The sequence below is a fragment of the Alistipes sp. genome (genome assembly GCF_048465575.1).
Taxonomy (GTDB): domain Bacteria; phylum Bacteroidota; class Bacteroidia; order Bacteroidales; family Rikenellaceae; genus Alistipes.
Genome location: NZ_DBFWLG010000007.1, coordinates 55,904 through 229,804 on the forward strand (window position 1 = coordinate 55,904; position 173,901 = coordinate 229,804).

Here is a 173,901-nt window from a genome sequence, read left to right on the forward strand (position 1 = left end):
TGCACGAGGTGATCCGCCTGTCGGGCATGAACCTGATCATCGACGACAACGACCACCAGCTCATCATCAAGGTGGCTTCGATCCCCGCGGCCCGCGTACAGATTTATTTCATCGACAACGACGACTATTTCTCGCGCAAGGCCACGCTCACGGACGACAAGGGCACCTATTTCGAGGACAACGACGAGCGGGCCATCTTCTTCGCGCGCGGGGTGCTCGAAACGGTCAAGAAACTGCGCTGGACCCCCACCATCGTCCACTGCCACGGCTGGTTCGCTGGCGTGGTGCCGGTCTACCTCAAGCGCGTCTTCGCCGACGATCCCATCTTCCGCGACGTGAAAGTGGTCGTCTCGCTCTACGGCGATTCGTTCCCCGGGGAGCTGGACAAGGGTTTCTCTTCGAAGATCGCCAACGAGGGGGTCAAGGACAAAAATCTGGAGATTCTCAGCGCGCCGTCATACGAAAATCTCTGCCGTTTCGTTATGGAGTATGCCGACGGTGTGGTCGTGGCGTCCGAGGACGTTGCGCCCGAAATCCTGGAGATCGCGCGCAACAGCTCCAAGCCGCTGCTCCCGTACCAGGCACCCGACGCAGCGGACTTTTTCGACAATTACAACCGATTCTATGACAAAATTCAATAAACTCTGCCGTTGGGGCCGCGCGCTGGCCGTACTGGCGCTGGCGGGCGCAGCGGTGCTGGCGGGCTGCACCGAGGTGGACGACACGCTGGGATCGAACCTGGTGCCGGACAACCAGCAGATGAAAGCGGGCTACATCACGCTGCCCCGCAGCAAAGAGGACCGATTGACGAAATACATCGAGACGCGCCTGTTCCAGACCGACTCGATCATCGGTTCGAACATCTCCTACGGCTACATGGGTTCGACGCTCAACGACACGACGGGGCTGCGGCAGGCGGGATTCCTCTCGCAGTACCTCTGCTACTACAAGGTGGACGAGGGCTATTTCGGCTACCGTCCGATCTTCGACTCGGCGCAGCTGCTGCTCTCGATCGACACCTACGGCGGCGACACGACCACCGTGCAGCAGTTCAGCATCTTCGAGGTCATCGACAACAAGTACCTGACCGAAAAAGAGAAGCAGGATACGACGTTCTACCTCTCGTTCGACCCCGAAAAGGAGGGCATACTCGGCGAGGAGCTCTTCACGTTCACTTTGGGCGGCGAGAAGGGTCCCGCCACCACGGCCGTAACCCTGGATCCCAAGGAGGCGGGGCGCAATTTCATCAAGCGGCTGATGCTTCAGAAAGGGTCGGGAACGGCCTACGAGGAGGACTACTCGATTTACAGCGCCGACAACCTCGACAAGTGGGTCGAGGAGTTCAAGGGGCTCTACATCCGACCCTCCGAGCCCCAGCCCGCCGGCAAGGGCGCCGTCTACGCCACCGCGCTCGATGCGTCGGGGCTGGCCGTGTACGGCCGCAACCGCGTGGAGTCGGACCCCACGCTCATCCAGGACACCATCGGCATGGTCTACTATTTCTACGACTCCTATGCCGACCACGGGAACGTGTCGCTCAACCACATCGCCCACGACTACTCCAAGGCCACCGACGCCAGCGTGCGGATCGACATCGATGCGGCCCGCGAACCCGAAAAGGATCAGCCGGACACGCGGCCGGAGAACCCGCTGGTCTACGTCGAGGGCATGGGCGGCGTGGTGACCGAACTGAGGTTCACGCAGGAGTTCTTCGACGAGCTGGAACGGGAGATCGAGCGGGAGAACGACGCCTCGAAAAAGCAGTTCACGACCTTGGCATTCAGTCAGGCCCGCATGCTGGTCTATTTCCCCGAAAGCCAGTACGACTGGACGCAGATCGCAGAGGGCAACACCGCGCGGCTCATCGAGCAGATGGACGCGGCGCAGAGCCGGCTGGGTCTCTATACCGATTACAAGAAGCTGACCCCCATCGCCGACTACGCCTACGTCTACGAGAAGAATTACAGCACGACGCTCTCCTACGGCGGCTACATCAACCGCAGCCGCGGCTGCTACATCCTCGACATCACGGGCTACATGCAGGCCCTGTGGAACAGCTACGACAAGGAGCGGAAAGCCGCCGATGCCGAGCACCGCGCAGTCGATCTGAACCGTGTAGAAAACCGGACGGTCTACCTCGGACCCGAAGCATACGGTCTCTACACCCCCGATTTCAGCCTGCTGCAAGGCGCGGCGACCGAGGCGTCGGACCCCGTGCAGAACAACGCTCCGATCCGTTTCGAGCTGGCTTACAACATGATCAAATAAACCAATGACAGGACTTTCTGCGGAACCTAAGTGCTACACTTAGGTTTTCGCATTTCTAACAAGTGACATACACGCATGCAGGAAAATTTAGTAATCGTCGAGTCCCCGGCCAAGGCCAAAACCATCGAAAAGTTCCTCGGCAAGGATTTCATCGTCAAATCGAGCTTCGGCCACATCCGCGACCTCTCGAAGAAAGACCTCGGAATCCACATCGACAGCGGATTCACCCCCGTCTACGAAATCCCGGCCGACAAGAAGAAAGTGGTGGACGAGTTGACGAAGCTGGCCAAAAAGAAAACCGTGTGGCTCGCCTCGGATGAAGACCGCGAAGGAGAGGCCATCGCATGGCACCTCACGGAAGTGTTGGGGCTCCCCGTCGAACAGACCAAGCGCATCGTCTTCCACGAAATCACCAAACGGGCGATTCTGGAGGCCATCGAGAAGCCGCGCACGGTCAACATGGACCTGGTCAACGCCCAGCAGGCGCGCCGTATTCTGGACCGGCTGGTGGGTTTCGAACTCTCGCCCGTGCTGTGGAAAAAGGTGCGCCCGTCGCTCTCGGCCGGCCGCGTGCAATCGGTGGCTGTGCGGCTGATCGTCGAGCGCGAACGCGAGATTATCGCTTTCCGCTCCACGGCCTTTTTCCGCGTCGTGGCCCAGTTTTACGCCGCCGACGACCCGGACAAGACGCTCTTCAAGGCCGAACTGCCGACCCGCTTCGAGACCGCGGCCCAGGCCGGGGAGTTCCTCCGCAGCGCGATCGGCGCCACGTTCACGGTCTCAAAATCCGAGGAAAAACCCGCCCAGCGCTACCCCGCGCCGCCGTTCACGACCTCCACCCTGCAACAGGAGGCGGGCCGCAAGCTGGGCATGTCGGTCGCGCAGACCATGTCCGTCGCACAGCACCTTTATGAGCAGGGTCTTATCACCTACATGCGTACCGACTCGGTGAATCTCTCGCAGCAGGCCCTGGCGCAGTGCAAGGAGGAGATCACCCGCCTTTTCGGCGACAACTACTCCCGCTGGTTCAACTACAAGACCAAGACCAAGGGGGCGCAGGAGGCTCACGAGGCCATCCGCCCGTCGTACATCGAGCGGCACGAGATCGAGGGCACGCCCAACGAAAAACGGTTGTACGAGCTGATCTGGAAGCGCACCGTCGCTTCGCAGATGGTCCCGGCCGAACTGGACCGCACCACCATCACCATCGACATGTCCCGATCGACGCACCAGTTCGTGGCTCAGGGCGAGGTGGTCCGCTTCGACGGATTCCTCAGGCTCTACTCCGAATCCACGGACGACGACCAGGCCGCCGAGAGCGGCGAGGGACTGCTTCCGAAACTGGCGGCGGGCGACCCGGTGCTCCCGGCCGGCATCACGGCCACCGAGCGCTTCACCTCCTCGCCGGCGCGCTACAACGAGGCGTCGCTCGTGAAGCGGCTCGAAGAGCTGGGCATCGGACGTCCCTCGACCTACGCCCCGACGATCACCACGATCATCAACCGCGGCTACGTCGTCAAGCAGAACAAGGAGGGACAAAAACGCGACTATACGCAACTGACGCTCACGGGCGACAAGCTCACGGCCAAAACCCTCACCGAAAATTACGGCAAGGAGAAGAACCGCCTCTCGCCCACCGACATCGGCATGGTCGTCAACGACTACCTCGAGGCGCAGTTCGCTTCGATCATCGACTACAATTTCACGGCCAGCGTCGAAAAGGAGTTCGACCGCATCGCCGAGGGCGACATTACCTGGGACCGGATGATCGCCGAGTTCTACGGCCCGTTCCATCGGATGGTCGACAAGGCCATCGAGACCCAGACCGACAAGCGCGGCCAGGCCCGCATCCTGGGCAACGACCCCGCGACGGGCCACGTCGTCAAAGCCCGCATCGGCCGCTACGGTCCGATGGTCGAGATCGAGGGCGCGGAGGGCGAAAAGAGCCGCTTCGCTTCGCTCAAAAAGGGGCAGTTGATCGAGTCGATCACCCTCGACGAGGCGCTCGAACTCTTCGCCCTGCCCCGCAACCTGGGGGTTCTCGACGGCGACGAGCTGGTTGTCGGCATCGGCAAATACGGCGCCTACGTGCGCTACGGCAAGTCGTTCGCGTCGCTCGCCAAGAACGACGACCCCTACACGATCACCTACGAGCGCGCCGTGGAGCTGGTCCAGGCCCACCGCAGCGCCGCAGCCGCGGCCAACACGCCGCTGCGCACGTTCCCCGAGGACGCGGATATGCTCGTCAAAAACGGCCGCTACGGTCCCTACATCGCCTACAAGGGCAAGAATTACCGCCTGCCCAAGGGCGCGAAGCCCGAAACGCTGACCCTCGAAGAGTGTCTGAAGATCGTCGCCAACTCCAAAAAATAAACCTGCGAACCCATGAAACACACATTGCTGACCCTGGCCGCCCTGCTCGTTCTCGCTACGGCAGCGGCACAAACCGCCGACACGACCGGCTACCGCTTCACTGACCTGAAAATCCTCCCCACGACCCCCGTCAAGGACCAGAGCCGCAGCGGCACCTGCTGGTGCTTTTCGACCCTTTCGATGCTCGAGAGCGAGATTCTGCGTGCAGGCGGCCCCGCAATGCACCTTTCGGAGATGTGGATCGTGCGCCATTCGTTCCGGGACAAGGCCGAGCGCTACGTCCGCATGCACGGCCAGTTGAATTTCGCCGAGGGCGGCGCCGCACACGACGTGATCGAGGGAATCAAGGCCCACGGCATCGTACCGTTCGTGGTCTACAAGGGGCTCGAGTACGGCACCGAAAAACCCGATTTCCACGAACTTTCGGTCGTGCTGAAAGCCTATCTCGACGCCGTGATCCAAACGGGCGACAAGAGCGGAAAACCCCTCTCGACGGCCTGGAAGCCCGGGTTCGACGCCCTTTTGGACACTTATTTCGGCCCCATGCCCGAGACCTTCACCTACGAGGGCCGGGAATATACGCCTCAGTCGTTCGCCGCCTCGCTGCCGATCGACATGGAGGACTACATCGACCTCTCGTCGTTCACCCACCATCCGTTCTACACGCAGTTCATTCTCGAGGTGCCGGACAACTGGATGTGGGGCGCGGTCTACAACCTGCCGCTCGACGAACTGATGGAAACCATCGACCATGCGCTCGAAAGCGGTTACACCGTCGCCTGGGGCACGGACGTAAGCGAAAAGGGCTTCAGCCGCACCAAGGCCATCGGCATCGTCCCCGAAGCCGACACCGAGGGGATGAGCGGCACCGAGGCCGAACGCTGGGGCAAACTCACCCAGCAGGAGCGGGAGGCCGCCCTCTACAAGTTCGACAAGCCGGGCCGCGAGCGCACCGTCACGCAGCAGCTGCGCCAGGAGGCATTCGACAACTACCAGACGACCGACGACCACGGCATGGTCATCATGGGTACGGCCACCGACCAGGCGGGCAATAGCTACTACAAGGTGCAGAACTCGTGGGACGTGCGTCCGCCGTATGACGGATTCTGGTATTTCTCGCGTCCGTTCGTGGCGTACAAAACCACCTCGGTCACCCTCAACAAAAACGCGGTTCCCAAGCCCATCGCCCGCAAACTCGGCCTGAAATAGGCGCCCGGGTCGCAAAACGTACGGGACTGTCCTTTATCGGACAGTCCCGTTTCTCATGCGCCGGAGGGCCGGTCTACTCCTCGATCTCGATACCCAGCATCCGGGCCAGTTCCGAGGCCTGGTAGCGGGTGACTTTCAATCCTTTCAACTCGCGCGAGGAGACCTCGCCGACCCGGATCCCGTCGATGAGGCTGTCCGCAAGGGAGATGCCCCCGAGCGGCGTGCGGTTCAACTCGGCCAGCGTCAGGTCGCAGCGCGAAAAACCGACCCGTTCGAGCGAGCAGTGGTCGAGCGAGGCGCTGCGCAGCAGGCTTCCGGTGAAGCGGACGAAGCGCATCTTCCCCTCCGAGAGATTGACCAGTTCGGCCTTGCACCGCTCGAAGAGCACATGAAAGAGGGTCCCCTCCGAGAGGTCGGCGCCCACGAGTTTGCAATCGATAAACTCCACACGGTGGAAGCCGCATCCCGAAAAACGAACGTTCGAGAGGTCGCAACCGCGGAACACAACGTCCGCAAACTGCGAAGCGCGCAGCGTGCAGCCCGGAAAGCGGCAGCGCGTGAAACACGTACCCTGCACCGAGAAATGTTCGCGCTCGAAAGCAGGAAAGACAACACCCGTGAAAGCGCAATCGGCAATCAACTCCGTATCGGAAAAAAACGCCTCCGAAGCGCATTCGCACGGAGTCGGCTCTTGCGGCAGCCGGGGCCTGAGGGGTGAGGACATGACCAATTCGGTTGCGGAACAAACCGGTCAGCAAAGGCGATTCCGGTTGTTCGATTTCTCACAAAAATACCCTTTTTTTACCGATCCGACAACCGCCCGAAGCGCAATTTTGCCCGAAGAGAAAATAATTTCTATCTTTGTCCACGCCTTTTACCCCGAATTGGATGAAAAGAAGAGTCCGGAACCTGATCGTCTGTGCGCTCGTGCTCTTGACGGCTCTGCCCGCAGCCGCCCGGCAGCCCGAGACCGGCCGGATAGTGTCCGCTCCGGCTCCGGAAGCCGCAGCGCCGCCGGCCGATTCGCACCGCACGGCGGACACGGCCCGCCTGGCCGTCGCCGCCAAACGCCCCGGTCTCATCCGCCGCATCATCGACTATTACGGCCGCTCGAACGTAGACCGCACGTTCGAGAAGAAGATCGACTGGAGCATCGCCCCGGGCCCCAACTACTCGTCGGATGTCGGCTTCGGAATCGGCTTTCTGCTGGCCGGACTCTACCGCCTCGACCGCACGGACTCGATCACCGCACCGTCGAACGTCTCGGTGTACGGCAATTTCACGACCGAGAAATTCGTGCTCGTGCGCTTCTCGGGCGACAACATTTTCAACCATAACCGCCAGCGCCTGAGCTATTCTGGGGCATTCGTCTATTTCCCGGGCGCCTTTTACGGCGTGGGTTACCGGGCCGGCGAGGAGGGCTATGCGCAGGACCTCACGACCACGATGGGCGCTTTCCGCATCTCCTACTGCACCTCGCTCGTAGGCCGTTTCTACATAGGCATGAGTGCCGGAATCGACTACTCCGGAGCCCGGTACAAGCCGAGCGGCATGGTCGAATTCATGGAGCGGGTGGAGCAGGAGGTGGCCGCCGGAAACCCCGTCCCCGGCGGCAAGATGGGCGAACTCTACCGCCTGAAGCAACAAGGACGCTACGACCCCGCATTCCAGGACCCTTTCTCGAACCACATAGCCGAAACGGGCGACAAGCCCAACGCTCTGAACACCAACATCGGTCTCTTCGCCCAGTACGACACGCGCGACGTGACGTTCAACGCCACGCGCGGCATCTTCCTGAAAGCCGAAGCCAAGTGGTATCCCCGCTGGCTGGGCAATACGGGCCGCCATTTCGCGCGCTTCACCCTCACGTTCGACTGCTACCGGCGGCTCTGGAAAGGCGCCATCCTGGCCTGCGACCTCTTCGCCGACGCCACGGCGGGCACCCCCTCGTGGCACATGTACGCCAAACTGGGCGGCATGGAGCGCATGCGCGGCTACTACGAGGGGCGCTACCGCGACAAGCGCCTCGTCGAGGCGCAGATCGAACTGAGGCAGCGCATCTACCGCCGCCACGGCATCGTGGGATGGATCGGCGGCGGCCAGGTGTGGGGCACCGAGCAGTTCCGCTGGCGCAACACGCTGTACAGCTTCGGCTGCGGCTATCGTTTCGAATTCAAGAAAGGGATGAATATCCGCCTCGATTACGGATGGGGCGTCTACGGCAACCCCAATCTGCCGTGGGACCGCAAACGCTCCTCGGCATTCCTCTTCACGGCCTCGGAGGCGTTCTGACCCGGCCTCAGCCGATAAAGACGACCAGAAATCCCGCCTCGCGGCGCATCCCGAGGCGGAGGGGTTCGCCGTTTTCGATCCGCGCACGGATCGTGCCCGCGACCAAATCCACCTCGTCGACATGCAGATCGCGCAGCAGGTCCAACCCTTTGCGGCCGGCGTATTTATAAAGGGTCTCTTTGGCGCACCACACCGCGCAGGGCAGCAGCGGATCGTCGGACAGCGCCCGCTCCGCGGGTGTCATGAAGCGGTCGGCGGCCGCGGTGAAATCGCGCGCTTCGGGTTCGATGTCCACGGCGCAGCGCTGCGGCGAGAGGCAGACGACTACGCGGCCCGGGCAGTGCGCCACCGAGATGTGAATCGCACAACCCGATACGATGGGCGCACCCGCCGCGTCGTAAGCGATCCCGAACCGGGCGGCCGCAGCGGCGGGAGTGAGGTTGCAGCCGGCGCGTCCGGCCAGCGTGCAGCGCACCAGCGCCCGCCACGTCAGCCACTCCCGCCGCCGGCGCTCAGAGCCCATTCGACGTGCCTCGTCCCGCTCTTCGGCGGTCGCCCAGGCGGCGGCTTCGGCCTCCTCCATCAGCGGCGCGACCACCAGCCGGGGTGCGTCCGGATCGGTCGGGAGTTTGGTCATGGAATATCGACGCGGATTTTATCGATGCGGTGCCCCTCCATCTCCTGCACCGTGAACCGCAGTTCGTGGGCCGTGAAAACGTCGCCCTTGCGCGGAAAATCGCGTTTCAGCTCGAGCATCATGCCCGCGAGGGTCTCGGCCTTGCCGCGGATGTCGGAGAACGTATCCTCGTCGAGCGCGAGCACCCGCTCGAAATCGCCGATGTGGGTCTTGCCGTCGAAGAGGTAGCTCTTGGCGTCGAGCCGCGTGTAGAAGCTCTCGTCGTTGTCGCTCTCGTCCGAAATTTCACCCACGATCTCCTCGATGATGTCCTCGAGCGAGACCAGCCCCAGGGTCGAGCCGTACTCGTCGACGACGATGGCCATGTGGACCTTGTTGGACTGGAAATCGCCCAACAGGTCGCTGATCTTCTTGTGCTCGGGCACGAAATAGGGCTTGCGCACGAGCTTCTGCCAGCCGAACGCATCGTCGTTGTTGATGTAGGGCAACAGGTCCTTGACGTAGAGCGTGCCGCGGATGTTGTCCACGTCCTCTTCGTAGACGGGGATGCGCGAGAAGCCCGACTCGATGATGGTCTGCTTGACCGTCCCGTACGTGTCGGTGATGTCGAGCGCCGTGATGTCCACGCGGGGTTTCATGATCTCCTGCACCTCGGTATTGACGAAATTGACGATTCCCGAGAGCATCACGTGCTCCTCGGGGCTGGTCGTCTGGGTCATGTCCACGGCATCGGCCAGTTCGTCGAGCGAGATTTCGCTCCGGTGCGCCGCCTTTTCGCTGATGCGGCTGCTCGTGCGCACGAGGATGTAGGAGAGCGGGTAGAAGAGCCGCCGGAGCACCAGGAGCGGCCGCGCCACCAGCGAGGCGAAGCGCACGAGGGCGGTTTGCGCCACGACCTTGGGCAGAATCTCGCCGAAGAGCAGCAGCAGGAACGTGACCAATACGGTCTTGACCAGGAACTCGAACCTCAGGAACGTGAAAAGCCCGTCGATGATCCGGGCCGTAAGGATGACGATGCAGATGTTGACCAGGTTGTTGACCACCAGGATCGTGGCCAGCAGCAGATCGACGTCGGCAAGGAGTTTGAGCACTGCGGCGGCGGAGGCCGTCGTGCGCTGCCGAAGCCTCGACACGTCGTTGTGCGAGAGCGAAAAGAAAGCCGTTTCGGCGCCCGAGACGAGTGCCGAAAGACACAGCAGCACGACCGTAACCGCGCACAGCACGAGCAGGTGGGCCGAAAAGCCGTTGAAAGTGATCCAGGGAAGGGAATTCTCCAAATTTCAGCGCATTGGTTAGTCGAAAAGCGAACCGCCCTGCGGCTCCTCGCGCGGCCCCTCTGCGTTCTCGTCGCGCAGGACCTCCTTGCGGCCGCCGGGCATCTGCACGACGAATTTCGAGTTGCGCGACTGGTAGGCCGGCTTCGAGAGCAGCAGCTCGATGTTGCTGTAACGGCCCGACTTGGCGCCCAGCATCACCTGCTCGGCAACGCGGGGAGAGGGCTTGGGCGGCACGGGCTTGATGGGTTCGAGCACCGGAGCGCTCGGCGTTTCGCGGACCGGTTCGACGGTCCGTGCGGGCGGAATGATCTGCTTCATCACCCCTGCCGAGGTCTCGGGAGCGAATCCCGTCGCCACGACAACCAGTTCGACGGCATTGCCCAGCTGGGGTTTCTCGCTCGTACCCCAGATGATGTTGGCGTTGTGGACCACGCCGTTGTCGTCCTGGACGCTGGCATGGGCCTGGATGTACTCCAGGATACGCACGACCTCCTCGTACATGAGCGCATCGGCATCCGCCACGGAGATGTTCAGCAGGATGTTCTTGGCGCCCGAGATGAGGTTGTGGTCCAAGAGAGGCGAGCGCAGCGACGCCTCGGCGGCCGCTTCGGCGCGGTTGTCGCCCTCGGCCGTGGCGACGGCCATGTGGGCGCGGCCGCTGTCGCTCATGACTTTCTTCACATCGGCGAAATCGACGTTCACCAGGTCGCTCTCCACGGTGATGATCTCGGCAATGCCCTTGGTCGCGGCGGCCAGGATGTCGTCGGCCTTGCCGAAAGCCTGGCGGAGCGACAAGCGGCCGTATATCTCCAGTATATTCTCGTTGTTGATGATCAACAGCGAATCGACATTCTGCCGCAGCTCCTCGATGCCGCGGAACGCCTGCTCGTAGCGAATCTTGCCCTCGACGGCCAGCGGCGAGGTGACGATCGCAACGGTCAGCAGCCCCATCTCCTTGGCCAGTTTGGCGATCACGGGCGAAGCGCCCGTGCCGGTGCCGCCGCCCATGCCGGCGGTGATGAAGACCATGCGCGTGCCGGCCTCCTCGAAGAGCTGCCGGATCTCGGGCAGCGTCTCGACCGCGGCGCGGCGGCCGTTTTCGGGGTCGTTGCCCGCCCCGAGGCCCTCGGCTCCCAGCCGGATCTTCCGCTCCACGGGGCTCTTGTCCAGCGCCTGCTGGTCGGTGTTGCACACCATGAACGTCACGCCCTGGATGCCCTGGTTCCACATGTGGTTCACGGCGTTGCCGCCGGCACCGCCGACACCCACCACCGTGATGATCGAACCGTCGGTCCGCGGGGCTTTGATCTCGGATATCAAATCGTCTGTCATAGGTTTTTCTCTTTTTGCTCTTGCTCCTCTTTACTCACTCTCTCTGCGCAGCCGAAAGCCGTTGTCGGGTCGTATTCAATGCGTCCACTCCTCTGCTCGGAGGGGTCCAAAGCAGCAACGCTGCAAGCGCGCAAGCGGGAGAGGATAACTAAATCTCCTCGTCCTCGGCGGCGGTAAAGCTCTTGTTGATCTTGTCGAACGTCTTTTGGAAGATCGAACCCCAGTCGCGCTTGCGTTTGGGCTCGATCTGCGGCGCCCCGTCATGGGGCTCCTCCTCCGGCTCCCCGCCGGACGGCAGGGCGTTTTCCGTCCCCTCCGCCGGAGCCTGCGCTTCCGGTTGCGGGAAGCGCGGCGGGACGTGCTTGAACCGGGTCGGAGGCTCGGTCTCGGGCGGCGTGAAACTCCGGCGCGGTTCGGCCGGACGTTCCGCGACCACGCAGCCGCCCTGCCCGATGCCCTTGATGAGGATGCCCACCACGGTCGAGAGGGCCGGATCGGCCACACGCTCTTTCGACTCCTCCGCGATGCCCGCTTCGGGCTGCGCCACGCGTACGTCCATGCCCGTCACGCGGCGGAACAGCTCGTCGAGGTCTTTCAGGCGGGCCGAGCCGCCCGTCAGCACGATGCCGTAGGCCAGTTTGGAGGCGTAACCCGAATCCCGTATCTCCTGCTGGACGAATTCGGCGATGTCCGTGGCGCGGGCCTCGATCACCGTGGCCAGGTTGCGCAGCAGGATGTCCTTCGCCTCGCGGGCCGTGCGGCCGTTGACGCGGATCAGCTTGTCCTCGGGAGCCAGCTCGGCGACGGCCGAGCCGTAGCGCTGCTTGAGGCTCTCGACGTGCTTCTCGGGAACGCTCATCGTACGGATGTCGCGGTTGATGGCCGAGGCGCCCATCGGAATCGAAGCCACGTAACGAACCACGTTGCGGTAGTAGACCGCCACGTCCGTCACGCCGGCACCTACGTCGACCACCGCCACGCCCTCCTCCTTTTCATCCGGGAGCAGTACGGCCTCGGGAGTGGCCAGCGCATCGGGCACAACACCCAGCATCTTGATTCCAAGCCGCTTGAGCGCCATGTCGAGCCGTTGCATTGGGGTTTTCAGGCAGAGGATGAAATTGAACGTCGAGGAGAGTTTCTTGCCGAACGAACCGACGGGATTCTTGACCTCCTGGTTGTCGTCCACGAGGTAGTTCTGCGGAACGCGCTCCATGATGGTCTCATCGTCTGGGGCCTGGACGTTGCGCATGCGATCGAACAACGCCTCGACATCTTTCTGGTTGACGCCGTTCTGGGGATCGTAGACGAAAACGTGGTCGGTGTGACGGGCGCAGCGCACGAATTCGCCCGAGATGCCGGCATAGGCCTCCGTGATGCGGATACCTAACTGCTGCTCGGTCTCCGAGACGGCCTCCCGGATGGCGCGGCTCACCAGTTCGATGTTGTCGATGCGGCCCGCATTGACCCCCTCGACGGGTTTCGAGACCACCGAAGCCACCTCGATCAGCCCCTCGGCGTTCTTTCCTCCGACGGCCACCACCACGCTCGAAGAGCCCAAATCGACGGCAACGGTATAGTTTTTTCTTTCCACGCTCATATCTGTCTATTTCTTGCAAACCACCTGGTTGCGGTATCTCAGGTCGATCGTCCGGTATTCGCTCCAGCCGATCCGGCTCAGCCCGCTGCGGTAGAAACCAAGGAGTTTTTCGAATTTCTCCTCCTCGCGTTCCAGCCGGCCGAAGCGGATCGTATGGCGCCCGCTGCGCGGCACCAGATCGACCTCCAAAGCTCCGCTGGGGGCCGTATGGGCCGCGATTTGCACGACCTCCGACCTCCAGAAATCATCGTCTTCGACGAACTTTACAAAGGTAAGGAGTTTCATGAAATCTTCGTACGTTTTCTCCAACTTTTTTTGCCGCTGCCGCTCGGTCTCCTGCCGCCCGTCGATGCGTTCGATACCCTCGCGGATCAGGCGGGCTTCGTAGCGGTAGGCCCGGCGCAGGTCGGCCTTGTGTTTGCGCAGTTTCTCGACCCGACCCGCGAACGCCTCGGCGCTCTCCAGCCGCCACCACTGCCGCTTGATGCGCATGCGTCTGAGGGCTGCGATGTTGCGGTCGTTCTGCAACTCCCGCTTGTAGAACGGGAATTTCTCACGCTCCAGCTCCTCGATACGCCGGTCGATCTTCTCCAGCTCGCGGTCGGTGTGTGCGCGCACACTGCCCGTGTAGGCGAGCGGAAACGGCGGACGGTAGCTGCCCGTGACGACCGGAACGTAGAGCGACGAAGCGCGCGGGGCGGCAAAGACAAACCCCTCTTCGGTCACGTAGGTGTCCATGCCGTCGAGCAGCAGCCGGAGGAGCGGCTTGCGCTGGCGGATGGCGATGCGCAGCGAGCCCGCATGGGAGACAGAGGCAACCACCTCGTCCACGAACCCGTTGCGGGCCACCAACCGTTCGATACCCGTGAGGTCGACGTTATCAACTGCCGTGCCGATCGTTCGGATTCCGCTCTGCAAAATCCACTCCCGCACCTGCCGTCCCGTTACCAGATGTCCCTGCGATGAACTGTCCACCACCTCGATCTCGACGCGGCGGACCGTCGCGCCGCTGCGCACACGGTGCACCGTGGCAGCGGCATAGACGATGTAGGCCGCCACGGCACCCCAGAGGAGGGTCAGTAAAGCGTATCGGAGATAGCGGGGCACGAAGAGGAATTAAGAATTAAAAATTTAGAATTAAAAATCAATATCAGGCTTTCGCCTGCAACCTCTCGGCGAGGGGTTCGCAGCAGGCGTCGATATTGCCCGCACCGAACGAAACCACCACATCCGTCTCCATGGCGGCCACCGCGTCGGCCAGTTCGTCGCGCGGCACGATGCGCCAGGGCACACGGAGCAGCCGGCCGATGATCTCCGAGGTGACGCCCTCGATCGGCTCCTCGCGCGCCGGATAGATCGGCAGCAGCACGACCTCATCGGCGAGCGACAGCGCCTCGGCGAATTCGCGGTAGAGGTCGCGCGTGCGGGTGTAGAGGTGGGGCTGGAAGAGCGCCGTGATGCGCCGCCCGGGGAACATGCCCCGTACAGACGCGAGCGCCGCCATCAGTTCGCACGGGTGGTGGGCGTAGTCGTCCATGTATACCTGCTGCGGGGTGTTCAGCCAGAATTCGAAGCGCCTTTTGACCCCCTCGAACGAGGCCAGTCCGGCACGGAGTTTTTCCGCATCGAGCGGCGTGCCGGCGGCACGGGCCGCACACCACACCGAAGCCGCGGCAGCCACGGCATTCTCGACATTGACCCGTCCCGGGATGCCGAGCGTGCAGTCGGCGATCACCCCGTCGGGTGTTGCGAGGTCGAAGCGGTAACGCCCTCCGTCCGTGAACTGCAAACTACGGGCATAAAAATCGCACGGCTCGTCGCAAGCGTAACGATAGACCGTGATTGCGGGGTTGTCCAGCGCGATCTCCACCCCCTTTTTGAGGATGAGAAACCCGCCCGGGCGGATCTGCCGCACGAACTGCGAGAACGCCTCCCGGACCGCTTCGTGCGTACCGTAGATGTCGAGGTGGTCGGGATCGGCCGAGGTAACCACCGCCACGTCGGGAAACAGACGGAGGAACGAGCGGTCGAACTCATCGGCTTCGACCGCCAGATACGGCCCGTCGCCCAGCACCAGATTGCTCCCGAAATTGCGGGAAATACCGCCCAGGAAAGCGCTGCCGCCGCCCGTCAGGGCACGGTTGAGCCACGCCACGAGCGTCGAGGTAGTGGTCTTGCCGTGGGTGCCCGCCACGGCCATGACGTATTTGCCCTCCGCGAGATGGCCGAGCATCTGCGACCGTTTTTCGATGCGGAAGCCGTGTGCTTCGAAATAGCGCAGTTCGCTGTGGTCGGCGGGCACGGCGGGCGTATAGACCACCACCGTATCGGTCGCCGAACGGAACTCCGAGGGAATCAGGTGCACGTCGTCCTCGAAATGGATCGCGGCGCCCTCCCGCTTCAACTCATCGGTCAGGTGGGAGCGGGTGCGGTCGTAACCGGCTACCCGCCGGCCCTCGTGCAGGAAATAGCGCGCCAGGGCGCTCATGCCGATCCCCCCGATCCCCAGGAAATAGATGTTTTTGAACTCCATCGTCGGATTACGCATTTTGAATTATCTTTTCGATCTCGTCGACGATCCGCTCCGCCGCATCGGGACGCGCCAGCATCTCCAGGTTGGCGCACATCCCGGCCAACGACTCCCGGTCGGCGAGCAGCTCCAGCGCCCGGGTCATCGCCTCCGAGCGGCACGCGGCATCGGGCACCACGACCGCGGCGCCGCGCGATTCCAAAGCCCGGGCGTTCTTGGTCTGATGGTCCTCGGCCACATTGGGCGAGGGGACGAACAGCACGGGTTTGGCCACCAGACACAGTTCCGAGACGGTGCCTGCGCCGCTGCGCGAAATGACCAGATCGGCGGCGGCATACGCCAGGTCCATGCGCTCGATGAACGCCCCCTGCCAAATCCCTTTCACCGGATGGGCGGCCAGAAAGGCCTGCATCTCGCGTTCGTAATACTTACCCGTCTGCCAGATCACCTGCACAGGGGCCTCGGAGCCCGCCAGGGAGACAATCCACGCTTTCATCATCTCGTTCAGCGAGCGGGTGCCCAGCGAGCCGCCGACGACCAGCAGGACGGGTTTGTCGGCGGTGAAGCCGTAGTGGTCGAGCGCCTCGCTCCGGTCGGCGCCCCCTTTCGAGAAGCGGCCCCGCAGGGGATTCCCCGTGAGGGCGATCTTCGCGGCCGGGAAGAAGCGCTCCATGCCCTCGTAGGCCGTGCAGATACGCTTCGCACCCCGGGCGAGGAGCTTGTTCGTGACGCCGGCATAGGAGTTCTGCTCCTGGATAAGGGTCGGAACGCCCATACGCTGCGCGGCCCACAGCACCGGCCCGCTGGCATAGCCGCCGAAGCCCACGACGGCATCGGCGCGAAAATCACGGATGATCCGACGCGCCTTTTGCAGCGAGCGCACGATTTTCAGCGGGACCAGCAGGTTGCGCCAGTCGAGCCGCCTTTGGAGCCCTGCGATCGGAAGCCCCGCGATGCGGTAGCCCAGGGCCGGGACTTTCTCCATCTCCATCTTGCCCTCGGCGCCGACGAAGAGCAACTCGACCTGGTCGCCGAACCGGCGCCGAAGCGCCTCGGCAACCGCCACGGCCGGGTAAATGTGGCCGCCGGTTCCGCCACCCGAGAGGATAATGCGTTTTGTCTTATTCATTTACATTCAATTTCTTTTCACTTTTCGATTTGCAACCCCTCGACCGGGCTCGGGGATCGGAATTTGTTTTTCGCCGCCTTGGGCGGCGGTAGTCCGCAGCCACCCCGGGCGGAGTACTGCATCGGTTCCCGACTTGCCCTCCGCTGGCTGCAGACCGCAAGCGGATCGGTAAAGTCTCAAGGCTTTGCCAACCGTACCTTTCACTTTTCACCTTTAACCCGCCTTTGGCGGCTTGACTTTGCTCACGCTCGGCAAAGCACGCACGCGGTCCTTGCCCCCGCTTCCTCGCAAAGTCCACTTTTCACCTTTCACCTTGTTACCTGCCCCAGGTTTCGCGGTCGAGCGAGCGGTAGTTGATCGCCTCGGAGAGGTCCTGCAAGGCGATCCCATCGCGTCCGGCCAGGTCGGCGATCGTGCGCGACACTTTGAGGATGCGGTCGTAGGCCCGCGCCGAGAGCGAGAGCCGCTGCATCGCCCGCTCCAGGAGGGCTGCACCGTCGGCATCCAGCCGGCAGTAGGCACGCAGCATCGCGGCGTTCATCATGGCGTTGGTGTGGACGCCCTCCGCCTCGCCGAACCTTTGCCGCTGCACCTCGCGCGCCCGCACGACCCGTTCGCGGATCGACTCGCTCCGTTCGCCCTGTTCGGACGAGGACAACTCGGCCGCAGGCACGGGCGTCACCTCGACGTGGAGGTCGATGCGGTCCATCAGCGGACCCGAAATGCGGCTCATGTAGCGGTGCACCGTTCCCGGCGAGCACACGCACTCTTTCGCGGGGTGGTTGTAATACCCGCACGGACAGGGGTTCATCGCCGCCACAAGCATGAAATTCGCCGGGTAGACCACACTGTACCGCGCCCGCGAAACGGTTATCCGCTTCTCTTCGAGCGGCTGCCGCAGCACCTCCAGGGCGCTGCGCCCGAATTCGGGCAGTTCGTCCAGAAACAGCACGCCGTTGTGCGAAAGCGACACCTCGCCCGGACGCGGCGACTGGCCGCCTCCGATGAGCGCCACCTGCGACGAGGTGTGGTGCGGTGCGCGGAAAGGGCGCCGGGTCATCAGTCCCGAGACGGCCGCACGGCCCGCCACGGAGTGTATCTTGGTTGTCTCCAGCGCCTCCGCGGGAGTCAGGGGCGGCAGGATGGACGGCAGGCGGCGCGCCAGCATCGTCTTGCCCGAGCCGGGCGAACCGATCATCAGGACGTTGTGGCCCCCGGCCGCCGCGATCTCCAGGGCCCGCTTGACATAGCCCTGGCCCCGCACGTCGGCGAAATCCTCGTCGTAAAGACCTGTGGCCCGTTCGAACGGCTCCGGCTCGGCGGCAGCGGCGGGTGCGATCCGTTCATCACCGTTCAGATACGCGATGACCTGTCTCAGACTCTCCACGCCGATCACCTCCAATCCCTCGACCACGGCCGCCTCGGCCGCACAGGCTGCGGGCAGCACCAGCCGCCGCAGCCCCTCGCGCTGCGCGCAGACGGCGATCGGCAGCACGCCCCGCACCGCCTTGACCGTGCCGTCGAGCGACAACTCGCCCGCGAAGAGCGTCCCCGCAACGGCCCGGGCGTCGATGCGCTCCATGGCTGCCAGGATTCCCACGGCGATCGGCAGGTCGAACGCCGCGCCCTCTTTCCGCAGGTCGGCCGGAGCCAGACTCACGACCACCTTGCGGCCCGACATGCGCTCGCCCGAGTTCTCGAAAGCCGCGCGGATGCGCTGTTCGCTCTCCTTGACGGCGTTGTCGGGCAGTCCGACCAGGTACATGCCCAGCCCGCCCCCGGCGATGTTGACCTCGACGGTCGTCACGACCGCATCGATTCCGGCAAGAGCCGCAGCATAGGTCCTAACGAACATGCTTCATGCGTTTTTAGAAAGGCGCCTCGTCGGCCAGCGACGGCGGCGTGAGGTCGAATTCGGTTCCACCGGGCACGGTTCCCAGCCCCGGCGCAGCACTGGCCGCCGCACCGTTCGAGCCGCTGGCGTAGTCGTCGTAGGCCTGCTGGGCGTCGGACGCCTGGGCGGGCGGCAGCAGCGAGTCGTCCATATCGGCGAAGCGGGCCTGCTCTTTCAAAAAGCGCAGGTTCACGTCGCATACGGCGCCGTTGCGGTGCTTGGCGATGATGATTTCGGCCATGCCGGCAGTGGGCATGCCGTTTTCGTCCTGGTTGATGCCGTAGTACTCGGGACGGTGGATGAACGCCACGATGTCGGCGTCCTGCTCGATGGCGCCCGACTCGCGCAGGTCCGAGAGCTGCGGCCGCTTCGAACCGCCGCGCATCTCCGTAGCGCGGCTCAACTGCGAAAGGGCGATTACCGGGACGTTCAGCTCCTTGGCAATGGCTTTCAGCGTGCGCGAGATGAAAGCCACCTCCTGCTCGCGGTTGCCTTTCGAGTCCTGGTTGCCGGTCATCAGCTGCAAGTAGTCGATGACGATGATCTTGATGTCGTTGTGTATCTTCAGGCGGCGGGCCTTGGAGCGGAATTCGAAGACAGAAAGGGCCGGCGTGTCGTCGATGAACAGGGGCGCCGTGCCCAGCGGCTTGGTGGCCGATTCGAGGTGGCGCCACTGCTCGGGCGTGAGGCGGCCGGACTTGACGTCGTTGCCAGCGAGCCCGGTTTCGGCGATGATCAGACGCATCATCAGCTGCACGGAGGACATTTCGAGCGAAAAGAACGCCACGCCCTGCTCGTACTCCACGGCCATGTTGCGGGCCATCGAGAGCACGAAAGCGGTCTTGCCCATCGAGGGGCGGGCGGCAATGATGATCAGGTCCGAGAGCTGCCAGCCCAGCGTCACGCGGTCGATCGACAGAAAGCCCGACGGCACCCCGCTGAAAGCGCTCGTATTTTTCGACGCCTCCTCGATCTGCATCAGCGCACGGGAGAGGATGTCCTTGGACGACTGCACCGAGCGCTTGACGTGTCCCTCGGAAACCTTGAATATTTCGCCCTCGGCGTAGCCGATCAGCTCCGTGACGTCGGTCGATTCGTCGTAGGAGCGTCGCTGAATCTCGGTGGCCGAACGGATCAGTTCGCGCTGGACGTATTTCTGGGCGATGATCTTGGCATGGAACTCGACGTTGGCGGCCGAGCCGACTTTCTGGGTGAGCTGCGCCAGATACGACGCACCGCCCACTTTCTTCAGCTCCTTTTTGACCTTGAGGCGTTCGGTGACGGTATAGAGGTCGATGGGTTTGAGCTCCATCGACAACTCGTTGATCGCTTGGAAGATCAGGCGGTGCTCCTCGGTGTAGAACGCCTCGGGCGTGACGTACTCCTGCACGGCGATGATGCTGTCCTTTTCGAGCATCAGGGCACCCAGCACGGCCTCCTCGAGCTCGACGGCCTGGGGCGGCACGTTGCCCGCACCCTCCGCAAGGGCGTCGAATGCCTCCCGGTTGCGGTAGGAGGGGTTGAACTCTTTAGCCATTTGTTTCTCTCTTTTCAAGGTTCAAAAGTACGCATTCGGAGGGACAAATCAAAGTGAAAGGTGAACTTTGCGATCGAGCGAGGGCAAAGACCGCTTGCGTGCTTTGCCGAGCGGGAGCAAAGTCAAGCAGTCGGAGGCGATTAAGGAGGGGAATGGATAGGCTGAAGATTCCTCGCAGGCGTTCGGAACGACAATATCATGACGTTCGCGGTCCGCAGCCAGCGGAGAGCGCCTGAGCCGCAGGCGAAAGGTGCAGCCCTCCGCATCCGGGGGCTGCGGGCTGCCGCCGCCAAAGGCGGCGAGTACAAAACATAAAGCGGAAGAGACATCGCTGACGCTCGGAATGACAACGATTGACTTGCGCCCCTCGACGTTGCTCGGGGTCGAGGATGAAACAGGCGATCCCTCGACGATGCCGGGGATCGAGAATCCGGAATGACAGAAAATAATTGTGAATTTTGAATTCTGAATCGTGAATTCTGAATCGCTACGCCTTGACACCCAGTTCGCGGCGGGAGACGGCCAGCGCGGCCACGCTGACGCGGCAGCCGGGTGCGGCCTGCAAAATGGCTGAAGCGCAGGCCGCGAGCGTGCTTCCGGTGGTCATCACGTCGTCCACCAGCAACACGTGCCGCCCTTCGAGCCGGTCGGGATGCCGCACGGCGAATGCATCCTCGACGTTGCGGGCCCGCTCGCGGCGCGGCTTGAGGGCTTGTGAAGCCGTATTCCGCTTGCGGCGCACGCTGCGGCGGTCGACTTCGACGCCCAACTGCGCGGCGATCCCTTCGGCGATGTACTCCGACTGGTTGTACCCGCGGCGGCACCGTTTCAACGGGTGGAGGGGAAGCGGCACGACCACGTCCACATCGTCGTACAGACCGCTCTCGGCCAGACACCGCCCGTACCACTCGCCCATCGCGCGGGCCGTGCGCCACGCGCCGCGGTACTTGAAGCCGTGGATCAGCTGCCGCCAGCCGCTGCCGTGCAGGTAGTAGAGAAAACCCGAAGCGCGGTAGACGGGCACCAGGCCCCAGAACTTGCTCGCCACGGGGTTGTCGGCCTCGCGCCAGAAGCCCGTCAGCGGCGCCGTGGCGCGGCAAAAGCTGCAGACCGCACGTTCGCCCATCAGCAGCGGCTCGCCGCAGACCGGACAGCGCGGCGGGACGAACAGCGCCGCCACGTCGGCCATAAGTTCATTGAGGATCGACATTGACAACGACTGTAACGCGTTTGAAATCGGACTGCTCCGAAAAGGCTTTCAACTCGGCCACCAGAATTTCGCGGGCCCGGGCCGAGGAGGCGCCGCTCTCGATCTTGAGCAGCAGCCCCACGAGGTATTCGCCGCGGATGCGGTCTACCGGAGGGGTCATGGGACCCAAGAGACGGCGGCCGAAGCGGGCGCGCAGCCCGACGGCCAGCTCCTGCGCGGCGCGGCGCAGCAGCGTGGGGTCGCGGTGGCGCAGCGTGAGGGCCGTGAGCCGGGCATAGGGCGGATAAAAAAAGGCCTCGCGGTCGGCCAGCTGCTGCCGGGCCATGCCCTCGAAATCGCCCGCCACGACCTGCCGGATGACGGGATGGGCGGGTTCGGAGGTCTGGATCACCACCTCGCCGCCGTCCGAGCGCCGCCCGGCGCGCCCCGCGACCTGCATCATCAGTTGGAAAGCCCGCTCGGCAGCCCGGAAATCGGGGCTGTTCAAGAGGTTGTCGGCATTGAGAATGCCCACCAATGCCACGCCCTCGAAATCGAAGCCCTTGGTAATCATCTGCGTCCCTACCAGAATATCGGTGCGGCGCTGTGCGAAATCGGAGACGATGGCGCTGAATGCCCGCTCGGAGGTCACGCTGTCGCGGTCGAGCCGGGCCACGCGCGCCGCGGGAAAGATGCGGGCCACCTCCTCTTCGATCTTCTCGGTACCGAACCCCATCGGCGCAATGTCTGCCACCTTGCACGCAGGGCACCGGGCAGGCACCGGCTCGGTATGGCCGCAGTAGTGGCAGACGAGTTTCCCGCCGCCCTTGTGGTAGGTCAGGGTCACGTTGCACTGGGGGCAGCGGGCCGTCCAGCCGCACGAGGGGCACTCGACGTAAGGGGCGAAGCCGCGGCGGTTCTGAAAGAGCAGGACCTGCTCGCCGCGGTCGAGCGTCGCGGCGATCTTGTCGAGCAGCAGCTTGTTGAAATGGGCGTGCCGCTCGCCGCGGCGTGCCGCCCGGATGGTGTCCGAGACGAAGATTTCAGGCAGCCGGGCGTCACCGTAACGTTCGGCCAAAGTGGCGTGTCCGTACTTGCCGCTTCCGGCATTGAGCCACGTTTCGAGCGAGGGGGTGGCACTGCCTAACAGCGTGCTGCCCCCTAAGAGCCGGGCCATGACCACGGCGCAGTCGCGGGCGTGGTAGCGCGGTGCGGGATCGGCCTGCTTGTAGCTGGCGTCGTGCTCCTCGTCGACGATGACAAGCTGCAACTTTTTCAGCGGGAGAAAGATCGACGAACGGACACCTACGACGAACTCGCCGCCCTCGGAGCGGTTCAGGCGCAGGTAGGTCTCCGAGCGGCGGCGGTCCGTGAGGCGCGAGTGGTAGGGGGTCACGCGGCTGCCGAAGATGCGCTCCATGCGCTCGATCAGCTGGGCCGTCAGCGCGATTTCGGGCACCAGTAAAAGCACATCGCCGCCCCGCGCCAGGACCTCGGCGATCAGATGGATGTAGATTTCGGTCTTGCCCGAGCCCGTCACGCCGTGCAAGAGGGCGGTCGTTTTGCCCGCTTCGAACTGCGTGCGCAGGGCCTCCAGAGCGGTCTGCTGCTGCGGCGTCAATTCGGGCAGCCGGAAAGCCGGACCGCCCCGCTCGTCGGTGCGCTCGTGCTCGGCCGAGAGGATGTAGCCCTTGCGTTCGAGCGTATGCAGCACCGCGCGGTCGGCGGCAAGCAGGCGGCGGGCCACCTCGCCCACCGCAGCGCCTGCGGCGTCGCCGGCCGAGATGAGTTCGAGCATCGCCGCGTACTGGCGCGGGGCGCGCCGTTCAAGTTTTTCCAGAATTTCGTCGAGGCGCTTTTCATCGCGGTATTCCGGCGCCAGCGAGAGGTAGCACTCGGTGCGGGGGCGGAACTCCTCCTCGTCGAAGCGCTCGGCGCTGTCGGCCGAGGGTTTCATCAGCGAGGGCAGCGCCACGCGCATTACCTCTCCAAGGGAGCACATGTAATATCCCGCGATCCACTCCCAGAGCCGCATTTGCGGCTGCGTGAGCAAGGGCCGGTCGTACAACTCCCGCCCCACGGGCTTGATCCGACGGAAATCGGGCCGTCGGTCGTGGACCTTCCAGACGATCCCCATGTAGAACTTGCGCGCCCCGAACTGCACCGACACGGCCTGGCCTGCGACGAGCTCCATGCCATCGGGCACGGCGAACGTGTAGGCGGGCTGCGCCAGCGGCAGCACGATGTCGGCGAAAAGTTGCATGGCAGCGTGAAGTTGGACGAAAAGAAGCCTTGCGAATCCTTATTTGGTAAATGCCTGAAAACCTTTACCATAAACCCCCATCACCGACCCTACGGTCATGAAAGCGTCGGGATCGATGGTCTTGACGAACTTGAGGATCATCGCCGTCTCGCGCTTGCGGCAGACGACCATGACGATTTTGGAGGCCTTTTTCGAGTACCACCCCTCGGAGTCGATGAGCGTCACGCCGCGGTGGACGTTCTGCGCGATGGCGTCGGCCATCTTCTCGTAGTCGTGCGTGACGATCATCACCTGGCTCGACTGCTGGTTGCCGGACATGATCATGTCGACCGTATAGCCGAAAACGGCGGTCATGACGTAGCCGTAGATCACCGTGTCGATGTGGAACCCGACGAGCATCGAGGAGCCGATGATCACGAAATCGGAGTAGATGACGATCTTGCCGTAGCTCACGGTGCGGTACTTGTTGATGATCATGGCGGCGATGTCGGTGCCGCCTGTCGAGCCGCCCTGCATGAAGCACATGGCCACGCCGATACCGGCCAGGATACCGCCCAGGATGATCGAAAGGATGCGTTCGAGGTGGAGAAAATCGCCCGCAGGGAGGACCGACTGCCAGAAATTCATGCCCAGCGAGATGACGATGACGCAGAAAACGGTCTTCACGCCGAAATTCCAGCCCACGATGAAGCCCGCGAAGAGGAGCAGGATCCCGTTGATGATGAAGACCATCGTGCCGATCTGGATCGAGACGCCCAGCCACTCCTGAATGGCGTGGCAGAGGACCAGCGACAGACCCGCCGCGCCGCCGCCGACGCCCCGCGCCGGCAGGATGCAGCCGATCCACGCGAACGAGTAGAGCAGCATGCCGACGCTCATCAGAAAATACTCCTTGACGCTCTTCAGGGCGCTCTCCGTGGTAAGGGCTTTCATAGGCTGACGGAATTTGGCTTTTCATCCGAATCGGCGCTTTCGGGTCGCGGAGCCGCTGGAGGGGTCCCGGCCGGCGAGGCGTCCGTTCGCTGCAAAGGTATAAAAATTTCGCCTTGGTAGGTGTTTCGCGCGGCCAATCTTTTTTCGAGCAGCGCCCACAGTTGTTCGTTGCGCACCAGCCCCCAGTTGGGGCCATAGTGGTAGCGCGGCGGAGCCTCCGAGGCGAAGCGCTCGACGACCAGGTCCGAACGCAGACGGCGCAGGATTTCGACCACCAGGTCGAGATATTCGTCGAGCGTGCGGAAGCGGAACCGCGCGGGGTCGGCGTCGAACTCGCGGGCCATCGGCGTGTCGCGGAAGATTTGCAGCTGGTGGAACTTGACCGTCGTCAGCGGCAGGGCGTTGATCCGGTCGACCTGCTCCAGCAACATCTGGTCCGTCTCGCCCGGAAGCCCCAGGATAAAGTGCGCCCCGACCGCCAACCCCCGTTCGGCGCTCAGCTCCACCGCGCGGCGGGCCGCGGCGAAATCGTGGCCGCGGTTGACGGCCCGGAGCGTTGCGTCGAAAGTGGACTCGATGCCGTATTCGACGGCCACGTAGCGGTCGCGCGCCAGCGAGGCCAGCAGGTCCAGTTTGGCGGGGTCCACGCAGTCGGGCCGCGTGCCGACGACCAGCCCGGCTACCTGCGGGTGCGCGAGTGCCTCGGCATAGAGGTCACGCAACCGCGCAAGCGGTGCATAGGTGTTCGAAAAGGACTGGAAATAGACCAGGTAGCGCTGGGCTGTGCGGTAGCGGTTGCGATGGAAAGCGATGCCCTCCTCGATCTGCTCGCCGATGCTACGCCCCGTCATACAGTAGGAGGGGGTGAACGCTCCGTTGTTGCAGAACGTACACCCTCCCCGTGCTATCGTGCCGTCGCGGTTGGGGCACGTGAAGCCCGCGTCGACCGAGATTTTCTGAATCCGTCCTCCCATCAGCCTCCGGAAATACCCCGCATAAGAGTTGAACCGGCGCGTGTCGCCCCAGGGATAGTTCATCGTGTGCCCGTTAGAAATTCCAATCGCTCGGCTTGTATGTATCCTTGGGCGCATTGGGCACATTGGCGAAGAACGTATGCCCGGTCAGGCGTTCGATCTCGGCGACGCTCTTGAAAACACCCTTAGATTCAAAGTCAGAGGCTTTCACCACCTCGCCCTTGCTGTAAGCCTTGTGACGCACCATGATTCCGATAGTTTGCAACTCCTCGCGTGTGCAATCGACCACCCATTTGCGGCCCGCGCTCTTTTTGGCTTTGAGCAGCACGAGGTAGTAGTGGGTGGGGATGGTCGTTCCCTCGACCACCTTGGAGGTGTTTTCCCAATAGGTGCCCACGACCTGGTAGCAGGTATCGGCCAGACCGCGCCACTGCTTGTCTACCCAGTCCTCGGCCGTGTTCCACTGTCCGCCTCCCGTGTTGAAATAGGTCTGTATCTGCGGACCGATGTTCGAATAGTAGAAGACGTCGCGGTTGACGGCCGTCGTCACGCGCCGCTCGTTTGAACCGAGCATGTGGCCGCGGGTGTAGCCGTTCCAGTGGCCGGCCTGGGTACACCGGATGTCCGGATCGGTGCGGTAATTTTTCGAACGATTCACCGAACCCGTATAGCAGTCGTGCAGCGGGGCCGCCACCCAGACCGGGCATTTGTAGCTCTTCGAGTAGCAGGTAGTGAAATTGCGCGCCTTGGTGCCGCTCCGCGGATAGTCCGGACAGAGGTGGTAGGCATAGAAATAATCGTTGTTGAGTTTCATGGCATCCTCCATAGGCAGCTCCGCCCAACCGGTATAGCGCACGCCCTCGACCGGCTTGCCCGACTCGTCGAGGGTCATGAAAGACGCGGTGCCGCTCGTGTAGGTCCGGCCGTCGATCTCGACGCACAGCCGGTAGGAGTAGCGAGTAGCGGGCGCAAGGCCCGTCAGCGAGAACGTCTTGGTGCCGGGCTCGATGCTCTGAAGCGCCGCTCGCTGCTCGGCGGCATCCGAAGCGTTATAAAGGAAATAGGCGCCGGTGACGCGCTTGTCTCCCGCATAGGTATAGGAACAGGTGATCGTCGCGCTGTTTTTGGTCAGGGCGCTGACCGAGGGCGAACCGAACTGCGGCTCAACGACCGGATCGGGATCGGGGGTCGCGCCGCCCTGGCCGCCGCAGGTGATCTCGATGGACTCGATGTAGCTGGCCCCGTCGCCGCTGCGCAGCATGAAATAGCGGTACGAGTAGCCCGTGCAGTCGAAAACATAGGTTTCGCCCGTCTTGACGGCTTGCAGTTCCGTCTGGGCCGGAACGGGCGTGTCGCCCAGCGCAAGCGTCATATCCGTATTGCCCGAGGCCCGGTATACCACCTCGACGCGACGCACGACGCCCATGTCGTCGGCATTGGCCAGATAACCGGAGGTTCTCTTGAATTGGATTCCGCTGCCGAAATCGGCCGCATTCTTGATCCGGTATCGGTGCCCGCCCAGCGAGACGGTCGTCTCCTCGGAGGGGTATTGGTCGGGCCACTGGTCATTGGCCGTGAGCGTCTGGACCACCTCGGGCTGGTCCGGCCCGGGCTGCTGCCCGGCCTGCCGGATACGCACCGTGACGGGACTCGCCCCCGTGTAGGTCAACGTGAGCGTAGCGTTGCGCTCCGAGGCTTCGGGATTGGAATCGACGTGGAACGCGATCTCGCCCGGCTCGGTGTTGTCGATCGAATTGACCCACGCGCTGTTGCTCGAAGCCTCGGCCCACTCGCCCTCGATCGGATTGTGGACCAGGTAGGTAATCGTGCAGTCATCCGCGGCAGCCGGCAGGTTCATGGGCTGCAAACTGGTGATCTCCAGCACCGGTGTCGAACCGATCCGATCGGTGCGGAACGTGACCGCTTCGCTTCGAATCTGCGTCGTACCCCACCGGACGAACGCATAAGCCCGATACTCCGCACCCGACCTCAGATCGGTCAGGCGGCAGCGCAGCGTGCCGCCGTCCACGTCGGGGTTGTCGATTACCGTGTAATCGCTCTCTTGAGCATCCAGTTCGCCGTAGGCGATGCCGTGCGGCAGGGACGAAAGCATGGCATTGTCGATCAGCGACGGAAAAGCGACGGTCGCCGTGGTGACCGATACATCGGACGCTTGGGGAGGGGTTGTAAATCGCAGGTTCGGTTCCGCCGTATCGTCGCTGTTGCAGCCGACAAGGGCCACGGCGAGGGCCCATGCAAAAAGGGTGAAAAAGTGCTTCATTGTAGATGGATTGTTAATCTTTGTGTTTCGAGTCGATCCAGATGGTAACGGGACCGTCGTTGGTGAGCGCGACCTGCATGTCGGCGCCGAACCGGCCGGTAGGGACATCGCGCCCCAGCAGCTCCGCCACGCGCGCAGCGAAGCGTTCGTAGAGCGGGCGCGAGACGGCTTCGGGCGCCGCATGGATGTAGGAGGGCCGGTTGCCCTTGCGCGTCGAAGCCATCAGGGTGAACTGGCTCACGACCAGCACCTCGCCCCCGGCCTGCGCCACGTCGCGGTTCATCACCCCTTGCGCGTCGTCGAAGATGCGCAGGCGCACCAGTTTCGAGGCCAGGTATTCCATATCCTCCGCCGTATCGTCCGTCCCGACTCCCACGAGGACGAGCAAACCCGGGCCGATCCGGGAGAGGAGTTCACCGCCGACAGAGACGGACGCGTGGCTAACGCGTTGAATCAGCATGCGCATACGGTCGTCTTACAGTTTTTCGAAATGGGCCCACAGTTTGTCCTCGCGGGGCACGGGAGCCGTGACCGAGACGGTCAGGCGACTTACGGGGTGCTCGAACTCCACCTGCCGCGAATGGAGCGAAATGCCCCCTGAGGGGAGCGAACGCCGCGCGCCGTATTTGAGATCGCCGCGGATCGGGCACCCGATCTTCGAGAGCTGGGCGCGTATCTGGTGGTGGCGGCCCGTCAGCAGTTCGACCTCGAGGAGCGCATAGCGGTCGCCGAAGCCGATCGTGCGGTAGCGCAGCCGGGCCTCTTTGGCATCGCCTTTCGGGGCGTCGAGGGCCCGCGAACGGTTGGTCCGCCCGTCGCGCAGAATATAGTGGCGCAGTTCGCCGCTTTCGGGCTCGGGCGTCTGCTCCGTAAGGGCCCAATAGGTCTTGCGGATGCGGCCCTCGCGGATCATCTCGTTCAGGCGCGCGAGAGCTTTCGAGGTCTTGGCGAAGAGCACGGCGCCGCTCACGGGGCGGTCGATGCGGTGCACCACGCCCAGAAACACGGCACCGGGCTTGGCGTCACGCTCTTTGATAAAGGCTTTGATCCGATCCTCCAGGGCGCTCGCGCCCGACGGATCGGGCTGCACCAGGTCGCCGCAGTGTTTGTCGACGATCAAAAGGTGGTTGTCTTCGTACAGGATGTCGTCCGGGTCGAACATGTCGCGTTCAGAGAATGAATGTAAAGGGCAGCAGCAGGGAGGCGGAATCGACCACCGAGGCCGTGCCGTTGCCGCTCATGATGACGCGCATGGGGCTGCCCTGACGGCGTTCGACGTCGACCATCACCTGGCGGCACTGGCCGCAGGGATAGCACTCGCGCTCCGACGGGTCGGAGGCGATGGCCAGCGTCTCGATCGGGTCGTCGGCATAGTTGGCTTCGGCGTAGAAGAGCAGCGTCCGCTCGGCACACAGCCCGGCCGGATAGACCTCGCTCTCGAAATTGCTGCCGTAGAGAATTTTTCCGCTGCGCAGCCGCGCGGCGGCGCCCACCTGGAATTTCGAATAGGGCGCATGGGCATTGGCCGTGACGCGCTGGGCTTCGGCCACCAGTTTGCGGTCCGCCTCCGGAAGCGCGGCAAGCGCCTCATAATGCGCATAGTTGAAACTGAACTGTTTTTCCATACTCCTTAGTTTTTTATGGGCAAAGTAAACAAAGATAATACAAATTGCGATGAATTCAAAATTCATAATGCATAATTCACAATTATTCGATAGACCGCAGCCGCCTTTTCAAGCCGCATTCCGACTTTCACTGCTGGCAGCAGTCGAGCGCAGGTAGTTTCAATCGGTGTGATGCAGATACCTACATCGTGAAGAACGGAGCAGTTTTTGATTTTAGAGGAGCCGGATGCCCCGGATGAGTAGTACAAAAGTACGTCCCAATTCGCGCGCGGGAGGTCAAGTGGAAAGAAGCCTAATGAATCCGAAAAAAGTTTTTGATTTTAGGCGAGATAGTTTCGTGCATCGTGAAGAACGGGGCGGATGGGTAGTATTGAGGTACGTCCCATTCGCCCCGTTCGAGGGATGTGCGGAAATATCCGCATAAAATCGAAAACTACTCCAAGATGAATTTGGCCTGGATGCTGTATTCGAGCTTGATGGTCTTGAAATCGAGCGGCTCGCTGCCGGCGGCCTCCTCGGCGAAATCGGCCTTGGCCATGGCGCGCACGGCCAGGGTGTTGTTATAGTAGTAGGGCATGACGTCGTTGTTGGAGTCGTAGATGTAGAAGCATTTGCCGATGGACTGTCCGATGGCCTGAGCCAATGTGGCGGCATTCTGCCTGGCATTCTGCATGGCGGCTATGCGCACCTCCTCCTTGTACCGGTCGATCTCGGTGTGGGAGACTTTCTGGATCGCCACGTTGGAGATGCCCAGCCCGTCGAGGGCCTGCCACACCTGGGCCACCTTGGCGGCCGAGTTGAGCAGCAGCTGGTACTTGGCCGAAGCCACCGAGGTTTTCTTCTTGAAGAATTCGCTCGAGAGGTTGGCCACCTTGAGCTGCTTCTCGACATTCACGCCCAGCCTTTTGAGCGCCGCGATCATGTCGCGCTGCTGGCTCTCGACCGAAATTTTGCCTTTCGAGTCGCGTTCGTTGATGAGGATCGAGAGGTAGAACTCGTCGGGGGTAATCTCTTTCTCGGCGCGTCCGTTGACCTGCACATAGCTCGGAAACGCCTCCTGGGTGTTCTGTGCCGCAGCCGGGAATGCCACCAGCGCCACGACGAGGATCGAAATCAGTTTTTTCATGGTTTTACGGTTTTTGGTTCGCACTGCAAAGATGATGCAAGCCCGGTGCCGGGTCGGCACTCGGAGCACCCTTTGCTTGCAATAGAAACGTCCGAAACGCGAAAATACTGCACCGAACGCGGACGAAATTACTTGCCGCGCCCGAGCCGCAGCCGCTTGATCTCCTTTTTGGTCATCTCGCGCGTGAGCAGATCCTCGTTCATCGCGGGGGTGTAGCTCCTGCCGTGATCCAGGCGCACGGCACTCTCCTCGACCGTCAGGAACGGCGGGAAGAAATGCACTTTTTCGACCTCGGGAATATCCCCCTCGCCCGGCACGCCGCGGAGGTAGTAGAACTGCACGCTGACATCGTACCGCTCCCCGTCGTAAGTGCCCGCCAGGGCCAGCGGCGTCCCGGGCAGCACCTCGTCACCCTCGGACACGAAAAGATTCTCCCCGTCGAGGCAGACATACCAGGCGAAACTGCCGTCTCTCTGTTCGATCCGCACGCTCGTACTGCGGGAGGTGAAACTCACGCGCGGAGCATCCTGGGCTCGTTTCTCGGCCACTTTGACGTCGGTGACCACGCCCCGCCGGGCGGCGTAGACCGTATCGCCCCGTTGCAGGCTGAAATGGGTGCCCAGGCGCCGCTGCTCGGAGCGGGGCTTGCGGTACTTGTCGAGCACGTAGACGCCGCCGGTCACCCGGATGGGTTTGCGGGTCGAGCAAGGCATGCGGCAGACCAGCGTAGTGTCGACGGGCGGGTCCAGACGCCCCTCGATCGTGCGCATGGAGTAGCCGTACCCGATACTGCGTGCGGCGTCGGAGGGACGCAGCGTGAAAAGCCGCTGCCCGGTGGAACGGACCTCGTAACGCGAGGTCCCCTCGGAGGCGCCGCAGTTGGTGAGCTCCCTGAGCGTCACGAAAGCAGTCAGCGTGCCGGGGTACTGTTTGTTGTCGAGGTAAAATTCGACATGCTTGTTCTCCAGGCGCTCGACCCGCATGCGGGGCTGCGCGGATGCAGGGGCCGCATAAAGCACGACCAACGCTGCGAAAAGGATTCGTTTCATATGGGGCAGGGTTATTTTCGGCGGACCAGTTTCACGACGTTTTCCACGTGGTGCGTGTGGGGGAACATGTCCACGGGCTGCACCCGTTCGACGCGGTAAGCGGCGTCCAGCAGCGCCAGGTCGCGGGCTTGGGTCGCGGGGTTGCAGCTCACGTAGACGATCCGCGCGGGCGCGGCGCGCAGAATCACCTCCAGCACCGGTTCATCGACCCCGGCCCGCGGGGGATCGAGGATAATGACGTCGGGGCGGCCGTTGCGCGAGACGAACTCGTCGTCCAGCACCGCTTTCATGTCGCCGGCGTAGAACACCGTATTTTCGATCCCGTTCAGGGTCGAATTCACGCGAGCGTCCTCGATGGCTTCGGCCACGTATTCCACGCCGACGACCCGGCGGCAGCGGGCGGCGCAGAAATTGGCGATCGTGCCCGTGCCGGTGTAGAGGTCGTAGAGCACGTCGTCGGGGCCGAGGTCGGCGAACTCCCGCGCCACCTTGTAGAGTTCGTAGGCCTGGGCCGAGTTGGTCTGGTAGAACGACTTGGGCCCCACCTTGAATTGCAGCCCCTCCATCCGCTCGACGATGTGGTCCTTGCCGCGGTATAAGACCGGTGCGAGGTCCCCCACCGAATCGTTGAATTTTTCGTTGACGATATAAAAGAGCGACGTGACGGCCGGGAACGTCTCCGCCAAATGATCCAAAAGCGCCGCGATGCGGGGCCGGTCGTCGGCGCCGAAGACGACGATCACCATCACCTCGCCCGTCGAGGAGGTTCTGACGACGAGGTTGCGCATCAGCCCGCGGTGCTCGCGTGCATTGTGGAACGTGTAGCCGTGCTCGATGCAGAAGCGCCGGGCTTCGAGACGGATGGCGTTCGAGGGGTCGGGCTGGAGCCAGCACTTGCGGATGTCGAGCACCTTGTCGAACATGCCCGGGATATGGAACCCGAGGGCCGGAGTGTCAGCGATCTCACCGCCCGCAGCCACCTCCTCGCGCGTGAGCCAGCGGCGGTCGGCAAAGGTGAATTCGAGCTTGTTGCGGTAGAAACGGGTCTCGGCCGAACCGAGGCACGGGGCGATCCCGGGCAGGGCGATCTTGCCGATGCGCGTGAGCTGGTCGCGGACCTGTTCGGTCTTGAAGCGCAGCTGCTCGTCGTAAGGCAGGTTCTGCCACTTGCAGCCGCCGCACGTGCCGAAATGTTCGCAGAACGGCTCCGCGCGCAAGGGGGATCGCTTCACGTAGCGGACCACGAAGCCCTCCATGTAGCGGCGGCGTTTGGAACGGATCTGCACGTCGACCACGTCGCCCGGCACGGTCATCGGCACGAAGACCACCACATCCCCCCAGTGTCCCATCGCCTTGCCCTCGGCTGCGAGCGTCGTAATTTCGAGCCCCTCCAGGAGGGGGTAATTCGCTTTCTTTCTTGCCATGCGGTTTTTAACTTTGAGTGCAAAGTTAAAACAATTAAAAATTAAGAGTTAAAAATTAAAAATTATTTCTTGCAGGCCCAACCCTCCAATTTTTTATTTCTTAATTTTTAATTCTCAATTTGGCTCTCTGCCTTACGCCGCCCAGCCAGAACCCGAGGGCGAACGGTCCGCCGATGAGCACGACGAGCGCAAGGACCAGATAGAACAACACCTTGCCCACCAGCCCCGGCACGGCATCGAGCGTCTCCCGGACCAGTTCGTCCGCCGAACGGCGCAGGGTGTCGACCAGCGCCTCGCGCTCGGCCGTCACGAAGCGCTGCAACTCGCTCCGCTGGCGGTCGAAATCGGCGAAAGCGCTGCCGACCGCATCGTTCACCGTCCGGATCAGCTGCCCCGCCTGCTCGTTTAGCCCCTCCAGCACGCTGTCCGAAATCTCCGGGAGGTGCTCGGCCACCACGACGAGGCGGTTGAAATTGCGTTCGAGCGAATCGAGCTGCGCCCCGACCTGCGTGCGGATGCTGTCCTGCTGCAACTGCATCTGGATCATGTCTTTCGACCAGCCGATGCTGCTGGCAAGCTGCTGGGTCTGGCCGCTGAGGCGGTCGTTCACGTCGGAGAGCACCTCGGCGATCGATCCCGTCGCGTAGGCGTACTCGACGCCGTTGTCACGCAGAAATTCGATCCACCGGAGGGTTGTGTTGGACGCTCCGGCATCGGGTTCCGCCAGGGGATGCTCGCGGACGTATTGCCCGACGAAGCGCGCCATCAGTTCGTAGCGCTCCGTCGGGAGCTCCTGCCGGGCCAGCTTCGCAATCTGCTCGTCGAGCCGGGCAGCCGCGGTGCGCGCCAGGTCGCTCCGGGCCCCGAACAGAAGCGAATCGGGAGCCGCAGCGAACCCCTCGTCCATGCGGCGGCAGAGAATCCACAAATCGGCCAGCGCCACCTCGGGAATGCCCTGCATGGCGGCCGTAACGCCTGCGCGCGTGGCGCGGATTTTCCACCTCACGGCCGCCACGCGGGTCGCCAAGTCCGGCGCCGCCGAGGCGATCGAATCGGCCGTGCGGGCGACCTCCGAGGCCAGGTCGTAATAGAACCCGCGCGTCAGTGTTCTGATCCGCACGTCCTCCTTGGGAAGCGGATCGCCCGTCGAGACGGAGACTTTGAGCAGCGAACAGCCCGTCAACGTTGCGGCCAGGAGCATCGCAAGGGCCAGCGGAGCAACGGTACGTTTATCCATAGCAATCGATTTGAGAGCGAAAGGTAGGCAAAATCCGGCAAAAAGCACTATCTTTGCTCCAACGACTCCCGAAAAAACCGTACCGATATGAAAATAGCCTCCCTTACGTTCAACCCCATCGAGGAGAACACCTACGTTGTCTGGGACGACACCCGCGAAGCCGTGGTGATCGACGCCGGAAACAGCTCGCCGCGCGAGGATGCGGCGCTGGACAATTTCATCGCCGAGCACGACCTGAAGCCCGTCCTGGCGGTCAACACCCACGGCCATTTCGACCACACGCTGGGGGTCGAACACGTCAAGCAGCGCTACGGCATTCCGTTCGCGCTCTCGTCGAAAGACCAATTCCTGCTTGATAACGCCTCGACGAGCGGCTCGGTGTTCGGCGTGAAGATCGGTGCCATGCCCCGGGCGGAGATCGACCTGGACGCGACCCCCGAAATTCGTTTCGGAACGACGACCCTCAAAGTCATTCCCACCCCGGGCCACACCCCGGGCCACGTCGCGCTCTACGATCCCGCGTCGAAAGCGCTCTTCACGGGCGACACGCTCTTCCGCGAGTCGATCGGCCGCACGGACCTGCCCGGAGGCGACTACTCGTGGATCATGCGCTCGATCCTCGACCGGCTCCTCCCGCTGGGCGAGGAGGTGCGCATCTACCCCGGCCACGGCCCCGAGTCGACCATCGGGCACGAGTTGCTCTACAATCCCTTTGTGGTCGAGGTGCTCAACCGGGAGGTCGATCCGAATTAAGAATTAAAAATTAAGAATTAAAAATTGATAAGCACGCTGATTCACAAACTGCTCTACCGGACGCTGCCGCTCGAGGGGTATTTGCGCGCCGTCAGCCGGATGTTTTTCCTCTGGCAACGGCTCGGTATCGGCCGCTGCGCTCCCGCCACGGAGTATGTCTACCACCTGCCCGCTCTGGTCAGGGCCGGCGATACGGTCGTCGACATCGGCGCCAACCTGGGCTACTACGCCCGCACGCTCTCGCGGCTCGCAGGACCCGCGGGAAAGGTCTATGCCGTGGAGCCGGTGCCGCCGATCCTCCATGTCCTGCGCCGCAACCTGCGCCGCTGCCGCAACGTCGAAATCCTCCCCTATGCCCTGGGCACGGAGAATCGGGAGATCCGCATGGCCAACAACTCGGCCCGTCAGACGGGCTATTTCGGCACGGGGCAGAATTTCGTAAACGAGGCAGGAGAGGCCGCGGGGATGGAGTTCATGGCGCAGATGCGGCGGGGCAGCGAACTGTTCGCCGGGCTGGAACGGCTCGATTTCATCAAGTGCGACATCGAGGGCTACGAGGTCGTGGTGCTCGGCGAAATGAAATCCCTCCTGGAAAAGTTCCGCCCCACGGTGCTCGTCGAGACGGGCGGCGCGAACCGGCCGCAGATCGTCGAGCTCTTCACCCGGATGGGCTACCGGGGCTACACGCTCGACCGCGGACGCGAGGTGCCGCTGACCGACCATTCGTCCAAGGACATCATCTTCCGCTTCGGTAAATCCTGAATTGTGAATTCTATTAAGCGTATGCGCATTGACATCCTAACGGTCGTTCCCGAACTGGTCGCCTCGCCCCTGAACGAGTCCATTCTTAAACGGGCGCAGGAGAAAGGGCTGGTCGAAATCGTCGTCCACAACCTCCACGACTACGCCCACGATCGGCGCAAGACCACCGACGACTATCCGTTCGGAGGCGAAGCGGGCATGGTCCTCAAGTGCGAACCGGTATTCGAACTGGTCGAGAAGCTCCAGCGGGAGCGTACCTACGACGAGGTGATCTACACTTCGCCCGACGGCATTCGCTACGACCAGCACGAGGCCAACCGCCTCTCCACGCTCGAAAATATCATCATCCTCTGCGGCCATTACAAGGGCATCGACCACCGCATCCGCGAACACCTCATAACGCGCGAAATCTCAATCGGCGACTACGTGCTGACGGGGGGTGAACTGGCGGCCTGCATCATCGCCGACTCGGTGGTGAGGATCATCCCCGGCGCCATCGGGGACGAGGCCTCGGCCCTCACCGATTCGTTCCAGGACAACCTCTTGGCGCCTCCGGCCTACACACGGCCCGCGGAGTTCCGCGGCTGGCGGGTCCCCGAGGTGCTGCTCTCGGGCAATTTCGCCCGCATCGAAGCGTGGCAGGACGAACAGGCGCTGGAGCGCACCCGCCGCCTGCGGCCAGACCTGCTGGAGAGGTGAAAGCAATAGTATTTTGGTCGCGTGCGACAAGCCCCTCCCGAGGGAGGGGTTTGGGGTGGGGTCAGCATTGTAAACGCGGCCATAGGCCGCGAGTACGGCGGCAAGTGGTGCAAAACGAAGAAATAACATAGAAATGTTCCAGTTATGAAATACTACCTCATCGCCGGCGAACCCTCGGGCGACCTGCACGGCGCCAACCTGATCCGGGGGCTGAAGAGAGCCGATCCACAGGCGGAATTCCGTTTCTGGGGCGGCGACCGCATGGCGGCCGCGGGCGGAGCGGCCAACCTTTCGAAGCACTACCGCGAAACCTCGTTTTTCGGCATCGTGCAGGTGGTGAAAAACCTCCGCACCATCCGCCGCCAGATGCGCGAGTGCCGCTCCGACGTCGAGGCGTTCGCCCCCGATGCGCTGATCCTTGTCGACTACCCGGGATTCAACATGAAGATGGCCCGGTGGGCCAGGGAACGGGGCATTCGCACCCTCTACTACATTGCGCCCAAAGTCTGGGCCTGGCGCGAATGGCGCATAAAAGCCATCCGCCGCTATGTGGACCGCCTCTACATCATCTTCCCGTTCGAGCGCGAATATTTCGCTTCGAAAGGCATCGCGCCCGTTTTCGAGGGCAACCCTTTGGTGGACGCCATCGAGGCGCGCCGGACGACACTTCCCACGGCGGAGGAGTTCCGCCGCAGGCACTCGCTGGACGACCGCCCGATCATCGCCCTTTTGGCCGGCAGCCGCCGCGGGGAGATCCGCGACAACCTGCCGCTGATGGTCCTCCTCTCGCAGCGCTTCCCCGACCGCCAGTTCGTCGTGACGGGGGTTCCGTGGCTCGACCGCGCCCTCTACGACCGGTACCTCGCGGGGAGCGACATCCGGTACGTCTCCAACGAGACCTACGAAACGCTGGCCGCAGCCGAAGCCGCCGTGGTGACCTCCGGTACGGCGACGCTCGAAACGGCCCTGCTGGGCATTCCCGAGGTGGTGGTCTACCGCACGCTGTGGTTCCAGGTCAAGTTGCAGCCCTACGTACTGAAAGTACCCTGGGTGTCGCTTGTGAACCTCAACCTCGGACGCGAAGCCGTTGCGGAGATCATCCAGTCGGACCTCTCGGTCGAGCGGGCAGAGCGGGAGCTGCGGGCCATCGTCCGGGGCGGAGAGAAGCGCGAACGGATGCTGCGCGATTTCGACCAGCTGCGCACGACGATCGGCGGTCCGGGCGCCAGCGAACGCTTCGCAGCGGAAATGTATCGTTTCCTCTGCAATGAAAAATTAAAAATGAAGAAATAAAAATTACCCTCCTTATCGATGGCAGCCTTTGCCGATACCAAACCCCACTACGAACTGCTCGACGGCCTGCGCGGCGTGGCGGCCCTCATGGTCGTCTGTTTCCACCTCTTCGAAGCTTTCGCCACCAGCCACCTCGACCAGCGCATCAACCACGGCTACCTGGCGGTCGATTTCTTCTTCATCCTCTCGGGATTCGTCATCGGGTACGCCTACGACGACCGTTGGGGCCGCCTCACGGCGTGGCAGTTCCTCAAGCGGCGTCTGATCCGCCTGCATCCGATGGTAGTAATGGGAGCGGTGATCGGAGCCGCGGTCTTCTATTTCCAAGATTGCCCGGTCTGGGACGTGTCGCGGGTGAGTGTCGGGGCGCTGCTCGCCGCCACGCTGCTCGGAGCCCTGCTGATCCCGGCCACGCCCGGCAGCGAAATACGCGGTTTGGGCGAGATGTACCCGCTCAACGGCCCCAGCTGGTCGCTCTTTTTCGAGTATATCGGCAACGTGCTCTATGCCCTTGTGATCCGCCGGCTCGGCACCGGGGCTCTGGCCGCTCTGGTCGTCGGCGCCGGATGCGCCCTGGCGGTTCATGCCGTCGCCGGCCCGCTGGGCGACGTCTGCGTGGGTTATTCGCTCACGGGGATGGAGTTCACCGGCGGATCGCTCCGGCTGCTCTTCTCGTTTTCGACCGGATTGCTGCTCTTCCGCCTCTTCCGGCCGGCTCGTATCCGGGGCGCTTTCTGGCTTTGCTCGCTGGCGGTGGTCGCCCTGCTCGCCGTGCCGCGTATCGGCGGTGCACGGCACCTCTGGATGAACGGCCTCTACGATACGCTCTGCATCGTTCTGCTCTTCCCGGCTATCGTTTACCTCGGGGCTTCGGGGCGCAGCACCGACAAATACACGACCGCCCTCTGCAAGTTCCTGGGCGAAATCTCCTATCCGCTCTACATGGTGCACTACCCGTTCATCTACCTCTATTACGGCTGGGTCAAGACCCACGGCCTCACGTTCCGCGAATCATTGCCAGGGGCCGCAGGCGTGGTCGTCGGCAGCATCGCGCTGGCCTGGATCTGCCTCAAACTCTACGACGTTCCCGTCCGCCGCTACCTTACCGCCCGTTTTCTGAAACCGAACACGGGACGGACAGCGATGCCGCAGGGGGCGAAAGGCGCCCTTTGAAATCGAAAAAGATGAAGATAATCTGCATAGACCGCAACTATACCGACACGGAGTCCGACGAACCGCTTTTCTTTCTGAGGCCCGACACGGCGCTGCTCCGAAACAACGACCCGTTCTACATTCCGGCGTTCACGCACGAGGTGGAGGCCGGATGCGAACTGGTCGTGCGGATCGATCGCGTGGGACGCGCCGTCTCGGAGCGTTTCGCGCACCGCTATTACGGCTCGGTGGGGCTGGGCATCGGTTTCACGGCCCGCGACCTGCTGCGCGAAGCCATCGACAGGGGGCTGCCGTGGGAGCGCGCCAGGGCGTTCGACCACGCGGCGGCCCTCTCGCCCGCGTTCATCCCGCTCGCCGAACTGGGAGGCGACGTGCAGCGGCTGGAGTTCGCGCTGGAGGTGAACGGAGCGCTCCGCCAGCGGGGCGACACCTCGCGGATGCGCTTCGGCATCGATAGGCTGATCGCCTGCGTCTCGCGCTACATGACCCTCCGCACGGGCGACCTCCTCTACACCGGAACCCCCGCAGGGGCCGATGCGGTCCACCCGGGCGACAACCTGCGCGCCACCCTCGGGGGCTGCAAGCTGCTCGATTTCGACATTCGGTAACGACAAACACCCCAAACCCATGATACTCAAAGACAAACTCAAGGATTACCGCCTGCTGCTGGCCTCCCGTTCACCGAGGCGGCAGCAACTCCTCGACCAATGCGGCCTGGCCTACCGGCTGATCGACAAGTACGACGTGGAGGAGCACTATCCCCCGACGCTGGCGGCCGCCAAGGTGCCCCTCTTTCTGGCGCAGCTCAAGAGCGAAGCCTACCCCGCCCCGTTGACTCCCAACGAGATACTGCTCACGGCCGATACGGTGGTGGTGCTCGACGGCGAGGTGCTCGGCAAACCCCGCGACCGGGAAGATGCCGTGCGGATGCTCGGCCGCCTGTCTGGACGCCGTCATACGGTGGTCACGGGCGTTACGCTCCGCTCGGCCGAACGGATGCATACGTTTTCGGCCGAGTCGGGCGTCTGGTTCCGCCCACTCACCGATGAAGAGATCGCCTACTACCTCGACGCATTCCGACCCTACGACAAGGCCGGGGCCTACGGTATCCAGGAGTGGATCGGCTATGCCGCCATCGAGCGCATCGACGGCTCGTTCTACAACGTGATGGGGCTGCCGATCCAGAAAGTCTATGTCGAACTCGAAAAATTCCTTGCCTGAATGAAACGAATCCTCCCGATCCTCGTGATCCTTCTCGCCGCGCTGCCCGCCCGGGCCGACGAGGGCATGTGGCTTCCGAGCCTCATCTCCGAACGCATCGAAGACATGCGCTCGAAAGGTTTTCGCCTGACGGCCGAAGACATTTACTCCATCAACCGGGCCTCGATGAAAGACGCCGTGGTCCTCTTCGACGGCGGCTGCACCGGGGAGCTGATCTCCCCGGAGGGGCTGCTCCTGACCAACCACCACTGCGGCTACGACGCCATCCAAGCGCACTCCTCAGTCGAGCACGACTACCTCACGCACGGCTTCTGGGCTCGCTCGCGGGCCGAGGAGCTACCGAACGAGAAGCTCAACGTCCGCTTTTTGAAGCGCATGGAGGAGGTGACCGACCGCATCGCCGCGGGCGAAACCCCGGCCGCGATCATACAACGGGCCGAAGCCGAAGGCACGGGCTACAAGGCGACCGTCGAGCAAATGTACTACGGCAACCAGCACTTTCTCTTCGTCTACGAGCAGTTCGACGACGTACGCCTGGTAGCCGCGCCGCCCTCGTCGATCGGCAAGTTCGGGGGCGACACCGATAACTGGATCTGGCCCCGCCATACGGGCGATTTCTCGCTCTTCCGCATCTACGCCTCGAAAGAGAACCGCCCGGCGGCCTACTCCCCCGAGAACGTGCCCTACCGACCGAAGAAGCACTTTACGATCTCGACCAAAGGGGTTCGGGAGGGCGATTTCACGATGATCTACGGTTTCCCGGGCAACACCCAGGAGTACATCCTCTCGGACGCCGTCTCCTACATCGCCGAGCGCTCCGACCCGGCCAAGATCATGATACGCACCGGACGGCTGGATATTATCTCCGCGGCGCAGGCCACGGACCCCGCCCTGCGAATCTTCTACGCCGCCCGCCACGCTTCGATTGCCAACGCCTGGAAGAAATGGCAGGGCGAGGTGCTGGGCATCGAGAAGCTGGGGACCGTCGCGGCCAAACGCGCCTACGAGGAGGCGTTCGCGGCGTGGGCCGCGGACAAACCAGCCTACCGCGACGTTGTGGAACAGCTCAAAGCGGAGTATGCCCGCATCGCGGACCCCTATTTCGCCCGCGAGATCACCCGCGAAACGCTCGAGACGCTCCCTGCCAAATACACGGCCGAGGAGCGTGCCGAGCAGGTGTTCGCCCTGCGCGGACCCACCGAACGGGAGCTCTTCCGCTACGCTTTCCGCCAGTACGCCGACCGCTGCCCGGCCCAATTCCAGATACCCTGTTTCCTCGACGGCGTAGCCCGGACCGGCTCGCCCGAAGCCTTTGCCGAGGAACTTTTCGGCTGTGTCTGGGAGGGTGCCGACACGACCGCCATGAGCAGGCTGCGAGGCCAGACCGACCGCATGCAGCAGCACATCGAGTGGCTGCTGGGCACCCGGTCGCTGCGCAACCCGACCAGCCGTCGCCTGAACGAACTCTACACTACCTATATAAAAGGGCTGCGCGAGTGGGACACCGGCCGCGCATTCTTCCCCGACGCCAACCTCACCCTGCGCGTGGCCTACGGCTCCGTGGCCGGGTATGAATACGCCGACGGCGAGTACCACAAGCCGCTCACCACCATCGACGGAATCATCGCCAAGGACAACCCCGCGATCTACGACTACGACATCCCGCAGTCGCTGCGCGACCTCCACGCCAAAAGGGACTACGGCCGATGGGCCACGGAGGTGGACGGCCGCCGGACCGTTCCGGTCTGCTTCCTGGCGACCAACCACACCACGGGCGGCAACTCCGGTTCGCCGATTCTCAACGCCCGGGGCGAACTGGTGGGCATCAATTTCGACCGCACGTGGCGTTCGACGATGAGCGACATCGCTTTCGATCCGGCCATCTGCCGCAACATCGCCGTGGACATCCGCTACGTGCTGCTGGTGATCGACCGCATCGGCGGCGCGGGGTATCTGATCGATGAGATGACGCTGAAATAGCGCCCGAAGCGTGAGAGGCAGTGCATCCGGGCGCCGCCGCTGCCCGACCCGCGTAAGCCCTTTTGCCTGAACGCGCCTTTTCGAGCCGGAAATTTCAGCTTTTTTCGGCCGAAAATTTTGCTAAAAACAAAATAGTGCCTATATTTGCACTCCCGAACTCCGGTCCGGGAGTGCGAGGCCCAGGTGGTGAAATTGGTAGACACGCTACTTTGAGGGGGTAGTGAACAATTACGTTCGTGCAAGTTCGAGTCTTGTCCTGGGCACCGAAGAAAAAAGCCTGGCTTTGAAAGCCAGGCTTTTTCTTTGCACCGGATAAACCGCTTGCCGGACAGGTGTTTTTCAGGGCGTTGCGACCGAATCGAGCAAAGCGACGATCTCTTCGCCGTAGGCTTCCACTTTTTTGAGACCGAATCCTTTGATTTCCAAAAGTTCGTCGGGAACATTGATTTGCGCTTTGACTATTCGCATCAACTCCTTGTTGTTGGCGATATAATAGGGCGGCACCTGAAGCTCCCTGGCTTTTTCATTGCGCCAGGTCCTAAGCGCTTCGTAGACGTCTTGTTCGGATTCCGAAAGCGAATCGACTGTTTCGGTTTCAATTTCCGTACTCTTGTCTGCCTGCTGTCCAGGCTCGTATACCAACAGCACAGACCAGCACCGGTCCTCCGCAAGAAATTGCTGTTCCATCCTGAGGACCTCCACGCGCCCGAAGAAGCGGTTGACCGCTTCCTGATCCTTTTTGCAGAATTCATCGTCGATCCTGACCTTGAACAGTTGAATCTTCATAGGATATTTATTTAAGGTTGATGTGTCGTTCTGCCGCCTCCTTTCAAAGTTATGTATTTTTTGGACAGGTTCCAAATCCGCCCGGTTCCGGCAGGTCACCGCACTTATTCCAGGAAGAAGAATCCAACCCGCCGAGATTATGTTTTAAAATGTAAGCACCAAATTTCAATTACAGTTTATAACTTAAATACATGTTTTAACATCATATCGATAGCAAACGGCGGTTTACAGACCGATTTTGCCGCAAAATACCCCGTTCGGGACACGCAAGTTCACCGTGCGGTCCCGTTCCGGCAAGCGCTGAATTGTAATTTTCGCTGCAAAATTCGCAGATAAGAAGCCTGAAATAAAAACAAAAAGCATCTTTTTTTCCGTTCTTAAATGCGCTTCGAAGAATCGGAAAATATTATAAAAATATTTAATATATCGATTTCCGCTCCGGGTCTGCATCTCTTTTTTCTGTGTAATCCGAAATGAACCGAGCAAACGACAACAGCGGAGTTTTCTCAAAATTGAATAAATGGTTTGTTATTGATTCAAATTTGTATAATCGATTCGAATTTGACTGAAATCGGTTGTAACAAATTGCAACATAGAATTAAAATATTGAAATAAAATAACTTACATACGCTAAAAGGCTCGTTGAAACGAAAATCATGCAGCAAAAGCCAGATTCAGGTTACAGTCTTGTTCATTTGAATATTTGGCAAATTCATTTTTAATCTTTTTCTTTGTTGCGTAAGAAAGTTTATTTCCTTATGCAAAAAACAAAAATTCTACTCAACATTCTCGTACTTTTCCTCTGTTTCCTACCGGGTGCCTCGGCAGCCCAGGGGGGGGGAAATGTTACCGTTAGCGGCGTCATCACTTCTGCCGATGACAAGCAGCCGCTGATCGGGGTCAACGTGATCTCGGGAGCCGCGAGCGGCGTGAGCTCCCTGGCTGACGGAACCTACTCGATCGCCGTCCCCGCAGGGACCCGGCTGACTTACACCTACCTCGGCTACCAAACGGCCGAGTTCACGGTTCCGGCCGGAGCGCCGAAAGTGACATTCAACCTCGAAATGCAGCCCGACGCCCAGGCGCTCGACGACGTGGTGGTCATCGCCTACGGCGTCCGCCGCAAGGGCACCATCGCCGGATCGGTCTCGACCCTCAAGGGCGAAAAGATCGAAAACACCCCCACAGCGGCCTTCGACCAGGCCATGCAGGGTCAGGTGCCGGGTCTGACGGTCCTCAACGATTCGGGCGACCCGAGCAAGGCTTCCGTCATGACCATCCGCGGCAACAACTCGATCAACTCGGGCATCGAACCGCTCTACATCCTCGACGGTATCGCCATCACCAGCAGCGATTTCAACGCCGTCCCGCCCTCCGACATCGAGAGCTATTCGGTGCTGAAAGACGCCTCGGCCACCTCGATCTACGGTGCGCGCGCGGCAAACGGCGTGATCGTCATCACCACCAAGCGCGGCCGCATGGCCGACCGTCCGACGATCAGCTACCGCATGCAGGTCGGCATCTCACAGATCGCCCGCAACAACTGGAACATCATGAACACCCCCGAGCGAATCCAGTACGAGCAGGAGATCGGTCTGACCGAGGGCAAGGACTACGATTTCCTCCGCAAAACCGACGTCAACTGGCTCGAAGAGGTCTTCAACGACGCAGCCTTGCTGCAAAACTACGAGCTCTCGGTTTCGGGCGCCAACGAAAAGACCTCTTATTACGTCTCTGGCGGCTACTACAACCAGGAGGGTACGGCCGTCGCTTCGGGCTTCAAACGCTACTCGCTGCGCGTGAACCTCGAACAGCAGGCCGCACGCTGGCTGCGCCTGGGCACCAACACGATGCTCAACTACCAGGACATCCAGCAGGCCGACGACGGCGTCCCGTCGATCGTCGCTCCGATCTCCGCCGCGCAGTTGATGATGCCCTACTGGAATCCCTACCGTCCGGACGGGACGCTGGCCTCGATCGACGACGGCAGCTGGCCCGCAGGACGTGGACAGAACCCCCTGGAGTGCATCGCCAAGAACCCCATCACCTATAAGAGATACAAGGTCATTTCGACCGTTTTCGCCGAAGCGACCCCCATCGAGGGCCTCTCGATCCGGTCGCAGTTCAACGTCAACTACTCCCACACGACCGGATTCGGCGTCTCCTATCCCGAATACGGCCCCAACCTCTCGGACGGCTCGGCCTCGCGCAACACGAACGACAACATGACCCTCTCGGTCACCAACACCATCAACTACCGTTTCATGGCAGGCGAGCGCCATTCGTTCAATTTCCTGGTCGGCCAGGAGGGTATCGACCGCCACTACGAGGATTTCAGCATCACCACGCGTGGCCAGAGCAGCGACAAGCTGACCTCGCTCTCGACGGGTACGCGCGCCACCAGCTGGAACGACACGACCGACAACGACTACGGATTCGTCTCGTTCTTCGGCCGCGGCGAGTACAACTACGCCGATCGCTACTACGCCGATTTCTCGCTGCGCGCCGACGGTTCGTCGCGTTTCGGCAGCGGCAACCGCTGGGCCGGCTTCTGGTCGGTGGGGTTCATGTGGAACCTGCGCAACGAACGGTTCATGGAGGACTCCCGCCGGTGGCTCACCACCGCCCAGCTGGCTGTTTCGACCGGTACGTCGGGTAACTCCGAGATCCCCAACTACGACCACCTGGCCCTCGTGAGCGGCGGCCCCGACTACATGGGCCAGGCCGGCGTGGCCCCCAGCCAGCAGGGCAACGAGAACCTGCGCTGGGAGAAACCCTGGACCACGAACGTGGCCCTGCACCTGGGTTTCTGGAACCGTCTGAACGTCGACGCGGAGTTCTACAACAAGAAAACCACCGACATGCTGATGCTCGTACCGCAGAACTACGCCGACAACGGCTTCGGTTCGCGCTGGGAGAACGTCGGCACGATGCTCAACCGCGGCGTCGAGCTAAGCCTCTCGGGTACCGTGGTCGCCGGCCGCGACTTTACGTGGCTGCTCAACGCCAACGTCTCCTACAACAAGAACAAGATTATCGAGTTGTTCGACGGCGCTACGGAGTATGAGATGAGCAACACGAACAAGAAACTGGTCGTGGGCCACGACTCGGGCGAGTTCTACCTCAACCGTTTCGCCGGCGTCAACCCCGCCAACGGCGATGCGCTCTGGTACACCAAGGACGGCAAGCTGACCAACGTGCTCAAGGACGAGGACAAGGTCATGACCGGCAAGAGCCAGTTTGCGCCGTGGACCGGCGGTTTCGGGACGACCCTCGACTGGAAAGGGCTTACGCTCTCGGCCCAGTTCAGTTGGATGGCCGGCCGCTACATGATCAATAACGACCGCTATTTCAGCGAGTCGAACGGCCGTTTCGCTTCGTACAACCAGTCCAAGCGCCTGCTCAACCGCTGGAAAGAGCCCGGACAGCAGACCGACATTCCGCGTCACGGCGTCTACACCGAATTCGACAGCCGCCTGTTGGAGGACGCTTCGTTCCTGCGCCTGAAAAACCTCTCGCTGAGTTACTCTTTCCCGCGCGAATGGCTGCGCAAAACGCGCTTCATCAGCGGACTGCGGATCTACGCACAGGCCCAGAATCTCTTGACTTTCACCAATTTCTCGGGTCTCGACCCCGAGAACACGAGCAACATCTACGTGGCTCAATACCCCATGGCGCGTCAATACACTTTCGGCCTCGATTTAACATTCTAATGAGCGAACCATGAAAATCACATTACACAAGATAACGATTTACCTTATGTCGCTGGCGGTGCTTCTCGGCACGGCGTCGTGTCTGGAGAAATACCCCGGACAGTCGATTCCCGAGGGAGAAGCCATGCAGACCTACAAGGATGCGGAACAGCACCTGATCGGCATCTATTCCAGCCTGAAGAACGAGGCGCTGTACAGCGGCGACCTGACGATCCTGCCGGACCTGCAATGCGATCTGGCCTATGGCGTCCAGGGCAGCAACAACGACTACGGCGATTTCTGGCTCTGGAACGTCCGCTCGACCGACGCCTACCTCGAAGCGGTCTACGGCTCGCTCTACGGCGTGATCGGCAATTGCAATTTCTACCTCGACCGGATCGACCGGGTCATCGCCGCAGAGACCGACGACGACCGGCTGGACGACCTGGAGGAGTATACGGGCCAGGTCTACGCCATCCGCGCGCTCTGCTACTCGGAGCTCATCAAGTGCTATTGCAAGGCCTACGATCCGGCTACGGCCGCCACGGACCCCGGTGTGGTGCTCCGCACCAAGTATTTCGAAAAAGAGCGCATGATCCGCGCCTCGCTCGAGGACTCCTACCGGTTCGTGCTCGACGACCTGAAGCGGGCCGAGGAGCGCCTTTCGGACGAGGACGAGGACAACGAAAGCACCTCCGACTACATCACGGCCGCAGCCGCCCAGGCCCTGCGCGCCCGCGTGGCGCTCTACATGCAGGATTGGGACACGGCCATCGAGTACGCCTCGAAACTGATCGACGACAAGAAAAACATCTTCAGCCTGGCCTCGGTCCGCGAAACGGCACCCGACGGTGCGACCTGGTTCGACTACATGTGGGCCTACGACCAGAGCCCCGAGGTGATCTGGCGCATCGGTTTCACCTCGACCTCCGCCGGCGGCGCGCTGGGCGACCAGTTTCTGGGCTTCCGCCGCGATTTCACTTACTACTACCCCAACTACGTGGCGGCCCAGTGGGTGCTGGACCTCTACGACGACAACGACGTGCGCCGGGCGAGCTATTTCGCCGATGAGGACGACGGCATCGTGATCGGCTACGAAAACGGGCTGAAATGGCCGCTGCTGGTCAAATACTGGGGCAACCGCAACCTGATCGCCATCAGCCCCACCACAATGATGCACAGGTCGATGCCCAAGCCGTTCCGCCTGGCCGAGCAGTACCTGATCCGCGCCGAGGCGTACTGCCGCCGCGCGAACCCCGACTACAACGCCGCCAGCAAGGACCTCACGGCCCTGCGCCAGAAGCGGTACGCCTCGGGCGGCACGCTCAACGTGACGGAGAAGAACTGGCTCCGGGAGATTTCCAACGAGCGCGTGCGCGAACTCTACATGGAGGGCTTCCGTCTCCAGGACCTCAAACGCTGGGGCAAGCAGTATGCCGATCTGAACAACGGGTACAGTTTCGAGCGCAAGCAGCAGACCCTGGCGCTCGAGGAGGGCAGCAAACTGAAAATCCGGTACGACAATCCGCTCTTCGTCTGGCCCATTCCCCAGAACGAACTGGAAGCCCCGGGCTCCGAGGTCACACCCAACGAAAGCAACTGACAGTAGAACGAAATAACGATAGATAATGAAACGAATTACAACGCTATTGTTTGCGACGGGCCTCCTGGCGGCATTCACTACGGGCTGCAAGGAGAAATACAAGACCTACTCCGATGCGGAATACGTCCAGTTCACCGACACCGTATCGCTCAACATGGTGCTCGAGAATCAGGACTATTTCTCCGTTCCGGTCGCCGCCACCACGGCGTGCGGCTACGACCGTACGTTCGCCGTGGAGATCGTCGAACGCCCGATGAAACCCTCCAAGGGGCAGGTCCGGGCCATCGAGGGGGTGCACTACCGGCTTCTGTCGAATACGATCACCATCCCGGCCGGCAAGCGCGCCACCGAGGTGCGGGTTCGCGGGATCTTCGAAAACTTGGAGCCGGCCGATACGGCGAACTTTTCGCTCCGGCTGATAATGCCCGAACAGGTCAAGTCGGATCTCTACGAGGACGAAACCCACGTCCGGATGCTCAAGAGCTGCACGTACAACCTCGACGATTTCACGGGCTGGTGCGTGGTGACCTCCCTGTTCCTGAACGACTATCCGGGCGTCGAGAACACCAGCATCCAGCGCCTGATCCGCACCGAGAAACACCCCGCCGAAGAGAACACGATCATCCTCAGGAACTGGCTCTTCACGGGTTACGACATCTCCATCCGCCTGGAGACCTCCGACCCGGCCGAACCCTACATCACGATGGACGAGGGGCAGGTATTGGCCGACGAAACCTCGGTCTTCGGTCAGATTCTGGGCGACGACCGCATCCTCGTCTCGCGCAGCCCCAACTACATCTCCCGTTTCAGTTCGTGCGAGCGGTTCGCCGAACTGTGGATTCACGTCTACGTCGAGAAAGTGGGCGTCACGGTCGGCACCGTCGGCCATTTCTACAACATCATGGAGTGGGTCAGCGACGAAGAGGCCGATCGACTCCAGCGCGAAGAGGGCATGTAACGAATACGCAACAACAAAAACGATACAGATATGAAAAGGCACATTTTATACCTTGCAGCGGCATGGCTCGCAGGAGCCTGTCTCGTGGCATCCTCGTGTTCCGATTCGGACGAGACCACCAAGCTCCCGGAGCCCAATTTTCCCCAGGCCGTCACACCGACGATCCCCGCCGGCGGCACCTATACCATCGAGATCGAACCCAACCAGAACTGGGAGGTACGCATTCCCACCACGGCCGATGTGGCCACGTGGTTCTGGATTCAGGACGGTTCGCAGCAGACCTACCGCTTGCAGGGCAGCGCCGGCAAGGCCCAGATCGTAATCGGCGTCTCGGATATGGAGGAGTTCGACCAGACGCGCTCGTGCGAGGTCACGATGACGATGGGCGGTCAGTCGCGCGTCATCGCCACCATCACGCGCGGCACCGTCGAGCGGACATTCGGCCTCTACACCTGCCTGCTGGATAAGAACGGCGATTTCGCCTACAATCCCAATAGCAGCGAGGAGGAGAACCCGCTGTCGTACAGCTACAACACCGACAACGCAGCTTCGATCGACCTCCTTTGGCCCGAAGGCCGCAGCGGCTTCATGCTTCCGATCCTCCTAACGGGCAATTTCGACTGGCGTCTGGCCGAGAAATCGGAGTGGATCGCCGACATGGCCGTCTCCTCGGGCGGCGCAGGCACGCAGGTCGAGATTCTGCTCAAGGGCGACGTGACCAAATACCCGCTCGACGGCGACAACGAGGGCAAGATCGTCTTCTGCGACCGCAACAATCCCGAAGCAACCTATACCTACAAAGTCACGATCCCCGCCTGCCGCAACCGGCTGGTGATCGACCGCATCTCGAAAGACACGCCGCTCGAATTCAATGGCAAGGGCCAGTTCTACAACGAGGGCAACAGCAGCTGGAACGACGGCGGCGCTTTCGGCAACATCAGCAGCATCCGGGGTTCCAAATTCTTCGTGGTCGTCAACGAGAACGGCAGCTATTACGGCTCTCCTGAAGAGACCGACTGGGTCACGATCGACGAACAGGCGTGGGACACCGCCTCCGGCGAGGTGATTCAGACCCGCAATTTCACCGTCACCGCAGCCGCCAACACGGGCGACGCCCGCTCGGCCGAACTGCTGGCGCTGCCCGCCTCGCTGGCCGCCGGGATCACCGATCCCGACACCCAGCTCTTCACGTCGTCTTACGATGCGATCAAACCCGAGTACCAGCCCTATGTTTTCGCCACGCTCAACCAGGCGGCACCGGCCGGCGTCATCGCGGCCGTCAACCCCAAAGCCATGACCGAGGTGGGTGCCGAGTTGAAGAAGCTGAGCCGGAACGATTGGCCCTGGATGGACAGTTGGGCAAGCATTCCCGCGGCCTACAAACTCACCTACACCAAAGACTGGTCGTGGGAAGAGTCTTTCCTGACATTCGAAACTCCCTACACGGATTACGCCGTCTACGGATTCGACGGTCCCTACGACAGCGAATTGGACAAGACCGACTGCTGGATCACGGTCGAAAATTCCGCACAGGGCGTAGTCATCAAAATGGACCCCGACAAGAACGCCACCCCGGGTCCCGACGGAGAAAACGAAGCTACGATCGTCTTTAAAAACGCGGAGGGAGATTTCGTACTCGTCTACTGCATCTACGACCCCAATGCACAGATCGGAGGCGGAGAAGAGGCGTTCACGGTCGATTTCGCCTATCCCGATATGGTGGAGAATGCCACCCTCGAAGCGGTTACCGCCGAAAATATCGATGTTATGGGCGCTCTCTACCCCGATTTCCAGAATGATTTCATCGAAAACCTGGGTATGGACATAGTCCCGTACGTGCTCAAATACTCCTCCGCAACGCCTACCCAGCCCGTGCTGGAGATCGCCGGCACCTACCAGCAGATCATGATCATGCCGTACAGCGGTGCAGAGTGGCTCGACTACGAACCCCAGGGCGAAACCCAGATTATAGTCACGATGCAGAAACCCGCCGCCGATCAGGCACAGACCGGCATGGTGCAGTTCCTCGGCAGCAATTGGTTACCCAAGTGCATCGTTTACTGCATTCCCAATTTTTAAGCGACACGATTACCGAACGAAAGCCCCCGCCTCGGGGCGGGGGCCCGATTCAGACGAAAACTAACAGAGAATAAAAGTGCAGGTCTTAACCATGAAACCGATAAGATACGCCGTCATCGCGGCTTTCGCCATCGTCTCATCGCTCCTCTTCGGGGGATGCTCCGAGGACGAGGGTGTGGACAACCGCGATCTGGACTACGGATACGTTCAATTCCGATTGTACAAGGAGGCCTCCTACGAGACTCCCGAGCGGACGGTCGCCCAGGCAGATACCCGGGCCCTGAAACCCCAGCTCGACTACCTCGCCGAAGCGAGCAAGGTGCGCATCACGCTCTCCTACCAGGACATGACCATCGCCCAGACCCTTACCCTTTCGGCCGCCGACAAGGAGTGGGCCGAGTTCGGTCTGCGCAGCGAGAAGCTCAAACTGCTCACGGGCGACTACGAGATCATCACGTTCACGCTCTACGACGCCAACGACCAGCCGATCTACAACGGGGCGCCGCTCACGAGCCGCCTGACGGTGGTCGCCGGCGGCCTGACGCCCCACGACCTGACGGTCAACACCACCCCGCGCGGCAAGGTAAAGTTTACGTTGGTCAAGGACGCGAAAGACGTTGACAACCATCCCAAATCACGTGCCGTGGAGCGGCAGTATACGTTCGACGAGATCGCCGCGATCAATATCACCGTCCAGAACAAAACCACCAACGAGCAGACCCGCTTCGAGCGACTGCCGATGACGTTCTCGATCCATTTCGACGACAACGACCAGACCGACGGTTACCAGACCTCGTCGAGCAAGTGCGACTCGCTGCTCTCGCTCCCGGCGGGTGAATACCGCATTCTCAACTACCAGACCTACGACAGCGACAAAACCCTGCTTGAAACCAACACCCGCCCCAAGAACTCCGATTTCGAGGTGCAGGACAACCGCACCACCGAGGTCGAAGCCAAGATCACGCTCTACGAAAGCGACGCCTACATCCAGGACTACTACGCCCTGTACGAGATTTGGAAATCGCTCGACGGCGACAACTGGTACTATTCGGGCGAGAATTTCCCCGAGGGCTCGAACTGGGATTTCAACAAGGACCCCGACCTGTGGGGTTCGCAGCCGGGCGTCGAGCTCCACTCGAACGGCCGTGTGGCGAAGATTTCGATCAGCGATTTCGGATTCCGCGGCCACCTTTCACCCCAGATCGGCAAGCTTACGCAGCTGGTCGAGCTCTACCTCGGTACGCACAACGACGGCAACCTGCTGGAGTACGACCCCTCGCTCTCGCCCGACAAAAGCATCACGGAGCGAACGCGCAACCGCATGGCGTACCACAAGCAGTTCCTGGCGCTGATCCATCCTCCCACGCAGCTATCCGAACCGTGCGCCTTTGCGCTCCGCCAGCACAACATCCACATCCCCGCCACCTCGCTCTACGACCAGGGGTACACCGAGCAGCAGCTCTTCGAAGCCGGTACGGGCCGCCAGAAAGTCGTACGCCCCTACGACACGGTGCACGGCAAGCTCTGCAACGGGCTCAAGTCGCTGCCCCTGGAGATCGGACGGCTTCAGAACCTCGAATTCCTTTCGATCGCCAACAGCGAAATCACGGCGCTGCCCGACTCTTTGGCACTGCTATCGGCCCTGACCGACGTGGAGGTCTACAACTGCCCGAACATGAAAGAGTTTCCGATGGCTCTGACCAAGCTGCCCAAACTTATCTCCCTGAACATCTCCAACAATTCGCAGTGGGACGCCACGCAGATATACAACGGAATGAACGGCCTAGCCACGGGTCCGGCCCGCGAGGAGATTCAGATTCTCTACTGCCGGGACAATAGCTTGGAGGAGCTCCCCGAATCGTTCCGCAACATGAAAAAAGTGGGGCTTCTGGACCTCACGGGCAACCGCATCAGCAAACTGCATCCGCTGGGCGAAGTCTCGCCGGTTCAGTTCTTCCTGGACAAAAACCTGATCGAGAGCTTCCCCACGGAGAACGGCTCGTTCTGCGTCATGGACGACGTGGAGTCATTCTCGGCTACTTACAACAAACTCACCGAGTTCCCCAACATCTTCACGGCCAAGACCAAATACATGATCGGCAGCGTCGATCTGTCGAACAACCGGATCGCGAGCTTCCCCTCCGATTTCAAGGGGATCCGGGTCGAGACCCTGACGCTGGCCTCGAACCCGCTCACCAAATTCCCCAAATGCCTCGGGGATACGGGCTCGCTGGTCGCCTACATCATCCTGCGCGGCTGCCACGTGGACGAGATTCCCAAGGATTCGTTCAAGGGCAAGAACTCCAGTTCGCTGGTCTCGCTCGATTTGACCTACAACCGGCTCTCGAAGCTGCCTGACGATTTCACGGCCGAGGACCTGCCCTATCTCTACGGACTGGACGTCTCGTACAACGCTTTCAGCGCATTCCCCAAACAGCCGCTCAACTGCGCGGGTCTCACGGTGCTGGCGCTTCGGGGTCAGCGCAACGACAAGGGCGAGCGCTGTCTGCGGGAGTGGCCGACGGGTATCGCCCAGCACACGGGTCTGCGCGGCCTCTACCTGGGTTCGAACGACCTGCGGAAGATCGACGACACGATCTCCTACCTGATTTTCCACCTGGAGATCAGCGACAATCCCAACATCACGTTCGACGCCTCCAACATCTGCTACTACTGGAAGAACGGAGTCTACAACCTCATTTACGACAAAACGCAGAACATCGTCAACTGCGATGAAATGCTGGAATAATATTTAGAGACATGACTATGAAAATCAGAAGCTACATAGCGGTCATCCTCTGCGCGCTGGCCTTTGCGGGGTGTTCCAACGAAGACAAGAAAGTGACTTTCTCGCTGGACAGTGAGGACATCCGGATCGGCGCCGAAGGGGGTATCCGCAACGTCAGGGTCGCCTCCGCGGAGAACTGGATCGCCACGACCAACGAACCCTGGATCACCATCTCCCCGGCCAACGGCCGCGGTACGGCCGAATGCCGGATATTGGTCGACTCGGCGCTGACCGACACCCCGCGGCGGGGCGTGGTGCGCATCCAGAATCAGAAAACAATGGACAACAAGGAGATCACCATCGACCAGGAGGGCTTCGACTACGCCATCTCGCTCGACGAAAAGGAGGTCTCCGTGGCCAACTACGCAACCCTGGACGAGCGCTCGTTCGAGGTGAAGATCCGCACCAACGTCGATTTCGATGTGCGGATTCCGGACAACGCCCCGTGGCTCAAACACGACACCTACAAGGTCGAGTTCGACCGCGGCATCCGTCCGCGCGAGGTGACCGTGCGTTTCAAGTGGAACATCAACTCGGTTCCCATGTCGCGTGTGGCCGACGTGGTCTTCGAGCCCAAAAGCGCGGTCGAACTGGCCCGTCAGGACAACCTCCAGGTTACGCAGGAGGCCGCCGAGCCGATCGACGTGGGCACCCGTGCCGGCGACTCGGTGTCTCTGTTGGGCATCGGCCGCTCGCTGGGCATGTGGAACGAGTGGGACAGTTCCGAGCGGATGGACAACTGGGACAACGTCATTCTCTGGGAAGAGGGCATGGAGGGCTACACGCCCGAGAAGAACGGCCGCGTGAAATACGCCCGCTTCTTCCTCTTCTCAACCAAGGAGGGCATTCCGTTCGAGGTGCAGTACCTCACGGCTGCCGATGAGTTGATCTTTTACAGCAATACCAACTCGTTCCAGTACAGCCTCGACACGGGCGATGCGATCACCAAACTCCCGCAACTGCGGCGCCTGACGATCTCGGGCTACGGACTGACCTCGCTGCACGAGGATTTCGTCGACCTAAAGAACCTGGAATATCTGGAGTTGGGAAGCAACAATTTCCAACGCATTCCCGAGGTCATCACCAAGGAGAATTTCCCGAAGCTGCGCGTGCTGCACATGGGCGCCAACCAGCGCAGCAACATCTACGACTTGAGCAATACCGTCAAAACCAATTTCGGCGGTCTGTTCGAAGAGGAGGGCTTCCCGCGCCGGGTGATCGAGTGGGACCTGGATACGCTCGTCCTTTCGGTGAACTACCTCCAGGGCTCGCTGCCCACGATGGAGGACTGGGAGAAATACACCGCCGAGGACATCCAGGCGGCCGACACGCTGCCGGCGGCACTGATCGGCATACCCAAGGTGATGCCCCACACCAAGCGGTTCGCCATCAACCTCAACCGCCTGACGGGCAAACTCCCCGACTGGCTGCTCTACCACCCCGCGCTGGATTGGTGGAACCCATACACGCTGACTTTCAACCAGGAGGGCAAGGACGTGACGGGTAAATCGGCGGGATTCGACAACGAGCCGGTCAACATGAACTACTATTACGAATTCTACAAGGGCTTCAAAAACCCCAACGTCGAAGAGGGTGAGGATGAAACGCCCGACGATACCAAATAAGAGAGAAGATGAAAAGAGAGATATTATCCGGGTTTTTAGCCCTTGCGATGCTCCTCGCAGGCGCCTGTTCGACCGAAACGTTCCCGACCCCCGACCCGGAAACGCCCGGGAACGGGGAACCGGTGAAGCCCGTGGCCGGCGAGCTGATGATCAAATTCGCACCCCATGTCGCCGACCTGCTCGACGAGGCCGGCATCGCCACGCGCTGCGGAGCGGCGACCCGTTCGGGCATCTTCACCGTGGACGAGGTGCTGGAGCTGGTAGGCGGATACGAGATCGAGCGCGTCTTCCCCTTGGACAAACGCACCGAGGAGCGCACGCGCGAAGCGGGGCTGCACCTCTGGTACCGGGTCGGCTTCAGCGAGGAGTACACCGTCGAGGAGGTCGCCGAGCGGCTCGCGGTCCTGGGCGAGGTGCAGTGCGTCAGCCCCAACCGCACGATCCAGCGCGCCTACAATACCCGGCAGCGGGTCAAGCCGCTGACGCGGGCGGCGCTCGACGCGATGCAGCGCAGCACGCGCTCGGCAACGGCCGGTTACCCGTTCAACGACGTTCTGCTGCCGATGCAGTGGCACCTGATCAACCGAGGCGACATGTTCCTCCAGGACGAGCCCAAGTCGATCGTCGGCGCCGACGTGCAGTGCGAGGAGGCGTGGAAGCGCTCGACGGGCGACCCGTCGATCATCGTGGCGGTTCTCGACGAGGGGGTCTTTATCGAACACCCCGACCTGCGGGACAACATGTGGACCAACGAGGGTGAGATTTACCGCTCGCGCGACGACAACGACGGCAACGGGTACGCGGGCGACCGGTACGGCTACAATTTCGTCAAGGACAAGGGCATCATCTCGTGGGACGACGTTAACGACACGGGCCACGGAACGCACGTGGCGGGCGTGATCGCCGCCCTGAACGACAATGGCGAGGGCATCGGCTCCATCGCGGGCGGTACGCCCCGGAAGCCGGGCGTGAAGATCATGTCCTGCCAGATTTTCTCGGGCAATGCGGTCAGCAATTCGCTGGCTTCGATCAAGGCCATCAAGTATGCGGCCGATAACGGCGCCGTCATCCTCCAGTGCAGCTGGGGCTACGTCTCGGGAGCCGCCAACAGCTACGATTGGGGATCCGACGGCTTCCAGACCGAGGAGGCATGGGCCAAGGCGTGCCCGCTCGAAAAGGAGGCGCTCGACTATTTCATCCACAACGCCGGCTCGCCCAACGGTCCGATCGAGGGCGGTCTGGCCATCTTCGCAGGCGGCAACGAGGGTGCCGCCATGGCCGGATACCCGGGAGCCGCCGAGATGTGCGTCTCGGTATCGGCGACGGCGGCGGACTACTCTCCGGCTGTCTACACCAACTACGGTCCCGGCATCACGATCGCGGGTCCCGGAGGCGACCAGGACTACTACTACGAATATTTCGACGACGACCACCGTCGCGGCGAGATCGGCTGCGTGCTCTCGACCGTGCCTTACCACGTCAGCGACACGGGTTACGGATACATGGAGGGCACATCGATGGCCTGCCCCCACGTTTCGGGCGTCGCAGCGCTGGGCCTCTCTTACGCCGCACAGCTCCGCCGCCATTTCACGGCCGCGGAATACAAGGCGCTGCTCTATGAAACCACGACCCCGATCGACGGCTACATGAAAGGCAAGAAACTCTACTACCGCTATGTCGCCGACGTCGGAATGAGCCAGCCCATGCAACTCACGCTTTCGACTTACAGCAAACAGATGGGCGTGGGTCAGGTCAACGCGGCCCGGCTGCTGAGCACGCTGGACGGAAAGGGCATCCCCATGACGTTCCCCAACCTCTACGTCGCGCTCGATACGGAACAGACGGCCATTCCGGCCAACTATTTCGTGGACGGCGAACAGCTGACCTATACGGTCGCCGTCGACGACACCTCCGTGGCTCAGGCCGTGGTGGAGGGGCAGCAGCTCAAGGTCAAGGGGCTGAAAGTCGGTACGACCGCCGCCTCGATCCGGGCCAGCAACGGCCAGACGCATGCGTTCAACATCACGGTCCGCAAAGCGGCCAACGGCAACGGCTGGTTGTAACAAGCGATGGGCCGAGGGTGTAAAATAGCGATTCTCTGGCTGGCTGCCCTGTGTGCGGCCGGGGCGGTGCGGGCCGAGCGTCCGGCCGGCTCGCGGGAGCGGCTGGACAGCCTGCTGCACCCCGCAACGGCCCCGGGCGGCAGCGCGATGCGGTTCGACCGTACGCGGATCGACGCCGGACGCATCGGCGAGGACGACACGCCCCCGAGCTACACCTATCGCTGGCGCAACGCCGGCGACCGGCCGCTGGTCGTGACCCGCATCCGGACCACCTGCGGCTGCGCCGCTCCGACGTGGAGCCGGGAGCCCGTGCGGCCGGGCGGCGAGGGTACGGTGACGGTCACCTACCGCCCCAAGCGGCATCCGGGTTCGTTCCAGCGGAAGATTTTCGTCTTCACGCAACTCTCGGACAAGCTGCCCACGGCCGTGCTGGAACTGACCGGTCACGTCACCCCGTCCGTCCTGCCGACGGCCGACTACCCTTACGGGATGGGGCCGCTGCTGCTCAAGCAGGTAACAATCGGCATCGGGGGCCGGCAGCTTCAGTCCGAGCGGATCGAGTGCCTCAACGCGGGCGACGAACCGCTGCGGATCACGGCCGACCGGCGGCTGCTTCCCGCCTGGCTTCGTTTCGAGACGGACCCCGCGGTGATCGAGCCGGGCAAGACGGGCGACCTGGTCATCCGCTTCGATCCCGGCCAGGCGCCCCGGCAACTGCCCGCGCAGCAGCCCGTGATCCTCGAAGGGCTCGACCTCACACCGGGCCAGCGCACGATCCGCATCCGGATCTCAGAAACAGAGTAAGAAAAACGATAAACAAAAGGATATGAAAAGATTTTTTAAATTCGCCCTGCTTTCGCTCGTTCTGACGGCCTTTGCGGCCTGCGACGACGACAAGTCCTACGTCGATCCGGGGCTGGAGGTCACACCGCACAACCTCTCGGGCACCTGGCAGCTCGCGGAGTGGAACGGCCAGCCACTGGCTCAGGACAGCTATGTCTACCTCGATCTGATCCGCAAGGACCGCAAGTACAAGATGTACCAAAACATCGACAGCTTCTCGTCGCGCCTGCTCACGGGCACCTACAACATCGACACCGACAGCCGCACCGGTTCGGTCATCTACGGCATTTACGACCACGGCATCGGCTACTGGCAGCACCGCTATTACGTCCGCGACCTCACGGCCGAGCGCATGACATGGGTGGCGGTGGACGACCCCGAGGACATCTCGGTCTATGTCCGCTGCGCCTCGATTCCGGAGGACATCACGGCCGGGTACGAGGAGGAAAAGGAGTAGCACCACCCAACCGGGCCGGCCGATCCATTCGCCGGCGGGCCGATCCGCTCATCGGGCCGCAAATCCATTCGCCCGGTCGTCCGATCCGCCACCCGGCGCACGACCGTTCCGACATCGACCCCATCGAAAAGGGAGTACCGAGGTACTCCCTTTTTTCGTGCCGGATGCGGGAGAAAGGCGTTCCGATCAGCAACTATCCAGCGGCGGTGCGAAGCAGCCGGATCGAGCCGAAACAACGCATTTGCAAAAAAATTTCCGTTTTCTTTAGTCTGTTGTACCGATCTGCGCGTCTTAGTTATAGAATTAGGACCGCTATGAACGAAAAAACTCCCGACAAAAACCCGCCTGCCGAACCCCGAACCGCGCCCGAAATCGAACGCATTTGGGAGCGGATGGCCCCTCCTGCCGGAACCCGGCAGCGGATCGAGGCGCGGACGATGGCCAAAATCGCGGCGCACGAACGCCGCCGGCTCGGCATCCGGACGTTCTTACGCTATGCCGCCGTTTTCGTCGCGGCCCTCTTTCTGGGAAGTTTCCTCTATTCGATCCAGCACCGGCTTGCCGACCGGTTTCCCGAAGCGGACCGACCCCAACTCAGTGTCCGGCTGCCGATGGGCGCCCAGTCCGAACTGACGCTTCCCGACGGCACCCGAGTCTGGCTCAATGCGGGCAGCGAATTGCGCTACCCGGCCGACTTTTCGATGAAAAACCGCGCGGTCTCCCTGACCGGCGAGGCGTTTTTCGAGGTGACCCGAAATGAAAAATCCCCGTTTCGGGTAGCAGCGCGCGATTTCGAGGTCGAGGTGCTGGGCACCCGGTTCAATGTCAAATCCTACGACGACGGGACCAATCCCCGCATCGCCTTGCTCGAAGGCTCGGTGCGGCTCCATACCGACGGAGCCTCCGCGCTATTGAAACCCAACGAACGCGCCGAACTGCTCGCCGCGGGCCAATCGCGCCGATTCGCCATCGAGCACGTACCGGACCTCGATGCGGACATCGCCTGGAGGGAGGGGCGGCTGGCGTTCGAGAGCGAACCTTTCCGGGACCTGGCCGTTCGGATGGAGCGCCGCTACGGGGTGGAGATCCGCATCGACGATCCGACGCTGGCCGCCGAGAAGCTGACGGGCGAGTTTTCGAACGAACCCGTCGAACAGGCGCTCGAATACCTTCAGACCATCCTCTCGTTCCAATACGAGATCCGGCAAAACCGGATCGTCATCCACTGAACCCCGAACCCTAAAACCGACCGCCTATGCCCGACACCGAATGCGAATAAAAAAATCGGGAAATGTTTGCCCCATTTCCCGAAAGCAGATTGGCCCAAACATCTCCTTTGCACGAATACATAGCGACTATGTATTCAGGCACTATTCGTAGCACAATCCAATTCACAAAATTATGAAAAAAATCGCAGAAAATGGAATATCTCTGTTTAAAATCCGTTTCTTCCCCCGATTATTAACTCTTTTTCTTTCATTTTGTTGCCTCTGCCACACGCCTGTCTTGCGGGCGGGCGAGCCGACCCTCACGCTGCAATTCCACAATGCCCCGCTCAAGAGCGTGCTCCAGTCGATCGCCCGGCAGAGCGGCTGCAAGTTTCTCTACAAGGACCGTTTCGTCGAGACCCGCGCACCCGTGAGCATCTCGTTCACGGGAACGGTCGAAGACGCGCTTGCCCAACTGGCCGGACAGTGCGATTTCAGGTACGAACTCTCCGACAACAAACTCATCGTCCTCGCCGCCTCGCCGCAACGCCCGCCGACCGAACAAAACCGCGTCGAGGGCCGCGTGACCGACTCCTCGGGCAAACCCGTCGCCGGATGCATGGTCCGGATCGCCGGCACCCTCCTGGGGACCACCACCGACGCCGAGGGCCGTTACGAACTGCCCGGAATCGACCGGAATGCCGTTTTGGAGTTCTCGTTTCTGGGCATGACCTCCCGTTCGGTGGCCGTGGCGGGCAAAAGCCGGATCGACGTGGTGCTCCGGGAGGCCGCCATGGACGTGGACGAGGTGGTCGTAATCGGTTACGGCGTGGTCCGAAAGAGCGATTTCACCGGTTCGGTCGCTTCGGTGCGCCCGGCCGAACTGGAGAACAACACCTCCTACAACATCGAACAGGCCCTCAAAGGGCGGGCCGCCGGCGTGCGGGTGGTGACCAATTCCAGCAGCCCAGGCAGCCGCGTGGAGATCAACATCCGGGGCGGGAACTCGATGATCGCCGGCAATACACCTCTCTACGTGGTCGACGGCTTCGCCCTGACGGGCGGCATCGATTTCCTCAACCCCGCGGACATCGAGACGATGGACATCCTCAAGGATGCTTCCGCCACGGCGATCTACGGCTCGCGCGGCGCCAACGGAGTGGTCGTCATCACCACGCGGCAGGGCGCCAGGGGAGAGGGGATGAACGTCTCGGTCAACACCATGTACGGCGTTCAGACCGATGCGAAGCGTTACCGGATGCTCGACGCCCGGCAATACGCCGTCGTGGCCAACGAGTGGCTCCGCAACGACAAGCAACTGCCCCATTTCGATCTGGACATCATCCGGGACCGCGGCACCGACTGGCAGGAACTGATCTTCCGCAATGCCCCGATTCAGGACCACACCGTCCGGCTGTCCGGATCGGGCCCGAAGACCCGCTACATGATTTCGGGTAACTACTTTGCACAAGACGGCATCCTAAAAGGCACGGGCGTCCGGCGCGGATCGGCCCGCATAAATCTTCAGAGCGACATGAAAAAGTGGCTCTCCGTCTCGTTCAACACCAACCTGTCCCGCCGGCAGAAAGAGATTCAGGACGTGGACAACGGTTCGCTCGGAAACAACGTCTTCTCGGGAGCCCTGGCCGCACCGCCCACCCTGCTCCCCTACGACGAAAAGGGGCAGATCAACCAGATTCAGACCCGCTACTCCTTCACCTCGCCCGACATCAAGAACCCCTTGCTCTTCCTGCAAAACAAGAACTCGACGGTGCGCAACGCGGTCCTGGGAAACCTCTCACTGGATTTCAAGCTGCTGCCGGGTCTGACGCTGAAGACCCTCTTCGGACTGGAGTACGAGACCTACCTCAACGAACGCTACGAACCGATCATCTACGAAAACGATTTCGGCTACGCCTCCGAACAGTCCTATTCGCGCAACTCGTTCCTCAGCGAAAACACGTTGAGCTATGCCCGCACTTTCCGCGAAAAACATGCGCTCAACCTGGTCGCGGGCTTTACCTACCAGAACAACCGGAGCCGCTCGCACACGATCAACGTCAGCAAGTTCACCAGCAACATCACCGAAAACTACAACCTGGGGAGCGCCGAGCTGGTCGATCCGCCCAGCTCGTCCTACAGCGACTGGGTGCTGGCCTCGTTCCTGGGGCGTCTGAACTACGCTTACGACGACCGCTACCTCTTCACGTTCAGTTTCCGGGCCGACGGCTCCTCGCGCTTCGGCATCAACCACAAATGGGGCTTCTTTCCGTCGGGAGCCTTTGCCTGGCGCATCTCCGAGGAGCGCTTCCTGCAAGAGCAGCGAACGGTCAGCGACCTCAAACTGCGCGTCAGCTACGGCATTACCGGCAATACGGCGCTGGCACCCTACCAGACGCTCGACCGCCTCTCCTCGGTGCGCTACATCTTCAGCGACCATAAGGAGGAGATCGGCTACGCCCCCTCGGCCATCGCCAACAAGGACCTCAAGTGGGAGTCCACGGCCCAGTTCGATGCGGGACTCGATGCGGGATTTTTCGACAATCGGCTCACCCTCACGTTCGACTACTACCGCAAGCGCACGCGCGACCTGCTGGCCTCGTCGCCCGTACCCTGGTCCACGGGATTCCGAACCACGCTCAAAAACATGGGCGAGATCGAGAACCGGGGGCTGGAGTTCAGCCTCACGGCCCAGCCGGTCCACACCCGGCAGGTCACGTGGAGCCTTTCGGGCAATATCTCCCGAAACCGGAACGAGGTCATCCGGCTCGAAAAGGGCAGCGACATCATCGGCGGCGGCATCCTCTTCTCGTCGATGAACATCGCGCGCGAGGGCGAACCGCTCGGGGCTTTCTACGGCTATATCGAGGAGGGGCTGGACCCCGCGGGGTTCATCCGCTACCAGGACGTCAACGAGGACGGGGTGCTGAACTCCTCGGACCGCGTCATCCTCGGCAGCCCCTATCCCGATTTCACCTACGGAGTGACGAGCAACCTGAAATACAAGAATTTCACACTGAACCTCTTTTTCGAGGGTTCCCATGGCAACGAGGTCTTCTGGGAGACGGCCGGATCGCACCTCAACTCGTTCCAGAAAGGCACCAACCAGTTCGCCGAACTCTACGGTCGCTACTGGACGGCCGACAACCCGGACCCCGGCGCCGCTTTCCCCAAAATCTCGAAAGATACCAATTTCAACACCTCGGACCGCTTTGTCAAGGACGGCAGCTATCTGAGGCTCAAATCCCTCACGCTGACCTACACCCTGCCGACGAAAAAACTTGGCATCCGGTGGCTCCAAAGCGCGCAGATCTACTTTCAGGCGACCAACCTCTTCACCGTGACCGACTACCCCGGGCTGGACCCAGACGTCAACACGCGGGGCAACGACAGCGACGTAATCTCCAGCCGGCTGATGATCGGCATCGACGCAAGCGCCTATCCGCTGGCCCGGACATTCAGCGGGGGCATCCGGCTGAAATTCTGATTTTGACTTACCACTCTAAACTGCTCAACGATGAAAAAAATACGCGCATACGCACTCTTTCTCGCTATCGCAACCCTCTGGTCGTGCGAAGGCTGGCTGGACGAAACGCCGAGGAACGTAGTAACCAAAGAGAATTTCTACAAGACCCTCTCCGACGCCGAGGCGGCCATCACGGGGGCATACAGCGCCATCGGCACCGACTATTTCGGCATCACCTACTACCTGCTCGAAGAGCTGCACGGCGACTACCTCACAGGACGGGGCACGCAGGCGCCCATCTCGTCGTTCGACATGCTGCTCAACCAGATGTCGATCGACCGGTGCGGCCAGTGCTGGGAGAGCTTTTACAAATGTATCAACCGCTCGAACACGGTACTGGACAACGTGACCCCGATGAATATCGACCCGGAGGCGAAAAAACGCATTCTGGCCGAAGCCTGCTTCCTTAGGGCCATGAGTTATTTCAACCTCGTCCGCGCCTGGGGCGACGTTCCCCTCCGCCTGCACGAGATCGCGGACGAGAGCTCGCTGGCCGCACCCCGCGTGCCAGTCGCACAAATCTACGAACAGATCGAAAAGGACCTCGCCGTCGCGGAGACCGATCTTCCGGACGAGGTGGGCAAAAATACGGGCCGCGCTTCGAAATGGGCGGCCAAGATGCTCTACGGTCAGGTTCTGCTCGCTCAGGAGCGGTGGAAAGAGTGCGCCGAAAAGTGCGACCAGATCATCCGGCGCGGCAAGTACGCCCTGGTCGAGGTCGCCCAGGCCGACGATTTCTACAAACTCTACAACAACGAAACCAGCAGCGAGGACATCTTCTCCATGCACCACTCGACCTCGCGCCGCGCCGAGATCACTTTCTACCTCCACGCCCCCGGCACCCCGCCCTACAATTACAGCGGTTCGGAGGGGGTCTACGCCTGGCTGCCGCTGACCTCGGGCAACTCCATCATCGGCGACCGGTGGGACGACCGCGACCTGCGCAAGTCGTTCAACCTCTACACCCGCTATCAGGACGAGAACGGAGAGTGGGTCGACAATACGGTGAACCCCGTCCTTTTCAAGAAATTCGTGACCACCCCCGAGGGCACCTCGATCAATACGGTTCCTGTATACCGCTATGCCGAAGCGTTTTTAATGTACGCCGAGGCGGCCGCGATGGATGCGGGCGCTCCCGACGCGCTGGCCCTCGAGCGGCTCAACCGGATCAGGCGCCGTGCCTGGGGCTATCCGACCGCCTCGCCCTGTCCGGTCGACTACCCCGCGGGCATGGAGCGCGATGCGTTCCGGGAGGCGGTGCTGCAAGAGCGCGCCTACGAATTTCTGCTCGAGAGACGCCGCTGGTGGGACCTCAAGCGCACCGGAAAGATCAAGGAGGCTTTCGAGGCGATCGGCAAGACCTATATCGACCAACGCTTGCTGTGGCCCATTCCGCTGGCGGAGATTCAGAACAACCCGCTGATCGGCTACGAAGATCAGAATCCCGGTTATTAACCCATGAACTGAAGAAACGATGAGAACTTTGAAAACAATATTCCTTACGATGGCGGCCCTGTCGCTCCTGACCGCCTGCAACGACAACGAGGAGGAGAACGCCCCGGGATACACGCTTCCGCAGGTCGACGACGTGCGCGTGAAAAACGGGTACCTGCGTGCCGAGATCACCGTCCGCGTCGGCGATCCGGCAACCCGGCGGGTGGCCCTCTACTGGTTCCCCTCGAATACGGACACCGTATGGCTCGACGTGCCGGAGGGCGCCCGGCCGCAGGAGCTGACCGCACGCATCGGCACCGGGACCGGGCAGCCCATCGACGAGGGCGACTACCGCCTCAAGGCGGTCGCTTTCGGTCCGGGCGCGGCCCGTTCCGACATCTTCTTCTCGCAGATGACCGTTTACGGCGAAACATACGCCGCCAAGCTCGCCAACCGTCCGGCCGAAATCACCACCGAGGGAACCTCGGCGATGACCGTCGCGTTCGGCGCCCCGGTCGACGAGCGCGAGATCGGCGTCGAGATCGCCTACGTGCAACCCGACGGGAATCCACGTACCCTGGTGCTCGGCAACGACTGCCTCGCCGAGCCGCTCCGGCTGGAAGCGGACCTGCTGCAACTGGCCACCTACCGTTCGCTCTACCTGCCCCAGGCCGGGGCGCTGGACACCCTGCGGGCCGCTCCCACGAAGATCGCCGGCTACGCCAACGTCAACGTGGCCCTGAACAAGAAAGCGACCGGCAGCGACTATTTCATGGCCTTCACGGCCGACAAGGCCGTGGACGGCACCAAACTGGTCGACACCTCGCGCTGGGTGAACAACGTGGCCGCGGGCGAACACTGGCTCGAAATCGACCTCGGAGCGGTCTATCCGATCAACTCCTACCAGGTTTTCATGGGCACCAACAGCCAGTACGTCGGCACGAAGACCCCTCGCTATGAGTTCCAGGCCGAGGTCGACGGCGCCTGGGCGACGCTCGACTCCCGGCCCGACGCCCTCGATCCGCTGCACAAATGCACGTTCGAGCGATCGGTCGCCACCCGCAAGGTGCGCCTCTACATTCCCGACGGCCCCTGGACCGACAAAATCCGCCTCTACGAGATCGAGGTCTATGCGCTTATCTGATTTGACGAACCCGAAAAAAACTGCACCGATGAAACGATACAGAACCACCCTGCTCCCTGCCCTCTTTCTCTCCTGCGCCACCCTCTGCGCCTGCGAGAAGAGCGACTCCGAAGCGATCCGCAAGGGCGATTACCTCTTCGGCACGCTGATGAGCAACCCCGACCGCGCCGAAAGCCACTCCGAGCTGGGCCTCGACTGCGCCTCGCTGACCCTCCGCTGGGAGGAGTTCGAACCCGAGGAGGGGGTCGTGAACGAAACCTATGTCGAGCGGGTCCGCGCCGACATCGAGAAATTCCGGGCGGCACGGATGCGCATCATCCTCGATTTCGGCATCCACTATCCGCCCTACTGGGTCACGCAACTGGATCACTGCCGCTACGTCAACCAGTACGGCGAAGCGTATCAGGTGACGCAGACCAGCGGGCTGAACACCCTCAACGGCGTCTTCAACCAGACCGTGCGCGACAAGATGGCCGCCTACGTCGGTCGGTTTTTCTCGCGCTTCGATCCGTCGGCGTTCTTCGCCATCCGCATCGGCTGGGGATACTATGCCGAGCTGCACTACCCGGGCAAGTCCTACAACGGCCGCGCCAACTGCTACTGGGGTTACGACCCCGTTGCGTTGGGCCGCGTGCCCGGCCTGCTCCCGCCGGGGGTCGGGGTCAACCCTGTTCCCGACTGGAAGCCCGGACAGCCGAGCCCGGACCACGCCGACGCGCGGCGGTTCATCGAATGGTACCTCGAATCGCTGACCGATTTCCAGACGTTCCAGATCCGCACCCTGCGCAAGTACTACGACGGGTACATCAATGCGCTCTATGCCGACTGGGGCGTTCGCCCCGGCCAGATCGAGGAGGCGGTCGAGGGCGATCTGGGCGGTCTGACGTTCGCCGAGAAATACGACCAGTTGCAGAAAGGGTATGACCACGCCCGCTTCATCGCGGCCATCGACGATCCGAAAGTCATCGTCTTCAATACGTGCCTGAACGCCACCTGCCCCTACCCGATGACTTCGAGCATCGTCGACGAGCAGAGCGCCGATGCGCGGTCCTGGAGCCCGATCCACTACGTCGCCTCGTGTGCCGCCAAGCACCCGCTCGGCCTGCGCGTATGGGCCGAGAACGACGGCAACGACAACTACTACGCCATGCGAATCTCGTTCAAACGGATGCAGCGTTACAAGTTGATGGGTATCATGTGGGCTTTCGAGCACAACCTCTACACCGACGACCCGGCGTATGCCCAGCTCTACGAGTATGCCAAATTCATCGAGACCTACTCCTACTGAACGGCGCTATCCGAGCTTCGCCCGCAATTTCTTCAGGGCGTAGGCGACCTCGTTCTTCACCGTCAGTTCCGACACGTTCATGATCCGGGCTATCTCGGCGTATTTCAATCCCTGCACCTTAGCCAGCAGAAAGGCCATCTTGCACTTGGCCGGCAAGGCGGCGACGGCGCGGTTGATTGCCTCCGCCCGCTCCTCGTCCAAGTCCGCATCGGGCTCCGCTTCGACGGGCTCGATGCGGAAATCGGCCAGCTCGTCGAGGCTCGAAATACGGACCCGCCGCGTGCGGCGGAGGTAGCTGATGCTCAGGTTGCGCGCCACGACGAAGAGAAAGGCGCGGATGTTTTCGACCCCGGCGCCGTCCTCTTTTCGGCGCCAGATGCGAAAGAACGTCTCGCTGACGATCTCCTCGGCGATCTCGGCGCGGTGGACGATTCCCCGGACGAAGAGAAACAGGTCGTCGGAGTAGCGGTCCATCAATGCACGCAGGTCGGAAAGCGACCGGAGGTCGATAGCGGAATTTGACATTCGGAATGCTAATGGAAAACAAATTTAACATTTTTCTTTCATAAAACCGCAAAAATGCTCCAAACAGTCCTTTTACACGCCGGCCCGAACCGGCATCCGGGCCGCAAACGCCTCCGCTCGCTGGTAGTTGCGGCCGGCTGCCTGCTGCTCGGGGGATGCGTTGCTGCCGCGCGGCCTCCGGTCCGATTCGTCGACCCGTTCATCGGCACGGCCGAAAACGGCCACACTTTCCCCAATGCCTGCGTCCCGTTCGGAATGATCCAGGCCGGGCCCCAGACAGGCAACTGCGAGTGGCGCTACACGGCCGGTTACCAATACCGCGATACCCTCACCACGGGCTTTTCGCAGACCCGGCTCAGCGGCACGGGGGTTCCCGATCTGGGCGACCTGCTGCTCTTCCCGTTCACGGGCGAAAGCACCCGGGACCGGTACGAGAGCCCGCTGGACAAATCCTCCGAAACGGCACGTCCGGGTTATTACGCCGTCCGGCTGAGTGACACCGACATCCGGTGCGAAATGACGGCCGCCGAACACGTGGCCCTCCACCGCTACCGCTACCCGCCAAACGAAGCGCAGCACCTGCTGCTCGACGTCCAGACCGGTCTGGTGACCGACCGGGAGCGCCTCCCGACCCGCGTTCTGGAGAGCAGCGTGCAGTTTCCCGACAACCGCACCGTCACGGGGTATGTCCGGTGCCGGAGCTGGCTCGAACGCCGCTACTGGTTCCGGATCGACTTCAACCGCGACATTATCCGCCGAACGGAACTCCCGAAGAGCGACCCGCGCGAGCGGGCTCCCCGCTGGGTGCTGAGTTTCGAGCCGGGCCGGGAGCCGCTGCTCGTACGGGTATCGCTCTCCCGCAGGGGTATCGAGGAGGCCGCCGCCAACCTCGAGGCCGAGGCCGCGGACCGCGATTTCGACCGCATCCGCCGCAGCGCCTCCCGTGCGTGGAACGACCTCCTGAGCCAGATCGAGGCGGACGGATCGCCCGAGCAGCTCCGGATCTTCTACACAGCGCTCTACCACCTCTGCCAGCAGCCCAACAACGTAGCCGATGCCGGCGAAACACCTTGCTACTCGACCCTCTCGCTGTGGGACACCTACCGGGCGGCCCACCCGCTCTATACGATTCTCCAGCCCACACTGGCGGCCTGCTTTGTCCGCTCGATGCTCGCGCAGTACGATCACCAGGGCTTTCTGCCCGTCTGGTCGCTCTGGGGCGGCGAGACGAACTGCATGATCGCCAACCACGCCGTGCCGGTCATTGTCGACGCCTGCCTCAAAGGGATCGAGGGGATCGACCCCACCGAAGCCTACGAGGCCGTGCGGCGCACCCTCACGCACGACCATCCCAAATCGGACTGGACCCTCTACGACCGGTACGGCTACTACCCGTGCGACCTGGTGCCGCGGGAGGCGGTCTCGCGGACGCTCGAGACGGCCTACGACGACCACTGCGCCTCTCTGCTGGCCGCGAAGACGGGCCGAAAAGAGGATGCGGCATTCTTCGCCCGCCGCGCCGGATACTACAAAAACCTCCTCTGCCCGCAGACCGGATTCATGCGGGGCCGGGATTCCGGTGGTGGCTGGCGCACGCCGTTCGACCCGATGGCAATCGGTCACCGGACAGGAACCGATGCCGGAGACTACACCGAGGGCAATGCGTGGCAGTACACCTGGCACGTGCAGCACGACATCGAGGGACTCGCGGCCGCAATGGGCGGCGAGGAGCCGTTCACCGCCCGGCTCGACTCGCTCTTCATCCTCGACGACGACCCCGAAAAACGGCACGGCTCGGTGCTCGACGTGACGGGGCACATCGGCCAGTACGCCCACGGCAACGAGCCCAGCCACCACGTCGCCTACCTCTACGCCTGGACGCGCAAACCCTGGCGCACGCAAGAGCTGGTCCGCCGGATCGTGCGCACCCGCTACCTCGACCGACCCTACGGGCTCTGCGGCAACGAGGACTGCGGGCAAATGTCGGCGTGGTACCTCTTCGCCTGCATGGGATTCTACCCCGTCGACCCCTGCGGAGGCACCTACGTCTTCGGCGCCCCGCAGCTGGAGCGCATCCGCATCCGGCTTCCCGACGGCCGGAAACTGACGATCCGCGCCGACGGTCTTTCCGAGGCGAACCGATACGTCCGCAGCATCACGCTCAACGGACGGCCGATAACCGTTCGATACATCACCCACGCACAGATCATGGACGGAGGAGAACTCGTCTTCGAGATGACCGACCGTCCGTGCGACTACCTGAAAAACGAAACCTTATGAAAACCTCGCTATCGATTTTTCTGACGCTGTGGCTTGGCTGCGGCGCCGCATGCAGCCAGGAGGCTCCGCCCGCCCGCTACCGCGCCGACGTGGTCGTCTACGGCGGCACCTCGGCCGCGGTGATCGCCGCCGTCGAGGTGGCCCGCTCGGGCAAGAGCGTCCTGATGGTCAGTCCCGACAAACACCTGGGCGGCATGACCTCCGGCGGCCTCGGATACACCGACTCGGGAAACACGGCCACCATCGGCGGCCTGGCGCGCGAATTCTACCACCGGATCTGGCTCCATTACAACCGCGACACGGCCTGGCGCTGGCAGCCCCGCAGCGCATTCGCCAACCGGGGCCAGAACACGGTGGCCATGGACTCCCTGGACCGCACGATGTGGGTCTTCGAGCCGCATGTCGCCGAGCGCATCTTCGAAGAGTTCATCACCGAGCAAGGCATCCGGGTCTTCCGCGACGAGTGGCTCGATCGCGAAAAAGGCGTGGAGAAAGCCTCCGCACGGATCGCCTCCATCCGCACGCTCTCAGGCCTGATTTTCGAGGGCAAGATCTTCATCGACGCCACCTACGAGGGCGATCTGATGGCCGCCGCAGGCGTCTCGTACCGCGTCGGCCGGGAGAGCCGCGACACCTATGGCGAGCAGTGGAACGGCGTGCAGACGGGGGTTTTCCACCACCGCCACCATTTCGATCTGCTGCCCCGTCCGATCGACCCCTACGTGGTTCCCGGCGACCCCTCGAGCGGCCTGCTCCCGCGCATCAGTCCCGACCCGCCGGGCGAGCGGTATGCGGGCGACCACCGGATTCAGGCCTATTGCTACCGTCTCTGCCTGACGGACCATCCGGACAACCGGGTTTCCTTTCCCAGGCCCGACGGGTACGATCCGACGCAGTACGAACTGCTGCTCCGTATCTTCGATGCGGGGTGGCGCGAATGGTGGCAAAACATCGACCACCTGCCCAACCGCAAGACCGACACCAACAACCACGGCCCGTTCAGCACCGACAACATCGGCATGAACTACCGCTATCCCGAAGCCTCCTACGCCGAGCGCCGCGAAATCCTCCGCGAACACGAAACCTACCAGAAAGGGCTGATCTGGTTCGTCGCGCACGATCCGCGCGTGCCGCCCGAAATCCGCGAGCGCGCGAACCGCTGGGGGCTCGCCCGCGACGAGTTCCGCGACAACAGCCATTGGCCGCACCAGATCTATGTCCGCGAAGCGCGGCGGATGGCGGGCGAATTCGTGATGACCGAGCACGAAATTCTCCGCCGCCGTCCCGCGCCCCGCCCCGTCGGCATGGGCTCCTACCCGATGGATTCGCACAACGTCCAGCGTTACGTCACGGCCGGGGGCGTCGTCCACAACGAGGGGGATGTGGGCATCGAAACCCGAAAGGGTTACGGCGTGGCCTACGGCGCGCTGACGCCCCGCCGGGAGGAGTGCACCAACCTGCTGGTTCCCGTCTGCGCCTCGTGCAGCCACATCGCCTACGGCTCGATCCGCATGGAGCCCGTCTTCATGATCCTCGGGCAGTCGGCCGCCGTGGCCGCCTGCCGGGCGATCGACGAGCGGGTCGCCGTGCAGCAGATCGATTACCAAGAACTGCTCCGGGCGCTCCGCGACAGGGGACAGCGCATCGAAGACGAACTGTTAACCGACCGATAAACACGCCGAACCATGAAAAAAACCTTTTTCCTGCTTGCACAACTCCTGCTCGGACTTTCGTTGCAGGCCCAGACGATTTGCAGCGACGACGAGCGCCTCGACGACGCCTACCGATTGGCCGTCAACACGATGGACATCAACGTCCGGCGGGGCATTCTGGCCGCCGGAGCCGATTACGGCGGGGAGTGGACGCGCGACATTGCGATCAACGCCTGGAACGCCGTCAGCCTCCTCCGCCCCGCGGTGGCCGAACGCTCCCTGTGGAGCGTGACGCTCGGCCGCGATACGGTCGGACACCAATATTGGGACAAGGCGCTGTGGATCATCGCCGCCGCCAACCACTACGCCCTCACGGGCGACCGCCGATTCCTCTGCGACGCCTACCGCTGCGGGGTCAATACGCTGACCGAACTCGAAACGATGGCATTCGACCCCGCCGACGGACTCTTCACGGGTCCCTCGGTCTTCAACGACGGCATCTCGGGCTATCCCCCGCAAGTCTACGATCCCGAGGTAGTTTCGAGTTACGTGCTCGACCACCCGAACGCCCGGCGGATCAAGACGCTGAGCACCAATTGCGTCTACTGCGGCGCCTACCGGGCACTCGGTTTTCTGGCCGAAGAGCTCGGCGAACCGCAGCACCGCATCCGGGAATTCGCGTCGAAAGGCGAAGCGCTGAAGCGCAACATCCTCCGCCGTTTCACCCTCCCCTCGGAGCCCCGGCTCGCCTATCTGATCGACCATACCGGCGCACGCGACGTCTCGCAGGAGGCGCTCGGCCTCTCTTTCGCCGTCCTGCTGGGCGTGGTCGAGGGAGACCTTGCCGCAGAGTTGATCCGCCAGGCCGTCGTCTCGCCCCACGGCATTCCGTCGATCTGGCCCGATTTCGCTAATTTTTCTCCGGCCCGGCCGGGCCGGCACAACAACCTGGTCTGGCCCATGCCGATGGGTTTCTTCGCCCGCGCCGCGATCCGCACGGGCAACTCCTCCGTCTTCCTGCACGAACTCGACGCCCTCACGGGCCTGGCGCTGGACGAGGAGAAAGGAAACTACAATTTCCGGGAGATCTACGACCCCCGAACCGGAAAGCCCGACGGAGGCTACCAGATGCTCGACCCGTCGACACCCGACATGCACTGGCGGTCGTGCTCCGCACAGGTGTGGTCGGCGACCGCCTATCTGAGCATGGTCCACTACGGCGTGCTGGGCATCCGCACCGGGCGGGCCGCGCTGCGTTTCGAACCCCTGCTGCCGCCCGGAACCGAGCGGGTGAAAGTCTCGGGACTGCACTACGGAGCCTCTGCTTTCGAGGTCGAGGTACGCGGCCCGGGCACGCGCGTGAAAACCGTGCTGCTCGACGGCCGACCCGTCGCGGGGAACGAGCTGCCCCGCTCGCTCTTCGACGGGGCGTATCGTCGCATCCGGATCGAACTGGAGCCATGAAGCACGGTTGGTTGCTGCTGGCGGCGCTCGTCGCCGCCGTCGCGGGTTTCTCGCAGGAGCTCCGCTCTCCGGACGGGCGGTTGAAACTTACCTTTGCGCTCCAGGCCGACGGCGTACCCGCTTACAGCCTCGACTACGGCGACATGCCCGTCCTGCTTGCGAGCCGGATGGGGTTCGTCCTAACCCGGCCTCAAAAAGAGTGGGCAGCGGTATCGGACCCGCCTGCGAATGCCCTCCTCCGGCTCACGCACGGCTTCACCGCAACATCCGTCTGCTACGACACGTTCGATGAGACGTGGCACCCCGTCTGGGGCGAGGAGCGCACGATCCGCAACCGGTACAACGAGATGGCCGTCTCGCTTCTGCACGACACGGGTATCGAACTGCGTATCCGGTTCCGTCTCTTCGACGACGGGCTGGGGTTCCGCTACGAATTCCCGGAACAGAAAGGCCTGACCTGTTTCGTCGTACGCGACGAACGGACCGAATTCGCGCTCACGGGCGACCACCGGGCCTACTGGATTCCGGGCGACTACGGCACGCAGGAGTTCGACTATACGGTCTCGACCCTCTCGCGGATCGAAGCGCTTTTCGATGAGGCCGTGGGGCTCAAGCGAATCCAGCAGCTTGCCTCCAAACGCGTCGTGCAGACCGCGCTGCAACTCAAAACCGACCGGGGGCTCTACATCAACCTCCACGAAGCGGCGCTCACGGACTATCCGTGCATGCTCCTCGAACTGGGAAAAACTGGTTTCACCTTCACCTCGCACCTCACGCCCGACGCCCTGGGAAACAAGGCCTACCTCCAGACCCCCTGCCACACGCCGTGGCGGACCGCAATCGTCAGCGACGATGCGCGCCGGATACTGGCCAGCCGGCTGACGCTCAACCTCAACGAGCCCTGCAAGATCGAGGACACGTCGTGGATCCGGCCCCTGAAATACATGGGTGTCTGGTGGGAGATGATTACAGGAAAGAGCAGCTGGTCCTACACCGACGAATTCCCGTCCGTCCGCCTCCGAGAGACCGACTACCGCAAGGCCCATCCCCACGGGCGCCACGGCGCTACGACGGACAAGGTCCTGCATTACCTCGATTTCGCCGCCGCACACGGATTCGACGCGCTGCTCGTAGAGGGGTGGAACGTGGGCTGGGAAGATTGGGAGGGAAACTGGAAAGAGCAGGTCTTCGATTTCGTCACCCCCTATCCCGATTTCGACCTCGAACGGGTCACGGCCTATGCCCGGAGCAAGGGGCTGAAACTAATCATGCACCACGAAACCTCCGGGTCGGTCAGCAACTACGAGCGCTTGCTCGACACGGCTTACCGCTTCCTGGTCGCCCACGGCTACCGGGCCGTCAAGAGCGGCTACGTCGGCCGCATCATCCCCCGGGGCGAATACCATTACGGTCAATGGATGGTCAACCACTACCTCCATGCCGTCGAGCGGGCCGCCTGCTACCGGATCACGGTCAACGCCCACGAAGCGGTCCGGCCGACGGGGCTGTGCCGCACGTGGCCCAACCTGTTGGCCAACGAATCGGCGCGCGGCACCGAATACCATGCACTCGGCGGCATCCGTCCTCACCACGCGGCGATCCTGCCGTTCACGCGGCTCATCGGCGGCCCGATGGATTACACGCCCGGCATCTTCGAGATGGACCTGTCGCGCTACAACCCCCGCAACCGCTCCCGCGCGCAGTGTACGATCGCCAACCAACTGGCGCTCTACGTCACGCTGCCCTCCCCGATGCAGATGGCCTGCGACCTGCCGCAGACCTACGAGCGATTTCCGGATGCGTTTGGCTTCATCGAGGAGGTCGCCCTCGACTGGGAGCGGAGCATCTACCTCGAGGCCGAGCCGGCCGAGTACGTCACGGTGGCCCGCAAGGCCAAAGGGTCGCAGACCTGGTTCGTCGGCAGCATAGCGGGAGCGCACGCGCACGACGCGCGGATCGCTTTCGGCTTTCTGGACCCAGGCGTGTGTTATACGGCCACCGTATACAGCGACGCGGCGGATACGGATTACCAGACTAATCCGCAGGCTTATCAGATTCGACGGATCGCGGTGAACAGCCGCTCCGAGCTGGTGGTCCCCTGCGTCGCGGCCGGGGGATGCGCCCTGAAGATCGAACCGGCGCATTGACCCCGGTCGAAGCTGGTTGCGGTCCCGATTTTGCAGTCGACCGATTTTGTATTATCTTGCGAAAAATCAAAACCGATGACACCGCAACCCGAGTTCATACCTTTCCGCACCCCGGCCGACCGCGGTTGGGAGGAGGCGCAGGAGATCTACCGCAATTCGTTTCCCCGCATGGAGCAGCGCCCGGCGCAGGAGCACCTGCGGGCGCTCGCCGACCCCGCTTTCGAGGCCGACGGCATCTGGCTCGGCCAGCAGCTGGCCGGAATCCTCTACCATTGGAATTACGACGACACCTGGTACGTCGAGCACCTGGCCGTCTCGCCCGCGCTGAGGGGGCAAAACATGGGTTCGAGGGCCCTCGAGGCGTTCTGCCGCGACCGGCGGGTGATTCTCGAGATCGACCCGCCCGTGGACGACATTTCGATCCGCCGGCTTCGTTTCTATCGGCGGATGGGCTTCGTCGAGAATCCACACGACTACATCCACCCCTCGTTCAGTCCTCCGTTCGAGCCGCACCGCCTGGTGCTGATGAGCTACCCCACGCCCCTCACCGACCCCGAGGCGCGCACGTTCGCCGATTTCGTCCGCGAGCGGGTCCTCCGCTATTCGGAGCGCGAAGCGCCGGCCCTGCCCCGGCTCTGACCCGGCCGATCAGAGGAGCGCGACCAGGTATTTGGTCACCCAGTAGCCGCCCGCCAGGAGCCAGACGTAGAGCAGTCCGGCCAGCACGAAAGGCTTGGCCCCGGCCTGGCGGAACTTGTCGAAACTGGTCTCGGTGCCCAGCGCCGTCATGGCCATCGTGAGCAGGAACGTGTCGACGTATTCGATGGCGCCGTTGAGCGGTATCTCCCGCACGGTCGCGGCGCCAGTGAGGTATTGCAACAGGGAGTTCAGACCGATCACGGCGATGAATCCGAACGCGAACCAGGGGATCGTGATCTTGCTCTTCCCGCCCGGGCCGCCCTCCTTTTTGCGGCGGCCCGCCAGCGCGAGGCTCATGATGACCAACACGGGTGCGAGCAGCATGACGCGGATCATCTTGGTGATGGTGGCCGTCCCGGCGATCCCCAGCGCATCGGCGGGGTCCATCGCGTTGCCCGCGCCGGCTACGTGGGCGACCTCATGCAGCGTGCTGCCCGTGTAAATGGCCACGGCCGTGTCCGAAAGGCCGTCCAGCATCCCCGTCCGGTAGAGGAGCGGATAGAGGAACATCGAGACCGTACCGAAGATCACGACCGTCGATACCGCAATGGCGGTCTTGTACCCCTCGCATTTTAAGACCGGCTCGGCGCCCAGCACCGCCGCCGCGCCGCAGATCGCACTGCCCGTCGAGGTCAGCAGCGCCGTGTCACGGTCGATACGAAGAAGCCGTCCCAGCGCCACGCCGCCCAGAATCGTCACGGTGACGATCACCAGATCGACCGCCACGGCCGGAATCCCCACGGCCGCCACCTGGGCCAGCGTGAGGCGGAAGCCGTAGAGGATGATGCCCCAGCGAAGCACCTGCTTGGTGCAGAACTTGATCCCCGGCACCCACGTCTCGGGCAGCCGGTTCCTGAGGCTGTTGGCGTAGAGCATACCGAGGACGATGCCCACGATAAGCGGACTGAACGAGAGTTTCTTCACCACGGGGAACCCCGCGATGTAAAATGCCGCGAACGAAAACAGTGCGATCAGCAGGATACCGTGCAGCGTATTGGCCCGGTTGCCTTTTTCCATCATAGTCAATCGTTTTTAATCACGCCGCAAAGATACGACACCCCTACCGTTATCCGGCCGGTGAAATGGTTATGCGCGATAACAGGAGGTTATGACAAATCAACGGGCATTGGCCCGTGCAAACTCCATGAACTGCCCGGCTAAGGCCTCGGGACGGGCTTCGGCCGTGACGAACGAAAAGTCGCGCCGGAGCGCGAGCCCCTCCAGATCGACGATCCGAAGCACCCCGCTGCGCAGTTCGTCCACCACCGAGACGACCGACACGATGGCCATGGCGTCGCTGTGGCGGACGAACGATTTGATCCCCTCGGTCGAACCCAGCCGCATCTTTACGTCGAGCATCGTCAGGCGGATGCCCGCCCCGGCCAGCGCCCGGTCGATCACCTCGAGCGTGCCGGAACCGCTTTCGCGCAGCACCAGCGGGATCGAACGCAACTCGTCGGGCGTCACCGACTCGACGCCCGCATACCGGCCCCCGGTGCGGGCCACGAGCACCAGTTCGTCCGGCGCAAAGGGGGCATAATGCAGACAGGGCCTGCGGCTCAGGCTCTCGACCGCCCCCAGATCGATCGCGTGCTCCGCGAGCGCCTGCTCCACCTGGCCGCTGTTGCCCGTAAGGAGCGAGACGCGGACCCCGGGAAAGCGGGTCGTGAAGCGGGCCAGGATGCGCGGCAGAAGGTATTGGGCGACGGTCGTGCTGGCTCCCAGACGCAGCTCGCCCTCGATCCGGCTGCCGCAGCGGCTCATCTCGTACTCCAGCCGTCGGTAGTCGTCGTCGATCCGCTCGGCCGAGGCGAGCAGCACGCGCCCCGCATCGGTCAGCTCCAGCCGGCTGCCGAGACGATCGAAAAGACGCACTTTGAAGCGGGATTCCAACTCGCCGACGTGTTTCGAGACGGCGGGCTGGGAGATGAAGAGCCGCTCGGCCGCCCGCGTGAAACTCAGCGTCCGGGCCGCCGCGATAAAGACCTTGAGGCGGAAATCATCCATCGTCTACCCGAGGAATCCCTCCTCGGCGAATTCCCGGACCGATTTGACGTAGTGGGCGATGGTCTCCTGCATCGTCAGAAAGGACTTGCCGCCCGCGGCGTTCTTGTGCCCTCCGCCGTTGAAATAGCGGCGGGCGAAGAGGTTGACATCCACGTCGCCCCGCGAGCGCAGCGAGACGCGGATGAACTTGCGGTGGGCCAGAAACATGGCCGACATCTTCATCTTCTTGATCGTCAGGGCGTAGTTGACGAAGCCCTCGCTGTCGCCCTGCTGGAACTGGAAGCGGCGCATTTCGTTCTCCATCAGCGACATGTAGGCCACCGTCCCGTTCTCGATGATCTCCATCTTGCGGTTGATGGCGTAGCCGAACAGCCGCGCGCGCCCCTCGGTGTAGGCGTTGTAGACGTTGTTGTGGATCGCGGGGATCGAGATGCCCCGCTCGACGAGCACCGCCACGGCGCGGAACAGCTCGGGCGTGAGGTGCGAAAAAGCGAAATTGCCCGTGTCGGTCATCATCCCCACGTAGAGCGCTTCGGCCATCCGGCGCGAGATCGCCTCGACGCCGAAGAGCGCTTCGACGAGCGCATAAACCAGGTAGCAGGTCGAGGAGCTCTCGGGGTGGGAGAACGAGAGGTCGAACCCCTCGTCGGGGGCGAGGTGGTGGTCGATCAAAACGCGCCGGGCCGCGGTGTTGGCGGCAATCGTGTCGCTCAGAATCTCCAGACGCGAAACCGAGTTGAAATCCAGACAGAAGATCACGTCCGCCGCGGCGATCGCCGTGGCGGCACGCCCCTCGGTGTCGTTCTTGAAGATCACCACCTCCCCGATCCCCTCCATCCAGTCGAGAAAATAGGGGTATTTGTTGGGCACGACGCACGTCACCGCGTGTCCCATGCCGCGCAGGGCCTCGGCCCAGGCCAGCGACGAGCCCACGGCGTCGCCGTCGGGATTGGTATGCGTTACGATCACGATCCGCTGCGGTCCTGCGGCGAGCAGTTCCCGCAGGCTTTCGATCCGTTCTTTGGACAAATTCATTTCCGGAATGACTTAATTCGAGAACAAAGATAGTGCAAAGCGCCTTGCAGCGCAAATTTATTTGCCGCCGGGCCTCACAACGCTTTGCGCCCGCCGCCGCAGTACTCGCACATGCCGTCCTCGGCCGATACGTTCGGGGCGCCGCACGCCGGACAGGTCCACGCCGACTTTTCGGGAACGGCGGTCTGCGGCGCGCCTTTCCGCTGCGGGTCGCAGGAGGGAGCCAGGGCCGCCAGGGCGGGATCGACCAGCCAAATTTTGTAGTTCCCGCCCCCGAGGTCGTCGTAGGCGACAATGCCGTTTTCGCGCAGGTCTTCGAGCATCGCCACAGTCTGTTCGGTCTTGTATCTGACACCGCCGAGCGTACAGTCCAGATCCCCGGGACAGAGTTCTCCCTCCCGGGCGATCTTCACGAGCATGGCCTCGACCGCTTTCACGTAAGACGAATAAGCCACACCGTACACCATCAGCCAAAAGCCCGTCAAAAGAGTGGGAACCAGCACCAGCCAGCACAGCCACCAGTCCGCCGCATCTTTGGTCTCTATCGACGCGAACGCCGCCAGAAGCAGACATCCCCAGCCGAATATCAGGCCGCCCCACAGCACCGCACCGCCGAACGGGATTTTTCCGAACAGCCGTACCTTGGCCGTATTGCGCAACTTGGTCTGGCCCCGCGCGAAGAGCCGTACCAGCGCCACGATCGACGGAAAGAGCAGCAGGGCCAGCAACACCACGTCGCCCACCCCTCTCTTTCGCTCCAATTCAACGTGTTCGATCAGCATGGTCACTCCCCTAATTTGGTTCCGCACCCGGCACAGAATGCCTGCTGCCGACTCGCTTCACGCCCGCAGGAGGGGCAGACCCGCTGCATCGGCGCCCCGCATGCGGGACAGAATTTCGCTTCCGCCGCCACCGCAGCCCCGCACCCCGGACAAGGAACCGGCATGGCTTTTCCGCAGGCCGGGCATACCGCCGCATCGGCCGCGACATCGGCGCCGCACGCCGGACAGGGGTTGTAGGAATCGCCGCAGCGGGGACAGAACCGGGCGTCTTCGGGCACCTCGCAGCCGCACTTGTCGCATTTGCGCACGGCGGTCGGCGCTGCGGCGCCGCACTGCTGCGGATGGCCGCATGAGGGGCAGAATTTGGCCCCTGCGGGCGTTGCCGTGCCGCACTGCGCACACGGGACCGCCGGCTGCGTGCCCTGCGCATTCGCCAGCACCCCCTGCATCATGTGGTTCAGCGCACCTCCGACCCCGAACCCCATGCCCAGCCCCATGCCGGCGCCCATGACGCCGCCGGCCGTGCCCTCGTTGCCGGCCGCATGCTGCAACACGTCGTATGAGCGCTCCTGCTGGTAGGTGTAACCCCGTATTTCCATGTCCGCCTTTTTGGCGAGGGCCTTGCGCAGTTCCACCACGGCCGGGTCGTCCTCCGGCACCGAAATCCGGTTGATGAAGAAGTTGACCAGCCGGATGCCGAACTGCGCGAACTGCTCCTCCAGGTCGCTCTTCAACTCCTCCGACAACTCCGTGATCCGGGCCGCAATATCCAGCACGCTGATCTTGCGGTCGGTCACCGTCCGGGCGATCACGGCCGTGGCGCGGCTCATCAGCATCCCCCGAAAGTAATCCATGAGGCGCTGCCGGTCGAAAACGGGCAGTGTCCCGACCAGCTTCACGAGGAACGTTTCGGCCCGGTCGATCGTCACGCCGAACTGCCCGAAACCCCTCACGGGGATAATCACCTTGAACTCGGGATCGCGGACCAGAAAGGGTTGCTGCGTGCCCCATTTCACGTCGAGCACCGTGACCTTGTTGACGAACCACACCTCGGCCGTAAAGGGGTTCTTGCCGCCGAACGGAATGCCGTAAAGATTCTCAAGGAGCGGAATGTTCTCAGTCGAGAGGGTGTGCTTGCCGGGTCCGAACGTGCGGAGCAGCCGGCCCTTGTCGAAGAGCACGGCCTGCTGCGACTCGTTGACGATCAGCTGGGTAAGTGTCGTAAGGTTGGTCTCGGGGAAGCGCCATGCGAATACGTCGGGCGTACCGTTCCACCGGACCACGTCGATCAATGCCATATCGGATTGGGGGTTAGGGTGTCCAAATATAACACTTTTTTACGTTCTGCGCGCTTTTGAGGGTCGAAATTCCTCCGCCGAAGCCCCGTCACCCTTGCGCCGGAGGTCGGCGGCGCGCTTGCGGCACCAGGGCGCGATCCCGCACTCGTCGCATTTGGGAGCGCGGGCCGTGCAGACGTAGCGGCCGTGCAGGATCAGCCAGTGGTGCGCCACGGGCAGCAGGTGCCGCGGGATGTGCTTTTCGAGCGTCAGCTCGGTTTGCAGCGGGGTTTTCGAGTCGGTCGTCAGGCCGATGCGGTTCGAGACGCGGAAGACGTGCGTGTCGACAGGCATCACCTCCCGCTGCCACAGCACGGCCCCCAGCACGTTGGCCGTCTTGCGGCCCACGCCCGGCAGGCGCTGCATCTCGTGGAGGTCGCTCGGCACCTCGCCCCCGAACTCGGTGCAGAGCATCCGGGCCATGCCCGCAAGGTTGCGCGCCTTGTTGTTGGGGTAGGAGATGCTCCGGATGTAGGGATAGATCTCCTCAGCCGTCGCGGCCGCCATCTCGTAGGGCGTCGGAAAACGCTCGAAGAGCGCCGGGGTGGTCATATTGACCCGCTTGTCGGTACACTGGGCCGAGAGGATCACGGCCACCAACAGTTGGTAGGGGTCCTTGTAGTGGAGTTCGCTCTCGGCCGCGGGCATGTGCTCCGAGAACCAGGCGATTACGCCTTGATAACGCGCTTTGAGGGTCATTTTCGTTGGGTTTTCTTGCGTCGAAAGAGGATTTTCTTCACCAGCAGCCCCGCCCCCTCGGGGGTGAGCAGCAGCCGCGGGCAGCCCCACACGTCGCGCCCCCAGCGGGCCAGGTATTCGCCCGCGGAGCCCTCGAACGAGAGCACCCACAGGGCCACCGAACTGCGGCGGCGCAGGATGCGGAAACGGTTGCGGCGTCCGCCGTAGCGGGCGTCGAACCAGAGGCTGATGTCCATCAGCGAGTCGCAGAATGCGATCCGCCGGCGGTAGGCCGTGCTGTGGCTCACGCTCACCGGAAGCCGCCGGTGCACGGCCGTGATCTCCGGCAGGCAGCACACCCGGCTGCGGGCCGCGAACCAGAGCCACATGGGCTGGTCGTCGGTCATCCATTCGGGATGCTCCTCGGGGCGCACCTCGTCGTAGTAGCGGGCGATCAGCTCGCGGCGCGCCAGGGTCGTGCAGTTGCAGATCGTCAGGCGGCACAGGAGGCGGTCGAAATCGGTGAAATGCTCCTCCTCGTCCGGCTCCGTCCTATCCTCCGCCTGCCAGTAGTTCATCGCACGGGTGTAACACATGCCAAGCGCCGGGTCCGCCTCCATCCGCTCGACCTGTTTTTGCAGCTTGAGGGGATCGGTCCACCAATCGTCGCCGTCGCAGTAGGCCACGTAGCGTCCGCGGCAGGCGTCGAACGTGCGGCGGTAGTTGGCCCGCCAGCCGACGTTATGCGGCCCGGTCACCAGCCTTATGCGCTCCGGGTAGCGCGCCTCGTAGTCGCGGCAGATCGCCGCGGTGCCGTCCGTCGAGCAATCGTCGCCCAGCACCAACTCCACGACAAAAGAGGTCTGCTGCGCAAGGACACCCTCGACAGCCTGCGCCAGATAGGGCGCGTGGTTGTAGGTGGTCATCAGGACCGATACGAGCGGCGCGTCCATGCTCTCAGAGTTTGGTCAGTTTGGCGAACTTGGCCAGCAGGGTCTTGACGCCCGCCGCTCCGAAATCGACCACCAGTTTCTGATCCGTGGCCAGCATTTCGATCCGCTGCACGGTACCCGCGCCGAACTTGGGGTGCTCGACAAGCTGCCCCACGGCATAATCGCCCGCCCCGGCGCCCGCGTCGCCCGCCGGCCGCGCTCCCAGCCGCCGCAGCCCCTCGGTCGAGGGACGCGGGGGCTGCACCGCCGGCTGTTGCGACTGGCTACGCGGCTGCGGGGAGCCGAAAGAGCCGCCCGAAGCGCCCTGCGCCGCCCGCGGAAAACGCCGCGCCACGCCCGATTCCCCGTCGGCCGGGCGTCGGCCGAAGCCGCCGCCCGTGCTGCCGCCCTGCCGCTCCTGATTCCCCGTGCGTCCGCCATAGCCGCCGCCCGCAAAACCCGTCCGCCCGGCATTCGCGCCGTAACCGCCCGGCCGCTCTCCGCCCTGCTTCTGCTGGAAACGGTAGTCGAAGCGGCGGCGCAGCTCGTCGATGGCCGTTCCGCCCGCCTCGTCGCGCAGCGGCCCCTCCTCGTCGATCCCTTCGTCGCGCTCGATGTAGCGGGGGTCGATCTCCCGCAGGAAGCAGCTGGGCCGCGAGAACTCCATGTTCCCCCACTTGAAGCGCATCTCGGCATAGGAGATCGTCGCCGCGACCTTGGCCCGCGTGAGGGCCACATAGAACAGCCGCCGCTCCTCCTCCATGCCGTCCGGCGACTCGGCGGCGCGCTGCGAGGGAAAGAGGTTCTCCTCCAGACCCACGATATAGACGTATTTGTATTCGAGCCCCTTGGCCGAGTGGACCGTCATGAGCGTCACCCGGTTGCGGTCCTCGGGGTCGTCCTTGTCCATGTCGGTCATGAGCATGACCTGCTGCAACCACTCGTCGATGGTGGCCTTGTCCTCCTCCGGCCGCTCGCCGCCCCGGATTTCGGCCTCGACCTGCTCGCTGAAGAGCTTCATCGAGTTGAGCAGCTCCTCGATGTTGTCCAGCGCCGAGGTCGCCTCGGGGGTGTTCTCCGTGCGGTAGGCCGCCAGAATCCCCGAGCGCGAGGCGATCTCCAGCCCGAAATCGTAGATCGACTGCTCGCTGCGGCAGAGCGACAGCGCCCGGATCATGGCCACGAAATCGGTCACCTTGCGGGCGATCGCTTTCTGCACGGCGTCCTGCACCGGCTCGGCCACCAGGGCGTCGACCGCCTCCCACATCGACACCCCGCGCCCTGCGGCCAGCTGGGCGATGCGCTCGACGGTCGTGTCGCCGATCCCCCGTGCCGGGTAGTTGACGATGCGCTTGAACGCCTCGTCGTCGCGCGGGTTGACCACCAACCGGATGTAGGCCAACAGGTCCTTGATCTCCTTGTGGTCGTAGAACGAGCTCCCCTTGTAGATGCGGTAGGGCACCCCGCGGCGGCGCAGCTCGTCCTCCAACTGCTTCGACTGGTTGTTGGTGCGGTAGAGGATCGCCGCCTCCGCCCAGGCGTCGTCCGCCGCGCGGACCCGGTCCCGGAGGTCGGTGACGACCAGTTCGGCCTCCTCGCGGTCGGTGTAGGCTTTCAGCACGCGGATTTTCTCGCCCGCGTCGCCCTCAGAGAAGCACTTTTTCTCCAGCCGCTTCGCGTTGCGTGCGATCACCGAGTTGGCCGCCTCGACGATGGTGCGCGTCGAGCGGTAGTTCTGCTCCAGCTTGAAAACCATCGCCTCGGGGAAATCCTGCTGGAACTTGAGGATGTTCTCGATCTTGGCCCCGCGGAACGAGTAGATCGACTGCGCGTCGTCTCCCACCACGCACACTTTCGAATGGTGCTGCGAGAGCCGCCGGATGATGACGTACTGGGCGTAGTTGGTGTCCTGGTACTCGTCGACCAGAATGTAGCGGAACTGCTCCTGGTAGCGTGCCAGCACCTCGGGGCAGTCCCTGAGGAGGATGTTGGTCTGCAACAGCAGGTCGTCGAAATCCATCGCCCCGTTGCGCTTGCAGCGCTGGCAATAGATATTGTATATGTTGCCGAATTCGGGTATCTGCGCCTGCCGGTCCTCGGTGGCATAAGCCGACGAGGCCAGGTAGGCGCCGGGCGTTATAAGGCAGTTTTTGGCATAGGAGATACGCGACGCGAGCATATTGGGCTTGTACTTTTCGTCCGCGAGGTTCAGCTCGCGCACGATGGTCTTCAGCAGGTTTTTCACGTCCGACGGCTCGTAGATCGTGAACGAGTCGGGAAAACCGATCTGCCGGGCGTTTTCGCGCAGGATGCGCGAAAAGACCGAATGGAACGTGCCCATGCGGATATACCGGCAGCGGTTTTCGGGGATCATCTGCGCGATCCGCTCGCGCATCTGCGCCGCAGCCTTGTTGGTGAACGTGAGCGCCAGGATGTTGTACGGCGCCACGCCCTGCTGGATCATGTAGGCGATGCGCGACGTCAAGACGCGGGTCTTGCCCGACCCGGCGCCGGCGATGATGAGCGACGCCGTGTCGTAGTTCACCACAGCCTCGCGCTGCGCGGGGTTGAGCCCTTGCAATATGGTTGATTCGTTGGATTCCATGCGTGCAAAGTTAATAAAGAATTAGGAAAGAATTTTGCCGGGAAAATAATATCTTTGCACAGCGAACGTTAAAAGGTTACGCGCGACGACAATACAAAATTCAACATATCAAAAAGCCATGAGCGAAGTCATCAACATCAAGGAACTCAACGAACGCATCGAGCGCGAATCGGTCTTCGTCGATACGCTGCGCACCGAAATGGGCAAGGTCATCGTGGGGCAGTCGCACCTGGTCGACACCCTTCTGATCGGTCTTTTGTCCAACGGCCACATCCTCCTGGAGGGCGTGCCGGGCTTGGCCAAGACGCTGGCCATCACCACGCTGGCCAAAGCGGTCGACGCCTGCTTCTCGCGCATCCAGTTCACCCCCGACCTGCTGCCCGCCGACCTGATCGGCACGCTGATCTACTCGCAGAAGAACGAGGATTTCATCGTCAAAAAGGGCCCCGTCTTCGCCAATTTCGTGCTGGCCGACGAGATCAACCGTTCGCCCGCCAAGGTGCAGTCGGCCCTCTTGGAAGCCATGCAGGAGCGCCAGGTGACCATCGGCGACGGGACCTATCCGCTGCCCGAACCGTTCCTGGTATTGGCCACGCAGAACCCTTTGGAACAGGAGGGCACCTACCCGCTGCCCGAGGCGCAGGTCGACCGTTTCATGCTCAAGGCCAAAATCTCCTACCCCAAGAAGCAGGAGGAGCGCGACATCGTGCGCATGAACCTCTCGGGCGCCGGCATGCCCTCCGTGAACAAGGTCATCTCTCCCGAGGACATCGTCAAGGCCCGCCGGGTCGTCGAGGACGTCTACATGGACGAGAAGATCGAGAAATACATCATCGACATCATCTTCGCCACGCGCGAACCGGCCGAATACAACCTCGCCAAATTGCAGAATCTGATCTCCTACGGCGGCTCCCCCCGCGCCTCGATCTCGCTCGCTAAGGCGGCCCGCGCCTACGCTTTCATCCGCCGCCGCGGCTACGTCATCCCCGAGGACGTGCGCGCCGTCTGCCACGACGTGCTGCGCCACCGCATCGGCCTGACGTACGAGGCCGAGGCCGAGAACATCTCCACCGAGGAGATCGTCACCGACATCCTCAACAACGTCATCGTACCCTAACGATGCAGCAGACCGAGAACGATATTCTGAAGCGCGTCCGCAAGATCGAGATCAAGACCCGCGGTCTTTCCAGCGAGATTTTCGCCGGCAAGTACCACACGGCTTTCCGCGGACGGGGCATGTCGTTTTCCGAGGTGAGGGAGTACCGCGCGGGCGACGACGTGCGCGACATCGACTGGAACGTCACGGCCCGCTCGTCGAAGCCCCACATCAAGGTCTACGAGGAGGAGCGCGAACTGACGATGATGCTACTGGTGGACGTCTCGGCTTCGCGCCTGTTCGGCTCGACCGGGCTGCTCAAAAAGAACGTCATCACCGAGATCGCCGCCGTCCTGGCTTTCTCCGCGTCGCAGAACAACGACAAGGTCGGGTGCATCTTCTTCTCGGACCGGATCGAGAAGTTCATCCCCCCGAAGAAAGGGCGCAGCCACATCCTGACGATCATCCGCGAGCTGGTCGGCTTCCGCCCGCAGTCGGCGGGCACGAAGCTCTCCGAGCCGGTGCGCTTCCTGACGAACGTGATGAAGAAACGCTGCACCACCTTTATCCTCTCGGATTTCCTCAACCCCGACCCCGACGCCGAAGCGCTCGAAGAGGCCCTGAAGATCGCCTCGAGCAAGCACGACCTGGTGGGCATCCGCGTCTCGGACCCCCGCGAGGCGGAACTTCCCGATGTGGGCATCGTCGAGATGCAGGACGCCGAGACGGGCCGCAAGGTGTGGGTCGACAGTTCCTCGCGCGCCGTCCGGGAGCATTACGCCGCCTCGTGGCTCGCGCGCAGCGAGCGGATCGACCGTACGCTGCGCCACAACCGCATCGACACGGCCACCGTCGCAACCGACGCGGACTATGTGGCCGAACTGATCAAACTCTTCAAACAGCGATGAAACGTCTTACCCTCCTAACGCTTCTGCTGGCCCTCTGCACAACGGTCCGGGCGCAGGACACCCCCGCCGTCCGGGCCCGCGTCGAACCCGACAGCATCGGGATCGGCGACCGGTTCGACTACGTGATCGAGGTCGACAAGGACCTGGTGCAGGTCGTGCAGTTTCCCGAGTTCACCCCCGCGCACCACGGCGAGATCGAGTTGGTCGAGAGCCTGCCGGTCGACACGCTTTCGCGCGAGGGACGCCGGCTGCGGCTCCTCAAACGCTACCGCCTGGCCGCTTTCGAAGAGGGGCGCTACAACCTCGGCGCCGCGCGCGTGCTCTATGCCGACAAGAACATCGTCGACACGCTCCGCAGCCACGATTCGGTCTATCTCGAGGTCACCACGTTCCGGATCGACTCCACCTCGCAGTCGATCTACGACCTCAAGCCGCAGAAGAACCTCCCGTTCCGCTTCCGCGAGATCAGCGGCTTCCTCTACCTCGGCGCCTGGATACTCGTTCTGCTGACCGGGATCTTCTTCGCCCTCCGATACTGGCTCGCCAGCCGCGGCAAGGGGCTGGGCGACCTGTTCAAACCCGCGCCCCCGCAGCCGCCCCACGTGGTCGCCATCCGGGCGCTCGAAGCGCTCCACCACCAGAAGCTGTGGCAGAACAACCGCCACAAACAGTACTATTCGCAACTGACGGACATCCTGCGCACCTACATCGACGGCCGCTGGGGCGTCAGCGCGATGGAGATGACCTCCGACGAGATCATCGCGGCGATGCGCACCGTGGAGCTTCAGGACAAGGCCCGCATGGACCTCACGGCCATCCTCCGCGACGCCGATCTGGTGAAATTCGCCAAGGCCACGCCCGACGGCGAGCAGAACGAGGCGGACTATCTGAAGGCCTACTATTTCGTCGAGGAGACGAAGCTCGTCAACGACGGTCCGGAGACCGTCGAGGACGAGCAAATAAAAATGAAAAATTAAAAATGAAAAATGGGATGTACCGATTACTCTATATACTCCTGCTTTTCATAGCGGCCGGGGCCCGTGCTCAGCAGCAGCCCGAGCGGTCGCAGGTGCGCAAGGGCAACCGGCAGTACCATAAGGGCGACTACGAGACGGCGATCGAACGCTACACGCGGGCGCTTACGGTCTCGCCGCAGTCGTTCGAGGCAGCCTACGACCTGGGCAACGCCCTCTACAAGGCCGAGCGCTTCGACCACGCCGAGCAGACCATGCAACGGGCGGCGGCCGACTCGCTGCGGAGCGACACCGAGCGCGCCGAGGCGTTCTACAACCTGGGCAACGCCCAGTTCAAGCAGCAAAAATACAAGGAGGCGCTCGAAAGCTACAAGCAATCCCTGCGGCTGAACCCCTCGGACATGGAGGCCAAGTACAACTACGCCTACACCAAGCGCCTGCTCGACGAAGACCAGCAGGGCGGAGGCGGCGACAACCAGCAGGACCAACAAGACCAGCAGGATCGACAACAGGACCGGCAGAACCAGCAGCAAGACCGGCAGGGCGACGGGCAGGAGAAGCCCGGCGACCAGGACCGGCAGCAGGGCGACGGACAGGACGAACAATCCGACCCGGAAGACAACCAGCAAGGTGAGCCGCAGCCCGTCGAGGCGGGTCTCTCCGAAGAGGAGCAGCAGCAGATTCTCGACGCCATCCAGGCCCGCGAGGACAAGACCCAGGAAAAACTCAAGGAGAAGCAGGGCGTGGTCGTGCGCGGCAGGAAAAACTGGTAGGCGTTCCGAATTAAAAATGAAAAATTAAGAATTAAGAATTGAAGAGCGAGAATGTCATACGAATAAAGAGTCTCGATTTTGCCGTCCGCATTGTCCAATTACAAGAATCTGATCCACACCCATAAGGAGTATATCCTCTCCAAACAGCTTCTCAAAAGCGGTACGAGTATCGGAGCCAGTGTACATGAAGCGATGGGAGCTCAATCGACGGACGATTTCATTTCGAAAATGCACATCGCCTTGAAAGAGGTGTATGAGACCGAATACTGGCTCGAGTTGCTATACCGGACGGATCTCCTGGACAAAAACGAATTTGACACGATTTTTTCGGATTGCCGGGAGTTGACGAACATCATTGCCAGCATTGTAAAAACAATGAAAGAGAAAAGATAATTTTTAATTTTTCATTTTTAATTCTTAATTAGTCGCGGACATGCAATTCGCATCACCTCACTTACTCTGGCTGCTCCTGCTCCTCGCGCCGCTTGTCGCCCACTACGTCTGGCAGACGCTTCGGGGCGGGGCGGCCATCCGCATCTCCTCGATCGAGGGGGTGGCGCACGCCCCGAAAAGCATGCGCTACTACCTGCGTCACGTGCCTTTCGTGCTGCGTACGACAGCCCTGGCGCTTCTGGTCGTGGCGCTGGCGCGTCCGCAGGATGTCGAACGACTCTCGCACACCAATACCGAGGGCATCGACATCATGCTCTCAATCGACGTCTCGGGCTCGATGCTGGCCCGCGATTTCAAGCCCGACCGCATCACGGCGGCCAAGGAGGTCGCCGGGCAGTTCGTCGCCGACCGCTACGGCGACCGCATCGGCCTGGTCGTATTTGCCGGCGAGGCGTTCACCCAGAGCCCCCTCACGACCGACCAGAGCACGTTGCAGACGCTTCTTGCGCGCATCCGCAGCGGCCTGATCGAGGACGGCACGGCCATCGGCAACGGGCTGGCCACGGCGATCAACCGCCTCAGGGAGAGCGACGCCAAATCCAAGGTCATCATCCTTTTGACCGACGGCGTGAACAACCGGGGCGAGATCGCGCCCCTGACGGCCGCCGAGATCGCCCGCGCGCAAGGCATCCGGGTCTACACGATCGGCGTCGGCACCCGCGGCACGGCTCCCTATCCGACGGTCAACATGTTCGGCGAGCTGACCTTTACGCCCCAGAAAGTCGAGATCGACGAAAAGGTGCTGCGCCAAATCGCCTCCCAGACCGGCGGCGAGTATTTCCGCGCCACGGACAAAACCAAGCTCAAGGAGATTTACGACGAGATCAATCAGCTCGAAAAGAGCAAGGTCGAGGTCTCGGAGCGCGTCGCCTACCACGAGTTGTTCCTCGTGTGGCTTCTGTGGGCGCTGGCGCTGCTCGCCGCGGAGTTCCTCATCCGCACGTTGGTTCTCAAACGTATTCCGTAAACAAGTTCGCCCATGTTCCGATTCGCAAATCCCGAATATCTCTGGCTGCTGTGCGCCCTGCCCCTCTTCGCAGCGATCTACGCTCTGGCGGCGCGGCGCCGCCGCAAACGGCTGGCGCGCTTCGGCGATCCGGCTACGCTCCGGGAACTCACGCCCGACGTCTCTACCGGACGCATCCTCTTGAAATTCATCCTCTTCTTAGCGGCTTTCGCGCTCGTTGCGCTGGCTGCGGCCCGTCCGCAGTTCGGGTCGAAACTCCGCGAGGAGAAAGCACAGGGTGTCGAAATGATGCTCGTGGTGGACGTCTCGAACTCGATGCTGGCCGAAGATTTCGAACCCAACCGGCTCGAACGCACCAAATACGCCATCAACCGCCTCTTCGACGGCCTCAGGCAGGACCGCGTGGGGCTCGTCGTCTTCGCGGGCGAACCCAAGGTCCAGCTTCCGATCACCTCCGATTACCGCATGGCCAAGGCTTTCGCCCGGCGCATCGACCCCTCGCTGGTCTCGGTGCAGGGCACGGCGGTCGGCAAGGCGCTGGAGCAGGCGCTGCTCTCGTTCTCGGGCGACACGGAGGAGGCCCCGAGCCGGGTCATCATCCTCATCACCGACGGTGAGAATCACGAGGACGACGCCCTCGCGACAGCCAAACGGGCCGCCGAACTGGGCATCCGCATCTACACCATCGGCATCGGTACGCCCGAGGGCGCTCCGATCCGCATCGGCGGCGAGTTCATCCTCGACGAGGGGGGCGACATGGTGGTCTCGAAGCTCAATGAGGAGATGCTTTCCCAAATCGCCGACCTGACGGGCGGCGCCTATGTCCGTTCGTCGAAACAGTCCATCGGGCTCGAAGAGATCGTGCAAAGCATCAACGAAATGGAGCAGTCGGAGCTGACGACCATCCGCTTCGAAGAGTTCAACGAGCAGTTCCAGTGGCTCGTGGCCGCAGCCCTCGTGCTGCTCGTGCTCGAACTGCTGCTGCTCGACCGCCGCAACCCGCTGCTGGCCCACCTCAACATCTTCCGCGAAAAGGCGTGATCCGCTGCCGGAAAGACACGAAAAAGCCCGGTGTGTGCGCACACACCGGGCATTTCATCGCTACTCGACCCGAATTTCGTCGGTGAATATCCAGCCGCCCTGCCGTCCGTTTCGGAGCGCTTTCACCCGCACGTAGCGTCCCTCCGCCTCGCCCTGCCAGGCGAATTCGCGGTAGCAGTTGCGCTTGTATTCGAACGGCACCTCGTTCTCGACCGTCGTGAGCGGCCCGAAGCGCTCGCCGTCGTCCGAGACCGCGAACTCCACGGCGCGGGGCATCCAGATATCGGCATAGAATCCCTGCATGAAATCGGCCGCGATGCGGCGCACGGGCTGCCGCTCGCCGAGGTCCACGACTAGTTCGACATCCGTATTGAGCCACCCCTGCCAGCGGCGGTCGCCGTAGTTCCAGCCGCCGCGCAGGCCGTCGGTCAGCGAGCCGTCGCCCGCAGCCGCGTAGCTGGGGCTGTATTTCGGGCGGTAAATCACCGGGCGCCCGGTAGAGAGGCAGGCCACCGTGTCGAGCGACTCGGGACGCGGCCCCACGGCGTTCTTCTGGTCGAACGGGTGGTAGCCCCGCTCCTGCAACCACCCCACGGCGTCGAGCACGCGGCCGTGGAAATCGGCGTAGTCCATCCGTTCAGGCCGGCTCCACCCCACCTCCGCGATGGCCATGAGGCGCGGCCAGATCATCCGCTCGGCGTGCTCGCCGGTGGGGATGTGCTCGCACCAGAGGTTACCCTGCACGCCCAGAATCATCTTCGTCACGTCCGCACCCAGCGAATCGGGCGCCGGATCGTGGCGATAGGCCTGCTCGAGGGTGACGAACGCCGGCGCCGCAGGCGGCTCGCTCGACGGGTCGTCCTGGCAGTAGTCGAGGTAGCAATGGCTGTTGGGGGTCATCACGGCATGGTGCCCGGCCCTCGCCGCAGCGATACCGCCCTCGGCGCCGCGCCACGACATGACCGTGGCGTTGGGCGCCAGCCCCCCTTGCAGTATCTCGTCCCAGCCCAGGAGACTGCGCCCCTTGCCATTGAGGTAGCCCTCGATGCGGTGCACGAGGTAACTTTGCAACTCGTCCACGTCCCGCAGCCCCTCGCGCCGCATCCGTTCGCGGCAGCGGGGGCAGGTTTTCCACCCCGTCTTCGAGGCCTCGTCGCCGCCGATGTGGATGTACTCGGAGGGAAAGAGCTCGATCACCTCCGCCAGCACGTTTTCCAGGAATTCGAACGTCTCCTCCCGGCCCGGGCAGAAGTCGGAATCGACGTAGGGCTTTCCGCTGCACGAGAGCGCGGGGTAGGTGGCCAGCACCTCCTCGCTGTGGCCCGGCATCTCGATCTCGGGAATGACGGTGATGTGCAGCGCCCGGGCGTACTCGATCACCTCGCGGATTTCGTCCTTGGTGTAGTAGCCCCCCTCGGCCGCCGGGTCGTCGCGGTGGCAGTAGCGCTTGCCGCCGAACTGCCACCCCTCCCAATTGGGGTAGGGGCGCCAGGCCGCAAAATCAGTCAGCTCCGGGTAGCGTTCGATCTCGATGCGCCAGCCCGCCCCGTCCGTGAGGTGCCAGTGGAAGCGGTTGAGCTTGTAGCGGGCCATCAGGTCCAACTGCCGCTCGACGAACTCTTTCGGGCGGAAATGGCGCGAGACATCGAGCATGAAACCGCGGTAGGGAAAGCGCGGTGCATCGGCGATCCGCACCGCGGGAATGCGGCGGCCGTGGTGCCCGGCCAACTGGGCGAGCGACTGGAGGCCGTAGAAGAGGCCGGCGGCATCGGGTGCCGTGATCGTGATGCGGCCGCGAGCCACATCGAGCACATAGCTCTCGGGCGTCCCTTGCGCGGCGAGCCGCAGTTCGAGCGCGGCTTCATCGGGGGATGCGGCCGGAGCGAATGCAGCCGGGAAAAAGTCGCCGGCGCGCTCCGTCCAGGCCGCAAGATCGGAGAGCTCCTGCCCCGCGAGGTCAGTCGTCCACGCAAGCGTCTCGGGCATCCGGAACGCCCCCTCGCCCCACGCAACGGAGTCGGGCGCCGGGATAATGCCCGTCGACAGCTCCCCGGACGGCGTGCCGCAGGCGGCGAACAGCGCCGCTGCGGCTGCAAAAATCGAGGTTCGTAGTTTCATCGGTGTATACTTTTGTGTAAAGATAGCCATTTTTTGAAAAAAAGGCGGACGGCATGAAGCCGCCCGCCCTGAAAAAAGGTTCATGCGATTCACCGGAGGGGTTCCGCCGCCCCGGCCGTCGCAGCATCCGCTACCACGTGGCGTCGATGAACGTCGGGTTGGCGGCCTGCCCCTTGGCGTCGAAACCGTGGCCGGTAAGGTCCACCATTTTGTTATTGAGCCTCCAGCGGGAGTTGGATTCGGTCTCGCTGATCGGCTCCGACTCGTTCATTTTCCAGTAGGTCAAGAGCCCCGGGGTCTTGGGATCGACGATCACCAGATCGCGCAGGTTGGCGATCTCCGTACCGGTCAGCGCTTTCGACCAGACGCGGGCCTCGGCGATGTAACCGTCGAGCGGGCGGTTGGAGTTGTAGTTCGAACCGGCTCCGATACCGAATCCGATGCCGCTGCCGTTCCACAACTGCACCTCGGTGATGTCTACGGTCTCACCGCGGTTGGGCGTCTCGGTGATGAAGCGTCCGTCGATGTAGATTCGCAGTGCCGAGCGCGACCAGACGGCGGCCAGGTGGTACCATTTGCCGGTAGCGCAGGGCACGGTGGTCGCTGCGGGCTGGTAGTCGCCCTTGCAGACCTGCACGACATCCTTGCCGATCTTCACGTCGCCGAAGCGCATGCAGACATTGCCCTCGAGGCCCATGATCGAGCTGATGTAGGGGTCGCTGCCCTGGAAATTATTGGCCATGACGCGGCATTCGAGCGTCAACTCGGAGAGCGCCGACAGGTCGGGCGTGCCCTCGGGAGCGCCGGCGGGAACCTTGTAGTCGTAGAATCCCGGCACGATGTACTTGTTGCTTCGACCCAGATAGACCGCCTTGCTGTGTACCGGGGCACGGAACACGAGGTAGAACGTGCTCGACGGCTCCAGCACGGGCATCGTGCCGTCGGTCCCGACGATCTTCACGGGCAGGCAGTAGAACTTGCCCAGCTCGAGGGTCTGGTTGACGACGATCTCGGCGGCGTCGGAAACGCTCTTGCCGGCCTTGATCGTCACCTCTTTCTTCTCGAAATCATACTCTTCGAGCAGTTCGCACTGGCGTCCGTAGTTGCGGTTGTAACTTTCGAGCATCTCGGGAGCGATTTCGAGCCGCACGTGCGTCTCCCGGTCGACGGCCAGCGACGCGGAGACCGAGAATTCGGCCACCTCGCCCGGACCCGAGATGGTGATGGTCTTGGCCGGTTCGATCTGCGCTTCGGTCACATAGATCGACGGGATGTACTCTTCCGCCTCCTGGCAGCCTGCAAAGGCCGCTGCACAGACAAAGGAGGCTGCGATATATTTCAGTTTCATAATCATTGTTTTTGTCGGTCTTGTTAATTGTTCGGAGCAATAGCATTCCACTCGTTGCAACCGATGAATCCGCCGGATGCACTGGCCTCCGAATTATCGTAAGTCATGCGAACATAACGGCAGGTGATAGGTCGGATAAATTTCACATACTGCCATTTGTTGCCATCGGCAGCAGCTACGTCAACAGCTTGATCCACGGGAATGGACTGATCGATCCATACGTCTCCATCCTGGCTGAACATTATGTTATAAAGTTGCTTGGTCGCATAGTTCATATTGCCGAGGACCATGCCCATGCGGAAACCTATGATGGTCTGCTGTTTGGCCATATCGATCCGCACCCAACGCTTTCCGCTAAGGCTCGAATACCACCCCATCTGGTTGTTGTCTCCGTCGAACATCTGGTTGTTATCCAATCCTCCGATAGCACCGGTGCCCTCTCCCTCGACCGAATAGATCCAGCCCGTTCGATCGGCGATCACCGTTCCGTCGATCGACGTGACGCCTGCCTCCACGTTGTTCTTTATCTTGGAGAAAACGACGTACTTGACCAGCGAACCTTCGGCTGCGGCCTTGAAATCGGTATTGTCGCCCAGATCGATCCGGAAAGCCATCATAAAGAGTCCCTCCCCGAAATTATCCGGATCGGCGAAAGCGATCTCGACAGGATCGATGGCTTTGGCTCCCTGCCGGACGATCACCTTGTCGGCTACGGTCAGCGTTTTCATATCTGCCGTCTTGTAAGAGGTACCGTTGGCCGTGTTGTAGGCGGTCACCAGCGAAGCGTCGGCAACGAGTGCGAATTCGGTATCGACCGGAGCGCCGTACGAAAGCGACGCGTTCAGCTCGTAGCTATCGATTACCTGTCCGGTCGGAGTAACCGCGATTTTCATCAACTGCCCCTCATTGTAACGAGCCATCTGCACTGCACTGACCACCAGGTCGGCGTTTACCGAGATTTTGAGGTAGAATATCTCCTGAGCAGTATTGGGCGTGAATCCTTTGACAGCGTCGCAGTTCACACGCACCGGGATCAGATAGGTCTTGCCGGCTTCGAATTTCGATGCGTCGGTAATCCTCAGTTTCACGGGAGCCTCCTCGGAGCTGACCTGTGTTCCGGCAGCGAAATGGAGCGGCCCGGAGAAATTCACCACCGAAGGATCGGCCTGAAGATACTCCGTATAGTAGTACTCGTTGTAGGAGGCCACCAGGCTGTTGTCCACCATCATCGGAATATCGGTATCGGCGCTGACGATTCCCGAAAGTTTTGCGGTCATCTCAATAACGATTGCTTCGCTGGCACCCGACGGGAATTTGGAGATCGAGACCTGCTTTTCACCCGCCTCGTTGAGCGTGACCAGGTTCTTCGTGTAGTCGCCCTGCGGCGCCGGGTTGGCCAGCTGAATGGCCTGGCGCATGTGCTTGTACTGCATCGTTGCGTTGCCGTACTCGTACTCCATGTGGTACGAGCCGAAGCCGGCCGAGGTGGAGGTTTTGGCAAAGTCGGCCATTCCCAGCAGCGAAGGACGGGTTACGCCGTCCGAGCAGGTGTAGTTCGGCCCGCCGCTCTGCCAGTTGGATTCGAAATTCTCGGTAAAGATCATCTGCTCGGGACGCCAGCCCCTGTTGCCGGCGGAGGCAGTGCGATCTTCCAGGTCGGAGGCACCATAGCAGTTGTAAGCTTGACTGACGGCATAGTCGCACAATTCGGCGATATTGGCCGGGAGCCAGCTGCTGTCGACGTTACCGTCGATCAGGAACAGGCGTCCGGTACCCGATTTGGGACCGATATACTTGCTCAACTCCTCGGCGAATTTCTTAAAATTGGCCGGATTGGTATTCATCGGACCCTGATGGTCGATGGCTGTCTCGAAGTCGATGTCCATACCGTCGTACTGGTATTTGTCCATCGAGTCCTTGCCCCATGCCTTGGCATAGGCGATGATTCCGTCCTCGGTGATCTGACCGTCGACCTTGAATACCTCGGGCATGTCCTTGGCCGAGATACAGAAGACGACCTTGGCGCCGAGAACCTGCTGCACGAACGCCTTGTCGGCGATTTGCTCGGGTGTCAGGCTGTGCCACTGGCTCCAGACGGAGATGATGTCCATCGAGTCGGGCACGCTCGACATGTGGTTCTGCTTCGAAGAGCTGATGGCCGTCCAGGAGCCGTACCAGCCGAAAGCGAGTTTGTGCGGGGTTTTCTTGTAAGCACGCAGCCGGGCATAGTAGGCGTTGTCGCGCAGGATGGGCGACTGGTCCTCGGGATACTGCACACGCACCGGCTCGGGCGTGTTCTGCTTCTCGCAGGCGAAAAACAGCCCGGTCAAAGCAAGCAGCAACGTATATACTGTTATTTTTTTCATGGTTCAACTTTCTTTTAGGTTCGTTTTATCGCTTGTCCCACCAGAGTTTCGTTCCGCCGGCATCGGGTCCGTTCAACAGTCGCGTAGCGGCCGACACGGCTCCGGCATTGTTCGAGTACTCCAGTTTGGGGAAGACCATGCGACGGATCTGCACGTTCTTGTTGATCGTGGGGTCCTGGCTGTTCGATACGATCGGGAAGATCTTGGGGAATCCCGTGCGACGGAACTCGGCCCAGGCCTCCATGCCGTTGGGAAACAGAGCGATCCATTTCTGGGTCATGATCCGCTCCAACTCCTTGCCGTCGTCGGCCCACTTGATGTTGATCGAGGTGAGGGGATTCGCATTGCCCACGGGATTCTCCGAAACGTTCCGGTAATAGACCGGTTTCTTGTCCGTATTGTCCGCATAGGTGGCCGCTTCGCTGGCCGAAAGTCCGTTCTCTATGAACGACAGCCGGATGCCCTCGTTGTAGTTCGACGCGGCGCTCGCACTGTTACCCTGCCGGAAATAGTATTCCGCCTTGAGGAACGCCACCTCCGAGGCCAGGAGCCATTTCATCGGCGTCGAGGTCTGGATGTTGGGGGCCGAGGTGCAATCGGTGTAGAACGACTGGGCCGTGGTACCCATGCCGTTGGGCACGCCGTGGTACTTGCTGTCTTTCTTGGCGGGCTGGAACAGAACGGGCATGCGCGGGTCCTCGTAGCCGTTGAGGAACGAATCCATCGAGGCGCTCATGCGGGCGTCGTCGTAGGAGTTCCAAAGCATCTCCAAGGGGTTGTTGATCGTAAAATTGCGGTAGTTCTGGAGAATCGCGTTATCCTGCGTGTCGGTAATCACCCCGTCGTCAATCGCCTCTTTGGCATAGGTGGCCGAGAGCGTAGGTTCGACGTAGCTGATACGCATCGCCAGACGCAGTTTGAGCGAGTTGGCGAACTTGATCCATTTCGAGAAATCGCCGGCATAGATGGCGTCCACTTTCTCCAGCGGACGGCCGTCGGGGGCAATGGCGACGTACTCCTTGAGCACCCCGATCGCAGCGTCGAGCGTCTCGAAGAAATGGTTGTAGAGCACCTCCTGCGAGTCGTACGGATTGCGCGACTTGCCGAAATTGAGCACCGGCAGCGGACCGTACATGTCGCTGGCACGGTGGAGCGTCAGCACCTTGAGGATGTCGGCCACGGCCTTGGTCTCCGGTGTGATGAGTTGGTTCTGGTAGGCCAGGTCGAGTTGCAGCCAGGCGGGCATAACCTGCGTGAAAGCCACCTCGAAAACGGTATTCGACCAGTTGTTGGCCGTCAGGTTGTAGACCATCGGGTTGTTGCCGCCGTCGAAATGGTTGGCGCAGGCCATGTAGCCGGCATAGTGGTCGGCCAGGAGGTTCCAGCCCGTCTGATAGCGGTTCACCGGAACGGTCGTCTCGCCCGTGGTGGGGTACATGGCATCCAGCTCCATTGAGGTGATGAGCGTGGTCTTGTCGATCTTCTGGGCTGCATTGGGGTCGGTGTTGAAGCCCTCGAAATCTCCGGTACACGAACCGGCAGCCAGGAGCAGAACCGACGCCACTGCCAGACCTATTCTTGTGTTTTTAAATATGTTTTTCATGGTCGTTTCGGTTTAGAATTGGAGCCTTACGCTGAAACCCAGGGTGCGTACGCTCGGCTGCATGAAATAGTCGAAATTCTGGTAGTAGGTGCTCGTCGACGCAGTCGATTCGGGATCGAACGGCGCCTTGTTGTAGAACATGAACAGGTTGCGCCCCACGAACGAGACCGTAGCCAGCAGCTTGTTGTTGAACCACTTGGCCGGGAGGTCGTAGCCGACGGTCAATTCACGCAGACGCACGTTCGACATGTTGTAGATATACTGCGACATCATGCCCATGCCGTCGCCGACGTTGTTGTAGAAATCCTGCACGCCCGTGATGGTCTGCGTGGCGTTGAGCTGCACCCCTTTCATGTCGCGGGCGATGGCCGAAGCCTCCGAAACGCCGTAGCGGTCCATCAGGGCCTGCGTAACCGAAACGCCGCGGCCGCCGATGCGGGCATCGATCAGTACGCCCAGCGAAACGCCCTTGTAGGAGAACGTGTTGTTCCAGCTCATGCGGTAGCGTGCTTCGGTATTGCCGCCGTAGATCCAGGTATTGTTGTCGGTCGAGACGGCGCCGCTGTTGGGATCGACGTAGATGTTTCCCTTGTCGTCGGTCTTCAGACCCGTCACGTAGAAATCGCCGATCGAGCCCCCTTTCTCCAGGTGGATCCGGTAGCCTCCGTAGTCGAAATTGACGTAGGGCAGATCGACCGGTTCGCCCGTGTCGGGATCGAGGGTACCTTTGGGAACCAGCTGTTTGATCTCGTTGCGGTTCAGCGAGAAATTGAAATTGGTCGACCAGGAGAAATCGCGCCACGTGTTCTTGTAGCCGATGACGGCCTCGATACCGTAGTTGTTGACCTTGCCAGAGTTGAGGTACTTTTGTTTGTAACCCGAGCTGGGAGGCGCGTCGTAGAGGAAGAGCTGGTTGAACGTGTTGGTGTTGTAGTAGGTCGCGTCGAGCCAGATCTTGTTGCCCAGGAACTTGGCGTTCAGACCCGCTTCGAACGACTTGGTGCGCTCGGGCCGCAGGTGGCGCGCCGGGGCGATCGTCTGGGCGGTGACGCTGCCGTTCAGCAGGCCGTAGTTGTTGCCCGTGATGTAGCGCTGGGGAGCATTGCCCACCTCGGCGTACGATCCGCGGACCTTGAGGAACGAGATGCCCGCTTTCGAGAGGTCGGCCATCGACGAGATCACGGCCGAAACGCCTACCGAGGGGTAGAAGATGTTCATGCGCGGCGTGAATGCCAGCTGCGAAGCCCACTCGTTGCGCAGCGAAGCATCGACGTAGAGCATCCCCTTGTAGCCCAGCTGCAAGGTGGCGTAGATGGCCTGCGTCTGGTCGTGGTAGTTCTCCTGCATGGGCAGGGTGTTGGGGTCGCTGGTGACGATGTTGTTGAACGTAAATTTGTTCTCGATACCGGCCAGGTTACCCTCGTAACCCGTGCGCGAGTTCTTGTCGTCCATCAGGCTGGCGCCGAAATTGAACTGGAGCGAGAACTGATCGTCGAAGAACGTCTTGTCGATCGACAACAGGGCGTCGGCATAGAGGTTGTTGTGGTTCACCTTATGATTGAGGTAGTTACCATATTCCGACGCAAACAGCGTGTTCGACGACGCCCAAATCTTGCGGGTGTAGTTCATGGTCATGTTGTCCGAGCGGACACGGCCCGTCAGGCTCAGCCAGCTGGTAACATCCCATTTCATCGTCGCGTTGAACGTGTAGCGCTGCATCGTATTCTCGAAGAGCTGGCGGTTGGTGACCCAGTAGGGGTTCTCCACGCCGTTCATGTACTCCAGAGGCCAGAACTGCTTGTTGTAGCCCGCAGCGTTGTCGTACCGCTCGTAAACCTGGTACTTGCGGATGTCGTCGCCCACCGGGAAGAGGTAGATGCCGATCAGCGGGTTGTGGTAGAGACCCTGCACCAGGGCGTTGCGCGTGTACTGCTTCATGTAGGAGGCGCCCAGGTCGAGCGTCAGCTTCTCGGGAATGAGCACCGACGAGTTGCGCAGCGAGAAATTGTAGCGGTTGTAGACGTTGTTGGGAATGATGCCGCGCGTGTTGACCGCCGAGGCCGAAGCGTACATCTGGTTGCGGTCCGTGCCGGCCGTCAGACCGATGGAGTTGGTCTCGTTGAAACCGGTCTGGAAGAAATCGGCGGGATCGTACGAACTGGGCTTGGCCAGTTTTTCGCCCCAACTCATCGAGGGAGAGTTGACGTCGGTGCCGTAGGTGTTCTGGAAGCGCGGCATGACGAACGGAGAGGAAAAAGTCGTGCTGTTCGAGTAGTTGACCCTTACGCCGCCGGCGCTGCCTTTCTTGGTGGTGATGAGCACCACGCCGTTGGCGCCCTGCGAACCGTAGAGTGCGGCCGCGGTGGCGCCCGAGAGGATCGACATCGACTCGATGTCCTCGGGGTTGATGTTGGCGATACCCTCGAAATCGCCGCCGTCGGGCGTCTCGTAGATGCCCGCGGTCTGCGCCGAACGCAGGCTGGGCATGGGAATGCCGTCGATCACGTAGAGGGCGTTGTTGTCGCCGTTGATCGATTTCACGCCGCGCAGCACCACGCGGGTCGAACCGCCTGCACCCGAAGCGCTGGCATTGATCTGCATACCGGCGATCTTGCCCGAGAGGGCATTCATGAAGTTGGCGTCCTTGACCGTGGTCACCAGGTCTCCCTCGACTTTCTGCACGTTGTAGGTCAGCGACTTTTCGGCACGCTTGATACCGAGCGCCGTCACGACCACCGCGTCGAGCACCTCGTTGTCCTCGGCCAGCACGACCGTGAGCGGTGCGCCCGTCACGGGCACCAGCTGCTTCTTGTAGCCGATCAGCGAGACCTCCAGCACGTCGCCCTTTTTGGCCTGCGGGAGCGAGAAATTGCCGTCCAGGTCGACCGCGGCACCCGTGGTCGTCCCCTGGATAAGTACCGTAGCGCCGATCAGGGGCATCCCCTTTTCGTCCTTAACGGTACCCTCGACACCGCTCTGAGCGGTCTGGGGGGGGGAATTTTTGGCTTTCTTCGAGAGCACGACGTGTTTGTCGCGCAGCGTGTAGGCGATGTCCGTACCGGCAAACAGCCGGTCGAGCACGGCGGTCAGCGGTTCGTTGCGCGCCACCATCGACACGTTGCGCTGGGTATCGATGTCGGAGGTGTTGTAGACGAACGAGTAACCGGTTTGTTGCTGGATGGTTTGGAAAACCTGAACGATTGCGACGTTCCGGGCATCGACCGTCACGCGCGAAGCGGCCTCATGCGGCTGTGCGGCAGCATGTGCGCCATAACATCCCAATAGCAGCATCGGGACAACGGCAAGACAACGGAAACATGCTGCCACAGCATGCGCCCCCTTGCCTGCCGCAAGGTAAATTTTTTTCATGGATCGGAAATTAGGTTAGATAAAATGTGTCGGTAGTGGAACCGCCGCTTCCGCGGAAGCGGTCGGCGAAGACTTTGCAGATCAGCTTCTCATAGGCATGTGGTAGGTTTTTCAGGTTCGTATTTGAGTTATCTGTTGGTGGTAGCGTAGATTTCGATGTCGTTTCCGACCACGCGGTAGGTGAATTTGTAGGTGAGTTGCAGCACGGACATGATGTGGTAGATGCCGTCGCCGACGCGGAATTCGCCCGAGAAGCGCTCACCGCTGAGCGACGGGTCCATGAAGCGCACCTCGACGTTGTAGTAGCGCTTGAGTTCGGCGACGATCTCCGAGAGGGTGTTGCGGTCGAACGACAGGCGGCCGTCGATCCAGTTGATCGACCGCTCGGCCGAGGGGTCGTCCATGAGCCGCATGGCCTTGGTGTGGGTGTCGAACAAGAGTTGCTGGGAGGGACGCAGACGCACCGACGACGACTGGTCGCCCGTGGCGTAGGCCATCACCGAACCCTCGAGCAGCACGGTCGACACCGTGTGTTCGTTGTCGAGGTTGCGGATGTTGAACCGGGTGCCCAGAACTTTGATGTCCAGCCCCTCGGTCGTTACGACAAAGGGTGCGCGGGGGTCGTGCTCGACCTCGAAATAGGCCTCGCCGTCCATCTTCACGCGCCTCTCGCGCGAAAAGAGCGGGGCGGCATACTCCACGCGGCTCGACGAATTGAGCCACACTTTCGTGCCGTCGGGCAGCACCACCTGCGAGCGTTCGCCCAGCTGGGTGAAGACCACCACGGGCCGCATCAGCCGCTTGGCCACCGACGAGGTCGCCAAACCCGCGGTCAGCAGCACGGCGATGACGGCGGCAGCGGCCGCGATGCGCCACGCCAGGCGGCGCATGCCGCGGCGGCGTCCGGCGTGCATCCGGTTCTTCATGCGGCGCAGCGAAGCCTCGACGTCGATGTGTTCCGAGTCGTGGATCCGGTCGCAAACATATAATAGGTAGTATACCTCGCCGAGCCGCTTGCGGTTCTCCTCCGAGGCGTCGTACCAAGCCTCCACCTCGGCGCTTCCGGCCGCATCCAGCTCGCCCTTGAGGTAGGCGATCATCTTCTCTTCGTTCATCTTTCTGTTTGCGTATCTACATAGCAATACAATCCGCGCGGGCGAAATACTAAATGGAAAAACATTTTTTTTCGGAAATTTTACGAAAAATCGGTCCAGAGGAGCAGCGCAACCAGCGGCCAATACTCTTTGAGCTCGCGGCGCAAGAGGCGCACGGTCTGCCCGATGCGGTAGTTGACCGTCTGTGGCGAGACGCCGAGCGCAGCGGCAATCTCCTTGTGGGTCATGCCCTCGAGGCGGTGCATGCGGAAAGTCTCCCGAAACTCGGGCGGCATCTTCTCCAGCGCCTCGGTCAGCCGCTGGATGAGTTCGTTCTCGAAATAGAAATCCGGATCGTCGAACTCTTTCTCGTAGCGCTCGGCCAGCTGCCGGATCACGCGGCTACGGAACGAGGCGGTCGAGACGCTGTTGAGCGATTTGTTCTTGACGATGGTAAAGAGCAGCGACTTGAGCGACATTTCGGGCAGCAGCGCCGTGCGGTTCTCCCACACCCACATGAGCGTATCCTGCACCACCTCTTCGGCCCGGGCCCGGGTCACCAGGCGTGCAGCATAGGTGCAGAGCGGCTTGTAGTAGCGGCGGAAGAGCGCATCGAAGCACTGCTCATCGCCCGCACGGAGCAGTCCGACCACGATCCGGTTGTCCTGTATGTTGATAGTTTGGGTCCTTTCTGCCATTGCTCTCTTCCGCCCCGTCAGCGCACCGGGACTTAACAAAAGTACAATTTTATCTCATATTTGCAAAAAAGAGATGCATTCTTTCGGGCCCGTTACCCTCCCCACAGTAATTTTTAATTCTTAATTTTCAATTCTTAATTCATAATCGTATCTTTGCCCCGCAGGTCCGCTCTGTCGCTGCCGGCCGCGCGCCGGGAGAGGAAAGTCCGGGCAACACAGAGCGCCGCGCAAGCTAACGACTTGATACCCGTGAGGGTATGGCAGCGTAACAGAAAAGAACCGCCCGCAGGGGACGCTTCGTGCATTCCGGCGGGTAAGGGTGAAAAGGCGGGGTAAGAGCCCACCGCGGAGGCAGCGATGCCGCCCGGCAGTACGCACCCGCGGGTTGCAAGACCGTGTATACCGGCAAACAAGGGTTGCTCGCCCGATGCCGGGGGGTAGGTTGCTTCAGACGGCAGGAGACTGCCGCCGTAGATAAATGACAGAGGCCCGGGCCCCGGCCCGGGTACAGAACCCGGCTTACAGGACCTGCACGTACGGGACGCCGCTCCGAAAGGTGCGGCGTTTCTTTGTTTTTTACGTGTCGGCACGGGAGTTCTTTTCGGCACGCCGCATGGCACTTTTTTTGCCGTCCACTCCTCCGATGGCAACTCTTCGGGAAAACATACGCGGCTCGAACGGCTACAAGTGGTGGATACTGGGCCTCATCATGCTCGGCACGTTCATGGCGGTGCTCGACGTGACGGTGGTCAACGTCGGCCTGCCGGCGATCATGTCGTCGTTCCGGATCGGCATTTCGACCGCCGAGTGGGTCGTCACGGCCTACATGATTACCATGACCATTATGCTCCCCTCGGCGGGCTGGTTCGCCGACCGCTTGGGCAACAAACGCATCTACATCCTCGGTCTGGCGCTCTTCACGCTCGGCTCGTGGTTGTGCGGCCGCGCCACGAGCGACCTGTTCCTGATCGCCTCGCGCGCCGTGCAGGGTTTCGGCAGCGGCATCATCCAGGCCCTCGGCCTGGCCATCGTCACCCGCGAATTCCGCCCCGAACAGCGGGGTCTCGCACTGGGACTCTGGGGCATGGCGGCCGCCGCGTCGATCTCGTTCGGCCCCTTGCTGGGCGGCTATCTGGTCGACGCATACAGCTGGCACAAAATCTTCGACGTCAACGTTCCGGTGGGCCTCGTGGCCATTCTGCTCTCGGTCTTCATCCAGAAAGAGTGGAAGACCGCCGTCAAGCACCCTTTCGACTGGAAAGGCTTTGCGGCCATCGTCCTCTTCATGCCTCTCTTGATCTACGCTCTGGCGCGCGGCAACTCCCCGATGAACCACCTCGGATGGCGCGCGCCCGAGGTGATCGTGTGCTTCGTCGTCGGCATTGCGGCCCTCGCGTTCTTCGTCTTCACGGAGCTGCGCAACCCGGCGCCGCTCTTGCAGCTGCGGCTGTTAGGCGAGCGCAACTTCGGCATTTCGATGGCCATTCTGACCCTCTTTTCGATCGGCATGCTGGGAGGCACCTACCTGCTGCCGCTCTACATGCAGCGCGGGCTGGGCTACACGGCGCTGATGGCCGGCAGCGTCTTCCTGCCCGTGGGCCTGATCCAGGGCGTGCTCTCGGCATTCTCGGGTTTCCTGACCCGCTATGTCAAGCCGCTGATCCCCGTGGCGGCTGGCGTGCTGCTGCTGGCATGGAGTTTCTGGATGGCCAGCCGCTTCACGCTCCACACCACGCACCACCATATTCTCTTCGTGCTCTATGTGCGCGGCTTGGGCATGGGACTGGCATTCGCGCCGCTGAGTTACTTCTCGCTGCGCAACCTCACGCAGGGGGAGATGGCCGCAGCGGCCGGCATCTCGAACAGCATCCGCCAGCTGGCCGGCAGCGTCGGCATCGCCGTCCTTACGGCCGTCCTTTCGGCCCGCACGGCGTTCCACGCGGCGCACGAGACGGCCCTTTCGCCCCAAACCTATGTCGAGGGGATCACCGACGCCTTGGGCGTGGTAGTCTGGATCACCCTGGCGGCCCTGCTGCCGTTCCTCTGGCTGCTGCACCGGGCGCGCCGCACACCGCAAAAATAACGCTTCACCGACACGAAAAACGGCAGTGTGTGCGCACACACTGCCGTTTTTTTACTCCAACCCCATCCGCCGACGGGCGAAAGGCATCACCCACGCGGGCGGCTGCCGGCGCGCGAGCAGGTCGCGCATGTGGTCCATGCAGGGTTCGACGTGGTGGAAATAGTGCTTGAGCCCCTCGCAAAGCGTATTCTTGGGTCCTCCGTCCGACCCGCGGTCGAAGCGGTGCTTGGGGCACTCGCCCCGGCAGGCGAAATAGTACTTGCATCCGAGGCACTCGCGGGGCAGCGTATTACGCTTGTCGAGCCCGAACTGCCGCCGCCGGGCCGAGCGGTAGATCTCCGCGAGCGGGGTTTCGCGGATATTGCCCAGTTTGTACTCCGGATAGACGAAATGGTCGCACGAATAGACGTCGCCGTTGTGCTCGACCACCAGTGCGTCGCCGCACGTCTCGCCCATCGAGCAGACCCCCGGTTCGACGCCGCACCACTGCGCCAGCGTGGCGTCGAAGAGCTGTACGAACGTGCGGCCCACATCGGCGACGACCCACTCGTCGAACACGTCGCACAGGAAGCGCCCGTACCCTGCGGCCGTGACGGACCATTCGGCCCGTTGCGCTCCCGGCGTCTCGGGCGAGACGATCAGCGGACGGCGGAACCCCGGCTTCTCGACCACGTGCTCCACGGCGGGCAGGAACTGCATGTAACGGCTGCGGACCTCGTCGCGGAAAAAGCGGTAGACCGCGGCCCCGCGCCCCTCCGAAAGGCGGCTGACCACGCTCAGAGTGTTGAATTCGACCCCGCACTCCCGGAAAAGCTCCACGCTTCGCATCACGCGGCCGAACGTCCTTTCACCCCCTTTCGACAAGCGAAACGCATCGTGCAGCTCCTCCGGGCCGTCGAGCGAGAGGCCGACCAGAAAGTTGTTCGCGGCGAAAAGCTCGCACCACGCCTCGTCCACCAGCGTGCCGTTGGTCTGGAGCGTATTCTCGATCCGTTTGCCGGCGGCGTATTTCCGTTGGAGGTCCATCGCCCGCCGGTAAAACTCCACCCCGAGCAGCAGCGGCTCGCCGCCGTGCCAGCAGAACTGCACGACCGGGACCTCATTGGCTTCGATGTATTGCTTGATATAGAGTTCCAGCAGCTGGTCGCTCATCACCGCCTGGCGGCCGCCGTACTGCACGGCCTTGTCCAGGTAGTAGCAGTAGCGGCAATCGAGGTTGCACGACGAGCCGGCGGGTTTGAGCATGGTCGAGAAAGCGGCCGGACCCGCCTGTTTCTCCGCATCGCGGAAAGTGAATATATCTTTTTTCTTCATTTCGGTCTGCTATGGTTGCAACCGGGAACGTTCCCGGCGAATATTCGTGCAAATATAACGAAATTTAGCGCCGAAACGTCTATCTTTAGCCATCCGAACCGACGCATGAGAGCCAAACGACCCATCACGACGCTGGCGGCCCTGACCGTCTTCTGGGCGGCCGCTGCACAGACCGGGGTCGCCCGGTTCCGCATCGCCGACCGCACGAGCCGCGAAGGCGTGGTGGGGGCCGTGGTCCGCATCGAACGGGACACCTCGCACCCAACGCAGCCGCTTCTGGCCGCCACCGGCCCCGGCGGAGCGTTCGCAACGCCCCGCCTGCCCTACGGCCGCTACCGGCTTCTGGTCACCTCGCTCGGGTACGACTCCCTGGCGCATGGCTTCCGCATCGCCTCCCCCGCGACGGGCCCCGACACGCTGCTGCTCGCACCCCGCGCCGAGGCCATCGACCGGGTGGTGGTCGCCGCCCGGGCCCTGCGCTCCTCGGTGCAGGGCGACACGCTCAGCTACCGCGCCGCGGCCTACAAGGTGGCGTTCGGGTCGGATGCCGCCTCGCTCCTGGAGAAGATGCCGGGCATGGAGGTCACCGAGGGCGGCGTCGAGGCGCAGGGCCGCACCGTGCAGCGCATCTACGTGGACGGACGCGAGTTCTTCGGCAACGACGTCCTGTCGGCCATCCGCAACATCCCCTCGGATATGATCGAAAGCATCGACATCTACCAGGCGCAGAGCGACGAGTCGGAGTTCACGGGCGTGGACAACGGCGAGGGCCTCACCTCGCTCAACATCCGGACGCTGCCCGACAAGCGGCGCGGCGCTTTCGGACGCCTCTACGCCGCATGGGGCGTCGCGGACAAATACATCGGCGGCGGCAACGTCAATCTTTTCAACGAGGAGCGCCGCATCACGGTCGTGGGCCTGGCGAACAATGTCAGCCGTCAGAATTTCTCGTTCGAGGACATCCTCGGAACCGCCGAAAGCCCCGGCGGAAAACCCAGGAACGACCGCTTTGCGGTCCGCCCCCTGCCCGGCATCTCCTCCGTCGAGGCCGTGGGACTGAATTACAGCGACGACTGGGGCGACAAAGCCAAAGCCACGGCCAGCTATTTCTTCAACCGCACCGACAACCGCAACCTGTCGCTCTCCGACAAGCAGACTTTCACCGCAACCGAGCGGATGGTCCTCACCTCCGACCGGAACCGCACCGCGACCCGCAACCTCAACCACCGCTTCTCGTCGCGCATCGACTACCGGATCGACAACCGCCACTCGCTGCTGCTGCGCACGGCGCTGAGCGTGCAGGACAACACGCTGCGGGGCGAGAATTTCAGCCGCACCGACAACCGCCACGCCGACGACGACGTGCGATTCGTCAACCGCCGTCGCATTTTCACCCGCAACGACAACGCCGGCTACACCCTCTCGGGCAGCCTCATCTACCGCTACCGCCTCGGAAGCAAACGGGCGCAGACCCTTACGTTCGGCTTCGGGGGCGGGGTCCGCCGAAACGACCAGCAGAGCCGTCCCCGGCACTACACTTTCCGCAACGAGCACGAGAACCCGACCGGCGACACGACCTCGTACGACAGCCGCAGCCTCTCGCGCTCCGACCGCGACCAGCCGGGATACGACACCTACGGCAGTATGAATTACAGCCTGTCGCTGAGCAAGCGCTCGCGCCTGAGCATCGAATACCGCTGTTCCTATGCCCATACGCTTCTCGAACGCAGCACCTATCTCTTCGACGACGCGGCCGGAGCTTTCCCCGACCAGCGCGACCAGAGGCAGTCGACCGCATACGACTACGCCTACCTCACCCACCGCGCAGGATCGACCTACCAGTTCCGGCTGCGCAAAACCCGGATCGCGGCATCGCTCTACTACCAGCACGCGACTTTCGGCAGCGACTACGCGTTCCCCTACCGGCAGCACACCGGCGCCGCATTCGACAACCTCACCTACAACGTTGTGGCCAACATCGCCGTCGACCGGAACAACACCCTGAAATTCACGGCCAACGCCCGCACGGCCAACCCCCGCGCCACCGACCTGCAATCCATCGTCAACACCACCAACCGCCAGCACGTCTTCGCGGGCAACCCGTCGCTCGACCCCGTTTACACCCATCGCATCTCGGGACAGTACATCCGCGCAGTCCCCTCGAAAGGGAGGACTTTCACCCTCTGGGCCGAAATTTCCCTCAGCCCCAACACCATCACCGACTCGCTGGTGATCGATTCGCCCGACTTTCCGATCGACGACCGGGGCACCCCGCTCGGTGCGGGCAACCAGTTTACCAAACCGGTCAACCTCGGAGGGCTGCGCATCCTGAAAGCCACCGTCAGCTACGGGCTTCCGGTGCGGTGGCTCGCCTCGAACCTCAACCTGAGGGCCGATTTCTCGTCGGGACGCATTCCGAGCATCATCAACGGAGTGCGGAGCAACCTCCGAAACGACGCTTTCGGCGGCAGCCTGACGCTCGGAAGCAACCTCTCGGAAAACGTCGATTTCCGCCTCGCCTACACGGGCCGCTACAACCGGAGCACGAGCGCCTCGCGGCAGCGGACCCTCGACAACTCCTTTTTCAGCCAGCAGGTCCGCTTCGACGCAACCGTCTCGCTGTGGCGCCGGATCGTCCTGCGCGCCCATGCCGGCTACAACTCCTACCGGGGCATCACCGACCCTTTCCGCGAAGAGCGGTTGATCTGCAACGCACTGGCCGGCGTCAAGCTCTTCCGCAACCGCCTGGCGGAGCTGAGCGTCGGCGTTAACGACATCCTGGACCGGAACCGCACCACATTCCGCCGCACGGTAACGGGTACCACGCTGCGGAACACGACCGACAGCGCCGTCGGCCGCTACGTGCAGGTACAGTTTACCTACAACCTGCGCCACTACCGCCGCCAGCGCAACGCCTCGATCGAGCGGCTCGGGAATACCGAATCGCCGTAAAATCTCCGGTGTGTGCGCACACACTGCCGATTCGGGCCTCCGTAGACACCCGTCCGAAAGCCCCGCGCTCCTGCACAAGGTTACAATCCGTAACCGGCACAGCGGAAAAAAAGTGTAAGTATATAATACTTACACAGGCTGCGGAAAGTGAAAAAAATGTGCAGAAAAGTCGCTCTCGATGCACAAATTAATAAAATAAATAACTACCTTGCCCCCGTTTAACCCGAACTGCCATGTCGCTCACGGAGATCGAAAAGCTTTTCAACGATCATTTCCACTGCGCCGTCTACACGGCTCAGACGGTCGTGTCGTCGAAAGAGGTCGCGGAGGACATCGTGCAGAACGTCTTTATCAAACTGCTCGACATCGATACCGGAGAGGTCAAATTTCCCGTCAGTTTCCTCTACACCTGTGTCCGCAACGCCGCCCTGGACTACTCGCGCACCCACGCCTATTCGCTGCGCGCGATGAGCAATTTCAAGTTCACCCGCGAACTGAGCCGGCGCGAGGACGAGAGTTTCGACTACCTCCCGGCCGAGGAGGCCGAACAGCTGGTGCGCGTCAGGCAGCTCTTCCACGCCGTCGAGCAGCTCCCGCCCCGCACCCGCGAGGTGGTCAAGCAGGTCTATTTCCACGACCGCTCCTACCAGGAGACCGCCGACATGCTGGGAGTCTCGCTCTCGACCGTCAAGTCGCACATGTACCAGTCGTTCCGGCTGCTTCGGGAGCGCCTGGCGGGGCTCTACGCCGGCCGGAAGCGAAAAAAAGCGGCCCGCTTCTGATTTTTTTCCATTTTTCACTAAGGATTTTCCTCAACCCGTCCGTCTATATTCCGTAAACGGAATCGATCGGTGCATCCCGACGGCCCGTCCGTCGGGGCGATCCGTCCGCAAGCACCACTTGTTTTTCAAGAAAAATGTTGGACGACAACGAACTCTACTCTCTGTTATCGGCTTGCAGGCAAGGCACGCTCGATCCGTCGGGCCGGCTCAAGTTGGAGCTCTGGGCGGACCAGGCGCCCGAGAACCGCGTGCTGCTGGACCTCGTCACGGGGGATTCGGAGGCGGCCGGGCAGTTGAAAACACTCTACTCCTACGACGAGCGCCGTGTCTGGCAGAACGTCCGCCGCGAGGCGGCCCGCCGCCGTCGCAGGCGTGTTTTCCGGGCAGTGATCCGCACGGGCGCAGCCGCCGCGCTGCTGCTGGGCATGGTCTGGAGCGCCGACCGCATCTACGAGCGTTACCAGCAGCGCGACGCATTGGTTTCGGTGATCGAACCGGGCCATACGAAAGCCGTGCTGGAGCTCTCTTCGGGCATGAAAGTCGCCCTGACGGATCGCGCCGAGCAGCGCATCACCGAGGCCGACAAGACCCAGATCGTCGTCAACCCCCAATCCGCAACATTCACGCAGACCGCAGAGCCGGAAAAAGCCGCGGAACCGCTCATCAACCGGATCATCGTGCCCAAGGGCGGCGAATACCACCTGGAGCTCTCGGACGGCACGAAAGTGTGGCTCAACTCCGAATCCGAGATCGCATTCCCCACGCAGTTTACCGGCGGCACGCGCACGGTGGAGTTGCAGGGCGAAGCCTATTTCGAGGTCGAAGCCGATGCCGCGCATCCGTTCGTGGTCCGGACCGACCTGCTCTCGGTACACGTCGTCGGGACCTCGTTCAACCTGATGACCTACCGCGACGATCCGGCCGTCGAAACCACCCTGATAACCGGTTCGCTCAAGGTCGTCCGCGACCAGGCCGAGACCCTGCTCGAACCGGGCATGCAGGCGCGGCTGGACAAGGCCACCAATACGCTCACCACGCGGGAGGTCTACGCCGAGAGCTATGCCGCCTGGGCCCGGCAGATGTTCGTATTCTTCAACGAACCCATCTCGTCGATCTGCCGCAAGCTGGCCCGCTGGTACGACGTCGAAATCGACGCCTCGGCGCCCGAACTGGACCGGATGCTCTACTCGGGCATGATCCGGCGCGCCGAAGCGTTCAACAAGATCGCCGAGCTCCTCTCGGCCACCGACGAGCTGATCTTCCGCGAGCGGGACGGACGGATCGTCGTAGAGAAGAAAAAACAGTAAGGTCTGGTAATATACGTTTAATTTAAAGTTAGTTGGTTATGGGTAAATTTCTACAATCGCTGCGTCCGCCATTCGGCAAGGGACTACGGACCGCTGCCGTGGCGCTGACGCTCTCCCTTTTTGCATCCGCGCCGGGGGCCTTTGCATCCCCACACCCCGAAACACAACAGACCCGGGGGGGGGAATCGGAATCTCCGAAAATCTCGATCTCGGTGAAAAACGCCACCCTGGAGGAGGTGCTGATGCTGCTCAAACAGAAATCGGGTTACTACTTTCTGTACAACAGCAACGCCGTCAGAAAGATTTCGGGCATCACGCTCCGCACGTCGAACGCCAGTGTGGAGTCGATCCTGAACACCTGTCTTCAGCCCACCCCGTTCGAATACACCATCAAGGACGGCACCATCGTCATCAAGGCCAAGGCGGGGCAGGAGAAATTCGTCGAACAGGCCGATGAGGAGGCCTCGCGCAAACGGCTCCTCCTGGGGCAGGTCCTCTCCAAGCAGACCAAGCAGCCGCTGGCAGGCGTAACGGTCTACGTCAAGGGCGGCCGCCACGGCAACGTGACCGACTCGGAGGGCAAGTACATTCTGGAGTTCGAGCCGCTGCCCGCACCCCAGAAGACCACCATCGTCTTCAGCTTCGTGGGCATGGAACCCCAGGAAGTCGCCTATACGGGACAGACCCGCATCAACGTTTCGCTCAACGAATCGGCCAACGAGGTGGAAAACGTCGTGGTGACCGGCTACGCCAACATCCGCAAGGAGAGCTTCACCGGAAACACCGTCTCGATCTCCAAGGAGGAGTTGCAGAAGGTCTCGAAGACCAATGTGATGAAGGCCATCCAGACGTTCGACCCCTCGTTCCGCATCAAGGAGAACAACAACTGGGGTTCGGACCCCAACGCCCTGCCCGAGGTCTACATCCGCGGCGAATCGGGTATCGGAACCAAGGAGATGGACCGCGACCAGTTCAGCAAGGCCAACCTCAAGGACAACCCCAACCTGCCGATCTTTATCCTGGACGGGTTCCAGATCACGGCCCAGAAGCTCTACGACATGGACCCCAACCGGATCGAGAACGTCACGATCCTCAAGGATGCCGCCGCCACGGCGCTCTACGGTTCGCGCGCGGCCAACGGCGTGGTGGTCATCACGTCGGTGGCTCCGAAGCCGGGGAGATTCAACATCTCGTACAGCATGGTCGGCGACGTGGTAACGCCCGACTTGAGCGACTACAACCTCACCAACGCAGCCGAGAAACTCGAGGTGGAGCGGCTGGCGGGGTTCTACGACCCTGCGAAGGCCGGACAATATCAGACCTCCGACCGAGACGAAATGGAACTGCTCCAGGAGTACAATGCCAAGCTGGCCAATGTCAAGCGGGGCGTGGACACTTACTGGCTGAGCAAACCGCTGCGCACGGCTTTCAACCACAAACACAGTATCTATATCGACGGCGGCAGCGACGCCCTGCGTTTCGGCGTGGATTTCCAGTATGCCAATCAGGACGGCGTGATGAAAGGTTCGAAGCGCGACCGGATCGGAGCGGGATTTTACCTGCAATACACCTACAAGAATGTCTCGATCAAGAACTACGCGTCGTTCCAGCAGACAGATTCCGAAGAATCTCCCTACGGTTCCTTTTCCGACTACACGAAGGCTCTGCCCTACAACGAATTCCGCGACGGAGAAGGTAAATACCTCGAAACCCTGGAAGGTTGGCGCTTGTCCCGAAATCCGGCAAATCCACTTTACGAAGCCGGACTGAGCAATTTCGACAAATCCCGTTCACAGGAATTTATCGACAACCTGTCGGTTAACTGGAATATCACGCCCTACCTGCTGGTCAAGGCGCAGTTGAGTCTGACGAAGATTTTTGACGACTCGGATGTATTTTACGATCCGCTATCGAAAAAAAATGAGGCAATCCTGAACGCCTCCAATGCATCGTCGGGAACGCTCCGCACCGGTCGCGGAAACAGCCTGAGATACGATATGAATGCCTACATCTCCTACAACCGCAGTTTCGACAAGCACAACCTCAACATCCAGGGAGGCGTGAACATACTCGACAACTCGTCGAAGACGACAAACGCCACCTATTTGGGCTTCCCGTCGGGATCGCTCAGTTCGATCAACTACGCGCAACGGCTCGACGGCAAGCCGACCGTGAGCGAGAGCACCACACGCTCGATCGGCTTCCTGGCTGCAGCCAATTACAGCTACCGGGACATCTACCTCTTCGACGTATCGTGCCGCTTGGACGGCAACTCGGCTTTCGGCAAGGACAAACGGTTCGCTCCTTTCTGGTCTGGTGGCGTGGGTTTGAATATCCACAACTATGAATTCATGAAAGACTCGTTCGTCAACTACCTAAAACTGCGGGCTACGTACGGCCAGACCGGTAAGATCAATTTCCCGGCCTACGCAGCCCGCACGACCTATCAGGTACTTGCCGACGAGTGGTACAAGACCGGTTTCGGCGCATCGCTGATCGCTCTGGGCAACCCGAATCTGAAATGGGAAACCACCAATACCCTGGACGTCGGTTTCGAGCTGGGCTTCTGGGATAACCGCGTCTTTACCAAATTCTCCTATTACAACAAGTTGACCAAAGACCTGATCAACGACGTGACGATCCCCAGTTCGACGGGTTTTACGACCTATCGCGACAATATCGGTGAGATCACCAACCGCGGCGTCGAGGTCGACCTTCGCGTATTGGCCGTCCACAGCAAGGACTGGTTCCTTTCGATCAATGCCAACCTGGCGCACAACAAAAACCAGTTGACCAAAATCGCCCATAGTCTGCAGGAGTACAATCGCCGCGTGCAAAATACCCAACAAGCGTTCAAGCCCAACAGCATCAATGATCTCGAATCCTCCAAACCGTTTACGCAGTATGTCGAGGGACAATCCATCAATACCATCTGGGGTATGAAATCGCTGGGCATCGATCCCGCTACGGGCGAAGAGGTCTATCTTACTCGCGACGGCAGAATCACCAACACCTGGACGGCATCCGAACAACAGGCGCTGGGCGTTAAAGACCCGAAAATCCAAGGCTCGTTCGGATTCAATCTCGTCTGGAAGCAATTCAGTCTTTACACTTCGTTCCTTTATGAAGCCGGCGGACAGCGTTACAACCAGACCCTGGCCGATAAGGTTGAGGGCATCAATATTTACTCTTCGAACGTGGACAAGCGCGTGCTGACAGACCGATGGAGCGAACCCGGACAGCATGCCAAGTTCAAAAAACTGGTTCCCAACTCTCTGGCCGCCACGAAAACCCGTCCGACATCTCGATTCGTACAGGATTACAATATGTTGCAGATGAGTGCTCTGACCCTCGGATATGATTTCAAGAAGAGCACCATCGCCCCCCTGAGATTGAGCATGCTGCGACTGGAGCTCGGAGCCACGGACCTCTTCCACCTTTCGTCCGTCGAGCAGGAGCGCGGTTTGAGCTACCCCTATGCCCGCACGTTCACCTTCTCGATCAAGGCTGCATTCTAATTAAATCCTGACAAACATGAAAAAAATCAATATCTTTCTGATCGCCGTCCTCTCGCTGGGCCTCTCTTCCTGTGAGAACTGGCTCGACATACAACCTGCCGACACGACCGTTGAAGAGGACCTGTTCAAAGTCGGAACCGGCTACCGGATCGCTCTGAACGGTGTCTATCGACAGCTCTCATCTACGGCTCTTTATGGTCAGGAACTCACCTGGGGCATGGCCGACGTGTTGGGACAGGTCTACAATACATCCCGACTTTCCAGCCATGCTTATACTGCACTGGGCAATTTCAACTATTCCGACACGCAGAAAGCCAAGGATCTCATTTCTGCTGTTTGGAGTACGGCCTACAACGTCATCGCCAACTGCAACAACATTATCGGCCGCATCGAATCGGAACCGGCTGTCAAGTTCGTCGGCGGCCAGCTCGAACGCGACATGATTCTGGGCGAAGCATTGGCCGTGCGGGCACTGATGCATTTCGAAATGCTCTGCTATTTCGCACCAGCACCCGCAGCCGAACATGCCGGTTACTGGATTCCCTATTACGAAAATTTCCCCTCGACCTCGGCCGATTACCAATCTGTAGAAAAGATTTTGGAACTGGTCATTCGTGACCTCAAACGGGGACAGGAACTGACGCTGGCTTTCGACACGCATCAATACGGCGACGAGCCGAACGTCAAGGACCATACCCTTTGGCTGACGCATCTGCGAAGATTCCGTTCCGAGGCCGACAACAGTTCATATCCGGAAGACATTTTCTACGCCTTTCGCGGATATCGTATGAACTCCCAAGCGATTACAGCCATCCTTGCACGCGTATACGGTTATGCTGGAGAGCACACGTTGGCTGCCGCAGAAGCACAGAAAGTCATCGATATCTCCTCGGTAGGCTACCCCATATTCGACTTTACTCCCAAGACCGATGTCGTTTCCGATTACAAGATGACGGGAGACCTGATTTTTACGCTAAGCAATCCGACTCTTCTGGACGACTATAAAAGCTTCGTCGCTTCGAAAGATATCGGCGATACGAAATGGACGATGTCGAGTAAATATTACAGTCCCGGTATCTTCGACAGCGAGGGAGACTGCCGTAAAACCACTCTGCTCCGCCAGAGCGGTAGAACATTCTTTCCCAAGCGTTATACGAAGCCCGATCAGCAAGGACAATTCACGGAAATTGGGGCCGATATGCTTCCTGTCATCCGTCTTGCAGAAATGTATTACTTGCAAGCCGAGGATTTTGCCGCCAAAAACGATTTCGTCAATGCCATCGACAAACTGGAGGATGTCCGCATGGTGCGCGGTTGCGATCCGGGCAAATTGACAACCATCATCGACAAGGGGAGCTTCGTCAAGGAACTGCTGCTCGAAGTGCAGCGTGAGTTTGCCGAGGAGGGGCGGACTTTCTTCTACCACAAGAAATACAACAGCAAATTCTCCGCGTCCATGAAAGACGAAGCATTCTATCTCCCGCTGCCCGACAACGAGACCATTCATTAACCCGAAAAAAACGAACAACTGCATGGAAAATAATATTATACAACGTTTCTTCCGGTCATCCGTCGTATTATTTGCAGCGGCCGTTCTGATCGGCGGTTGCAACAAATCGGAAGTCGAAACCTTCGAGTCGCAGAACCGAATTTGGTTTACACAAAAAATTTCGATCAAAAACGAATGGATCTATTTAAACGAACAAGAGCATTCTTTCGCGCTCTATCCTGGTAAGAACTCGATCAAAGTGCCTTTTCAGGTAAACCTGATGGGCGACTTGGCCGACTATGACCGGGAATTCAAAGTGGTAGCGGTAGATTCGCTGACCACGGCCGTCGATAGCGAATACGAAGTCAGTTCGTCCGTCCTGCGTGCCGATCAAACGATCGACACGCTCTGGGTCAGGCTGATCAAAAGCGCCCGTCTGGATAACGAGGAGGTAAAATTAACACTCTACATGGCCGAGAATGAAAATTTCGCGCCCGGCTATTCGAATAGTTTGCAGGTAACTGTTTCATTCAGCAACAAGCCCGTACAGCCGGAATGGTGGACCGATGAAATGTCGCAAATCTTTCTGGGACCTTATTCCGAAAAGAAATTCGTCGCATTATTCACTTTCGCAACCACCGAATACGGAATGGAAGATCTGAACGACATCAGCGAAATGGCGCCTTCGGCGTTGCGCAAACTACTTCTCCGGTTCAAGGACTATATTGCAAAGCACGACCTGACAGAAGCCGACGGATCGCCAATCGAAATTCCCATCATGTAAAACGACAAAGACTCACCATGAAAAGAATTCACAAGATGATTGCCCTGCTAACAGCCGCAACGCTGGTTGCCGGTTGCTATGAGGATAAGGGCAACTACGATTATCAAAATATCGGAGAAGTTATCATTACATTCGATAAAGAAGAAGAAAAGGCCGCTTCAAATCTCTATGTCGGCGACCTCCTCGAAATTCATCCGATCATCACTTTTGCAGACGATGCCGGCAGTTCGGAACATCTGACCTATCAATGGGTCATGGTGGATCTAAATACAGGGGAGATGGAAAAGCCCGCGGATTGGCATACCCGGGATCTGAAATGGACGGCCTCCAAACTTATAGAATCAAGTTATCTCTGGCTGATCGTAACCGATACGCAAAGAAATATCGAATACCGGAACAAGTTGTCCTGTAGTGTCTTGAGTCCCTTTGCAGAAGACGGCGTCCTCGTGCTCGGGGAAAAAGACGGAAAAAGTCAATTTTCGTTTATCAAAGCCACCGATTTCGAATATTCCGATTTCGAAGAATATCAGGGTATCTATGCCCAAGAAAATGGCGAAACGCTACCCGACGGACCTTTGTTTATCCATGAACATTTCTGCAACGATTACTCAACCAACGGACAACTGTTTTTGTTCACCCGCAACGGAGCAGTAGACATCGACGGCATGGATTTCAAACGCGACATAACGGCCGAAGAGATTTTCGACGGCGGCAGTTATCCGGTAGACGTGGAATATATGTCCGACGCCATGTTCATGTCGAAAATCGATCTGATAGCCGACCAGGACGGACATGTGTACAGCCGGATGAAAGCGACTGCCAACCTCTTCCATTCGGGTTATTTTCTGAACGACAAACTCTCGCTTGACGGAGAGTCGCTCGCAGGATGCCGCTTTATCATGGCTCCTTTCAACAGTTTTTGCGCTTGCCTGGTACACGACACCGCAAAAAAACGACTCTTCCTGATTACCGATTCCGGCGCCGGTAACGGCCAATGGGACGATCCGGGACTGGCCAACGCCGGACAGCCCATGGCTCTGACCTACACAGCTACACAACTGGAAGAATTGCCGGAGGGATTCGTGCGTGTCGACGATCTGAGTAGCGTCAATGTGCTATGTATTGGATATAACAGGGATTACAGCGGAAGTTCAGAACGCGCATATACAATTATATTCGAACGGGGAGGTGAACTTTTCTGCCAGGAATTCGCCATCGAAAGAACCCATTATTACGCCTCGTTCGCCCTGAAAAATCCAAAAATTCAGAAGATTCAGGGTCTACCCGCTTCGAATCCTTCCTGCATATACGTTCAACCGTACCGAACGAATAACTCTTTTATCTATTTCGCATTCGGCAATAAACTCTGGATTTATGACGCACAATCCAACCTCTCCTATCCGTGGGTGAAACCCTACCGCGCAAATATCGTCGATATGGATGCGGAGAATTACAGAAGCCGGAAATTGGCGCTGGCACTGGATGACGGCAGCGTAATTATTCAGAACGCCGTAACCTGCCATTATGAGAAGAACCAGACCTACCTCTATGATTCGAAACGCGAATTACTGCCACCTCCTCCCGGCGAAGACGAGGAGCCGGGGAAATGGATCGATCGCGATCCGATCGCTCTGGGAACGATCAAGGATATCTGTTTCAAACGTAATACCGGGAACGGTTGGGATGTTAACACCAGATAAAGCGAATCCCGGGCGGCGGAAGAACGCTCTTTGAACACAAAATTTTCGTAACCTGAACTTATCATATGGACAATGTTGTAGTATCGGTGAGGAACCTGTGGCACAAGTACAACGTGCAGTGGGCGATCAAGGATATCAGTTTCGATATCGCCGGTAAGGGTGTCGTGGGGTTGCTCGGCTCGAACGGAGCCGGCAAATCCACCACCATGAACATCATCTGCGGCGTGCTGAACCAGACGCGCGGCGAGGTGGTGATCGGGGGGATCGACCTCCGGGAAAACCCCGTCGAGGCCAAGCGGTTCATCGGATTTCTGCCGCAGAAGCCGCCCCTGTACACCGACCTCACGGTACGCGAGTACCTCACGCACTGCGCCCACCTCAGACTGATGGACCCCGCGCGCATACCTGCCGCCGTCGACCTGGCGCTGGAGAAGTGCGCCATCACCGAGTATGCGAAGCGGCTGATCAAGAACCTCTCGGGCGGCTACCAGCAGCGCGTGGGAATCGCCCAGGCCATCGTACACAACCCCACGTTCGTGGTGATGGACGAACCGACGAACGGCCTGGATCCCAACCAGATCGTCGAAATCCGCAACCTTATCCGCGAGATCGCCGAGTACCATTCGGTGCTGCTTTCGACCCACATCCTCTCGGAGGTGCAGGCCATCTGCCACCAGATCAAGATGATCGAACACGGCGAGCTGGTCTTCTCGGGGACGATGGACGAGTTCGACAACTACATCGAGCCGACCAGTTTCATCGTGGAGTTCGGCACGGCGCCCGACACGGAGACCCTGCGCGGGATCGCCCCCGTGAAGAGCGTCGAACGGCTCGACGACCACCGCGTGCGCATCCGCTTCGGCAAGGACCTCGGCGTTACGCGCGAATACATCCGCCAGAGCGTGCTCCGCGAGTGGGACCTGCGCGAAATTTCGGTCGAGCGCAGCACGCTGGACGAGGTGTTCGCCCAGCTCTCGGGCAAGCGGACCGGCAGTCAAACTCAAATTTAGCCAAACGACACGACATGAATTCCAACAATTCCCTGCGGTCCACGCTCCGCATCGCCCGCATCGAGCTCAACACGCTGTTCTACTCGCCGGTGGCCTGGCTCGTGCTGGTGATCTTCGCTTTCCAGGTCGGCATGACTTTCTCCAACGTCATGGACCAGTACATCCACAACAAGATCATGGATTACGGCATGTACGGCGTGACGGGCGGCCTTTTCACCGGCATGCGCGGCCTCTTTCCCAAGGTTACGAACTACCTCTACCTCTACATCCCGCTGATCTCGATGGGGCTGATGAGCCGCGAATACGCCAGCGGTTCGATCAAGCTGCTCTTCTCGTCGCCCGTCTCGAACCGCGCGATCATCCTGGGCAAGTACCTGGCGATCCTCGTCTACGGGCTGGCCCTGATGGCCGTGTTGGCCCTCTACGTGTTCTACGCCTGGCTGACGGTCGAGCATTTCGACGCCCCGATGGTCTGGACCGGGATGCTGGGCATCTTCCTCTTGCTGTGTACCTATTCGGCCATCGGTCTGTTCATGTCGACCATCACCTCCTACCAGGTGGTGGCCGGCGTGGGGACGCTGGCCGTGCTGGCGGCGCTCAACTACGTGGGCGAGATCGGCCAGGGAACGGCTTTCGTGCGCGACATCACCTACTGGCTCTCGATCTCGGGCCGCGTCTACGAGTTCATCGCAGGCATGATCCCCTCCGAGGCGCTGATCTATTTCGTGGCGCTGATCGTCTTCTTCCTCACGCTGTCCGTCTTCAAGCTCGACACCGACCGCGCCGAGCGCAACCCCCGGCGCACGTGGCTCCGCTACGGCGGGGCCGTCGCGTGCCTCGTCGCCGTGGCGTTCGTCTCGTCGCGCCCCGCCTGCAAGTTCTACCTCGACACCACTTACACGCAGAGCAACACGCTCGCCGACGAGAGCATCGAGGTGATGGAGCGCCTGACGGGTCCGATGACCATCACCACCTACGTGAACCTGCTCGACAAAAACGCTTTCAACGCCATGCCGCGGAGTCTGAAGCGCGATTTCGAGCGGTTCGAGAAATACACCCGCTTCAAGCCCGAAATCCGGATGAAATACGTCTACTACTGGGCCGACTGCGGCAACAACGAGCTGCGCAGCCGCTACCCGAACCGCACGGACGAGGAGCTGGCCGAGCTTGTGTGCAACGCCAACTACATGGATTTCAAGGGGGTGATGAACAAGGAGCAGATCGACCGGATCATCGACCTACGGCCCGAGGGCTACCGCTTCCTGCGCGTGGTCGAGTACGGAGAGGGGCAGCGGGCCGTGCTGCGCATGTTCGAGGACATGAACCGCCACCCGGACGAAGCCGAGATTTCGGCCGCTTTCAAGCGCTTCATCGAGCCCTCGCCGCGCGTGGCGATCGTCTCGGGACACGGCGACCGCACGATGGACAACCCCGGCAGCCGCGGCTACAACCTCTTCAGCCACAACCTCACGTTCCGCAATTCGCTCATCAACCAGGGCTTCACGCCCGAGGAGTTCGACCTCGGTGAGGGGGAGATCCCCTCCGACATCGACATCCTCGTGCTGGCCGACCTGAAAACCCCGCTCTCGGCGGCCGAGCGCGACAGGCTGGACGCCTACCTCGCCCGCGGCGGCAACATGTACCTCTTGTGCGACGTGACGCGCGCCGGGACCATGAACCCCGTCGTCCGGCAGCTGGGCATCGAATTCGGCGACGAGATCCTGGTGGCTCCGGCCAAGGACCAGGACCCGACGCTGCTGCCGGCCGTCATCACCGAGGAGGCTGCACAAATCTACCCGCGTTTCGACAAGCTGCGCAACTACGGCGTCCGCATGGGCCTCACCGGCGCCGTCGAGATCCGCCTCCGGGGCGCCGACTCCCTCTTCCGGGTACTCCCGCTCCTGAAGAGCGACGAGGAAGGGGTGTGGAACGAACGCGAGACGACCGATTTCATCGAGGACAGCGCGGTCTACAACCCCGCGGCGGGCGAGCGGCAGCGCGAATACCTCCTCGGTGCCGCCCTCTCGCGCCGCGTGGGCGACAAGGAGCAGCGCATCGTCGTCCTGGGCGACGCCGACTGCATCAGCAACGACGGCCTCGCCGCCCAATACTGGTTCGGAGCCAGCAACTACACGCTCATCGACGGCGCTTTCCGCTGGATGTCCTACAACCAGTTCCCCATCGACACCACCCACCCGGACTACGTGGACAACGACATATCGCTCGGCAAGCCGGCCCGCAAGTGGAACAAGTGGGGCGCGACCGCCCTCTTTCCGGGCCTGCTGCTGCTTGCCGGAATTCTTCTGATCGTCAAACGTCAACGCGGTTAAGGAGCCGCCCCGAACTATGGAAAACAAACCCAAAATCATCGAGGTAAAACACCTCTCGCACCGTTACAGCGTCGACTGGGCGATCCGGGACATCGATTTCGAGATCGACAGCAAGGGTGTGGTGGGGCTGCTCGGTTCGAACGGAGCCGGCAAATCGACCACCATGAACATCATTTGCGGCGTGCTGAACCAGACCGAGGGCGAGGTGCTGCTGAGCGGCATCAACACGCGCGAGAACCCTATCGAAGCCAAGAAACTCCTCGGCTTCCTCCCGCAGCGGGCCCCGCTGCACCCCGACCTGACGGTGGACGAATACCTCTACCACTGCGCCGACATCCGCCGCATCCCCAAGTCGGAGATCGCAGCGGCCATGCGGCGCGCCAAGGAAAAATGCGGCATCATGGAGTATTCCAAGCGGCTGATCAAGAACCTCTCGGGCGGCTATCAGCAGCGCGTGGGCATCGCGCAGTCGATCATCCACAATCCGCCGTTCGTGGTGTTGGACGAACCGACCAACGGACTGGACCCCAACCAGATCGTGCAGGTCCGCGGGTTGATCCGCGAAATCGCCGAGGAGCGCGCCGTGCTCATCTCGACCCACATTCTTCCGGAGGTGCAGGCCACGTGCGACCAGATCAAGATGATCGAGCACGGCCGCATGGTCTTTTCGGGTTCGCTCGCCCAGTTCAACAACTACGCGGCCCCCTCGACCCTGGTGGCCATCCTCGATGCGGCGCCCCCGACCGGGGAGCTGCTGGCGATCCCCTCCGTGCGCCGGGTCGAGCGCATCACCGACAAGCGCATGCGCATCCATTTCGAGGGCCCGGACACGATCCTGCGCGAGATCATGCGCCGAAGCGTCGAAAAGGGGTGGCAGCTGAGCGAAATCTTCCTCGAGAAGGAGTCGCTCGACACGGTCTTCGCCAAGCTCTCCGGGAAATAACCGTATCATCCGCAAATTACGCACTTTACGCAAATGAGATCAATCGTTAGAATCATGAAAACGGAACTCCGGGTTCTGTTTTACTCGCCCATCGCGTGGCTGATCCTGATCGTCTTCGCGCTCCAGTCGGGCATCGAGTTCTGCGGCGGCCTGGCCGAGGTGTTCCGCACCGTCGCGCTCGGCTATTCGCCCTATGCGACCACGTCGAGCGTCTTCGCCGGCCACTCGGGCGTGATCGCCAAGATGCTCGACAACCTCTATCTCTACATCCCGCTGCTGACGATGGGGCTGATGAGCCGCGAGCTGAGCTCGGGCTCGATCAAGCTGCTCTACTCTTCGCCCGTGTCGAACATCCAGATCATCGCGGGCAAGTACCTCGCCACGCTGATCTACGGGCTGGGCTTCGTGGCGATCCTGGGGCTTCAGATCGCCCTGGGGTGGATCGTCATCAAGGATTTCGACATCACGATGGTGCTCGTGGCACTGCTGGGCCTCTATCTTACGGTGTGCGCCTACGCCGCCATCGGGCTCTTCATGTCGACCATCACGCAGTATCAGGTCGTGGCGGCCATCGGCACGCTGGCCGTGCTGGCCGTGCTGAATTTCATCGGCAGCGTGGGCCAGGAGATCGATTTCGTGCGCGACATCACCTACTGGCTCTCGATCGCGGGCCGTTCGGAGACTTTCATGGAGGGCATGATCAACAGCGCCGACCTCCTCTATTTCCTGCTGGTCGTGCTGCTCTTTCTGACCCTCTCGGTCATCAAGCTCCACAGCGAGCGGTCGAAGCCCTCGCCGGCGGTCAGCGCCCTGAAATACGGCACGGTGATCGTCGTGGTCCTCGCCCTGGGGTACGTCTCGTCGCTGCCGACCCTGACCCACTACTACGACGGCACGCAGACCAAGCGCAACACCCTGACGCAGGCCAGTCAGGATGTCATGGCCAAACTCGACGGGGGGCTGACGCTGACCACCTACGTCAACATCCTCGAACAGAACTACGACAACGGCATGCCCTCGTGGCGCAACTGGGACATGGACCGCTTCGAGAAATACGTGCGCTTCAAGCCCGAAATGAAGATGCGTTACGTCTACTACTACCACCGGGCCTATTTCCCCTATCTGGACCAGAAATACCCCGACCTGACGGACGAGGAGCGCCTCGAGAAACTCTGCCAGAGCAACGACTGGGACAAGGAGCGGTTCCTGCCCTACTCCGAGATCGCCAAGACGGTCGACCTTTCGGGCGAAAACTACCGCTTCGTGCGCCTCTTCGAGCGCGAGAACGGCCAGCGGATCTTCCTGAGAATTTACGAGGACAACCAGCGCCATCCGGGCGAGACCGAGATTTCGACGGCCCTCAAAACCCTCGTGACCGAGACCCCCCTGGTGGGATTCGTCACCGGCCACGGCGAGCGCAGCATCGACAACATGGGCGTGCGCGGCTACGGCCTTTTCGCCCGCGAGACCACGTTCCGCTACTCGCTGCTCAACGAGGGATTCCGCGTCGAGAACCTCTCGCTCGCAGAGCCGGTCGATCCGGCGATCAGCGTGCTGGTCATCTCCGACATGCGCGAACCTTTCACCCCCACCGAGATGCGACACTACCTCGATTTCGTGGCCCGCGGAGGCAACCTCGTCATCTTGGGCGAGCCGCGCCGCCAGGCCGACATGAACCCCGTCGTGGCTCCGCTGGGCCTGCGCTTCACGGACGATCTGCTGGTACGCCCCACCCGGGAGTTCCTGGCCGACCTGATGATGGGCGAGGTCACGCAACAGATGAGCGAGCTGTCCCGCGAATTCCGAACGATCCGCCGCTACGGCGAGAACCTTGTCACGGTGACCGCCTGCGGCGTGGAGCAGACGGCCGACGCCGGGTTCGAGGTCACGGACGGTATCGTGACCGACTCGACGGGCGTGTGGAACGAGCGGCAGACGCGCAATTTCGTCGACGAGACCCCGACGCTCGATCCCCGCAGCGGCGAGGTCGAACGATCGTACAGCCTGATGAAATACCTGCGGCGCGAGGTCGAGGGCCGCGAGCAGCGCATCTTCGTTCTGGGCGATGCCGACTGCTTCGCGGGCAGCGAGCTGTCCGCCTCGCGCAGCGGCATCCGTGCCGCGAATTTCTCGCTCATACAGGCGATGTTCAAAATGCTCAGCTACGACGAATTTCCGGTCGACACCAGCCGCGTGAGGCCGCCCGACGACGCGATCAGCCTCACGCAGAAAGCGAGCCCCTGGCTCAAACTCCTCTACGAGTGGGGCATCCCGGGGCTGCTCCTGCTGGGCAGCATCCTCGTGTGGACGCGCCGCCGCAACCGGTAAAAACAGCACGCGAGGCAATAACCCGTACTCGCAGGCGTTAGATAATATTAAGCAAACTTTTAAAAACATACCATGAAACGATCGATTACCGTTCTATTCGCCCTGTTCGCAGCGCTGACGGTCACGGCACAACCGAGCCAGCAGGAGCTGCAACGGCTCATGGGCCCGATCCCGGCCGATCAGGAGGTCCGCACCGGCCGCCTGGACAACGGGCTGACCTACTACGTGCGCCACAACGAGAAACCCAAGGGACAGGCCGAATTCTACATCCTGCACAACGTGGGCGCTATTCAGGAGAGCGACGACCAGCAGGGTCTGGCCCACTTTCTCGAGCACATGGCTTTCAACGGCACGAAGAACCTGCCGGGCAAAATGCTCACGGAGTACCTCGAAAAGGTGGGCGTCAAGTTCGGGGCCAACCTCAATGCGGCCACCAGTTGGGACCATACCGTCTACAATATCTCGTCGGTGCCCACCACCCGCGAGGGGATCATCGACTCGGCGCTGCTGATCCTGCACGACTGGTCGCATTTCATCACCCTCGACCCCAAGGAGATCGACTCCGAGCGGGGCGTCATCATGGAGGAATTGCGCACGCGCGACGGCGCCGGGTGGCGTTCGTCGATCGAGATGCTCAAGTCGCTGGGAAAGGGCACGCGCTACGAACACCGCAACCTGATCGGCTACCTCGATTTCCTGAAGAGCTTCGAGCACCGGGCCCTGGCGGATTTCTACCACCAGTGGTACCGCCCCGACTACCAGGCCATCGTCGTGGTGGGCGACCTGGATGCCGAGGCCGTCGAGGCCAAGATCAAGCGCCTGATGAGCGACATTCCCGCCCCGGCCCCCGATGCCTCGCAGAAAGAGACCATCGTAGTCCCCGACAACGAGGAGCCCATCGTCAGCATCTTCACCGACAAGGAGATGCAGAGTTCGGTGGCCAAACTCTTCATCAAGCACCGCGCCCTGCCCGATGAGATGAACGACACGGGCACGGCCCAGATGCTCAACGTGCTCAAAACGTTCCTGACCGTGATGGAGAACAACCGCCTGGGCGAGATCGCCATGAAGAGCGACGCCCCGTTCCTCGGCGCCAGCATGGGTATCGGAGGCATCGGCCTGATTCCCACGCTCGAATGCGTCACATTCGCCGTGCAGACCCAGGACGGCAAGTTGTTGGAGGGCTTCGAGGCGCTGTTGACCGAAATGGAGAAAATACGCCGTCACGGGTTCACCCAGAGCGAGTTCGACCGCGTGAAGCAGGATCTCATGCGCGGCACCGAGCGCGCCTACACCACGCGCAAGGACCGCCGCAACGGCAGCTTCGTCCAGACCTACCTCTCCAACTACCGCAACAACACGGCCATGCCCGATGCCGAGACCAGCTGGAAAGTGGACAGCACGCTTATCAACATGGCCCGGGTCGAGCTGGTCAACCAGCTCGCCGCCACGATCATCACCCCCGAAAACCGCGTGCTGACCGTCACTGCACCCGAAAAGGAGGGGCTTACGACCCCCACTGCCGAAGAGTTCATCGCCGTGATGGACAAGGTGGCTGCGGCCGAGGTCGAGCAGCACGAGGACACGCTGGTGATCGAGCCGCTGATCGCGGAGGGCACCGTTCTGAAAGGATCGCCCGTGAAGAAGACCTCCCGCAACGAGCGCTACGGCTATACGGAGTGGACGCTGAAAAACGGCGCCCGCATCCTCGTCAAGCCGACCACGTTCAAGACCGACGAAATCCGCATGAGCGCCCTGATGGACGGCGGCACTTCGGTCTTGACCGACGACGAGTACTACACGGGCAAGGTGCTCGAATCGGTCATCTCGTTCTCGGGAATCGGTCGCTTCCCGGCCGTGGAGTTGCAGAAGCAGCTCACGGGCAAGGTCGCCTCGGCGTCGCTCTCGATCAACGAATTTTCGAACGGCATCGGCGCCGCCTGCTCGCCCCAGGACCTCGAAACGATGATGCAGCTGGTCTACCTCAACCTGACCGAGCCCCGCTTCGACCGCGACGACTACGACCGCATGATGACCCTCCTGCGCGCGCAGATCGAGAACGCCAGGGCCAATCCCGACTACGAGATGCAGGAGCGCTTCCTCAAACTCGTTTACAGCGACCATTTCCGCCGCCAGATGATCACTCCCGAGATTCTCGACCGGATGGATTACGACCAGCTGCCGGCTATCTACCGCAAGCTCTATCCGGGCGTGCGGGGCATGACGTTCATCTTCGTGGGCAATATCGACCCCGACACGCTGCGTCCGCTGGTCGAGAAATACATCGGCTCGGTGGCGGACCAGAAAAAGCCGCTGAACTACGTGGATGACAAGGTGCGCCCGATCGAGGGGATGCACACCGAGGATTTCCGCACCCCGATGCAGCAGCCCAAAGTCTCGGTGAGCTACCATTTCTCGGGCGATATGGAGTACTCGCTCCGCAACCGCCTCGTGATGACGCTGCTCACGCAGGCCCTCGACTCGCGCTACCAGGAGTCGATCCGCGAGGAGAAGGGCGGCACGTACGGCGTCAGCGTCTCGGGTTCGACCTCGCGCATTCCGTTCCAGGGCTACACCATGCAGATCGGCTTCGACACCAACGAGGAGATGGCCGACGAACTGCGCGAAATCGTGATGAAAGAGCTCGAGGAGATGGCCCAGAACGGCCCCCGCACCGAGGACATCGAAAAGACGCGCGAATACCTCCAGAAGAACTGGAAGACGGGGCTGGAACAGAACGGCAGCTGGATGGCCTACATCCAGAACTACGTCCGCTACAACACCGACTACCTGGCCGACTACGAGCGGCTGCTACGCGAACTGACCAACGACGACGTGCGGCAGCTGATGCGCAAGATTCTCGACGACGGCAACCGCATCGAGGTGATCATGCGCCCCGAGGCCCGCGAGGCCGAACCCGACGCGCAGCCGGCCCCGGCCAAGCCGGCCGAGTAGGCGCAGGCACCCGGCTTACGAGAGCCCACGCCACGCAACCCGCCGGGGCCCCGACCCCGGCCACACCCGCCGCTTAGATGCAGGCACCTTACTTTACGAAGCCCCGGCAGTCTGTTCTGCCGGGGCTTTTTTCAGGGATGGCTCGCGGCATCGTATGCACTCCGCGGGCTCCCGGCAAGGGTAGAACGCCCGGGGCCTGCTTCGACGCGTCCTGCATCCGGAATTCGTGGAATGTCCTGAAAAGGAATATTCCGAAAAGGCTTGAATTGTGGTATTTAGGACTTTTAGCGGCCCGAAATTTGTGGGGGGGGGAATTTCGCTATCTTTGCGGCACGAATACGAACAGGACGATTTTTCGCCCTCGATGGCGCAACATTCGCACGGAGAAACCCCGACCCGCAAAGGTCGGGGTTTCGAGGTACTCGACGTATCGCTGCCCCCCCTTGCAGGCACGACCTCCGGCCGGGCTGCGCGATCGGGATCGCCACATGCTGCACCCTCCTTTTCGACTGCCCCTCCCCGGCAAGAAACCCCAAATTCAGCACCGCAAGCTGAAAATCGGATCGGAAAATCCGATTTCATCGCTATCTTTGCCATACGGATAAAAATATCAGCCTCATGGTACGATCCATCTCGCTCACCCTGCTCGCCCTGCTGTCCGTCGTCGTCGCCTCGGCACAGACGGTCCGCGGCACCGTCGTCGATCCGTCGCGTCGCCCCGTCGCGGGCGTGGCCGTGGTGCTGCTCGGCACCGATTCGCTCTACCTCGGGGGCGTGACCACCGACACGCTGGGCCGTTTTCGCATCGCTTCGGCCGTACGGCCCTACCGCCTCCTCTTCCAGCATCTCGCCTACCGACCACACACCCTCGACGACAACCGCGACGAGGTGGGCGAGGTCGTCCTGCAAGAGAACGACAACGTGCTCGGCGCCGTGGAGATCGCAGCCGAAAGGCCGCTGGTCAAAATCGAGCCGGGCGGTCTCTCGTACGACCTGGAAGCGCTCTCCAAGGGCCGGGCGGTGAACAACGCCTATGAGGCCCTCGCGCGCCTGCCGGGCGTCAGCGAGCGGGACGGGCAGCTCGAACTGGCCGGCATGGGCGCAGTGCGGGTCATCCTCGACGGCAAGCCCTCGACCATGACGGCGGAGCAGCTGGCGACGCTGCTCCGCGCCACGCCCGTCGAGCGCATCGAGAAAGCCGAGGTGCTGTACAGCGCGCCTCCGCACTACCACGTGCGCGGCGCGGCGATCAACCTCGTCCTGCGCCGCAGCCGCGAGCACACCCTTTCGGGCGAGGTCCACGGCGGCTATACGGCCCGCTATTACAACAACTGGGAGGCCGGGGGCAACCTGGTCTATACCTCGCCCCGCTGGTCGGCCGATGCGACCTACTCCACGGGGTACTCCAAGGATATTCGTCGGATCGACCTCCGCTCGCTCCACACCCTCGCGGACGAGGTCCACGACATTTCGCAGCTGCAACGCATCACCGGCGACGCCACGGTCCACAACCTGCGGACCGCCGTGGAGTACGCACCGCGGAGCGGAGGCCGCCTGAGCGCAGCCTACACCGCGGGCTTCACCCCCTCGGGGAGAAGCCTTGCGCAGGCCGACGGTTCGTGGGTCGCGTCGTGGAGCGATGCCCGCGGCGACCACGCGATGCACAACCTCGCGCTGCGCTACACCGCTCCGTTCGGACTCGACCTGAGCCCGACTACACCAGTTACCGCACCGCCTCCCGCACCGAAATGGAGAACGCCTACACCGACGGCACCCGCACCGCATTCGACACCGAGTCGGGCCAAACCGTCGACCGCCTCTCGCTCGATCTGGACCAGTCGCACACGCTGGGCAAGGGGTGGCAGCTCACCTACGGCGCCGGGTTCGACCTGGCCCGGGACCACGACTGGCAGCACTACACCGTGCGCGAGGGCGACCCCGCGAGCGAAGATACCGATTCAAGCCTCAGAGAGTATACCGCCAACCTCTATGCGGGAATAGGGCGGCAGTTCGCACGGGTCGGCTTCTCCCTTTCGCTTTCGGGCGAGTACTACCGGCTGGGCGATTACGACGACTGGGCGCTCTATCCGCAGGCGTCTTTCACCTGGATGCCCTCGTCCGACCACACGCTCCAACTGGCGCTCTCTTCCGACAAGAGCTACCCCTCCTACTGGGAAATGCAGCGATCGGTCTCCTACATCGACGGCTACTCCGAGGCGCACGGCACGCCGGGGCTGCGGCCGGCGCACAATTACAGCGCCCAGCTCACCTACGTGCTGCGGCAGAAATACGTCTTCATGCTCTACTGGAGCGAGACGAGCGACTATTTCCAGCAGACCGCCTACCAGTCCCCGGACCGTCCGGCGCTCATCTACCAATCGCACAACTGGAACCTCAACCGCTTCGTAGGGATGAACGCCATCGTCCCGTTCCGGATCGGCCAGTGGCTCGATTCGCGCGTGACGCTCAGCGGAATGCGGATGCACCAGCGGTGCGACCGTTTCCACGAGATCAGTTTCGACCGCTCGAAATGGCTCGGCATCGCGCGGATGGAGAACACCGTGCGGCTTGCGAAAAAGCCCGATCTTACGCTCGACATCTCGGGCTATTACCAGTCGCCGGCCATCCAGGGCACCTACGACGCCGACCCCAGCTGGGGCGTGGACGCAGGGGCCAAGTGGACCTTTTCGCGCGGGCGGGCGACGCTCTCGGTCCGCTGCACCGACCTCTTCGAAACGACCCTGCCCTTTGCCTGGGTCCGTTACAAGGGGCAGCACCTCGACATGGATTCGGGCGCCTACACGCGGGCGTTCACGGTGCGGCTGGCGTGGCGGTTCGGGGTCTACAAGGAGCGGAAAACGGACCGCGTGGACACCTCGCGCTTCGGACACTGAGCCGAAAAGGGCCGCCTCATAGATATGAGACGGCCCTTTTTCAGGCAGGACGACCGGGCTATTTCATAAAGGCCTTGACCACCATGATCTCCCGGCCCGAAGTGTTGACGATCCGGTAGGAGTCCGCTGCGGCCGGAATCACCAGCGTCTCGGCATAGCTCAGCCGGAACTGTCCGCCTCCGGCGGTTAGGACCTCGGCCTCTTCGCCCTCGACCAGATTCAGTACATGGCACTTGCCCTCGGTCGCAACCCCGACCTCGGAACCGATCCGGTAGCGGTGGACATCGTAGGAGTGGTCGGGGTGCGTAGCGAGGTGCCACAGTTCCCAGTCCGTCCCTTTTTCGAGCAGCGCGGGGCGGGAGACCAACTCCCGCTTCACGGCCTCGCCCTGGCGGTCGAAGACCAGGTTCTCCATCGCCCGGCGGATATTGAGCGGACGCGGCTTGCCATCCAGATCGAGCGCCAGCCAGTCGTACATCTTGAATGTGAAGATGTAGGGCGTGGTGCTGATCTCGAGCACGAGGTTGTTGCGGCCCGAGCTGTGAAGCGTGCCGGGAGGCATCAGGAAGAGGTCGTGCTTCGAGGCTTTTTCCGCATTCACATAGCGCGGCACGTCGAGCGGCGTGCCCTCGCTGAAACTCTCCGTCAGGGCCCGTTCGAACTCCTCGGGCACGATCCCCTCCCGGAATCCGAGGTAGACCTCTGCGCCGGGCTTGCAGTCGAGGATGTAGTAGGTCTCCTCCTGCGTCATCACCTCGCCGAAATGCTTTCGGATGTACTCCCGCTGCGGGTGGCACTGGATCGAAAGGTTGCCGCCGTCGAAATTGTCGAGGTAGTCCATGCGGATCGGGAACTCGTCGCCGTAACGGGCGTAGCACTCCCGGCCGACAACATCCTGTCCCGCTTCGAACATGAGCGTGTCGAACGAGACCTCGAGCATCCGGCGGTCGCTGCTGAAGAGCAGGCCGTTTTCGGGAACGATCAACTCGAACGACCAGGCGTAGTTGGGCACCTCTTTGGGCAGCCCCGCGATGTGCTCCTTGATCCACTGGCCTCCCCACGCACCCGGTTCGAACCAAGGCCGCACGCGAAAGCCGCTGCGGGCGATCCGGCGCAGCCCGCGGCGCAGGTCGTCGCCCGTCGTCCAGGTGATCGCGCGCTCGCGCTGGCCGTCCACGAGGTAGTCGATGCGCGGCAGCAACGCCTTTTTGTGGCGGTTGAGCACCGGCCAGTCGACGAAATAGAAGCGCTTGTACATCTTCTTGGGCGCCTCGGGACGGGCGGCGCCGAGGTTGCGGATGCTTCCGGCCCGCGCGCGGAACTGAATCTCGTTCTTGGGAATATCGACATAGACCAGCGGAGCATCCCAGCCGGCCAGCGCGGCGCCGACGCCGTAAAGGATATTCATTTCGGCAGCCGGGTCCGGAGCGAGGGCTTTCAGCTTCTCCGTATCGAAGAATTCCCTAAGCATCAGCGGCGTGCGGAATCCGAAGAGCGGATCGTCGCCGCCCAGCCAGGGCGCCACGAGGGCCTCGATCTCCTCCGGCGACTTGAATGCCGCCTCCGCCGACCACCACACCGGGCGGATGCCCAGCGCGGCGAACGCCTCGTTCATCCCGTCCCGGAAGCGGTCGAACGAGACGCCGACATAGCCGTCGACGACCACCTGCTTCGCGCCGGCGAGCCGCCGAGCCAGCGAGAGGCAGTCGTCGAAAATCCGGCCCTCGCCCAGTTCGTGCACCGGATAAAGGTCGTATCCCCTCTCTTGCTCCCGCTTTTCGACGGGAAGCACATACTGCGTAGTTTTTCTTAGTTCAGACATAGTTGCATTGAATGGATATAAAATTCTTCGGCATTTCCCACTGCCGGGCGCCGTTGTCGCCGCCTGCGGCGTCGTTTACCGACCCCTCCCCGATCGGGCGCCGTTGCGTCATTCGCTCAGAAAGAGCGAAGCCGCACCGACCAAGGCCGCCCGGTCGAGCAGCTGCGAGGTGCGCACCCCGGCCGGCGAACCGTCGGCCGCCAGGCGCCGCTCCAGAGCCGGACCGAAAAGGGGCCAGGCCCGCGCGATATTGCCGCCCAGTAGCAACACACGGCTTCGGAAACGCGCCAGCAGCGGTCCGGCGAAGCGGGCCAGCCGTTCGCCGTACTCGTCGAAGAGGCGTCTGGCGGCCGGATCGGTGTCGTACCGCGCGGCGACCTCCCGGGCACCTGCGACCTCCCGGCCCGTCAATTCGCGGTAGCGACGGCAGATCCAGCGCGTCGAGAAAGCGTCGTCGGCGATCCCGCCGTCGAACGGCAGCGAGTAGACCCAGCCGTGGGCCGGAACCTCGTCGCCCGTGTCGACCAGGCGGCGACCTGCGACGAACCCCGAGCCGACGCCCGTGCCGAGGGTCAGCGCCACCGCGCGCTCCGCATCCTGCGCCGCGCCGCCCAGGCACTCGCCCAGGGCGAAAGCCGAAGCGTCGTTCAGAAAACGGAACTCGCAGATTCCGCTCCCGGCCAGGCGCACCCCGAGCGAAGCAGCGACATCGAGGCCATATATGCGGTCGAATTTGCGGACCCCGCGGATGAGCGAAACGCCCCGCGCATAGTCGAACGGTCCCGGAAAGGCCATGCCGGCCCGCGTCACGGGCACGCCCGAAGCCGAGGCCGCCTGCCGCAGGTTTCCGGCCCAGGCGTCGAGAATCTCCACGGCGCCGGCCGAGCTGTCCACCGGAGTCGGGACCGGCTCGGAGCAGAGTCCCCCGCTAAGGAGGTCGACCACCGCCGAGCAGATGTGGCTGCCCCCGATGTCCGAGCCCAAAGCGTAACGGTTGGTTTGTGTCATGGTCGTGTGTGCTTTCGCCCGGCGCAGACCGGACGGCGGATTCAACCGCCATCCGGCCGCAGCGGGCCGCTTTTTACCGCTCTTTGGTAGTAATGGATTTGACGGTGGTGTAGTTGTAGCGTTTGGCGCCGTTTATCATCCGGTCGGTGCAGACACCCATGCGCAGGTAGTAGCGCCGCGAATATTCGGGGAACGGCGTGCACGCTCCGCCCGGGTTGAACCCGCCGGGCTGACCGGTCGTTATCTCGTACTCCTGGCCGAACTGCACGGCCTGAATGGCCGCCCCGGCGATCTTGGTCGAGAAATTGGGGTTGAAATAGCCCTCGCTGACGTATTTGGTTTCGTTGACGAAGAGCCACGCCTCGGAGAGTGCATTTTGGTAGGCCGGGTTGTCGGTGCCGCGCGTCACCTTGATCCGCACCGTCACGGTGCCGTCGGCGTTCAGGACCGGATTGCCGATCCACTCCACGCGCAGCATGGGCTCGACCTCCCAGGTCTTTTCCACCGTGCCGCGGATGGTCATGCGCTCCTCCTCCACGTCGACGAACGCACCGGAGGGGGTTACGCCGTACTCGCCGGCGAAGACCTTGGTGTTCTGGAACGTGCCGTCCATCATGGCGTAGAAATCGTAGGGCTGCGGGTTGTCGCTCCAGCTGTACTCCATCATGCGGATGCGGACGCCCTCGCCGCCGGGAGCGGCCTGGAACGGCTCGCCGGTGGCCTTGTCGATGATCCGGCCGCGGAAAGTCTCCTGCGGCTCGTCGTAGTTGTCCTTGCTGCACGACGCGGCCAGCACGCCGAGGGACAATACGGTCAAAAATATGCGTTTTTTCATGTCGTTTTCAGTGTTAGAAAGTCGCTTAGAAACCGGGGTTGTTTTTGAGGTTGGGGTTCTTCGTCAACTCGCCCGACGGAATGGGCTGGTAGTAGTAGCGCGAATCGAACGTGAAGATGTAGTTGTGCCCGGCGCGCGGCTCGGTATAGCGCACGTCGAAGAAATACTTGTTCACGTCGGTGGCGAAGAAAGGCATGAGGATGCGGTAGCGCGTGTTGCTCTGCTCGCGGTCGAGCTGGCGCCAGCGCTTGAGGTCCCAGTAGGTGTGGTTCTCGAATGCCAGCTCCTTGCGGCGCTCGCGGCGCACGGCGTCGACGGTCACCTCGCTGCCCGAGGCCATCAAATCGGCGCCCGCGCGGTCGCGCACGAGGTTCACGGCACGGAACGCCTCGTCGCGGTAATTGTCGCCCTCCTTGGAGTTCGTCTTTCCGAGGAGCAGGAGTTCGGCGGCCGCTTCGGCGCGGTTCAAGAGCACCTCGGCATAGCGCAGCTCGATCCAGTGCTGCGTGGATTTGCCGCCCGAGGTGTCCTCCTGGTCGGGATTGAGGTACTTGCGCAGGTAGGTGCCCCCGATGTTGCCGAAATTCCACGCATTCGTCGGACCGTTGGGACCCGTGACGTTGATCTTGTCGATCGGCGCAGCGCCCGGATAGGGCGTGTAGGGCGATTTGAGCGTATACGACGGACCGTTGAAAGCGTCGCTGAGCAGTAGTTTACCGGCCTGGATGAGTTGCTGGACCTCGGGAACATTGGCGTAATTTTGGGTCTCGCCCTCGCGGATGATCCGTTCGATGCCCTCGCCGACCTCACCGGTGTAGAGTCCGCGGCGGATCTCGATCCGCTGCTTCTTGAACTCCGACATGGGCAGGATCACCGTACCCAGCAGCCGCGGCTCGGCCTGGGCGAAAGCCTCCATCGGGTTGTTGTAAAAGATGTAGTGTCCCTTGTCGTCGAGGAATCGGAACCGGCCCGCTGCGTCGAGCGCCACGCCGTCGAAGAGCTCGATGAAATCGACCGTCGGGCTCGCCTCCGAGTCGTTGTTGCCCGTAGCCGTCTGGCGGGGTTGCAGCGAGAGGTCGTAGTCGTGCGTCGAGAGCTTCTCCTTGTAGTAGCGCGCGAAGATGGTCTCGGGGTTGGAGGCGTCCTCGTCGAGAAACAGCGCGGCGAAATTGTCGGCCTGAGCCTGGCGGTCGCCCGCTTTCCAGAGCTTCTTGTAGAGGTCGTAAGGTCCCTCTTCGACGATCTTCGAGGCCTCGTAAGCCGCTTCGAAATAGTCGACGACACGCGCGGACGGGATGCCGCAGATCTGCTTTTCCAGGTGCGTATCCACAATAGTGTTGTATTTGGCGATCGACCCCGCATAGAGCATCGCCCGCGACTTGAGCGCGGCGGCGGCATAGCGGGAAGCACGGCCCGCATCGGCCTTGTCGGGCAGGTTGGCGATGGCGAAATCGAGGTCCCGGCCAATAAAGTCCCAGCACTCCTCCTCAGAGCTGCGCGGGGTCCAGGTCTCTTCGAGCGTGGCGTTGGCCGGGTAATCGATCACGTAGTCGAGCAGGGGGACGCCGCCGAAGCGCTTGACCAGAGCAAAGTAGAAATAGGCCCTGATGAAATGCGCTTCGCCCAGGTAGGCGTTGTAAGCGGTCTCCGTATGCGCGCTCCGGTACTTGGGCAGCGTCTCGAGGAATGTATTGATCTCGCGGATCCCCTTGTAGGCGTTGTCCCACATGTTGGCGCCGCCCTCGGCATGGGCCGCCTGCGTATCGCGCCCGACGGCTTCGCCCGTGGCGCAGCACATCTGGCGGTATTTGGCCCCGTTGTAGTTGAAGCCGTGCTGGAAACTGTACCGGAAATCCTCCATCGGCACGATGCTGTACATGCGCGACACGTAGCTCATCGCGCCCTCGGTGTTGCCGAAGATGTCCTGTTCGGTAAAGATGTTCTTGGGCGGAATGTCCAGATCGGTGCAGCCGGCCAGGGCGCCCGCGCAAAGAACCAGCAGATAATATTTCAGTCGTTTCATCTTCTCGTAGTTTTTAGAATTTGACATTCACGCCGACCGTGTAGCTCTTGTTGATCGGATAGAAATAGCCGAGGTTGCTCACGCCGCCCTCCGAAGGATGGATGTAGAACTCCGGATCGAGGTACTTGAGCGAGGTAAAGGTCAACAGGTTGTAGGCGCTGAAATAGATGCGTGCGCTCTGGATGTTGATCTTCGACAACCACTTGCGGGGCAGCGTATAACCGATCTCGAGGTTCTTCAGACGCAGGTAACGGGCATTCTGGAGCGCATGCTCCGAACTGTCGTTGGGGGTGGTTCCCGTGAAGCCGTACTCGCCCGACACCCACTGCGTCGCGGGGTCGTAGGGATTGGCCGCCGGATCGGCCGGATGCCAGCGGTCGAGGTGCTCTCGTACGGCGTTGGTCTCGGACCAGAGCGGCTCCTTGAGGAACTCGCGCATGATGATGTTGCGGTTGCCGGCGCCCTGCCAGAGCATCGAAAGGTCGAGCCCCTTCCACTGTGCGCTCAGCGTAATGCCGTAGTTGAGCATCGGCATCACGTCGTTGTTGCCGATGGGATGCACGTCCAGGTCGCTGATGATGCCGTCGCCGTTCCAGTCCTCGTAGCGGTAGTCGCCCAGCAGGGTACCGCGCCCGATACATACGGGGCTTTCCCAGATCTGTTCCCAGCTCGTAAAGCGGCCGGCTTCGCCGTAACCCCACCAGATGTTGTTGAAGCGGTCGTTGTTGTTCTGCCGCCAGTTGAGGTAGGAGTTGCCGGAGCGGGCTCGCTCGTAGTGGAGCGTGCGGCGGCGCGTGTAGGAGATGTTACCCTTGACCTCGTAGGAAAATTCGCCCACGCGGTTGCGGTGGCTCAGTTCGATCTCGAAGCCCTGGTCGCGGTCGCTGTTCAGGTTCTCCTTCGGCAGGTTGGCGCCCACGCTGCCCGGCAGGCTCAATACGCGTGTGGCGAACAACCCTTCGCGCTTGCGGTTGAAGTAGTCGAACGTCACGCCGAGTTTGCCGTTCCAGGCGCTGAAATCGAGTCCGATGTCGAACGTCTTGAGCGTGTGCCACGTAATGAGGCGGTTGGCGGGACCCTTGGGCGACGAGGCGTCGATGAACTGGTCGCCGATCACCGATCCGCCCGGCAGGGCGTCGATCGTACCGCCCACGGGATAGTTGAACCCGGTCAGGAACTCGTAGTTGAGCGACGAGTCGTCGCCGGTCTTGCCGTACGAGGCGCGGAGCTTGAGGTTCTCGATGAACGCGAGCGAGGAGTTTTTCCAGAAGCGCTCTTCGGAAATCCGCCATCCCACCGATACCGAGGGGAAGAAGCCCCAGCGCAGCCCCTCGTCTGCCGGGAAGCGCGACGAGCCGTCGTAGCGGAAGACGAACTCTGCCAGGTACTTGCCGCCGAAATCGTAGTTGAAGCGCCCGGCAAGCGACTGGTAGGCGTAGTCGTAGAGCGCCTTGTTGTCGCTGGACTGGTTGAACTGCTGCGATTCGCCCGAGCCGACGAAGACCTCGTCCTTGTCGAGCAGGATTTCGCGGCTGCCGTAGAAGTTGTCGCCCACCTTGTGCTGATCCTCGAAGAGGAGCATGCCCCCGACGGTGTGGCGGCCGAACGTGCGGTTGTAGCCCAGCTGCACGTTCCACTGGCGGTGGTTCTTGCCGTAGTAGTTGCGCTGGACCTGGTAGTTGGCGTTGGGGTCCTGGATACCCATGCGGTTGGCGCGCGCCGAGCCGTCGGCGGCATAGGTGTCGTAGGCTTTCTTGTAGAACTTGTTGTCGTTCATGATGTAGTCGTAGCTGAAGAACCCGGAGGCATACAGCCCCTTGACGAACGGCATGTCGTAGCGCAGTGTGAAATTGGACTGGAACCAGCGGCTGACGAGGCTCTGGTAGCCGTTGGCGTCCTTGTCGAGCATGGCGATCGGGTTGACCACGCCGGCATTGGTCTCCTTGATGCGATACTTGGTCGGATCATCGTCCAAGTAGAACGGATCGAGCGGCGAGAAGAGCCACGTGCTGCGCACGATGTCCGACGTGCCGTAGTTGCTCAGCTTGCGCTCGTCCATCTGCCCGGCGAGGTTGACGTCGAGCTTGAGGTTTTTGGCCACCTGGGCCGAGATGTTGCTGCGCAGGGTGTACTTGTCGTAGGTGATCGGCGTATGCTGGAGGAAGCTCTCCTGATACTGGTAGCCGAAGCTGGTATAGAAAGTCACCTTGTCCGATCCGCCGCTGGCGCTCAGGGTGTGCTGCGTCTGGGGTGCCGATTCGCGGAACACGGCGCTCTTCCAGTCGTAGGAGCGCTTCTCGCCGCTGCGGTAGGCCGCGATCTCCTCCTGGCTGTACCGGGGTGTGGGGTTGATGGTGTTGACATTGTGGTATTGGAATTTCTCGTTGTAAAGCGTCATCCAGTCGGCGGCGTCTACCAGGTCGGGGAAATTCGAGGGTTTCTGCCACGACACGTTGCCCGAGTAGTTGATGTCGACCTGGCCCTTGCGGCCCTTTTTGGTGGTGATGAGCACCACGCCGTTACCGCCCTGCACACCGTAGATGGCCGCCGAGGCGTCTTTCAGGACCGAGATTTGGTCGATGTCTTCGGGATCGAGACGCGCCATGTTGTCGCGCGGCACGCCGTCGATGACGATCAGCGGAGCGCCGAAGCCGCGGATGTCCATCGAGGTGTTGAACGTGCCCGGCTCCGAAGAGTTCTGCCTCACGCGCAGACCGGCCACCTTTCCGGTGAGCATGTTCTGCAAGTTTTCGTTCTTGGTGGTGATGATCTCGTCGTTGGAGATGGCCGAGACGGCCCCGGTGAGCGTGGCTTTCTTCTGCGAGCCGTAGCCCACCACGACCAGCTCTTCGATGGCAAGGCCCTCGTCGGAGAGCACCACCTCGTAGCGGATCTTGCTCTGCACGACCCGGACCTCCTCGTCAGCATAGCCGATGAACGTGACTTTGAGTACGGCCCCGGGGGCGGCTTCGAGGGCGAAGCGGCCCGAAGCATCGGTCGCCGTACCGTTGCGGGTCGCGGTGTCCACGACCGTGGCGCCGACCACCGGCGCACCCGACGTGTCGCGTACCGTGCCGTACACCTTGACTGCGCCCTCTTGCGCACGAAGCTCGGCCGGTGCGAGGGCGAGCAGCGCGCACACGCAAACCATCATCCGGTTTCGTAGGTTGGTAAAGACTTTCATGCTGTTGGTTTTAAATTGGTTGTTGGGTTATCTCCGGCCCGCGGGCCGGATTGGCTGGTCCTGTCGCAAAACAGGGGTTTCATCGAGTCAGTTCCGTGGCGGGCTCCGCTCCGAGCCTCAGGCGCAGGCGTCCTCCGCGCACCACCTCCCGAAATGGCAGCTGCACGCTTCGGAGTGGCTTGCCATCGAGCTCCATCGAGCGGATGTAGCAGTTCCCGGGCGTATTGTCCTCAGTCTCGATCACGAACTTGCTCCCGGCATAGTAGTCGGGATTCAGGCGGATCGTAATGCGGTCGAACAACGGGCTTCCGACCTGGAACGCCGGGTCGGGGGCCGTGAGCCCCTTGGCGTCGAAGAGCCCGATCGAGGCCAGCACGTACCACGCGCCCAACTGGCCCTGGTCCTCGTCCTGGCCATAGCCGTAGCCGTGGATGCCCTCGGTGCCGTAGAACTCGTTGCAGATCGTGCGCATCCATTTCTGCGACAACCAGGGCTTGCCCGAGAAATTGAAAAGGGCCGAGATGTGCAGGTTGGGCTGGTTGCCGTGGTTGTAGTAGCTGCGCAGCCCGGCAAAGGCGTCGATGTGGCGGCCGCCGCCGAAGATGTGCTCGCGCGAGATCAGAAAGATGCTGTCGAGGCGGTTGTTGAACTCCTCGCGGCCGACAGTTTCGACCAGGCGCTCGATGTGGTGGGGCACGTAGTAGGTGTACTGGATGGCGTTGCCCTCCTGGAATCCCACCCACGGGGCATAGGGGTCGAAATCGGCGATGAACGCCCCCTTTTCGTCGCGCGGACGCATCAGACGGGTCTCGGGGTCGAACAAAAGCTGCCACCCCTCTGAGAGCTTCGTCAGTTTTTCGTAGTCGGCCGTGCGGCCCATTTGGCGGGCCATCTGGGCCACGGCGTAGGAGCTGAAGCAGTATTCGAGGGTGTGGGAAGCCGAGAAATCCGACCCGTCGGGCGTCGTCTGCATTCCCGGATAGGCGATGTAGGGCGAATAGCCGCGCGCAACGAACTGGCCTACGTCGAGCTTGCCGGCTCCCGCCGGGCGGTTCTCGCTGCCGATCTCGTTCTTCAGAGCCGCTTCGAAGCCCAGTTCGGTGTCGAAATTGCGGATGCCGACGTTGTAGGCGGCGGCGATGGCCAGCCCCGTGAAATTGGTTCCCACGCCCGAGACGTACTTGCTGCACGCAATGCCGTCGCCCAGCCACCCGGCGTCCTTGTAGACCAGCAGCTGGCTCGAAATCCAGTCGGCATAGTACTCCGGCCAGGCCAGGCTCCACAGCTGCGTGAGGTTCCAGAAGCCGCCCCAGATGGCGTCGGTGTTATAATGGTTGTGGAGGGGTTTGCCGTCCTCGCCGAGCGCGATCCGCCCCACCGAGCCGTCATTGCGCGGATAGGCTCCGTTCACATCGCTGGCCAATCCGCGGCCCAACAGGGCATGGAACAGCCCGGTGTAGAATTTCACGCGGTCCTCCCTCCGTCCGCCCTCGACGCGGATGCGGCCCAGGTTTTCCTCCCAGACCCGCTCGGCAGCGCCCCGGGCTGCGTCGAAATCCATCCCCGCGGCTTCGGCCGCCAAGTTGGCGCGGGCATTCTCGACCGAGGTGTACGACAGGCCGATCTTCAGCCCCACCTCCCGCTGCTTGCGGGTGTCGAAGCGCAGGTAGAGCCCGGCGCCGACGCCCTCGCGCGTCCGCTCGCCCGCAAAGGTCTCGTCCCCTCGGAAAGTTCCGAACGCGGAGGGCTCGGCGTCGGGCTCGGCGCTGAAATACATCGTCACCGAAGCGCCTTTCTGGTAGATGTCGACATAGACCGGTTCGGTGGTGACCCACCCCTCGATGCGCCCCTCGTCGGTCAGCGTCACCCGGGCGTCGCGCACCGGACCGCTCTCGCCCATGCGGGCGCCGATGTTGAAGACGAGGTTGGCCTCGTCGGTGGCGGGGAACGTGTAGCGGTGGAACGCCACGCGCGCGGTGGCCGTCAGTTCGGCCCGCACGCCGTAGTCTTTCAGCAGCACCGCATAGTAGCCCGGCCGGGCCGTCTCGTCGGCCTTGTCGAAGCGCGAGCGGTAGCCGCTCTCGGGGTCGTCCAGCGCACCCGGCACGGTCTGCAACGCTCCGACGGTCGGGGCGACGACCACGCCGCCCACCTGGAATTCGTGGAAATTGGCGAAGCCCTCGATCGAGGTGTGGCGGGCGTCGTACCCCACGGCCTGCCAGCCGCCCGGGTTGCCCAGGTGGCCGTCGGTCGTGGGGGCCGGCTTGGCCATGCCGAACGGCACGGCGGCGGGGGTGAAGAAGAACCAGCGCGAATGGGCCGTTCCGATGCGCGGATCGACCAGATCGGTCAGGGACTCGCGTGCGGCGCAGGCGCTCAGCGACGCCGCGGCCAGCAGGGTGAAAAGGAGTTTCTTCATGGTTCTCAGGTTATTCGGTAACGATTTTGAGTTGGAGGTATTGATAGGGCTTCATCCAGAATGCAGCGGGATCGAGCCTTTCGAGCGGCTCCTCGCGCCAGTCGCAGACGCTCACCTCGCGCCCCTGAAAGCGGCCCCATTCGAAAGCCGTTCGGACCGGTTCGCGGCCCGTGTTGTGCAGCCGGACGATGTAACCGCGGCCGTCTCGCGCGGGGGTGATGCCCGAGACGGCGATGCGGTGGCGGCCCCGGAGGCGGAAGAGTTGTGCGACGGGTTCCGTGCGGTCGCTGCACACGGCCACCAAGGGGTGTTCGCGCTCCAGGCCCCGTTGCTTGAGCTTCAAATCGAACGGATCGCCGATCTGGAGCGAATAGCGGAACACGGCGATGCCCTCCTGCGAGGCCTTGTAGTTGGTGCGCCACGTGTTGGTCATGACCCACGAATAGATGACCGGCGAGATTTGCGCCGAGGGCCACCAGCCGTAGCCGTGGAGGGGGTTGAGGCGGTAGTCCTCGCCCGAGGGCGAGCCCATCTCGACGAACGGAGCGTCGACCGTCGTCAGGCACACCCCGTGCTCCAGGTCGCCGACCGAGAGGCCGTTCTGCACCGGGTAGTAGTGCTTGTTGACCCCCGCGAGCTGCTCCCGCTCGGGGTGCATCGTGCTCATGGCCAGGTCCATCGTGATTTCGGGGTGGGCGAAATTGAACGGAAAGACGAAGCGCACGTTCTCCCACGTGAGGATGTCCTCCTTGTCCACCGTGTTCCGGATCTCCACGCGGTCGATGCCGCGGTAAAGCGTCACGTCGCGCGTGAGCGTCCGGGAGCCTGGCGCCTCCGACTCGACGCGCAGCGTCGCCGCCACGGGACCGTCGTCCACGACCTCGATCCGGCGGATGCGTTCGATCCCACGGGGGTCGGCGCCGATCCGTCCGGTGTAGAGGTAGTCGTTCAGCCCCCCGCCTGCCGCGTACTCGTAGTCGTCGCCCGCGGCGCGGAGCGAGCGGATCGTCCCCCGGTCGGGGTCGATCTCCACCCGCACCAGCGAGTTGTCGAGCGTGTTGCCGGCGATCATCGACGCCTCCGGGGCCGCATTGGATTTGCGGGCAGGCACGATCCGGTAGACGGCCGACGCCATTGCCGGCACGTCGCGGGCCACGAAGACCCAGCTCCCGTCGTGCAGCCGTTGCACGGGGACCTCTCCGCCCGCGGCGTCCAGAAGCCGCTTGCCGCTCAAGTCGATCCCGCGATCGAGCACCACGGCGTCGGTGCGGTTCCAGAGGTTGGTGTTGAGCACCTGAATCGTGCTGCCGTCGCCCGCAAGGGGCTTCAGCGCTTCGGCGGCCAGCCGCCGGGACTGGAGGTCGGCGCTGTCGGCATACATTTTTTTGCCGGCCCACAGGTCGCGCGTGAACTGCGAATGAGGTTCGGGACCGCTGCCCGCGGCTCCCCAGGTGTGTTCGGAGAAGAGCGCCACGTTCTTCCACGCCTCGTCGAACCGCTCATGCGGGAACTCCCCGTCCGAGCGGAGCATGCTCCACACGACGCCCGTTCGGGCCAGGCGGGCCGAACTTTCGCGGTTCATGGCCGTCTCGCGGGCCGTCGAAGCCGCGCCGTCCTCCCACGTGGGAGTCATGTCGCCGCCAACGACGGGCAGCTGCCCGCCGTACTGCCGCTCGAACTCTTCGAAAAACTCCCGCGAGGTCGAGATGCGGAACTGCGGCGAGGCGTAGCGTTCGTTCCAGGCGCGGATCACCTCGGGCATCAACTGGTCGGGCGGTCCGTTGTCGCCGTGTACGGTGTAGCGCAGGTAACAGGTATTGTAGGGAAATTCATCGGTTTCCAGCTCTTCGAGGTAGCGCCAGATCGGCTCTACGCCGCAGACCGAGAGGCGTCCGGCGAGCCAGCCGTGGAACCACGAGTAGCCGCGCCCGGCCTGCCATACCAGCACGCGGTCGGCTCCCGACTGCGACTGCCAGTAAAAGGGACGGTCGCCCCACTCGATATGCAGCGCCGCCGCGCGGTCGTTGCCGATCTTGCCGTAGAAAGGCACGTAGTTGGGACCCGGCGAGTAGTATTTCACGCCGTTCTGTGCCAGCGCCGTCACGAACCCCCATACCTGGCCCGGCACGTCGCTCATCATGGCCGTCGTGCAGGGCACGCCCGTCAGGCGGGCGATGCGATGGGCGTCGTCGCAGAGGTGCATCAGCTCCTCCTGGCGGCAGATGCCCGTCAGGATGCTGCCCACGGGGGCGTCTACGTGGATGATCCCGTCGCGGATGGCCCGGATGAGCCGCTCGGCTTTCGCGGTCCCGGCGTACTCCTCCAGATAGCCCATGACGGACCACGTGGCCTCGGTGTTCCAGCGGTAGCGGGCGCCGTCGGGATAGTCCGCCGTGCGTTCGGCCAGGTCCATCGCGCGTTCGAGGTTGCGCCACTGGAGCCGCATGACGTCGGCCTGGCGGTGGGTGTAGCCGATGTCCTGGTGCGAATGGGGGAAGAACGCCACCGTCCACTTTCGGGCGGCCGGCACCTCGAACGTGCGTTCGACCGCGCCCTGACGGCTCGTCAAACGCACTCCGAGCGAGGTCGTCTCCTCCATCCATCCGGCCGGGAATACCCCGTCGTAACGGTTGACGCCCTCGGCCGAGGGGGCGATCCGCTCGCGCCACGTGCGGTCGCCGAGCCGAAACTCCAGCTCCGCCCCGGCATGGAGCGGACGGTCGAACGCGAGCGTGAATTCGCGCCGAGGACCCTCGGGGCGCTTCAGGTAGCCCTGCGACGGGGTGAACGCCACGTCCGTCAGGCGGTCGAGCTGCGCGGCGGGCACCTCTTCGCGGCGGTAGAAACGCACCTCTGCCAACCCGTAGTAGTCGGGATTCTGGTGCATGTCGCGCGCCTCGAGCATGACCGTCTCGTCGGTGCGGTCGTAGTGGTTGCCCTCGCCGCCGGCAGCGGCCGTAAAACAGATGTAACGGGCTTCGAGGCCCGGTGTGTCGAAGATGTAGTCGGCCGGTTCGGGGTTGCGGCCGGCCGACTCGGGAATCCGGTGGAAATCGTTATCGCCGTCGGGCAACAGGTGCCACTCCCGGCCGTCGGTCGAATACTCGATCCAGACCTTGTTCAGCCCGCGGCGGGTGTGTTCGTTCTGATTATGGTTCCAGATGCGGATTTGATCCACCCCGAGGGGGGGGGGAATTTAGGTCTCCCAGTTCGCAGAGGAACCAAACGGCCCCCTCGTGGGTTCCGGCATGACACCTCACTTTTTCCTTGGACACGCGCGAAACCCACATGCCCTCGCCGAGGTTGTTCGCCGCGTGCGCTTCGCCCCGCATGCCGCTTCCGTCGACGGCCTGCCGGGCAGGCGAACTCTTGATCGAACTGCTGGCCACAGCGGTTATCTTATCCGAGGGAATCGGCCGGTAGACAGCAATTCGCTGGCCGTAACCGGCTGCAAGGGAGACGGATGCCAGAAGCAGAGCGAGCAGTTTTTTCATACGGTCGGTTTTAGGGTCGGGTTATGTTCGGCTGTTTTCATGTATGTTCATACATTATGACTTTGCAAATGTAGAAATATTTTTCATATTCCCCTACAATTTCGACTAAATTTTTTATCCGAATCGCTCCTGAATTATGCCTCTTAGCTCATTACAAATGCCATCTAATTGATTTAAAGCATATTAAATTAATTGGCTCGGCCGATTTTCCCCCGGCATGCTTTCGCAATTTGTATAAACAATCAAGCACGCTTGCGTAATCGGAAACCGGAATTAGTCCGACGTTCCGTGGGCACACGCATTTTCTCCCCCGAGCGTAATCGAGGGGCGGTCCAAGGTGAAAGGTGAAAGGTGAAAGGTCCAAGGTGAAAGGTCCAAGGTGAAAGGTGAAAGGTGAAAAGTATAATACAGTCATCCGATTCGTCCTAGATCCCCGAGCAACGTCGAGGGGTCGCAACTAAGGTGAAATGTGAAAAGTGAAAGTGAAAAGTATAACACAGTCTCCGATTCTTTCTCGATCCCCGAGCAACGTCGAGGGGTCGTAGCTGGTGGTTGGAATAACACCTATATTATATAAAATCCGAAAATATGTACTAACAAAAACAATTCATATCAACCCCTCATTTGCGATTTTTCGCATGAAAATCTACCTTGTTTTGTATTTTCTGCAAAATTTTGTTTATTTTGCGCCCATATTGTATGAACATGACGAACCCAAACAGATTCCCAACCATGAGAAAAAAACTGCTTACGCTCTTCGCCCTCTGCCTTTCGCTGCACGTTGCGGCGGCAGACGACTCTCCCCGCGAGGTCTGGAGCATCGGCCATGCAGACGGCTCGGCCCGGGAGTTCGCGCTGGCGCCCGATGGCTTCCGCGACTTTCTGGCCCGCGATTTCGGCTACGAAGACAAGTTCTTCCTGGTCGGCTACTCCGACCCGGCCACCGATTTTCCCTACGTCCTGCCCGGTCCGACCGACACCTGGGGCGGCACCTGGCCTACCTCGGGCTGGCGCACCCACCAGGTAAACATCCTCTTCGGGCTCGATTCGTCGCCTCGCGGGACGGGTTACGCGCTTGAGCTGGACCTGGCGGACTACGCCAAGGAGTTTCTGCCGCTTGTGAAAATAAGCGTCAACGGGCAGGACCTCAAGTTCCAGCTCGGCGCCCCCGGGCGCGACCTGAAAAAGCAGCGCAAGCCCCGTCAGAACGAGCCCGTCGTCGACACGCTCTCGATCACGGGACACCTCGAAAAAGCGACGCCCCGCCGCCTGACGGTTCCCCTCGGCGAAGAGGTCCTGCGCGCGGGCGGGAACTCGGTAACGATCACCGTGTTGGAGGGCTCCTGGATTCTCTTCGACCGTGTGGCGCTGACCGGCCCCGAGGGAGCAAAGACCATACAGCCCGATGCGGCTTTCGTCCGCGAGGTTCGGGCCGCCGATTACGAGCTCGAAACGGGCCAGCCGCTGCTGGTCGACGTGGAGCGGATCGCGGGCGAACCCGTCGTGAGCGTCGAGATCGACGGCCGGGAAACTTTCCGCCAGCGGATCGAGCGGGGCCGCTACCAGCTCGAAACCCCGATGCCGGCCGTGAAGAAGCTGCGAAAGAGCCGCTACCGCGTGCTGTGCGACGGCCGCGAGATCGCCCGCGGCACCGTCACTCGCGCCCCGCAGCCCTTGCAGACGCCAGCCGGATACGTCGACACGCGCATCGGCACGGCCCACTCGCGCTGGATGATCGCGCCGGGTCCGTGGATGCCGTTCAGCATGGTCAAGTTGAGCCCGGACAACCAGAACGACGGCTGGCAGGCGGGGTACGAACCGGCGTTCGAAAACATCGGCTGCTTCAGCCACATCCACGAGTGGACCCTGGGCGGACTGGGGATCATGGCCGCCAACGGCGAGCTGAAAGTGCGCGTCGGAGACGAGCAGCGGCCCGACGAGGGCTACCGCTCGCGCATCGACAAGCGCACCGAACAGGCCGCAATCGGCTACTACGCCGCCGACCTGACGGACTACGGCATTCAGGCCGAGATCACAGCCACCACGCGCTGCGGGCTCGAACGTTTCACGTTCCCCGCCGACCGCGGCACGGGACGCATCCTTATCGAGCTGCACCCCCAGACCGAGTACGGGTTCCAGCTTCGGAGCGTCCGCGTGAAGCGCGTCGGCGACCGCCGCATCGAGGGCTCGTGCCGCCAGTATTCGCCCGGGGTGTGGAGCCACGACGCCGATCAGGATTACACGGTGCATTTCGTCGTCGAGTTCGACCAACCGATCCGCAGCGTGGGCAGTTGGTGCGACGAGCGGATCGAGCACGGCGTCGTCGGACTGGAGAGCGGCCCCTGCAAGGAGGCCGGGCTCTTCGTGGAGTTCGACCCGGTCGTGAGCCCCGTCGTGCAGGTGCGCTCGGCGATCTCGCCCGTGAGCGTCGAGAATGCCGCCGAGAACCTTGCCACCGAGCTTGCAACGCCGTTCGGCTGGGATTTCGAGGCCGTCCGGCAGAACCAGGTCGACACCTGGAACGAGCTGTTCGGCCGGCTGAAAATCCAAACCACGGACCGCCTCGAAAAGGTCCGCTTCTATAATAATATGTACCGCTCGCTGTGCAGCCGCAACACGTGGAGCGACGTGAACGGCGAGTGGGTCTCGACCGACGGCCGCGTACAGCGCGTCGCCGACCCCCGCAGTGACGTGATGCTCGGCTGCGACGCCTTCTGGAACACGTTCTGGAACCTCAACCAGTTCTGGAACCTCGTCACGCCCGAGTGGAGCGGCCGCTGGGCGCGCTCGCAGCTGGCCCTGTACGACGCGAACGGCTGGCTGGCCAAGGGTCCCGCCGGGCTGAACTACGTTCCGGTGATGGTCGGCGAGCACGAGATTCCACAGATCGTCAGCGCCTGGCAGATGGGAATCCGCGATTTCGACGGGCAGAAAGCGCTCGAAGCGGCCGTGAAGATGCAGACCACCCCCGCGCAAAAGGTGCACAAGGGCTTTGCCGGCAACCGCGACCTGGAGGCTTACCTGCAACACAAGTACGTCCCCTACGACAAGGGCCGCTTCTCGAACACGATGGAGTACTCCTACGACGACTGGACCGTGGGCCAGCTGGCCCGGACGCTGGGCGACGAGGCGACCTACCGCACCTTCGACGAACGCGGCTACTGGTGGCGCAATGTCATCAGCCCGGAGGGCTACTGCCACATGCGCGACAGCAAGGGGGCGTGGATGGACGGTTTCGATCCGTTCCGCAGCGGCGCCAACCAGCACTACGTCGAGGGCAACGCCTGGCAGCTGACGTTCTTCGTGCCGCAGGACGTGCCGGCGCTCGTCGAAAAGATCGGGCGCGAACGCTTCACCGACCGACTGCTGTGGGGTTTCAACCGGGACGAAGCGTGGCGCTACAACGCCCCCAACGACCAATATTGGGACCACCCCGTCGTGCAGGGCAACCAGCAGTCGATGCACTTTGCATTCCTCTTCAACTTTGCCGGGCAGCCGTGGCAGACCCAGCGGTGGAGCCGCTCGATCCTCGACCGCTACTACGGCACGGGCGTGGCCAACGCCTACCTCGGCGACGAGGACCAGGGGCAGATGAGCGCCTGGGCCGTCATGGCTTCGCTCGGGCTCTTCCAGACCGACGGCGGCTGCTCGGCGGAGCCGATGTACGAGATCGCCAGCCCGGCATTCGAAGAGGTCGTGATCGACCTGGGCGGGCGCTACGGCCGCGGGCGGACCTTTACGATCAAGGCCCCGAACGCTTCGCGCAAGAACATTTACGTCCAAAGCGTCTCGCTCAACGGCAAGCCCTTCCGCTCGTTCCGCTTCCCCGCTTCGGAGTTGCTCCGCGGCGGCGAGATGGTCGTGGAGATGGGACCCGAGCCCAACCGGAATTGGGGCGTGGAGTAAGCCGGCCACCGCGGTAAAACGAAGCGGGGCGGAACCTGTCGACAGGTTCCGCCCCGTTTTTCGTTTGTCGGCCGCCTACTTGGTCGCGCGCCCCAGCCAGAGGGCGCAGAAAACCAGGTAGACCATGCAGCCCGCGATGACCAGCAGCGAGCCGAGCTGCCGCTGCATCGCATCGGCCATGACGCCCATCAGCGGCGGAATGACGGCGCCGCCGAAGACGCCCATGATCATCAGTCCCGAGACCTCGTTGGCCTTTTCGGGGCGGCTCTTGAGGGCCGCGGAGTAGATCACCGAGAAGATGCTCGCGCAGAAGAAGCCCACCAGGCCGATCATCGCCAGCATCGCCACCGTGCCCTGGACGAAACAGAGGACCACAAGGGCCGCCAGCGCCGCGAGGATGTTGATGCGGAAATAGCGCACATCGCTGATCCTCACCAGCAGGATCGAACCGATCAGCGCACCCGCCGTGCGGCAGACGAAATAGACGCTCGAACCGTATCCGGCCTGCTCGACGAGCATCCCGGCGCGTTCGATCAGGAGCTTGGGCGCCACGGTGTTGATGCCTACGTCGACGCCCACCACGAAGAAGATACCCAGAAACAGCAGCAGGATCGTCCGGTCGGTAAGCAGCGCAAAAGCCGCCCCCATCGACGAGGTGCCCGCATCGGACGACTCCTCGCGGATCGGCGTGGCCAGGAGCCACAGGGCCGACAGGAGCGTGATGCCCGCGAAGATCGGAAAGAGGTATTGCCAATTGCCGAGCGTGCTGGCGGCGAAAGCGGCGATGAACGGTCCGCAGAACGACGAGACGGCCTTGACGACCTGCCCGACGGTGAGCGAACTGGTCAGCGCTTCGCCCTTGACCACATTGGTCAGGAGCGGGTTGAGCGCCACCTGGAGGATGGTGTTGCCGATACCCAGCAGCACGAACGCCACCATGCAGGTGGCGAGGTTGTAGTCGACGAACGGGATCAGCATGCCCACGATCGTGACGAGGTTGCTGACCTGCACCATGTTTTTGCGTCCGATGCGGTTCATCACGATCGCCGCGGGGATCGAGAGCAGGAGGAACCAGATGAAGACCATCGAGGGGATGAAGCCCGCGACGGTCTCGTTCAGGCCGAAATCTTTTTGCACGTAGCTGGTCGAGATGCCTACCACGTCGCAGAAGCCCATGACGAAGAAACCGAAGAGCACGGGCAGGAGTTTGGAAATGGATTTGTTCATTGGATTGGGGTTAGCGGATTGGGATTTTATCAATCGTTGGTGAATTCGATCGAGTAGGTGAAGCTGTCGGCGCGGTAGTAGCCGATGTTGTACTCCACGGGGCGGTCGTCGACGTCGAGCACGAAGCGCTTGCGGATCAGAATCGGATCGCCCTCCGAAATATCGAGTTTCGCGGCCATGTCGGCATTGGCGGCGCGGGCGTAGATCCGCTCGCGGGAGGTCTTGACCACGATGCCGTAGTTGCGCTGGAGGTTCTCGTAGAGCGGCATGGACATGTCCTCCTCGCCCGTCATGGGGATGGCCGGATTGAAATAGGAGATGAAATAGACGAACGGCAGTCCGGGACGGCCCCTGAGGCGCTCCAGACAGAGCAGCCGCTCCCCATCGGTCGCCCCGAGGAATTCGGCCGCCTCGCGCGGCGCGGCCTTGCGGCTGATGTGCAACTCGAAATTCTGGACCACCATGCCCTGGGCGTGCATCTCCTGCGAGAAGCTCATCCAGTTGCGGGCGTTGGACATGACGTTCTGCGGCGCAACGGTGGTCCCGTAGCCTTTCTTGCGGACCAGCAATCCCTCGAAGACCAGGCGGTTGATGGCCTGCCGGAGGGTGTTGCGCGAGATACTCAGTTCGCGCGAGAGCTCCACCTCGTTGGGGAGCAGCTTGCCTTTGCGGTATTCCTCCTGCTGGATCATCTCGCGGAGCAGGTCCTCGGCCTGCTGGTGGAGGGGTTTGGAAGAGGATGGGTCGAGTTTGAGTTTCATGGCGCCGAATTTACTTTTACGCAAAGATAGGATTTTTCGTTTGCATATACATACCTGAACAAAGATTTATTTTTGCATGGCGGCTTTTCGAATGGAACAGGGAGCGATCTGTAAGTAAGTTCCTTGCATGGTACTGGCTCGGAACAAATGTCCGTACATTACTCGGCACCGATCCGCTCCCGCTCTTGCGCGAGCAGCCGCGCGAGCCGCTCGCGGATGCGGCGGTAGCGTTTGTCGCCGTAGACGTTGCGCACCTCGTGGGGGTCGCGTTCGAGGTCGAACAACTCCCACGAATCGATTGCGGGGTCCCCGTTCGCGCCGGGGCCGAGCCAGTGGATCAGTTTGTAGCGATGGGTGCGGATGCCGTAGTGGCAGCGGACGCTGCCCACGGCCGGATAGTCGTAATACTGGTAATAGAGCGCGCGGCGCCAGCCCCGCGTGCGGCCGTTGCGGAAGAGGGGCCGCAGCGACCGCCCGTCCATTTCGGCGGGCACGCCGATCCCGGCGGCATCGAGCAGCGTGGGCGCCCAGTCGATGTTCTGCACCAACTCCCGGCACTCCGTTCCGGGGCGGATGCGGCCGGGCCAGGCCGCAAGCAGGGGCGTGCGGAACGCCTCCTCGTACATGAAGCGCTTGTCGTAAAGCCCGTGCTCGCCGAGAAAAAACCCTTGGTCGGAGCAATAGACCACCAGCGTGTTTTCAGTCAGCCCGTGCGCTTCGAGGTAGTCCAGCACGCGCCCCACCTGGTCGTCGACCGAGCGGATCGTGCGGCAGTAGTCGCGGATGTAGCGCTGGTATTTCCAGCGCAAGAGCTCGCGCCCCGCAGGACGGCGGGCCAGAAATTCGCGGTTCTTGCGGGCGTAGGATGCGTCCCACGCGCGGCGCTGCTCGGGCGTGAGGGTGCGCATGGCGATGTCCCAGCTGGCATGGATGTAGGGATGCGTGGGTTCGTCCCGGAGCTCCTCGACCTTGAAATCGAATGCGTAGCCCATGTCGCGGTCGATCGTCAGCTGCTGCTGTTGCATCTGCTCGCAGCGCGTGGAGTAGTCGTCGAAGAGGGTCGCCGGCTCGGGAAATTCGACCTCCTCGTAGAGATCGAGGTATTTTTCCTCGGGCATCCAGTTGCGGTGGGGCGCCTTGTGGTGGATCATCAGGCAGAAAGGGCGCCCGTCGTCCCGTAGGGAGTCGAGCCACGCGAGGGCGTGGTCGGTGATGATCCCGGTGGCATACCCCGCCTGCGTTTGGTAGCGACCGCCGGTCGCGGGCGTGCGCATCGCGGGGTTGTAGTACTCGCCCTGATCGTTCAGCAGTTCGTACCAGTCGAAGCCGCGCGGCTCGATACCGAGGTGCCACTTGCCGAAGAGGGCCGTGCGGTACCCCGCTTGGCGGAGCAGTTCGGGAAAATGGACGCGCGTGGTGTCCATGATGCCGTACTGAAGCGTTCGCTGGCCGTGGCGGTGGCTGTACATGCCCGTCAGCAGCGTGGCGCGCGAGGGCGCCGAGATCGAATTCTCGACGAACGACTCCCGGAAGAGGATGCCGCTGCGGGCCAGGCGGTCGAGGTTGGGCGTCGGAGCCAGCCGCCCGATGGGGTGCCCGTAGGCCCCGAGGGCCTGAAAGGCGTGGTCGTCGGTCATGATCCAGACGATGTTGGGCCGGCCCTCCGACCGGACGGCCTTGCGCTGCTGCGCCGTGCAAAGCCCCGGGGCAAGGGGAAGCAGGCCGAGAAGAACCGTTTTGCGCATGATTTGTACCAGTTTGGATTGATATGTATGAACAAATATAGGGGTTCTTTTCGGATTCTGCAACTTTTTCCGGGCAGAACGGTTGAATCGCAGTCGGCCGGTGGTTCGACCTCTCGCTCCGGCACGCCGTTTGCCGCACGATGTTGTTTCCGCACCGCAGCGGGGTTTAAAACAGATACGCAATGAAAGCAATGATACTCAAAGAGTTCGGCGGAACGGAGAATTTTTCGATGCAGGACGTTCCCACTCCCGAAGCCGGGCCGGGCGAGGTGGTGATCGCCATCAAGGCCATCGGGCTGGACCAAATCGATATCAAGACACGCAAGGGCGAGGGTATGGCCTCCTACCTCGAAAAGGAAAACCCCATGATTCTGGGGTGGGATGCGGCCGGGGTGGTCACCAAGGTCGGCGAGGGCGTGACCGCGCACCAGCAAGGCGACGCCGTGTTCGGAACCATTCGCTTTCCGGGTCCGGGAAGCACCTATGCCGAATACGCCGCAGCACCGGCCGACCAGCTGGCGCGCAAACCCGAGAACAGCTCGTTCGAGGAGGCCGCAGCCGCCACGCAGTCGCCGCTGACGGCTTGGCAGGCGCTCGTGGACAATGGAAACGTGCAGAAAGGACAGCGCGTGCTCATCCACGGCGGAGCGGGCGGCGTGGGCAGCTTCGCCGTGCAGATCGCCCACAACCGCGGGTGCTACGTCGTGGCCACGGCCGCCGCCGAGGACCTCGATTACGTCCTCTCGCTGGGCGCCGACCAGGTGATCGACTACAAGAACGACCGTTTCGAAGAGAAAGTGTCGAACCTCGATTTCATTCTCGACACCGTGGGCGGCGAGACCTTTGCCCGCTCGCTCGACGTGCTCGCACCCCAGGGGATGATCGTCCTGCTCCCCTCCGACAAGAAAGAGGAGGCCGAAAAGGCCGCACAACAAAAAGGGATAACCAACTGGCGCCACATCCTGATGCACTCGAGCGGCGAGGACCTGCATGAGATCGCCGGGATGCTGGCGCAGGGAACGCTCTCGGTCCACCTGGCGAAAATCTTTACTTTCGAGCAGATTCCCCAGGCGCACGAGGCGCTCGAAAATGGAAAAATACAGGGCAAAATAGCCATCGCCCTGAGAAGCTGAGATGGATACGCTGAAAGGAAAAACCGCCATCGTGACCGGGTCCAGTTCGGGAATCGGACGGGCTATCGCCCTCTTGTTCGCCCGCGAGGGGGCCCGCGTGGCCGTCACCTACCACGCGGGCGAGGAGCGTGCCCGCGAGGTCATCGAAACGATCCGCAGCGCGGGCGGCACGGCCCGCGCCTACCGCGTCGACGTGGCCGACGAAGAGGAGGTCGGAGAGCTCTTCCGGCAGGTCGACGGCGACTGGGGCGACGTGGATATCCTGGTCAACAACGCGGGTATCAACGGCAGCAACACGCCCGTCGAGCAGATGACCACCGCGCAGTGGGACCGCGTGATCCGCACCGACCTCTACGGGCCGTTCTTCTGCTGCCGCGCGTTCCTCGGCCTGAAGCGGCGCTACGGCACCTGGAAGGGGAGCCGCATCATCAACGTCTCGTCGATCCACCAGTGGGTCAACGTCCCCCGCAACGCCGACTACAACGCCGCCAAGGCCGCGCTGCGCAACCTGGCCTACACGCTTGCGCTCGAGGTTGCGGACCGCGAAATGACGGTCAACAACATCGCCCCCGGCATGATCCTCACGCCCATCAACGAGCGGGTCATCAGCGATCCCGAGCTGTTGAAACGGGCCGAAAACATCATCCCTTTCCACCGGGGCGGAACGGCCGAGGAGGTGGCTGCCGTGGCGCTCTTCCTCGCATCGGAGGCGAGTTCCTACGTCACCGGAAGCACCTGCAAGGTGGACGGGGCGCTCTCAATCCTCGGCCCCGATGCCTGAATAGCATGGAGTGGACCGAGTGGCTGGTGGCGCTGGTGCCGATGCTTTCGTTCGGGCTGATCCCGGTCATCGGAACCCTGATCGGGGGCAAACCCGTCGAGCAGTCGATGGGGATCGCCCTGGGCGGACTGCTCTTCTCGCTGGCCGTGGTTCTCGTCGCACGCCCCGAAATCACGCCCCGCATCTTTGTGGTCGGATTTATCTCCGGAGCCTGCTGGGCCGTGGGCTCCATCGGGCAGTTCGCGGGCATTCGCCGCCTGGGCGTTGCGCGCGCCACACCGATGCTCAACGGCGGTCAGATCATCGGCACCGCACTGGTGGGAATGGCGCTGGGCGACTGGGCCTCACAGGCCGCCCGGGAGTACGGGCTTTCGGCCCTCGGACTCATCATCGCGGGTATTCTCTGCACCTCCTACACGCAGCGGAGCAACTCCCAAAAGCCGCAGTGGGCAAAGGGAATCGCCATCAACCTGGTGGCCGCCGCGGGATTCACGGCCTACGTGGGCATCCTGAAATATTACCACATCGCAAGCCGCAGTGCGGTTCTGCCGCAATCCCTCGGGCAGATCGCAGCCATCTTCCTCTACGGCACGTTTCTGATGAAAACCCGCACATTCAGCGGCAAAACGCTCCGCAACGGCACGATCGGCATCATCTGGGGCGTGGGCAACCTGGCGCTGCTCGTCTCCGGAGCCCGGCTGGGGCTGGCCGTGGCCTACCCCGTCAGCCAGGCCGCCGCCCTGGTGTCGGTCGTGGGCGGCGTGATTATCAACCGCGAAACCAAAACGCGGCGCGAATGGGTGGTCACAGCTCTCGGATTCGCCGCGATCCTCGGCGGCCTCTACCTGCTCTACCTGTCGGAAATCCACTGACCGCGAGGGACGGCGCGGCCCGAAATTCACTACCTTTGTATATAGATAACGCCTCCCATGATTATCAGCGCCAGCCGCCGCACGGACATTCCCGCCTGCTATTCGGAGTGGTTCTTCAACCGCCTCCGCGAGAGGTATGTGCTCGTGCCAAATCCTTTCAAAGCCAAACAGATCAGTCGGGTCAGCCTCGACCCGGCCGTGGTCGACTGCCTCGTTTTGTGGACCAAAAATCCCGCGCCGATGCTCGGCCGGCTGGATGAACTGGAGGCATGGAATTACTACTTCCAATTCACGCTCAACGCCTACGGACGCGAGATCGAGAGCCGCCTGCCGCCGCTCGACGAGCGGATCGGGACCCTCCGGCGCCTCGCGGAGCGGATCGGGCCCGAGCGGGTGATCTGGCGTTACGACCCCGTTTTCGTCAACGAACGCTACCCCGTCGCGTTCCACGAGGAGGCGTTCGAGCGGATCGCTTCGGCGCTCCGGGGCTGCACGACACGTTGCATGCTCGGATTCCTCGACCCCTACGCCCACCTGCGGCGGCCCATGCAGGCGCTTCACCTCGCCTCGCCGGATCCGGCGGAAATCGAGCAAGTGGCCGGCTCGTGCAAGCTCGCGGCCGACCGATACGCCATCCGGCTGGAGACCTGCACCTCCAAGACGGACCTCCGCCGCCTGGGCATACCGCCCGGCCGATGTATCGACCGCGAACTTGTCGAACGCCTCACCGGGTGCCCGCTCGCAGCCCGCAAAGACCCGGGCCAGCGCACCGTATGCAACTGCATCGAGAGCATCGACATCGGCACCTATTCGACCTGCCTGAATGGCTGCGCCTATTGTTATGCCAACCGCGTCGACCACCGCACGGCGCTCACGAACCGCCGCAGGCACGACCCCCGCTCGCCGCTCCTGATCGGGACACTCTCCGACCTGCCGGCCGACGCGGTGATCCGCGACCGCAGAATGCGGAGCCTCAAAGACCCGCAGCGAGGGTTGCTGTGAGGAAGAAAAACCGCTTTTCGACACCATGTACACGATCTAATTAATTATTCTCGAAGCCCAAGGGAGTTCGTTCGAAATGATTTTGTATTTTTGTTGCGACAACGGCAGCAGATGCTTGGTCACATGAAGAGAGGAGAAGAGATGAGAACCTACATGAGTTTATTCAGCAGCGCCGGGGTCGGGTGTTATGGATTCCGGGGATTGTTCGAGTGTATCGCTACGAATGAACTGATCGAAGAACGGATGAATATTCAGCGTGCCAATCACAAATGCAAATACGAAAGTGGCTACGTGTGCGGAGACATCACGCACTCCGACGTCCAACAGCGACTCTTCGATCAGATTGCATTGTGGGAACAAAATGAGGGGCTGCAACAGGTCGACATCGTGATCGCCACGCCGCCATGTCAAGGTATGTCAACGGCCAATTACAAAAAGAAGGACAGCGAGCAGACGCGCAATTCGCTTGTGGTGGAAGCCGTGCGCATCATCGACCGCATCCGGCCGAAAATCTTTATTATCGAGAACGTGCGGGCTTTCATGAAAACTGCCTGTACGGATATTTCCGGCAAAGACATGCCCATCGGTGAGAGCATCCGCAACAACCTCGGCGCCAATTACCATATCCACCACAAGGTCATCAATTTCAAAAACTACGGCGTACCCTCCAGCCGTCCGCGAACGCTTGTCATAGGCACGCTCAAAACCCTGCACAACCTCTCTCCGCTGAACCTGTTTCCGATAAGGAAGCCGGAGATCACCCTGAAAGAAGCCATCGGCAGTCATGCTTCGCTTGGATACGGACAGAAAGACGAAACCGATTTCCTCCATTTTGCCAGAAAATTCCCTGAATACCAGCTGGAGTGGATACGGGACCTGAAAGAGGGCGAAAGTGCGTTCCTGAATCCACCAGCCACCCGTCCCTATAAACTCGACAAGGCAGGCAAACGCGTGGAGCTTAAAGGTGCCTTCATGGGGAATAAATACCGCCGACTGAGATGGGACCGCCCCTGTGCGTGCATCGCCACGCGCAACGACCAACTGGCCAGCCAGGATACGATCCACCCTACGGACCATCGGGTGCTGAGCGTCCGCGAGCTGATGGCACTTATGACTATCCCCTCCTCGTTCCGCTGGACGACCCGTGACGATGAAATTTTACCCTCCGATTCCGAAGATTATCTGCGCGAAAACGAGCTGAACATCCGCCGGTGCATCGGCGAGGCGCTTCCGACCGAAATCGTGCGGGACATCGCCCTGCGCGCCCAGACAATGCTCCGTTTCGAGGAGTTTGTCCAGGCGTTCGATCCAGAACGCATGAAGGAGTATCTTTCAAATAAAGAATTGTGCTCGAATTTCTACATCGACACCTTTCTCAAAGAGCAGCAAATCCGGAACGCCAAGCGAAAAGGTGCTTTCTATACACCCCAATGCGTTGTTTACGATCTCCTAAAAACCGTTCGGATCGAGAAAGACGAAATTCGCATACTCGAACCGGCAGTAGGTCTGGGCGCCTTCATTCCCCAATTAGGCGCTCTGTTTTCTCAGGCGAAAGCCGTCCGGATCGATGCCGTGGAGATCGACCGCAAGACGATTGCGTCGCTCCGGGAGTCGCTAAAAAAAATCGAGATCGGATCGAACATCCGCATTCGTTTCATTTGCGCCGACTTTCTCAAACTCGACACCCGGGAGCACTACGACCTGGTGGTGACCAACCCGCCCTATACGGCGGCAAAAAAAACGGATTACGCCCCATTGTGCAGCGACGTACACAAAACGAAAAATTTATTCGCTCTGTTTTTGATAAAATTGTATGGCATGGCCGATCAGATCGCGTGCGTCATCCCGAAGAATTTCATCATGGCCGATGAGTTCGAGTCGATCCGAAAAATGTACGAGTCCCTGCCGATCGTGAGCATTTGCGATTTCGGGGTCAAATTCTTCAAAAAAGTATTCATCGAGATCATCACGATTCACTTTTCGAAGAGTTACAGCGCAGATACGACGGTCGTCGATTACGTAGACGGTCGCACCTGGACGCAGCGGCAGGGATACCTTTTCCACGACCGGCTGTGGCTGCTGTACCGCGACGCATTCTTCGACCAGTACGTCGCCCGTCTGCGGCTCGACTACTTTTCCGCATTCCGAGACCGGCAGATAACCAACGGAAAGGTTTCCCTGCAAGGCAAAGTGTGGGTGCTCCGCTCGAAAAACATCCTGGACGATGGGCGGATTGTCCACAAAGCAGGTTACGACCGCTATGTCGACTCGGTGGCGGAATTTGCGGTGGGTCGGTTTCTCGACAGCCGCGCGATCCTGATGCCCAATTTCACCTACAACACGCGGGCGACCCTTCTTCCCAACGGCGCTGTACCCAACGGCAGCATCGCCATTCTGATCCCGCCCGAGGGCGAGAACGTCCCCGATCTGCCACTCTATGCAACGGATGAATTTCGGCGCTATTATGCCACGGTAAAAAGTCACTCCCGGTTCACGCTCAATATCGATAAATGTGCATTATACTATATCGGCGTGCCGAAAAAACTGCTGACCCATGAATAAAGAGATTACAACAATGCTCGAAAGCCGCCTCGGCGGGTTGACGCTTTCGACCGATCACGGAAAATTTTTGGCGGACAAGTCCTACGGCTTCGACACCATGTTCTTCGTCTGCCGCTTCATCCAGCGGTTCCGTAATGGCGACATCTACCGCAAACACGACCTGAATGCGAAATCCAACGCCTACATCCGCGACCTTTTCTGTTTGAGGGAAGCCTCGCAGGTAGGCAACTATTTTACCGAGGGAATTGCCCTTTTGGTTTTCTGCGGCATCCTCGAACAGAAGAGCCGCGGAGTTTACCGTATCCTTGATAACGATTTGCTCGAATTCATCGGCTCGAGCTTCGAGAACGCCTATGTCTTCATGTACATGTTATGTTACTGCGTATTCCGTCACGACGAGCTGTGGGAGGAGTACAGGAAATTCTGCCGGGCACGGACGCTCGCGCAGAAGCAGACCATCTACATGCGTATCCGGGAGATTTTCATCCGCAAGGACCGGCGGATCCTCGATCCGAAGAAGGAGTGGGCCAATTTCGTCCCCAAGTATCCGATGGTCGTGCTCAATTTCGCCAACCGTCAAAACATGGTTTCCCGAACCACCCGCGTCCGGGACGAGCCGGTGACAGTCCGCGACATCTCGCTCAACACCAAGGGGACACGGGCGAACAGCGACCTGCCGAAGAAAAACGCCTACCTGGATGATCTCTCCTTCTCCTACATTACCGAGACCCTCCGCCCCTATCTGATATCCCGGCCTCCGAAAACCGATACGATCTCGGGACCGGACGGATTTTCGGTCGACGTGGCCGACACCAAACTCGATATGCTGGATACGGAGGGCCTTACTGCGGAAATGCGCCGAAAAATGCAGCAAGGAAAATACAGATTGTCCTCGCGGGGTACCCAAACCCGGACCGTGCAGGGGGTTTTCAAGTCGGCCCTGCTCCAGAAGACGCCGCACCGGTGTCCGATCTGCGGCTTCGATTTCGGGAATTTGCTGATCGCCAGCCACATCGTTCCCTATGCAAAATGCGAGGACACCTACGACGCCATGAACCCGTACAACGGATTGCTGCTGTGCCCCACCTGCGACCGGCTCTTCGAGTCCGGGAACTACATCACCATAGACTGTCGTAGCGGAGAGGTGATCTACGCCCCCGAGCTGGAACGCTTCGAGACGCTGGGATACCTACACGAAAGACGGATCGACCCGAACTACATCCTGTGCGAACGGAAACACTACCTGGCGCGGCACAATGCCATTTACCGGGAAAAGCATGAAAATCGGATGCCGGAGTAGTCACAATAGACACGCTCGCGCACACGGATTCACGAAACCCCTTGTTGCATCATGCTGCAACAAGGGGTTTCGTGAGGTCTGAAGCGATACAAAGCATTGAAATACAGTAATATATGTAATTTTATTGATGCGCTGCATAATTCCTCTATAACTGCAATGTATGTCAAAGAGATGTGGCATCGGATTCGGTTGCAGGCGGTTGCAAAGGGTTTCACGCGGTTCTAAAATGCTGACGATTTGCTGACAAGATATGGGGACATTTGTCTTCTTTATTTGGAATGCATTTTTTATGTTCGTCGTGCATAAATAATTGATATTCAATGGAAAAAATTAACCGCACGCTCTCTTCCCGCGAGGATCGCGCAACTGGAAAATCCGAGGTTATGATTCGTTTCATAGCGGCTCACCAACTGACCCTCCGCGCCCGAACGGGGCTCTTTGTTCCGCCCGAACGATGGAGCGAGAAAACAGGCGATGTCCGGATCTCAATGGGCAAAGTTCTACGAATAACCACTCATCGTTATCGCCGTCATGTTGTAAATTTGCAGTCATTTTTGCTTATATTACTAAAACTCACTATGTTTGTAGCATTACCGAAATAAAATAAACCAGTGACCTATTTGGAATTTCGGGAAAAACTATTCGATCTGGCTTGTTTCAGCATCCACCAAGTGTATGCATGGCAGCCCGATTTCGATCGCAACAACCTCACCCGATGGGTCAAGAAAGGTTTACTCATCCGTTTGAGCAGGAGTATTTCGCATTCCCCGAATACCTGCATAAGCCGGATTACGCACAGTATATCGCCAATCGGATTTACCGTCCATCCTACATCAGCCTGCACACAGTCCTCTCCTTCTATGGTTTGATTCCAGAAGCGATAGTGCAGATTACAAGCGTCAGCTCGCTCAAGACGGCGACCTTTAGAAATAGGTTCGGGGAATATTCCTACAAAAATATTAAAAGTGAATTGATGTTCGGATACTAACCCCGGCCGATGGCCGATGGCAAAACACTTTTGTTCGCCACGCCGGAAAAGGCGCTGCTCGATCTGCTTTATCTTTATCCGTTTTACAACGACGCATCGGAGTTGGAGCAACTTCGCCTCGATGAAGACTACATGCAGGAGGAGCTGAATCGGGAGCGGCTCGACGAATATCTCCGACGGTTCGGCAGCAAGGCGCTCGGTCGACGTGCAACCGCATTACTGAAAATTTACGACCTATGATCGATATGAACCTCGGCGGGGATATTTCCCGCAATCGATGCGCGACAACGCGCTATTAAACAAGCATATGCTCAAAGAGTATATCCAGTTGATGATTCTGGATTACCTCTCCTCCACACCATACATGCGGAAGATGGCTTTTATCGGCGGCACAAACTTGCGACTTTTCAAGGGTATCGACCGCTTTTCCGAGGATCTGGATTCGATTGCAAGGGTATGTCCGAAGAAGAGTTCATCCGGATGACGGACGAGGTCCTTACCTTTTTGCGGCGCAACGGACTGACTGTGGTAACGAAAGATCGTGCGAATCCGAAATTGACCGCTTTTCGGCAGAACATTCATTTTCCTCAACTCTTATTCGACCTCCGACTGTCCGGTCATCGTGACGAGCGTTTTTAATAAAGATCGAAGCGCAGGATCAAGGAGTTGAATATACGTCGATGATCGTAAATGTAAAAGGTTGCGGATTTTTCTTTCCCTTACCCGTACCGCCGGACGAAGTGCTCTGCGCAATGAAACTGTCGGCTTTGCTGGCTCGAGGGAAGGGGCGCGACTTTTACGATGCGATGTTTCTGCTTGCACAGACTCGACCCGATTATGAATTTCTGAAGGCGCGGTGCGGCATCGGCTGGCCAGAAGAACTTAAAACGGCCATCGGCGTATTTCTCGCAACGACCGACCTCAACGTCAAGAAGCGGGACTTCGAGCACCTGCTTTTCAACAAACAGAATGCGGATAAGATTTTACGATTCGGAGCATTTGTAGATAGTATCTAACATAGAAAACATAAAAAACACGGCGATGGACAGACATCTTACAGAGCATCAATATAAAACGCGGTGGACGGATATAAAAAAACAAATTAAAGAACGTCCGCTTTTAGCATATCAAGTCGGGATTCCTTTGGATAAATGGGATCATTATATGCATTCCATACCCTCCAAAGACGAAATCAACAGGGTCTATCTTGCCATCCAAGACGATAGAAGACTTAAAACACAACGGATCAAAGAGGCTCTATCCCTAATCGTAGGCTATCGCGAGGTTAAATTATTTAGCAAAAAAAGCGGTGTTTCCGATTGTTCTATTAAAGATATTATAGAAGGGAAAAGGACATGGCCGGATACGATGTTATAAACCGGTTGGAACTTTTTTTGTCGAGAATTATGCCGGATTTTGAACTGTCCATTGAAAACACACTTACAATAAAGAATTTCACAAGCGACTATATAGGAGACATCACTAACCAAATCGATATTATTGCAGATAGATTGAAACGATATTGTTTCACGTTGACACAACAAGCTCGAAAAAAGGAACCGGAAACTGACTTTAAGGGTAATCCCGTATCACCGACTCAACGTTTAGAGAACAATATTAATGAATTGATAGAGCTAAAAGAGCAAATCGATAGGTTTTGGGCGGTATACATCGATGGGGATATCCGTAAATAGGCTATCACCTCGGTTATTCATCGAAAATGCATTCTTACCATCTCCGGAGGTTCTGGAAGAACTCCAAAATATTTCCGGGCAGAGTGGGAAACATAGTATCACCTGTTACTTTCGCCTCGTCGAATGCCTCGATCCGCAGACTTACGGCGAGTGGCGGTACGAACTTCGCCCAAGCTATCCCTACCATCCGCAGGCGGCCATGCAGTTCGTGGCATTCGGCAAAACGTCCGATCCTTCGCGCCGGAGTTCCCGCTACGAAACGCGTACCTACCTGCGCTTCCTCACGGGCATGGACGACTGGACGATCCGCACGGAGAACATTGCGGCACAGTTCGGCGATCTGTCCAACCTCGCGGCGCACGGCTTGGACATGAAGGGCTACTCGGCCTATCTGAAGAATATCTACCTCACGGGCTTTCTCTCGGATAAAGCGGGCGACTCGTGGTTCGACTCGGCAACGGGCGATATGCAGCTCTTCAACCGTTCGACAGGCTGCGGGGTCAGCTTTCGCAACGGCGTGCTGCGCTTCGGGCGCATCGACCCCGCGAAGCCCGATGCCGGAACGGATTTCGACTCGCTGATGCAGACGATCTCCTCGACGCTGGAGACCCTCGGCCGCATCAACTCCGACGAGTATGTCTCGCCGGTCGAGAAATCCTTTCTGCGCGAGCGTTTGCAGGACATAAAGGCCGAGTATGCACAATTCCATACCAATGCGCTCGTGCATATCAGCACGGTACGCTACCGGTGTCGGGAGGCAAACTACTCAGGGTGCAGGGAAAGAAACGCATCGTTCGAATGATGAACGCCTAGTGGAGCCCTTACGAAGAAGCCTACCTCTCGGCCATCGCCGCCATCCGAAAGTATACACAGCCGGAACCGGAGTTCATCCCAATCGAAGCGGATTTCACTGCGATCGAAACCTATTACGCCGAGCGTCGCAAGATCGGCGAAGCAATGGACAAGGCCGCAAGCGAGAGCAGCGATTTGGGCTACCTGCACGACAACTTCCAGGATATCTCGACGGAGATCGATGCCGGCAGTGGCGTGGTACTGTCGGCATTCGTAGGCGTGAAGGACGAGAGCGACCGGAAGGTCGTGGCGGGCATGGCCGGCTGTTCGCTTATGGGCGTCGACGAAGCAGCGCACGGCAAGCTGATGTTCTTCGCCGGAGCGGACGGAATCGCCGATGCCGGAAATGCCACCACCCGCATCTACGAGGACGGGCATGTGGAGATGGGGAGCGGTATCTTCAGCGGTTATTCCAGAGTACAATTCAAAAGGCTTACCGACGAGGGAACAGATTATAACAGCACGACGAACGAATACACGCTCGACCGCAATTTCAATCTCATCATCGATGGTGCACGTTTCGGAGAGTACATCATCCGCCTGAATCTGCCCTCCTCGGCGGAGTACACCGGCAGCGTGGTCAATATCTACGACAGTCCGATCCGCACGCGCTCCTCGCCGAGCCTGTTGCTGGCGGCCGATGACCCTGAATCGGGAATCATCTCGACGCTCCGCAAGGACAACTACGGATTGGGATACTTACCCGTTGCCCGCATCGTCACGTTCGGCGGCGTATTGCAACTCCTATCCGTCCCGTCTCCGTACTCCAATCAAAAATGCATGTGGCACGTAACCTATCAAATGATGTCCGATTTCAGAATCTACGAATAATATTGAAAAGAATATGGATTCTATTGTAACCGACAAGGAGATCATCGCGCCCCTATTGCCGGCAACGAGCGAAGTGACCATTTCGCAATTGCCGAAGGTCAATACGATGGCCCCGACGGATCTGCTGGAAATCGACCGCAACGGCACGGGAGCCACTGACGAAACTCCTCGCGCGTAGGCTCCAGCCCCAACTGTCCCGACAAGCCGTCCGGCCACGCGATGTCGCCGATGCCGTAGTCGCGCATCTGCCAGTACGGTGGCGAGGTGACGATGCAGTTCTCCGACGCATCGGGAAGCAGCCACAGACCGGAGAGGGCATCGGTATTATGGATTATGTTCAGTTGCATCGCGGGCGGCGTCAGTAGTTCGTCGTGATCCACTCCTCCTGCCGGCGGCGGGAGACTTTCGAGGTGGTGATCGTGCGGTCGAGCCGGTGGATCGTCCAGCCGTGCGCGGCAGCAGCCTTTTCGATGGACGGATGCGGGAACATCGTCAGCATGAACTTGCCCTCGACCGTCGAGAGCGTCTCCAACAGCCTCGAAAAGTCCTCTTCGTCGAACGTCCCGTTGTAGTGTCCGCAGTCGGAGTCTACATACGGAGGATCGACGAAATGGAACGCCCCCTCTCAGTCGTAACGCCGGATGAGGTTCGTGCTGTCCTCGCACTCGACGGTGACGCTGCCCAGGCGTCGGCACAGCTCCTCGGTGAAGGACTCCTCTGCGTGCGGAGCTTCTGCGTCGTTGTACCGCTGCTGTCGTAGCCGAACGTCCCGTCGATCATCGACGCAATGCCCAACTTCGTGCAGACCCACACGGCCCACGCCCGTTCGACGGGCGTGAAGAACGCCGGATGGTCGTAGATATGCCGGGCGCAGGCGTGTATCTCGCGGCTGTGGAGCGTCGCATCGATCTGTGCCTTGAGTGCCGGATACTGCGTTTGCGCTACGCGGTAGAAGTTGATCAGTTCGGCATTGGTATCGTTGATGATTTCGCTCTTTACGTGTTGCTTGGCGAAGAGTACGGCGCAGCCGCCGCAGAAGGCTTCGGTGAAGAGCATATGCACGGGGATCAGCGGCAGGATGTGCTTCAAGAGCATCTGCTTGCCGCCATAGTAGGAAATCAGGGTTCTGAGTCGGGACATGGAGTAGATCGGTTAACGTAATTTGAGGAATAGGATAATCAGGAGCACGAGGCCGGCCAGCGCCGCAGCCCACCGCAGCCATGCGACGCCGGACGAGGGTTTCTCCTCCGTGACGATCCGGGTATCGTTGCGGGCGGCCGTGTTGATCCGGCTATGCGAGATGCTGTCTGTTTGCGTCGATTTGTCATTCTGCACCGACGCCTCGGTGTAAGTTATCCGCCGGACGGGTTGCCGGACAGGGTGCACCACGTGATGTCGCCCGGAGCCTTCTCCTTGCCGTTCGTGTCTTTGGTGCGCAGCTCCTTGAGTTCGAGGTCGACCTTCAGTGTGTGTGTCGTAGCGTGGAACGTTGTCTTGTCGTCAACCAGGAGAATGATGTCTTCGCCTTGGATGACCCGTTTCGATCTCATAATTCAGCCATTTAAATTTTCATTTTAATTTTTTATAGTATATTTGTAGCACTTGGTCATTATGGTAGTAAACCTGCGATAGAATGGCTGAGTGGCTTAAAGCGCCTGATTGAAACTCTGGTGTACGTCCTTATCGTACCGAGGGTTCGAATCCCTCTTCCTCCACAAAAAACATTTCGATGTTGATCCCCCGCACCATCAATCGCGGGGGTTTTGGATTATATAATCCGAAAATTTAGTGTCACGCCGTGCAGGTCGTAGTCGGGATAGAACTCCGTCGAGGAAGATTTGTAGCGGCTGCGCTTGTCGCCCAACTCCGCACCCTCCAATGCGGCAATCACGGCGTGTTTGAGCTGCTCCGCCCCGGCGAACTTCGCGTCGTAGACCGCGACCTCGAAGGTCGTCACATAGCCGGCGATGCCGTGGAGCGTTCGGACGGGCGTCTCCTCCGGGACGGTGAAGGCCGCAAAGGGCGGCTGCGTCCCGGCGTCGACCGCCCCTGCCTAAATCTTGTCCCGTAGGTCGGGAACCTCCTGTTCAAGCAGCGCGATCAGCGTCTTTTTGAAATCGTCCATCATCAGATGATCGGTTTAAAGTTCTTCGCCACGAATTTCTCGACCGCCGCAGCCAGCTCGTCGCCGAACAGTGCCACCGTGCGCTCGGAGTTCTCCGAGTATGCCTGTTCCAGATAGGGCGTCGGGCGGATGCCCTTCACGCTGCAGACGAAGATCTTTTTACCCTGTGCATCGACGAAGACCAGTAGTTTCCCTTTTTTCGAGGTGCGCGGATCCTTCGTCCCCTCATGGATGAACTTGCCGTAGTATTCGTTGACCGCGCCTTTCTTCTTCGTACGTTCGAAGACGGGCTTCACGGCGATGTCGACCTCCGACTTGGGAGCATTCCGGTCTTTAATCCGCACGATGCGCAGTTGCTTCTTCAACCGACTGCTACGCACGGGCACTTTGCCTTTCGCCGACCGGAGCATCGGTTTGGCCGAGCCTCGGAGCGCCGCCGCGAGCATCCGCTTCTGCATGGTGTTCGGGAGCTGATCCAATATGCGTTTGGCCTCGGCATAGCCTTCAACCTTAAGCGTCAGCATCGGCAGACGGAATTTTGGACAAGGGTGACATCTTGCTCGGAAGAGTCGTCGGCATCCGATTTGGTGCATTTGAGGTGCAGCCGCCAGCAGCGGCCCTCCTCGTGGATCGACACGATCTTGCGCAGCCAGCCGTCATCCCTGACGATCATATCCGGGCGGAGATTCGGCTGATAGCGGATCGTATAGACCACCTCGTTCTCGTGGACGATGCGGCCGGCATAGAGATTTTCCCGACCGCCGTTCTCGGTGCGTTGCGCATAGCAGACCGCGACGCGCCGGAGCGATTTGGTAAGGTCGTTGTATCCGTCCCGCTCCTCCATGAATTCGAGGAGTTCGATTCGCGTATCAAACATCGCCGTAAGGGGTTACCCGCCACGGAAACAGGAGTTTTTCGGCCGTAAGCGACAGTTCCGACACGGTACGGCCGACCAGATTGTCCGACTCATTGTCGTAGAGCGTGCCCAAGATCAGCAGGATTGCCGCCTTGATTGCGGGAGGGATGTTGTCCTTATTGTAACCGACGATGGCCGTAACGCTGATGCGCTGACCTGCATACTGCGGCTCGGTGATCAGCATAGGGTCGTAGTCGTCCTCCAAAAGCGTGTAGTCGCTTTCGCGCTGGTATTGCTCACCGTCGGCATGATCAGATCGCCGCCCTTCGAAGTGGTGAGGATCGACCCGGCCTCGAACATACCCCCATAGGCTCTCAGTGCAATCTCGATGCTTTCGGCCAGCGTCGCAGGGACGATCACGCCGGCCGAAAGGCCCGTGATGCCGGCACGCTGTTCGAACAGCACCTAGTGCTCCGACGTGATGCCCGTCGCGCCGCGCAGCAGGTAGCTCTGGAAGCCGAGCGATACTCGTCCAATTGCTCGGAATCCGGCTGCGACGCGGTCGTGCGCTGTTCGAACTGCTGCTCGGTTTGCCGCCGTTCGATCTCCTCGAAGCGCTCCTCCGTCTTCGACGGCCTTGTCCGCCTTGTCGTAGTCCGAAAGCAGGTCGTTCCAACGCTGTTGCTCCTCGGCAGTCATCTCACGGCCGTCGGCCGCCGTTCGCAGCTCGTCGATCTGCGTAAACACCGAAGCACGCGCTTCGCGTAAGGATTTCAGTTTGCTCATAAATTTTCGTTTTGATTTGTCTGGCAGCAAACATAATCCGTGGTCGGCGCTCATGAGGGAAACATTGTCGCTGTTGGATCGTAAAGATTTTCGATCTTCAGCAAAGATAAAAATAAAAAATGAGAGATTGCGCAGATGAGCGCAGGAAGGTTGTAAATAAGGGGTTTAGAGGAAAACGGACTGCAAGGACGAAGCCAAGCGAAACCGCCAAAAAGCCAACTGAAACCGGAGTTGCGTTACTATCCCGTTACTCTTTTCAAGACGGCGGCGGAGATTTTGAGAGGCTCCCAACACGCTGAACTACAAGCCCGATTCGGAGGATTCAGACAGCAAATGTAGCAGAATTTTCGGATTATGGGCTGCACACCGCGAAAAAAGTCGGTTTTCGGGTGCGATTGCGCTGATTCGCTGCATTTTGCGTATCGACGAACGGCTCTACAAGAAATAATTTTGTTCACTAAAAAATTGTAGAGTTATGAGATCGACTTTCAAAGTTTTATTCTATCTGAAACGCAACGCCCCGAAGAAGAACGGGCTTGTTCCGGTGATGTGCCGGATTACGGTAAATGGCAAAATCGCACAGTTCAGTTGCAAGCTGGACGTGGAGGAAAAATCGTGGAACGTGGAGTTAGGCCGTGTGTCCGGTCGCAGCGTGGTGGCGCAGGAGGCCAACCGGATGCTGGATAAAATCCGCGTGGGTATCAACCAAGCCTATCAGAAGATCGCCGACCGGGATAACTATGTAACCGCCGAGAAAGTGCGCAACGCCTATCTGGGTTTGGGTATGAACCATGAAACGCTGCTGGCGGTATTCCGGCAGCATAACGAAGACTACGAAAAGCAGGTAGGCAAGCTCAAAAGCCTGCGCAGCTATTGGAAATACTGCACCGTATATAACCACCTCTCGGAGTTTATCGAAAAGCGGTACAAGGTCAGCGACATCGCCCTAAAGGAGCTTGCTCCGGCGTTCATTACCGATTTCGAGCTGTTTCTCAAAACCGAGAAGAACCATTGCAACAATACGGTCTGGTCATACATGATGCCGTTCCGTAAGATTATCTACATGGCCGTCAATAACGGACTGTTGCAGCGCGATCCGTTCTTCGCGTACAGCATCACCAAAGAGGAAACGAAGCGGGGTTTTCTGACCAAAGAAGAAATCAAGCTGCTGATTAATGGAACATTCAAAAAGAAGAGTTACGAGGTCATCCGCGACCTGTTCATCTTCTGTACCTTTACGGGGTTGAGCTGGACGGACATGGCGAACCTGACCAAAGCGAACCTGCAAACCTCGTTCGACGGCCATCTGTGGATTATCACCAATCGCCAAAAGACGGGTACGGAATCGAATATACGCTTGCTGGAGGTTGCCAAGCATATCATCGAAAAGTACGACGGCATGGCCGAGGGGGATAAGCTGCTGCCCGTTCCGTGCTATGCCAACTGCAAGAACAGCATCAAGGTAATTGCGAGAAAGTGCGGTATTGAGAAAAACGTCACGTGGCACATGAGCCGCCATACCTACGCGACGACGGTGTGCCTATCGAACGACGTGCCCATCGAAACACTCTCGAAGATGCTCGGACACCGCAGCATCCGCACGACGCAGATTTACGCCAAAATCACGGCGGAAAAGGTGAGCCGCGATATGGAAAAACTGTCGCAACGTATCGAGCAAATGGAGAATTTTATTTGTCAAACCATCTAAAAACGAATGTACGATGAAAAGGGATAGAATCACAATCGGCGATAACGGCGTAACCCTGACGGGGAGCGAGGTATGGATGACGGCAATGGAGCTGGCCGAGCTGTTCGGTACGACTGCCGGAGCGGTAAACGCAGGTATCAAGGCAATCATTAAAAGCGATACGCTGCACGATTATGAGGTCTGCAAGTACGTCCGTCTGGAGAATGGGAATGGTGCGGACGTGTATAACATGGAGGTAGTGGCCTCCCTCGCATTCCGGCTCAATACACGGGGTGCGTCGGTACTACGCAAATGGCTGATCCGACGAGCTACCACCCCGGCGCGGGCGGCGGCTCCGATTATCATTCAGTATAAGGAGGGATTTATCTGTTAAGAACGGCGGGCAGGCTTCAACACCTGCCCGTCGGCGTTTTAAGGGATAGCCTTGCGGTAGTTTTCCGCGAGGAGCTTTTCGATGTCGGATTCCCGGTAGAGGACTTTGCCGCCGAAAAGGATAAAGGGAATTTTGCGTGCGGCGCGGTATTCCTGTAAGGTGCGGCGGCTTACTTTCAAGAGGTCGATCACCTCCTTATCCGTGAGGTAACGTTCGCCTCCGAGGGGCGGTTGATAGTTCTCCGTAAATTTCGCCGCATCTTTCGCGCTTTTCTTCAAAGCCCGCAGCAAGGCCGCAATGCGTTCGTCGTCCGAGGTAATTACATGATTTTCGTTCATATTCTTGTGGATTTAGTGGTTTCGTTCGCTTTTCAGGGGCTATCCTGCGGTGTGCGGTATCGGTCGATACCGGGTAGTAGCCGTTCGACTTCTTCGGGTTTGTAGTAAAACTTGCGCCCTATCTGCGTGCAGCCGATGATGCGGTTGTCGCGCAAGGTCTGCAAGGTGCGCGGACTGATGCGCAGCAGGCGGCATACCTGTTCGCCATCGAGCCATTTACTCACGCGCTTGTCGCTGCAATGGCGGCACAAGGCATCGACTTTTCCGGTTAGCGTTTCCACGCCGCAGAGCAATGCCTCAAAGGTTTTCTTTTCGATAATAACTATTTCCATTCGACAGATTTTTAGAGTTTGGGGACAAATGTAGCCAATCCCGTCCCTCGCGC

The 173,901-nt window shown here is 61.3% G+C and carries 133 protein-coding genes, 2 tRNA genes, 1 other RNA gene and 2 pseudogenes (1 of these 138 running past the window's edge); 75 read left to right on the forward strand and 63 right to left on the reverse strand.

What is annotated here, in order from left to right:
* From ACMQ11_RS02035 to ACMQ11_RS02050, 4 genes are all read left to right on the forward strand, one after another.
* A protein-coding gene (locus ACMQ11_RS02035; RefSeq protein ID WP_418990998.1) for a glycogen/starch synthase crosses the window boundary here: on the forward strand, positions 1-641 show its 3' portion. 166 nt of this gene lie to the left of the window's left edge; the window shows 641 of its 807 coding nt (coding positions 167-807); its start codon lies off the left edge, out of view; its stop codon occupies positions 639-641.
* Positions 625-2,268: a DUF4270 family protein gene (locus tag ACMQ11_RS02040; protein WP_418990999.1), complete on the forward strand. Its 1,644-nt coding sequence runs from the start codon at positions 625-627 to the stop codon at positions 2,266-2,268. The genes ACMQ11_RS02035 and ACMQ11_RS02040 overlap by 17 nt, the downstream gene beginning before the upstream one ends.
* Positions 2,269-2,343: 75 nt before the next feature.
* The gene (gene topA, locus ACMQ11_RS02045; protein WP_418991000.1) at positions 2,344-4,641 is read left to right on the forward strand and encodes a type I DNA topoisomerase; all 2,298 of its coding nucleotides are present in this window, start codon (positions 2,344-2,346) and stop codon (positions 4,639-4,641) included.
* Between the two features lie 12 nt (positions 4,642-4,653).
* Complete coding sequence (locus ACMQ11_RS02050; RefSeq protein WP_418991001.1) at positions 4,654-5,850, forward strand: aminopeptidase C; 1,197 nt, start codon at positions 4,654-4,656, stop codon at positions 5,848-5,850.
* A 73-nt stretch (positions 5,851-5,923) separates the two neighbouring features.
* On the opposite strand, the gene ACMQ11_RS02055 is transcribed toward ACMQ11_RS02050, so the two are convergent.
* The gene (locus ACMQ11_RS02055) at positions 5,924-6,574 is read right to left on the reverse strand and encodes a pentapeptide repeat-containing protein (protein WP_418991002.1); all 651 of its coding nucleotides are present in this window, start codon (positions 6,572-6,574) and stop codon (positions 5,924-5,926) included.
* Between the two features lie 164 nt (positions 6,575-6,738).
* Here ACMQ11_RS02055 and ACMQ11_RS02060 point away from each other — a divergent pair, with 164 nt between their 5' ends.
* Complete coding sequence (locus ACMQ11_RS02060; protein ID WP_418991003.1) at positions 6,739-8,142, forward strand: BamA/TamA family outer membrane protein; 1,404 nt, start codon at positions 6,739-6,741, stop codon at positions 8,140-8,142.
* A 7-nt stretch (positions 8,143-8,149) separates the two neighbouring features.
* Here the strand turns inward: ACMQ11_RS02060 and ACMQ11_RS02065 are convergent, their stop codons facing one another.
* The 21 genes from ACMQ11_RS02065 to ACMQ11_RS02165 form a co-directional block, all read right to left on the reverse strand.
* Positions 8,150-8,779 (reverse strand): 4'-phosphopantetheinyl transferase family protein, encoded by a 630-nt coding sequence (locus ACMQ11_RS02065; RefSeq protein WP_418991004.1) that lies wholly within the window; start codon positions 8,777-8,779, stop codon positions 8,150-8,152.
* Positions 8,776-10,056 (reverse strand): gliding motility-associated protein GldE, encoded by a 1,281-nt coding sequence (gene gldE, locus ACMQ11_RS02070; protein ID WP_418991005.1) that lies wholly within the window; start codon positions 10,054-10,056, stop codon positions 8,776-8,778. Before gldE ends, ACMQ11_RS02065 begins: the two co-directional genes overlap by 4 nt.
* A 15-nt stretch (positions 10,057-10,071) precedes the next feature.
* Positions 10,072-11,388 (reverse strand): cell division protein FtsZ, encoded by a 1,317-nt coding sequence (gene ftsZ, locus ACMQ11_RS02075; RefSeq protein ID WP_418991006.1) that lies wholly within the window; start codon positions 11,386-11,388, stop codon positions 10,072-10,074.
* Positions 11,389-11,536: 148 nt separating this feature from the next.
* The gene (ftsA, locus tag ACMQ11_RS02080) at positions 11,537-12,979 is read right to left on the reverse strand and encodes a cell division protein FtsA (RefSeq protein ID WP_418991126.1); all 1,443 of its coding nucleotides are present in this window, start codon (positions 12,977-12,979) and stop codon (positions 11,537-11,539) included.
* Between the two features lie 12 nt (positions 12,980-12,991).
* Entirely contained in the window at positions 12,992-14,092 is a 1,101-nt protein-coding gene (locus ACMQ11_RS02085) for a hypothetical protein (protein WP_418991007.1), read from the reverse strand.
* A gap of 43 nt (positions 14,093-14,135) precedes the next feature.
* Positions 14,136-15,518, reverse strand: a complete 1,383-nt coding sequence (gene murC / locus ACMQ11_RS02090; protein WP_418991127.1) for a UDP-N-acetylmuramate--L-alanine ligase — start codon at positions 15,516-15,518, stop codon at positions 14,136-14,138.
* Positions 15,519-15,525: 7 nt separating this feature from the next.
* Complete coding sequence (murG, locus tag ACMQ11_RS02095; protein ID WP_418991008.1) at positions 15,526-16,644, reverse strand: undecaprenyldiphospho-muramoylpentapeptide beta-N-acetylglucosaminyltransferase; 1,119 nt, start codon at positions 16,642-16,644, stop codon at positions 15,526-15,528.
* 316 nt (positions 16,645-16,960) lie between these two features.
* Positions 16,961-18,499 carry a YifB family Mg chelatase-like AAA ATPase gene (locus ACMQ11_RS02100; RefSeq protein WP_418991009.1) on the reverse strand — a complete coding sequence of 513 codons (1,539 nt, stop codon included), beginning with the start codon at positions 18,497-18,499 and terminating at the stop codon, positions 16,961-16,963.
* Positions 18,500-18,512: 13 nt separating this feature from the next.
* Complete coding sequence (gene dnaB / locus ACMQ11_RS02105; RefSeq protein WP_418991010.1) at positions 18,513-20,075, reverse strand: replicative DNA helicase; 1,563 nt, start codon at positions 20,073-20,075, stop codon at positions 18,513-18,515.
* A 487-nt stretch (positions 20,076-20,562) separates the two neighbouring features.
* Complete coding sequence (locus tag ACMQ11_RS02110) at positions 20,563-21,285, reverse strand: ComF family protein (protein ID WP_418991011.1); 723 nt, start codon at positions 21,283-21,285, stop codon at positions 20,563-20,565.
* Complete coding sequence (gene priA, locus ACMQ11_RS02115) at positions 21,269-23,527, reverse strand: replication restart helicase PriA (RefSeq protein WP_418991012.1); 2,259 nt, start codon at positions 23,525-23,527, stop codon at positions 21,269-21,271. The genes ACMQ11_RS02110 and priA overlap by 17 nt, the downstream gene beginning before the upstream one ends.
* Before the next feature lie 39 nt (positions 23,528-23,566).
* A complete protein-coding gene (locus tag ACMQ11_RS02120; protein WP_418991013.1) occupies positions 23,567-24,460 on the reverse strand; it encodes a YitT family protein in 894 nt (297 codons plus the stop codon).
* A complete protein-coding gene (locus ACMQ11_RS02125) occupies positions 24,457-25,497 on the reverse strand; it encodes a TIGR01212 family radical SAM protein (protein ID WP_418991014.1) in 1,041 nt (346 codons plus the stop codon). The genes ACMQ11_RS02120 and ACMQ11_RS02125 overlap by 4 nt, the downstream gene beginning before the upstream one ends.
* Positions 25,498-25,507: 10 nt before the next feature.
* Positions 25,508-27,715, reverse strand: a complete 2,208-nt coding sequence (locus ACMQ11_RS02130; RefSeq protein ID WP_418991015.1) for a DNA/RNA non-specific endonuclease — start codon at positions 27,713-27,715, stop codon at positions 25,508-25,510.
* A 13-nt stretch (positions 27,716-27,728) separates the two neighbouring features.
* Positions 27,729-28,181 carry a D-aminoacyl-tRNA deacylase gene (dtd, locus tag ACMQ11_RS02135; protein WP_418991016.1) on the reverse strand — a complete coding sequence of 151 codons (453 nt, stop codon included), beginning with the start codon at positions 28,179-28,181 and terminating at the stop codon, positions 27,729-27,731.
* A 9-nt stretch (positions 28,182-28,190) separates the two neighbouring features.
* Entirely contained in the window at positions 28,191-28,877 is a 687-nt protein-coding gene (locus tag ACMQ11_RS02140; protein WP_418991017.1) for an RluA family pseudouridine synthase, read from the reverse strand.
* 7 nt (positions 28,878-28,884) lie between these two features.
* Positions 28,885-29,340 (reverse strand): cytidine deaminase, encoded by a 456-nt coding sequence (locus ACMQ11_RS02145; RefSeq protein ID WP_418991018.1) that lies wholly within the window; start codon positions 29,338-29,340, stop codon positions 28,885-28,887.
* A gap of 433 nt (positions 29,341-29,773) precedes the next feature.
* Positions 29,774-30,466 (reverse strand): SIMPL domain-containing protein, encoded by a 693-nt coding sequence (locus ACMQ11_RS02150; RefSeq protein ID WP_418991019.1) that lies wholly within the window; start codon positions 30,464-30,466, stop codon positions 29,774-29,776.
* 128 nt (positions 30,467-30,594) lie between these two features.
* Positions 30,595-31,515, reverse strand: coding sequence for a hypothetical protein (locus ACMQ11_RS02155; protein ID WP_418991020.1), 921 nt, complete (start codon positions 31,513-31,515; stop codon positions 30,595-30,597).
* 11 nt (positions 31,516-31,526) lie between these two features.
* Positions 31,527-32,939 carry a 23S rRNA (uracil(1939)-C(5))-methyltransferase RlmD gene (gene rlmD / locus ACMQ11_RS02160; RefSeq protein ID WP_418991021.1) on the reverse strand — a complete coding sequence of 471 codons (1,413 nt, stop codon included), beginning with the start codon at positions 32,937-32,939 and terminating at the stop codon, positions 31,527-31,529.
* A gap of 100 nt (positions 32,940-33,039) precedes the next feature.
* Entirely contained in the window at positions 33,040-34,176 is a 1,137-nt protein-coding gene (locus ACMQ11_RS02165) for a hypothetical protein (protein WP_418991022.1), read from the reverse strand.
* A gap of 87 nt (positions 34,177-34,263) precedes the next feature.
* Here ACMQ11_RS02165 and ACMQ11_RS02170 point away from each other — a divergent pair, with 87 nt between their 5' ends.
* The 9 genes from ACMQ11_RS02170 (at position 34,264) to ACMQ11_RS02210 (ending at position 42,320) form a co-directional block, all read left to right on the forward strand.
* Positions 34,264-34,929: an MBL fold metallo-hydrolase gene (locus tag ACMQ11_RS02170; protein WP_418991023.1), complete on the forward strand. Its 666-nt coding sequence runs from the start codon at positions 34,264-34,266 to the stop codon at positions 34,927-34,929.
* A 27-nt stretch (positions 34,930-34,956) separates the two neighbouring features.
* A complete protein-coding gene (locus ACMQ11_RS02175) occupies positions 34,957-35,691 on the forward strand; it encodes an FkbM family methyltransferase (protein ID WP_418991128.1) in 735 nt (244 codons plus the stop codon).
* A 21-nt stretch (positions 35,692-35,712) separates the two neighbouring features.
* Entirely contained in the window at positions 35,713-36,390 is a 678-nt protein-coding gene (gene trmD, locus ACMQ11_RS02180; protein ID WP_418991024.1) for a tRNA (guanosine(37)-N1)-methyltransferase TrmD, read from the forward strand.
* A gap of 144 nt (positions 36,391-36,534) precedes the next feature.
* Positions 36,535-37,683, forward strand: a complete 1,149-nt coding sequence (gene lpxB, locus ACMQ11_RS02185) for a lipid-A-disaccharide synthase (protein ID WP_418991025.1) — start codon at positions 36,535-36,537, stop codon at positions 37,681-37,683.
* 18 nt (positions 37,684-37,701) lie between these two features.
* A complete protein-coding gene (locus tag ACMQ11_RS02190) occupies positions 37,702-38,856 on the forward strand; it encodes an acyltransferase family protein (protein ID WP_418991026.1) in 1,155 nt (384 codons plus the stop codon).
* A gap of 11 nt (positions 38,857-38,867) precedes the next feature.
* Positions 38,868-39,464 carry a fumarylacetoacetate hydrolase family protein gene (locus ACMQ11_RS02195; RefSeq protein WP_418991027.1) on the forward strand — a complete coding sequence of 199 codons (597 nt, stop codon included), beginning with the start codon at positions 38,868-38,870 and terminating at the stop codon, positions 39,462-39,464.
* A 19-nt stretch (positions 39,465-39,483) separates the two neighbouring features.
* Positions 39,484-40,077 carry a Maf family nucleotide pyrophosphatase gene (locus ACMQ11_RS02200; protein WP_418991028.1) on the forward strand — a complete coding sequence of 198 codons (594 nt, stop codon included), beginning with the start codon at positions 39,484-39,486 and terminating at the stop codon, positions 40,075-40,077.
* Positions 40,078-42,057, forward strand: coding sequence for a S46 family peptidase (locus ACMQ11_RS02205; protein ID WP_418991029.1), 1,980 nt, complete (start codon positions 40,078-40,080; stop codon positions 42,055-42,057).
* A 177-nt stretch (positions 42,058-42,234) separates the two neighbouring features.
* Positions 42,235-42,320: transfer RNA gene (locus ACMQ11_RS02210), tRNA-Leu, on the forward strand.
* A 76-nt stretch (positions 42,321-42,396) separates the two neighbouring features.
* On the opposite strand, the gene ACMQ11_RS02215 is transcribed toward ACMQ11_RS02210, so the two are convergent.
* Positions 42,397-42,843, reverse strand: a complete 447-nt coding sequence (locus tag ACMQ11_RS02215) for an HRDC domain-containing protein (RefSeq protein WP_418991030.1) — start codon at positions 42,841-42,843, stop codon at positions 42,397-42,399.
* Positions 42,844-43,068: 225 nt separating this feature from the next.
* The gene (locus tag ACMQ11_RS02220) at positions 43,069-43,353 is read right to left on the reverse strand and encodes a hypothetical protein (RefSeq protein WP_418991031.1); all 285 of its coding nucleotides are present in this window, start codon (positions 43,351-43,353) and stop codon (positions 43,069-43,071) included.
* 248 nt (positions 43,354-43,601) lie between these two features.
* Between ACMQ11_RS02220 and ACMQ11_RS02225 the strand changes: the two genes are divergently transcribed.
* The 14 genes from ACMQ11_RS02225 (at position 43,602) to ACMQ11_RS02290 (ending at position 67,551) form a co-directional block, all read left to right on the forward strand.
* Positions 43,602-46,556: a SusC/RagA family TonB-linked outer membrane protein gene (locus ACMQ11_RS02225; protein WP_418991032.1), complete on the forward strand. Its 2,955-nt coding sequence runs from the start codon at positions 43,602-43,604 to the stop codon at positions 46,554-46,556.
* 10 nt (positions 46,557-46,566) lie between these two features.
* Positions 46,567-48,138: a RagB/SusD family nutrient uptake outer membrane protein gene (locus tag ACMQ11_RS02230; protein ID WP_418991033.1), complete on the forward strand. Its 1,572-nt coding sequence runs from the start codon at positions 46,567-46,569 to the stop codon at positions 48,136-48,138.
* A 25-nt stretch (positions 48,139-48,163) separates the two neighbouring features.
* Complete coding sequence (locus tag ACMQ11_RS02235; protein WP_418991034.1) at positions 48,164-49,096, forward strand: DUF4984 domain-containing protein; 933 nt, start codon at positions 48,164-48,166, stop codon at positions 49,094-49,096.
* A gap of 30 nt (positions 49,097-49,126) precedes the next feature.
* Positions 49,127-51,175: a hypothetical protein gene (locus ACMQ11_RS02240; RefSeq protein WP_418991035.1), complete on the forward strand. Its 2,049-nt coding sequence runs from the start codon at positions 49,127-49,129 to the stop codon at positions 51,173-51,175.
* A 91-nt stretch (positions 51,176-51,266) separates the two neighbouring features.
* Entirely contained in the window at positions 51,267-53,924 is a 2,658-nt protein-coding gene (locus ACMQ11_RS02245; RefSeq protein WP_418991036.1) for a DUF4458 domain-containing protein, read from the forward strand.
* A 17-nt stretch (positions 53,925-53,941) separates the two neighbouring features.
* Complete coding sequence (locus ACMQ11_RS02250; protein ID WP_418991037.1) at positions 53,942-55,588, forward strand: BACON domain-containing protein; 1,647 nt, start codon at positions 53,942-53,944, stop codon at positions 55,586-55,588.
* Positions 55,589-55,596: 8 nt separating this feature from the next.
* Entirely contained in the window at positions 55,597-57,651 is a 2,055-nt protein-coding gene (locus ACMQ11_RS02255; protein ID WP_418991038.1) for a S8 family peptidase, read from the forward strand.
* 6 nt (positions 57,652-57,657) lie between these two features.
* Entirely contained in the window at positions 57,658-58,455 is a 798-nt protein-coding gene (locus ACMQ11_RS02260; protein WP_418991039.1) for a DUF1573 domain-containing protein, read from the forward strand.
* A gap of 22 nt (positions 58,456-58,477) precedes the next feature.
* The gene (locus ACMQ11_RS02265) at positions 58,478-58,951 is read left to right on the forward strand and encodes a lipocalin family protein (protein ID WP_418991040.1); all 474 of its coding nucleotides are present in this window, start codon (positions 58,478-58,480) and stop codon (positions 58,949-58,951) included.
* Between the two features lie 314 nt (positions 58,952-59,265).
* Entirely contained in the window at positions 59,266-60,180 is a 915-nt protein-coding gene (locus ACMQ11_RS02270; protein WP_418991041.1) for a FecR family protein, read from the forward strand.
* A 277-nt stretch (positions 60,181-60,457) separates the two neighbouring features.
* A complete protein-coding gene (locus tag ACMQ11_RS02275) occupies positions 60,458-63,646 on the forward strand; it encodes a SusC/RagA family TonB-linked outer membrane protein (protein WP_418991042.1) in 3,189 nt (1,062 codons plus the stop codon).
* Between the two features lie 30 nt (positions 63,647-63,676).
* Positions 63,677-65,140: a RagB/SusD family nutrient uptake outer membrane protein gene (locus ACMQ11_RS02280; RefSeq protein WP_418991043.1), complete on the forward strand. Its 1,464-nt coding sequence runs from the start codon at positions 63,677-63,679 to the stop codon at positions 65,138-65,140.
* Positions 65,141-65,168: 28 nt separating this feature from the next.
* Complete coding sequence (locus tag ACMQ11_RS02285) at positions 65,169-66,263, forward strand: DUF4998 domain-containing protein (protein WP_418991044.1); 1,095 nt, start codon at positions 65,169-65,171, stop codon at positions 66,261-66,263.
* Between the two features lie 28 nt (positions 66,264-66,291).
* Positions 66,292-67,551 carry a hypothetical protein gene (locus ACMQ11_RS02290; RefSeq protein ID WP_418991045.1) on the forward strand — a complete coding sequence of 420 codons (1,260 nt, stop codon included), beginning with the start codon at positions 66,292-66,294 and terminating at the stop codon, positions 67,549-67,551.
* A gap of 6 nt (positions 67,552-67,557) precedes the next feature.
* Here ACMQ11_RS02290 and ACMQ11_RS02295 read toward each other — a convergent pair whose 3' ends face one another.
* Complete coding sequence (locus ACMQ11_RS02295) at positions 67,558-68,076, reverse strand: RNA polymerase sigma factor (protein ID WP_418991046.1); 519 nt, start codon at positions 68,074-68,076, stop codon at positions 67,558-67,560.
* A gap of 54 nt (positions 68,077-68,130) precedes the next feature.
* Here ACMQ11_RS02295 and ACMQ11_RS02300 point away from each other — a divergent pair, with 54 nt between their 5' ends.
* The 5 genes from ACMQ11_RS02300 (at position 68,131) to ACMQ11_RS02320 (ending at position 76,258) form a co-directional block, all read left to right on the forward strand.
* Entirely contained in the window at positions 68,131-70,356 is a 2,226-nt protein-coding gene (locus tag ACMQ11_RS02300) for a GH92 family glycosyl hydrolase (RefSeq protein ID WP_418991047.1), read from the forward strand.
* Positions 70,353-72,029 (forward strand): FAD-dependent oxidoreductase, encoded by a 1,677-nt coding sequence (locus ACMQ11_RS02305; protein WP_418991048.1) that lies wholly within the window; start codon positions 70,353-70,355, stop codon positions 72,027-72,029. Before ACMQ11_RS02300 ends, ACMQ11_RS02305 begins: the two co-directional genes overlap by 4 nt.
* A gap of 12 nt (positions 72,030-72,041) precedes the next feature.
* The gene (locus ACMQ11_RS02310; RefSeq protein WP_418991049.1) at positions 72,042-73,472 is read left to right on the forward strand and encodes an MGH1-like glycoside hydrolase domain-containing protein; all 1,431 of its coding nucleotides are present in this window, start codon (positions 72,042-72,044) and stop codon (positions 73,470-73,472) included.
* Positions 73,469-75,619 carry a glycoside hydrolase family 97 protein gene (locus ACMQ11_RS02315; protein WP_418991050.1) on the forward strand — a complete coding sequence of 717 codons (2,151 nt, stop codon included), beginning with the start codon at positions 73,469-73,471 and terminating at the stop codon, positions 75,617-75,619. The genes ACMQ11_RS02310 and ACMQ11_RS02315 overlap by 4 nt, the downstream gene beginning before the upstream one ends.
* Positions 75,620-75,694: 75 nt before the next feature.
* The gene (locus tag ACMQ11_RS02320; RefSeq protein ID WP_418991051.1) at positions 75,695-76,258 is read left to right on the forward strand and encodes a GNAT family N-acetyltransferase; all 564 of its coding nucleotides are present in this window, start codon (positions 75,695-75,697) and stop codon (positions 76,256-76,258) included.
* 9 nt (positions 76,259-76,267) lie between these two features.
* On the opposite strand, the gene ACMQ11_RS02325 is transcribed toward ACMQ11_RS02320, so the two are convergent.
* From ACMQ11_RS02325 to ACMQ11_RS02360, 8 genes are all read right to left on the reverse strand, one after another.
* The gene (locus tag ACMQ11_RS02325) at positions 76,268-77,338 is read right to left on the reverse strand and encodes a YeiH family protein (protein WP_418991052.1); all 1,071 of its coding nucleotides are present in this window, start codon (positions 77,336-77,338) and stop codon (positions 76,268-76,270) included.
* 96 nt (positions 77,339-77,434) lie between these two features.
* Complete coding sequence (locus ACMQ11_RS02330) at positions 77,435-78,325, reverse strand: LysR substrate-binding domain-containing protein (RefSeq protein ID WP_418991053.1); 891 nt, start codon at positions 78,323-78,325, stop codon at positions 77,435-77,437.
* Positions 78,326-78,328: 3 nt separating this feature from the next.
* On the reverse strand, positions 78,329-79,360 hold the full coding sequence (locus tag ACMQ11_RS02335) for a DHH family phosphoesterase (RefSeq protein ID WP_418991054.1): 1,032 nt from the start codon (positions 79,358-79,360) through the stop codon (positions 78,329-78,331).
* A 74-nt stretch (positions 79,361-79,434) separates the two neighbouring features.
* A complete protein-coding gene (locus ACMQ11_RS02340; RefSeq protein ID WP_418991055.1) occupies positions 79,435-80,142 on the reverse strand; it encodes a hypothetical protein in 708 nt (235 codons plus the stop codon).
* Between the two features lie 2 nt (positions 80,143-80,144).
* Entirely contained in the window at positions 80,145-81,440 is a 1,296-nt protein-coding gene (locus ACMQ11_RS02345) for an SPFH domain-containing protein (RefSeq protein WP_418991056.1), read from the reverse strand.
* Positions 81,441-81,479: 39 nt separating this feature from the next.
* Positions 81,480-82,178: an endonuclease III gene (gene nth / locus ACMQ11_RS02350; RefSeq protein ID WP_418991057.1), complete on the reverse strand. Its 699-nt coding sequence runs from the start codon at positions 82,176-82,178 to the stop codon at positions 81,480-81,482.
* Entirely contained in the window at positions 82,175-83,110 is a 936-nt protein-coding gene (locus ACMQ11_RS02355; protein ID WP_418991058.1) for a glycosyltransferase family 2 protein, read from the reverse strand. Before ACMQ11_RS02355 ends, nth begins: the two co-directional genes overlap by 4 nt.
* A 4-nt stretch (positions 83,111-83,114) precedes the next feature.
* Positions 83,115-85,694 carry an ATP-dependent helicase gene (locus tag ACMQ11_RS02360; RefSeq protein ID WP_418991059.1) on the reverse strand — a complete coding sequence of 860 codons (2,580 nt, stop codon included), beginning with the start codon at positions 85,692-85,694 and terminating at the stop codon, positions 83,115-83,117.
* A gap of 118 nt (positions 85,695-85,812) precedes the next feature.
* Between ACMQ11_RS02360 and ACMQ11_RS02365 the strand changes: the two genes are divergently transcribed.
* The 7 genes from ACMQ11_RS02365 (at position 85,813) to ACMQ11_RS02395 (ending at position 91,906) form a co-directional block, all read left to right on the forward strand.
* Complete coding sequence (locus tag ACMQ11_RS02365; protein ID WP_418991060.1) at positions 85,813-86,811, forward strand: AAA family ATPase; 999 nt, start codon at positions 85,813-85,815, stop codon at positions 86,809-86,811.
* 2 nt (positions 86,812-86,813) lie between these two features.
* Positions 86,814-87,698 carry a DUF58 domain-containing protein gene (locus ACMQ11_RS02370; protein ID WP_418991061.1) on the forward strand — a complete coding sequence of 295 codons (885 nt, stop codon included), beginning with the start codon at positions 86,814-86,816 and terminating at the stop codon, positions 87,696-87,698.
* A complete protein-coding gene (locus tag ACMQ11_RS02375) occupies positions 87,695-88,675 on the forward strand; it encodes a hypothetical protein (protein WP_418991062.1) in 981 nt (326 codons plus the stop codon). Before ACMQ11_RS02370 ends, ACMQ11_RS02375 begins: the two co-directional genes overlap by 4 nt.
* 14 nt (positions 88,676-88,689) lie before the next feature.
* A complete protein-coding gene (locus tag ACMQ11_RS02380) occupies positions 88,690-89,445 on the forward strand; it encodes a tetratricopeptide repeat protein (RefSeq protein WP_418991063.1) in 756 nt (251 codons plus the stop codon).
* Between the two features lie 90 nt (positions 89,446-89,535).
* Entirely contained in the window at positions 89,536-89,838 is a 303-nt protein-coding gene (locus ACMQ11_RS02385; protein ID WP_418991129.1) for a four helix bundle protein, read from the forward strand.
* 40 nt (positions 89,839-89,878) lie between these two features.
* The gene (locus ACMQ11_RS02390; protein WP_418991064.1) at positions 89,879-90,865 is read left to right on the forward strand and encodes a vWA domain-containing protein; all 987 of its coding nucleotides are present in this window, start codon (positions 89,879-89,881) and stop codon (positions 90,863-90,865) included.
* 12 nt (positions 90,866-90,877) lie between these two features.
* Complete coding sequence (locus tag ACMQ11_RS02395) at positions 90,878-91,906, forward strand: VWA domain-containing protein (RefSeq protein WP_418991065.1); 1,029 nt, start codon at positions 90,878-90,880, stop codon at positions 91,904-91,906.
* A gap of 60 nt (positions 91,907-91,966) precedes the next feature.
* Here the strand turns inward: ACMQ11_RS02395 and ACMQ11_RS02400 are convergent, their stop codons facing one another.
* The 7 genes from ACMQ11_RS02400 to ACMQ11_RS02430 all read right to left on the reverse strand — a co-directional run bounded on the left by ACMQ11_RS02400 (position 91,967) and on the right by ACMQ11_RS02430 (position 104,502).
* Positions 91,967-94,024, reverse strand: a complete 2,058-nt coding sequence (locus ACMQ11_RS02400) for a family 20 glycosylhydrolase (protein ID WP_418991066.1) — start codon at positions 94,022-94,024, stop codon at positions 91,967-91,969.
* Positions 94,025-94,154: 130 nt separating this feature from the next.
* Entirely contained in the window at positions 94,155-95,372 is a 1,218-nt protein-coding gene (locus ACMQ11_RS02405) for a DUF1735 and LamG domain-containing protein (RefSeq protein ID WP_418991067.1), read from the reverse strand.
* A gap of 23 nt (positions 95,373-95,395) precedes the next feature.
* Positions 95,396-97,738 carry a glycoside hydrolase family 18 gene (locus tag ACMQ11_RS02410; RefSeq protein WP_418991068.1) on the reverse strand — a complete coding sequence of 781 codons (2,343 nt, stop codon included), beginning with the start codon at positions 97,736-97,738 and terminating at the stop codon, positions 95,396-95,398.
* A gap of 25 nt (positions 97,739-97,763) precedes the next feature.
* Positions 97,764-99,341, reverse strand: a complete 1,578-nt coding sequence (locus tag ACMQ11_RS02415) for a SusD/RagB family nutrient-binding outer membrane lipoprotein (RefSeq protein ID WP_418991069.1) — start codon at positions 99,339-99,341, stop codon at positions 97,764-97,766.
* Between the two features lie 12 nt (positions 99,342-99,353).
* The gene (locus tag ACMQ11_RS02420) at positions 99,354-102,710 is read right to left on the reverse strand and encodes a SusC/RagA family TonB-linked outer membrane protein (protein WP_418991070.1); all 3,357 of its coding nucleotides are present in this window, start codon (positions 102,708-102,710) and stop codon (positions 99,354-99,356) included.
* 128 nt (positions 102,711-102,838) lie between these two features.
* Positions 102,839-103,825 carry a FecR family protein gene (locus tag ACMQ11_RS02425; RefSeq protein WP_418991071.1) on the reverse strand — a complete coding sequence of 329 codons (987 nt, stop codon included), beginning with the start codon at positions 103,823-103,825 and terminating at the stop codon, positions 102,839-102,841.
* Between the two features lie 80 nt (positions 103,826-103,905).
* Complete coding sequence (locus ACMQ11_RS02430; RefSeq protein WP_418991072.1) at positions 103,906-104,502, reverse strand: RNA polymerase sigma-70 factor; 597 nt, start codon at positions 104,500-104,502, stop codon at positions 103,906-103,908.
* A 158-nt stretch (positions 104,503-104,660) separates the two neighbouring features.
* Here ACMQ11_RS02430 and rnpB point away from each other — a divergent pair.
* Positions 104,661-105,040, forward strand: an RNA gene (gene rnpB, locus ACMQ11_RS02435) — RNase P RNA component class A.
* A gap of 105 nt (positions 105,041-105,145) precedes the next feature.
* Positions 105,146-106,585: a DHA2 family efflux MFS transporter permease subunit gene (locus ACMQ11_RS02440; RefSeq protein ID WP_418991073.1), complete on the forward strand. Its 1,440-nt coding sequence runs from the start codon at positions 105,146-105,148 to the stop codon at positions 106,583-106,585.
* Between the two features lie 51 nt (positions 106,586-106,636).
* On the opposite strand, the gene ACMQ11_RS02445 is transcribed toward ACMQ11_RS02440, so the two are convergent.
* Entirely contained in the window at positions 106,637-107,899 is a 1,263-nt protein-coding gene (locus ACMQ11_RS02445) for an anaerobic sulfatase maturase (protein ID WP_418991074.1), read from the reverse strand.
* 105 nt (positions 107,900-108,004) lie between these two features.
* Between ACMQ11_RS02445 and ACMQ11_RS02450 the strand changes: the two genes are divergently transcribed.
* The 14 genes and pseudogenes from ACMQ11_RS02450 to ACMQ11_RS02515 all read left to right on the forward strand — a co-directional run bounded on the left by ACMQ11_RS02450 (position 108,005) and on the right by ACMQ11_RS02515 (position 132,891).
* Positions 108,005-110,851, forward strand: a complete 2,847-nt coding sequence (locus ACMQ11_RS02450; protein WP_418991075.1) for an outer membrane beta-barrel protein — start codon at positions 108,005-108,007, stop codon at positions 110,849-110,851.
* 233 nt (positions 110,852-111,084) lie between these two features.
* Complete coding sequence (locus tag ACMQ11_RS02455; protein WP_418991076.1) at positions 111,085-111,633, forward strand: sigma-70 family RNA polymerase sigma factor; 549 nt, start codon at positions 111,085-111,087, stop codon at positions 111,631-111,633.
* Positions 111,634-111,767: 134 nt separating this feature from the next.
* Positions 111,768-112,940, forward strand: coding sequence for a FecR family protein (locus tag ACMQ11_RS02460; RefSeq protein WP_418991077.1), 1,173 nt, complete (start codon positions 111,768-111,770; stop codon positions 112,938-112,940).
* A 212-nt stretch (positions 112,941-113,152) separates the two neighbouring features.
* Positions 113,153-116,458 carry a SusC/RagA family TonB-linked outer membrane protein gene (locus ACMQ11_RS02465; RefSeq protein ID WP_418991078.1) on the forward strand — a complete coding sequence of 1,102 codons (3,306 nt, stop codon included), beginning with the start codon at positions 113,153-113,155 and terminating at the stop codon, positions 116,456-116,458.
* A gap of 16 nt (positions 116,459-116,474) precedes the next feature.
* A complete protein-coding gene (locus tag ACMQ11_RS02470; protein WP_418991079.1) occupies positions 116,475-117,968 on the forward strand; it encodes a RagB/SusD family nutrient uptake outer membrane protein in 1,494 nt (497 codons plus the stop codon).
* A 22-nt stretch (positions 117,969-117,990) separates the two neighbouring features.
* Positions 117,991-118,731, forward strand: a complete 741-nt coding sequence (locus ACMQ11_RS02475; RefSeq protein WP_418991080.1) for a DUF4843 domain-containing protein — start codon at positions 117,991-117,993, stop codon at positions 118,729-118,731.
* Between the two features lie 17 nt (positions 118,732-118,748).
* Positions 118,749-120,431 (forward strand): PKD-like family lipoprotein, encoded by a 1,683-nt coding sequence (locus ACMQ11_RS02480; RefSeq protein ID WP_418991081.1) that lies wholly within the window; start codon positions 118,749-118,751, stop codon positions 120,429-120,431.
* A gap of 65 nt (positions 120,432-120,496) precedes the next feature.
* Complete coding sequence (locus ACMQ11_RS02485) at positions 120,497-121,441, forward strand: ABC transporter ATP-binding protein (protein ID WP_418991082.1); 945 nt, start codon at positions 120,497-120,499, stop codon at positions 121,439-121,441.
* 14 nt (positions 121,442-121,455) lie between these two features.
* Positions 121,456-123,771 carry a Gldg family protein gene (locus ACMQ11_RS02490; protein ID WP_418991083.1) on the forward strand — a complete coding sequence of 772 codons (2,316 nt, stop codon included), beginning with the start codon at positions 121,456-121,458 and terminating at the stop codon, positions 123,769-123,771.
* 16 nt (positions 123,772-123,787) lie between these two features.
* On the forward strand, positions 123,788-124,714 hold the full coding sequence (locus ACMQ11_RS02495; protein ID WP_418991084.1) for an ABC transporter ATP-binding protein: 927 nt from the start codon (positions 123,788-123,790) through the stop codon (positions 124,712-124,714).
* A gap of 54 nt (positions 124,715-124,768) precedes the next feature.
* Positions 124,769-127,042, forward strand: coding sequence for a Gldg family protein (locus ACMQ11_RS02500; protein ID WP_418991085.1), 2,274 nt, complete (start codon positions 124,769-124,771; stop codon positions 127,040-127,042).
* A 72-nt stretch (positions 127,043-127,114) separates the two neighbouring features.
* A complete protein-coding gene (locus ACMQ11_RS02505) occupies positions 127,115-129,997 on the forward strand; it encodes a M16 family metallopeptidase (RefSeq protein ID WP_418991086.1) in 2,883 nt (960 codons plus the stop codon).
* A gap of 618 nt (positions 129,998-130,615) precedes the next feature.
* Positions 130,616-130,858: pseudogene (locus ACMQ11_RS02510) on the forward strand (carboxypeptidase-like regulatory domain-containing protein); the annotation flags it as partial.
* Between the two features lie 887 nt (positions 130,859-131,745).
* Positions 131,746-132,891, forward strand: a complete 1,146-nt coding sequence (locus tag ACMQ11_RS02515) for an outer membrane beta-barrel family protein (protein WP_418991087.1) — start codon at positions 131,746-131,748, stop codon at positions 132,889-132,891.
* 58 nt (positions 132,892-132,949) lie between these two features.
* On the opposite strand, the gene ACMQ11_RS02520 is transcribed toward ACMQ11_RS02515, so the two are convergent.
* The 8 genes from ACMQ11_RS02520 to ACMQ11_RS02555 form a co-directional block, all read right to left on the reverse strand.
* Positions 132,950-134,713, reverse strand: coding sequence for a class I mannose-6-phosphate isomerase (locus ACMQ11_RS02520; RefSeq protein WP_418991088.1), 1,764 nt, complete (start codon positions 134,711-134,713; stop codon positions 132,950-132,952).
* A 108-nt stretch (positions 134,714-134,821) separates the two neighbouring features.
* Complete coding sequence (locus ACMQ11_RS02525; protein WP_418991089.1) at positions 134,822-135,721, reverse strand: ROK family protein; 900 nt, start codon at positions 135,719-135,721, stop codon at positions 134,822-134,824.
* A gap of 73 nt (positions 135,722-135,794) precedes the next feature.
* Complete coding sequence (locus ACMQ11_RS02530; protein ID WP_418991090.1) at positions 135,795-136,556, reverse strand: DUF3823 domain-containing protein; 762 nt, start codon at positions 136,554-136,556, stop codon at positions 135,795-135,797.
* Positions 136,557-136,581: 25 nt separating this feature from the next.
* Positions 136,582-138,579 (reverse strand): RagB/SusD family nutrient uptake outer membrane protein, encoded by a 1,998-nt coding sequence (locus tag ACMQ11_RS02535; protein WP_418991091.1) that lies wholly within the window; start codon positions 138,577-138,579, stop codon positions 136,582-136,584.
* A gap of 13 nt (positions 138,580-138,592) precedes the next feature.
* On the reverse strand, positions 138,593-141,763 hold the full coding sequence (locus tag ACMQ11_RS02540; protein WP_418991092.1) for a SusC/RagA family TonB-linked outer membrane protein: 3,171 nt from the start codon (positions 141,761-141,763) through the stop codon (positions 138,593-138,595).
* A gap of 79 nt (positions 141,764-141,842) precedes the next feature.
* Positions 141,843-144,182 carry a GH92 family glycosyl hydrolase gene (locus ACMQ11_RS02545; protein ID WP_418991093.1) on the reverse strand — a complete coding sequence of 780 codons (2,340 nt, stop codon included), beginning with the start codon at positions 144,180-144,182 and terminating at the stop codon, positions 141,843-141,845.
* A gap of 10 nt (positions 144,183-144,192) precedes the next feature.
* Positions 144,193-147,360: a glycoside hydrolase family 38 C-terminal domain-containing protein gene (locus ACMQ11_RS02550; protein WP_418991094.1), complete on the reverse strand. Its 3,168-nt coding sequence runs from the start codon at positions 147,358-147,360 to the stop codon at positions 144,193-144,195.
* Positions 147,332-147,676 carry a hypothetical protein gene (locus tag ACMQ11_RS02555; RefSeq protein ID WP_418991095.1) on the reverse strand — a complete coding sequence of 115 codons (345 nt, stop codon included), beginning with the start codon at positions 147,674-147,676 and terminating at the stop codon, positions 147,332-147,334. Before ACMQ11_RS02555 ends, ACMQ11_RS02550 begins: the two co-directional genes overlap by 29 nt.
* A 732-nt stretch (positions 147,677-148,408) precedes the next feature.
* Here ACMQ11_RS02555 and ACMQ11_RS02560 point away from each other — a divergent pair.
* Positions 148,409-151,582: a GH92 family glycosyl hydrolase gene (locus tag ACMQ11_RS02560; RefSeq protein WP_418991096.1), complete on the forward strand. Its 3,174-nt coding sequence runs from the start codon at positions 148,409-148,411 to the stop codon at positions 151,580-151,582.
* Between the two features lie 75 nt (positions 151,583-151,657).
* Here ACMQ11_RS02560 and ACMQ11_RS02565 read toward each other — a convergent pair whose 3' ends face one another.
* The 3 genes from ACMQ11_RS02565 to ACMQ11_RS02575 all read right to left on the reverse strand — a co-directional run bounded on the left by ACMQ11_RS02565 (position 151,658) and on the right by ACMQ11_RS02575 (position 155,315).
* Positions 151,658-152,809, reverse strand: coding sequence for an MFS transporter (locus ACMQ11_RS02565; RefSeq protein ID WP_418991097.1), 1,152 nt, complete (start codon positions 152,807-152,809; stop codon positions 151,658-151,660).
* A gap of 29 nt (positions 152,810-152,838) precedes the next feature.
* Positions 152,839-153,570, reverse strand: a complete 732-nt coding sequence (locus tag ACMQ11_RS02570; RefSeq protein ID WP_418991098.1) for a GntR family transcriptional regulator — start codon at positions 153,568-153,570, stop codon at positions 152,839-152,841.
* A gap of 158 nt (positions 153,571-153,728) precedes the next feature.
* Positions 153,729-155,315, reverse strand: coding sequence for a sulfatase (locus ACMQ11_RS02575; RefSeq protein ID WP_418991099.1), 1,587 nt, complete (start codon positions 155,313-155,315; stop codon positions 153,729-153,731).
* 182 nt (positions 155,316-155,497) lie between these two features.
* Between ACMQ11_RS02575 and ACMQ11_RS02580 the strand changes: the two genes are divergently transcribed.
* The 15 genes from ACMQ11_RS02580 (at position 155,498) to ACMQ11_RS02650 (ending at position 167,508) form a co-directional block, all read left to right on the forward strand.
* A complete protein-coding gene (locus ACMQ11_RS02580; RefSeq protein WP_418991100.1) occupies positions 155,498-156,448 on the forward strand; it encodes an NADP-dependent oxidoreductase in 951 nt (316 codons plus the stop codon).
* A 1-nt stretch (position 156,449) separates the two neighbouring features.
* A complete protein-coding gene (locus tag ACMQ11_RS02585) occupies positions 156,450-157,229 on the forward strand; it encodes an SDR family NAD(P)-dependent oxidoreductase (protein WP_418991101.1) in 780 nt (259 codons plus the stop codon).
* 5 nt (positions 157,230-157,234) lie between these two features.
* A complete protein-coding gene (locus ACMQ11_RS02590; protein ID WP_418991102.1) occupies positions 157,235-158,101 on the forward strand; it encodes a GRP family sugar transporter in 867 nt (288 codons plus the stop codon).
* Between the two features lie 57 nt (positions 158,102-158,158).
* Positions 158,159-159,103 carry a DUF1848 domain-containing protein gene (locus tag ACMQ11_RS02595; protein ID WP_418991103.1) on the forward strand — a complete coding sequence of 315 codons (945 nt, stop codon included), beginning with the start codon at positions 158,159-158,161 and terminating at the stop codon, positions 159,101-159,103.
* 123 nt (positions 159,104-159,226) lie between these two features.
* The gene (locus ACMQ11_RS02600) at positions 159,227-161,665 is read left to right on the forward strand and encodes a DNA cytosine methyltransferase (protein ID WP_418991104.1); all 2,439 of its coding nucleotides are present in this window, start codon (positions 159,227-159,229) and stop codon (positions 161,663-161,665) included.
* Positions 161,658-162,965, forward strand: a complete 1,308-nt coding sequence (locus ACMQ11_RS02605) for an HNH endonuclease (RefSeq protein WP_418991105.1) — start codon at positions 161,658-161,660, stop codon at positions 162,963-162,965. The genes ACMQ11_RS02600 and ACMQ11_RS02605 overlap by 8 nt, the downstream gene beginning before the upstream one ends.
* Before the next feature lie 320 nt (positions 162,966-163,285).
* The gene (locus ACMQ11_RS02610; protein WP_418991106.1) at positions 163,286-163,567 is read left to right on the forward strand and encodes a hypothetical protein; all 282 of its coding nucleotides are present in this window, start codon (positions 163,286-163,288) and stop codon (positions 163,565-163,567) included.
* A gap of 395 nt (positions 163,568-163,962) precedes the next feature.
* Positions 163,963-164,193 carry a hypothetical protein gene (locus tag ACMQ11_RS02615; protein WP_418991107.1) on the forward strand — a complete coding sequence of 77 codons (231 nt, stop codon included), beginning with the start codon at positions 163,963-163,965 and terminating at the stop codon, positions 164,191-164,193.
* Between the two features lie 133 nt (positions 164,194-164,326).
* The gene (locus ACMQ11_RS02620; protein ID WP_418991130.1) at positions 164,327-164,437 is read left to right on the forward strand and encodes a nucleotidyl transferase AbiEii/AbiGii toxin family protein; all 111 of its coding nucleotides are present in this window, start codon (positions 164,327-164,329) and stop codon (positions 164,435-164,437) included.
* 196 nt (positions 164,438-164,633) lie between these two features.
* Entirely contained in the window at positions 164,634-164,969 is a 336-nt protein-coding gene (locus ACMQ11_RS02625; RefSeq protein ID WP_418991108.1) for a nucleotidyl transferase AbiEii/AbiGii toxin family protein, read from the forward strand.
* A gap of 25 nt (positions 164,970-164,994) precedes the next feature.
* Positions 164,995-165,330, forward strand: coding sequence for a hypothetical protein (locus ACMQ11_RS02630; protein ID WP_418991109.1), 336 nt, complete (start codon positions 164,995-164,997; stop codon positions 165,328-165,330).
* Positions 165,309-165,647 (forward strand): hypothetical protein, encoded by a 339-nt coding sequence (locus ACMQ11_RS02635; protein ID WP_418991110.1) that lies wholly within the window; start codon positions 165,309-165,311, stop codon positions 165,645-165,647. Before ACMQ11_RS02630 ends, ACMQ11_RS02635 begins: the two co-directional genes overlap by 22 nt.
* A gap of 199 nt (positions 165,648-165,846) precedes the next feature.
* A complete protein-coding gene (locus ACMQ11_RS02640; protein WP_418991111.1) occupies positions 165,847-166,449 on the forward strand; it encodes a hypothetical protein in 603 nt (200 codons plus the stop codon).
* A 155-nt stretch (positions 166,450-166,604) separates the two neighbouring features.
* Positions 166,605-167,330 carry a hypothetical protein gene (locus tag ACMQ11_RS02645; RefSeq protein WP_418991112.1) on the forward strand — a complete coding sequence of 242 codons (726 nt, stop codon included), beginning with the start codon at positions 166,605-166,607 and terminating at the stop codon, positions 167,328-167,330.
* A 13-nt stretch (positions 167,331-167,343) separates the two neighbouring features.
* Positions 167,344-167,508, forward strand: a complete 165-nt coding sequence (locus ACMQ11_RS02650; RefSeq protein WP_418991113.1) for a hypothetical protein — start codon at positions 167,344-167,346, stop codon at positions 167,506-167,508.
* A gap of 180 nt (positions 167,509-167,688) precedes the next feature.
* Here ACMQ11_RS02650 and ACMQ11_RS02655 read toward each other — a convergent pair whose 3' ends face one another.
* Genes ACMQ11_RS02655 through ACMQ11_RS02670 form a run of 4 tightly spaced genes read right to left on the reverse strand, consistent with a single transcriptional unit; the run spans position 167,689 to position 168,880 of the window.
* On the reverse strand, positions 167,689-167,862 hold the full coding sequence (locus ACMQ11_RS02655) for a hypothetical protein (protein ID WP_418991114.1): 174 nt from the start codon (positions 167,860-167,862) through the stop codon (positions 167,689-167,691).
* A gap of 56 nt (positions 167,863-167,918) precedes the next feature.
* Positions 167,919-168,470: a DNA adenine methylase gene (locus ACMQ11_RS02660; protein WP_418991115.1), complete on the reverse strand. Its 552-nt coding sequence runs from the start codon at positions 168,468-168,470 to the stop codon at positions 167,919-167,921.
* Between the two features lie 12 nt (positions 168,471-168,482).
* Entirely contained in the window at positions 168,483-168,665 is a 183-nt protein-coding gene (locus ACMQ11_RS02665) for a hypothetical protein (RefSeq protein ID WP_418991116.1), read from the reverse strand.
* A 17-nt stretch (positions 168,666-168,682) separates the two neighbouring features.
* The gene (locus tag ACMQ11_RS02670) at positions 168,683-168,880 is read right to left on the reverse strand and encodes a hypothetical protein (protein WP_418991117.1); all 198 of its coding nucleotides are present in this window, start codon (positions 168,878-168,880) and stop codon (positions 168,683-168,685) included.
* An 81-nt stretch (positions 168,881-168,961) separates the two neighbouring features.
* On the opposite strand from ACMQ11_RS02670, the gene ACMQ11_RS02675 reads away from it, so the two are divergent.
* A tRNA-Phe gene (locus ACMQ11_RS02675) sits at positions 168,962-169,045 on the forward strand.
* Positions 169,046-169,098: 53 nt separating this feature from the next.
* Here ACMQ11_RS02675 and gp17 read toward each other — a convergent pair.
* The 5 genes and pseudogenes from gp17 to ACMQ11_RS02700 form a co-directional block, all read right to left on the reverse strand.
* Positions 169,099-169,365: pseudogene (gene gp17 / locus ACMQ11_RS02680) on the reverse strand (tail completion protein gp17); the annotation flags it as partial.
* A 92-nt stretch (positions 169,366-169,457) separates the two neighbouring features.
* Positions 169,458-169,979: a hypothetical protein gene (locus ACMQ11_RS02685; RefSeq protein WP_418991118.1), complete on the reverse strand. Its 522-nt coding sequence runs from the start codon at positions 169,977-169,979 to the stop codon at positions 169,458-169,460.
* Entirely contained in the window at positions 169,973-170,332 is a 360-nt protein-coding gene (locus ACMQ11_RS02690; protein ID WP_418991119.1) for a phage head closure protein, read from the reverse strand. The genes ACMQ11_RS02685 and ACMQ11_RS02690 overlap by 7 nt, the downstream gene beginning before the upstream one ends.
* Positions 170,325-170,555: a head-tail connector protein gene (locus ACMQ11_RS02695; protein ID WP_418991120.1), complete on the reverse strand. Its 231-nt coding sequence runs from the start codon at positions 170,553-170,555 to the stop codon at positions 170,325-170,327. The genes ACMQ11_RS02690 and ACMQ11_RS02695 overlap by 8 nt, the downstream gene beginning before the upstream one ends.
* Before the next feature lie 221 nt (positions 170,556-170,776).
* Positions 170,777-171,097 carry a hypothetical protein gene (locus tag ACMQ11_RS02700; protein WP_418991121.1) on the reverse strand — a complete coding sequence of 107 codons (321 nt, stop codon included), beginning with the start codon at positions 171,095-171,097 and terminating at the stop codon, positions 170,777-170,779.
* Between the two features lie 475 nt (positions 171,098-171,572).
* Here ACMQ11_RS02700 and ACMQ11_RS02705 point away from each other — a divergent pair, with 475 nt between their 5' ends.
* Positions 171,573-172,805, forward strand: coding sequence for a site-specific integrase (locus ACMQ11_RS02705; protein ID WP_418991122.1), 1,233 nt, complete (start codon positions 171,573-171,575; stop codon positions 172,803-172,805).
* Positions 172,806-172,818: 13 nt separating this feature from the next.
* Entirely contained in the window at positions 172,819-173,178 is a 360-nt protein-coding gene (locus ACMQ11_RS02710) for a hypothetical protein (RefSeq protein WP_418991123.1), read from the forward strand.
* A gap of 38 nt (positions 173,179-173,216) precedes the next feature.
* Here ACMQ11_RS02710 and ACMQ11_RS02715 read toward each other — a convergent pair whose 3' ends face one another.
* Together ACMQ11_RS02715 and ACMQ11_RS02720 are read right to left on the reverse strand one after the other, a co-directional pair.
* Complete coding sequence (locus tag ACMQ11_RS02715) at positions 173,217-173,516, reverse strand: helix-turn-helix domain-containing protein (protein ID WP_418991124.1); 300 nt, start codon at positions 173,514-173,516, stop codon at positions 173,217-173,219.
* Positions 173,517-173,548: 32 nt separating this feature from the next.
* Complete coding sequence (locus tag ACMQ11_RS02720; protein WP_418991131.1) at positions 173,549-173,848, reverse strand: helix-turn-helix domain-containing protein; 300 nt, start codon at positions 173,846-173,848, stop codon at positions 173,549-173,551.
* Between the last annotated feature and the right edge of the window lie 53 nt (positions 173,849-173,901).

What these genes read in the sequence shown, in the direction of transcription:
- ACMQ11_RS02595 (WP_418991103.1), top strand. Translation starts at nt 158,159, where the DNA reads ATGATTATCAGCGCCAGCCGCCGCACGGACATTCCCGCCTGCTATTCG.
- ACMQ11_RS02300 (WP_418991047.1), top strand. Translation starts at nt 68,131, where the DNA reads ATGCTCCAAACAGTCCTTTTACACGCCGGCCCGAACCGGCATCCGGGC.
- ACMQ11_RS02295 (WP_418991046.1), bottom strand. Translation starts at nt 68,076, where the DNA reads ATGTCAAATTCCGCTATCGACCTCCGGTCGCTTTCCGACCTGCGTGCA.
- ACMQ11_RS02215 (WP_418991030.1), bottom strand. Translation starts at nt 42,843, where the DNA reads ATGAAGATTCAACTGTTCAAGGTCAGGATCGACGATGAATTCTGCAAA.
- ACMQ11_RS02485 (WP_418991082.1), top strand. Translation starts at nt 120,497, where the DNA reads ATGGACAATGTTGTAGTATCGGTGAGGAACCTGTGGCACAAGTACAAC.
- ACMQ11_RS02205 (WP_418991029.1), top strand. Translation starts at nt 40,078, where the DNA reads ATGAAACGAATCCTCCCGATCCTCGTGATCCTTCTCGCCGCGCTGCCC.
- ACMQ11_RS02415 (WP_418991069.1), bottom strand. Translation starts at nt 99,341, where the DNA reads ATGAAAAACATATTTAAAAACACAAGAATAGGTCTGGCAGTGGCGTCG.
- ACMQ11_RS02525 (WP_418991089.1), bottom strand. Translation starts at nt 135,721, where the DNA reads ATGACACAAACCAACCGTTACGCTTTGGGCTCGGACATCGGGGGCAGC.
- ACMQ11_RS02575 (WP_418991099.1), bottom strand. Translation starts at nt 155,315, where the DNA reads ATGCGCAAAACGGTTCTTCTCGGCCTGCTTCCCCTTGCCCCGGGGCTT.
- ACMQ11_RS02390 (WP_418991064.1), top strand. Translation starts at nt 89,879, where the DNA reads ATGCAATTCGCATCACCTCACTTACTCTGGCTGCTCCTGCTCCTCGCG.
- ACMQ11_RS02695 (WP_418991120.1), bottom strand. Translation starts at nt 170,555, where the DNA reads ATGCTGATCACCGAGCCGCAGTATGCAGGTCAGCGCATCAGCGTTACG.
- ACMQ11_RS02630 (WP_418991109.1), top strand. Translation starts at nt 164,995, where the DNA reads ATGGACAGACATCTTACAGAGCATCAATATAAAACGCGGTGGACGGAT.
- ACMQ11_RS02100 (WP_418991009.1), bottom strand. Translation starts at nt 18,499, where the DNA reads ATGTTCGTTAGGACCTATGCTGCGGCTCTTGCCGGAATCGATGCGGTC.
- ACMQ11_RS02380 (WP_418991063.1), top strand. Translation starts at nt 88,690, where the DNA reads ATGTACCGATTACTCTATATACTCCTGCTTTTCATAGCGGCCGGGGCC.
- murG (WP_418991008.1), bottom strand. Translation starts at nt 16,644, where the DNA reads ATGAATAAGACAAAACGCATTATCCTCTCGGGTGGCGGAACCGGCGGC.
- ACMQ11_RS02360 (WP_418991059.1), bottom strand. Translation starts at nt 85,694, where the DNA reads ATGGAATCCAACGAATCAACCATATTGCAAGGGCTCAACCCCGCGCAG.
- ACMQ11_RS02600 (WP_418991104.1), top strand. Translation starts at nt 159,227, where the DNA reads ATGAAGAGAGGAGAAGAGATGAGAACCTACATGAGTTTATTCAGCAGC.
- ACMQ11_RS02615 (WP_418991107.1), top strand. Translation starts at nt 163,963, where the DNA reads ATGGCCGATGGCAAAACACTTTTGTTCGCCACGCCGGAAAAGGCGCTG.
- ACMQ11_RS02460 (WP_418991077.1), top strand. Translation starts at nt 111,768, where the DNA reads ATGTTGGACGACAACGAACTCTACTCTCTGTTATCGGCTTGCAGGCAA.
- ACMQ11_RS02540 (WP_418991092.1), bottom strand. Translation starts at nt 141,763, where the DNA reads ATGAAAGTCTTTACCAACCTACGAAACCGGATGATGGTTTGCGTGTGC.
- ACMQ11_RS02670 (WP_418991117.1), bottom strand. Translation starts at nt 168,880, where the DNA reads ATGAGATCGAAACGGGTCATCCAAGGCGAAGACATCATTCTCCTGGTT.
- ACMQ11_RS02170 (WP_418991023.1), top strand. Translation starts at nt 34,264, where the DNA reads ATGAAAATAGCCTCCCTTACGTTCAACCCCATCGAGGAGAACACCTAC.
- ACMQ11_RS02450 (WP_418991075.1), top strand. Translation starts at nt 108,005, where the DNA reads ATGAGAGCCAAACGACCCATCACGACGCTGGCGGCCCTGACCGTCTTC.
- ACMQ11_RS02370 (WP_418991061.1), top strand. Translation starts at nt 86,814, where the DNA reads ATGCAGCAGACCGAGAACGATATTCTGAAGCGCGTCCGCAAGATCGAG.
- priA (WP_418991012.1), bottom strand. Translation starts at nt 23,527, where the DNA reads ATGCAACTTTTCGCCGACATCGTGCTGCCGCTGGCGCAGCCCGCCTAC.
- dnaB (WP_418991010.1), bottom strand. Translation starts at nt 20,075, where the DNA reads ATGGCTAAAGAGTTCAACCCCTCCTACCGCAACCGGGAGGCATTCGAC.
- ACMQ11_RS02445 (WP_418991074.1), bottom strand. Translation starts at nt 107,899, where the DNA reads ATGAAGAAAAAAGATATATTCACTTTCCGCGATGCGGAGAAACAGGCG.
- ACMQ11_RS02245 (WP_418991036.1), top strand. Translation starts at nt 51,267, where the DNA reads ATGAAACCGATAAGATACGCCGTCATCGCGGCTTTCGCCATCGTCTCA.
- ACMQ11_RS02500 (WP_418991085.1), top strand. Translation starts at nt 124,769, where the DNA reads ATGAAAACGGAACTCCGGGTTCTGTTTTACTCGCCCATCGCGTGGCTG.
- ACMQ11_RS02520 (WP_418991088.1), bottom strand. Translation starts at nt 134,713, where the DNA reads ATGTCTGAACTAAGAAAAACTACGCAGTATGTGCTTCCCGTCGAAAAG.
- ACMQ11_RS02610 (WP_418991106.1), top strand. Translation starts at nt 163,286, where the DNA reads ATGGAAAAAATTAACCGCACGCTCTCTTCCCGCGAGGATCGCGCAACT.
- trmD (WP_418991024.1), top strand. Translation starts at nt 35,713, where the DNA reads ATGCGCATTGACATCCTAACGGTCGTTCCCGAACTGGTCGCCTCGCCC.
- ACMQ11_RS02060 (WP_418991003.1), top strand. Translation starts at nt 6,739, where the DNA reads ATGAAAAGAAGAGTCCGGAACCTGATCGTCTGTGCGCTCGTGCTCTTG.
- ACMQ11_RS02705 (WP_418991122.1), top strand. Translation starts at nt 171,573, where the DNA reads ATGAGATCGACTTTCAAAGTTTTATTCTATCTGAAACGCAACGCCCCG.
- ACMQ11_RS02315 (WP_418991050.1), top strand. Translation starts at nt 73,469, where the DNA reads ATGAAGCACGGTTGGTTGCTGCTGGCGGCGCTCGTCGCCGCCGTCGCG.
- ACMQ11_RS02505 (WP_418991086.1), top strand. Translation starts at nt 127,115, where the DNA reads ATGAAACGATCGATTACCGTTCTATTCGCCCTGTTCGCAGCGCTGACG.
- ACMQ11_RS02130 (WP_418991015.1), bottom strand. Translation starts at nt 27,715, where the DNA reads ATGAAGCACTTTTTCACCCTTTTTGCATGGGCCCTCGCCGTGGCCCTT.
- rlmD (WP_418991021.1), bottom strand. Translation starts at nt 32,939, where the DNA reads ATGGCAAGAAAGAAAGCGAATTACCCCCTCCTGGAGGGGCTCGAAATT.
- dtd (WP_418991016.1), bottom strand. Translation starts at nt 28,181, where the DNA reads ATGCGCATGCTGATTCAACGCGTTAGCCACGCGTCCGTCTCTGTCGGC.
- ACMQ11_RS02590 (WP_418991102.1), top strand. Translation starts at nt 157,235, where the DNA reads ATGGAGTGGACCGAGTGGCTGGTGGCGCTGGTGCCGATGCTTTCGTTC.
- ACMQ11_RS02165 (WP_418991022.1), bottom strand. Translation starts at nt 34,176, where the DNA reads ATGGATAAACGTACCGTTGCTCCGCTGGCCCTTGCGATGCTCCTGGCC.
- ACMQ11_RS02265 (WP_418991040.1), top strand. Translation starts at nt 58,478, where the DNA reads ATGAAAAGATTTTTTAAATTCGCCCTGCTTTCGCTCGTTCTGACGGCC.
- topA (WP_418991000.1), top strand. Translation starts at nt 2,344, where the DNA reads ATGCAGGAAAATTTAGTAATCGTCGAGTCCCCGGCCAAGGCCAAAACC.
- nth (WP_418991057.1), bottom strand. Translation starts at nt 82,178, where the DNA reads ATGACCCTCAAAGCGCGTTATCAAGGCGTAATCGCCTGGTTCTCGGAG.
- ACMQ11_RS02535 (WP_418991091.1), bottom strand. Translation starts at nt 138,579, where the DNA reads ATGAAACGACTGAAATATTATCTGCTGGTTCTTTGCGCGGGCGCCCTG.
- ACMQ11_RS02620 (WP_418991130.1), top strand. Translation starts at nt 164,327, where the DNA reads ATGGCTTTTATCGGCGGCACAAACTTGCGACTTTTCAAGGGTATCGAC.
- ACMQ11_RS02440 (WP_418991073.1), top strand. Translation starts at nt 105,146, where the DNA reads ATGGCAACTCTTCGGGAAAACATACGCGGCTCGAACGGCTACAAGTGG.
- ACMQ11_RS02235 (WP_418991034.1), top strand. Translation starts at nt 48,164, where the DNA reads ATGAAACGAATTACAACGCTATTGTTTGCGACGGGCCTCCTGGCGGCA.
- ACMQ11_RS02710 (WP_418991123.1), top strand. Translation starts at nt 172,819, where the DNA reads ATGAAAAGGGATAGAATCACAATCGGCGATAACGGCGTAACCCTGACG.
- ACMQ11_RS02585 (WP_418991101.1), top strand. Translation starts at nt 156,450, where the DNA reads ATGGATACGCTGAAAGGAAAAACCGCCATCGTGACCGGGTCCAGTTCG.
- ACMQ11_RS02305 (WP_418991048.1), top strand. Translation starts at nt 70,353, where the DNA reads ATGAAAACCTCGCTATCGATTTTTCTGACGCTGTGGCTTGGCTGCGGC.
- ACMQ11_RS02200 (WP_418991028.1), top strand. Translation starts at nt 39,484, where the DNA reads ATGATACTCAAAGACAAACTCAAGGATTACCGCCTGCTGCTGGCCTCC.
- ACMQ11_RS02685 (WP_418991118.1), bottom strand. Translation starts at nt 169,979, where the DNA reads ATGCTGACGCTTAAGGTTGAAGGCTATGCCGAGGCCAAACGCATATTG.
- ACMQ11_RS02515 (WP_418991087.1), top strand. Translation starts at nt 131,746, where the DNA reads ATGGAGAACGCCTACACCGACGGCACCCGCACCGCATTCGACACCGAG.
- ftsZ (WP_418991006.1), bottom strand. Translation starts at nt 11,388, where the DNA reads ATGACAGACGATTTGATATCCGAGATCAAAGCCCCGCGGACCGACGGT.
- ACMQ11_RS02395 (WP_418991065.1), top strand. Translation starts at nt 90,878, where the DNA reads ATGTTCCGATTCGCAAATCCCGAATATCTCTGGCTGCTGTGCGCCCTG.
- ACMQ11_RS02470 (WP_418991079.1), top strand. Translation starts at nt 116,475, where the DNA reads ATGAAAAAAATCAATATCTTTCTGATCGCCGTCCTCTCGCTGGGCCTC.
- ACMQ11_RS02110 (WP_418991011.1), bottom strand. Translation starts at nt 21,285, where the DNA reads ATGTCGATCCTCAATGAACTTATGGCCGACGTGGCGGCGCTGTTCGTC.
- ACMQ11_RS02475 (WP_418991080.1), top strand. Translation starts at nt 117,991, where the DNA reads ATGGAAAATAATATTATACAACGTTTCTTCCGGTCATCCGTCGTATTA.
- ACMQ11_RS02720 (WP_418991131.1), bottom strand. Translation starts at nt 173,848, where the DNA reads ATGGAAATAGTTATTATCGAAAAGAAAACCTTTGAGGCATTGCTCTGC.
- ACMQ11_RS02195 (WP_418991027.1), top strand. Translation starts at nt 38,868, where the DNA reads ATGAAGATAATCTGCATAGACCGCAACTATACCGACACGGAGTCCGAC.
- ACMQ11_RS02345 (WP_418991056.1), bottom strand. Translation starts at nt 81,440, where the DNA reads ATGGCATTGATCGACGTGGTCCGGTGGAACGGTACGCCCGACGTATTC.
- ACMQ11_RS02270 (WP_418991041.1), top strand. Translation starts at nt 59,266, where the DNA reads ATGAACGAAAAAACTCCCGACAAAAACCCGCCTGCCGAACCCCGAACC.
- ACMQ11_RS02355 (WP_418991058.1), bottom strand. Translation starts at nt 83,110, where the DNA reads ATGGACGCGCCGCTCGTATCGGTCCTGATGACCACCTACAACCACGCG.
- ACMQ11_RS02365 (WP_418991060.1), top strand. Translation starts at nt 85,813, where the DNA reads ATGAGCGAAGTCATCAACATCAAGGAACTCAACGAACGCATCGAGCGC.
- ACMQ11_RS02560 (WP_418991096.1), top strand. Translation starts at nt 148,409, where the DNA reads ATGAGAAAAAAACTGCTTACGCTCTTCGCCCTCTGCCTTTCGCTGCAC.
- ACMQ11_RS02065 (WP_418991004.1), bottom strand. Translation starts at nt 8,779, where the DNA reads ATGACCAAACTCCCGACCGATCCGGACGCACCCCGGCTGGTGGTCGCG.
- ACMQ11_RS02495 (WP_418991084.1), top strand. Translation starts at nt 123,788, where the DNA reads ATGGAAAACAAACCCAAAATCATCGAGGTAAAACACCTCTCGCACCGT.
- ACMQ11_RS02650 (WP_418991113.1), top strand. Translation starts at nt 167,344, where the DNA reads ATGGATTCTATTGTAACCGACAAGGAGATCATCGCGCCCCTATTGCCG.
- ACMQ11_RS02340 (WP_418991055.1), bottom strand. Translation starts at nt 80,142, where the DNA reads ATGCTGATCGAACACGTTGAATTGGAGCGAAAGAGAGGGGTGGGCGAC.
- lpxB (WP_418991025.1), top strand. Translation starts at nt 36,535, where the DNA reads ATGAAATACTACCTCATCGCCGGCGAACCCTCGGGCGACCTGCACGGC.
- ACMQ11_RS02140 (WP_418991017.1), bottom strand. Translation starts at nt 28,877, where the DNA reads ATGTTCGACCCGGACGACATCCTGTACGAAGACAACCACCTTTTGATC.
- ACMQ11_RS02240 (WP_418991035.1), top strand. Translation starts at nt 49,127, where the DNA reads ATGAAAAGGCACATTTTATACCTTGCAGCGGCATGGCTCGCAGGAGCC.
- ACMQ11_RS02055 (WP_418991002.1), bottom strand. Translation starts at nt 6,574, where the DNA reads ATGTCCTCACCCCTCAGGCCCCGGCTGCCGCAAGAGCCGACTCCGTGC.
- ACMQ11_RS02250 (WP_418991037.1), top strand. Translation starts at nt 53,942, where the DNA reads ATGAAAATCAGAAGCTACATAGCGGTCATCCTCTGCGCGCTGGCCTTT.
- ACMQ11_RS02125 (WP_418991014.1), bottom strand. Translation starts at nt 25,497, where the DNA reads ATGAACTATCCCTGGGGCGACACGCGCCGGTTCAACTCTTATGCGGGG.
- ACMQ11_RS02120 (WP_418991013.1), bottom strand. Translation starts at nt 24,460, where the DNA reads ATGAAAGCCCTTACCACGGAGAGCGCCCTGAAGAGCGTCAAGGAGTAT.
- ACMQ11_RS02150 (WP_418991019.1), bottom strand. Translation starts at nt 30,466, where the DNA reads ATGAAAAAACTGATTTCGATCCTCGTCGTGGCGCTGGTGGCATTCCCG.
- ACMQ11_RS02605 (WP_418991105.1), top strand. Translation starts at nt 161,658, where the DNA reads ATGAATAAAGAGATTACAACAATGCTCGAAAGCCGCCTCGGCGGGTTG.
- ACMQ11_RS02155 (WP_418991020.1), bottom strand. Translation starts at nt 31,515, where the DNA reads ATGAAACGAATCCTTTTCGCAGCGTTGGTCGTGCTTTATGCGGCCCCT.
- ACMQ11_RS02570 (WP_418991098.1), bottom strand. Translation starts at nt 153,570, where the DNA reads ATGAAACTCAAACTCGACCCATCCTCTTCCAAACCCCTCCACCAGCAG.
- ACMQ11_RS02455 (WP_418991076.1), top strand. Translation starts at nt 111,085, where the DNA reads ATGTCGCTCACGGAGATCGAAAAGCTTTTCAACGATCATTTCCACTGC.
- ACMQ11_RS02040 (WP_418990999.1), top strand. Translation starts at nt 625, where the DNA reads ATGACAAAATTCAATAAACTCTGCCGTTGGGGCCGCGCGCTGGCCGTA.
- ACMQ11_RS02425 (WP_418991071.1), bottom strand. Translation starts at nt 103,825, where the DNA reads ATGAACGAAGAGAAGATGATCGCCTACCTCAAGGGCGAGCTGGATGCG.
- ACMQ11_RS02405 (WP_418991067.1), bottom strand. Translation starts at nt 95,372, where the DNA reads ATGAAACTGAAATATATCGCAGCCTCCTTTGTCTGTGCAGCGGCCTTT.
- ACMQ11_RS02635 (WP_418991110.1), top strand. Translation starts at nt 165,309, where the DNA reads ATGGCCGGATACGATGTTATAAACCGGTTGGAACTTTTTTTGTCGAGA.
- ACMQ11_RS02290 (WP_418991045.1), top strand. Translation starts at nt 66,292, where the DNA reads ATGAAACGATACAGAACCACCCTGCTCCCTGCCCTCTTTCTCTCCTGC.
- murC (WP_418991127.1), bottom strand. Translation starts at nt 15,518, where the DNA reads ATGGAGTTCAAAAACATCTATTTCCTGGGGATCGGGGGGATCGGCATG.
- ACMQ11_RS02480 (WP_418991081.1), top strand. Translation starts at nt 118,749, where the DNA reads ATGAAAAGAATTCACAAGATGATTGCCCTGCTAACAGCCGCAACGCTG.
- ACMQ11_RS02660 (WP_418991115.1), bottom strand. Translation starts at nt 168,470, where the DNA reads ATGTCCCGACTCAGAACCCTGATTTCCTACTATGGCGGCAAGCAGATG.
- ACMQ11_RS02410 (WP_418991068.1), bottom strand. Translation starts at nt 97,738, where the DNA reads ATGAAAAAAATAACAGTATATACGTTGCTGCTTGCTTTGACCGGGCTG.
- ACMQ11_RS02555 (WP_418991095.1), bottom strand. Translation starts at nt 147,676, where the DNA reads ATGAAAAAACTGCTCGCTCTGCTTCTGGCATCCGTCTCCCTTGCAGCC.
- ACMQ11_RS02645 (WP_418991112.1), top strand. Translation starts at nt 166,605, where the DNA reads ATGGACAAGGCCGCAAGCGAGAGCAGCGATTTGGGCTACCTGCACGAC.
- ACMQ11_RS02400 (WP_418991066.1), bottom strand. Translation starts at nt 94,024, where the DNA reads ATGAAACTACGAACCTCGATTTTTGCAGCCGCAGCGGCGCTGTTCGCC.
- ACMQ11_RS02320 (WP_418991051.1), top strand. Translation starts at nt 75,695, where the DNA reads ATGACACCGCAACCCGAGTTCATACCTTTCCGCACCCCGGCCGACCGC.
- ACMQ11_RS02640 (WP_418991111.1), top strand. Translation starts at nt 165,847, where the DNA reads ATGCAGTTCGTGGCATTCGGCAAAACGTCCGATCCTTCGCGCCGGAGT.
- ACMQ11_RS02715 (WP_418991124.1), bottom strand. Translation starts at nt 173,516, where the DNA reads ATGAACGAAAATCATGTAATTACCTCGGACGACGAACGCATTGCGGCC.
- ACMQ11_RS02625 (WP_418991108.1), top strand. Translation starts at nt 164,634, where the DNA reads ATGATCGTAAATGTAAAAGGTTGCGGATTTTTCTTTCCCTTACCCGTA.
- ACMQ11_RS02280 (WP_418991043.1), top strand. Translation starts at nt 63,677, where the DNA reads ATGAAAAAAATACGCGCATACGCACTCTTTCTCGCTATCGCAACCCTC.
- ACMQ11_RS02700 (WP_418991121.1), bottom strand. Translation starts at nt 171,097, where the DNA reads ATGAGCAAACTGAAATCCTTACGCGAAGCGCGTGCTTCGGTGTTTACG.
- ACMQ11_RS02430 (WP_418991072.1), bottom strand. Translation starts at nt 104,502, where the DNA reads ATGGCAGAAAGGACCCAAACTATCAACATACAGGACAACCGGATCGTG.
- ACMQ11_RS02260 (WP_418991039.1), top strand. Translation starts at nt 57,658, where the DNA reads ATGGGCCGAGGGTGTAAAATAGCGATTCTCTGGCTGGCTGCCCTGTGT.
- ACMQ11_RS02325 (WP_418991052.1), bottom strand. Translation starts at nt 77,338, where the DNA reads ATGATGGAAAAAGGCAACCGGGCCAATACGCTGCACGGTATCCTGCTG.
- ACMQ11_RS02545 (WP_418991093.1), bottom strand. Translation starts at nt 144,182, where the DNA reads ATGAAGAAACTCCTTTTCACCCTGCTGGCCGCGGCGTCGCTGAGCGCC.
- ACMQ11_RS02255 (WP_418991038.1), top strand. Translation starts at nt 55,597, where the DNA reads ATGAAAAGAGAGATATTATCCGGGTTTTTAGCCCTTGCGATGCTCCTC.
- ACMQ11_RS02690 (WP_418991119.1), bottom strand. Translation starts at nt 170,332, where the DNA reads ATGTTTGATACGCGAATCGAACTCCTCGAATTCATGGAGGAGCGGGAC.
- ACMQ11_RS02190 (WP_418991026.1), top strand. Translation starts at nt 37,702, where the DNA reads ATGGCAGCCTTTGCCGATACCAAACCCCACTACGAACTGCTCGACGGC.
- ACMQ11_RS02420 (WP_418991070.1), bottom strand. Translation starts at nt 102,710, where the DNA reads ATGAAAAAAATTTACCTTGCGGCAGGCAAGGGGGCGCATGCTGTGGCA.
- ACMQ11_RS02565 (WP_418991097.1), bottom strand. Translation starts at nt 152,809, where the DNA reads ATGAACAAATCCATTTCCAAACTCCTGCCCGTGCTCTTCGGTTTCTTC.
- ACMQ11_RS02530 (WP_418991090.1), bottom strand. Translation starts at nt 136,556, where the DNA reads ATGAAAAAACGCATATTTTTGACCGTATTGTCCCTCGGCGTGCTGGCC.
- ACMQ11_RS02310 (WP_418991049.1), top strand. Translation starts at nt 72,042, where the DNA reads ATGAAAAAAACCTTTTTCCTGCTTGCACAACTCCTGCTCGGACTTTCG.
- ACMQ11_RS02490 (WP_418991083.1), top strand. Translation starts at nt 121,456, where the DNA reads ATGAATTCCAACAATTCCCTGCGGTCCACGCTCCGCATCGCCCGCATC.
- ACMQ11_RS02375 (WP_418991062.1), top strand. Translation starts at nt 87,695, where the DNA reads ATGAAACGTCTTACCCTCCTAACGCTTCTGCTGGCCCTCTGCACAACG.
- ACMQ11_RS02230 (WP_418991033.1), top strand. Translation starts at nt 46,567, where the DNA reads ATGAAAATCACATTACACAAGATAACGATTTACCTTATGTCGCTGGCG.
- ACMQ11_RS02330 (WP_418991053.1), bottom strand. Translation starts at nt 78,325, where the DNA reads ATGGATGATTTCCGCCTCAAGGTCTTTATCGCGGCGGCCCGGACGCTG.
- ACMQ11_RS02225 (WP_418991032.1), top strand. Translation starts at nt 43,602, where the DNA reads ATGCAAAAAACAAAAATTCTACTCAACATTCTCGTACTTTTCCTCTGT.
- ACMQ11_RS02580 (WP_418991100.1), top strand. Translation starts at nt 155,498, where the DNA reads ATGAAAGCAATGATACTCAAAGAGTTCGGCGGAACGGAGAATTTTTCG.
- ACMQ11_RS02335 (WP_418991054.1), bottom strand. Translation starts at nt 79,360, where the DNA reads ATGAATTTGTCCAAAGAACGGATCGAAAGCCTGCGGGAACTGCTCGCC.
- ACMQ11_RS02145 (WP_418991018.1), bottom strand. Translation starts at nt 29,340, where the DNA reads ATGGAAAAACAGTTCAGTTTCAACTATGCGCATTATGAGGCGCTTGCC.
- ACMQ11_RS02050 (WP_418991001.1), top strand. Translation starts at nt 4,654, where the DNA reads ATGAAACACACATTGCTGACCCTGGCCGCCCTGCTCGTTCTCGCTACG.